We start from the raw sequence: 230686 nt of genomic DNA on the forward strand, positions 1-230686 counted from the left end.
GCTGTTCCTGTCGAAAAAAAGGGAAAATACACAATTTATGTAACATTATGCAAAATTACATAATATAAGGACGATGATTCAAATTAAGAACAACTTATATAAGTGCATGAATTTCAATAAAAAAAGAGCACTTTAAGGTGCTCTTCAAATACGATTATAAATTATGCATTGTGTCATTTATTAGTATATGCTCGTCTCATTTAATTGTTTATTTAATGTTTTCTCTACCCAATAATCTTTTAAAAATATATCATCCAATACACCGGTATCCTCCGTTACTATTTGATTAGCAAATAAAAAATATAGTAAAGATAATGCTAGATAGAAACATACTACTTATTTGCATTCATATTTATTGGTACTTTTTTAATTGGCACAAATAAATCAACCTTTAACTTTCCTTCTAAATCTTCTGCAACATTATTTAAGCAAAACTCTAAATTATCTCTATCATAATCTGCATCATACTCACTATTTGGTAGCCACTCTGCGTACATGTATTGATACGCTACACTTAATTTATGAGGTTCATCATAGAATTCGTATAGAGCGTATAGACCTCCATCTACACTTTTAAATTGCACACCCTCATGTTGTTCTTTCTCAAAGTTTTCAGGTATGGTCACGCAAGCATCATGGCGGCACATATGGCTTGCAACAAGTTCAGGATTATCTAATGAGATTCCGATAAATGATTGCTCCGGTGGATAAAGCTTATTTTCAATAGACCAGTTCAATAACTTTCCCCAATGATCTTGTGGTTCAAAGTAACTACCAGTTCTTCTTATGAATGCCACTTCTAATGGTCGTAATTCTTTTACAACTACTTTCATCTATATCATCCCCTTATTAAGTATCTATTCAATTTATTTATCTTTCAATTTGATAAATCCCTTTTAAATAAACAAATTTCTTAATTGTATAAATCTTAATTGAAATAAGATTATTTACTACTAAAGTTGTATGTACTTTCATACTTTTACTCGATTCTATATTCTTTTTTAACAGCTATAGTAATGATAAGAAATTGTAAGAATAAAGGAGGATTTAAATTGATTAAAGGAATATACGAAGCACACTTACCGGTTAGCAATTTAAGAAACTCAATTGAATTTTATGAAAAACTAGGGTTGAAATTAGCTTGGAGCGATGAATCAACAGCATTCTTTTGGATTGAAGAAGGAATGAGTTGGCTGGGGTTATGGGAAGGTTCTGAATGTGAAACGAAATATCATCCTTCTTTACGTCATATTGCATTTAGAGTTTCATATGAGGATTTAAAAGAATCATTAAATTGGTTACACTCACTTCAAATTAAAGCTGTTCCGTTTGGGAGTAATGAATCTATTGCACCTTTTGTCCGTCCACATCAAGGTAATGCATCTGTTTATTTTATTGATCCAGATGGTAATAGCTTAGAACTTATTTGTCATATTATTGTACCTAATGCACTAAAACATATAACTAATAAATTATCCTTTAAAGATTGGGAGAAACTATTAGCTGACACATTCGAATGAATATTAGCTATAAATCATAATGTCTCACCTTTATTTTTATAACATGTATAACAATCCCTAATAATAATGTCCTATCAATTTATCATTAAATAAATGTAAAAAATGACCCTATTTATTCATTTTTCATGCGTATGTATGTACATTTGTTAATTTATTCGATATATTATGTGTATTGAATGATTACGAAAAACTTATAGCTCGCTAAAAATACCTTATATTTTTATATCCGTGAAAACTACAAAATGTATAAAATTCCATTTGTCAAATGAATTTAATGCGGAAGGAGGTTTGTGGTTACTTCATCGGGATATAATAATCAGTTTTAAACTGATAAAAATATAGGAGGCGATATAATGTTTCGTACGATTTCAAATTTCATGAGAGTAGCTGAGATAAGAAGGAAAATCCTTTTTACATTAGCGATGTTAATCGTTTTTCGAATTGGCACGTTTATTCCAGTTCCTCATACTAACGCAGAGGTATTAAAAGTACAAGATCAAGCTAACGTTTTAGGTATGCTAAACGTATTTGGCGGAGGAGCATTGCAACACTTCTCAATCTTTGCTGTAGGTATTACACCATATATTACAGCTTCCATTATAGTACAATTACTACAAATGGACGTCATACCAAAATTTTCGGAATGGGCAAAGCAAGGAGAAATGGGCCGTAAGAAATCAGCTCAATTTACTCGATACTTTACAATCATTCTCGCATTCATACAAGCCATTGGGATGTCTTATGGCTTTAATAATATAGCAGGTGGACAATTAATAACAGATCAAAGCTGGACTACATACTTATTTATTGCAACAGTTTTAACTGCAGGTACTGCATTTTTACTTTGGTTAGGTGAACAAATTACCGCTAATGGGGTAGGTAATGGTATTTCGATGCTTATCTTCGCAGGACTTGTAGCAGCGATTCCAAATGTTGCGAATCAAATTTATTTACAACAATTTCAAAATGCAGGCGATCAATTATTCATGCACATCATAAAAATGCTCTTAATTGGTCTTATAATTTTAGCGATAGTTGTTGGGGTTATTTACATTCAACAAGCTGTGCGTAAAATACCGATTCAATATGCAAAAGCTGTTTCAGGAAACAATCAATATCAAGGAGCAAAAAACACTCATTTACCTCTAAAAGTAAATAGTGCTGGTGTAATTCCAGTCATCTTTGCTTCTGCATTTTTAATGACGCCGCGTACAATTGCGCAGCTCTTCCCTGATTCAAGCGTATCAAAATGGTTAGTTGCAAACCTTGATTTCGCACATCCAATTGGAATGACACTTTATGTCGGTCTTATCGTTGCTTTCACATACTTCTATGCATTCATTCAAGTAAATCCTGAGCAAATGGCAGAGAATTTGAAAAAGCAAAATGGATATGTACCTGGTATTCGTCCTGGTAAATCAACAGAACAATATGTAACGAAAATTTTATACCGTTTAACATTTATCGGTGCAATTTTCTTAGGTGCAATTTCAATTTTACCGCTTGTATTCACAAAGATTGCTACATTACCACCTTCTGCACAAATTGGTGGTACAAGCTTACTGATCATTGTCGGTGTGGCACTTGAAACAATGAAAACGTTAGAAAGTCAGCTTGTAAAACGTCATTATAAAGGGTTTATAAAAAAAGCGAATTAAGTAAAAAAACACAGTTGGTTATTTTTCCAGCTGTGTTTTTAATTCTACTGCATCTAATTTTTCTACTAATGTACCAATGATCTTTTCCAAGTTCATTATTTTTTCTTCTAGGGCTCGAATGCGTTTATTGCTCTCTTCTACATCAATATATTTTAAACTGTTATTGGATACTTTGAACTGCTCCCCTAATTCGGAAGTGATATCTTTAATAGTTGATTTTTCAGCATTATCTAGTGCATTTGTATTTGATTTTAATTCAAATTGAAGCTCATATGTATTTCCAGTTAACTCTTTTGCTATTTGCGAAATTAAATCTTTATAAGACTTTTTAACCCACTCTTGTTGGAATTCGTTTTCAAAATAAATGATTAATGAATCTTCATTTATTCTAGCTGTCGTTTCTTTGACCCAAGTTTCATATGACGGTCTCGAAATTTTCAATTGCATTTTATCTTTTATTTTATTCCAAATTGTTTTTGATTCCTCTTGTCCGGAAGTACGTTGATTATTTTTCACGTGATGAACCTGTGCTTTAGAAGTAGCGCTTGATCCTATTTCGAACCAAATTTGATATTCTTCATCAGTAATTTTCTGTACGGTACTTGAAATTATATTTTTATACTCACCTTCAAGGAAATCACGATGAAACGCATCTTCACAAAAGATTATTACTTTATTATCTTTTATCGTAGCGTTTGTATTTCTAATCCATGTCATAAATGTTTTCTCTGCTATTTTAGGTCTTAATGCTTTCTTTACTTCATCCCAGCTACTAAGCTTTTCTTTTTGGACGTCTTTCAAGTTAGATGGTTCGCCATTACATAGATCAAACTGAATTTCAAACGTCGTATTAAACATTTCTCTTAATGTATTAAATACTAATTCTTTATAATGAGATTCTAACCAGTCACGTGCAAATTCATTTGGACAATAAATTGTTAATATATCATCCTCTAAATAAACAGTAGTATTCGTAAACCAAGTTTCATATGATGGTTTTGAAATTTGCGGCCGAATTTTTTCCTTTACTTCAGTCCAATTTATTTTCATAATAACTCCCCTCTTCTTACAGATCTCTTTCATATAGCTTACTAATATTACGCCTTTCCAATAAATAAAGTCAATCCGTATCATGAATAAAATGAAACATGTTTATATTCACTCAAAATATAAGCTTCTCTAACGCCTTCTTCATTTTAATACCTCGTTATTCTTAACAACTGGTTTTAAAACTGGTCTGTCTTTTCATTCTTCAATACTACTATATTGATCTATAACAATTGCTTTCATGTCCTCTCCCTTGCTGTTTATTTTAATAACATACAATTATTTCTCAAAATTTTTCCCCTTAAATTATCATAAACTTATTTTTGGGGGTAATTACGCAAAAAACAAAGCAAATCTAACACACAACTTAGAGTCATTCAAAATTTTATGTTTAATTACATTCAAAAGAAATGGAGAGAACTCTATGACTGAAAAGATATTTAAAATAAACGGGATTGATATATGTACAGAAAGCTTTGGAAACCCTAAAAATCCAGCTATTTTATTAATTATGGGTGCTACGTGTTCAATGGTTTATTGGGATGAAGAATTTTGTGAACAGTTGGCTAACACGGGGAAATTTGTTATTCGTTTTGATAACCGTGATGTGGGACGCTCTGTCGCATATGAACCTGGAACTTCTAATTATTCCGTTACGGATATGGCTGAAGATGCAATTGGGGTACTAGATGCTTATCATATTGACAAAGCGCATCTATTTGGTATGTCTTTAGGCGGTATGATCGCTCAAATTGCTGCTGTAAAACATCCCGAAAGAATATTAACATTAACATTACTAGCTACAAGTGTGATAGGCTCTGACAATAACACACGTGACTTACCCCCGATGGATGAAAGAATTTTAACACATCACGCAAATGACACGCATTTAGATTGGACAAATGAAAATATTGTAGCAGAATATTTAGTTTCAGGCTCCCGTCTATTATGCGGGTCCAAACGCACATTTGATGAAATAAGAGTCTATAATCAAGTAAAACAAGAAATTGAACGAGCTAACAATCTATTAAGCATGTTTAATCACGCTTTACTTCAAGGCGATGATGCATATGAAGGGGTGCTTCACTCCATACAAGCACCTACATTAGTCATTCACGGAACAGACGATACCGCGCTCCCTTTTGAACATGGTCTCGCACTTATTGATGAAATTCCTAACTCAGTTCTATTAACCCTTGAAGGCGCAGGACATGAAAATCATCCTGATGACTGGGAAGACATCATTCATGCTGTTACTGAACATACAGCTAAAATAATAGATAAATAACGAATAAAAGGGGCACGCCACAATTTGTGCCCCTTTTATTTATTACATGTAAAAAAGCCCATCACTGTATCCGTATGTATAGTGATGGGCGATACTTATATTTTTCTATGTTTAAAAAAACGGACAATCTAATTGGTCAACAGCTTCCCATGATTTTTTTTTTATATTATCGGTGGATTTATTTGCTTCTAGTGGTACGTTTTTAAAAGGATTAACTTCAACCTTTAATAAGGATGATGGCTCTACGTATAATGAGAAAACATGGCTACTTGGTATAGCTTTTGACACATCAATATCTCCCACTTGTTTAAAGAGTTGCTGCGCTGCAAAGAAAAAGAAATTGGTTGGGTTTGATTGTTTATTCAGCCATGCAAGCATTTCAGGTGATACTGATTTATGAATATTGATTTTCACTCGATCACCACGTTTATATCGCCTAGATCGCATGTTTCCACCAACTAACTTATCGTTAAGTTTGTAAATCCTAACTCTTTTTGCTTATGCTCTCTATATTTTGGTGAACAAGTGTAGACTAATAATCCACGTGCATTTGTAAATAATGGATTATCTACAAAGATTACATTGGTTAAACGCCCTTTTTGTTTTAAAATCATTTTCAGGCTATTTTTTATGATAACTGCGCCCCCGCCATAAATAAATACATATGGATCGTCTTTCATATCATCAATTTTGTTTATAATATCCGTTGCAACACGTGCTGCTAAACCTAATAGTGCTGGTTGTGATTCCTCAACTAATAATGCATTTCTAGGGTGTTTATCATTTAAATAAATTTGATTGAATTCTGTAATGCTATCAATCGTCTTTGTTGGATACTTCCGGTTCCATCTCGTAATAATTTGTAGTAACGTTTCTTTCACACCATACGATAACCCCTTACTTAGTTGCGGTCTAAAGTTTACGCCAAGTGAAACGACTTCTTCTGTCGTCCCTGCACCAATATCAAAAGATAATAGTGTTTTATCAACAAAATCAATTTCTGACACTTTATTTTGTTCACATTCTATTTTATGTTTCACAACATTTCCTTCCTCATCATATACAATGCCCCACGTCCCAGAAGCACCCTCAGGTAAGCATTTGCAATATTCGATGGAAATATTAATTGTAACATCACGTCCGTTTGGATAATGGAACACAACCTTATGATTCCCCATATAACGTTTTGCATTTTCCGCCGCTATTTCTTGTGTAATAAGCTGCATAGGGAGAGCAACAGATAAATCATAACGAATGTTAATATGACTAGAAGTTGGACTTTGACGCATAGCACTTACGGCTAAACCAGATAGAATCGTAATAACCATTAACTCATCAGTTGATTTATTCGATTTCTTCTCAACCTCAGTACCTTTTAATTGATCTTGAATGACTTTTTCTCCAACGATATACCGCACATTATTTAACATTAACGATGGAGAACTGATGGTCACGTCAATGTGATTTTCTAATTCAGATAATGAAACATCTCCCTCATCTAACAATCCTGTAGGCTCTCCTATATATAAAGCATATATACTCGGAATAAAAATAGGATCTTGCCCTTTCAGCATTAACTTCAAACCATTATTTCCTGCATCAGCACCGGCTTTTAAAAGAATAGACATAACTACCCCCTAAATTAATCTGACATCCCTTCCAAATATATGCGAGCCCATTCTTTTACATTCAAATGTAATGTAATTTTTTATAAATCGCAAAAACAAAACATTATATTATTACACCTTTTGTGTAAAAAACATTTGACATGAAAGTTTTCCAATTTTATACTATATATGTAAAGAGTTTTTTACAATTATGGAGGTGCCATTTCTAAATTGAATCATAAAAAATTTATTTTCATAATTATCGTTTTATCATTAATCGTAGTTCTCATACATGGGGCATATAAATATGTAACGGAAGGTTCGATTTTGGGAGGAACAATATTCGCTTTTTCGTTAATTATCGGTAATTTAATTAATCAAATTACTTGGGGAGATCCAAACGGAGTATCGGAAGAAAGCCAAGATGAAATGGGACAGCAAATTAAATATAAAAGTTTTAAAGTTGCTTATTTTGTACTTATATGCCTTATGTTTTTTATTTTAATTTTATCAGAAGGAGTTGCATTCCTATTACTTGATGAAATAAAAAACCTTCCACTGTTCATCGCGCTTTGTTCTTCATTCTTTATTTACCCTATTGTCGAACTTATAGTCGCAAAACAATATAAATAAAAAGATGAGATTTTCTTTATACAGAAAATCTCATCTTTTTATATTTACATCCCCTCAACTATCGCTTTTAATTTATTCACAGTCCGCCAATTTCTTACTGTAGCTGGTGTATGCAATTTCTGAAACTGGTTCATTAATTTAGAGTTTCGAATGCTATTTTTGAAAAATAAATACACAACTTTTTCATGTATGTAACAATCTTCAGTCTCATTTTTTTGCATAAGTAGCTGATCTTCTTCTATTTCAGAAAGTTCATTTGCTAAGAAGGCAACATGTATACTTTCGCCTTCTCGCAATGAATTGACTTCATAGGGGCATCTTTTTGTAATGTTTATAAATTCCTCATGTGTTCTTAACATAACCGGAACATCAAAACCAAAAACGTTTTTAATTTCAGACTGTATTCGTTCCTTTAGAAATGTTATATCTTCCTCAGATTTGAATACGATATTCCCACTTTGAATATATGTTTTCACTTGTTTCAACCCTATTGATTCAAACGCTTGTTTTAAATCAGCCATTTTAATTATCTTATGCCCGCCTACATTGATTCCTCTTAGTAATGCAATATAAATTGTCATATCAATCCTCCGCATTTTAATGAACTGAGCAATTAAGTTGATTTTCACTCTCATATTTCTCGAATATTTGTTTTAATTCCTCTAACATATCATGTATAGATAATACCTCAAATAAAATGATAGATTTGCTTGAAAAATGATGATGATATTGATTTGGTTTACAATGTGCTAAATCATTTTTATTAGTCCAAAATTGCTTATCTAATTCATCAATCAGTTTAAAATGTTTCTCATCTATTTTTTTACAATGATTTCTTAATATAGAAATTATAGAATGAATTGTTCGTCGTAAAATTTCTTTTTCATTTTGTGACCAATCACATGTTTCAATTGGTGCTCGAGCTAAATTATCTATATGATAAATAATTTGCTGTAATAAATGAAGTTGCTTTTGTACAAGTAAAAAACTTCTCATTTCTTTTTTTGTATGTCGATGATATTTCCAATCTTTTTGCTCATATTGAACAAATTGTACTGCTTTATGTAATAATACAGTTAAATTAGAAAGATTATAGGTTGTCTCCTTTTTTATAACTTTCCCATCCATTAACGCAATAAGCCATTCCTCCATAACATTTGCCGTTTTAACAAATAGCTCCTCTGTACATCCCGAAATTGTTTTAACATAATGTGGTGGTAAGATGAAAAAATTCACTAAAGTAGACACTATAATACCAGTAGATGTAGTAGCTAATCGAATTAAAAATGCAGTAAAATAGTGATCTGCCGTAATTGGGATCATTGCAACAGCAGTTAATGTTGCAACTAACGTTCCCGCATGTAACTTTAGTTTTTGACATGTAACGATTGTAAACATCGCTGCTAACGCATAAGAAAGCGCTTGATGACCTAGGAAAAATGTGAAAGTCATTGCATACGCTGATCCAATTGTTGAAGCTGGAAAGCGAACCAGTCCTTTTTTTATAGAATCTGTTGCAGTTGGCTCAATCGTTACAATTGCGGTGATAACAGCAAAAATAGTTGGTATATTGAAAAATTCGCAAACTAGAACTGTAAGAAAAACCGCAATTCCTGTCTTTATCACCCTTCCACCAATAATATTCCATTTTCTAACTTGATTCATTTGTATTTCCTTCATTTCTATTTCGTTTATTTATATATTTTACAACATATATTGTTCCAAATAAAAAAACTTACTACTTTACTATGCAAGAGTAAGTTTTTCTTCTCATTATTTTATGATAGGTAAATGCATTATAATTTGTTGACCAATTGGTCCCATTCTTCTAAGTCCTTTATCTTGGAAACCAACTTTTTCATATAAATTTTGTGCTGGAATATTTTTTTCATTCACAGCAAGTACAACTTCATTTTTCATCGGAAAATAACGTTGTACAAACTCTTGTAATAGTGCCAGTGATTTTTTAGCGTATCCCTTCCTTTGTCTATTGTGATTTATAGAAAATGAAGTTAAAAGTAAAGCGTTCTCATTTTCTGTGAATTCCTGTACTCTATCTCCTGTTTGCAATGCAAAAAGACCAACAGGTACCCCATTGTAATCTAAAATAACAATGACATTTTTTGTACGATCATTTTTTGCTTTTTTCAATAATTCAGCTGGGTCCGACGTAAATTGAACTTGTTCACTTGGTAAAGTAAATGTTTCTATAACTTCTTTATATTCCTCTTTATACGGAACTAATTGAATCTCCCCTGTATGTATGTTCATGATAAACTCTCCCATTTTTTACTTATTAACTTAAACCTTGCTGCACTTTAGAATGTACTTTGCCATCTAAAAATGTAATTTCAACTAATGCAGTTGGATTACTTCCCTTCCAAGCAAAAATTTGCTTAATTTGTGTAGAATGTTCCACCCCTTCTTCTATGAGTAAATCCCCTTCAAAACCAATTAAATCTTTCACTTCTTTATAAGTCATTCCTTCATTTATATTGGAGAAATGATTTATATTGATAGATTTTTTCTTTTGATTTTCCATCACAGTAGAAGAAGTCGCTGTGTGCTTTTTTACTTCTTTCTTCTGTTCACACGCTGTCATACTGAAACCTAAGCATAAACTACATAATATTAATGTGCTTTTTTTCATCATAACAGTTGTCCCTCCCATCATAATTAAACCATATATTCCCTTAAAAATAAACTGAATATTTAATATTATATTGAAAAACCCTGTACAATTTAGTACAGGGTTACTGTTAAATTTATTTATTTAAATGATTATTTGATTGGTCATTCTGTTCTTTTCTCAGTTCTTGCTCTTCATCTTTTTGTAATTGTTTATCATTATCTTGAATTGGATTCGTTTCTTTATTTTCAATCATGTCATTTGGAACTTGTGGCATTACACGGCCAACAATTGCTGCTAATTCATCCAGTATACCTTCGCCTGTTTTTCCTTTTTTAATTTGCTTTCCAATTTGTTTCAGTCGTTCATACGTATCAACATCTGCTACAACGACTGCATTAGCACCATCAGGATCGTTTTTCAAACTTTCTGCAACAGAGTATTTAATGGATTCAACACGAGTTCGATCGAGTTTCGCTTTTACATCAATTCCTACGATAGCATATTTCCCAACTACTACCGCTGTCGCATCATTCACACCTGGCACACTTGCCGCTAAAGATGCTAAATGGTCCGCTGCTTTTTCATTTGGCTTATTTGACTTATTTGTATAATTAACATTTTTCATTGAAACATTTTTTTGCTCGGGCTTTTCATTTGGATTATCTTTTTTTCCAATACTGCATCCAGTTATTAATAAACAAACCATCAATAGATATATTAAAATCTTCATTATTCTCACCACTTTACCATTCAAGTTTAATCATAAATTTTTTCAACAGCTTGCATTTTCTTCACTTTTTCTTCTGCTCCGCTATTTGCATTAATGAAAATTTGGTACGTATCTTTCCCTAAAGTACCTACAAATTCATAGCAAAGTACTTCGTTATGCAAATCGTTTACTACCATTGCTTTTCGCTCTTCCATTACCTTTACATCAGGGTTTATTTTCTTTCTTGCTTCTGCTGCAGTTAGTTTTGCTGATGGAACTGTTCGTTTTTGATGTGACGCTAAATATTCTTTTGCGGAGAATCCAACGATAGAACCGTCATCTAAAGCAATTTTCATTTGAATTGCCTCTGGATAAATTCGTACGCCATTCTCATTTACTACATACGTAAATACTCCAACATTATCATATTGTGAGCTATCATAAAGCTCCATATTATGAAACTTATGGTCCTTTAAGAATTTCAAACCTTTACTTCCTGCATCGTTTAAACTAATTTTCTGTTCTTTAATTTCTCGATTATTCATAACCCAAATTGGATATCCGCCTTTTCCGGTAATATCCATATAAAACTCATTATTCGTTGCCTCGTCTTTAATTTTCACACTATAGAAAGATTCTTTCGCACCTTTTCCGCTTTTCTCGACTTCTACTTTTTCATTTCCTTTTAAATTTAAAAACGATTTTGCAATTTTCGCCGCTTCATCTTTTGAAATTGCTTTTCCTTCTGCTGCAAATCCACCTTTTTTATTTTTTTGTGCACTTGTAAAGGTCGGTCCGAAGTTTGTAGATGAATACGATGTTACATTTTTTTCTACTGTCTTTAATCCGTCAATAATTGTATTGTCTGCAGGATCACGATTTGATGCGAGTGCCATCTCAACATCCATCCAGCGTAAATTGTTTTTCAAAACAAGATGTTGCACTTTTCTTAGTTCATCTTGTATATTCCCTGCATTGGAATATAAAGTTTGCAACGTTTTGTATTCTTGATCATTTAACGGTTCTTTTTCTAAATCACGAATGGCTGCACGGTAACTAAAATCACCGATATTCGCTAAAAATTCTTCCGTTTTATTAAAAGGCATTAATGTTAAAGGAAGTTGTCCTACATCCGAACGAGCTTCCGATGTTAATCTCCATACATCTGCTAATGCAGGCGATAAAGATGCGCGCGAATTCATCGCAAGCGTTGTTCCAATTTTATCGTGCAATAAATCAACCTCATACGCTAAATCATGAAACGCACGTTGATAGCTATTTTCTGCTCGAATTAATACTGCATTCTTTTCTTGGTGCTCTTTATAGCCCCAGTATCCAGTTCCAACTACACCAACTGTTAATAATACGATTATAATACCTCGTAACATAGTTCCACCTCCGCTCTATTTACAGAAAATATGTTTCCCGATCTTTTTAATTTGTGGACGAGTCCAAATCCATTTACTTGTTGCAGTATCTGGATTGAAATAATACAATGCGTTTCCTGTTGGATCCCATCCATTAATTGCATCTAATACAGCTTTTTTCGCTGTTTCATTTGGTGTTAAATATATTTGTCCGTCTGCTACCGCTGTAAATGCTCTTGGCTCAAAAATCACACCCGAAACAGTATTTGGAAATGATGCACTTGTAACACGATTTAAAATAACTGCAGCGACTGCAACTTGTCCTAAATACGGCTCACCACGTGATTCTCCGTATACTGCGTTTGCCATGAGCTGAATATCATTTTGAGAATAGCCATTTGGAACATTTGTCCCTTTATTTTGAGGTGGTTTATTCTCTTGTGCAGTGCCACCACTATTTCCTTTATTCGTTGTCGTTCCTTTATTAGCAGTTGACTTATCATACTTCGTTGCCTTCACGAGCATTTGCTTCGTTTTAGCTCCAGCTAAACCATCAACCGGTAAACCAAATTTCTCTTGAAAATTCCGAAGTGCCCAGTATGTACCCCATCCGAAAACACCATCTACTTTTCCCGTATAAAATCCGTTATATTTCAAACGAGATTGCAGTTCAATGACATCTTCACCAGATGCTCCCCTTTGAATGACTTGATTAGAAAAGGCTTCTACATTCTTTAGTTGTATACTACTGACCATGAAAGATAGTCCTATGAACGCAAGTAAAACCGCTATTTTAAAAATAGCTTTTTGGCGCATAATTTTCCCTCCTTAATTATGTAAATGATTTCTTGGTTATGTTTTGTAAAAGCCTCGCTTTTATGTAAAGAAGACAAAAAAATCCAAACTAATATCGTAGAAAGAAAATGTAAACAATATAAAAAAAGGATAAAAGGAGTTCATCATGAAGAATTTGTTAAAGTGTGTCCCACTCGTCCTTCTGTTCCTAACAACATGTTCAAATGTATATACAGGCTCATCAATTGTTCATGCACAGCCGCCATATGCACAATGGGGTAAGCTTGCTGTAGAAAAGACGAAAGAACAATACCCCAAAGCAGAAATTGTCGATTATCTTCATATAGGTAGAAAACCCAAAACCGTTCAAGTAACAGTTGAAAAATTTAAATTGTGGCTACGTGAGGACGGAAAAGAATATGGTGTTTTTGTTGATGTTGAATTTGAAACGAAGACGGAGAAATTTATTAAGGTGTCGTTTCAGAAGACGAGTAGATAAAATGAAAGAAACCCCGCTGTTTAGATTCATAACAGCGGGGTTTCTTTCATTTCTAAAATTCTTTTCTAAAATTTCGATTTCCTAAAAATCTTACCAATATACAAATAGCGCCAATTACAACTGCTATCCCGATACTGTATAAAAATACTCTACCATATCCACCTATTCTCGGATCTAAAAACGGATATGGATACCAATTTACGATTAGACCACGAATTAAGCTATATACAACGTAAAAAAACGGGAATAAGAGCCAACTTGAAGCTTGTTTCCAAGAGATTTTCTTATTTGGTGGATTTAATATCCAATCTAAAAGCATGGCAATTGGCATGATATAATGTAACACCGTATTTACCCATGGTATTGCGGTTTGAAGTGATTCTTCTAATCCTCTTAATAGTAAAAAATAAATGAGTCCTGTGGTAAGTATATATACCGTTGCTGCACCACGAAGTATACCAAACTGTTCTGATCGACCAAATGTAGCTGTTCCGATACTACTTAAAAGGAGAATACATGCAACTAAAATGTTACTTTCGATAGTGAAGAAACTAAAGAAGTTAACTGGATTGAACGGTTTCACTTGTGCCCGTATTATAAATTGCGTAATGATTGCACTAAATGCTAGAAGGCTTAAACATAGTCTAAATAGAGATAATGTTTTTACATCACCCATACAGTCCCTCCTCTTCTTATCCAAACTTATAATTCTCCTGTACATGCTCGATAAATAACTTTAATGGAACAAGTCCACGTTTAGGCATATGACTACTTATTACAGCAACCACCTCTAACTGCGGAATGATAACGATATATTGCCCGCCATATCCCATAGCAAAGTACATACAGTACGGTATGTGAAATCTTTCGTTATTCAATACCCACCAGTGATATCCATACGCCCCGACATGTTCATACGTTTCAAATAGAGCGGTACTTGATTCTCCTAACCATTTCGATGATACGATTTCATTCCCCTGCCAATATCCATTTTGTAAACATAATATTCCTAGCTTTAATAAGTCTTTTGACTTCATTTTCATACCGAAGCCGCCGACATGTATTCCTTGTGGGTCTTGTTGCCACTCATATTCGGTAATTTCTAATGGATCAAATAAATATCTTTTCGCAAACTGCTCTGTCGTCATTCCAGTAGCTTTTTGGATAATGTAACTAAGTAAATGCGAAGAACCTGAGTTATAATTCATTTTTGTAGCGGGTTCTTCAATTATTGGCTTTGCTAATATGTACTGCACCCAGTTCTCTGATTCAACAAAATCATTTGGGAAAACGACCCCATTCCCAAACTCCTTCCAGTCTTCTCCTGTTGTCATCGTTAATAGATGGTAAATTGTTAATTCGCTTTTTTCTTTTGGTACATTTAGAATCCATTTTGTTATTGGTGTATGTATATCATTTATATATCCTTTACCTATTGCAATACCTATTAATATAGATACAATGCTTTTTGTAATCGAATTTATTTTATATAAGTTATTTGCACATTCGGGTGTTTTATAATACTCAGTTGTTAATTCCCCTTTTTGATAAACAAGAAATGTATTTACTTTTTTCTTTTCAAATTTATTTTCTAGCTGCTTGAAATCCAATACTTTACCTCCAATTAAATCATTACCTAATTTATTATATCTTGTAGCTTTAATTAAAACATACTTGTGTTCAAATAAAAAATAAACCTGCCAGTAATGAACTGACAGGTTTGTTTTTATAATTTCGTGCGAACATTCCAAAGCTCTGGGAAGAATCTTTGATCAAGTACTCGTTTTAAATAAGATACACCTGAAGAGCCACCTGTTCCCATTTTATGTCCGATAATTCGTTCTACTGTTTTCATATGACGGAAACGCCATTGTTGTAGCCAATCTTCAATATCGATTAATTTTTCAGCAAGCTGATATAAATTCCAATACTTTTTCACATCGGCATACACTTCAAGCCATGCCGCTTCTACCGTGGCATCTTCTTCATAAGGCTGCGTAATATCGCGATTCAACACATCTTTATGAATAGGAAACCCTTCTTTTACAAGTGCTTGAATTGCGACATCATACAAACTTGGTGCATGTAGCGCCGTATGAAGTCGAGCGTGTAATTCTGGATCTTTTTCATAAATTTTCAATGCGTGCGGCGTTTTATAACCAAGTGCATACTCAATCATACGGTATTGATACGATTGAAAACCTGAAGCTTGACCGAGCGAGTCACGAAATTCAATGTACTCTGATGGCGTTAATGTCGCAAGAATATCCCAAGATTGAATAATTTGAGACTGAATTTTTGATACACGTGCTAACATTTTAAATGCTGGTTGTAATTTATCTTGTTTAATCGATTCAATTGCTGCGTTTAACTCATGTAAAATAAGCTTCATCCAAAGTTCGCTTGCTTGGTGAATTACGATGAACAACATTTCATCATGATGATCTGATAATCTCTTTTGAGAAGATAGTAAACTATCTAATTGTAAATACTCCCCATACGTCATATTCTCTTTAAAGTCCGTATGAATTCCTTTTTCCATAATTATCTTTTCGTTTTCTTTCATATTAGCCAAACGCCCCTTTTATATATTTCTACTTATATTGGTCTAATAACTGCTCGAACTGGACTTCCATCTGCATCTGTTAAGGCAAGCGGTAATGCAATTAATTCATAATCGCCGTCTGCTACATGATCTAGTACGACATTTTCTAAAATGTGAATTCCATGTTTAAACAATTGATGATGCGCTGCTAATTCTTTATCATCTAATGGATCAACTGATGGTACATCCACCCCGATTAAACGTATACCTTTCTCTGAAAGAAACGGTGCTATATCCGCACGTAAATGCGGGATTACATCTGGGAATTCATTAGCTTTACCATGTGAAGATGTGCGTAACAACAATCGTTCTACTCCTTCTAAATGAAAGCTTTCTAGTTCCTTTTTCCCGATGCTTTCAAGATTAGAAACGTCAATAATTCGCGCAGGTCCGACGTAAACTTGAATATCTAAATCTATTACTTTCTTTCCTTCATTATCAAAATGAAACGGTGCATCAATATGAGTACCTGTATGAATACTCATCGTTAATTTTCCAACATTTACTGAGCCACTCTCTTCTTTCGGCCATGATACTTCATACGAGAACGGTGTGTCCCCTGGCCAAGTAGCAATATCATTATTTAGCGGTTGTGAAATATCAATCCACTCTGATGTTTTCATACTTATGCCACAACCTCTCTCTTATTTTCAAACTGTTTATATTCTTCATCTTTCATGATTTTCTTTAATATTTGTACAGATTTCCACACTTCTTCGTATGTGTTATATAAAGCGACTGGCGCAAGTCTTACTCCATTAGGTGCACGGAAATCAGGGATAACTCCATTTGCTTTTAACGCTTTACATATGCGTGCTGCTTCTGCATGCTCTAAATAAATATGCCCGCCTCGTTTTTCATCCTCTAATGGATTTCCAATTGTAAATTCAAAATCACTTAATTCATGAGCAATTAAATTAAGCATGTAACTTGTAATATGTAGGGATTTTTCACGTAAACGTTCTATACCAGCATCTTTAAATATTTCAAGTGAACCGATTAACGGCGCTGTACTTAATACGTGAGGGGTACCAATTTGATATGCACCTGCATGATCAGCAGCTGTTAATGTATGTTCCATATCAAACTGCTTATCTTTTCTAGAACTAAACCAACCAGACAATCCTGGAAGTCTATTAAAATGTTTATTATTTATATAAAGGCCCCCAACACCGCCAGGTCCTGCATTTAAATATTTATAATTACACCATACAGCGAAATCAACATCCCACTCTTTGAAATGATGTGGAATAGATCCTATTGAATGACATAAATCAAATCCGATATGAATACCACGCTTATGTGCTTCCGCTGTTAAACGTTTCATATCAAGAACTTGGCCACTTCTATATAGTACAGAAGGTAATAAAATTAACGCGATATCATCTGTCATTGCATGAATAATATCATCTTCAGAAAGTGTTCTACCATCTCGGCTCTTCACTCGTACTAAATGCTCATCTGGATCTAATCCTTTTAAACGAATTTGACTTTGAAGTGCATATATATCGGACGGGAATGTCAACTCATCCGCAAGAATTTTTGTGCGAATTCCTTTCGGCTCATAGAAAGTTGCGATTACTTGATGAATATTCGTTGTCGTGGAACCGGTTACAATAGTTTCTTCTGGTAAAGCTCCAATAAGAGGCGCAGTCAATTCACCTAATTTCTCCGAAAGGAAAAACCACGGATGCTCACCCTCGGTCCAGCCGTCAATACCGTACTCTTTCCATGAATCTAGCAAAGTAAGTAACGATTTCTCTGCTCTTTTTGAAAGTAGCCCTAATGAGTTTCCATCTAAATATATTGTTCCTTCTTTTTTATAAAATTCAGTTTGAAAATCTTTCAGTTCATCATGTTTATCACATTCAAGCGCATACTCATAAGTTGGTTGAAATGGTTCTTTATACATGGTGTCACCTTCTCTTAATTTTCTTTTTATTCTAACTAATTGAAATATATCACCTTAGTTGATATAACGTCAATGATATTATGTCAGTTGACTTTATATATGAATTTCTTTTACAATACAGTTATATTTTCAGATATTTCAGTATAAAGAGGTGATTCTTTGAAAAACACGACTCTTTCATCAAGAAAACACCGCTCCTTAGAAACAAAGAAGAAACTATTACACTCTGGTTACACTATTTTTATACGTAACGGATTTCAAAAAACAACAATTACACAAATTATAAAACATGCAGAAACTGGTTACGGAACGGCATATGTATACTTTAAAAACAAAGATGATTTCCTAATTAGTTTAATGGAAGATGTTATGAATCGTTTTTATAATATCGCTGAACGCTCTTTTTCTCCACAAACAAAAAAGGAAGCACGTATAATGATCCAAAATCAAGTTAGAGCATTCCTGCAATTAGCAGATGAAGAACGCGCTATTTTACAAGTTGTAGAAGAAGCAATAGGATTATCAAGAGAAATACGGCAAAAATGGGAGGAGATTCGGGAACGTTTTATAAAAAGCATTAAACAGGATATTACATACTCTCAAGAAAGTGGATTAGCACAACCTAATTTAAATAAAGAGATTGTAGCACGCGGTTGGTTCGCGATGAATGAATCGTTTCTTTGGACTATTACGCAAAATGACAAAAAGATTAACTTAGAGGAAATTGTGTATACGTTAACGGAGATGTATACGACGGGGTTATATAAATAGCACACCTGCAATAAATACGGTGTGCTATTTTACAACTATAAAAATATTTTATCTGGGTATGGCAATGCTAAAAGGGGCTTTTCAGATAAAGGGAAGTATTTTAGTTTTAACGATTCACCATCTATCGATTTCAACTCGCCACCGCTAATTTCACACTCAAATACAACAACAATATATTCTACCTTATCTCCATTTGCATATGTATAACGAAACTCTTCCCCTCCAAATACCCCTTTTTGTTTTTTTACTTGTACTTTCAATCCTGTTTCTTCCCATACTTCCCGAATTACTGCTTCTTCTGGAGCTTCTCCAGGTTCAATTGCTCCAGCTGGCAAACTCCAGTATTCTCCACCAGGATATTGAAACAAGATTTTCCCTTGCTCATTTTTAATAACAGCAGCTACACTCGGTATTAGAATTAGTTCATGGCCTAATTTCTCACGGATTTTTTTATAATATAGCGACATCGACATATAATTCTCTCCCACTCCATTAATAAATAACTGTATTTTCTGAAACTTATTGTATACTAATACCAATAACAATTTCTATATAGAAAGGATAAGAAAATGACCCAAGTACAACTAGTAAATAGCTTTCTATCATTTTTAGGTACGACAAAACAGCCTACTAGCTTAAAGTTTTTAAATGAGCTTATTAAAGCTCATCAAGAAAAAATAAAATGGGAAACCCTCACTAAAATAATTGACCGGGAAAAGGGTAATGAAACAGGTAATTATTTTCCTTCCATTGAGACATACATAAACCGTATTACAACAAAAGGTCTCGGGGGTACTTGTTGGACGTGCTCAATTGGATTCCATTGGTTATTATCAAATCTTGGTTTTAATGTTCATTATATGTATATGGATCCCGGACATTTATGCTTACGGGTTAACTTAGACCAACCTTATTATGTTGATGTTGGTTATTGTGCACCTTTATTCCAAGCTTACCCACTTTATGAATCATTTCAAGTAAGTAATGTAAGAGAAACTTTCACTTATGAAGTCTCAAATAATAGGATTAAAATTACTAGAGATCCAGGTCCAACAAAAATCTTACATACAGATCCAATACATTTATCAAGTATGAAAGAACTCATTACAAAGTCTAACGATTGGTATACATCCCCTGTATTAAATAAAATTCAGATTTTCGGTTATATCGATAGTATTCCAACTTCTATTAATGATAATGTTTTAAAACGATATTTCCAAGGTAAGAAAAGAGAACAAATCATTACATCTTCTGAACTTAATTATTGGATAACAGAAAGATTTTGTGTTGATAAAGAAATATATGAAAGAGCTATTGAGATTTTCAATAAAAAATCTTCAAACAGTAAAAGCGTTACTCACGAGATTGAGTAACGCTTTTACCTTAATATATTTTTAATCTTAATCTTCTTTCTGATAAGCAGCTTCTACACATTCTGCTAGACGTTCCATTTGTTCCATAGTTAAACCTCGTGAAATCCAGCCTGTTAACTTATACATAATTTTATAATAAAAATTACTAGGTTCATATTCTGAAATTAATGTAAGTGCTGTACCCTCCTCATCTTCTTCTAACATATAAGTCATTGCCGAATAACCTTGCTTCATTTCACTGCCAAGTGAAATAATATAGGGTGCATCGTATTCAAGAATTTCTACTTCTGCCTCCAATATTTTCTTACCGACTTTTTGAACAGTAATATATTTATCTCCCACACGTGGATTTTCTTTATCCATATTTGAAGGATAGCGATTTTCTATTATAAACGTATTCCATTCTTTTATTTTTTCATCTTCTATTATGTAGTCACATACAACATCCATTGGTGCTTTTATTACTATTTCAATTGCAAAACTCATTATACTGCCCCTCTCAAATACCCTATCCATTTCTATTTTAACTAAATCATTATGCCATATTTTATATAGTGAAATACAAGTAGAATTTTAATTTTTTATTAATTTAAAAACTTATTCATACAAAATATTTTATTAAAGATACAACAATTAAAAACAAAGCCACAAGTAATAAAGCTATCCCTATACTTCTATTTTCTTTTTCGTTATTTTTTAAATTTTGCACCCCTAAGCTAACTAACATAAAACCTAAAAGCGTTTGTAAAATTAGCATACTCATTTCCGAAGTATTATTCCAACTATAAATGGAATACCCCATTATAATAATTGCAAGTAAAACCGTTACGATCCTATTCATACGAAAATCCCTCCTTTTTAAAAGAAACCGCTAAGTTTCCTTAGCGGTTTTATTAACAATTTATATTTAGTAAAAGTGCTTTTCATGAATTTGATATAAGTGAAAAGAATTTCCTGTCCAATATAACTACGCATGTTAGCCCACTTTTTCTTTATCCAGTCTACTTACAATTCCAACTATAAATTTATATTCAATCCTCCTCTTCTTAACTTTTTTAAACCCTTCTTTCGTATCAAAAATTAAACACGTTTTTCGAAACCACACTCGTACATATAATGACTCAAAATAAATAGGTTTTATAATTCCTCGTTCTTCAAATTCAGTTCCATCTTTATTTTCGGTTTCTGTTCGAACGAACCACTTATTTCCGATGCCAATTTCAATATACTTCACATAAGTCCTCCTTCCGGAAATTAATTTCTAACTATTCTATTATTTCCCCGGTAAGCGCACATTCCGACAGAACATGAGCCCACAAAGAAAAAGTAGATTACAAAAATCTACTTTATAACTTATATTTTTGCATTCGTTTATAAAATGTACTTCGAGGTACATCTAAAAGTTTTGCAGCTAATGAAACATTTCCATTTGTCTTTTCTAACGCTTCAATCATGCTATCACGCTGTATTTTTTCACGGAAATTTAATGTTTTCTCTGTTTTATTTTCTGCTTGCAATTCAAAATGAGGTTGATTTCCCATCATTGTTTGTAATAAAAAAGAGATTTGTTTTTCGCATATTTCTCGTCCTTGCGACAAAATGTATATGCGTTCTAATACATTTAATAATTCTCGAATATTTCCGGGCCATGTATGCTGAGAAAATTGATTACAAATACTTTTTGGAAATACAACATTCCAATTCTTTCGTTTGCAAAAATGTTTTATGAAGTACGGAATATCCTCTTTTCTTTCTATTAACGATGGGACATATAGTGGATAAACATGTAAACGATAATATAAATCTTGACGGAATTTTCCTTCTTCTACTAATCGCAATAAATCTTTATGTGTCGCAGTAATAATACGAATATTTACTGGTATCTCTTTTGAACTGCCAATTGGGTTTACTGTTCGTTCTTGTAAAACACGCAATAATGCGACTTGCATCTCTGGTGGCACTTCACCAATTTCATCTAAAAATATTGTTCCTCCGTCTGCTTGTTCGAATTTCCCTTTATATCCTTGGCGCCGTGCACCTGTAAACGCTCCTTCAGCATAACCGAACAATTCACTTTCCATTAATTCTTTCGGTAATGAACCGCAGTTAACAGCTATAAATGGACCATTTTTTCTTGGACTATTTTCATGAATCGCTCTCGCTACATATTCTTTTCCTACACCTGTTTCACCACAAACATATACACTAGCGTCAGTTGGTGATACAAGCTTAATTTCTTCTAAAGTATGTTGAAATGTACTACTTGTCCCAATTACTCCAGGAAAAGTGATACCATTTATAAATGGGGAAGTTAAAAATAATTTTTCTTGTTTATTTCCCTTTACATAAATACATTTCCCAATCATTCTATTATTACTGTATACTGGAACTTCTAATTTAGTTTTCAATCCATAGTGCATTAAATCTTCAAGTTTCATCCGTGACCAATTACATACTCGTTCCCGAACCCTCTTGCTTGCAGAAACGATAACATCACGATGATTACAAATTACAACTTGTTCATCACTGTCAATTACATCTAAAAAACGATGGATTAAATGCAGTTCATTTTGATGTACTCGAATACTACATTCACGTTCAATCGCATGTGCGATCGAAGTTACCATTCCGAGCATATATGGATGCGAAAATTCAATTGGACAGGAGAAATCTAGAACGCCAATTAATTTCCCATCATCGTTATGAATGGGAGCGGCCGCACAGCTCCAGCTATGAGATGCGACAGAATAATGCTCCGTACCACTTATCATAATAGCCTCTTCAATCTCAAGCGCGGTTCCTATCGCATTTGTACCAACAGCTGCTTCCGTCCATTTCACACCTTCAATGAAATTAATCTGTTTCGCTCGTTGCAACGTTTGTTTATTTCCACTTAACGATAGAACGTAACCGTCTGGATCGATTAATAATGCCATCATTTGCAGTTCATCAATGGTTTTTCTCATATTTTGTATTTGAGGTATTGCTATATCTAGGAAGATTTCACTCTTTTTCTTTTGGTCTTGAAAAATATTAGAAGACAAAATTTTCTGACCTTTATTCATATGAGGATTCACATTTGCTTGTTTACATCGATACCATGACTCTGAAATTCTTTCGTTTATACGGTTCGAATCAAGGACACCTTCATCAACAAACCTTTTCCATGTATGTAAGTAAAACGGTGAAGCTAGCATTGTATCATCTCCCTATTCATTGTTTTGGAGATCTGTAAAAAACATACTTTTATTATAAAACTGAATAAAAGCGTTTTCAACAAAACTAGAAAGACGACACAAATATGTTAATAATTTGAATATCTTAATGCACTTCTTTATTCTTTTTTAGTAGCACTATATTTTGTATAATGGAAGCAAAGAAAATACATAACCAAAACCACTTTTGTGGATTGCCATTTATAAAGAAAACAATCACGGCTATTGCAAATAAAATTGTGGATGCTACACTAAAATATAATTTTGTTTTCATTCCCATTATCCCTCACCTCTCTATCACTTTACAGTACACACTAACTCTTCATTTTTCATCTCTACTATGTACTCCTGTAAAACATATTCTCTTCCGCCATGTTTTTCATACCATTCATGTATTCTTCTAGCATGTTTCTCGTCATTTCTAATCTTTGATTCTATTTCTTTATACTGTTCATAACTATCATATTCCCATATGGCAAACACTTCGGTCGTACCATTCTTATTATCTTTCATCCAGCGTCCTATTAGCCTAGAGCCATGCTTTAACTGATTAGGTAAGTTCGTATGATTGAAATGATCATTAAAAATTTTAATAAATTCATTTTTTACTATATAGTACTTTCTTCTATAAAACATACATTTCCACCTCTTTAATGAACAGACTCAAATACACCTTCCCATTACAACCGTATTATAATACTTCCCATCCGACAGCCTTTTATCATTTTTTAAAATACCTTCTACTTCAAAACCTAATTTTTTATATAGCTGAATGGCTTTTTCATTTGTTTCTAATACTTGTAATGATATCTTTTTAATCTCATTTTCATCAGCCCAATGAATAGATTGTTGCAATAGACTCTTACCCATTCCATATCCCCAAAACTCTTTTAAAATACAAACGCCAAATTCTACTTTATGAGATAACCTCTTCAGATTTGAACCTTCACATCTAGAAAACCCAACGATTCGGTTGTGCACTTCTGCAACTAAAAACAGATTCTTTGTCTCGTCACTATCTGTTTTTATTATTTTTTGAAACCCTATCTTATCTATAAATCCCTCTCCAGCTTCTCTATCCATATTTTCAGTTTCTCCATCGATCTGAACTCTAATTTCCGACAACTGTTCCGCATCTGTTTCAGCTGCAGAACGAATTGTATAAACTAATCCATTTATGTGAAACTCTTGCCCTTTTATAATCATTTCAAACTCCTTTTAAATGCAGTCTATTGGTGCTATTATAATTTTTTTACCTTGTTTCTTAAATTCTTGAATTGTTTCTTTACTAGCCTCCGAATCTGTTATTATAATGTCAATTTCAATCAGTGACTCTCCTTTTATAAAGTAGTCTATTCCAAGTTTATTGTGAGGAGCTAAACAAATATTTCTTCTAGCAATCTTACTTACTGTTTTACTAAAAAAAGCAACTTCAGGCGTTGCAGTACTTATACCATTCAATGAAATGCCACCACCTGTAGAGAAATACAGATCAATAGAGAGTCTACTTATCAATTCTGAGGCAAGTGTATCTGTCATATTTCCTGATGGTTTCACCTTTCCACCAATTAAGTACGTATCAATGTTCTTATATTCCCGTAACGTACTAGCAATTTCTAAAGCATTCGTAACAACTGTAAATGATGTTTCAGGTAAATATTTTAACATGGCATAATGAATAGAAGCTCCACCAATAAAAACGGAATCTCCTTCTTGTATATAAGAAGCTGCGATTTTTGCAATTGCGTCTTCATATACAGAACCATTACTATAACGTTTCAATGGCTTGGTAGCTAAATTCCGTACTCTAGCAAGTTCAATTGCTCCTCCATGTGTTCTTTTTAACAAGCCACCCTTCTCCATAATAGACAAATCTCTTCTTATAGAATCGATAGACATATCGAAACTTTCCGCAAGATCCTTTGCAATTACCCTTCCATTTTTCTTAAGTAATTCCAAAATTTTCTCTCTACGCTCTTCAGTAAACATGTTCTCACCACCATCATTGAATATTCGGAAAATTTATCCATCTTTTAATTATATGCATGTTTTTTCTATTTTACAATATTTTCAATACTTCTTTATTCAGCTCTATACAGGTTTTTTCCCTTTTTCTACCCCATTAAATTAACAAATAAATAAATGTATATTTGCATATTCCACAAACACACTTCCATTTATCTTCCTATTGATGTAAAATTATTCCTATGTTTTACTTTTTAATACAGAAAGGAATTACTATGAAATCTTTAATGAAAGTAACTTGTACAGCATTATTATTTACAGGGATAATGGCAGGATGTAGTGGAAATGCTACACCAAAACAAGAAAAAAGCACTCTAGCAAAAAATGCAATGCACTATGGGGAAATCTTTAAAAACGAATACTATAGAGCAACTGTTGAAAATGCTAAATTTGAAAAAATAGACAAAGAGTGGCGTCTCACAGCTCGCGTTACTATAAATAATGCTCGTGTTGACGGACAAACGATAGATCTTTCAGAAATAAAATATTTCATAAAAGATGAAAAAACGGGTAAAAAATACAAAGGTGAAGTTATACAAAATGAAAATGCTAAAAAGGTTCCATCTGAGTTTTCTTTAACTACCGACATTGTATTTAATATGAAAGATTCTCCAAAAGATTTAAATAATATGTATTTATACATAGATAGCAAAGCTGCGCCATTAACAGATACATATTGGAAACTTGATAATTTAGCAATTAAATAAAAAACAGTCAAATACGACTGTTTTTTTGTTTGTAAAGTAATCAAGTTTACTAGTAATCTATCTCCAGCAATACATCTTTTGCACAAATCGTTACTTCTTCAGCTTCCCTCCTAAAACATTTTAACATCCAACAAAAGTGATATATCTATTTATTATATCATTCTAATAACCATTTTTTCTAAAGAAAAAATGCAAAACTGTAAATATTCCGCCTTTTATTTCTAAAACTTCAGAATATTTACAATAGTTTATAATTAGAATACATTTTACTAGTACAAATATTCACCTGTACAAAAATCTAAACAAAAAGGGATGGTTATATGTTGAAAAAATTAGTAGCAGGTACATTAGTAGCGGGATTTGCATTAACTGGAGGACTAGGAGTAGCAAGTGCTGAAGAAAAAAGTAACACAATTAAGTCTTTTGATTATTTAAAAGTGGATGAACAGAATGTTAATTCACTTACAAAATTAAGTGATCAAGATAAGAAAGACATCCAAATTACTATGGTATTACCAGAGCAAAATGAAAATGGAGATTGGTTAGCTTACGGTTTTACTAGTAGAGAAACATTAGATGCTTATATTGAAAAGGATAAAAAAGTACTTAAAAATAAAATTAATCCTTTAGGTAGCGGTGCTGGTAGTACTGATTTTTATGAACATAAAGATAAAGGTGGTCAATATATTTACTGGAGCAGCAGCTTTAAAAACTTACCATCTAGCTGGAACGACAGAATTTCCTCTGTAAGTACAGCATCACCTTCAGCAAGTTATTCAACGACACTTTGGGAGCATACTTCAACACAAGGCTATGGAAAAGGTGTTGTATTCAAACATGCGGATTGGTACGGTAAAACTGCTAATTTAGCTGCTGATTGGAACGATATTACTTCAGCGATTGACGTAAAAAAATAATAGGATATTCAATTTCTCCCGTAAAAATTCAAACCACTATTCTCTTATTCATTTAGAGAATAGTGGTTTATTATAATTCCATTTAAGCGTGTACAGCATGTCCTACCGCTTGCAATAAAGCTTCATGAATCGCTTCAGATAAAGTTGGATGCGCTGCAATATAATCTCTCATAATATCGGCAGTAACTTCCGTATGAATCATTACAGTTCCTTGACCAATTAGTTCTGTTGCATGTGGACCAATAATAGAAATTCCAACAATTTCTTGATATTTTGGTTCCACAATAACTTTTACTTTACCTGTTTGTTCGCCAATAATAAGCGCTTTTCCGTTTGCTGTAAAAGGAAATTCTCCAATTTGTATGTCACCATACTTCTCTCTTGCATCTTTTTCTGTTAAACCGACACTAGCAATTTCTGGAGCGGTATAAATACAGCGAGGTACAGCATGGTAGTTTACTTTTACATCTTCTCCACTCGCGTGTAATGCTGCCGTCGTTCCTTCATGGAATGCAACGTGAGCAAGCTGGATTCCACCAATCACATCTCCTGCTGCATAAATATGTGATACATTGGTTTGCATATGTTCATTCACAGAAATTCCTTTATTTGAATATTGAATGCCTGCTTTTTCTAAATCTAATTGTTGTACACGTGGTTTTCGGCCGACAGAAACGAGAACAAATTCTGGATTAACTTCTTCGATACTTCCTTCATATTCAAATGAAGCCTGCTTCTTATAATTATTTAATCCTTTTAAAGCTGCTCCTGTAAATATTTCTACACCATCATTTTCTAGTTTCCCTCTTAAAATGTGTGCGATATCTTCATCTTCACCTGGTAATAATTGCGGTGCCATTTCAACAATCGTAACTTTTGTTCCAAGACGACTATAAATACTTGCAAACTCGCATCCTATTACACCACCGCCAACGATTAATAATGATTTTGGTATATAATCTATGGACATTGCATGGCTACTATTTAAAATCCACTTTCCGTCAAATGGAGCAAAGGGTAATGCAGTCGGTTCTGAACCTGCCGCTATAATGAACTGTTCTCCATCTACTACATCTTCTTTATCACCGTATATAACTCGCACACGATGATCCGTTTCAAAGTTCGCTTTACCTTGTATAACTTTTATTTTATTTTTCTTCATTAAATATTGAATTCCTTGAACGAGCTGCGTTACAATTTGTGATTTCCTCGCCTGCATTTGCTTCCAATCAATTGATATACTTCCATTATTGAGTATAACTCCATAATGATTCGCTTTTCTCACAATGTCATGCACTTCTGCACTTTCTAACAATGATTTTGTAGGCATGCACCCAACATTTAAACAAGTCCCGCCAAGATCAGCTTCATCAATAAGAGTGACATCTTTTCCATTTTGAGCTGCGGTAATTGCCGCTACATAGCCAGCAGGTCCGCCACCAATAACGACTAGTTTACTCATTCTCTCACCTTCTCTTTATAAAAGAATTGTTACAGGTTCTTCTAAATAACGTTTAATTGTGCGTAAAAATGCAGCTGCTGGTGCACCATCTAATACACGATGATCGAATGTTAAACTTAAAGGTAACATACTGCCTTTTTTTATTTTCTTCCCTTTATATACTGGAACATGTTCAATTGCACCTACACCTAAAATACCAGTTTCAGGTGTATTTAATACTGGCGTAAAATATTCAATACCGAAGCTACCTAAATTACTAATTGTAAAGGTTGTCCCTTGCATATCATCACTACTTAAACTACCTTCTCTTGCTTTTTGTGCAACGTTTTTAATTTGTTTAGATAACTCTACTAAAGATAGATTATTAGCAAAGCGAATAGCTGGAACGACTAATCCTTTTTCTAATGCGACTGCCATGCCTAAATGAACATGTTCAAATTGATGAATTGTATCATCCATATAAGCGCTGTTCATTTCTTTATGCTCTCCAAGTGCTAATACAACAGCACGAGAAACGAAATCCGTAATAGTTAGTTTGTTATCGTATCGTTTTTGTACAACTGCCGCTATTTCTTTATGTAAAGCAACTAAATCTGTCACATCTACTTTCATCGTTAATGTTAATTGCGCACTATTTTGTAAACTTGCATGCATACGGTTTGCGATTGCTTTCCGCATACCAGTAACAGGAATTACTTTACTTTCTTCTTGTTCAAGTACTTCTGGAATTGTTACTCTTTCTTCAATCGCTTTTAATACGTCTACTTTTATAATCCTTCCGCCAGGGCCTGTACCAACTAATGCTTTGATATCTAGATTTTCAGACTTTGCAATTTTCTTCGCTACAGGTGAAATTTTGATTCTTTTCTTCGCCACTTCTTTCGCATATGGTTCTGGATGTTGGACCTTTTTAGGCTCTAGATTAGGTGCTTTTTCTTCTACAACATTTATACTTTCATTGATTTCTACTTTTTCGTTCAGCTTACCGATATAGCAAATGACAGTGCCAGGTGGAACTCCCTCATCTTCACTAACAGCTATATCAAGAACAGTTCCATCAGCTGGTGCTTCTATTTCCGTTTCGATTTTTTCCGAATTAATACTAGCAATTAGTTCACCTTTTGAGACATGATCGCCTGCTTTAATATTCCAGCTCGTAATAATACCTTCTTTCATCGCCATACCTAACTTCGGCATTACAACTTCTACAGCCATGCTTCTCTCTCCCTTCTCATCGTTTTATTACACATGTAATAAAGTTTGGTCTCCGATCATTTCTGATACAGTTTCAATTACTTTTTCCGGCGTTGGTAAATATAACTTTTCAAGTGGTGGCGAGAACGGAACTGGTGTATGTGGTGCTGTAATTCGTTTAATAGGTGCATCTAACAAATCAAATCCTTTATCCGCTACAATTGCCGCAATATCTGTTGCGATACTACATCTTGGGTTTGCTTCATCAATAACAATAAGGCGATTTGTTTTTTCAACTGATGCTAAAATCGTATCTTCATCCAGTGGTGATAAAGAACGTGGATCAATTACTTCTACTTCAAGTCCTTTTTTCGATAATTGCTCAGCAGCCGCAAGTGCTGTATGAACTTGTTTTCCAATTGCGACGATTGTTACGTCAGAACCTTCCCGTTTAATATCCGCTTTTCCTAATGGAATTGTGTAATAACCTTCTGGCACTTCACCCTTCATATTGTAGAGTGTTTTATCTTCAAAGAAGATTACCGGATCATCATCTTCAATTGCCGCTAATAGTAAGCCTTTTGCGTCATATGGAGTAGAAGGAACGACAACTTTTATACCTGGAATGCTCGTAAATAACGCATACAAACTTTGTGAATGTTGTGCAGCTGCGCTAAAACCTGCACCATGCATTGTACGTACTGTAACTGGCACTTTCGCTTTACCACCGAACATATAGCGGAACTTTGCACCTTGGTTTAATACTTGATCAAGACAACTACCGATAAAATCATTAAACATTAATTCAGCAATCGGACGTAGTCCTGTTGCCGCAGCTGCCATTGCTGCTCCCATGTAACCCGCTTCTGAAATTGGTGTATCTAAAATACGATTTCGGCCAAATTCTTGTACCAGGCCTTTCGTAACACCAAGAACACCGCCCCATGCTTCATCATCTTGCAAGTGATCAACTTGTGCACCACCTGCAACGTCTTCTCCTATTAAAATTACATTTTCATCACGGCGCATCGATATTTTCATCGCTTCATTAATTGCAGTTGACATACTTACTGTTCTAGTCATTATTTTTCACCCTCCTCTTATTTGTAAGAAACGTATACATCTTTTAATAACTCTTCATCCTCTGGATATGGACTATTTTCACTAAATTCAATTGATTTTTGAACCGCTTCATCTACTGCCTTTTCCATATCTACAAGCTCAGATTCAGTTAATAAAGCTTCATGAATTAAATGCTTACGGAAATTCACAATCGCATCTTTTTCATTTAAATGTTCTTCTTTTTCTTCTGAAGTTTTATACGTTTGTGCTTCACCTTCGAAATGACCGTAATTACGATATGTCATACATTCAATTATTGTTGGACCACCGCCATTACGCGCACGTTCTACTGCTTCTTCAGCAGCTTTATATACAGCTAGCAGATCTTTTCCATCCACTTGAACACCTGGAATGTTATAAGCTTTCGCACGATCCGCAATAGAATCACAACTTGAAGCATATTCAAATGTCGTTGCTTCACCGTAACCGTTATTTTCAGCGATAAAAATAACTGGTAACTTCCAAATCGCCGCTAAGTTAACCCCTTCATGGAATGTTCCTTCATTATTTGCTCCATCACCGAAGAAACAAACACTTACATCTTTCGTTCCTTTATATTTAGCTGTTAATGCTGAACCGCAAGCAAGCGGGAAACCACCACCTACAATGCCATTTGCACCAAGCATTCCTTTATCTAAATCAGCAATATGCATGGATCCGCCTTTACCTTTACATAATCCTGTCGCTTTCCCGAAAAGTTCAGCCATCATACCGTTTAAATCACAACCTTTTGCGATACAGTGTCCATGTCCTCTATGCGTACTTGTAATACTGTCACTATCCGTTAAGTGGGCACATACACCAACTGCTACCGCTTCTTCCCCAGCGTATAAATGGACGAAACCTGGCAGAACGCCTTGCGCGAATAATTCATGCACCTTATCTTCAAACTTACGAATCTCTAACATTTTTTCGTACATCCAGCGAGCTTGTTCTTTCGTAATTCCATTCCCTTTACTTTCAGTTGTTTTTAACATGTTCAGCCCTCCTATTTTCTTGTTCATCTTTTATATTGCAAGTACCGTGCCAATTTCCAATCCTTGATTTAATAGGTTTTCTCTCTATGTTGAAAATAAAAAAGTGGACAAAATGAGACATTAGTCTCGTTTTGTCCACTTTTGTTCACCTAATTTGAAAATTATTATCTTATTCACCATCAAAACTCTTCTGTAATTTTCGGATGTAAATAATTTGACCGATATGATATGCATTATGAGTAGTTACATTGGCTAGCACTTCCCACCACTTTGCAGAAACAGGAAATCCCACTACATCACTTTCAACCTTTTCTTCATTTATGAGATTTTGCCATAGTAACAGTTTCTCTAGTAGTTTTTCTCGTAATTCATCGAAAGTTTGATTATTTGAAAGCATAAAACTTTTGTTATTATCTCCAATAGAGGGCACAGCATTCACATTCGATTCTTTATATCTAGTTTGCCACGTAGAATTCCAATACAATAAATGTTGTACAATTTCAGCTATACTGTTACTCTCTTCATTCGGTTTCCAGAAAGCTTCCCTCTCAGATAAACCCTTAACTGCATCTGAAAACGGAATATACCAACTAGGATCGTTCGCATTCGCTAATAACTGATCTGCTAATACATCTTTCACATGGGCCATCTCTCTTCCCTCATTTCATAAACGTATTCATACTCACTTCTCTATATATGATAAGTCCGTATAATTCCCTCTTTAAAAACCATAGAATATAGAATTAACATGAATAGCTTTCAAAGAAAGTGTAAGAATAATAGATTTTCTTATCATAACTCGTTATGATAAAAGAAAAAGAAAGCTGGCAGAAAATGAATAAACAAATCGCGGTTATTACAGGAGCTTCAAGTGGATTTGGACTATTAACTACACTCGAACTCGCAAAAAAAGATTATTTAGTTATCGCAACAATGAGAAACCTTGAAAAACAAGGAAACTTATTATCTCAAGTTACTCAACTCAACTTACAGCAAAACATAAAAATTCAACAATTAGATGTAACCGATCAAAACTCTTTACATAACTTTCAATTAGTTTTAAAAGAAATAAACAAAGTGGACCTCCTCATTAATAATGCAGGATATGCCAATGGTGGATTTGTAGAAGAAATTCCAGTAGAGGAATACCGTAAACAATTTGAAACGAACTTTTTTGGAGCTATATCGATTACTCAGCTTGTTTTACCATATATGAGAGAACAAAAAAGCGGAAAAATTATTAATATAAGCAGCATTAGTGGTCAAGTTGGATTTCCTGGTCTATCTCCTTACGTTTCTTCCAAATATGCATTAGAAGGATGGAGTGAATCCCTTCGTTTAGAAGTAAAACCGTTCGGAATAAATGTTGCTTTAGTGGAACCTGGTTCTTATAACACGAATATATGGGAAGTTGGTAAACAATTAGCAGAAAATCACTCTGAAACTACCTCTCCATACAAAGAATATATGGATAAAATACAAAAACATATTAATAGCGGCAGTGATACATTTGGTAATCCGATAGATGTTGCTAATAAAATTGTAGAAATTGCTGAGTCTAAGCGTACGAATTTACGTTATCCAATCGGTAAAGGTGTAAAATTTATGATCTTTGCAAAGAAAATTCTTCCTTGGAGATTGTGGGAATATCTTGTTTTGAGAAGCTTTAAGAAAATGTAATTACCTTTATTGAAAAACATTTTGAAAGAGGCGCTAATTAAATGTTAGGTTTACCATATGGTAAAGTGTTTTTAGTTCCGTGGACTGAAGAGTGGGCAATTGAATTTGTAAAGGAGAAACAATTCATTGAGGAACAAATTGGCGAACATATTTTAGCGATACACCATATTGGTAGTACTTCTATTCCACATTTAAGTGCAAAGCCCATTATTGATATAGCAATTGAATTAGAAAATTATAGGGAAGGTATACATTGTATTAAAAAATTAGAACTACTAAACTATAAATATAGAAAAGATGTATTGCCTGAACGATATTACTTTAATAAAGGTGAGCCAAGAACTCATCAAATTCATATGTATGAAAAAGGGAATACACATTTAATAGAACAATTGCAATTCAGAGATTACTTAATAGTCAATAAAACTGCTCGTATACAGTATGAACAGTTGAAGATTCAACTTTCACAAGCTAATCCTAATGATAAACATCAATATGCAGAGGATAAAACAAATTTTATTACATCGATATTAGCTAAAATACATGCTTAAATTACATAAGAAACCATTTAGTAGTAAATGGTTTCTTATTTATTAGTTACCTCATTATTTGTACCATCAATAATAAAATCTGCAAATTCATGTGGCTTATGACTTTCTACATACATATCTTCAGCAATCATCCAATTGTTTTCCCACATATCACGCGCAGCTTCTCCATCTCTAGCAATTCCTCTTTTTATACGTGTTTCACGAGGACAATTCACCCATATTTTTAAATCATACATTCCCGCTAGCTCCTGACGTGTTGCATATACACCTTCAATAATTACAATACCACTGGCAGAAACAATATGGGATCCAACTAAAGAATCCTTTTCCCAATCATAACGCTTATAACGCCCTTCTAGTCCATTACTAATAGGATTTAAAACTTCTTCTAAAAGGCGTTTCCAGTCAAAATCTGCACCAATTGATTTATTCGTAGGATTTTCATTTTCAATCTTTGCAGATGGTAAATAAAAATCATCCATATGAACAATCGTTACAGTTGAAAAATTACTTTTTATTTTATTTGCTAACGTACTTTTACCTGCACCGCCACAGCCATCAATACCTATTATTATAACTGATTGTTCCGTACATTTTTCTTGAATTCTTTCAATTATCTTATTTAGCCCCAAATTATTCCATCCCCTTTTTTTATTCTTTTCGTTTTAAATTGAAAACGGATCAAAGTAAATGAGCAATGAAATCATAACTATAAATGCCAATAAAACGATTATCGAAAGAATATATTCCTTCGATTCCCTATCATATTTCCACTCCATCCATGCCCTTAACGTCCATAATGTTCCAAAAAAATGAAAAGGGCATATCCTACATTTGCATTTTCATTACTATTAACATAAATGATACTACTTACGAAATAAATAAAGAACAATCCTATTTCCAATTTCACATGCAAGCTATTCACATGCTTATATCCAAAAAAGCCTCTTTTCTCCATATTTAATTTTCTTCTTAAAAACTGTTCTAAAAAGTAACCACCTATACCCAGTCCAATAATAATAATTAAAATTGTAGAGGTATCCATTGTTATCCCTCCAATTACTTTATATATTTTTAGAAACAAAGTGGACTATATTATGGTTATTCTCTTCTAAATAACTTACAATTCCTTCAGGATATGTTGGCTTCTCCTTTAATTCCTCCATGCTCTTCCATATTAATATAATATTCTCATGTTCTTTATGCCTTATTTCATTTGTAACCATCTCTTGAACAGTTCCCCAATATATCAATGTACAATGATGTCCTTTTTCGTTGTTCCACTCGAAAATATGCTCATTTACAACAGCTAGCTCTTGGACATCAATTTTCAAATCGTATTCTTCCATTAATTCTCGTATTATCGCTTCTTTTGCTGGTTCACCAAATTCAATAGAGCCTCCTGGAAAACGATAAAATGATTCATTTAAATCACATTGTACTAGTACTTTAGAATGATCTTTATTTACAATCATTGCTTCAGCACGTAATCGAGGATTTTTCATTTCTTCTCTCCTTATAATTGCTCATTATATGATTTTACGATAGTGTTGTAATCAATATGTATTAAATAAGGAAATATAGTATTACCCCCGTTATGATTAATGAAATAGCTCCACCTAAGGATATCAAAAACTCCTTTGATTCACGATCATATTTCCATTCCATATATGATTCGAAACTATATAATGTAATTAAAAACAGAAAAGGTAGAAAACCCATGTATAGAGGATTCGAAAGAAAAGAGCATATACTTATAACTACTATATAAGAAAAAATAATAATCCTGTTTCCCCATTTATGCAGCTTGTTTACATATTTATTATTCCATCCTTTTTGTTTCGGTATATTTAGTCTTTTTCTCACTATATTTTCTAAAACAAATAAGAATATGATCCATAAAACTAATACAACTACTTTCACATGCATTAGAGAGATCACCTCCTTTATCTTATCGTCTGGATTTTGTCCGGCTGATCACTCGGATACGTAGTACTCATTTTGTTCTCTATGTCCCAACTAATAATCGTCGCACTATCTCTTCCTAATTGCTGGTGAACGTGTTCTAAAACATTATGGATATTTACTTTAAGTACGTTATTATTTCTATTCATATCACTATACAGATTTACAGGAGTTTCATACCGACGTTCCCCGCATTCTAATACTCCATCTGTCACCATTACAATTCGATTCTTTCCATTACGTAATTCACGAATGCCTGTTGAATAACAAGGAACAGGTAAATCAAATGTGTTTACATTTCCAATCCATTCGTAAAAATGACGTTGATTTAATGCATATTGTCCTAACTTATGTAACTCTTCATGAAATACATACACTAAACAGTCTCCAATAGATAGCCACCATATATAATTTTCTTTTCTTACACATAGTAAGCAAGCTGTTTCACCTTTAATTCTTTTGCACTTTTCCTTAAATGAAGAAGATTGTAAGATTGTAAGAATATGATTTTCAATAGATCGAAATACTGTATCAATCGATTCATTCATCATTTCTTTTATATTTTCATATTCTTTTTGAATTGTATTTACTACTAAATCAACACTTTCTGCACTATTATGTCCATCTAATATAGCTGCAAATTCCCAATCACCATTTGACCAAACTAACGCACCATCTTCATTCTTTTTTGCTCCGGCACTAATATTCCCACCATATGCACCGAGCACGATATCACCATATTGCTTTACCGAAATTTCGTCTAAACACATTTCTCTACTTCCAACCCATGAATGTTGTCTATTATTTGTTGTATGCATATTCACTCACCATATACTTTCGTATTCTTTCGCATAGTTTTTTGATTTTTTCTGTATCACCATAAGGCGCACCGTTCCATTTCGCTACTTCAGTCGGTGACCAAAACTCTTTTGGTGTATTTGCATAACGCGGTATGATGTGCATATGCATATGTGGTACACCATTCCCTGAAACAAAAGTGTAAATATGTTCCGCACCTTCACTTGCTTTTAGTGCTTTACTTACTCTACTTGATATAAGTCCGAACCTTTTCGCTTCTTCATCTGTTAGCTCAGCAAGACCAGGTACATGTCTTTTTATATCTATCATTACATAACCAAGATACGTTTCTTCGCTATCCCAGTGGACATGTCCAACGTAAACGAGTTCATCTTCGTAAATAGCTCCACCTGGAACTGTAATATTTCCTTTATGTTTTTCACAAATGAAGCAATTTTGTTCTTCTTGATTATTTGTTGGCATATCCATCACCATCCTTTTTATATATAATATCATAAAAAAAGGAAAAATAGGATTTATATTCCGAAAATTCATTCTTTTAACACAACAATTTTGAATTGAATTTACACGTCATTTTTTCTTCAAAACCACAACTCCAATTACAATCCCAATCACAATTCCGATTACTAAATTATTTGTAAAATAACCTTGGACTACACCGATTACAACCCCTATACCGACGCCTATCGCCAAGGCATCATTACTTTTTTTCTTTTTAGACAAAATAGCATCTCCTCTCATAATTTCTTCCAAAATAATATCTATTTACATGACTTCACTGTCTCCTAATATATTCGCTATTCCACTTAATAATTTCCAAAAAATGTACTTTATTACTTATACTTTTCCACCACATAATCCTCTTCTTAAGAAGAGATTTTCAAGTCGCTATTAAACAAACATATCGTTATTCATCGAAGAATTAAATCAATGAAATAAAAAAACAAGTTTTTGCGTCAGCTGACGGTTCTGTTATCGTTCGAATATAATCTATTCAAACAAAAAACACACTTTGTATAATAAAGTGTGTTTTTTTGTTATCTTCTTTTTTGGTGAAATCCTTGTGTAATACGATCTAATATAATCGCAATGACAACAATGGCTAGTCCCGCTTCAAATCCCATCCCGATATTAACTTGTGTCACAGAGCGGTATACATCAACTCCAAGACCTGGAGCTCCTACAAGCGATGCTGTTACTACCATTGATAAAGAGAGCATAATACTTTGGTTCACACCAGCCATGATCGTTCCAGTTGCGAGTGGTAATTGTACTTTAAATAATTTTTGTGATGCGGTAGAGCCAAACGCATTCGCTGCTTCTATTAAATCTTCTGGAACTTGTCTAATTCCTAAGTCAGTAAAACGAATTGTCGGTGGCATTGCAAAGATTACCGATGCAATAATCCCAGGTACTACTCCTACTCCGAAAAATGTAATCGCAGGAATCAGATATACGAAAGCCGGCATTGTTTGCATAAAATCTAATGTCGGTTTTAAAAATTTTGAAAACCGTTCATTTTGCGAAGCTAAAATGCCAATTGGGATACCTACAATAATTGAAATAATAACAGATGTAAGTACAAGAGCTAATGTCTGCATCGTCTGTGCCCAGTAGTTAATATTCAAAATAAATAATAATCCGATGAGTGTAAAAATAACTAAAGATACTTTTCTCGTTGTGTACCAAATGAGGAAACATAAAATAATAATCATCAATATGGCCGGTATTATTATTAAAAAATTAGTGAGTAAATCAACGAATCCGCCGATAATATAAGAGAATCCTCGGAATAAGCCTTCAAAGTGCTCATATAAACTTGCAACAAATGAGTCGACCCATTCCCCTAAAGGGATACGTGGTATACTATTCATCGTCTTTCACCTCTTCTTCAATATTACCTGCAAGAGCTTGAATGACACTTTCACGTTTAATAATTCCTCTTAGCCTTTTCTTCTCATCAATTACTGGTAACGGATATTTCATCTCCGCCATTTTCGCATACGTTTCTTCCAGTAAAGTATCTAAATACACGTGCGGAATATCGGTAAGTAATAAATCAGCAATCGGCCATTGCTTTTGTACTGCTTTACTCGCATCATCTGCCGTTAATATTCCTAAAAACTCATATTTTTTGTTAACAACATACACTGTAGAAACGCCGGCATTTCTCATAATTTGAAGTGCTACACGTGGTCCACGGTCAATTAATAACGTCTCTGGTCGTTTTAATATAGATTCCGCCGTTATTACTTTTCCTAAATTCACATCCGCCACGAATTTCTCTACAAATTCATTCGCAGGACTCATCATAATTTCTTCTGGCGTTCCAATTTGGACAACTTCTCCATCTTTCATTAACGCAATTCGATCACCAATTCGAAGGGCTTCATCTAAATCATGCGTAATAAAAATAATTGTTTTTTCCATTTTATCTTGTAATTCTAACAGTTCATCTTGCATTTCTTTTCGAATCAGTGGATCTAATGCACTAAATGACTCATCCATAAGTAAAACATCCGGATCATTCGTAAGCGCTCTCGCAATGCCGACACGCTGTTGCATACCACCGCTCAGTTGACTTGGATAATTATCTTTATGATGGTCTAATCCAACTAACTTCAAGGACTCTAACGCTTTTCTCTCTCGTTCCTCTACTGGAACTCCTTGTATTTCCAACCCATATGCAACATTTTGCAAAACGGTACGATGAGGGAATAGAGCGAATTTCTGAAACACCATGCTCATCTTCGTTCTTCTCACTCTTCGCAACTCTTCTTTTCCCATCGTTGCGATATCCTCTCCATCTATGTATATATGCCCCGCTGTTGGTCTAATCAGTTGGTTTAACATACGAACTAATGTCGATTTCCCGCTACCAGACAATCCCATAATAACGAAAATTTCTCCCGTATATACTTCGAACGTCGCCTTTTTTACGCCAACGTTCATTCCTGTCTCTTTCAAAATTTCCGATTTACTTTTTCCTTCTTTTAATAAGGTAAGCGCTCTTTGCGGGTGTTTCCCAAATACTTTTGTTACGTTTTCAACACGTACCTTTGTATTATCCATGTCACTACTCCTTTTCTACCCATCTATTCACATAGTGTTGCGATTTTGCAAAGAAATATTACATAAAAATAACATTTATAAGATTTCTTTAAAATTCTTTTTTCCGTTCATAATAAGAATGCTTACTTATACATTTATTTAAAAAGCAAACGTTTCTTAGGAGGTTTTTAATGAGAAAGAAAATATGGCTCATATGCCTTGCATTATTTATTACTATGATTTTCTCTTCATGTAATGCAACAAATGCAAATTCGAAAGGAAAAATTAAACTAGGTGTAACAAGTTGGAAAGAAAACATTGCAACTGCAAATATGTGGAAGGTACTACTAGAACAAAAAGGCTACAAAGTTGAACTCATGTATTTAGAAAAAGCGGCAATTTGGACTGGTGTTGCTCGCGGTGATGTTGATGCTAATTTAGAAGTATGGCTACCCGTTACGGATAAACCACTAAATGATCGTTATAAAGATGATATTGTCTTAAAATCAAAATGGTATGAAGGAACCGGACTAGGTTTAGTTGTCCCTTCTTATGTGAAAAACATAAACAGCATTGAAGATCTAAATGCACATAAAGATGAACTAGATAATAAAATTGTCGGAATTGAACCTGGCAGCAGTCTTATGAATTTAACGAATAAAGCGATGAAGGAATATGATATAAAGCTAAAACTTGTCCAGTCTTCTGAAGCTGCTTTGATGAGTGAACTAAAAAAAGCATATACGAAAAAGAAACCAATCGCTGTTACGCTTTGGAATCCACATTGGGGTTTTTCAGAATTTGACTTAAAATATTTAAAAGACCCTAAGAAAGTATATGGTGAAAAAGATGACATTTATTACTCTGTTCGTAAAGGTTTCGAAAAAGATCATCCGGATATCATAAAATACTTTGATAAATGGAAAATGAACGATGAACAGCTTGGTACATTAATGGTCGAGTTAAATAAAACGAAAGATCCCGAAGAAGCGGCGCGAAAATGGATTAAAAAGAATCAAGCGTTAGTCGATGAATGGATAAAAGATTAATAAAACAGGCTAGAGAATATACTTTACTCTCTAGCCTGCTTTCTGCTATTTTTTCGTAACAACATCATCTACAATCCCATATGCCTTCGCTTCTTCTGCAGTCATAAAATAATCTCTTTCTGTATCATGTGCTACTCTTTCAATCGGTTGCCCTGTTTTTTCTGCAATCATTTTATTAATATCATGTTTTAACTTTAAAATTCTTTTTGCTGTTATTTCAATTTCTGTTGCCTGCCCTTTTGCACCACCAAGTGGCTGATGAATCATAATTTCACTATTCGGGAGTGCAAATCGTTTTCCTTTTGCACCTGATAATAATAACAATGCACCAAATGATGCTGCAAAGCCCATGCATAGCGTTTGTACATCAGGTTTGACTAAATTCATTGTATCTAATATAGCAAATCCCGCTGTCGTTGATCCGCCTGGGCTATTAATGTATAAAAATATATCTTTCTCTGCATCTTCTGCTTCTAAAAATAATAATTGAGCTACGACACTACTCGCTACTTGATCATTTATTTCTGAACCGATAATAATAATACGGTCTTTCAATAACCTTGAATATATATCATAGGAACGTTCTCCTAATTTCGTTTGTTCTACAACATATGGAATTGCATTCATTTTAAATCCCTCCAATAATTGTTATGCTGCTAAAAGCATACAACTGTAGGAAGAAGGTTGTTTCACATTAAATAATAAGACTGGCTGTTTAGATGGTAACTTAGTAAAATCTATTGTTGGAAGCAGTTTCGTTAATAATTCCGGTCTCTCTTCTCGAATAGACGTTACTACAACTTCCATATCGTCTGTGAATTCAACTATCTCTATCCCTTCTTCACTTACAGTTTTTAACCTATTTCTACTCCGAAACAAAGAAGCTTTTACTGCCCCTTCCGATACGGAACATACTTTAGCAATATCAGCGATACTATATTGAAAAACATCCTTTAATAATAAAATCGTGGATTGCTGTACATTTAATGAAGATAATACTTTCCCTACCATTTCATGCAAATCTGCAATTTTTTCATGTGCTTCTTCAAAAGTAATTTGGTCTCTTATTTTTTCATGAACTGATTTTGACTTTATTTGATCTAACCAACGATTTCTAGCTATTTTATATACGAGCGTCATACAAATATCTTTATTACTATATTTTTGAAGTACTTTACAAACTGTTTCTTGGGCAAGATCTTCGCCATCCCATTTATTTTTCGTTAAAAATGTACAGTATCTTTTCAACTCTCCGTATTGCTCAATTAAAAAAGTTATATTTGAATGATTCATATCGATATGATTTTTCAAAATATGAGTTACTTTTGTGCACAAAATAACCACTCCTTTTCAGCGCTTACTTAATTAACGATTCAACAAATAAAAAAGTTACGGGGCATATAAAAAAATTATGTTTATGTTCAATAATTCGCGGTCATAAATATGTTATGTACAATTTTACGTGAGGAGGAACAAATTTGCCAAAATTAACAATTGAAGGTGCGGGAACTTTTGATGTAAAAGAAGGCACAAAATTAGTATTAGCAATTGAAGATAACGGTGTAAACATACTCCATCGTTGCGGCGGAAAAGCACGTTGCACAACTTGTAGAGTAGAAATACTAGCAGGTGATTTCTGTGAAGCGAGTGCGAATGAGAAACATGCAATGACTGAAAAAGGGATTGAGGATCATTTACGATTATCTTGTCAAATGCGTGTACATAAAGATATAGTCGTTCGTCCGGTACTTACAGTTGAAAATTCAGGTCTTGATGCTGGGCCACGTCCGGCGGAGTAAAGCGATGAATTTAAAACAACTCGCTGGTGAATATGCTGCAACCTTCGTAAAAGATGGTATGAAGATTGGTCTTGGTACAGGATCAACCGCATACTGGACGATACAAAAATTAGGTCAACGTGTAAAAGAGGGATTATCAATTCAAGCTGTCCCGACATCAAAGGAAACGGAAGCATTGGCACAGCAGCTAAATATTCCGTTGATTTCGTTAAACGACGTACAAAGTCTTGATCTTACAATTGATGGCGCTGATGAAATTGATTCTAATTTACAGCTTATTAAAGGAGGCGGTGGTGCATTACTTCGCGAGAAAATTGTAGCCTCCTCCTCGAAAGAACTTATCATTATCGTTGATGAATCAAAAGTTGTGACACGTTTAGGGACTTTTCCATTACCTATTGAAATCATACCTTTTGCATGGAAACAAACCGAAAGTAAAATTCAATCTTTAGGATGTCAAACAACGTTACGCTTAAAAAATAATGAAACGTTTATAACCGATAATAATAACATGATTATCGATTGTATATTCCCTAATCATATACCTACTCCTTCCGATTTACACAAAAGATTAAAAATGATTACTGGTGTAGTTGAAACCGGATTGTTTGTTAATATGACTAGTAAGGCGATTATTGGAACAAAAAATGGGATACAGGAATTATAATGAACGCTGACTCTTACAGTCAGCTTTTTTTATATTTTCTCGTTATTACGTAACATTATGATATACTATGAAAACAAAAGCACATCACACTAGAAAGGATTGAACAATTTGCACTCCAAACTCATAACAGAACTTACAGATTTAGAAACTGCCTTTCATATTCGAAAAGAAGTATTTGTAAAAGAACAAAATGTCCCACTTGAAGATGAATTCGATATGTTTGATGAAATCGGGGAGAAATGTAAACATATTTTAGTTTATTATAATGAGCTTCCTGTTGGTACAGGTCGTATCCGATTTGTTGATGGAACTGGAAAATTAGAACGTATTTGTATTTTAAAAGACTATCGTAAATACGGTTTAGGAAAAGTAATTATTCAAACGTTAGAAGAAATTGCTCGTGAAAAAGAATCTACAAAAGTAAAACTACACGGTCAAACACAGGCTGAAGGATTTTATAAAAAACTAGGTTATCAAATCTCTTCTGATGTATTTATGGAAGATGGCATTCCGCATATACTTATGACGAAAATGTTATCATAATAAAAAAGGCAGTATATGAAACTACTTTACGTATTCATATACTGCCCTTTTTTATTTATAGAAAAATGAATTCTCAAGATGTCCTTTTGCATCAAAGCCCATTATCTCTTAGTTCATACCAAGGTAAATCTTACACTGTTTTCCATAATGATAAAGCATAAATCCAGTTTGGATCCCCATTTCCTTTATAACTTTGGACTGCTTCATATACTTTTCCCTCGTGTAGAACTTTATCTCCCTTTTCATATGCTTTCTTTGCATCCCATTCTTCATATGAAACGCTTTCAGTTTTTGTAGTAATTATGAATATATCACTCTGTACAGATTCATTTCCAGCTACATCAACAGCTTTCACTACATATTTATAAGTAGTATTAGAGAGTAAATATTTATCCATATAAGAAGTCGTATTGGATGTTGCAATTTTTTCCATCGATCCTTTTGTTTCTCTATAAATATCGTAATGGTCTACACCAATATTATCGTCAGAAGGACTCCACATTAGATCCACACTTGACGCTGTCGTTCCCATACTATGTAATCCTTTTGGTTGTGTTGGTGCTTCTGTATCAGGAGCCTCAACTGTTGTTTTCACTGTAAGCGTTGCACTTTCTTTCGATACATTTCCAGCTGCGTCAATTGCTTTTATAGTATAAGAGTATTCTGTACTTGGTTGTAATTTTTTATCAATAAAATGAGTTCCTGGTACTGTATCAATCATCTCTCCGTTACGGAAGATTTGATACCCTTTTACCCCTACATTATCCGTAGAATCGTTCCATGCTAGTTCTATACTATTCGCTGTTACTTTTTGTGCCTGAATTCTATTTGGAATGCTTGGAGCTTCTGTGTCTGGTTTTACGTCATTGATGAGATTAACATCAATTACATTATAGAATGCATTTGCTGTATCAGCTACATCCCATACTGCTAAAATTACATGATACCCACTTCTATCAGTAGGTACATTGATTTTGTGAGTTAAATGATTTGAGGCTGCAGAACCATCATGTTGCACAGTTCCAATTGGTTCAAAATCTGCTCTTGTGAGCGCTTTATTTGGATTCCATCCTTTTTTTGTAATATAGTAATGCCATTTGCTCGTTAAGTGAGGCGCTGTATATTTCCACGTAAATGTATTTTCCCCGCCTGTAATTGTATTTTTAAACCAACGATCGGCAGTTTGTTGATCTAAAATACCACCAAACTTACCACCTGCAGAAGCGATTTGACCATCAACTGGGCCAGTTTGCGGGAACCCTTTTGGAGCTTCCAAACTTTGTGGTTCATACATAACACTTCCGCAGTTTACATTTAGTGCACCATAAGTTGGACTACATAAAGCAGATCGGCTGCTCGGCTTTTCAACAAAACCGTGCGCGTATGCGTTTTGAGGAATAAGTGTCGTGCCAATAATTCCAGCTGTTAATGCAACAGCTCCTAGACTTTTTTTGTTCATTTTCATGTTTTGTAGTTGTTTTAAAAATTGATTCTTCATGTTCCTGTCCCCTTCTTGTTATAATTCGTAGTGTAATGTGGGCTTCGATGTAAAAGAATAACAAGAGATAATCTTGTAACGATGTATGTGTGTATTATGCATACACCGCAGTGAAAATATATTTCATTTCTTGTGAAATATTTCACTTGATGAATATATAATGACATAGAAATCATCAAAGTATGTGCAGAAGTTGTGCAGAAATGATGAAAGCATTAGTAACACGTAAAGCTATGGTCCGAATTTACAAAACAGAATATTTAACATTTCAAAACAACGAATTCTCCGCTTCATATAAAAAAAGAGTGTCTATATCATTTCATATAGACACTCTTCTCATGTATAATTTTCTATTTATTATTGACCTATAAATGTAAAAATCTCATCAGCAGCTTCCTGATAGCCACCAGATTTCAGAAAAGATTCCTTCAAATTCCATGCAACTTCTTTATATGATGGATTATTTAATACAAGTTCTACACTTTCACGTAGTTGTTCTACAGTTAATTCTTTCATAGATAACTTAATCCCAGCTCCTAGATTCTCCACTTGCTTTGCGATTACTGGCTGATCTGCACTTTGCGGAATTACAATGAGTGGAATCCCGTTATATAGCCCTTCATGTGTACTGTTCATTCCACCATGTGTAATAAACAACTTTGTATATGCAAGTAGTTTCGTTTGTGGTACATAGTTTTTCACAATGAAGTTTTTAGGAATTTCACCTAAATCACTTATGTTCGTTTTATTACCAATAGACATTACAATAGTATGCTCGCTATTCTCGAACGCCTTCATACAAAGTTTATAAAAATCAAGCGCTTCATTAAAAACAGTGCCTAGCGAAATGTAAATCGGGCTTTTTTCTTCAATTGAAGTAAAATCAAAGTCTTCATTTTTTACTTGTGCAGGGACGGATGGACCTACAAATTTAAATGTTTCATTAAACATATCTCCAAAAGGCTGGAACTCTTTTATTGTATATACAATAGTAAGTGACGCTGGATTACAGAAAACTTCATATGGTGAGTTTATTTCAACACTATACTTTTCCGCAACCTCCTTAGTTAATCTTTCAAAATCATTATGTATCCTCTCCTGAACTTTCACTGGGATACTTTTAGACAAGTGATCTAACATTTGTTGAAATGATTTTTCATCTTGTGCAAAAGATGTACAGGAATTTATTGCCGGAAGCTTTAAAATTTGAGCAATTATACGGCCACAGCCAAACATCGAATCATGAATCATATAATCAAAATGTTCTCCTTCAATTTGTTCAAGAACACTTGGTATAATAACATCTGCTGTATGTAGAAGACCGTTTATTCTTTCCTGCAAATAATTTCGGCCACCGGAAAGAAAAGCTTTTATAAACCTTTGGTCGTCAATTGTTCTTACAATAGCCCCTGTTTTTTCAATACGTTCTCTGAAAGCTTCTATTGAAAAATAAACTACCTCTTCCCCGCGCGAAACTAATTCTTCTACAACTTGCAATGTTGGATTTATATGCCCTTCTGATCCAGTATTAATGAATAAAACACGTGCCACTTTAAACACTCCTTAAGTCAAATCTTTTCTATCATATTAAGAATATGGATACTCTCCAAAATCTTTGTTTTATACTATTCTTTTATTAAATTGACCTTGCAAGCCTAAAACCAAGATCATCTATATGAAATGTAGGATGGCTACGTCGGCGACAAGTCGCGCCACAGCCTCTAGCTTCTTCAGCCCAACTGCCACCTCGAAAAATCCGGTATGATCCATACACCTTTTCATCATACAAATCATAGCACCATTCCCAAACGTTCCCTAACATATCATAAAGGCCCCATGCATTCGGCTCTTTTTTACCAACGTCTTGAATTTGTCCGTTTGAATTTTCATTATACCATGCTATTTTCTGAAGTTCTCCATATGTATATCCTGGCGTATCTGCTTTACATGCGTATTGCCACTCTGCCTCAGACGGTAATCGATAGCCATTTGAATGTAAGTTACAACTAACCTTTTTTCCATCATCTTGTATAGAATAAAACTCTGTAAGCCCTGCTGTTTTAGAGAGTGAATTACAAAAAGTAATTGCATCATGCCATGAAATATTTACAACTGGCTTATTGCTATTTTTATAATCATTACATGTACTATTTATAATACCATCATATAATTCCATCGTTACAACATACTTTGCAAGAAGAAATGGTTTGATTTGCACTTGCCATTCTTTCTTTATTCGATCATCTCTTAATACTACTTCTCCTTTTGGAATATTGACCATTAATGAATTGATCCTTTGAATTAAATCGTTATTCATTTACTATTCCTCCAAGCATTATTTTTACATAGGTTCCTATTACAAAATACAATTTCCAGGCATGTTTAAATACATCATAATAAAAAAAGATTAGTTTTATTAAACTAATCTTTAATATCCACAAAGAACTGTTATGTCACATGCTATTATATGCGTTCTAAAAACTTCCGAACCTCACTTGAAGATTTTAAAACAATAACCTTTTTCTCTTCTGGCAACTGCTCTAACTTTTTTATAATTGTAGGTCGTTTAACATTAGGATATTCCCATATCCATTTAAAAAATTGCAAATCAAATCTTTCTTCACATCCCGCGCCCATATCCGGTCTTGTTTTATTCCGATATTGTACAACTCTTTTAAAAGCATGATAAACACATATTGTTCTATGAATATCAAGAAAGATAATTGTATCAGCTGCGTTCATTCTTATGTCCATTGTCCCACCATAATTCCCATCAATAATCCACTCATCTTCTTTCACTAATTCATTCTGAACCGTTCTTTGCTCTTCTTTCGGTACCCCTTCCCAATTCGGTTTCCAAAATAGTACATCAAGATGATGTACTTTAATATTTAGTTTATTTCCTAGCTGTTTTGCTAATGTAGATTTCCCTGAACCACCAGAACCTATTAATATTATTTTTTTCATAAATACCCCTTTTTACATCTTTTATTTATTCCGTAACATAAATTCACAAAACATTCCTACCCCAACACCAATTATATAAGCCACCAAATCATTCCACAAAAATCCATAACCTAATACGAGTCCACCTAAAGTCGTTGCACGAATACTATCTATCCATTCAGCATGATACAATTGGCTCACTTCAATCCCGTAGCAAAACATTAAACTAATAAAAGCCAATTTCTTCGTTTCTATTTTAGGAAATAAAAATCCAAATCCAATGAAAATCATTAACGCCCATAAAGCATCACCTAAATAATCATTTAATAGAGCCGGCAGCGCAAAAGCAAATTTTCTTGAACTAAGCCCTAAAATAATAACAAGGATTGTAAACATTGCGTATAGTAATCTATTTCGTTTCGTATTCATTTCAAAACTCCTAATTCATCATTTATAACTGCAAAATAGCTAGTAAAATATAATCATTTTACTAGCTATTTATTAACTGCTTTAACAATAAGGAAATGTGGATTTGTATTTAAATAGTAATAAGATTTTTCATTTACTTCTTTCATCTTTTTAACTGGCCTTGGTTCGACCATTTTTTCTAACATAAAATAATTTGTTGTTTCATTAATAATGTCTTGAAGTGACCTTCTAAAAAATTCAACTTCAATTGTAATGTTTGGTTTAACCCAAGTATCTACTAATAATTGTTTTTCGAAATAATTTTTACAAGTAAACTTTGTAAAGTCCATAAAAGGATGATGAATGGAGTATATAAATTCTCCACCTGGCTTCAGTACGCGACGAAACTCCTGAAATACTTGATTCCAATTTTCTAAGTAATGAAGAGTTAACGAACTTACAATTACATCAAAAGTATGATCTTCAAACGGTAATACTTCTTGCAAGTCATGACAAAGAAACGTTGCTTTATCCCCCATACTTTCCTTTGCAGCTTTTACCATTTCATAACTTACGTCAATTGCAGTAACATTTGCTCCTCTTTCTACAAATTGAGAAGTATACCATCCAGCTGCACATCCGGCATCTAGTATACTCTTCCCTTCTAATTTCTTTGGAACCATCTCCATCATCGCTGGTCTTTCATAATAGCTGTTATATGGATTTGCCACATCTAGATTTTCTTTATATGTACTCGCTAATTTATCATATGTATCTTTGATCGTGTCTTTCAATACATCCACCCCTTATACATATTAATCTAATAACTCTTGCTGCTTTCTCTTTGAAAATGATTGTAGAACTAAATCATACGACCAATCAATCATCTTATTAATTTGTACCTGTTCTACATCTTTATGTATATACACCGTATTCCAATGTTTTTTATTCATATGATACCCCGGAATGATTGTTTCTGGATACTCTTCTCTTAATCTTAGCGCAAGTTCTGGATCACATTTTAATGTAATTGTCGCTTTTTCGCCTTCTTCATGGTTCAATATCGCAAATATTTTATTATTTAGCCTCATACATGTTGCATTCCAACCATCAGGAGAATCTTCTGTCGCTTTTCTTTTCGATACACAATATGCTCTTGTTGCCTTCATTCTCATTCACACCTCATATTTCTTTTACTATTTGATTACGATGCATCACAATTTGTTTCGTCGCTTGAAATTGTTGTTGACCATAAAACTTTATAAGCTTCTCTCCACAAAATAAGCTCACAATATCGATATGAGATATTTCTTCAAGCAACATTGTAAGCATCTTCTCTCCAATGCCTTTATTCCTTACCCTCTCATGCACAACAACATCTTCTATGTATGCTCGAAAGACACCATCTGAAACAACTCTAGCAAACCCAATTAACTCATTTTCTTCCCATACACCAATCGCTATACTGTTCTTTAACATTTTTTCAATATCGATTTCTTTTCTTTCTGGCCACCAACCGACAGAATTATAAAGCATCTTTATTTTTCCAGCGCATATTGGTTGATCATGTTGTAATTTATAAGTGTACATTTTCTTTCTCCCATTAAATAGAATGTATATTATTATAATTAATTTTACGAATAACCCACTTTAGTATTAGCAAGTTCGCTTGCATACTTGTTAGCACTTCTCATTACATAACTACAATGAAATATCAGCAAATCCCTCAATACGTCTACAAAATGCAGTTTCTCCTCATATTTATTTTCCCTTACGTTCTTTCCTTCACTATAGTTCTGTAGTACAATCTGTTACCAAAACTTCATAAGATTAATTTATAATATAGATTTTACAATTGCAATATATATAGTTCCTAGCTCTATTTCATTACTATGTTTAGATTTGATGAATTCGTAAATACACACACTTACTAATAAGATATTTAACTATTAAACTTTGAATTACTTGTAAGAAATGGTAAAGTTAATAAGATAAAAAACACATTAAGTGAGGCGATTTTTTGAAAAAGTTTAGTTTATTACTAACAGCATTTGTCATGATTTTATCATTATTCATTCCAAATCTTACAAGTGCTAGATCTTTCCCTGATGTCCAATCTAATCATTGGGCAATTAAAGAAATTAACTATTTATCGGATAAAGGTATCATTAAAGGTACGCCAGAAGGAACTTTTAAACCAAGCGATGATGTAACTCGTGGACAAATGGCCTTAATGCTAGATTTATCATTAAAATTAGAAAAACCATCTAGCTATAATCATATTTTTTCCGATGTAGCCAAAGGTATCTATTATTATGATTCTGTACATAAGTTAGCACATAATAACATTGTACAACGTGAAACGAATTATTTCCCTGATCGCTCATTAACTCGTGCAGAAATGGCAAAGGTTTTAGTTAAAACTTTTGATTTAAAGCCTACAGGTGCCGACGTCAATTTCCCCGATGTTCCATCTACTCATTGGGGTTACAATTATGTCAAAATTTTAGCTCAAAATAATATTACCACTGGATTGCCTGATGGTACATTTGGTCCAGGTGTAAAAGTAACTCGTGAGCAATTCGCAGCATTTTTGGCTCGTGTATTAGAACCAAATTTTCGTCCTGCTCTTCCTAAGCCTAAAGGAGAGTTAGAAGTTCATTATATTGATGTAGGACAAGGTGATGCTACTTTTATTAAATCGCCAAGTGGAGAAACGATTCTTATTGACGGTGGTAACAACGGAAAAGGTAAAGTAGTAGCAGATTATTTAAAAGGATTAGGATTCCAAACTATTGATTATATGATCGCCACTCATCCTGATGCTGATCATGTAGGCGGATTAGATGAAGTCTTATATTCTATGAATGTAAAAAACGTTTACGCACCTAAAGTAAGTCATACGACACAAACGTTTAAAGACTTTTTAACTGCAGTAGCTAACAAAGGGTTAACTATTAAAGAAGCGAAGTCTGGAGTAACTTTACCAATAAATGGTTTAAACTCACAATTTTTAGCTCCTGTTAAAGAATATGGTAACGATCTAAATGAGTGGAGTGCTGTATTAAAAGTAACACATGGCAGCAAATCTTTCTTATTTACTGGTGATGCTGAATCTAAAAGTGAAAACGATATGGTTGAAACACATGGTTCTAACCTAAAATCCGATATATTAAAACCTGGTCACCATGGAAGTAAAACATCTTCTTCTCAGCCATTTTTAGATGCAGTGAAACCAAGTATCGCTGTGATCAGTGCGGGTACAGGTAACCGATATGGCCATCCTACACAGGAAACTTTAGCAAAGTTAAATGCAATGTCTGTTAAAGTATATAGAACTGATTTAAATGGGACTGTAATTATTACGAGTGATGGTTCTAACATTTCTGTAAGAACGGAGAGATAATTATGAAAAGAGGTATTATTGACCGTTTTGAAGGCGAACTAGCAGTTATTGAAGTGAATAACATAACAATGGATGTACCTAAATCCAAACTCCCTTCCACTGCAAAAGAGGGGGATGTTCTTATAATTGAGGGTGATACGTATACAATTGATAAGGACGAAACGGATAAAAGAAGACGTGAAATACAAGATTTAATGAATAAGCTATTTGAATAGTAAAAAAAGAAAATCCTTGTAATACGAATCGAAATATTTCTTCGCATAATTGCATCAGATTGATTAATTTCTATAAACTAAAAAAAGCATCGCCTTATTGGCGATGCTTTTAAAATCCACTTTTCTTGTAGAACACAGATACTATAACCTCTTCTCTAAAAAATGTTGACTATGTCCTTTAGGATGATCTTCAACAACACCATATTCTCGGTAGCCGTGCTTTTTATAAAATTCTGGTGCTTGAAAACTAAATGAATCTAATAATATTAATCTACAGCCTTTTTCCTTCGCAATGTCTTCAATTTTATGTAATAATTGACTACCATAACCATCATAACGAACTGATTCATCAACCCATAAAAAATCTATATGAAGATGATAAAAATACATCGTACCTGTTACGCCGCCAAAGATTTTCCCAGCCTCATCTTTCACAACAAAACTTACTTGTTCCATCGGCTGTTTTGCTTCATCAGTTAAAATAGACATGTTATATTGAATGACTTTATTTTTTATGTATTCTCCTTCAGCACGGGTACCATTCTCTATGTGTTTCATATATTCCTTCCTTTCAACTTAGTAAGTTATCTTTAATTTTTACTTTTCCTCTTTAAAATACTAATAAATACGAATCCACCATATGTAACAAAGCATGAAAAACCAATTATCCCTGGTACAGAGACATAGCCTATTCTTATATAACTTATAACTGCAAAAGAAGCAATAGATAGTAAAATAGATGGCCAAAATAGAAGTGCTGTTTTTCTTCGTCTCTCTTTTGTTGCACTTTCTTTCTCTTTAGAAATACGTGTACCAAAAAGTAATACAATACAAATAAGGATCGCTGCAAAGTAAATTGTATATAACGATAAAGTATGATCGTAAATCGCGATTCCAACTTCCAAAGCGATGATTGTTACTATTAATATAATGATTGTTGATGTCTTTAAGTTTCTTTTCAATTACTCACTCCTAGCGTACTTTCACTATATTCTTTGTATATGTACTTCAAAGCTACTACAAAAGCTTCATCTACCTCTTTATTTTCACGTCGATTCGGTAAATCTTTTCCCCCAATAACATAAAGAAACGGGAATTCGTTAAATATTCCTAACGATTATTTTTTGTAGAATAAATAGCTATCCCAACATGATCAGATTGTATCTCTTTCATTTTTTGAATGACAGTTTCCATTTCCCAGCCTCTTTTCCAAACGTTATATTATTTTTTAATAATTCAATATATAATATAAAATCCCTTTTTTAGAAAAGCATTCTTATGATTACAATAAGAAAAAGGTAGCATGAATAACTCCATGCTACCTAAGATACTAAATTTCTATTCTTCTAAAGGATTTTTAGGACCACAAAGCTCCAATTGATAAAAAGCTAAATCTAGCCACTTATTAAACTTATAACCAGCTTTTTTTATTGTCCCTGCATGAACAAATCCATAGTTTTCATGTAAGGCAATACTTTTCTCATTTTCTGCGTCAATTCCAGCAATTAAAGTCATATATTCTCTTTCTTTTGCAATTGTGATCAATGCTCTCATCAAAGAAGTTCCAATCCCACATTTTCTATATTCCTTATCAACATACACAGAATGCTCAATTGAATATTTGTAGGCAGGCCAAGCTCTAAACGGACCGAATGTCGCAAATCCTACTACTTTATTATCTAGTTCGTATACAAAAATCGGATAACCATCAGCCTTTTTTTGTTCATACCAATCTATTCTATTTTCAAGGGTTACGGGTTTATACGTATATACAGCAGTTGTATTCAGTATCGCATCATTATAAATATCTAAAATGTATATTACATCTTTTTCCGTTGCTTCCCTTATCATCCTTTTCTTCCTTTCATATACGTTCTCTTTTTAACTACCTATTTGTTACACGAACACTAGCTTTTCGAAAGCCATCATAAATGTTTAATGCAGCAGATAAAACGTAAATGAGAATACCCCCACCAATTAGCCACTTTTTAAGTTCTTCCGGAGAAATAGTGAACACATTTGCCACAAACGTAATAAATCCATCGGTAAATATGTGCGGATTTACTACAATTATAATGAATACTATCGTTCCAGCTATTTGGAGAATAGTATTCCCGATTGCCAATCTTTTCGTCCATTGTCCCTGTACTAACTTATAAAGAGATATCGCTATTTCAAAAACAATTATCATCACAACGATTGGCCAATACTGAAGTAACACATCTTGATTAAACGTTGGCGCGACAAACTTCAATCCACTTCCCGTACCACTGTATACACCAACGAGATGATTCGCATAAAAATAAAGTGTAGCCCATATTGCCGTCCACATTAACCCTCCAAAAACTTCAAACTTGGAGATTGCTTTTTTCTTCGGAATATACGAAATGTTTTTCAAATCATCTGGCGTCCACTTTTTTAAACTTGTCGTCAACGGCTCGGTATCTTTGTTTTTATCCGTTCTTTCTAAAATAGCAAATACGAGTGTTAACCAGAAAAATACATGGAGGGCTACTTCAAAAATTTCTCCAATGCCTTTACCTATTACTTGTAAAATAACATTTAATACTGCTTGATCACCAGTATAACTTAAAAAATTTTCTGCAACCATTGCAATGAGTGCAATAACAACTGCAATTGGAATGATCATTTTTAATAATGTCGTATATACATCAAAATAACGTGGTCCAATTAAATGCATCGGTCTATCCAAATATCCATTAGCTAATGAAACCGGACTCCCCAATTTTTCAAGAACCCTTTTTTCATCATCTTCATTATAATCATCAGGCAACATATCCTCAATTGTTGACCGTAGCTCAAGAATAATATCTTCACGATTTTTTTCAGGTAATCTCTTCGCTACTTCCTCGACATAAATATTAATCAAATTCATTCTTGTCCTCCTCCTTTAATAAGTTATAAAGTTCTTTCGAATCCTTTATCCATTCCTTTCTCAACTGCTGGAATATCTCTAATCCGTATTCAGTTAAAACATAATATTTACGAGGTCTACTCTCTGTTTTATCCCAACTACTCGTCACTAGCTCTTGCTTTTCTAACCGGCGAAGTAGTGGATATAAAGTACTTTGATCGATTACGATTCCTGATTTCTCTAATAATTGGACAAGTGAATATCCATACTGCGGCGTTCTTAATTGGCTTAAAACTGCTAATGTTAATGTACCTCTTCTTAGCTCAGTAATTAATGAATTTAATAAAGCATCCATATATTCACCTCATTTTCATTACTATATGTCATACAGTATATGTTTTATACTATGTATCGTACAGTATTATGGTGACAAAAACAATAATTATTTACTAAAAAATGGATAATAAAAAGCACAAACTATATGATTTGTGCTTTTCTAGCTAAATTATAAGTTTATAACATTCTTATCTTTGTACCTATAGTAAGATAAACTCTCCGTTTTCTTTAGGTAATGTAACAACATCTACAATCGCATCAACATTAATTACTCCATATACGTGCGGATATTCTTGACCGTTAGAAGCAGGTTCATATTTTGTTTCTGCTGTTAACAGAGTTGGATCAATTGTTAGTAATAAAACATCTTCTTCATAAACGAAATGTTTTTGAGCAACGTTTAAAGCTTGTTCTAAAGATGAACAGTGTATAAACCCCTCTTCTTTTAGTGAAACTTCATTAATCTCTCCATTTATCTTTGCGATTTCCCAATTTCTCTTTGTTATGACTTTTGTAATCATTATCATTTCTCCTATTTCTTTATAAAAACAAGAGGCTCTTCTATTCATTATTAGAAAAGCCTCTTGAATTTTTATTTCTTAATTAACGGAGATGCTTCCCCACTATGGAAAATCCATAAATCATGAAGTGATCTCGTACATCCGACATATAGTAACTTTGCATCGTGTTTTGTATTTTTGTAATGTTCTTCATCAACATCAATTAGTAGAACAGCGTCAAATTCTAGCCCTTTTGCCAAGTATACAGGTACAACTGAAATACCACCTTCATATTTACTTTGATCTGCTTCAATGACGTTTACAGCTACTCCTGCCTTTGTTAATTTCTCATATATATCGCGACATTCATCGTCTGTTCTTCCTATTACCGCAATTGTTTTCACATCATCATTTTGTAAATGTTTTAACGTCTTCATAATCTCATTAAATTGATCTTCTGCTTGAATTACTTTGACCTCTTCACCACTACGAAAAACTGGTGTCGCAAGCCCTACTGGAATCTCGGCATTTTTAATTATTTCGTTCGCAAATTCAATAATTTCTTTTGTAGAACGATAGCTTCTCGTCAGTTCATAATAGCCTGTTTCTTGGAATACTTCCTTAAAAGCACTCCAATCTTCAATCCCTTGGTAATCATAAATCGCTTGAGATAAATCACCTAATATAGTGAAAGAATTACCTAATGTAATTTCTTTTAATACATAAACTTGGAATGGTGAGAAATCTTGCGCTTCATCAATAACGACGTGATGAAATTTCTGCCCGATTTCAATACCTGTTATGCGATGATGTATGTAAATTAAAGCGGGTAAATCTTCTACATACACTTCTTTTTTACGACAACTCTTCTCAGTTTCTTTCACAAGTTCCTCGGGTAATACTTCGAGTATTTCTTTGCTTTTCAATATTGAACTATATATTGAAAGCGAGCTCATTTTCGGCCAAAACTTCATATAACTGTTCAATCTCTTTGTCGCTTCTTTTTTTAATAATTTCTTCTCGTTTGTTTCGCCATACTTTTTTAGTTCAATTTCAATCCAGCGCTTCATTCGGCCAACTAAACGTTCTCTTCTTTTCTTTAATGGATAATGTTTATACTCAACTTGCATCCATTTTTTTATATCTTCCACTGGAATAACAGCTTTATCCCATGCCTCAAAATTAGTTGTTGGCACTAGTTCTTTTTCAAATTGAACCATTTGCTCTTCAATAAAGGACTTAAATTCTAGCGTACCTTTCAATTTACCAAGCATAACCTTTCTTTCATCACGATTAATAGAAAAGGCTTCTTTCAATTTTTCTTCTGTCTGCTTCAGTTTCACCGAATCATCTAACGTACGTAATGCCCAGTCCGGAAATGTTGTTTGACTAATATTCCCGACACCTAATTCAGGAAGCACACTCGAAATATAGTCTAAAAACAGACTATTCGGAGCGAAAACAATCATTCGCTCCGCTTCTAATTGCTCACGATATTCATAAATTAAAAAAGCAAGGCGATGTAAAGCGATTGTTGTTTTACCGCTTCCTGCAACCCCTTGAATTAATAATGGTAAGTTTCTTTCCGCACGAATAATATCATTTTGCTCCGATTGAATCGTCGAAACAATATCCTTTAGTTTATTATCTTTATTCTCACCTAATCGATATAGAAGAAAATCATCGGCATGCGAGACATCTTCATTTCCTTTTACATATGTATCAACAACACGTTCTAATTCTCTTTTTCGAATAGAGATATTTCGCTTTAAATAAACATCACCTTCTACTAATCCATCCGGTGATTGATAAAACGCTAATTCTTCACCGCCGGTAAATGAATAAAACATACTTGCGACAGGTGCCCGCCAATCAATTACAATTGGCTTCATCGTATCTTTATCTGAAACACCAACTTTACCGATGTAAATCGGCATAACTTCTTCCTTGCCATCCTCTTGAAAATCTAATCTACCAAAGTACGGTTCTTGTACCCCAATACGTAAGTTTTGTCTATTAGACTCCCTCATACTTTCAAGAATTTGCTCTTTAAAATCATCGCCGTAATAAACTGGAATTTTTTCAAGCTGTTCTAATTGATCATCCATCGTACGTAATGTATCTTTCATTTTTTGTAACTCTTCTTCAAAAATGTTGTTCATTTGATGATTCCCTCCTGTCCGTTCTAATTTTTCAGTCGAAATATAATTGTATTAAAAATCCAATTATAAAGTCAAGGACTTAGTTTGTTTTTTCTGAAAAAACTTACTTTTCACCTTTCTAATATTGAAATTCCAATGAGATTTTTACATGATAAGAATAGATAACATCTAAATCATACAACTACACATATAATAAAGTGATTTATACAAAAGCCGCTATTTTCTATTGATTAAAAGGACTTTATACTATCTAACTAAGTTTCCCTTACATACTCTCCAGCTTCTTTTCTAGTTATCTATTATTTCATTGATAAAATACCCAAGGTCACAAAAGTCAAAAATAAGAGTAAAGGAGTCTATTGAAAATGACTGCTACCAAAAGAAAAACCCTTAAGTTACATTTACTTATTTTTGTGTTCATTGTATTGGCAAGTGGCTGGATTGGCGTAATTCTAGATTCTTTTCTAACAGATCAGCCTGAAGGAAACTCTTTAGGCATGGGACTGTGGCTAATATTACCTTTCCTCTCATGTATTTTCCTTAGAGTTATTAGCCGAGATTGGAATGATTTTGGTATAAAACTAAATTTGAAGGCAAACTTTAAATGGTACTTCGTTGCGATACTAATTTACCCGTTCGTTACAGTAATAACGATAAGTTTAGCACTTATTTTTGGAGTAGCAAACATAACTAGTTTTGAAATATATTCGTTATTGTCACTCATATTCATGTCTACTATTGGTAACTTTATTAAAAATATTTTTGAAGAGTTTTCATGGCGCGGTTATTTAACTCCTAAGCTCATTGAACTAAAGTTAAACGATTGGTTTATTTATATTATTTCTGGTTTAGTTTGGTCTCTTTGGCATGCCGCTTATTATTTAGTTTTTTTACCAAATGAATATTTCGAATCTATTTCAAGGTTAAATATGCTTTTATCCGGCTGTCTACTTATGGTTTCTTGGTCTATTATGTATGTTGAAATATATAGACTTACAAAGTCAGTATGGCCATGCGTTATCATGCATGCAATTGAAGATGCCGTTCCTACTGTTTTAGTTACAATAACAGGGATCATTACACTTACTAACAGCAGTGATTTTTGGTTAAACCCTATTAGCGGAGTCGTTGCTACTATTATATTTCTTGGAATTGGGATTGTACTAAGATCTATAAGAATTAAAAAAGAACGACAATTAAATACGAAAAACAGTCAATGATTCACACTATAAAAGCACAAAAGAGTAAGGAATTAATCCCTACTCTTTTTTTATTTTTATTCGATATGATAAACATTCATTTAAAGACGCTTGCTCTTTATATTTCCTCTCTTCAAAGTCATACGCTCCTCCTGGGAAAATCCCAACTATACTGAAACCAGCCTCTGCACATAAATTACTAATCTCATCTATCGTATAGCAACGTAAAGATTGTGTCACGATATCATTTGAAGAATCTGTTTCCCACCAGTGGTCCAGCATCCTAGCATTTTCACTATCATATTCATATTTTCGCATTGCAGAATAAATCGGCATTTCTTGTCCATTTGCTTTTTCCCAATATAATGGTTGATAAATATCAATAAGTGCACACCCATCATCTTTCAACCAATTATGGATTCGTTTTAATAAAACCAATTGTTCTTCATCTGTCCCTACACCAAATCCATCTAAATAACTAACAACATCAAACTTTTCTTCAAAGTTAATTTTATAAAAATCAGCGCAATGAATCTCAATATCACTAGTAGAATGTTCTTTAGCAAACATAACTAACTCTGGTACAAGCTCAACAGTAGTCATTTTTACATCCAAATTAGACATCGCTCTTGCAAAACCACCATTTCCAGCTCCTAGTTCTAACATCGTTTGAAATGGATATCCAATTTGTTCTTGGACTTCTTTCGCAACTTCCTGCAACCAATTTTCATTTTTTATATTATAGCTTAGTAATTCAAATTGTTTTTTATAAAATTCTTTTACATTTAATTCGTTCATTATTATTCTCCTCCTGTACGTTATTTTTCTACTACAGGTGAGAAACTAAATTTCTGATACCCATGAAAAATCCTCCTTTTGATTTCCCTACATTTACATTTTATCTAAATAATAAGAATTTTTAAAGTGCCAAAAATAAAAGAGCAGATAATGGACAATTCCACTATCTGCTCTATGGCTGCTATTATTTCCCTTGTTGATACTTCAACCAATCACCAGAAATGATAACTTTCTTTAGCATATTTTTATCTTGAGCGAGATACACATATGCCTCTATTTCCCTATCAGCAACATATACTGTTTGCGTGATTCTATCATATAAATCAGTCTCCGCATTACCTGTATATTCTTCTAGTTCATCTAACTTACTCAATATGTCATCATTTACTTCATAAACTTCACCATAAACCTTTTCTTCACTCGAATAAGTCATGGCTGGATAGCCTTCGTTTGTATCAAATAATTTGCCATACGTCCATGCTTTGTCTGCAATGCATATTGCACTTTGCATATAATGAGCATTCGTTTGCTCTTTTCTTAGCGTGCCATACACAAAAACGTGATGCATAAATCCCTATCTCCTTTACATGTCACTACTTTCTAATTTGTAAATAAGCACGAATCATAAAGTAACTCACTTCATTCGGAAGTTGTTCCTTAATCGATTTCAGACCACCATCAGCATTTTGCACAGCAGTTTCAATCAGTTGTTCGTATTCTGCAGGAACAAAACTGTTCCAGTCTACTTCCATTCCATCTTCAAAACAACGAATTAAATGATTTTCAATCGTTTGTCTTGATAATCCACGTTCTTTCGCAATTTCATCTAGATTAATACCTTGTTTATACATTTCATACGTTTCCAAATGAGAATTTGCTGAAGCTTTCCCTGATTTCTTCCGTTCTGTCACCACTTCTGTTTTAATAGTTTCAGCATAGTTTGGGTTTTCCTCAATAAAGTGCTGAACTGCTTGTAAGAAGTGCGAACCATACTTCACAAGTTTGTGTTCACCAATCCCTTTCACAGTTAAAAGTTCAGAATCGCTTTGCGGCATTTTTGCGCACATATCTTTCAACGTTTGGTCAGAGAAAATAACGAATGGAGGTACCCCTTCTCCTTGCGCAATTTCTTTACGTACTTCGCGAAGTACTTCAAATAAAGGATGATCTTGAACGATTTGTCTTGTCTCTACTCGTTCTTTACGTAAAACATTCTCTTTACCAAGTAACACCTCTTTCCCTTTTTCCGTTACTTTTAGTGTCGGGTAAGTACCATGTTCAACTGCAATTAGCTCGTCTGAAATTAAAAACTCAATAAATTCACTCACTTCTTTTACACTACGATTTGATAAAAGTCCGTAAGTTGGCAAAGTATGAAAATTAAATTCAATGACTTTCTTATTTTTAGATCCAGTTAGCACTTGTGCAATCATTTGTTTACCAAATCGTTGGTTCGTCCTAATCATACAAGATAAAACCATTTGCGATTCTCTCGTCACATCGATACTTTCTCGGTCGTCTGTACAATTACCGCAGCGGCCACAATCTTCTTTCGGTTCTTCTCCAAAGTATTGCAAAATAAATGATTGTAAACATTGTTCTGTATGACAGTAGTCAGTCATATTTTGCAGTTTTTCAAGTTCATTTGAAAAACGAGACTCTCCTGTCGATTGATCAATTAAAAAGCGTTGTACTTGTACATCTTGAGAAGAATAAAGCAATATACATGCACTATCTAATCCGTCACGGCCAGCACGCCCTGCTTCTTGGTAATAACTTTCCATATTTTTTGGAAGTTGATAATGGATAACGTAACGAATATTCGATTTATCAATACCCATCCCAAACGCAGATGTGGCTACCATTACACTTACTTCATCACGTAAAAAGAGTTCTTGTTGCTCATTTCGATCGTTATCACTCATACCGGCATGATATTTTGATACAGAAACTCCCGCTTTCATTAAATCCTCATACAACTGATCAACTACTTTTCTAGTAGCTGCATATATAATCCCAGATTCCTTTTGATTTTGACGAATATAATCCGCTAAATATGCATTACGATCTTGTCCTTTAATAACAGAAAATGATAAGTTCTCGCGCTCAAACGTTGTCATAATCGTGTTTTCTTGATTAATTCCAAGCGTGTTGCAAATATCATCACGAACTTGTGGTGTTGCCGTAGCAGTTAATGCTAATACAAGCGGCTTTTCTGGAAGATAATCTAATATACGGTGTATATGTAAATAACTCGGACGGAAATCATGTCCCCACTGCGAAATACAGTGCGCCTCATCAATGGCAATCATCGGGATTTTCATATCGATCAGTTGGTCAACAAACTCCATTGAATCAAGTCGCTCTGGCGCTACATAAAGTAACTTATAATGGCCCTGTTTCGCTAATTGAATTCGTTGATTCGCTTCTGTAATCGAAATAGAACTATTAATATATGTAGCTGAAATACCATTTTGTACTAATGTATCTACTTGGTCTTTCATAAGTGATATTAAAGGCGATATAACTAACGTTGTTCCTTCAAATACTAATGCGGGAATTTGATAACAAATTGACTTACCACCACCTGTAGGCATAATACAGACAGTATCTTTCCCATCTAATACATTTTTAATTGTTTCATCTTGTCCTCTTCGGAATGACGAATAACCGAAATAAGACGCTAAAAGTTCTTGTGCTTTTGTAAACAAAAAAGAGTCACCTGCTTTTCTTTATCTTTCATCTACTCCTATTATATCATCTCTTATGCATCATGAAAGTGATGAATACATGACTATCAGCCTGCTTTTTCATTATTTATGCTTCTTTACGTTTTTGAGAATGATTAGCAATTATAACGAATTTCAAAATAAATACACATTTTATTAATTCTCCTTGAATACTACTAATCTTATACATATGAATTCAGGAGGTTACTATATGAAGCACCATAATATTAGTTTCATCAAACAGAAAAGCGTATCGAACCAACCCCAATTCTCAAATAATGAAGCGTGGAAATATGAATCATACTATAAGTACCAACCATTATTTTCTTATAGAAAGCTTTTTCATTTTCTTTCTCAACTTTTTAAACGTTAATACACGTGCGAAATAAATCGTTCATAATCATTTTCTCAATATGAACCTTATAGACTTAATACAATACAGTTGTTAACATATGAAATATTCTGTTTGATAACCCCCTTAAGTTGACCTGCTTATATAAGTGGGTCTTTTATTATTATTATATATTTCATAACACTACTAGATGTAATTATAAATCTTATCGCCATTTTATAATCTTAATCCACTCACTACAAATGGTGATAATCACAAAAGGTAAAATATAAATGCTTAACATTTAATTATCTAATTCTTTTTTCTCAATACACAAAACGAATTTCACTTGTTACTATAAAGGTACTCCAGATGAGTTTTTGCTCATCGACATTATCTAGTGAAAGGGATCTGCCGCGGGAAGCAGGTCCCTTTCACTTTATTAAAGACTCACTTTCATTTGGACACATTTACCAGGTTTTTTTAAGCGAATTTTATGATAATATTACGTAGTCGAGTCCGACATCTCGGCAATACCCTTTTGATGCTCTGCAACTTCCCTTGCAGAGCATCTTTTACTTTATATTCGTTTTATCTGTATATCACAATTAAAACACTCATTTTTTAAAAATAAGCGAGGACACGTAACTAAATATAAAATCCCATCATACTTTGAGTTATACATGTTCAAAGGAGTGTTACCGTTTATGTATCCTTATTGGCAATCGTATTACTCCCCCTATCATAACCCTTATGTACAGTTTGATACATCTGTACGTAATTACCGAATTAGTAAAAACGAGAATTTTTTAAAAGGTTATATGCGTTCCTTATGGGAACAACACGTTGCTTGGACGAGATTAGCTATTATAAGTATTGTTTTTAATTTACCTGACGTAAACATTGCAGTTGGGCGGCTTCTTCAAAATGCAACACATATGGGACTGTCACTTGAACCATTCTATGGTGAGGATGCAGTGAAAAAATATAGTACACTAATTAAAGACCACTTAGTAATTGCAGCGGATCTTGTTAAAGCAGCAAAAGCTGGTGATCAAAATTCAGCTACTGCTATCGAGAAAAAATGGTACGCTAACGGAGATGAAATTGTTGCGTTTCTTACTAGCATTAACCCCTATATTGATAAAGAAGCATTTAGAAACATGTTTTATGAACATTTAGCACTAACTAAGGCAGAAGCACTGGCATTCCTAAATAAAGATTATGAAGCAGGCGTAAAACTGTACGATAAAATTGAAAAAGAAGCTTTAGAAATGGCCGACATGATAACAAAGGCAATCGTACAGCAATTCCCGCAAGTATTTCAATAACAATAAGCCGATTTGAAAACCAAATCGGCTTATCGAACTTTCTAGCAATGATATTTCACCTGTCCTCTTTACATTTAACGTATATCGATATATTTTATTAATATCCGTTTTTTATAGGAGGAAATAGTTTGATTAACGCCATTGGTCTCGTATTTATACTTACAAATAAACATGAGAAAAAGAAGAAAGTTTATCTAAATGAAAAATTCGCATTAATAGACATTATTGATTCTAAAGAAGTAATTGATGATGAAGGAAACTCACTAGTAGAACTAACATGTAAATACAGTATATATTTAGATGAAAAATACTACTGTAAATCTCTTGATGATTATACTGGACAAGTCTTTCCTTTCTTAAGTGCTAAAATAGGAAAAGGAATTCTCAGAAACTTAAATTATTATTTTTCTTACGTTGATGTATACGATAAAAAACCACCGGTTAAAGAAATTAGACCACTTATGAAACAAGTAACGAACAGATAGCAAAAAATACAAAAAAGAAAGCATCTAACTCTGGATGTTTTCTTTTTTATTGAAAACTCATCAAATTTCATCCTCTTCTAAAAGTATGTATCCAAGCATATTTTAAATTAAAAACATTGGAGGATTAGACTGAATGAAATACTCAGAAACTATTGTAAGTAAACGACTACGAACGCTTAAAATGACGGGTATATTTTTCATGCTAGTATTAATAGCATGGATTGGATATACAAAATTACTTTATGAAAACGGATTTCTTCAAGAAAAAAAGAATTCAGTAGAAGTAATGAATACTAGCATTACAGGAGAAATAGAGCAGCTTTTTCATATCAACTTACAAGGCTATCGAAAAACAAGCCTTGATGCTGTTATAGAAGCCAGTAAAACAGATCCAAGCGAACTATCCCTAATTGAACTAGTCAACAAATCCTGCTCGCGAGATTGCATAGGCGAACCAGTCACATATGTAAACTCAAACAATGGATATATCTTTTATAAGGAATCTAATGGAACTAATGTAGCTATAACGATTAAAAAGAAAGACACATGGTTAATTGTAAAGAAATCTGTTCAAGATGGAATATAATCACCCAAAAAAAGAGTACGTATCGTACTCCTTTTTATTATTAATACCTTTCCTCTTCATGCCTACAATGGCATTTCGCTTTTGTTTTACATAGAGTTAAAAGATTACATAAAAATAAAAAACCGTCACATGACGGCTTTTTATTTAGCAAACTACTCTTTTGTATAAAAATATTTAAGTCCTTTAGCATCTAACCACGCTGTCGCTCGATCTAATTCATTCCCTTGGCGATATGCTGTTTCAAATCTAACTAATCCTTGTTTATCTCCATATGAGATAATACGAGATTCATACCCCAGAGCATCCATCATTCCTAACATTTCTACTACTAACGCTGTACCAAATTCATACGTAACAACTTTACTAAATTTATTCACTATAATTCCAACTCCTTCTTGTTTTGTCGATTGTTCAACAGTTTGATTAGTAAACCAAACTAACGGCTTATTTCCCATTAACTTATTTAAATCACATTTTCCTATGCCAGCTACATTCCCTGTTTCTGTGTATTGCCAAATATCACATGGGTAGGCTGGTTTGTTACCACCATAACGAGGAATCCATACAAAATCACAATTGACATTTGCCATTCCAAATGGATCATACATATGATGAGCAATATATAAACCAACCTTCTTAGCTCCTAATCTGCGTAATTCATCAATAAAAGCTTGTGCACCCGCTCTCATATCGTTCATTGTTTTTACTTCTACGTCAGCTACCCAAACTGTTGCATTTTTATCACCACGGTTCCAAAAGTCTCTCGCCTCTATCCGTGCATCCTCTACTGAAACGAAACGACAGAACGCATAATTACCAAACGGAATATTTCTTGCTTTCATTGCTTGCACATAATTTTTATATAAAGGATCTACATAATTTGAACCATCTTGCACACGTGCAATTACAAAATCTAATTGTGGTGCTGCGATATCCCAGTTAATGTCGCCATTCCATTTCGAAATATCTACAATATAACCCATTATTTCACATCTCCTTTTTCATTATTATATTCAAAGCTTGTTTTTTTGCTATTATCAACTAATAAATAGTATGAAAGGTAGTGTATTATTGCGTAATATTTTAAAATTCGGCTTATGTATTGAGAAAATAAAATATTATTACAGGTTTAATAAGTAAAGACTTACAAAGCTCTAAACTATAATCAGTAGGAGGCCACAAGCAGTGCAATTCCCAGCTAATTTCTTAGCTTCATCCGAATTTTGAGGTATGAATTTTACTGCCATTAAAGCGTGATACACAAAACCACCTTTCTGACAGGTGGTTTTGTGTACTAATTTACATATACATTGTTCATATTTTTATAGTTACATAATTATTAGTTACTTAATATACTTGTTAACTAAAAATAAGACAATTTTTCGTTTTATCTCACGTACTCATAGTACCATTTACGTGCATCTAACCAAGCTGTAAATTTATCGATATTTCCGGACGGATAGCCATTCGTTATAGCATAACCAATGCCATCTTTCTGAACGACAATTTGTCCATCAATACCCGCATCTACCATAGCTTGAGCCAAATCTTGTAAATTACTAAATGCTACACCGCCAGTTTTTACTTTGAGCAAGTCCGTTGCACCTCCTCCAGTTTGTCCTGTAAGAGCAAATACAATAGAATTAGCGATTTTATCAACATTCCATTTTGCCATGTCGGATTCATTATCAATAAATCCTAATTCAATAAGAATAGCCGGTGCTTTCGTTCCATTTAATACTGCTAAATCTGTACGTTGTTTCGCACCTCGATCACGCCATCCAATATCTTTTGCTAGTTGAGCTGAGATTTTAGCCGCCAAATCTTTCTGATCATAATACAAAACCTCAACACCCTGTCCATTTCCATCACTTGCATTAAGATGAAAAGAAATAACTAAATCCACAGCATGGGAATTGCTATTCCGAATGATATTATTTAAATTTTGTGATTGAGTTGTCCCTACCTCGTCCGTATCGTCATAAACCGTGTGTCCTAGGGACCTTAACTTAGTCGCCACAGCATCTTTAACTTGCCTATCTAGAACATGTTCTTTCCGATTCCCGAAATTAGCACCTTGAACAATACTATTGTGTCCTCCGTGCAAACTATATCTGGCCATTATTTATCAACATCTCCTTTCTTAATATCATATTCAAAACTTGTCTTATTGCTATTCCCACTTACAATCTTAACTGTACCCATACATCCTACATTTTCTAAAAGTGAAGGCAATTCGTTTTCGTTATAAAAAGTGGTGACACGAACAAAAAGCATCACCTTTTTGGCGATGCTTAAAAACTCTATTTTACGTTTTAATTCCCTAAAAACAGTTTAAGCTCATAGTGACCGAAACTATACTTATATTTCCTCCTCTTCCTTCACTGCCTCTTTCAACCTCTGCAACATATATCCAATTCCTTTACATCCTTCTAACGGATATGTAATCATTTCTTCTGGATATAGCTTTGTTACTACTTTTTTATGCTTTTTCCCTGCAAGTAAGACGATTTCGTCAAACTGTAGTAAACTTTTATCTACCATCTGTTTTTGTAATTGCTCTATACTTATTACCTTATCGCTCTTTGAATCAAACGCAAGATCATAGTTTTCTAGTACAATATCATTTGGCCTTAAAAATCCATGCTTCGCTGATAATATAACCCAATTCTCGAAAAACATAGTTGCATACGATTGACATGCTTTTCCGAACGGGCTAATATATACATCTTTTGCTTCCATTGGTCCATAACCTGGATACTTATCCCAAATTTTCTTCTTTCCGCATGGAATTATGCATAACCTTCTCATATATTTCTTACCTCTTCTCCTGCATAAGTAAAGTTAATTATTTTATACATTTTGCCCTCAACATGCTATATAATGATATTAAATATAAAAATTACATCTTTTACCATATAGCCATCTTTTTTACTAATAATTCACTTTTTTAAGATTTGAACCCCCATTACCCTATTTAAACATAGTACCCCTTGTAAATATTATAATACTATAAACAATAGTATATTTACTTTTCAAAGCCCTTAATAATAATTAAAGTATATAAATAACCAAATAGGATATCTTTAGAAGGAGGTGAACAAATGAAAAATATACTCCCTGCACTAGTACTCTATATTATTGTTTGCGTAATCGCTATGATTGCTCCAGCATCTCAAAGTTATAATCATGCGGGCTGGAAGTTGTTTGTTGGGCAAGCGTATGCTATACCTATTTTTCTCATTACAGCTATTATTACATTTTATATAAACAAGAAAAAATCTACGAATAAACAGTTATAAGGATAGCGAATGCTATCCTTATTTTAATTCATTGATCACATCCAAAATAACACTTGCAGTACTTTCTATCCTTTCTTCCGAAAAATCAAACGTGACACCTGTTTTTTCATATATTTCTTGTATAGATAAATTCCAATCTGCACTCGCACCTTCTTTAAAGAAAGCAATCGCTTTTTCTGGGTCTTCCCAGTAAATTTGAAACAATTGCATTGCTCCTATTTGTGCAATTGCATATTCAATTTTGTAAAAAGGAAACTGAACATAGTGAAAGGACTCTATCCAACTTGCACCGATTTCATCCTCTAATCCTGCAAGGTCGACTGTTGAATATTGATATCTTTTGCATAGTTCGGCGTATTTCTTATCACGTTCTTCTGGTGTATGGTTTGGATTCGCATAGATCCAGTGCTGGAATACATCTCCTGCAATTGACGACATTAATAAAGACAAAGCACGATATATTTGTACGCGTTGCACTTCTTTATATTCATCCTCTTGCTTATAAAAAACATTCAGCTTATCCATTACTAATAACTCAAGACTGAGGGAATAAAGTTCAGCCACCTCTTCGCGCAGATATCTTTCCTGCATACTACTATCGTTTTTAAATTGTTTATAAAAATGAAATGCATGCCCCACTTCATGTATAAGTGCATTAATTGCATAAAATGAAGGACTAAAATTAGAATACACAAAAACCTCTTTACTATGAGGCAAGGTAAAACAAATAGCTCCTGGTGCTTTATTTTCACGTTCTTCTACGTCAATGCATCCAGCTTTCCTTATATGAATAAATTTCTCATAAAAATATAAATCTGTCTTTCGAAATATTTCTTCCACACCATTTAATAAATCAATCACATTTTGGAATGGGACTTTTGGTAAATTACATGGAGAAAGATCCCAAGGGCGATACGTTTTTACACCGAGATTCTTTTTAGAAATACTTCCTAACTGTTTCCAAATTGGTACAACATACTTTTCTATAGATTCATGGAGCTTATAGCAATCATCAATACTGTAATCTCTGTTTTTTTGTTTAAAGGCATATTCACTATAATTATGAAATCCTGCATTTAAAGCGATCTCATTCCGCAATTGTATAAGTTCATTCATAATACGATCCACTTCTGGTTTCACTGCACTCCTTGCTTCACATAAAGCGTACCAAGCTTTTTCGCGAATAGCTCTATTTGGGTTATCTAGCTTTGCTTTAACGTGTGCATACGTCTTTTGCTCGCCTTCCCAATTAATTGTTATGTTAGACATTATTTCTCTATACTTCGTAATGCACTCTTGCTCTTTAATAGAAAGAGCAATGTTTTTTTCATTAAACATTTTACTCTTTACAAATCTTGCTTTTTTCATAAATGCATATTTTCGCTCGTCTAATAAGTTAGAAAACGGACACTCTATAAATTTTTGGTCAAACTTTGCATTGTATCTTTTTAAAAGTGGTTGAATTGTATTTTGATTATACATATGTAAATCACGCATATTTCTGTTACCTGTATCTCTATACGTGGCGATTAAACTACTTGTTATCTTCTCTTCTATTTCAGCGCTTACACACAATTCATCGAAAAGCCAATTTTCTAATTCTAAAACAGAAGTAATATTTCGCTCTAAAAGTGACTGTAATTTACTCTCCAAATCATTAAACATACACAACTCTCCTTTTAAAAATCTAATTTTCTGTTTTTTAGAGAAAGAAAAAGACAAGTAGCCAATCTGACTACTTGTCTTTTTGTTAAATCATACTCAATAATATTACGCTTGGAATGCTTCTGTTAATACTGGTACGATTTGTTTCTTACGAGATACAACACCTTTTAATGTAGCAGTATTGTTTTCTAGAGATACGTTGTATGCTTTCTCAACAATGTTTGCTGCTTTACCGATCGCAAGACCGACAGAATCGTTAGTTAAGATATCAGTTACAACGAATAAGAATAGGTCTAAACCTTTTTCTTCTACTACTGCAGAGATAACTTTTTCAAGTTCTGCTTGGTGTACAAGAACGTCGTTCGTATCAACAGCGTTTACTTGTGCGATTTCAACTTTCGCATTACCCATTTGGAATTCTTTAGCGTCAAGAGAGATTAATTGCTCCATTGTTTTTCCGCTTAAGTCAGCACCAGCTTTTAACATTTCTAAGCCGTATTTATCAGCATCTACACCAGCGATTTCCGCTAATTCACGAGCTGCTGCTACGTCTTGCTCTGTGCAAGTTGGAGATTTGAATAGTAAAGAATCTGAAATGATTGCAGATAACATTAAACCTGCAACTTCTTTACGAATTGTAATGCCGTTTTCTTTGTACATCTTGTTTAAAATTGTAGCTGTACAACCAACTGGCTCACAACGGTAGTAAATAGGATCGCTTGTTTCAAAGTTAGCAATACGGTGATGGTCAATAACTTCTAACACACGAACAGATTCGATATCGTTAGCACTTTGTTGACGCTCGTTATGGTCAACTAAAATAACGTTGTCCACTTCGTTTGCAACTGTCTCAACAAAACGCGGTCCTTCTACTTTAAAATAGTCTAACGCAAATTGAGTTTCACCGCTGATTTCGCCTAAACGTACAGGCTCAGCATTCATTCCTAATTCTTTTTTCAATTCTGCATAAGCAATTGCAGAACAAATTGCATCTGTATCTGGGTTTTTATGCCCGAAAACTAGTACTTTTTCCATGTTTTCCACCTCTTCATGAAAAGGATATCTTAAAGAAGCAAATATGACAATATTTAAAGCATAATTTTTTATAAATAATTGCACTTTCTTCTATATTTTTCATCGTTTTTCGTACAAAAGATCATCTAAAATGAATTAGATGATCGAAATGTATACTTTATTTAAAATAAAGTAGGAACTTGCACTACATGATTTAGCACGTTATTTGATGCTAAACCGTTATTTACAAGGTTAACATCTATAACTTGATAAAATGCATTTCCAGTATCTGCGATTTCCCACACAGCTAAAATAAGGTGATATCCATTTCTATCAGTTGGCACATTTGCTTCATGTGTTACGGAAGTTCCAGGTCTAGCTCCTCCATCATTTTTTACATAGAAAGGCACTAAATCTAAATCAGACCTCGTTAAAGGTTTATTCGGATTCCAATCTTTCTTCGTAATATAATATTTCCACTCTTTCGTACTATGAGGAGCCGTTAGTTTCCACTTGAATGTATTCGTCCCACCGTTTAACGTAACTTTCTTCCACCTATCTACAGTCTGTACATCTAAAGCAGGGAAATGGCCAGCTCCTGCGATTTGACCATCCGAAGGTCCTAATTGCGGGAATCCACCTATTCCTTCTACACTTTGCGGCTCATATTGAATCGGACCGCAGTTTACATTTACCCCTTGCTTACATAAATAAGAACGGCTCGCTGGTGATTCTACGTATCCATGAGCTGAAGCTTTTTCTGAAAAACCGAAAGTTAACAATCCTGTAAGTAATATCCCACCACTTAATATAACTTTCTTCACCTTCTGTAAACCTTTCGTTTTCATCTCGTCATCCCCTTTCCCATAATAAAGCGAAAATAACTATAGTTGCCTAGTCATCTTCTCTACATCCATTATAAGGCGAAAGACCATACAAACAGAACCCTCTAAAAACTTTCTCAAATTCAATTTGTACATTAAATAAATTCAAATAACACCGCTAGAGAAATATAGACGGTGTTAAAAATTGTGGTTTATTATTTTGAGCATGATAGCTTTTTAATCATAACTTATAAAACTTTATAATAAATAACTGTGGCATCTAAATCACCACTCGGAGAAATTGCGTATTCTGGTATTTTTCCAACTTCTTGATACTCTAATGATTTATACAATCTATTGGAAGGGTCTCCTTCTCTCGTATCTAGTATTATAAGGGACCTATTTTCTTGCTTTGCTCGCTCCTCTGCTTTTTGCATAAGTAAACGTCCAATACCATTACGTCTATAGTTTGGATGAGTCATTAACTTACAAATCTCGGCTCTATGAATTCCGTTAGGCTTTGTAACTAATTGTAATTGAATACTCCCTGCCAATTTATTGTTTATTTTAGCGACATATAAGATCACTTCTGGCGCTAAAACAGTTTGCCAATACTTTGTTGATTCTTTTTGTTCCAGTGGAGGTAAAAAACCAATTGACGCCCCATCATCTACAACTGTTTTCAAAAGGTTAGAAAGCTCTCCCAAATCATCTTTTATTTGCTTAATCTCTCCAATTACTACATTTTGCATTACTAATCCCCCTTTTATTTCATTGTACCAAGTTTTAAGGAAGGAAAAACGAATTAATAAGATGAAATTATTTAAAGTACAATTTTTTAGAGAAAGGATACTTATATGAAGTATATATTAGATAGGACATACGCAAGAGAATTACTCGAGTGGGCATATGAACAAAACCCAGGTCCGTGGTTCGAACATTCATGTAATGTTGCCCTTGCAACTGAAAAGATAGTTGTAGAACTTATTAATAATGGGTATGACCTAAATGCTGACATAGCATATAATGCTGCCCTCCTGCATGATATAGGAAGGTATAAAGGTTTTACTAAATCTGTTATTCATTCCTATGATGGTTATATGTATATGAATGATTTAGGGTATAAAGGAAACGCGATTATTTGCGTTACACATTCATTCCCGTGTAAAAATGAGCATTTAGATATAGCAGCGGAGTGGCCCATTGTTCCTGATTATATGAAAAGACGATTAATTGAAATATTAAATGAAAATAGTGACTACGACTTATACAATAAGGTCATTACCCTTTGTGACGCACTTGCTGATGCGGATGGCTTTACTACTCTTGAAAAAAGATTGATTTCAGTTGGTTTACGACATGGAACAACCTCTCATTCTTCTTTACATTGGAAAGGTTTCTATACAATTAAGAATGAATTAGAATCCTTAATCGGTAAGAGCATTTACAGAGTTCTTCCTGACGTAGAAAAATCGATTTATAAAAACATGGAATGTTAAATTACATATAACTTAAAAAACGATAAACTCTGTATGCGTACTTCTAAAAACTCATTGAAAAGTGGAGGGATTAATCATTAGCAAAATAGGATTTGACTTAATAAATCATAAGGACGACTTTGATCTTGGATATGAGGATATAGAGGCGATATCTAAGAAATGTAAATTCTCTAACTGCTCCCACACAAATGAACCACACTGCGCAATTAAAAAAGCGATTTCTGATGGAATTATTACAGAAGACATGATGAATAGTTATTATAGAGATAAGAATGAATTCGAATATGTATGTAAACAAAAGAACAAAACAAAAGCTATTGATTACATGAAACAATTGAAACTTTTTCGGAAAACTTAAAAACAAATAAATAATTAAATAATTAAATAAATAGTTGTTATTCCTCATTCCCATTAAATTTAAAATTCTTACTTTAATACATCACATACAAGGTAATTTTCATACTCAAATTTAATCTCACGTAAAAGAACGTTTTAAACCTAAAGTTTAAAACGCTCTTTTATATTCAATGCTTTTGATTTTTCAGTTCTGTTAAACACTCTTGCACTAAAGTTACTGCTTGACTCATGGCAGCTCCGCCAGCAAATGCTGCTGATACGCCACATGCTTCCAGAATCTCTTTATCTGAACACCCTTGATCAAGACACCCTTTTGTATGATAAACTGTACAATATTCATCTTGCGTTGCTAGACTAATTCCTAATGCGATAAGTTGTTTTTCCCTTTTTGTTAAAGAACCCTCTTGAAAACAAGCTTGCGTGAATGCATTATATGTCTCAGCGATTTCAGGAATTTGGTTTGTAAAACTACCGATTCCTTCTTTATAATGATGTAGAACGTCATTTACTGAACTATGATGTTGTTCTTGTTCCATCTTATTATTACCTCCATTCAAATTATCTGTACCTACTGTAGTATGTGATGAAAAGAAGGCAATATACCTCGTTTAATAGAATGAATATTCAGTTTATTTAAACTACAGTTTCAGACTATCATCCACTACCGCTTGTTCTTTAACGTTTTTTCTTTGAACCTCTTTACTTCTTTCTTCCCAAAATGTTAAACCTTCAATCCCTACATTTTTAGGATCAAATACTGGATCTTTCCCTACTTTTTTCTGCGCTTCATAATCTTTTAACACTTTTAATGCGATTTTACTTAATAATAGAATCGCGATTAAGTTTAACCATGCCATACTACCAATTCCTAAATCTCCAAGATTCCATAAAAGCGACGCTGATTCTACGCTACCGATATAAACCATAATTAAAAACCCAATTTTTAATACTGGTTTTAACCAGCTATATTTAACCTCACGATCTAAATAAGTAAGTGTCGTTTCAGCGATATAGTAGTAAGCGAGTAAAGTTGTAAATGCGAAGAAGAAAATTGCGATTGAAATGAATAATGGTCCAAATCCCGTCATAACAGTTTCAACAGCTTGTTGTGTATAGATTGGACCAGCATCTACATTCCCCATATTCTTTACAATAGCGCTTTTCCCTTCAGGTATAACATTATACATACCTGTTATTAAAATCATAAGAGCTGTCGCTGTACATACGACAATTGTATCAATGTATACGGAAAACGCTTGAACTAACCCTTGTTTTGCTGGGTGAGATACTTCAGCCGCAGCGGAACTATACGTCGCTTCTCCAACGCCAGCAACATTTGAAAATACAGCCCGCTTCACGCCCCATGCAATTGCTGCACCAACGATTCCACCAAACATTTCATTTATACCGAAAGCACTAGAGAAAATTAAAGCGAACATACTTGGAATTTCCGTTATATTCGCAATTAATACGATACATGTAACAATTACATATCCAATTGCCATAAATGGAACGAGCATTTGTGAAACGCCTGCAATTCTCTTTACGCCACCAAAAATGATTGCTGCTAATAATATGACTAACAATATACCAGTTATATATTTGCTAATACCATTAGAGTTTTCGAATCCAACTGCGATACTACTAGATTGAATACCTGGTAATAAAACGCCATATGAAAGTGTTACAACGACCGCTACAATAACTGCAAACCATTTCATTTTTAAGCCTTTTTCAATGAAATATGGTGTACCACCGCGATATTCATTTCCAACTTTACTTTTATACACTTGAGATAATGTCGATTCGACAAAGGCACTAGCCGCTCCTAAAAGAGCCATTACCCACATCCAAAATACAGCTCCAGGCCCGCCAAAAGCGATAGCTGTCGCGACCCCTGCAATATTACCTATTCCGACCCTACCTGATAAGGCTAAACAAAATGCTTGAAAGGATGAAATTCCCGTCTCCGAGCTCTTCCCTTCAAATAATAGCTTAATCATCTCTTTAAAATAACGAATTTGTAGAAAACGAGTTGCAATTGTAAAATACACACCTGCTCCTAATGCGAAAATAACTAGCCCTATACTCCATACTTGCCCTACTAACCACTCTACTAATTGCTCCATTCAAATCCCCCTTATCATTCTTTAGAAAACTATTTTATATATAAGAAAACGGACAACTATTATGAAAACTTCCAGTTGTCCGTATCTCTATTCATTAACAGTTAAACTCTCTATTACTTTATATTTACCCAAACACTTTTCACTTCTGTATAGTTATCAAGCGCATATGAACCTAACTCACGGCCGATACCAGATTGTTTAAACCCACCAAATGGTGCCGCTGCATTTTCTAAGTTATAATCATTAATCCATACTGTTCCTGCCTTTAACTTATTGGCAACTTGATGTCCTGTTTTAATATTTTGTGTCCATACGCCTGCAGCGAGTCCGTAAGAAGAGCGATTTGCTCTTTCGATTACTTCTTCCGTTGAATCAAATGGAAGTACAACGACAACTGGTCCAAAAATTTCTTCTTTCACAATTGTCATATCATCAGTAACATTTGTGAATACCGTTGGCTGTACAAAATAACCTTTTTCAAATGCACGTTCACCACCTGCAGCAACAGTCGCACCTTCAGCTTTTCCTTGTTCAATGTAATGTAGTACACGCTCTTGTTGCTTTTTAGATACGAGTGGACCCATTTCCGTTTCCTTCTCCATACCTGCTCCAAGTTTCACGTTATTCGCCATTTTTACTAGTTCATTTACGACTGTTTCGTAATGTTTTCGGTGAACGAACACGCGAGATCCAGCACTACAATTTTGGCCGTGATTATACATAATACCTTGGAATGCACCGTTAATTGCTTCTTCTAAATCAGCATCTTCTAAAATGATATTTGGTGATTTACCACCAAGTTCTAACGTTACATGTTTAATTGTTTCTGCAGATTGACGCATAATATATTTTCCTGTAACTGTTGAACCTGTGAAGGCTACCTTATCAATATCATGATGGTTTACAATTGCAGCTCCTGCTTCAGGACCAAACCCTGGCACAAAGTTTACAACACCATCTGGAAAACCTGCTTCTTTAAAAAGTTTCGCTGCATATAATAACGATAAAGGAGTTTGCTCTGCTGGTTTTAATACGATCGTACAACCTGTTGCTAGTGCAGCTCCCATTTTCCAAGAAGACATAACGAGCGGAAAATTCCAAGGAATAATTTGACCTACAACGCCAACAGGTTCATGGCGTGTGTAATTTAAGTAATCTTTTGAAATCGGAATGGTTTGTCCGATAATTTTCGTAGCCCATCCCGCATAATAGCGATAATTTTCTACAGTCGCTGCAATATCATCATCCAGTGCTACTTGATATGGTTTCCCGTTATCTAAAGCTTCTAACTGCGCCAATTCTTCTCCATGCTCTTCAATTAAGTCTGCTAATTTATAAATAAGATGTGCTCTTTCAGCAGTAGTCATTTCTGCCCAAGGTCCTGATTCAAATGCAGATCTTGCCGCTTTTACTGCGACATCGATATCCTCTTCTTGTGCTTCGCATACGACCGCTAAAACATCTTCTGTTGCTGGATTGTATGTTTCAAACGTCTTCCCGCTAATTGAAGGAACAAATTCACCATTAATAAACATTTTAATTTCTTCATTTAAAAACGCTTTCACTTTTGGTTTTAGTTCAATGTTTTTCGTTAACATTTATGCTCTCCTCCTTATTTAAACAGCTGCATGAGCTGCAATTTTTGAAATAATCGTTTGAAGTTTTTGATCTTCTTCTTCAGTTAATCCGAGTCTCGGATAACGTGAAGGTCCTCCAGCTTGCCCGTGTAATTCCATTGATCGTTTCACAATTTGCACATACTTTCCTGATCCTTCAAGAAACTCGCAAAGAGGTAAAATAGCGTCGTTTATTTCCCAAGCTTTTTCTAATTCACCATTATGAAAATGCTCATACATTTTCGTAACAAGTCCCGGTACGATATTACCTGCTACTGAAACCCAGCCCGTCGCACCAACTAAATAAGATTCCATAACTAAATCTTCAGATCCACAGAATACTTGAAACGCACCTTCGCCTTGTCTTACTAAATCTCTCGCTTTTCGAATATCTCCGCTAGATTCTTTAATATGTGTAACATTTTCACACTCTTTTCCAATACGTAGCATGAGTTCTGTACTCATATCAACACCAGATGTAAACGGGTTATTGTATAACATAATTGGAATATTTACAGCGTTTGAGATTTCTTTAAAATGAAAATATATTTCCTCTTCTTTCGGTTTACAATAATACGAATTTATAATTAATGCACAATCCGCTCCATGCGCTTCTGCATGTTTCGTATATTCAATCGTCTCTTTCGTCGTCTCCGCAGCAGTTCCAACAATAACTGGTATACGACCATCAACTTCTTTTAATACTGTTTCTACCATTTTAAATCGTTCTTCTTTTGATAAACTCACAAACTCTCCTGTGCTTCCATTAATAATAATGCCAGCCACTTTTTGCTCAATAAAGTAGTTTACGTTTTGTTTTACACCGTTCCAATTAATCCCTTGAAACTCATCCATCGGTGTGATTAATACTGGAAATGCCCCTTTAATATTTTTCATATTTATCTCTCCCTTTACTATTTTATTTTAATAAAAATCCTGTCGGAAACGGATCTGTAGGATCTAATAGAAACGTCTGCATCCCTGTAATAAATCCTCTACTTTCAAAACGGAAAATGTAACCTATTTCTTCCTTCTTCACTTTTTCAACAGTTATAAAGCTATTACATATACTTTCATTTATAAAAGGTTTATCCGCTATATAATTATTTTTAAATAACGCGTGAACATAAGACACAATAGTAGAAATAAAACCTGGCGATCGTACGATAAAGTTATCTTCCTGAAAGGTAATCGACTTTATATGGTTCTTTTCTTTTTGCGAAGAATCTACTAAAATAAGCCTTTGTATTAACGACTGTTTTTGTATAGCTTGTAGTGTACTTTCTCCCCATTTTTTCAATTCAGAAATGTTTTCAATATGAATTTCTGGTGAATACGCATCTTTTTCTACAACTGCATATACTTTATCTGCCTGTATGAGAGAGTAACTTATATGTTCAACTTGTAAATTTTTCTCAATCATATAACATACTTTACTTTCAAACGAAACAGATACAACTTCATCATTCTCTACATACGCATGAACTAAAAATATGCCAGATAACGTTTCGATTTTGTATTGATTCGTCTCTCTCTTTTTTAAATATCCGCTTTCTAGTAACATCGTTATGACTGCGACAATACCTCCGTAATGAAGAGGTATTGACCCTTCGTGATTAAAAAATAATACAGCTGCATCAACTTCCGGATGAATAGAAGGAACGACGATACATCCGTTTAAACCGATAAAACCACGCGGTTCATTTAATAAAAGTTGCATTTCTTCTGCTAATTCACCTGAAAATTGTTCGTTTAATTGCTCTAAATTGTAGTAGTACTTGCATGGTACATCTTTTATTACACGGAATGCCTCGCCATTTACGTGTACGTCTACTGCTGTATACATTTTTTGAATGTTCATTTTACATCCTCCGTTTCATGTTCCATCGGCGGAATTAGCAAAAATCCTTCTTTCAGTGGATCCTTTTCATTGTAAAAAAATCTATGCATCCCCATAAGCCAAGCTGAACCTGTAATTTTCGTTACGACAGCTTCCATATTTGCAACATTTGTCGTATTTATAACGCACCCTTTAAATAAAGAACCAACAATACTCTCATGAACAAACTCTTCATTCATTTCAATTTTTTGGTTTGCGTATAATACAGCTAACTTCGCTGATGTTCCTGTACCACATGGAGATCGATCAATTCCTCCAGGCGGAACGACAACTGTGTTTTTCACATGCGCACTTTCATGGGTAGGATCTGTATAAAACTCCACGTGGGTTAATCCTCTAATAAACGAATGCTCTGGATGAATGATTTCAAATTTCTCATTAATGATATTTCTTATATGAATTGCCTTATCTATGATTGTAGATGCGTTTTCTGGTACTAACTCTAACCCTACTGATTTCGCATCGATAATGGCATAAAAATTCCCTCCATACGCAATATCCGCCTCTACAGTTCCAATGTCTTCGACGTCTACAGTAATGTGTTTCAGTAAAAAAGCTGGTATGTTACAAAAGGAGACTTCTTTCGCTTTTCCATCTTGAACAAAGATATCCACTTCAACTAAGCCGGCTGGCGTGTCTAACTTTAACGAGGTAATCGGTTCAACTACCGGAATTAAACCTGATTCAATTAAAGCTGTACATACACCAATTGTATCGTGACCACACATCGGTAAATATCCACCTGTCTCTATGTAAATAACACCAATATCTGCTTCAGGATGACACGGATCTGTTAATAGTGCTCCTGACATTACATCATGACCACGCGGTTCATTCATTAACAATTTGCGAATCCAGTCATACTCCTTTTTCATATATAACATCTTCTCTGCCATCGTCTCGCCTATTAACTTAGGCAGGCCGCTAATCAATGTTCTCGTTGGATTCCCACCCGTATGTGTATCAATCGTCGTAAAGACTCTTTGTGACCTCATCCGTTTAACACCCTTTCTGTAAAACGACTCAAACGAAGTGGTTCAATAGGAATGATTGTTTCTTTTTCATTTAATAACTCTTCAATCACTTTTCCTGTAACTGCGGCAAGACTAATGCCATCCCCCTCATGCCCTGCTGCTATAAAGTAATTTGGGATATGTTCCACACGTGAAATAATCGGCAAATGATCCTCTGTCCATGGGCGTAATCCAGCATAGGAACGAATCACCATCATATCCGCCATTTTCGGATAAAAACGTATTGCTCTGTTCGCAATACATTTAATAACCTCGTTATTTATCTTCGTATGAAACCCTACAAACTCTCTACTACTACCAATTAAAAAATTTTGGCTTTCTGTCGGCTCAAACACAAGAGCTACCCCATATTTTTCAGTTAAAGCATCCACTTTTCGTTGTCCGCCAAATTTAGAAATTAAATAACCAAATTCCATTACTTTACGGCAACCAACGTGTTGTTGCCTTGAAGCTACAATAATATGCCCTTTTCTCGGTTCAATTGGGATATTTACATCCAACATTTGTCCGATTTTCGGAGCCCACACACCCGCTGCGTTCACCACTTGCTTCGCAGTAAACGTCCCATTTGTCGTTTCTACAATAAAGGAACCGTCTTTATCTCTTTTCATTTCTTTTACTTCCGTATGATTAAAAGCCTTCGTACCATATTTCTTCGATTCTGCAAGAAGTGAAAAAGCAAGAAGATATGGATTTACAGTCGAATCTGTTGCGCATTCTAACCCGCCTAATAAATCATCTGCAAAAAATGGCGATTCCGCTCTTATATCTTGCCTATCAAGCATTCGAAACGGTAAACCCGCTTCTTTTTGGCGATTCACCCATTGCTGCGCTGCTTCCATCTCTTCATCCGACTCACATACGAGAATACTTCCTGGCGCCCTATATTCAAATGAGTGCTCTAACTCTTCACTTAAATCCGTTACTAATTTTTGACTTACTAACGACATTTGACTATCAAACCCGGGGTCTTTATCAATAGCCAAAATATTTCCGTCACACCGTGAAGACGTCCCGCTGACAAATTCTCCTTTTTCAATGATTGTTACGTCTCTTCCGTATTTTGAAGTGTAATAAGCGATCGAGCAGCCAATAATACCGCCGCCAATTATTAAAACGTCGCAGTGCCTCACAAAATACTCCTCCTTCCCCTAAAGCTCTCACTTTCTTTTATGCAATTGACGTGCCAACTGTACATATATACAATTTTTATAAATAATATTTTTATTTGTAAAAACATTTTAAATTTATCGCAAATAAGTGTATTATTTTTTTATCACTGTCAAAATTTTTATACATAATAGGAGGACAATATGGCATTCTCATTTCCCACAATAAAAGAATTTCTAAAAATTTTATCCATTGATCATACATACTGCTTGCAACATATTGAGCAAATTAACGGAAAGTATTATTACCGCCCTTCTACTACAGAAAAATATAACTGCGCAGTAATATATGAAGATGAATCATTCACCGCTTTAATTGACGCGTTTTCCAATGAAATAGTCGTTATCATAATGAACGAAAATAAAGAGCCTATATGCTGTATAACAGCTCAGCAAATCATCCCGTTTCTTGTTAAGTCATACAATGAACTCCATTCTTTTTATAACACCGTAATACAAACAACGGATTCTTCCGTTACAGTCATCGATGATAAAGAACGCGTTTGCACCTGGACAGATGGCGCCGAGAAGATCTTTTCAGTCAAGCATAATGAGATTATTGGGCAACCTATCACTCGTTTTTTTGACTATAAAGATTTGGAAATTTTGCAATCATTACATGACGGAAAAAGTATAATCGCTCAGTTCCATCAACCTCGTCCAGATTTGTTCGTATTAATTAACTCAAATCCAGTTTATTGTAACGGTGAAATTATAGGAGCAGTCGTTTCAGAAACTGACGTTACAAATCAAGTCGCATTAAATGAAAAACTATTCAATATGTCACATGAAATGCACCGTTTAGAACAAGAAGTAGCAAAGTATAAAGATGAATCAGATCCTTTTCTTGCGATGAATGGAAAGAGCCCTGTTATACAAAGAACAATACAATTAGCTAGAAAAGTTTGTTCGGTGAAATCAACTGTTTTAATACTCGGTGAAAGTGGTGTTGGAAAAGAAGTATTTGCGAAAGCAATTCATGAAGCTAGTGAGGCAGCGAAGGCACCTTTTATTTCGATTAACTGTGGTGCCATTCCAGAGGCGTTATTTGAAAGCGAATTATTTGGGTATGAGCGCGGGGCGTTTTCTGGTGCAAATAGTAAAGGTAAGAAAGGTAAAATAGAGCTCGCCCAAGGCGGCACATTATTTCTTGATGAAATAGGAGAAATGCCGCTCGATATGCAAGTGAAGCTTTTGCGCGTACTACAAGAACGAAAATATTACCGAGTTGGTGGAGAAAAAGAGATTCATATTGACTTCCGTATTATCGCTGCTACCAATCGTGATTTACAAGAAGAAATGAGAAAAGGCACGTTCCGAGAAGATTTATACTATCGTCTAAATGTAGTTAGTTTGCATATTCCACCGCTGCGCGAAAGACGCGAAGATATTATTGAATTAACCTATTCTTTCCTAAACGATTTTTCAATCAACTATAACAGACCCATTCGCGACTTACCTTCAAGCATTATGCATGAACTGCTTCATTACAATTGGCCAGGTAATATTCGCGAGCTCCGTAACGTTATTGAAAGACTTGTCGTATTTGCGACTGACGGTATTATAAAGCAAGAATATTTACCATTTCATACAACCGAAACTTTAGATAATCATGCGGCTCATTCCTTATTACTCAGCAACAATAATACAATCCTCTCTTTACAAGAAGAGATGGAGGAACATGAGAAAAAGGTCATTGAGAGGGCTTTACGCATTTTGAATGGAAATAAATTAGAATGTGCGAAACAACTTGGTGTTACGAGAGCCACTTTATATAACCGTTTAAAAAAGCTCGGGTTACAATAAACCTTACCTCCTCTATATTGGCATAGTTTTTGCATTATATAATTTGTGCAAACCGAACTAGAGGAGGAATACATATGACGAATAAAGACCACTTAATTGTTTGTCGATGTGAAGAAGTTACATACGGTCAACTTCAATCGACAATTGCTGAATATAAATGCTCGGCAAGAGAATTAAAACTAAGAACACGTGCTGGCATGGGATTTTGCGGTGGCCGCACATGTAGAATGATGATAGATCGAATGATTGAACATGCAAATCCAGGCGTAACTACAAATGATATTCCATTGAAATATCAACCACCGGTACGAGCAGTTACTTTTGGATCGGTAGGTGAAAGTAAATGAGTAGAATTACACATCACCCTATTTTAGGAAGTTTAAATAATAGTAATCGCATTACTTTTCAATTTAATGGTCAACAATATGAAGCATATGAACATGAAACAATTGCGGCCGCTTTACTTGCAAACGGAATAAGAACATTAAGAGTGCACGAAGATAACGGGACACCGCGAGGTATTTACTGTAATATCGGACATTGTTCTGAATGCCGCGTCACAGTAAATAATCAAACGAACGTACGAGCATGCTTAACTGTTGTTGAAAAAGATATGGTTGTTGCTAGTGGTAAACAGCATCCAAATATCGTTAGAGAGATGGTGAAAAAGCGATGAATGATGTCATAATTATCGGAGCTGGCCCAGCGGGTTTATCAGCCTCTATCTCTTGCGCTCGATTTGGACTGAATGTACTTGTTATTGATGAATTTATGAAGCCTGGCGGAAGATTGTTAGGACAATTACATCAAGAACCTACTGGAGAATGGTGGAACGGGATAAAAGAATCAAAACGCCTTCACGAAGAAGCACAATCTCTTTCAGTTAATATTCAATGTGGTATTTCCGTCTATAATTTAGATAAAGATGAAAGTTCTTGGTTCGTCCATACGAATATCGGTACGTTAGAAGCACCTTTCGTTTTACTTGCTACTGGCGCTGCTGAGTACTCTATCCCTCTTCCTGGTTGGACACTCCCTGGGGTGATGTCAATTGGCGCTGCTCAAGTTATGACGAATGTACATCGTGTTCAAGTTGGGAAAAAAGGAATCATTATTGGTGCTAACATATTGTCATTTGCTATTTTGAATGAATTACAATTGGCAGGAATTAAAGTGGAACATATCGTCCTTCCTGAAAAAAGTGAATTAAGTCAACCGGCTGGTGAACCAGAAGAAGTTTTAAATTCTCTTTTAAATGCGGCTCATCTCGCTCCTTCTGCTTTTCTACGCATAGGTAGCCATTTTATGAAATATGACTGGATTCGAAAAGCCGGATTAACCTTCTATCCAAACAGCGGAATGAAAATAAACGGTACACCTCTTCACCTTCGAAAAGCAGCTCTTGAAATTATCGGAACAAATCAAGTTGAAGGTGTACGCGTTGCTAATATTGATACGAAAGGAAATATCGTAACCGGATCGGAACAAATATATGAAGCAGACTTCGTTTGTATTGCCGGTGGCTTATATCCTCTCGCTGAACTAGCCGCTGTAGCTGGCTGTCCGTTCCGTTACATTCCGGAATTAGGCGGGCATGTTCCTCTCCATTCCGAAACAATGGAAACCCCTCTTGCTGGTTTATTTGTAGCCGGGAATATAACTGGCATTGAAAGCGGGAAAATCGCCATGGCACAAGGAACTGTTGCTGGATATTCAATTGTAAAACAAGCAAATAAAAAATCCCATTCGGTGGAACAACAATTGCAACAAGCAATCCAACATGTACATGCGGTACGTCAACAAGCTGCCATTCAATTTAACCAAGGTGTTGATGTCGGTAGACGGAAAATGAATGAAATTTGGCGTGATTATTCCCTTGCATTTGCACATGCTAAAAAGAGCTGCTGAGAATACTCTCAACAGCTCTTTTTCCTACTCATCTGAGTTATTAAATTTCGCTAACGCGTAAATACCTTCTTCATCATCTAATTCAAGTTGTAATCTCGCCGCAAATGAATTGACGTTATATTCTCTGTCAAGTAATAAGCGTAGTGCTTCGATTAAGTTCGCTTGAATTAAAATTTGCTGGCGACCATTTACCTCTACTTCAGCAGAGAAACCATAGTCATCGTCGTACATAAGTTCAACTAAAACTTCTTCTGGACCAACTTGTCTTTTTTCAGCGATATATACGCAAAGGGCATTGATCAGTTCTTGTTCAGAAATTTTTATCGTTTCCATGCTACTTCATCTTCCTTTTTCTTACGTTGATCTTTGAAGTATTTAAATGCACGAATTGCTAACATTACGATACCAGCCATTACTAACATATTTACCATAAACGCTAATACAGAACCAAGAGCTCCCATATTTGCAAATAAGCTACCCATTAGTAAACCACCAAGACCACCTAGTAATAAACCTTTCATAAAGCTTCCTTTATTACTTTTTGGTGCTGTGTTCGTTGCTTTTGTTTTTGAATCTGTTGTTGTTTTTTGTGAATTCACGTTACTATCTTTTTTGTTCAAATCAACTTTTGACTTTTGACCAGAACTTGGTGTGTATGATTTTTTACCAGATTTGTAACTCTTCGCTGCTGCGTGATCTACAAACATGAAGCTACTAGCTCCAAAGATAACCATGAATGCTGTCATGACTGCTACAAGTTTTTTCAACATATTATATCCATTCTCCTTTTATATAGATATATGTGAAATCTACCTTTCTAGTAAATTCAGAATGATAGATTTGTTTTTAAAAACATTTTAAAGGTTCTTATGAACTTATTATATGAACTTTTGTCGAAATATGCAAGCATTATTTACTTCCGACAGTTTGGTGACAAAGGAAAAATTAAGCAAAACAGAATTGACTTTAAATGAAACAAAACATATTATAGGTTCATAAGAACTTTTTATTATTTATGGAGGTGAAAAGATGGAAACATTTCATCTCACACGAAACGAAATGGCTACCCTTCTTCTATCATTAAGAGGATGGAATACGAAAAAGCCTCTCGGTATTTTACAAGAAGCTTGGGCAAAGTCACATAAAAAAGATATTGAAAGCGGACAAAGCGTAACTGCTTTTATTACTACCGCACTTTCACCTATTTTTGAAAAACTGATAAAAATTGACGATACAGACGTCGGTTTCTCTTTAAATGAAATAGTCGCGCTTGGCAATCAGATCGAAAACACAAGTTTCTCTGTAACTGCCATGCAAAACTGGGTGAAACGAGATATAAAAGAAATGATTGGCTCTCCTCAAAAAGGAAAAAAATATTCAATTGAACAAGCAGCCTTACTATTCATTGTTGAAGATTTAAAAACAGCACTTGATTTTGAATCCATTCGTAAGCTATTACGCCTTATCGTAAATGACCCAGCCGATCGAAGTGATGACTTAATCAATCCTGTTCATTTATATGGAGCATACTCTTCTCTATTTGAAGAACTCAATCAAGGGAATTGCTTACAATTAAATGCAACAGATACAATCCATACAATTGAAAACATCGTAAAAGAAAGAGCTGATAAAATTGCAAGCAAGTTCGATCAGGTTAATAACGAACAACGTGAAGCAATCCGTAACGCCATTATTATCGCCACACTTTCTGTACATACCGCTTATGTACAAATGTTAGCGAAACGTTACGTAACAGCAACTTTATTTTTACAGAACTTAGATGTGAAGCCGTAAAAAATAGGAGCAGAAATGCTCCTATTTTTTATGAGAAATTTTTAATAATCTTTTCATTCTCTCTTCATGAAAATTGAACTTATATACTTTACTATAATCCTTATAAAGGACATAAAAGAATTGAAATAGCAATCCCCTATACAAATAAGGTATAATCTACACATAGTGAATCTTTTATGTTATTAAGTATAAGGTTCACCTATTCAAAAATACATAAACTAGAAGGTGCAACAATGGTAAGTAGTTTTATTCATTCAGTATTAACGTTTTTTGAAGGATTAGGTTATTGGGGCATTATGCTTGGACTTATGATTGAGATTATCCCAAGTGAGATTGTCCTTGCTTATGCGGGATACTTAGTATTCAATGGTAGTATCTCATTTTTAGGCGCAGTTGTATTTGGTACAATTGGCGGTGTTATTGCTCAAATTTTTATTTATTGGCTTGGACGATACGGTGGACGACCTATATTAGAACGATACGGAAAATATATTTTCATTCATAAAAAACATATAGATGCTGCAGAAGATTGGTTTAATCGTTACGGAACTGGTGTCATTTTTACAGCACGCTTCATTCCAGTAGTGCGTCATGCGATTTCAATTCCTGCTGGTATTACAAAAATGTCATTCCTACGTTTCACTACGTTAACAGCACTTGCAATCATCCCTTGGTCTATCATTTTCATTTATTTAGGTGAAAAACTAGGTAAGAATTGGGAAAATATTAACGATGTTGCAGGACCATATGTGAAATCATTCGCAATTGGTGGCGTCATACTTATTCTTTTATACTTCGTTATAAAAAAATGGGCAAAAAAGCGTAAAAATCTTGCGTAAAAATATAAATAAAAACCGCTATACTAAAAAAGGAACAGCTTATAGCCGTTCCTTTTTCTCCACACTTATTTCTCAGTATAAAAGTTTTGCACTGCTTCATCAAAGTAAATCCAGCCTTTCCAACCTAAATGAATTGTATCTTTTAAGAAATACTTATCATATTCATGGCCAGAGAAATCGACTACTGGATACCCAGCTTTCTCAACTTGTTCCCTAACTTTTTTATAATACACTTCACGGCGCTCTTTAGGGAAACCAGCGTAATCATACCACGGTCCATTTACAGGTACAGAAATAAAGAGCGGCTTGACATTTTTCTCTTTAAAAATATTTAAAACAATTTGTAAGTCATCATATTCTGGTGATTCTTCATACGATTCATTTGCTCTAAAGTTTTTTAAACCTTTTAACTTTTTCTTCAAATTATGTTTATAGTAATATGGATTTTCAATTCCGAATGTGTTTGTAGTAGATTCCGCTTTCCCTTCTTCTTCCGCATGTTTACGTGCATCTACCCAAGAAATTGAACGTAGTCCCACATTTGTTTTTTCTTTCATCGGCTCAATCTTAAATATGGAGTTAAATAAATCTCTATGATCTAAAATATTTCGATGCATATAAGCAAGTGGTTTAACTAAACCCGCTTTTACGTTATGTTTCGTATCATTAAATACAATACCTTCTAAGGAATTTTTTAATATATCATCTTCTTGAACAACTTTATAATCTAAAAGTCGTTTCGCAATTTGCTTCTTCATTTCTACATTTATTTTATCATTAAAAATAAAATGATATGCTTGTTGTTTAGAGAAATTGTTCGTAAAATCCCCCTGCGATACACCAGTCTTTGTAAACCATTGTGGTGATAAAACAAAGACTACTTTTTTACCTTCTAACTCATCCATTGTAGATGTCATATTTAATATATGAGCTAAACTTTGTGTACCGCCAATCCCAATTAAATATGGCGTAAAACCAGCGGGATTTACTTTGAAATAATTAGACGGATGATATGCATCCATTCGTAAAAATTCAGATGAACCGTACATCGGTAAATACTGCGAATTCTCTAACATTTTCTGTTGCAAGAATACACTTTGTAATTTTTCTTTTTGTAAGGAAGTTGCCGCATCTTCTACCTTCTTATCACTAATCAGTGATACTAAACTTTTCGATGGGATGAGTATGATAATAAAAAAAAGCACACACGCTAAAATTATGGGACCAAAGGCATGCTTCATTTTCATTTTTTATTCCTCTTCCTATCGCAATTAAATTGTAACCCTTGTCTTTGACACGTCATCATTTCTCTCCTTTTTCTCTATACATGTTCCATTCTATTTATCTATTATATACATGTATGTATTTCTTTCCTTGTTCTATTAAGACCTATATATAGCGCAAGAAAATGTTTCCATAGAAACACGTTAATTATACAAGATTCTACATACATTTCACACTGAAATTTTAGTAATAATTTTATTTTTTAACAATGAAAAAACATATGAAATGTCTAGAATTCTTCGGATGATGTATTGAGTTCAAAATATGATAATAAGCGCCCGCTATAATCAACTTCATGAGTATATATAAACCCTAGATTTCGTAAAAGTTTTTTCGAGTTCTCATTTGCTACTTTTACTCTAGCAATTATTCTTTTTACATTCATCATCTCTTTTGCATATTGAATGGAAGCCTTTGCTGCTTCTGACGCATATCCATTTCCCCAATATTCCGGATCAAGTAAATACATAATTTCTATTTCACCTGTTGCATCTATTTTTCTTAAACCACAATGTCCTAAAAGCTCTCCTGTATTTCTATTAACTAACAACCATACCCCGAAACCATACTGTTCCCAATGTGATATTAGTTGCATAATATAGTCCTTTGCTTCTTCCTTTGACATTCCCTTTGATTTAGCAAGCCATTTGCCAACAGCCTCTTCTTTTACTATGCTATAAAATTGATCAACATCTTCTATAATGGGCTTTCTCATGAATAACCTTTTTGTATGTATTACTTTCTTTTCTTCAAACATAAAACTTCATTCCCCTCCAAAATTTTATACATAATGGTAAATTATACCACGTACTATTTACCCGACTTTAACTAAAAAACAGACTACCACAAACGTGGAGTCTGTTTTCTCATCCTTTATTTTTGTACATCTGCCCACTTTAAACTTGTTGCTGGTCCAAATTGATGTACGTATAAATCTTTCACATACGGCTTTTGTAAGTAAGATAATCCGCGCTGGAATACTGGAGCAATTACCGCATCATCCAGCAACATCTTCTCAGCATCTTGCAATGCTTTCCAACGTTTTTTTTCATCATTACCTAATTCTGTTTTAATCTTCTTAATTAACGCATCATATTCTGGATTTGCATATTCAGTATTGTTTACACTGCTTCCAGAAAGGAATACTTCTAAGTAAGTCATTGGATCTGGATAATCTGGTAACCAGCGTGATAACGACATTTCATATTCTTTCTTCTTCTCTAGCGCTAATTTTTGCGTGTGTGGTTGTAATTTCACATTTACCTTTAAGCCAGGTAAGTTTTTCTCAAGCTGCTCTTTAATATATTCTCCTACTTTTTTGAAGTTTTCTAAATCATAGTTTAATAACTCAAGCGTTACTTCATTTGTACCTGTTTCTTGCTTCGCCTTTTCCCAATATTCTTTCGCCTGTTTTACATCCGTTTTATTAAACTCACCTGCTGTACTTCTAAAATCTTTTTTATCTGGACCTTTTAAAAATCCTTTTGGCACGTAATAGTTTGCAGCAACCGATCCATCATTTAAAAATGAAGTCGCAAGTCCTTTCTTATCAAACACTGTACTTAGTGCAAGACGTGCATTTTTATTTTTAAGAATCGGCACATTTTCATTAAATCGGAAGAAGTACATAACTGGATCTGTATATTGTTTTAGCTCTTTATTATTTTTATATTTATCTACGAATTCTGTAGAAATGACAGCTCTATCAACTTTATCTGTTTCATATAAATTTACCGCAGTTGAAATTTCTTTAACAATTTGATAGTTTACTTCATCTAGCTTCACTTCTTTTTTATCCCAATACTTATCGTTTTTCTTCATCGTAAAACTAGCTTCATGCTTCCAATCAGATAATGTAAATGGCCCATTATATACCGTTTTATTTGCTTCTAATCCATATTTATCGCCTTGCTCTTTCGCATATTTCTCGTTAATTGGATAGAAGGACGGTAAAATAAGTAGTTTCGTAAAATACGGTACAGGATGTTCCAACTCTACAACGAACGTTTTATCATCCTTCGCTTTTACTCCTAATTCCTCTAACCCTAGTTGTTTCTTATTTATTTTCTCCGCATTTTTCACATCGTACGCAATGTATGCATATTGAGAAGCAGTATCCGGATTAATAAGCTGCTTCCAAGCATATACGTAATCTTGCGCTGTTACTGGATCTCCGTTAGACCACTTCGCATCACGCAAGTGGAATGTATATGTTTTCCCATCTTTACTCACTTCATATTTTTGTGCTCCAGCCTCAATCACTTCATCGTTTTTCGATAAGCGGAATAATCCTTCCATGACGTTATTTAAAACGTTAAATGATACTGCATCTGTTACTTTCCCTGAATTTAATGACGGAATTTCACCCGTTTCTAGTAACTGTAATACTTTCTTCTCATCTTTCGGCTTTGTCGTTGTTTTTTCTTTTGCGCAGCCAACTAAAATTGAAGAAACGAATAGAGTACTAACTAATGAGTAACGAACAACTTTTTTCATTTGAAAACCCCCTCTATTTTTTAAGGTAAGTAACGACGGGCGCCAGCGTATTCTTCTATATATCCTGGTGTATTTAGCGGTATAATCTCTACCGATCTTTCAGCTCTCGGTGAGTGAATCATATTTCCATCACCAATGTACATCCCCACATGATGAACACTGCCTTTCCCTTGATCATGTGCAAAGAAGATTAAATCTCCTTTTTGTAAATGTTCTTTATCAACTGCAACTCCATTTCTCGATTGCGGACCAGAATCTCGTGGAATTGTAATACCGTGCGATTTATAAATCGTATGTGTAAATCCAGAGCAATCAAATCCGAAGCCACTTGTACCAGCCCAAATGTACGGTAATCCTAAAAACATTTTCCCTGTGTTTATTAGATCATCGGCCGTCGGGGTTGGAATATCATTTTGAGAACGGTAAACCGTTCCATCATTTTTTCGTAGCCAAGCTTTCTGCCCATTTGGTAGCAACACGCGGTATGAAATCGTATCTTCACTAAGTAGCGGCAGTCGCGTATTATAGCTCACTTCAAGCGATTTATGTTTTTCAGAAGGATTTATATATAAAATGGCTGTCGGTTTCGTTACTAATACGAAAGGTTTATTTGTTTTATCTGCAAATTCTTGATTATATGTTAACTGTTTTTCAGGCATCCATCCTGGGTAGCCTTCTTCATTTCGAGGTGTTGGCTGACCATGGACTAACACTTTCACCCAATCCCCTTTTTTATCTACAACTGTTACTTCTTGGCCTAATAACGCTTGCGTTTCTAATTTATTTGCACTTGTTAACCAAAGTTTCTCATCAAGCGTCATCGATTTCGTCCACTTCCACAAATCAACTGGATTTGTAGCACTTGGTGCATCAATTGGCCGTAATGAATCAGGCGTGGTCCAAAGTGTTGCAGCAGATACATCGATAAACGCCTTACTATCTTTCTTTTCCTCAGCATTTGCTGATGTAAACGATGAAAATATAAATAAAGTTGTTAAAAATGCAGTTCCTACTTTTTTCATACATATCCCCCTTAAAAGATAATTTACTAGTCTCTTCTCCTAAGATTTACTATTCACTGTCGATTGAAGGTTTACCTTTGATCCAGAATAAGTCATTCCTTCCGGTTCTTCCATTAACCAAAGCGGTGCATCAAGATCGAAGTAATGAATATTAGGATGTGCAGCAGCTAAATGTGCAACAGCGCTAACAGAAAGAGAAGATTCCATCATGCTTCCTACCATACATTTCACACCAGCTGCTTCTGCAATATCGGCAATACGCCACGCTTCACGTATGCCTCCACATTTCATTAATTTAATATTGATTAAGTCTGCATATCTTCCTTGCACAATTTTTAATGCATCACTCGCTGAAAATATGCTTTCATCTGCCATAATAGGTGTTTGTACATGATCTTTGACGTACTTTAATCCATCCCAATCTTTCGCATGAACAGGTTGTTCAATAAATTCAATATTTAAATTGCGATTTTCCATCTCTTTAATGATAGAAACTGCCTCTTTTGGATTCCACCCTTGATTTGCATCTAATCGTAACGTCGTATTTTTTGGTACGCTATTTCGAATCGCTTCAATACGTTCTAAGTCTAAGTGTGCAGATTTCCCCACTTTAATTTTTAAAGTTTGAAATCCTTTTTCTACATGTTGCTTTGCCTCTTTCGCCATAATGAAAGGCTCATCTACACTCACCGTAATATCTGTATGGATTTCTTTCTTCCCGCCTAATAATGCGTAAAGTGGAATGTTATGATATTGACAATACACATCATATAATGCGATATCTACCGCGGCTTTCGCACTTGGATTTCCAATGCAACTCATTTGGATGTGCTGTAGTAACTGCTGAAATTGAATGATATCTTGACCAATTAAATTGGAACGCATCGGCCCTAAAATTGCTTCTTCAATCCCGTTAGCGAAATCCCCCGTAATAACCGGTGTTGCAGCTGCTGCACCCTTGCCAACAATTCCTTCATCTGTATGAATATATACATCTATACTTTCTATTTCGGTTACGGTACGAAGCGCCGTTTTAAACGGTGTATGCAGATTCACACGCCTACGATTTACTTTTACATCGGTAATTTTCATATCGTTCATCCTTTCGTTGTTTGAAAAAGTGGAATCCTAATTTCAAATTTTTTAGAGCAATAAATCACCTCTTTTGCTTACTTTTCATATAGAAAGTTAATGTGAAATAAAAAAATCCAGCCATAAGAAGATTCTTACGGCTGGATTTTGTCTATGAATGGGTAGACAAAGCAGCAATTTGATTATATTTTTTCTGTGCATCTTTTAATGCTACAAGTAATGCTTTTTGAGACGAACCGAAATAACGATCTTTTATTTCCATTACTAATTCTGGGTCATTAATATTTTTATGTAGAAATAAATATTTAACGAATTGAGATGTTAATGCAATTGTCGCTGAGCAATCTGCATCTACAATTTCCCCAGTCTCCTTAACAAGTACAAACGCTACAAAATAGCTTTTAAACTTTTCGGTAATGGGATTATTTTGAGGTGCTTTCGCATCCCCTACGACATAAATTGTATTTGAAGCGTACACAGCTCTCTTCCTTTCTAATACGGGATAACGGTTTTCTTAATAGTCGTATGAGTGATAAACTCAACATGGATTAAAAAATGTATCCGCTTACCTTGTATTATAATACAATTGACAGAATTTTAACAACATTTATTTTCGTATATATTCCATAAGTATAAAAACAGCTCCAGCTCTTCATTTTTACAATATGTAATTGTTTCTTGTACCATGACATTCCTACATGAAAAAACAGCTAGCTATTGCTAACTGTTCTATTACACTACTTTGGCAACACAAATATAGTTTCATTTGACTTAGAAAATTGATATTCTTTTCTCGCAAACTTCAAAATTTCTTCATCATCATCTGTTAAATTTTCTATGTTAGTCTTTAAAGAAGCCTCATCTTTCTTTAAAGAAACCAATTGTTTTTTTTGATTCGTAATTGTATCTTTTTTTTCTACAATTATTTCTTGTTGTTTCGTTAAAATAAATTGAACGTACAAAGTAGCCGCCGCAATAAATATAAACATGAATATAAATCGCCTTAGTTTTTTCTTATTAATTGCTCGATTTTCATTAGACTGTGATAGTTGTTCTTGTATATTAGGAACATTTATTCGCTTGAGTTTCCTCATTATGAAATCCCCCTAACACATATATTTTCACTACCATCGGCATGATTTCTTATTAACTTTAATTCTATTCTTATAAAATAAGCTCCTTCACAAAAATATCTCACTAATTAACCAATTAAAGATAGCATTCGACGACATTTCCATATTTACATTGCATTTTTTTATGTATGCTGGCATAAAATAGTAGTTTCTGTTATTCTTTTTCTACTATTGTAGAAGAGTTTTTTTACATACAAAGTTCTCCTTGTTTTAACATGGTTACAAGGAGAAAAGAGATGCATTTTCGTACATTCGATAAAACTAGAATGACTGTTTAAGAGCTTAAGTTTAGAGCATAGATCATACCTATATACACTCAAAATAAGAAAAAAGCCCAATTTGGGCTTTTTTAATTTTGTAAATCAATATCATATTCCATATTTTTGGCCGTTTCTTCAGCGATCCCCACACCTAGCAAATTTTTCACAATATGAAATGACATGTTAATACCAGCTGAAATACCTGCCGATGTAATAATATGTCCTTCATCTACAAATTTCACATTCTCCATTACTTCTACATTCGGAAAATCTTTTTTGAAAGTTTGAATACTAGCCCAATGTGTTGTTGCTTTTAACCCTTCCAGTAAACCAGCTTTCGCGAGTAATAACGCTCCGGTACAAACTGAAGTCATTAGCTTTACTTCTTTCATTTGCTGACGAATCCAATTGATTACAATATCATTTTTCACTTCATTTTCCCGTGCGCCTTTACCACCTGGAATGATTAATATATCAACTGGTGGTAAATCTTCAATACTATAATCAGGCTTTACCTTTAATCCGTTCCTTGCTGTAATCATTTCTCCATTTTGGCTAACTGTATAAACAGTAAATGGTTTCTCTTCATGTACTTTAGTGATAGAAAAAACTTCAAATGGCCCTGCAAAATCTAACACTTCCACCTCATTAAATAAAAATATCCCTACACTCCATTTATTCATCACACGTACACTCCCTGTTGCAAATAATGTAAAAGGTGAGTATGACCTTTTTCTAAGGCTATATCATAGGCTGTTTTCTCATCATCACACTCTTCTATATGTTCTGTTGATTATTATATATTCCTTTTTTAATTATAGTTTACATAATAATATTATCTATTTAACATTTATCTTTTATTTTAAATATTAAAATTTTCTGCTAAAATAATGCTAATCATGTTTAGTATGGAGGAGAAATTATGTTACACGTAATACCTTTAAATAGTGAAGACTATGATTTAATTAAAGCGGCTGAAAAAGTAATCGAAAAAAACTATAAATATGGCCGTCATCATATCGGTTCAGCAGTACGCACTAAAACAGGTAATATTTATGCAGCAGTACATGTTGAAGCGAATGTTGGAAGAATAACAGTATGTGGTGAAGCTATGGCAATTGGAAAATCTATTTCAGAAGGTGATCATGAATTTGATACCATTGTAGCAGTTGCTCACCCACACCCTCATGAAGATATAGAAAAATGTTGGGTTGTTGCTCCATGTGGTATGTGTCGAGAATTAATAAGTGATTACGGAAAAAATACGAACGTTATACTTTCTTATAATGGTGAACTTGTAAAATGTAACGTAATGGAATTATTACCTGAAAAGTATACAAGTAAAGTAGAATAATTATTCAGACTTTCAACATATCAAATAATATTATTCCAACAAAAAAACAACCCATTTTAAAATGGATTGTTTTTTTGTTTCTGTTTTTTGCAGTTTATTTTATTTTTCTATTTTTGAAATGATTAAATTATTATTAACAAAAATGAAATTAAAAATATTTGAGTTTATTTCATTTTTCATTTGAAAACAAAAATACACTTTCTCCTTACATTCGATAAATGTTAATATAAACTCTCTAAAATCAGCAGTTTTATCATACCAATCTATAACAATTCTGTCTTCTTCCCTTACCTGTTTCCTTTAGCACATATGATTTTAATACAAGCGCCGTTAATGAATCTGTTAATGTTTTATATGATAAATTAGATAATGCCAATAGATCGTTCGTATATAACATTCTATGCTTCTCTAATAATAATAGTACTAATCGTTCAGACGGTTTTAATGCCTCATCACTTTCTAGTATAAAGTCTATATTTTTCATTTCTCTAATTATTACTCCTTATATAAAAAAATACTTACGCAACTAATTTAATATAAAAATAATACATAACAAAATTTGAAATATATTAAAATAACATTGTTTCAAAACACTATTATACTATAACATAGAAAAAGCATTTCCCGAAATAGGAAATGCTTTTTTATTGCTTATAGAATTCTTCAAACCATACATTATATTTCAAATATTAATCCGTACAATTCCCTACAAACTTTTCTGATCATTCAAAAGTATTTATAGTACATCAAGTTCTACTAAAATGAGTTAACTATTTTCCGGCATTTTGTTCTACCTTAAATATTTCTTGCGATGTGCGGCTTACTGTAATGACTTGTTCCACCACCGCCTACTACTACTTTACCGCCTTGTTCGAAAATTAATAATTTACTTGAACCATCTGCAAGAAGTACTATTACTTCAGCATTATTACTTGTTGCTACATAAATTATATAACCACTTTTTGATATACAAGTTTCCCAATTCGCATCAAATTCTGATCTTACTACACGATTTGAATACACTTGATTTTCAATTCTATCTTGTTCTTCGTTTGCCAAATTTATCCCCTACCTCTCTAAAATATCATTTATAGAAACATTACAGTTCTATTTAAAATAGTGACTGTCTTTAATATAAATAGTATATGTAGTTAGTAGAAGGATGCTTGGACAATGAAAACGTAATAGCATGTAAATAATATACAATTAAAACAAGACAATCGATATTGTATCAATTGCCTTGTTTTCTTACATACTTCTTTATTTTTCTTTTCGCACGGCTTCAAAAGTAAACATTTGATTAGCATTTGACGGTTCTTTTTCATAAACATAATCAGCAGAGCAAGTAATATTAGAGAAACCAATACTTTCTAAAAGAAGTTTAAACTCTTCTATTCCATACCAACACACCGCAAAGCGTTGCAATTCCGTTTGTACTAACTGCCCTTTACTCCATTTTTCATATTTTAAATAGGATAGAGTAACTTGGTTCAGCCAATCTATTTTAATTGATTTATTTTCTAATGTAATTCCGTCACCATTTGGTAAAGAAAAAGTCGATGTATGAATCTCCCCCGTCTTCCAGTCATACGGAAGCATAATATCTACGATTAATCGTCCGCCTGGATTAAGGTGTTCATAAAAACATTTCAATGCATTTATAGAATCCTCTCGATTTTCAATTAAGCAAAAAGAACCAGTAGGAATAATAATTGCCTCATATTTATGCGGAAGTGAAAATTGTTGTAAGCTTCCTTCATATAAATTAGGGTGTAAGCCTCTCTCTTTACATCTTATACGGCACGATTCTAGCATCTCAGGTGAATAGTCAATCCCATCTACTGTAAAACCAGCCTCAAGAAGCGGGATGATGACACGCCCTGATCCTACTGCTGCTTCGAGAATTCTACCTCTACAATTTTTCAAACGTTTTTCGTAATACTCAATATCACCATTTAAAGAATAACCGACAGGCTTTGTGTAATCATAAAGTTCCGTGCAAAGTGTACTATAAAAACTAAACATTTATTTTCTCCCCCGTTTTTTACGTACGGAAGATTTAAATTCAATTAATCTCCCTGTACCTGTATTTTTAATGAAAATTCGAAAGAGCTGACTGTCATAATATATCACTCACTTTCCATAGAATATAATCATATTGTATAATATTTCCTTTGAAATACCAATGTAAATAATGAAAATTCAAACTCTTTACCAAAAGGAGGATATGATGAATTCATTCATTATATTTCTTTTACTTCTTATTGCTTTTAATGCTCTAATTTTCTTTATAGCAAAGAAATATAGGGGAATATGGAAAATTACCAGTGGCATTTTCATTCTTTCTTCCCCCATCGTTTTCTTCGCCACTTTGCATGTAATTGGTGAAAAAGTAGGAGATGGATTCGCTGGAGGTTTTGCTGGGCTTACATTTAGTGGCCTATTGATCATAAATGCAATTTTTTTATTTATTGTAAGCCTTTTTGTATCTACCAATAAACATTCACATTAAACTCTCCCTTTCAAAATGTAAAGAGGTTGTCTCATAAGTCTCTTTCGAAGTAAAATCACATGAAATTGAAAAGGAAGAAACGTTATTAAATCAACGTTTCTTCCTTTCACTTTCTATTCGGTTTTGGCTAAAAAGCACCTTTTAGGACAGCCTCTTTATCCATAACTATTTATTTCACAATTGGCAATGTCACTTCACTTAATTTCACTGTAAGCTTCGTGCCCGCTTTCGGTCTAATTGTATAATCATAGTCGCTAGCAATTAAAACGACTCCTATTTGATGCCCAGCTTTAAAGACATAATCATCTGGCTGCATGTCCCATGTAAATGTATAATCTTTGCCCGGTTGAATCGCTGTTGAATTTTCTATACTTTTTACGTTTTGTGGATCCATCCAGCCTCGTGTTACGATTTCCGGCTTCGTTCCTCCATAATCAACAAGTAATGCTGTTAAATTTGATACAGATCGATCAATATTACCTGTAATTGAAATCTTTGGTGTACCACTTATACGCGTATCTTTTTGCAGTACAGGCATTGTATACACTAATCGATTGGCTACTTCTAATTCTGGGTTTGCTACTAATTCGTTTGATTTCATTTTTGCATCATCTACGAATGAAAACACCTTATTAACAGAACCCATACTGAATGGTAAATTAACTGCTTTGTTACTTAAATACATACGGATTTTTGACGGCACAGCTGCTGGATCCGGCCAATTTTTTATTTTATCCCAAGCCTTATTCTCACGTTGTACATCGACCATTGGTTCATTCATAATTCCATTTTCAATTCCATACAACCAATAATCGAACCATTTGTTTTGTGTTCTTTGCCAGTCATTCGTTGATGTTCCACCGTGTCCACCTTGATGTAACCACATTTTACGAGGGACATCATTCTCTCCAAGCGCTTCCCACCATTGCGCGAACTGCTTCGTCTTTACATTCCAATCATTTAAACCATGAACAACAAATACACTCGCTTTTACATTTTTAGCATCTTTTACATAATTACGTTTGTCCCAAAAATCATTATAATTACCAGTTTTTCGGTCCTGTCCTGCTGTTAACTCTTTTATTACTTGTCCACAAACTTCAGGATTTTCTCTTGTTAGTACTGCTTCTGCCATATTATCTGTATCTTCTCCTTGGTATCCACCTGGCGCAATAACTGCACCGTTTGCACGATAATAATCATACCAACTACTAATCGCTGCGATTGGTATAATTGTTTTTAGCCCTTCAACGCCTGTCGTTGCAACAGCATTTGGTAACGTACCATTATAAGAAACTCCTGTCATACCTACATTTCCCGTTGACCACTCGGCTTTAACTTCCTCACCATTTTCTGTATATGCTTTCGCACGTCCATTTACCCAATCAATAACAGATTTCGTCCCTAATATTTCTTGCTCATCCCCAGTCGTCGGACATCCATCTGATTTCCCAGTTCCAATACTTTCACCTAAAATGACTGCATAACCTCTTGGTACATAATAATTTCCATACGAACCAAGATTAACAGCTCCATACGGTTTCCCTTCATACGCATACAATTCTTCATCTACGTTATATACAGGAACATCTTTTAAACCAGCTCGATATGGGCTCATTTCATATATAACAGGAACTTTCACATTTGGATCAGTTTTTGGACGCATAACTTTTACTGATACTCGATCTTTTTTTCCATCTCGATCACTATCTACTTCCGTTTCTACAAATAGATTTTCAACAATCGCTTCATCAAGCGAGTAAATCGGTTTTGTCATCCCGTTTTCTAATTCAATTTTCGTACTTGAACGTAACGCATCTGAAACAATTCCATTTAACTTCACGTCATGCTCATTTATGTAGTTTGTTTCTTTATTGTCTGCATACGCAGTCATACTAGAAACTCCTGACGTAATTGATAAAGATAATATTGCTGATAATGTTGCTATTTTCTTTTTCCCCATATCCTTCCCTCCCCATTTATGTCTCCTTTTACTATACAATATAATTACTGAAAATTCAGTTTATATTTTATACAGCAACTTGAGAAATTTGTAGAACACTCTTCCAACGGGCTTTCAAGGTTATATATTCTGATTTACTGCTCTCATATAACCAATAAAAAACATCACCTATTAATAGACGATGCTTCTAATTGTATTGAATTAGTCATTCTTCATAGTAATATAAAACCGTATTTCTCCCTCTTTAGTAGATACGCCATAGTCAAAACCATGCCTTTCTAAAATACTTTTCACTATCGCTAGTCCTAATCCTGTGCCTGATTTTTCTTTACTTCGTGAAGAGTCTAAGACATAAAAAGGTTCCCAAATTTTTTCGATATCTTGAATTTGTTCTGCATTAATCCCATTTTTAATTTGAAAATATACACTTTTATTTCTCTCTTCTAAAGTGATTATTATGTTTTGATTTGTTGTATATTTTATTGCGTTAGAAATTAAATTTTGAAACACCATTCCCATTTTATTTAAATCCGCATAAATGACCTGATTTTTAATATTACTGTTCGTCTGCAACTGTATTTCTTTTGAATCCAGTTCAATTTTATGCTTATCTATTATACTTCGGACTAATGGTTCAATAGGGAATTCTTCTTTTTGTAAAACATCTCTTTCTAACTTCGAAAATCGTAATAGTTCTTCAATTAAGTTTGATATTTGATCTGTTTGTTTTATAATTGTATCTACGTATGTCCCATCATCTAACCCATCCTTAATTCCCATAGAATATGCTTTTACTAATGCAATTGGTGTCTTTAATTCATGCGTCACATCACCCATAAATCGTTTTAAATGTTCATTACGATCTGTTAAATCTTGATGTGCTTCATGTAGTGTATCACTCATGATATTAATACTATCGGCTAACTCCCCTATTTCATCGTTCGTTTTCACTTTTGTTCTTTTAAACTTCAAATGTGAAATGTCCTGAGCTACATCACTTAGCTCTTTTAATGGAGTCGTTATTATTTTTGAAAGTATCCACACAAGTAAAATAATAAGAAGGAGTGAGAAACAAAGAATGTATAAATAAAATGTATTTAACGTTTTTATAATTTCGTTAGAATGTGCAATAGAAGTTCCCATTAAAATTATTGTATTATCTTTTGCAATATATTTAGCGAAAAAACTTGCTTTTAACTTCTCTTGATCATATAGTTTATTCGATTGCCCTTCCACTTTCACCTTCATGACTGCATCTTTCGTAATCCACAGTTTATTTAAAACTACTTTCTTTTTCGTAAGTTGCATGCGTAACGATTCGTTCATATCATCTTCTGACTGATTGATTGACGTATATGCAAACGTAACGTTATTTTCGCTTTCAATTGTACGAATTACATCTTCTAACTCATTTACAGATGTATTTTGTATTTGCATTGTAAATTCATTCAAGTTCTCTCTCGTTTTGTAAATATTATATTTCGGTAAAAGATAGTTAATTATTAATAAAGAGATCGTAAAAATAAGAATAACAGTTAAAGAAATGCTGAGAAATAGTTTTTTTCCAAGTTTATTCACTCTGCTCCTCCAAACTATACCCTAAACCACGATGCGTCTTTATAATATTTTCTCCTACTTTTTTACGTAACCTTCTTACATGTGTATCAACAGTTCGCTCTTCTCCAAAATAGTCAAATCCCCATACGATATCTAACAATTTTTTACGAGTCAAAATCATGCCTTTATGACTTAAAAAACACTTTATTAATTCTAGCTCTGTTTTTGTAATATCTAACTCTTTGTCATTTTTATAAACTTTATTTTTCGTAAAATCTATTTTCAAATCTTGAACTTGAATGACATCATCGTGCTGTATAAGCTTTTTCGCTCTAGTGATTAATACACCTGGATGAAATGGTTTTTTTACGTACTCATCTGCCCCGCTTTGAAGCGCTGCTAATTCATCTTCGCTTTCACTTTTCGCCGTAAGCATTAATACTTTTACGCTTGAGTTTTTCTTTATTTCCTTACAAACAGTAATACCACTATGTTTCGGCATCATCCAATCTAAAATAGCTAAATCAATTTTTTCATCATAAAATATTTGAAGTGCTTCTTCTCCATCTTTCGCTAAGAAAACTTCGAAGCCTTCTTTCTCAAAATAAGCTTTTAAAATCCTTAGCATATCTTGTTCATCATCTGCGATTAATACTTTCATACATTATCCTCCATTGCTTTTAAACAAAAATTAATTGTATCATACAACTTCTTTGTTACATGTATGTGACAGAAAAATATTTGAACTAGTTAAGGGTATAGTAAAAACGAGGTGTTGTACTATGATGAAAAAAATCGGGGTCATTACTCTTCTTTTCTTTTTATTATCAACAAATGCGTTCGCAAATACAAATCAACAAATTGAAGTATTTGATTGTCAAAAAGAAATGGTCGTTCAAAAACAATCTTTAGATCCAGCTATTCAAAAAAAAGCTGTTCAATATGCTAAATCCATTACTGGCCCCTTCAAAAACTTAAATGTCGTTCCAAAAGATGGTCACATGATAAAAATCCCTTTATCTAAACCAGTTTCTATTACAAATCAATGGCTACAAACAACAATTGATGAAGTACTTATTCTTCTCCCTCTTAATCAAAAACCTTATATTATGCTTTACGACGATGAAAATAATCCACATTTTTATTATGTAAAAGGTGATCCGAAGGGACTATTGAAAGAAATGAATGTTAAACATAATTGACTAGAAAAAAGAGACTTCATAAGCTTATTTTTCGAAGCAGAGGTCTCTTTTTTTACTAACATAATACTTTATAGTGACTATAGCCTTTATATACCTGCCCCTTCACAAATCCATTTGCACTATAAAATGCATCACCTTGTTTTGTATCTGTATGTAAAACAACTACTTTAAAATTCTTTTCCGCATGAGATAATAGTCGCTTTAATAACAAGTTCCCTAGCCCTATACGACGATAGTCCTTTGAAATATAAAATCGCCTTAATCGGCCAATCTTATTATTTTCTGTATATGGATCCTCATTTAACCCTCCTATTCCGATTAACTTTTCCCCATGAAAAATCCCATATAAGCATTCACCAGTTTTATTAAATGTGTTTATTTTATTTTCATATTCACTTATTAATTTTATTAGGAAATAAAATCCTTCGTCTTTGCTTTCCTGAACAAGATATTCGTGTTCGTATATCATTAAATCTTCAATTTGTTGAATATGTATATCTTTCAAGTAAATCCCCCCTTAATATAGAAACACATAAAAATGCTCTAAAATCATTTATTCTGAGCATTTTTATGATTGTTATCTTATTCAATTCGTAGTATGTGTATTCTTCACTTCAGTTTTAAATCGATAATATAGTTGTTTAAGTCTTATTGAACTAAAGTAGCTGTTTGCTTAAATGAATAGATTTACATTTATAATGTCTCTCAAATATAATATCAGTTTATAAATTCATCATTCTACTCTAACATTGTTCAAGTTAAGTTATAATTTGTTAATCTATAAGCTTGTGTAACCACAGTTCAAATATCTTTAACTGTTCTTCAGTATGAAAATAATGTTCACCTGTCTCCATGACTTCTAATGCACAACGATGTTTTTTTGTAAAATCGTTAATAATTTCAAATTCACACAGTTCATCCTTAGCTCCGTACATAATATATGTATCTATATTCCATGTATTAATAAGATGTTCTTTTACATAGCATAAATAATCCCAATATAACTTTTGACCAATCGGTGTCTCTATAATCATTTCTTTTTGCAAAAGTTCTGGTGTTACATTAAACCATTTCATCATATTTTCGATAATTCGTTCCATATTAACTACTGGTGATAAAAATAATGCCTTTTCTATCACATCATTTTGATAGGCTAAAAGGCTAAAATAAGCTCCTATACTACATGCAAACACACTTACTTCTTTCCAATGCTCTTTTGCGTAATTCATAATTATAGATAATTCACTAACACAAAACTGTACTTTGCAAGGAGTATTATCATTTGTTCTTTCTCCATGCTCAGGTAAATCAAAGCTTAATACTTGATAACCTTTTTGATTAGCTTCTTCAGCTAATATTTGAATAACTGCATCTTCCTTATTTGACATATTTCCATGTACTGCAATAAAAACTTTTTCACTTTTATCTCCCCACAAAACCGTGGGAATATTATTAATGTTAAAATTATCTTTAAGCATATTTCCTCCATAGAATAAGTCATATAGTACTTGGCAAAAAACGCACACACTTTATAATCCAAATCAAACCATTACTAATCCATCACAAATGAATACCACTATCTCTACCTCTGTATAACAGAGTCTACTTTGTATTTAACATCTTTCTTTTTCCATTTCTTCAGAAGCCACAAGTACTTATTTTAATTCCCCACTAAGCAATTTACTCCGTTAATGGAAGAAAGATTTTTAAACGACTTTATTATTTTTAGAATGATTATATTGTAATTTAAACAACTTTATTATCTCTGTATAGCAGGCAATATCCCCTTCAACTCCAGTAAATCATCTATTACTATATCAGCTTGGGCAAGTTCATCTTCTTGTGCAAAATCAAAATTACATCCAATCGCAATCAAGCCATTATCTTTAGCTGCGCTTATATCAGATAAACGATCCCCGACTACAGCTGCTTCTTTTATATCATATTTGTTCAAAATACTTTTTACTAAGTCGCTTTTATTAAGTGAGTTTATTTGTTCAATACTAAACGTTTCAGTAACCCATTGGTCTAAATCATAATAAGATACAATTGCTCGTAGATATTCAGTTAAACCATTACTTGCAATATGTATTGAGCAATTATTTTCTTTTATATATGTAAAAATCTCTTTTACATTCGGATATAAAGCACCTTTTCCGCTCTTAATGTTTTCAATTAATCTTTCTAAAAAATATGCATCTGTTTGTTCTCTTATTTCAAGAGAATGATCCGGTAATAAAGCTTCCCAAACTTTCGGTAACGGCACGCCCATAATTTCACGGTACTTATCAATAGGTGTTACCGTATCCCATAATTGTAATGAACGTAAATGATTAAAAGTATCATCTAACGATAATTCTAAAATTTTATCTGTTTGAAATAACGTTCCGTCCATATCAAAAATTAATGCTTGTAACATTTCATTCTCTCCTTTTGAATTATAATACAGTTTTACTTGATATATTTTTCAGCATCTCAACGATAATTTCTGAACAATAGTTTGCGGCCGTTTTCGCGAAGTCATCATAAGAAATTTGTGCTTCATCGTCTGCACTGTCAGAAATACATCGCATTACGAGAAACGGTACTTCATTTATGTAGGCAACATGTCCAATTGCTGCACCTTCCATTTCTGTACAATGCGGTGCATATTCGTCTATTAATTTCGCTTTTAGTTTTGAATCTTCAACAAAACATTCACCGCTTACAATTCTTCCTTCATGAACCTCTATGTGTAAATTACTACTATTGCATGCAATACGCGCTAACTCTACTAATTCCTTACTTGCGATAAATTCTTCTTGAAACGGGAATAAGTTTTTCATTTGAGTCTTACTTACATCATGATGGGTAACATTCGTTGAAATAATGATATCACCAACTTTTACATCTAGGTGTAACCCACCAGCAACACCTGTATTGATGATAGCATCTACATCAAATTTATGAATTAATGTTTGCGTACATGCGGCTGCATTTACTTTCCCTACACCACATCTTGTAACAATTACTTCAGTTCCCATGAATTCTCCAACGTAAAAAGGCATTCCCGCAATTATTTGTTCTTCTTGTACAACTAATTTTTCTAAAAGTAAGTCTATTTCAATTTGCATTGCTCCGATAATTCCGATTCTGTTCATGAATGTACTCTCCTTTATTAATTACTCCCTTTAATTCTTTCAGACATAACCGACAATAAAAATTTCGGAAGTACGATTTGTCTCTTTAATCTTTTCGGCTGTGAGAGTAATCTATATAACCATTCAGTTCCTGTATCCCTCATAATTTTCGGTGCTCTTTTTACAGTACCAGATAATATATCGATCATACCTCCAATACCAATAGATAGTGGAACGTTTAATGTTTGTATGTTTTCATAGATGAATTCTTCTTGTTTCGGTGAACCTAGTCCTACTAACAGTAAGTGCGGCTTGAATTGCTTTATTTTCATTTTTACTTCTTCTATTTCTTCACCATTTACAAATCCATGCTGTCCTTTAAACTGTGCTCCTGGGAACTGCTCATTTAATTTTTCTAATGCCTTTTTATTACTTTCTGGAGCAGCTCCAAAAAGAAAGACGCGGTATCTATTATCGTTACAATATTTTATTAAATCGTGAGTGATATCTGCCCCTGTGACACGTTCTTTCAGCGTTCCTTTTAATATTTTCGAGCCAATTATGACACCAATTCCATCCGCTGTTATTAAATCCGCAGATAGTAACATCTTTTTAAACTGTTTAGATTTAGCCGTGCTTTCCTTTGCAGACATAACAATTTCAGGATTTGCAGTTACTACAAATCTTGGTTTCTCTTGTTTTTCATGTAGCCAACCTTTTAATAAACTTATAACTTGTGCATATTCTAAAGTTGAAAAAGGTATTCCCTTTATAAGTTGGTGATTCACTTTACTCTCCCCTTACATAAGTTGCAAATATTCATCAATATCTTTAGAAATTTGTTTAAAAGCTTTATCCCAAAATTCATATCTTGTTATATTTATTTCAAAATGTTTTTTCATCAGTTCTTCCACTGGAGCTTTTCCTGTTTCTCGTAAAAACTCTTTATATTTCAAGTGAAAAGTACTTTTACTTTCTTTAGCTATTTCTAATAAACTAAAACTAGCTAAATACCCAAATGTGTATGGATAATTATAAAAAGGAACATCTGCTATATAAAATTGAATATATTTCATCCACACGAACGGCTGATATTCTGATAATGAATTTCCATATGCTTTTTCTTGCGCTACTATAGATAATTTCTCGATTTGATCAGCACTTAAAGGACTTTCTTTACATTTCTCGTAAAAGTTCTTCTCAAATTCGTACGATGCTCGAATTGCCATTACATAATTAAAACAGTTTCTTATTTTCCAGCTAAGCAATGACTTTTTTATATCTATACTATCTGTTGTTTGAATTAGATAATTTATAAGCACCGTTTCAAAGAAAATAGATGCTGATTCAGCTGTACTCATTGGCAAATAATCATCTAAAAAAGAAGAGGATTGTTCAAAACTCATATTATAAAAATGCCAAGCATGTCCTAGTTCGTGGGCAAGTATTCTTACACTATCGATACTTCCGTCATAACGCATAGAGATTCGAGATTCTTTTTCACTGAAAAAAGGAGCACAAAATCCACCTGGGGGTTTATTCTCTCTCGGTTCTGCATCTACCCAACCACTTTCTATCGCATGACGTGCAAATTCTGCTAATTCTTCATCTATATTTTTAAATGCACCGTATATGTTTTGTACTGCTACTGAAAAAGGAATAATAACCTCATTATTCTCCTTTACTGTCATAAGTTCATGCCATGTAATCGAAGCTCTGCCTTTCTTATACACATTTAAAGCACTAACTAATTTATCTAGATTTTCTTCTGTCGCATTCCATATTTGTAATAATACAGTTTCTGAAACACCATTCGCATGAAGGGACCTTGCTAAAATCTCTCTATCTTCTAATTCATTACCCTTCGTATTACGCAATCTTCCTATTTGATTTAATACAGTAGCAAAAATTTCTTTCTCCTTATGTAAAGCACATGTTAATAACTCGAATACTTCTAGTCTTTCCTTTTCATTATCACTATTCATTGCAACATGATTTGCTTGTCCAAATGATAATTGCTTATTATTGTGCTCTATTTCTATCCTATTCCTTAATTGTATGTACATATTTTCCCACGCATGTAGTTCATCTTTTATTAGCCTAGTATTATCAGTAATTTCCACTTCACTTTGCTGTATGACTTGCTGCACTTCACTTTTTAGTTCTTTTACTTTCATAGTTAATCTAGTAATGTCAGATGAAACACTTTCTTCAGTCAATCGACAGTACAAATAGTATTCTGCTTTTTCAATAGATTGAATAAGTTTTGAAAGGATTTCTACGTCCTTTGTCACAATATATTGCTCTTTTAACTCCAATATTGGAAATATAATGTCTCCACACGTATATAATCGATCTAAATCCCATCTAGCAATTTCATGCATTTTATAGCCGCCCCCTTTTTTTACAAATAGTTACAGATTCTTCTCCCTACACAATTATATATGAAATGGTAAAATTTTAATATCTTCAAATATTTAGATTTCTATAAACAAAATACTTCAATACATAAAAAAGATGGTTCTGTCCACAACAGAATCATCTTTTTTATATCTTATATTTAGCATTTTCATACTAATTTCATAAAAAACTAATTTATATATTTAGTAACTCCTTTTTCTTCGCATTAAATTCATCTTCTGTAATAACACCCATATGTAATAATCCCTTAAATTTTTTCAGCTCATCTGCTACAGAAATAGTAACATTACCTTGAAGAAAAAAAGATTGATCAAAAGATCAATCCTTTACTCTACTTCATTTAAGAAAAACAACGTTATAACGCCAGGTCCTGTATGTGCTCCGATTGCTGCACCAATTGTATTTACGATAAATACTTCACAGCCAAATCTTTCTGTAATTAATGCTTTTAATGCTTCAGCTGTTTCTAAATCGTCACCGTGAGTTATACCGATTGTTTGACCTTTAAGTTCTTTTCCACGCTCTTCCATTATATCGACAATTCGGCCAAGTACTTTCTTTTTCCCTCTTACCTTTTCAAGTGGTACAAGTTTTCCTTCTTCCACGTTTAAGATCGGTTTAATGTTTAGTAAACCACCGATAAATCCTGCGACTTTACTTAAACGTCCACCTCTCACTAAGTACTGTAAGTCAGCTACAGTGAAGATATGTTCCATATGGTTCATTAGAAAATCAACACGTTTTAAAATATCTTCTTTTGATGCACCGTCTTTCGCCATTTTAGCAGCTTCTAAAACAACAAGACCTTGACCAAGCGAAGCACATTTCGTATCAATAATTTCTAAATCTAAGTTAGCATATGTTTCTTTTACTTCCTCTTTAATGAGAACTGATGATTGATATGTACCAGACAGTTCAGATGAAAAAGCTAAATATATACAAGGATTACCTTCTTTTGCATAAGAAACAAATTTTTCTTGGAAAGTTTCAAGTGAGGGCAATGACGTTCTATAAACAGCGCCTTCTCTCATTTTTTGCAATAATGTAACTGACTCTAATGTTACTCCATCTAAATACTCTGTTTCTGATTCATCATAAACACGGAGTGGAATTAAATCAATATCATATGCTTGCAGCAATTCTACCGGTAAATCCGCCGCACTATCCGTAATGATTTTAACACCCATTTTTAAACCTCTATTCTGTTATAAATATAAAATAATAAAATAAAAATAGTACTTTTAAATTATATACGTAAAACTTAAATGAAGAAAGGAAAACACTGTATATTGTATGCACTATTCTTCAAAACTTGAACTGTTAATACAAATGATTCTATTTTAAACACCTTTTTCTTATTATTTTTCTAAAACACGAATAATTTTATAAGTATTTTGTATCATTATATTTTAATTCTTTATCTTAATATAATCTTTTCAAATTCATACTGTTTAAAATTTAAAAGCCAAATCCAATAAAGGAAATGGCTTTTAAGTTTTCATAAAATAACCAAACTTCATTTTCCATCACATTGCTCTCATTATTATTTTAGCGATGTTAAATATTAGTCCAGTTATGAGTAATATTTATAGCCTGTACTATAATTAAAACAGTAAAAGAATCACTAGATAAAAAACAAGTTAAACACTTTATAAAATATTCAATTTAACTAGTAACGCTAATAAAATTTGGAGAAGAATTTGAACATTTACTGCTATGTCTGTATCAGTAGTCGTAACTGTAACATTTCTAGAATTTCTAATAACAGTTTCTTGTTTATTAATTTGTTTAATAGATGATTTTTGAAACAATTCTTGTGCAACACGATCAGCTTTTTCACTATCTGCTATAGAAATACTTATTATAACCACGATAGCTGCTTGTAATGCCGCTTGAATAGATAACGCAGCTTTTGTATCTGTAGTAGTAACTTCTACATCTGCTGAATCGACAATTGTAATTGATTCTTCAGAAATTTGGTAAGTTTTACTTTCTTGCGCAGCTGCTTCTGAAACACTAGCATTTTTAAAAGATGGATGAGGATTTGAGTAATCTAATGCACTCCATTTTTTATTTTCATCTGAATGACATGTTTTGTCCATACGTTCACCCCCTTTCAATCTAAATAATTATTAACTTGTGATTGTATTTCAGAAACAATACTTTTAATTTGCTGCTTTTTTTCTGGCGATAAATTTTTTAGTTTTTCTTCATTTATCCCATGCCTATTAAAAATATCTGAGAGTAAAAGGTCTATAATTATATTCTTTTGATCCTTATCAAACTTAAAGGAAGAAAATTTGTTTAAATCATCCATTTACAATATTCACTCCAATCAATTTTCTATAAAAATTTCAAATAACTAAGAGCATTATATGTAATTTAATAAAAATTGCTTGGACAAGTAACTTAATCTTCTATTTTCCACTTCTTTTTACTAATAACTTCAAAAAGCTGGCTTCTAATAAGAAGTCAGCTTTCTTTCCTTCACTTCACATAAATATAAGTTTCATTTACTGTTAAATAATGTATTTCAACTTTATTTGTAGTTTTCCACACTTGCTTTTTCATTTATCTTGAATATTAATTCAGTCATAATAAGAAGTCCAAGCTTGTACCATATGTTACAACAAAAAACGTTTACTTAAAGTGAAAACTTATAGCTAAATATCAATAGGATAGACACTTTATAAAATGTTTAGTTTAACTAATAAAGCTAATAAAATTTGAAGGAGAATTTGAATATTCACTGCAATATCTGTATCAGTCGTTGTTACGGTTACGTTTCTGGAATTTTTTATAAATGTTTTTTGTCTATTAATTTGTTTAATAGCTGATTTTTGAAATAATTCTTGTGTTATTTTATCTGCCTTTTCACTATCTGCTATAGAAATACTTACTACAACTACGATAGCTGCTTGTAATGCCGCTTGGATAGATAGCGCAGCTTTTGTATCTGTAGTAGTAACTTGTACATCTGCTGAATCAACTATTTCAATATATTCCTCAGAAATTTGATCGATTTTATCTGTTTGTATAGCTTCCTCTAAAAAATTTGTATTTTTACTAAACGAATAATAATTTACTGATTCGCAATCTTCTTTTTTTGGTTCACAATCCTCTTTTTTTGGCTCACAATCCTCTTTTTTTGGCTCACAATCCTCTTTTTTTGGTTCACAATCCTCTTTTTTTGGTTCACAATCCTCTTTTTTTAGCTTAGGAGCTCGTTTTTTCGGCTCACAATCCCGATTTAATGGATCCCGGTTTTTCTTTCTTCTACAAACTTCACATTCACACATAAAATCACCCCTTTTAGTCTTAAAAGTTAGCAATATTAAAATATTGACTAACTATTAGCATTTTATGTATTTTTTAAAGATTTGTTTGGACAAGTAACTTAATCTTTTATTTTACTTCTACTTCTTTTTCTAATAAAAGAAAGCTACCTTCAAATAAGAAGACAGCTTTCTTTGCGACTACTCTAGAATAGATTTCATACAATATAATTGTTCCTTTCTTATAACCTGAACTCGTCACTTTAGTTATAAAAATGTGAGTATATCCTATAACCTTTTTTAGGGATCATCCATAATTTATTTCATAAAAAGTGCTTTATTTTACTGAAAGGTGGTTGCGGAAACAATCGCCTTTTTATTCGGAACAAAATAAAACTTTTATATAAAAGGCCCATAATTAAATACACTTAACTTCATATGATATATTGCATCCTTTCTTTTTAGAATGAGTAGTCGTTACTGAAGGGCACTTTTCGAAGTGCTCTTATTTTTAAATCCCTTTTCTTTTTCAGGAGGTTTTTTTGCTAAATCCTAATACGATTTTTATCACTCAGGCTGGGGATTATTATATTTCCTTACTAGTTCCAATAATATAGTAGCTACACCAATTAAAATAAGCCTATAAACTCTATACGCTTAAATAATAATGCGTTACCAAACACAAGAACTAGTTTTACACTAAATTCACAAGGTTCTTATCCTCTTTTAGTTGAAATTATCATTTCAATACCAGCAAATCTACAACTTCAACTAATAAATTTTGCAAATGTGCTATATTAAGGTTCTTTTGATATAGCATCTTATGTTTTATATAATAAAAATAGTGCTAGCATTCCGAAGGAGGATGTCTATGAGTATCCAAATGGCTACATCTAATGATTTAGAATGGATTAATAATCAATACGACTCAATAGGATTTGTACGAAGTGATTTAAAAAGAGATAAAGTTGCAATTATTACATACAACAATGAATATGCAGGTGTTGGACGATTAGTCCAAATAGATGAAGATACTTTAGAAATGGGTGGAATTTATATTCTTCCTCAATTTAGAGGGCTACAATTAGCTGGGGATCTTGTTTCATTTTTAGTAGAAACTGCGAAGAAATTACAAGTTCCAAATGTATATTGTCTTCCTTTTGAGGAATTAGAAAACTTTTATAAGAAATATGGCTATACTGAGGTCGATACTACGAAAGAAGTTGTTCATCCAATTATTCTAGAAAAATATAATTGGTGTTTGGATCATTATGAAAAGCATGTTTTATTATTTAAGTTGTAAAAGTACCTAAAGTGAGTATATATAAATATTAATTATACTTTTCCGCATAGATAATAACCCTAATTTATTTGGTCAACATCAGCTTCTACAAGATATACTATTACTTCTTACGCTGTCTTTTTTCTTAACCTTACTTTTGTATAAATGATTAGTTTGTTTAAAATTACCTTAAATCGTATTCAAATAAACTAATCGAAAGGCCAATTCCTATATAATACAATTAAGTAATTAAAAGGAGCGTTATTTATGATAGATGTAATAAGACTCGTTATCTTTACTGTAGTTGCAATTGGTGCCATTATTAACATATACATAGAATTTAAAAAACCTAAAAAAAGTATATTCTCAATCGTTTTTTTATCAGTACTCTTAATTGGATCCTCAGGGTTAATTAAAAATATTTTATCTCAACTTTTATAGAAGATTGATTAAAAATCAACCTCCCGTCAATAATGTAAATAACATGATTGTATCTCTCCATTCCCCCTTTGGAGAGGAGCAGTTAGCTTTGGCTAACTGCTCTTTTATTTGAACTATTATCCACAAAATAAGTATCATACGCCTTATCAAAAACATATCCTAGTTTTTCAGCTAGTTTTGCAGATGTAGTATTCGCTGCATCCCAGTTTGGATATATCCCTTTTTCTAAACAGTCCAAGATTAGTGCTGCACTAACTATAGTCGCCAATCCTTTTCTTCTATAATTGTGATCAGTCGCAACTTCAATTTCAATGCCATTATCATAAATGCTATATGATGATGCACCGCATACAACTTCTCCTTTATACAAAATACAATACCCTATACCTCGGTTTATATAATCTTCTACTGATTGAAATTGACTTGTAAAATCTTTAGAGACTTTATGTAATGTAGGGTTATTTACGATATTTTCATCTATTCTTCTTAACTCGTATCCTTTTGGAAGCGCTGATATAAGAGATTGTAATTTTGAACGATCAAAAACTTCTGCATTACATTTAAATTTATAGCGTAAAAACTTATCTATTTTTCTTTCGTAAAATGTTTCTAAACGCTTTTTCCATTCTACACTATTTACGATGACTAACATTCTATCAGGAATGTTTCGAAGCAATTCTTCTGTTTCTTTCACCTTTGAATCCCCAGCGTAAAATGTAAAGATCCCTACCGTAATTTGCGCTACTGTCGGATTTTCAAGATCATTTACCCAAGCGGTACCCATATGTCCTTGTAAATAAGAAAGTAAAACAACGTTATTGAAATCTTCGAACATAGTAACTAATTTTTCTCTTGTATGTATATTCGCTTCATATATCATTTACATTCCTGCTTTCTTTAGAATTAATGTACTTCTACTCTTTTCTACATATAAGCAAACGTCTACTACATTCCATATAATTATAAATTATTCATAAATATAAAATTATTATAACATCTAAAAATAAGTAAATGACTATCCTGTAAAAAGGTTTACAGATAATATACTTAATAATAATTCGCAATCTATATTATTATGTAAAACCCTTAACATTAGTTTAAGGGTTCATTTAAAAATATATGTTATAACTCCTTCTTATAAACAAATGATTCTGTTCCTCCGTTTTTATATACTTTAGTCACTTTAACAACTGATGTGTACGTATTATCGTCATTCGATATTATCTTTTTCATCTCTTCTATTTCAGCATTACCAGTTCCACTCTCTATCCTCAAACAATTCGAAATGTTGAGGTATCCACTCGATGCGAAAAGAATAATAAACGTAAGATCAGGGAAATTAATGAACAGTATTCCAAACTTTAAAGGATTCGTAGCCGTATCAGATAATACTAGTCGGAAACTTAATAATTCAGGCACTTGAACAAAATCTTTAGAAACAATTGCTTCACCTATTATAGTAATTTGTTTTACTACATTTCCCATCTCATCTATAAACCCAGTACAACTAGGCGCATCAATTGTTTTTGCTTGAAGTGATAAATTCAATTCTGAATTGTGAAAGTCAAAAAAGAGTGTGCTTCCCTCTGTTAAACATTGCGGACAAACGTTTCCAAGTAGACTGAAATCCTCTTCAATAAATTTGACTTTCGTTTTACAACTACAAACTTTTCCTATTCGAATTGCATCAATCTTAGAGCAATCTACAAAAATAACCTCATCGCCCTCTTGTACGAAGGATACGACACCATTCTTCTTATTAAATGAAAGAAAATAAGATACAACAATTTCATTTCCGGCAATTACAATACTCTCAACTTTTGTAAAAGGCTCTAGACTTCGCAAAAATTCACAAATACTATTTTGGCAACATCGATCATTTCGTTTCGGCTCACAACCCACTTACACTCCATCCCTTCTCTATATGTTTTATCTCATACACATAATATGAGGGGGATATGAGATAAGCTTGGACAATATAACTTTAACGTAGGAATATATTTGCCTACTTATCGCATTAAAAATGAGTACTAACACATAAATTTCCCTATAAATACATATAACAATTTCATCTTTCATGAAAAAAACGTTATAATGAAGTGTAGCCTCTACGATTACGTTATAAAGGAGATTAAAACAATGGCTAAAATTAAAGTATACCAAGCAAAAGAAGAAAATATGGAAGCAGTAAAAAACATCATTGATGTTGAAGAACAAAATCCAACTACTGAAAACTTACAAAATCTATACGCATGTGTATTAGATACTGAAGATATGGCATTGCCTGAATCATACATTGAAGAAGATATCTTAATTGATTCTATTGAAGTTATGGTTAACGCTTCCCAAAGCAAAATAAGAGACTTAGGTGCTTACGATGTAATCGAAGTTCAAAACAAAGGTAAGAAAACACAAATTTTATTATTAGCAGACGAAGAATACGAAATCATCGAAGGCTAATCTAAATCCGTACATACGAAAAAGCTCCTTTCCAATTGGAAGGGAGCTTTTTCATTACGCTTTTGATGTTTCGCTCTTTTTATTCTTTTGTTGTTTTTTAATTACCATGCGCTCATTTCCCATAAAGAAAATAAATATGAATGCTAAACCAGCTGGTACCAATGCCCACATAAATGTTTGGACAATTGAGCTAGAAAGAGCATCAATAATTTTATCTAATATTTGCGGTGGAATTTGAGATCTTGCCGATTCTGATAAAATAGCTCTTGAATCTCCTAAAGCGTTTGTATTCATTCCCCCGTTCATACCTTTAAATGCTTCTTCTAATTGATCTTGGAAACCTGTTCTTTGGATCATTCCGAAGATTGTAATACCAAGCGTCATGCCTAATGAACGAATGAAGTTACTCGTTGAAGTCGCAGACCCTCGCTGTTCCATACCAAAGTTGTGGATAGCCGCCATACTTAGTACAGAGAATGAGAAACCAACTCCAAATCCAATAATAATCATATACACTGTTAATAATACACGACTTGTTTCTGGCGTTAATGTGCTTAATAAAAATAGTCCAATTAGCATAATAACAGCAGAAATAATCATAATGTTTCGGTAGCTAAGCTTCGTCGTTAAAAACCCACCTAATTGCGCTGTTACAACTGATCCTAACATCATCGGTAATAGTAATAACCCTGAGTTTGTTGCGGTACCTCCGTATACACCTTGAATGAATAACGGAATGTATACAGTTGCTGACATAAACGCAGCACCATAACATAAAGCAATAATGGTACTCATTCCGAATAAGCGCTGCTTAAACATCTCAAATGATATGATTGGCTCTTCTACTTTTCGTTCAATAAAAATAAATGCAATAATTAAAATAGCGAATCCACCAAATAAACTTAAAATAAAGCTAGAATCCCAGTCATACTTTTGTCCACCAAGTTCTAATCCGATTAACAAGTATGACAAACTATATTATTCTTCAAACCTATAATAAATATCTAGCCCACCGTTTTGCGTTATATCTATTCTTTTAATTAATGTATTAAAGCATTCATAAAGATTTTCAGAGTTCTTTAATAAATCAAACGCTTTTTTAGTTGCATTATCTTCTTTTATTTGTTCCTCTAAACTATTTAACTTTAATAACTCCATATTTTTTTCTCGAATGATTTTATCTATTTTTTTATCTCGTTGTGTAAATACTTCTTTCGAAATGTTCTGCCCATCTAAATATAGATCTAACAATTTTTCTTTTTTTCTTTCCCACTCTTTAATTTCTTTATTTACTTTACTTATCTTTTGTTTGTTTTTATTTTTATGTCCACCACTAATCTGTTCATCTAAATCTTGCTCTTTTTCCTTTAATTTCTCAACTATTAGTTCCCTCACTTGGTTGTAGTACAACGGAACATGTTTAACACATTCCCTCCCTCCAGTTCTTCTATACTTACTACACCTCATATATACGTATTTTATTACACCGTCTCTTTGCGTTTTCTTCACCGCTTCAGCTTTCATTGGCTGCCCACAATGAGCACAGTATACTAATCCACGTAATTCATTATCTACAGATACACGCCTTTTCGTGCGATTTTTCTCTTTCTTTTCAAAGCTATGTATCTTGTCCCACAGATCACGCTCAATAATAGCTGGATGATGATTTTTATAGACTACCCATTTTTCTTTAGGGTTTACAGTTTGTTTTCTACGACCATCAACTTTTACTTTCGTATACTTCTGTGCTATATAGTCACCTACATAAAATGGGTTGTTAATTATATGTCTAATATGATAATCACGCCACAACTTACCGTCAATAAAGCGTAAACCTTTATCATTCATATAAAGAGCTACTTTTAGATAACCCAATCCCTGATTGTATAAATCAAATAACTCTTTAACATTTTCACTTTCTTCATCATCTATCACATATTTTTGATCCACAACTCTATAACCATATGGTACACGTCCACCATTGTATTCACCACGTCTTACTTTAGCATTCATCGCTGCCGAAATTGATACAGACATCGTTTTGGGATACTGTGCGGCAAACATCGCATACATTTCAAATTTCATATCATTGTTACCTTCATAGTAACTATCGTAACCCTCCTCAATTGTTACTAAACGCACCCCGTGCCCTAATAAAATTGATTTAATTTCTAAAGCATCCCTTAAATCTCTAGCAAGTCTATGAATAGATTTAAAAATAACAGTATCTAATTCTCTCTTTCGCGCCTTCGCTAAAATTAATTGAATAGCTTGTCTCTTAAACCATTCGGTTCCAGATACAGCTTCGTCTTTATAAACAGCGTCTTCATCCCACTCGAATCCGTTTTTTTCAATCCAATATCTACAAATATCAATCTGATTCTGGATGGATGCCACCTGTTCATCTTTATCAGTGGATACACGTACATATACAGCGTATTTCAATCCAAATCCTCCTCCTGCATTCGCCATAATTATGACATTATTATATAACTCCTGGAGTCATATGGCAATCTATTACCAAAACAAAAAGACGACTTTCAACAGTCGTCAAAATAAAAATATATAAAACTCAAAAATTTAGGAGAGGGTAAACAATACACAACAACATCTAATAAAAAACAAAAAGAAAAAGAACCCCCTCTATAAAAAATATAGCTTATATATAATATAAATTATATAACTTATAAATATATATTATATATAGAGTATATTATTAGTAGTAATATATAAGTATTATTACTATAGGGTTTTAAGGTTTTAATTCTGTATGTTTTGCAGTTTATTTAGAAGCATCAATAAGTCCTGTTAATACCTCCCATGCATACTCATCTAAGTCTGCTTGCAAACTCGTATGTTTTTCTAACGTTCTAATTCTATGCCCTGAACTTTCTCTTAGATAGGTTAAAACATCCCCAAAATAAAATAACATCCTTAAAACGATTTCCCTTAATTAATCTATAATTTAACATCATTATATGTTAATATTTATTATATGGTGTGCCGTGTTTTTTATGAACACACTATTTTAAGGATAAGGGGATTTAATTATGAACTTTAAACAACTAATCTTAGCAGGGACAGTTATCGCATCTACAACACTTACCCCTCTAACAAATGTACAAGCAGAAAGAATAAGAGCATTTACAGATGTTCCTCCAGATCATTGGTCATATACGGCGATTCAGGTTCTAAAATCTAGGGACATTATTTCGGGCTATGGAAATGGAATATTTGGTTTTGGTGATAATATTACACGTGGTCAAGTTGCTAGAATGATATATGCTTACTTAAAACCAGCATATGATTCTAATACTCCTAACCCTTTTACAGATGTCAAAGGACATATGTTTGAAAAAGAAATTTTAAGTCTTAGTAAAGCAGGTATTATGAACGGTTTTGGCGATGGAAAATTTGGCCCAGATAATGTTTTAACACGTGAACAATTAGCTGTTGTATTAACAAAGGCTTTTAACTTCAAAGCGACATCTACTACCACTTTCAAGGATGTAGATAAAAATTATTGGGCAACAAATGCTATAAGCGCATTACAAGAAAATAAAATTGCTGCTGGCACGGGTGATAATCTATTTGAACCTAAAAATATTGTAACTCGTGAGCAGTATGCACAATTTTTATACAATGCTATCGTAAAAACAATTGATCCCGAAGCTGAAAAAAGAATTGCTGATATATCAAAGGCATTAACTATGGATGGTAATGATTATACATATTGGACGGGTAGTTCAATTGTGCTGAAAAAGTCTATATCTAATGAAGCACAAAGACTTATTACTGAAGTAAATAAAAAATACAATGAGAATTTCAAATACATGTCGATAGATCCTACAGTTGATATATACACTCCTAATCTTGAAAGAAACTATGAAATAGGTGCACAATTTACTGTAGATGGTGATGATGAAAATAACTTTGATGTTGGAATTGTAGTCAATAAATCAACAGTTGAATTAGCAAAAAAATGGATTGTTATGATCAATCCTCAATTAAATTTAGATAAAGAAATTGATAATATCATAAATAATAAAACAACAACTAAGCAGACTTTCACTAAAGGAAATTATAAAATAACTATGTCTCTTTTTGAGCAAGTGAAATCAAGTTATTGCTTATATATTGATATACAGGACTAAGTAAGATTATAAAATAAAAGGAGAAGAGTGAAACCTCACTCTTCTTCTACTTCATGTAGAGGTCACCATACATGCCTATCGACTTAAGAATAAATGCGTGATTTCTTCATTCTTCATAGTAATTACCTCCTGATTTTTAAACTCCTAGAACCACATAAACTTTTGCATATATGTCATGCTTAGCTGCAAGTTGCTCCAGCTTTTTTTGTCTGTATTCTGTCACCGTAAAGAAATGAATGAGCGGTACTTTTCCATTATATTTATTTTTGTAGTATAACGAAAACTCCCTGTAACGACTCATCTTTTCAGCGTTTACATTCATCATTTGTGTACGATCTATCTCTACAGCATTTAATGTACCTTCCTCATCCCTGAACTTTACATCAGGAATAATTGTCTTCTTTTTATCATTTACTTTATAACGTATAGGTGCTTCTATCTGCCAGTCGTCGGGACAAAACAGATAGAGCCATGCCTCATTACGCATAAGGCTGTGGGCTAATCGACTATTTGGTACAATTTTTTCTGTATCGTCGAACAGTTCACGGCCCTTTTTATTTAAGTAATACACGTACTCTTTTTGGTACACTGTGTTATTTACGTAAGGACTGAGGTCCTTCAAAATACGATTTGCGTTACGTATACCACCCATATCGTGCACCGCCATTAAATGTCTACGTGTTGCGAATTTCAGCTTTCTAATCGAGGTCAGAATCGTCATCTGACGGTTGATTTTGATATGTGTCTGGATGTTCATCATTCTTCACCTCGTATTGTTTTAGATGTGCCCACATCGTTTCGTTACTTATATATGGTACCTGGATCTCAGTCAATCTATCGGTCTTAAAAAGTGCACGCCCTGGAATACTTTCAATGGATTCTAACCCATGTTCATCGATAACGACGCTAGAAGCTGTTTGAGTAGGTAACCTAAACCCTAACTTTGCGTCACTATTTTGTTTTACTTGACGTGGTAATGTGTCACTTGTAGGATATTGCGTGCAAAATATAAGTCTAAAACCAAGTGCTCCACCTATACGTGCAATATGCGAAAGCATATGTTGACAAGCTCCTAATGTTTTTTGATCCTCTTTTTCCATGCTTTTATCTGGACACAGTTCCGCTCCTTCATCGACAATGATAAAAAACCGCTCTTTTATATCTGTTTCCACTACATTTGTGTAGTGTTTTTCTTTCATGTAAATCATCTTCTCAAGCATCTTTTCACGCACTTTTTCAAGAATGTTAAACGCTTCTGTTGGAGTTTCTGCTACTTGATCAACCTGTTTTAATTTACTGTACGGGCCAAATTCTAACCCACCTTTTAAATCAATAATGTATAAATGAATACGTTCTGGCTGCGCTAAAGTAAGTGTAGTGACCACATTCTTTAGAAATACAGTTTTACCCATTCGAGTGAGGCCGCCTAAAGTCATATGCGGCGTTTTTTCAAAGTCATGATAAATCAATTTTTCAAGACTTTGCCCCATCGGTACACGCCATCTACCTTTTTCCACCAATTCTCCAGTCCATCCCCACTTCTCCGGTATGTCTTTATGAAAAACACGAATCATCAATTTGTAATTATCGTATTTGATACGTACAGGTTTATTAAGTCCTTCGCTAACAACATCCTCAACTTTCTGTATTAATTTCGATGGCATTCCTAACGGTAGTTTATATACATAAGTCGTACTACGATCATCTTCTTTTCGTTCAAGAAAAACTGGATAATGTAATTTTTCATCCTTCCTAATCGCAATCCCACTTACTTCAAAGAACACTTGTATCTTCTTTCTATCATCCTCTTTACCTTTTAATCTATCGTTTACCAAAGCGTATCCCAGCGAAACTGCAGGTATTAATAACAATTCAAGTATAGGGGTTCACTCCTTTTATATCCTTATAGGATATAGTTGCTCTTTACTGGAAGATTTACATACAAGTTATTTTTCTTATATAGCAAATTGTCCTGTAATTCTAGGTACCCTTCCTTCAAAGAAACACCATTAGCACATAACGTAGAAGATACAGAACCGAGCCGGTAAGAGTTGTATACATCGTCATACGTGGAAGCCAATGTGGAACACTCATCCCCATTTTCTCAGCTGCCTTCATCGCCACTACAGACAATCCTGTCGCCGTCCAAATTACTACAGCCTCTCCCGCAAGTGTCATAGCGAATCCCTCTTTCTTTTTAGTTGTAATCCCTTAGCTTTGAGTATTGGTTGGTATTGATCAATAACTTCCTCCCACTCAAGGATCTCTTCCTCTTCCCCGTATAAATCCTCTATGATTTCATTAGATAAGCTGTAATAACCACGATATTCTTTATTGTCAAACACCTCATGCCTTTCCATATGCTTCATGATTGAAGTCGTTTCACCTTTCCCTCTAGATTCCTTATACATGCTTCTCAGCTCTTTTGATGGATACAAGTATGGCGTATCATTTAGGTAATCATATTGCCACCTCATTATTCATCCCTCCACTGTTTACAATCATCTAAATACGCATCAATCCTTTTCTGAATCCCTATCTCGTTATACGGTCCATAAGGCTCCTCTTCCCCCAATAAATCCACAATATCGATATAGTTTGGATGTTGTAACATATTGTGTTTTACAATGTGATCGTACACACAACGTACTTCATTTTTGTCATCCGCTTCTGTGTACATGTTGTAAAGTGTTTGGGATGGATACAGCTGCATACGAGGTAAATACTTATATCCAGGTCTCATCGTTCCTCACCTTTCCCCTCTTGATGTCCTTAGTTCCACTTGGTATTCCTCGTGGTCTTGATATAGGTATATGACCTGGAGAATTATTTTTGCACGTCCACACCAATTTTTTTCTTTCTAGCTTGTACTTTTTATAAAGGAGTTTATTTCTGTATATAGAAAGTAAATTCTTGAGGTGAGCGTATATGAAGTTTAAATGTAGACTCAAAGTAATCTTTGCAGAGCTTGATATTAAACAGAGTGACTTTGCAAAGCGTATCGGAGTTGATGACTCTACCCTTAGTGCAATTGTTCGTAATCGCACTAAACCTCGATTCGATACAGCCTATTTAATCTGTAAAGAACTCGGTAAACCAATCGAGGAGATCTGGACCATCGAGGACTAATTCCTCCCCCTCCAGCCTTAATAAGTTTTTTATCTTTATTTTGCTTTTTATACTTGACTTTGGCTGTCGGCAAACAATCATGGGATGAGGGTACAGGACAACGGCTAGGGCAGAGAATGACTACCTTACAACGCTTCAAAAAAATAAAAGCGTCGTAAAGTAGACGTTCTGTCAATCATGGTCTATCGAGTTAAGGAATCCGTATAGTAACACCTTGTTTAAACGCTGTAATTTCTTACACAGCTGACTTTTTACAGATAAAGCTTGTCCTATCTGCAGAAAGAATCAGGAAAGGAAATGCACTACTGGCGTATCCTTCATTACTCGTAACCTATAATTCTTTCATTATCAGCTGCTACCCGTGCCGTAACACGCCAAGCAACCGCCGTACCGTTAATGGCCGTACTTGCCTAGACTCCTAACAACGTAAACAAGGAAACGCTATACGTTAGGACGCTTAACTTTCTGACGTTGGCTTAGCTAACCTGTTCAAGTTTAACGAGTGTTAGGTCATTCCTCGTGTGGACCCCCTTCCTTAGTTATCTAAAAAAGACAATAGGAAACTAGACCTCGTGTATATCTATTTTTTCGAATAAGGATAAACACGAGGCTGGAGGTTGTCCGATATTTAGTTAAAGAAAGAGCTTATAGCACTTGAGCTATAAGCATATTGATAAGTAAAAGAACAGAAGCTACAGTATAAAAACCATAAAACCAAATACAGCCTGATCTTGTTTCTAAACCGAAGTACTCGCTTATTTTTTGCATCTATACCGCTCCACCCTTCTCGTTTTATATACAAGTATGACTCTAGAAGTAAAACTTTATTAGTACCAATATATAACTCTAGGAGTCATACGTCAATAGTCTTTCGAAAAAAGTTTTACTTTGATATGTAAATTGTGTAAAATGTTAAGTAATAAACGATCGGAATGAACGGAGGTATTACCATGAGTTCTATGGTATTCACTTTAGGAGAAACGATGGAGGAAATCGGGATTACGAAAAACAAATTATCCGTGGAATCCAAAGTACGTCCAGCCACTATTAGTAATCTAGTGAATGGTGAGGTTGGTCTTGTACGTTTTGATACATTAAAGTCAATCCTAGACGCTTTAAATGAATTAGCTTCAGAAAAAGGTATTGATAAAACGTACAAGATAGAAGATGTTGTACAGTACATAAAATAAATGTACTGTTTTTGTTTGTTGTAATATTTCTTAATACTCTGACATGCTTTTCAATAGTAAAGGAGGAGAAATATGGAGACAAAAACAACAACCGATGGCAATACGTACATCATTGAGATTGAGCAAAAAAAGAGTTCCACAAAAGAAAAATTTGGCCGTAAAGCTTCATTAATTTCCGGAATTTTTGGCATCCTACTTTCTGTTATCTTAGGTATCACAATAGTTGGTTTATTTTTTGCGATTCCACTATTTCTTTTTTCGTTAGGCTTTATATATGCAGCGTTTGAAAAACAAGAAATCCAGTGTCCTAACTGTAGTCATAAACAAAGAATTACAAAAGGAAATGGTTATTTTGATTGTGGAAGTTGCAAGAAACGTACTTTAGTAGAGTGGAAGAATAAAAACAAGCCTTCTAATTAGAAGGCTTGTTTTTATCAAGATCTTTAGCTTTTGATAATACTTTTAATGCATTTTCTGGCGGTGTAAACAAACCATCTAATTCTTGTCTATTTGTAAAATGCTGTGCAGCTTGCTCGATATTTTCCCCATAAGCAGGTTCTATTTTAAACTTGTATTTATTTTTCTCCACTGCTTCAATATCCGTAACTTTACAATTAAGAAGTGCAACAGCACTAAATATAGTTAATGTTGCTCCATATAGCTTCACACTTTCTTCTTGCGCATATTGGAATGCCATACCATCTTTTTCTATATACTCACTCGTATTTAAAGGTTCACTTGTCGTAGTTGTAAAATCCTCAACATTTACAGGGATTTTATAAGGCGCACCTTCAATCAGTGATCTATACAATTTCTCGATGTAAAACATACCTTTTTCATCAATTTCTTCATGCGGATTAAATTTTACATTTAACTTTTCACTTATAGCTAATACTTTTTCCCAATAATGTAAAGCACCGTTAACTGACCTCTCCTCATTGTCGTTCATAAAAGGTGTTTGAATCGTACCAGCTAATTGGACCTTCCCATTTATAAATCCGATATATAATTTTAATGTTTCTATAATTTCTTCAATATTTTTCGCTTTTGACAGAATTGTGTTCACATTAAATGTTAAAGATCCTGTTTCTTCATTAACTATAAAAGTAATCTCAAGCGATCCATTATCTACAGTTTTAAATAAACTTTTTTTCATGTCTGCTAAAGGCTGTCTCTGTACATGAAAAACTTTGAATATCCCTCCCTCCTCATAAGCTACTTCTAATGGCTTCGGTTCAGGGAACGGCTCTGGTACTAATTCAAATTTTGTTTTGCCGTCTAAATATCTTTTTGGTCTAAACGGATCCTTAACCAGTTCAGCAATAGGTTTTCGCTCCCCATTTATTACCACACTCACCCCATCAGTTTCTACAATTTGTTGCGTACGGTATAAGAATTCTTGTAATTCTTCTGGAGAACTAAGCTGCAGGCCATCGGGTAACTTTACTTTAATATTTGAAAGTGTAAATTTTACATCACTCCCCTCTTCTGCAACTACTTTGACGTGCCTTTCATCTATTGGAACATATTTTAAACCTCCACCTAATTCTTCACTCAATACCTCTAAAACCTCCTGAGGTATGTTAGGAATTGTATTTTCATCCCTCTTAAATGCCTGTCTAAAATTAGAAAACATATTATCACCAATCCTTATTAATATCATCCCAAACAATTATCTTTGAAACTAGCAACATTTTTTCATAATCACTAATCTCTAATTCAGTTGTTATAAAACGAATTAACTGCTCTCTATAGTTTTCGTTTTTAACTATTAAATGCTTAATATCTTCGTACTTATACTCCAACCAAAATTCTCGTTTACGTCCTAAAGCGGTTGAATAGTCTAAGTATGCTTTTGGAGACATATGATCTTTAGGTAATACCAACGGTAAATTTCCTCGACCATTCAGTTCTGGAATATACCGCCATTCACGTTCATCATGAAAATTACGTGTAGCATAATCATCTTCTGTATTAGATATTCTCATCATGCCTTCCAGAGGTTTAATATAAAGTAACTTGGTTAAAAGAAAATTTTGGTGTTCTATCAACAACTCGTTGTCTTCGTCACCGCTTCTCAACGTTTTTGTAAACAATTCAGCAAAATCTTTATGTAATGGCGAATGAACATTTATATATTGAATAGGTTGAACACCAGCATTTATCCCCCATTCCTTTTTTAACCCTATACCAAATTCCCCATATTTTGTCATATGAGGTGTAAGCCGCTTTAAATGTATATCACAAAAGCAAGTCATAGGAAAACAAATCTTTTTTTCATCTCCTAAACCAAATACTTCTATACTCTCCTCATTGTATCTTGGGAAAAATGCCTTATTTTTCAAATTTCCAGTTAACCACTCAAATTTCTTTGTAAAATTAAACAAAGTATTTGCACTCTGTTTAGAATATAGGTCTTTTTCCTCATCTTGATCCTTTATTTTTTCAGGAGGATCAATTTCCAAGGTTTTGTTTTCGATATCTATTGTTTTTGTCTGCCCATCCATTGACGTATTCTGCCCCCATCATAAAAAATTTATATAGGAAAAATCATATCATAAATAATACAAAAAATAAAAAAGCGGGATCCCATTATATAGGATCCCGCTTTTAGTTTACTTTCACATAAACTTACTGTGATATACATTATTCTTTTGTATAAAAATATTTAAGTCCTTTTGCATCTAACCATGCTGTTGCTCGATCCAATTCATTCCCTTGGCGATATGCTGTTTCAAATCTAACTAATCCTTGTTTATCTCCATATGAGATAATACGAGATTCATACCCAAGAGCATCCATCATTCCTAACATTTCTACTACTAACGCTGTACCAAATTCATACGTAACAACTTTACTAAATTTATTCACGATAATCTCCACTCCTCCATCATTTGGGTTTGCTTGAATTGATTTGCCAACAATAACCTCAGCTACCGCTTTAGCTGCCTTATCAAAGTTAGCGCGGTATTTTTGCATATCTGTTTCATTATCGATAAAGCAAATTTCAGGGAGTAATCCAGTCTTAGTTTTATTAATCCATCCTAAATCTGTTGTTAATTTAATACCTCGGTCTCTCAATCCAAATGCATCAGCCATTGCTTTTGAAATCTTTGCCGCCAATTCTCTATTTCCGTATGAAGGATGTAACCACACTTCACAACCTGTACCGCCTGGAGTGGCATTTAAATGAAACTGTAAATCTACATCACTATCCGCTACACGTAAATGGTTATTTGCTGCATTACTCCAAACTGCGGTTTGTGTTGTACCAACTTCATCAGAACAATTCACATACTTCCATCCAGCTGCTTGTACATATTTAGCAACTGCGTCAAGAAACCTTCTATCCTCCACATGTTCTTTCCCATAAACGCTATTTGCACCTTGTACGATACTATTATGACCACCTGATCCTGCGAAACAACCCATTGCTCAACATCTCCTTTTAGTGTAAGTTATTTTTTTCTAATACATCTTTTTGCCGCAACCCTTTGTTACTTAAATAATTGTTTTTCCAGGCCATATACAGTGCATAACCACCAGTAATGACAGCTACGATGTTATTTGCTAATTCATTGCTGATAGTCTGGTAACCGACTAAGTTCAAAACACTATTAATCACAGCAATAACCAAGATGATATAACGTGTAATTGACGCGTTATCTAAATTTTTCATATAACCACCCCCTTTCATTTAAGAAAATTTAAAATGTTAAATAATAAAAGGACTGCCAATGACAGTCCTGAAATCCACATCGATATATTTGCTTTTTTGTTGCTTTCAAGCTTTTCTTGCGCTTGTTTCAAATCATGAATTTCCCGATCACGAAACTTAAACATTTCGTCTATTTCGGTACGTTGCATATAATTTTTTTGATTATAGTCTAACTTTTCTTCTATTCGCTTAACTGCAGCATTCATTGTTTGAAGATGCACTTCTAATTTCGCAATACGTTCGTACTCTTTTTGCTCCACCGCCACCACCCCTTTTTAAGGAAAAAATAAAAAAGACCAGTATTTACTGCTCTATCCTTTGTTATTCATTAAATTTTCTACTACTGTTTTTACTTCATCTATTCGCTGATTTATTTTTTCGTTTTCAACTCTGTATTCTTCTTTTAATTTTTGAATCTCTTGCTCATGCTTTTGTCTTAATTCTTGTATTTCATCATCGTGTTTCTGCTCAAGTTCTTGTACTGATGCTGTAAGAATAGAGAGCGTTGAATATAATTTAATACCATCTTTTTCAGGCGTAGTAAAAACATCGTCAGTCTCTTCTGCAACAAAACCGTATTGTATGTCAATGTCTTTTGTCGTATACGGTTCTATTCTATATTCAGGCTTGTTCATTCGCATTTGGTACAATTCGTACATATCACGTTTTAAAAAGTACTGTTTTACTTTTAATTCCCTTATTTTATCTAAAGCAGAAAACGGTAAATCATGTACAGCTGTTTTTAACTTTATTGTAGATCTATTGATATGCTGCATTGCATACGAATCTTTTTCAGCCCATAAATTTGTATCACTTCTTATCCCACCATGTGCTGTTACTTCAGCAACTTCAATTCCGCGAAACTCATTTCCCGTTGAATTTTTTACTTGTAACAATTTATCGTAACCAGGAAAGGTAGAGGAACGAATTATATGATTACCGCCTAATAGCAAATCATAATTTACGCCATTCACTTGAATAAATTCTGCTACGGTTTTACCTAAATGCTTAAGAGAAACACCATATCCACCGTCCACAACGAGTGTACCGTTCGAATTAAGCCACATACCAGTTTGAGCTGTAATCCCCACGTTTCCTCGCGCAGTTAAACGCATACTGCTTTCTAATCCATTATTATCTATATACCTGTAATAAACACCGTTTCCATCCTTGTAAATGGTTCCTACATTTCGTCCAGTTCCATCACCTTGACCTAGGATTATATATGGATTTAAACTTTTGCTCTTATGTTCATCCTCGAATCCAATAGTGATTTTTGGGATCTCTTGATTAACAAATCTAAGCACCTGGTTCGCCATATGGATATATTCTTTTTCATTACTCGTTTTAATCGTCATACCTTGTAGTAATCCTGCCTTTAACCAAGACGCCTCGATTTTACCGACCAAATCAATTAGTTCTGCTTCGATTTTTATTTTTTCAGCCGTTTGGTTAATAACAGAAATGATGTTTCCTTTTTTAACTTCGGCTAAAATACCCTCATCAAGTATTTGTAACTTTGCTTCCAATTGTTTAATGTATGATACCTTTGCAAACGTTCCGTCCATCTCTTCTTTAAGGTATATTTCATCTCGTTTTGCGCTAAGTTCAATGCCCCGCTCGTTCGCTAAAATTTTCCGTTCTAAATCTGTAACCTTTAAGTTATAGTCTTTTACTGCAACCCTATCAGCAATCTCATTTAATAAATCTTCTTTTTGCTTTGTTACGTTATTTTTAAGCTCCGGTATTTGGAAAGTAGATACATAATCTTCTACTTGTTTACTCGTAACCCGTCCTTCTAGCGCTTTCTCTGTTTTTTCCCATACAGTTTTCACTTGTGCAGCCACATCAGGGACAACAACGTCCCACACTTCTCCGGTCCATCGTTTTAACACTCCAGGTTTTCCGTTACTAATGTCTTGCCACATTGTTCGCCCTGCTATTAATCCCGTTGTCGGGGGATTCTCACTTTCAAGAATAGCTGTTTGATAATTTTTTAAGTTTTCTTCTACTTTTTCCGCGAGTGTTTTTACAGTCTCTGATTCTTCCTTTATTTGCTCAATCTTTTTTTCATTTTCTTTAATAGACTCGTTTACTTGTTTCTCAAGCTGCTCAAGTAAATCTTTACCTACTTTACTTCCTAAAGAACTAATGAGCCTGTTATACATTTTACGTAATTCTTCACTTTGATCCACGATTTCGTAGTAGTCACCAAAGACGTATTTATCCTGCTCAGGATCTTTAAATGACTCGTCACCAGCAATTGCACGAGCCTCAAGATAAAGCCTTGGTTTAAACGATGTATCTTTAATACGAATCGTGTCACCCTCATTAATTAACTCGTGATTTAATCCAAAAACTCGTCCAATTGCTGCAGCATCTACCTCATAAGATACTGACGCATTTACACGTTTTTTCATTTCCGTTTTCGTTAATGTTAATAATCTTTTAGGTGACATATTCTGGTCTTCTGTCTCAGGTGTGTAGAATCCATACTTATGCTTAGAATCTTTACTCCATCGCTGAAATGCGTCGTTATCTACAAGGTAAAGTAAATTATTGTTTACACTTTCAATTGTAATTAACTTGTCTTCCTCACCTTTAACAAAAGGTATTAAAGCTGTACATATATTTTGCGAGTTTTCTTTTCGGACAATCCCTTTTAGATCCTTCCCGACTGTTACTTCTTTTCCTGTCTCTCTGCCTCGTTTTTTGACCATATCTACGTATCGACCCACAATACGTGAACCAAGCATTTCTACACGGTACTCAATTTCTAAATCAAATAACGCTGCCGTATCTTTTAGTAACTTCAAAGGGTCAATAAACTCGTCAATTGTCATCGTATGGAAGCCTGCATACTCGATGTTACCTATTTCCCATTCGGTTCCTGCTAAAGCTAAAGAAGCAAACTCGTATGCCGTTTTAGACTCCATTCTTTGCGGCTTGATATATCCAGCCTTTGCTAGCAAAATCCATTCAGCTGATGCATATACAGTTAGGGAATTTTTTTCTGTATCCTTCGCAATTTCAGTGATAACGTAGGGTACAATACGGCCATCTCTCACTTGCTTCAATACCAAATTTTGCTGCATTAACGATATGACATGTTTTGTGCCGTCAAATACGGTAAAATCTAACGTATCCACGTTATTTTTGATTTCCCAATGTCTTTTATCATCCCAGTAATCATCCGGTCTAATAGCAGTCACGATTCGTTCTGTGTTGAAATCGACAACATGTAAAATACCATTAAGCTTACTCATCTAAACATCTCCCTAAATGATACTGCAGCTTTTCCTACTTCAGGTGGCATAATATCAATTCGGTTATTTCCTCGTATTATCATGGGAAAATCACTAAAAACATCCTTCAAGTGGATAACGTCTTTCCCGTTCACTGTAACGTGGGCACTTTCTGTATCAATCACCACTTTATCCCCAGGATCAAAAATGTATGGCCGTGCATTTGATCCCACACTGTTTACCTTCCAAATCTTTAAATCATCTATTTGCAGAATATCAACTGGTGGATTGTCTCCTAGCTTACATATCGCAATCATTACTTGTGCGACTTTTCGATTCGTCATCGGATTTCCAGTTTCATCGATCCATTTCACTGGAAGTGATGCGTCATCAATTTCAGTACCATCTTTGAAGCGTGCCACGTAAACAGACCATTCTTTACCCCGTCTTGCAATACGCAACCTACCGTAAAATTGATTAAATGTATTAGGATGTGTCCCATTTGTATCTACTAATTTCCGTATACTATTCGGTGTTCCGGCATTTCCAAGACGCATATACGCTTTTGTTATTTCGGCATCCCAATATAGGTCATTCATGTTGATTCTCGCAACAATATTACTTGCGTCATCCAAAAGTAACACCTCGACACGCCCCATTTCTCCGATACTTTTAGACTTCAGACGCACCCATGCTTCCATTTCAAAATCTTGTAAGGGGCCACCTGGAATATTCTTCTTCGCAATAGCACCATGAAAATCAGATCCCTGCCCATAGTCTTCACAATAAAGTGCATAGCCATCTCGTGACTTAAAACTACCTGTCCCTTTCATTTCTTCAACTTGTCCTGTAACAGGAGTCCATCCTATAGGTGAAGTCATTTCATCCCATAATACACGTTCCCGCTCCTGTACAGGTGTTTCCTGTACGGCTAACGGGTATCCTAAACGGAAATAGTTACGGTCTAAAGGATAGTCACCGAACCACACATCTAAAAAGGTTGATTGTTTTTTTACATTAATTTCAATTAATGCTGGCGATTCAACACTACCGTTATTAACAAAACGTGAGGTGATTTCTGTAGACCATTCCTGCTTAAAATCATACGTTTTTAAATCTCCTACTTTATATGGAAATAAACATACAAGTGTAATAGTACCTTGATGAATATTTGATTTTTCTAGATTTTCCTCTACATTCTCTTTTACACCGTAATACGTATATTCAGGCTCATCCGTGAATTTTATTTCTACAGGGTTATCCGTATATAATAACTTGTTAAGTTCATCTATACGTTTTCTAATATCTAAAAGAGAGACCCCCTTGAGAGAGAAGTCAATCTCAATCACTCTCTTGGGGGTCCTTTTTCCTAAATAGTATGATCCAGCGCGTCGAGGTACAGATAATTCGTAAATTTCGTCACTTAGAATACCACGACCTCTTATGTCATTTACCATAAAGAAACCTTTTTCATATTTATTTTCAAAGTAATTTTCTACGTGTATTCCATTAAAAATTAACAAGTCCACCCCTCCTTAAAACGCACTTTTTCGTTTTTTAATCGCCTCTTGCTCATTTGATACATCTTCTACAAATCTATTAAATTCTTGCTTTCCTAACTGTATATTGATATAAGCCGGTTGCTTCTCTTTATAAGGAGAATTTGAAGTAATTCTTGCTTCATTGTTTACCACACTTGCTTGTGGTCTAGCTGTTTGGTATGCACCAAGTCCTCTTGGCATGCCATACACAGTCTCTACTTGCATAGCCTCTGGTTTCATCCACTCAGTCATTTGTTCTGTGGTTCTTTGTACTGCACCCTTCATTGCATCAATACCATTAATCCAACCTTTCATCATATTGACACCAATGAAATCCCGGAACCAGCGACTCGGTGAGTGAATCGACAACAGACCAGAAATTTTATCTTTGATCCCATTTCCAATGTCCGTAATTTTATTCCAAATCGCTCCAGCCATTGAGCTTATGCCATTTAAAAGCCCTTGCATCATATTTCGTCCTATGCTTCCTAAATCAATTCCACTTAAGAATGACTTCACATTGTTGAAAATTTGAGTCACTGTGTTATATATCGAATTTAGGATGTTAGATGTTGCCGACTTCGCTGCATTCCACATTGAAGAAATAATACTACCCGCTGCGGACATCGTTGATGAAATGACCGAACCTATACCGGAAAAAATTGAACTTACTAGAGAACCTATCGCCGATAGAACACTAGAGAAAACCGATTTTACTAGATTCAGTCCACCAGTCACGACCGCAGAAATTAAGCTTATTGCTCCCTGGATAATATTTCCGATTAGTGACATCGCACTCGATGTAATGCCCTTCACCGCGCTCCACGCTCCACTCCAATCTCCTTTTAAAACCGAAGTGAAAAGCTTTATTATGTTGGTGATTATCCCAATCGCTGAGGTTATGATGCCCATAATTGCCGGAAAAACCGCTTGGACTATCGACAAAATAAATTGAATCGCCGGGATGACTACTCCTTGGATAATCGTTGCTAATCCGGTAAGAATCGCAGTTGCTACGGGAATCGCCGCCTGAATTATCGAAACTATTACCGGGAAAACCGCCTGGACAATTTGTAAAATTAAAGGAATAACCGTAGTCGCTATGACAGAGATTACCTGTCCTAATAATTGAATTATCGGAATCGCAATGGAAATCGCCGTGGCAATAATCCCAGCTATTACCGGGAAGACCGCTTGTACTGCCTGAAGAATCACCGGAATTACTGTTGTCGCTATGACTGACAGAACCTCACCAAATCCTTGAATCAGCATTCCCGCTATGCTAAACGCCGCCTGAATCACCTGCAAAATAATAGGGAAAGCCGTTTGAAAAGCTTGGGTAAACATTGGTAGATACGTAGATGCTAGCTCAGTAAAAATTTGAGCGACTTGCTGTATAGCCTCTGTTATCATTGGCATAATTTCTATTGTCGAATCAGCAAACATCCGAATTAATTCAGTAATCATAGGCATTACTTCTTGTACTACTTGACCGAAAAGTTTAAAAAAGTCAGCGGCTAACGGCACCACCGATTGAATTGTTTCTCCAAACAAACGGAATAAGTCAAGTGCTATCGGTACTACAGCTTGCACTACTTCACTAAACAAGCTAGCTATCGTAGCACCTAGTTCACCAAATGCAGCACCTAACTCAGAAAGAGCTGGTCCAAGTGTAGCAAAGCTTTCCGCTATTACTTGTCCCGTTTTTGCAAATTCAGGAGCAAGTGGTGCAAATGCTTGTGTAATTCCTTGAGCTATTGATTGAACAAGCGGTAAAATCGCAGACATCACAGAACTAAAAATAGATTGTATAGACTGCCATGCTGACATAAATGCAGATTTCACTTGATCATTTGTATTTATTAATTTGAATATAGTAGCACCTAAAGAAGCTACAATAGCAATTACCCATCCTACGGGGCCTGAAACACCTAAAAATGTTAAACCTAAACGTACAATTAACGGCGTTAAAGTGGCTATCGTATTCCCTATTGAGGAAAATGACATTTTTATAAAGTTAATTACTGGAGAAAGCGCGGATCCAATTCCGGCAAAGGCTGAACTAAGTCCGGAAATTGCCGATCCAAATGCACCACTTATCCCCTGACCAAATTCACTAAATTTCGATTTTATTACAGCTAGCGAAACTGCTACAGCAGTTGCAAATCCGGAAAACACTTGGCCTGTTTTAATTAGTCCTACCTCTAGCGCTGCACCAATTGCTGCACCCATCGCCGAAAATTTTGCTGGCACTGTTCCAAGGTAAGTCCCTAAAGAATCTAGTGCCGACTTCATTGACTCGATAGCTGATACTGTCCCACTTTTTATTGATTCCCAAGCACTATTCACAGCATTTCGGAAAGTTTCGTTATGCTTGTAAAGTTGAACCAGCGCTACCCCAACTAAAGCTAGAACCGCGATAACCGCGCCAACCGGTCCCAACATTAACGCGAATCCTGCTCTTAATGCTGTGAAAGCCGACCTTAGCATTACCGCTGCCTTTGATGTTCCCGACATCCAGAGCATAAGTTGGCCAAAGGTGATAATTGCACCACCAATCGCGTTGATAATAATCCCTGCTACCGTTGCTATAATTAAAAAAGCCGCCGTAAATGCTGCTACGGAGGCGATTGCTGTTTGCACTGGAGCTGGTAACTTTGTAAATGCGTTTGCCAGTTTTTCTACAACACCCGCTACAACCATTAATGCCGGAGCTAATGCGTCGGTAAATGCACGTGCCGCAACATCTAAAGATGCTTCCATCTTTGTTAATGCTCCAGCCCAACCTTCGAGCATTGAATCTGCAGCTTTTTTAGAGGCTCCATCTGAATTCACTAATGACTGTGTTAACGCATCAATTTTTTCAGGGCCTGCTGCTACAAGTGCCATCATACCTGATACAGCTTCTGTACCAAATATCGTTGCTAACGCTGCACCTTTTTGTGCACTTGTCATACCTTCCATTCCTGTTTTCAGCTCACCAATAATTTGAGAGAGGGGCTTCATATTCCCTTGTTGATCCGTAATAGATACGCCGAGTCGTTTTAACTCGTTTGCCGCTGCTTTTGGTGGTTTAACTAAACGTAGCATCGATGCACGAAGTGCTGTACCCGCAGTTTCACCTTTAATACCCGCGTTAGACATAATACCTACAGATGCGGCAAGTTCTTCCATTGAAATCCCTAACTGTGCTGCAGGTCCTGCTGCATATTTAAATGCGTATTGCATATCTCCTACACCAGCAGCGGTTGCATTTGCGGCGGTTGCTAATACGTCAGCAACATGTGTACTTTGACTTGCTTCCATACCAAAAGAATTTAAAGCTGACGTAATCGTATCCGCAACCATTCCCAGGTCTTCACCTGACGCTGCAGCCGCACTCAACACACCAGGTAAAGCTTTAGTTGCTTGAGCCGAATCGAAACCTTTTGCTCCCATTTCTGCAAAAGCTGCTGCTACCTGACCTGTTGAATACACAGAGTCTTTTGCCATATCAAGAATCGCTTTCTTTACTTGACCATAATCACCTTGCGTTAATACAGCTGCTTTACGAGTTTGTGATTCAAATTCACGTGACTTCTGAATCATACTCCCTAAAGCAAAAGCCGACGCTGCAGCCGCAGGACCAAATGCATTTTGCATCGTTTGTCCTGTTTGCTGCACACGTCGGCCCATTTCAATTGCTTGGTTACCTACTTCTTGAAATCTAGCCCGCCATCCTGAGTAATCAGGCGGCGGTGGTGCTGGTGGCGCTGGCGGTAATGGTGGAGGCGCTGGCGGTTGTGGCGCTGGTGGGATAGGAGGTGGTCTACTAATCTGCTGAAAAAATTTGTTCCAAGCTTGTGTAGCTTGTCCAAGGTTACTTATCAAATTAGATACATCTGCAATCACCTGAGTTTCTACCTTGTTCTGGCTCATTCACCTCACCTACCCTTCCTCTTCTTTTATTTGACTTTTAATCATCGATTCTATTTGATCAAAGAACGATTCGTTTCTTTGAATCTTTTCAACCACTTCTTGTCGCTCTTGTGCTTGTTTTTCAATATCACGAACACTTTCTGGACGTGTATATATATCTGCTAATGATTTGATTTTGTCGCTTTGTGCATTTCGATTAAATAAAGCTTGTACACTTGCAAACTCGTACTTATCCAGTAATTGTTCTTTATATCCATTGAGCATAATGTGGTATTCTTTGAGGCTAATACGCCAAGATTGCAAGGTGGTCATATTAAAAAAACGAAAACACTCACCTTGCAATTCATCTATATTTATGCGTACAGGTTCTCGAACGACTTCTGCTGTTCCGCTGTCATCGTCGCTAGAAGTTTCTTCACTGTCTTCTGGAAGAAAAAACTATTTAGCACAACCGCTTTGTTATACTTTAGAATTTCATCAAGATCTAGCTTTTGATCATTAAATAATTTTTCTACCTCTTTTTGTACCGCATCATATGTAATACCTTTCGCGGTATGAATTAACGCATAATAGATCACATCAATGAAGTTTGTAATTCCTCCTTGCATCGTTTGAGAAACAAATTGCATCGGTCCGCCATTTTCATCTAGCAATCTAATCGCTTCTAGACAAAATTTCAGTTCAAATTCTTCTCCATTGACTACAAAACGTGTATATGATTTTTCGGCCATTATTAAATCCCTCCAGGTTTTTATTCAAAATAAAAAAGCGAGCTAATTCGCTCACTTTACTTATGGTGTAGCTACATCACCAGTTGGCGCACCATTAGGTACTGTACTAATTGTGCCTTTAGAAATTTTTCCATTTAATTTTAAACCGATAGAATACTTTGAGTACTCCTCATTTTCATGAGACAGCTCTAAGCTATTCAACATGTATGTTCCTGATTTGACCTTAAATGCGGAAGCCGTTGCACTACGTAGGTTCACCTCATGAATCCTTACTAAAATTTTATTAATAATGGCCTCTTCTACATAATCAAGACCCTCGTCACCTTCTGTACAAATACCTTCAATACTTGCAGATTGTGTTACATCACCGTAATCAGATCCGCTTTTATCCTTTGTTTTCAACTCAATTTCTCCCGCTTCAATTGATCGGGAACCCGATGTTTGGTTATAAAATCGAACCGTTTTTGTAGTTTTCCCATCAGCTTGCGGGATATCAATCAAATAGAGTGTTTCCGCACCTTTAAACTCTGGTGCATTACTTTTCCCTACATTTGCCATTTTCATTCCCCCTCTTAGTTTCTGATCGTTATGGTTATAAAACTTAAATGTTTCGCTGTTAAATTCTCAACACCAGCTTGAGATAGTGGAGCAAAGCTTTTTACCTCCACATTAAAAAAACCGATTCGATTTGGATTCTTTTTGCCTGTATCATACAAGTCAATTGAATCTTCTTCGAATCGGTTAATTAATTTATCTTGCAAATCATTCCTGTCAAAAACTTTATCCGCATACACACCTACTTGGATAAGATGATCTCGCGAGAAATTATCTTTTGAAAACCTATCAATTTTACCTGACAAATCCTCAATAGTAATAAAAGGCTTGTCTTTTCCTGACACAGAAACACCATCGTAAACCCACGTAGTTGGAGCGAAGACATCCAAAGCTTTTTTGAGTGAATACATTACATCATTTAACATAACTAATGCCCCTTCGCTACACGTTGAACAGTTTTGTTTATATCTTCAACAAACGGTTTCTCACCTTCAAAAGCTGTCTTACGCATAAAACCTTTTTTAGTTTTGTGCGTAAATTCTTGTACTGCCGCGTAAATAAGTGGGGATCCATATGTTCCGATAATCTTTGCTCCTACTACCATCTTCACACTTGCAGGGATACTTTGCGATAAAGGACCAAATAATATCGGAGCACGATTAGATGCTTGATTAGCTTGTAGACGTGTATGTTTTTCCACTGTTTGTTCAATTGGCTTTTTGTACCTATTTGGATTATGTGCTTTTAATACAGCCGCTTGCCCCTTAACAACAACTCTAATCTTCATCAAATCACCCTCTTTACAATTACCTCTCTACGATTTACACCACCTAGCCCTCTTTCATCGATGAGTTTGATAACGTAAAAAACACCGCGTCTTTCAATTTTTTCTATGTTCTCCAGGTCTGTACTTAAATGAAACGTAACAAGTGCTTCTCCGTTAGTAACATCAAGAGTATCAAACTTTGTTTTTTCGACTAACGTGATTTTCTTCCATACTACTTGAACGGTTTCTTTTCGAGGTAAACCTTGTATTTCTTCTCCTGTAATCGGATCCTTTTCCAAAAAACCTTTATAGTATAAAATCACCGGTTCCTTACGTCCTTGCTCAATCATTTCACGATTTTCGCGAATCTCTTTAATATCATCTTCGGTAAGCAAATGCTACACCTCCTCGCTTATTAAATAAGTCAGTCGAGAAGAACATTGTGGATGTGGGCTTACTAATTGATTCATAAGGGTTTCTGGAATGTTTTTCGGGTACTTTCCAGCGCCTAAACCATACGCATCGCGTCTTGCCAGCTTGTAACACATGTGCTTTGAATGGTATCGGTGCCGGTGGCCATTATCTATAATTTGATAACCTGCCACAATTTCACTTTCTAATCCATTCTGTATAGTAGCTGCTCGGTACGTATTAGTACTTTCGGAAATAGCCACACGCTCAATTTTCCATTTCTCATTATCATGTACTTCTTTAATCTTTTGAGAAATCATATTGATACTTTCGCCTTTTAATACTGCTGGACGAATTACGCTACTCAACCGATCCCTCATATCTCCAGATAAATTCCATACACGATCCGAAAGAATTAAACCGTCTTCTCCAGGTCTTTTTAAAACCTCTTGAATAATTTTCTTATTTACTGCGGTTATAGATTTCACGTCTAAACCTGCTTCTGATAATTTTGATGTGGTCCATTTCGACGTGTTTTCAATTAATCTACGGAATGACTGCTCCGCTTGTTTACGAAATTCATTTTCGTATAAAGTCAGGTCCCGTAATAACGCGTTTAACCTACCACGCTTCACAATTCCATCCTTTTGATAATCATTCAGCAAGTCAACCAAAAACAAGCGTATTAAGATAATGGCCTTAACAGTATCAGAAACTTGTTTTTCGTGCTCTTCCTTAAATTCTTCAGAAATGTCATCAAGTGCGGCATCCATTTCTTGTTGAGAATCGCTCATGTAATCATCTCCCGTCTGCTCGCTTAGCAAATGTTTGATGAGTACCTTTGCCCCGTCTATATTTCCTGTACTTTTTAAGTGCATCTGCTGATAATTTCTTATAGTTTGCAAAGACCATCGATTTATCAACCGACTCCTCGCCATCTGTATAAGAAAAATAACGTGCTGCGTCTGCTGCGATCGATTCATAAGCAAATGATAGTGCAAGATAAAAGACAGCATTTGCATTTACTTCTTCAGTTAACTCTGACTCCATTTCGGCTTCAGCTAGCCAATTTCCGATGTCTTCCGGAGTTACTTTTGGAACTCTTGCTAACCGAATCTCCAGCCTTTCCGACACCTTCATTTGGCGTCACCTCCGTCACTGTAAATTTATTAAGAGCTCATGATTCCTGCAGCTTTTAACTTCGCAATCAGTGCATTTAGGTCTTTTACAACACCCGCCACATCGCTTGCAGTACTGTCCGCCTGTTTGTCAGCCTTTTTAGGTAGTTGAGCTGTTTTTTCTTGTAGTTCTTTAATAGCTGTACCTAATTTAACCTCATTCGCAATTGGCATTGATTTGTTTAACCGTTGCGCCTGATTTTCAGAAATAGGCATATTTAAAACTCCTTTCAAAATGAAAAAAAGGTAGCTGAAATGCTACCTTTTAAGCCATTGTTTTAGAAATATTTTCAAGAACAGCGATAGATTCTTTCGCGTTTTTAATTTCATAACCAAATTCCCCACGAATGACACGGGAGAAGTAGTCCCCGCCTGGTTGTGTAGCATCTTGATCATAAATCGGAGTTAAGTAACGAGCCTTAACTTTTTCTGTATCAAGAAGTAATGCACGATCTTTAGGCATATTTAAATCCACTACCACATTAGAAATCGCCCCACCTGGTAAATCAGATACAAACGATAAGATTTGGTAACCTGCCGTAGTGTCTTGGCGTGTAGTACGAATTGTATCGCCACCAAGCTTTGTAATTTGTCGTGCGATATTTGGTCCACATAAGATTGTATTTGCTGAACCGCCTCGCGTAAATACTTGTTCTACAGCATCGTTTAAAGGTTTTGCAGCAATTTCGTTCCCTTTAAAGTCTTGCTTATGAGAACCTTCAGAACCCGCAAATGCGAATAAACCACCTGTAGTACGTGGTTGTGCTGGAGTGCCTGCATATCTACGGCCATAGATTAGAGAAGTGTTAGCTTCACGAATCATCTCTTGTAAACGCAAGTTTACTTGATAATCTAATTCGTTTGTTACGCCGTATGTGTTCACTTGTTGTTGTGTACGTGAAACAGATGCGTATCTTGAAAAGATTTGCGAGAAGTTATGTGACACCAGACGGTCGTTAATTTCATTCTTACGGAAAGCATCCTCACCCTCTGGTCGCGGTCTTGCAATAACTTTCAATTCTCCGCCAGCTGTAATTGCTTCAGCTGTTGTACCGTCATAACCACGTTGAACCGTAATTTTATCCGCGTTTTCGTCAACACTTACTACACGTAGCACTTCCAAACCGTTTTGTACAAGTGCATTTTCAGTGAATTTACGAGCTTCACCTTTTTCTAAAACCAGGTCTGTAGCACCAACAGCTGCTGCAGTTTTCACAATACCCGTATCTGAGTTTAAGTAATCATTTTGCCATTCAAATTTCGTTTGTGTTAACCTGTCTCCTACTCCAATTAATCCGAAAAGAACAGGTGCTTTCGTTAAAATTAAATCTACATTCGCTTGCATTTGTCTTACTTGTTGTTGAAATTCGTACGTAGTTGGTACTGGCATATTTGTAGCCCCCTCAAATTTTTCAAATTAAAAAAACCGCTGACTTTTTGCCAACGACTGATTATTTCTTTGCTTTTGCTTCTAGTAACTTGTTATAAATACGTGTTACTTCTCCCGCAAACTTTGAGTCTTTTAATGCTTTTGTTTTTGCTTCTTCCAGCTCTTTTTCTAAAGCAAGAATTTCATTCACTCTCGGATTTGTTCCTGGATTCGCGCCACCAGCTGCATCTGCCCCCACAACTTTCTTAAACATCCAAGGTTTACTTTCTTTTAGCGCATTTACAGCCTCTTCAACTCCCTGATAATTCCCGTCCTCGTCGAGCGTAATGGACGACTTATCTAATAGAGCCAATACATCCCCTGGATCATTCGCATCTAGAGCACGTGCAATACTCTTGATTTCTGTATTTAGAATACGAGTATTTGCTTTTTCTTGTGCCTTTTGTGCTGCTTCGGAAGCTTCCTGTGCTTTTTTATCTGCTTCTTCTTTCTCAGCTTGTAAACGCTCAATCTCCGTCATTTCTTGCTTTTTACGCTCTTCTTCAGCTTTTTCGAATGCTGCTAATTTCGCTTTTACATCGTCGTAGTCACCGTATTGCTCTGCTGACTTGTTACGCTCACGTTCTAAGCGTTTCTTAACGATTTCATCTAGCTCCTCTTGCGTAAAAGTTTTTGGTGGGTCATCTGTACCTCCAGGTTTTTGGTTTGGATCATCGCCAGAACCACCATCTGAGAAAAATTGAAGGTCCAATCGAAGTGGGAACTTAGGTGTCTTTTGCACTATTTCTACAAAGTACCTTAATGCTGTAGCTTGTTTTGCGTATTCCATTTGCAAATCCTCCATTTTCAGCCTGTCGGCTATAATTTCCGAAAGTTTATAGCGCCATTTCGTAAGGCAAGTGTTACTTTTCGTTATACGGATCCTGAGACTGTCGTTTCAACATCCGTTCTTGCATAATCTCCATGAATTTCTGCTCCGCATTTTCTTTACCACTTCTTGTGATTGCACCTTTAATTGATTCGATTTCATTAGAAATTTCATCACCAAGCTGTTCAATAAGTGCTTTTTGATCTTGAGGTAAAGGTAAACCGAAAATAATCTTGCTAGCATAATAGTTATCTACCTTAGCTAACATTTCTTTATCGTATTTGAATTTTGGGTCATCCTGCCTTGCTTTCATATAACGCAAAATATATTCATTTAAGGTTTGTAGGCGTGACTGCCATATTACCCATGAGCGTTGCGTTTTCGAAATAATGTTACTGAATAAAAGCTGTACGGCCATGTCATTTATACCGCCTGTATTCATATCAGCGGTATTCACCATTGGCACTTCTGCTTTTTCATGTAGGCGTTTTTGTAATCGATCCAGATACGCTTCAATCGTTTCTTTAAATCGGAATCCACTTTCCAACTTTTTAGCGCTAGGCTCACCCGCATCTTCAGCGCCGTCACCTAAATCCCATTTCGCACCTGGTGCAACTTGTAGTGGATTCTTCGGATCCTCATCTACGTTCGTTAGCAAGGTAATAGCAAACATTTCAAAACGTAATGCATCCGAGTAATCTGACATTTTTTTATCAATTTCCTCAGACAACTTTATTGTTTTTTCAAGTTCACTATAACCCGTAGTACGTTTACTTAGTTTTTCAGTCGGTACTGGTACAACGGGAATAAAATCAATTCCCATAGATGAACGTTTAACCCGTTCTTCTTGTTGTTCTAAATCACCGTTGTATACAGCCTCTTCGATTTCGCAGTCGTACTCACCAGTCTCTTCATGCCAAACTAAGTAATACGATAACTTCCACATTTTCGTTTGCTCTTCGTCGAGCCACGCGATAAAATGAACCTCTTCCAACTGATCTATATCCCATTCGCTATACTTCGCAATAACTTCCGTCGATGGATGCCAAATAACCTTAAATTCACCACGCCGTTTATCATAGTGAAGACGGGCATACACACCAGTTTTGGAAATAGCACGATCTTTTGCCGCTGCAAGTAACTTCTCATGCATTCGGTTGTCGTCCCAAACCCATGTCAATAACCGCTCTTTTGCTTTTGCTCTACTATTTTCGGCTTGCTGTTCTTCACTAGGTTCATAACCTGATTGAATCATAAGTGCCGGGTCATCTATTACATCAGGAGGAACTGTTACTTTCGGTTCTTTTTCAAATTGCCATGCCGCAATCATGTTTACAATTTTTTGCGGATAATCAAGTTGTATTTTCGTAGGCTCATAATCTAGATTGTCAGGCTTTTTGTAATCAGACCAAACATTTAAATCACCGTCATATCGCTCATACAAACGTACCTCGGCCATCATTCTTGTCCACTCAGAATCACCAAGCGCGGTACGAACTGGCATTATTATTTCTACTGGATTCATAAAATTACGATCACCTTGTACTCTCATTCAAGCCCCTCCCTTCTTAATATCTTGAATTCCCTGTAGTTCCCGCTTTACGTCTTGCACGTTTATAGGCAATAGAAAAAGCCATTTGAACCGCATCCGGACCATCATCGTGTGGATGCATCGGATACATTTCAAATTGCTCCAATAAAGCACGTAAATGTTTCATAAAACGTAATTTCCCGCTTTGTATATCAGGTAATAACGACTCAATACGTAGTGCTTTTCGTGTACGTTGCTTAATTTGTTTTAAGCGAGTCGATGATGGATATCCTTTTTTCTGCAATGCCTCTCCAACCTTCTCCGCAAACCATTCCTGAGCTTGTTGCGCCTCTACCGCAAGTGCTTCGTATTGATATTCCAGCGTGTATTCCACAGCCTTTTCTAGTAACGTATTCGGATGAACACGCTCCATAAAAATATCAATAACGTAACAAGTACCTGTTTCCACGTTTTTTGCAAGTGTAACTACTACGCTATAGTCACCTTTTTCTTTTCCCATTGCAAAATCGACTGCACCGTAATACAAAAGTTGTTTATCTTTTAGATCACTTTCAGTACAGTACGTAAAATATTTAGGTTTAAATATCTGTCTTTCCTCATCAGTCGGGTTGCATAAGTACTCCTGATTAAACGCTTTTGTTCCGTCATCTTCCCTAATTTCCATCAAATCGATGTAAGGGAAATGTGACGGCCATAATGTTTTTGTACCCCGGAGCATTTCTTCTTTGTTCTGCTCATAAAATTCACGAGCACGATCTGCCGAGTCTGAATCATCAATCTGACGAATCTCACGCCATTCTTGCCATAAGTCTTCACGCTCTGACCAATTTAGAATTGCTGGGAACGATCTTGATACGAAATCACGCCGGTTTTTAATCACGTGATGCAATAAACTGTCATAACAAACGATGGTACCCATGTAAATACAAGCACCTTCTTGACGACTCAAACCTGGTAGCAACTCTTCCTTGAACCAGCGTTTGTTTTTTGCAATCAAATCAACCGTCGCGGTATTTTCTTTACTCTCCAAATCATCCAGAATATAAAGCTGAACCCTTTTTGAACCGTGACGTAATCCACGTACCTGAGTCCCAATACCTTTTGCTTCGACTTTCGTGTTCGTTAAAGTCACGAATTCTTTATCGTTATCTACTTCATTTCGGCTCTTTTGTTCATGAAGCAAAATGCCGAAGTCTTCACGTAATTTCTCGTTGTACTTTAACTGATCACGCGCCCATGATATAAAGTCACCAGCTACATCGGATGTCTCAGAAATCAAAACAATGTACTGCTTTAATCGATACACGACTTGATGACACAAATAACCATTACTCAGATAAGCTGTTTTCGCGTGGCCACGTCCTACACTCCAGGCTACTTTTTTCTTTTTCTCCCTACCTGTTGTGATGTCATCTAATAGCCCACATAACGTTTGGTGAAATTCTGCAGCGTCATCCATCGTTACTCCAGCTGGAATTAAGTTATCCGGATTACCGGGATTCCCTTCTTCAGAGAAATACTCATACATGAAATACAGCATGTCATGTTCCCCGCGGTGCACCCTTTTTAACTTTTCTAGCTCATCGATGTCAGCAAGTAGTGTATCCATGTAATATTCTGTAGCCTCGCCAGTTTCGTACAACTCCTGTAATTTCTTTGCCCTTTCTGCTACAAGATTGATACGCTCCTGACGTTCTTGACGGGCTAACCATTTACCGTCTATATATGCCATGTAGCCCGTCCTCCTTTTATTCGCCTGTTAATTTTTTTAATTTCTCAAGCTGTTCTTCGATTTCGGCATTAGTACGAGTCGCATTTCCTAGATCACCCTCGATTACTTTCTTGTCAGTCAGTAAACCGAAACGCTGCATGTACAATTGCATCGCTTTTACACTCGGTTGCGGTCCCAAAATTAATTGCATTAGCTTGCTGTACACTTGCTCGCGCTTCTCTGCAAGGAAACTGTCAGCCACTTCGCTCTTGAATGCAATAAAGTCTTGATTCTTAGTTCGCCACTCCCAAAGCGTCGTACGGTTTATGCCTAGCTCGTTAGCCATTTCATCTTGCGTCCTTTTTTCTTCGTTATTCGATTCCATCAACTCGTTTTCCACAAGTAAATACGCTGCTTGAATTTGTTTAGCCGTGAGTTTCTGCTTTAATTCGTCTAACTTAGCCATTGATTCGCTGCTCCCCTTTCTTCGTGAAATAGAAAAAGGCAACCGATTTAGTATCGATTGCCTTGAAATTTAAACTTAACTCCTATATTCCATTGTTACTTACTATACACAAATTGTATTTTGGTAAAATACTTAATTTATTAGCTTTTAGTAATCACAAAGTGATCTGGATCCGGTGCGTCAAAAACAGTAATATCTACAACAATATCTATAGGTTGGGATGATTCTATTTCTAACCAAAAGTTAACTCCACCGCCAGCATCAGAATGAGGACAAACATTCTTTACATAAACTTTCGCAAACGGAGGATTATTTCCTTTGTAATGATGTATCGCATATAAATCGTTTCCTGGATTTGTACCATGAAGATCATTAACCAGACGCGCTTCTCCAGCAGAAATATGAACTACTGAATAGTCATTTATCACACCTGACCACCCCATATTATACCATCCTGAATTTTGTGAAGATCGTTGTGCAATAAACCATCGCATTGACCTAGCTGTACTTCCCAAAATAATCACCCTTTTTGAAGTTTTATAGAAGAAATGTATTCTCATTTGTAGGTAATTATACACCCGGTTTTCCATATCAAGTAAATAAGATTTTAGAAAGAATACGTATACCATTCATATTTTACCCCCCGAGTTTAAAAATTCTGCCGGAACGTTACGATCGCCTGCCAGCCCTTAATCAAAATTGTCCTCCCCCGGGGGATTGAATTTTCTGTGACCAAAAAGAAAAAGCCGGAATTATTTTTCCGACTCTTTTTTCTTTTTTGCCCGTATTAATGTACTTTTACTAATTCCAGTCATTTCTTCTACTTGCGTATATGAATGCTTATCTAATAAGCCTAATGCATGCTCAATTTGTTTCTTGTTAAACTTCTTCGGTCTACCTTCTCTAAAATCTTCACGCTGCTTAGCAATTGCTTTACCTTCTTGTGTCCGCTCAACAATCATGTCACGTTCAAACTCTGCGAACGCACTCATGACATTGAATACTAAGCGACCTGTCGGCGTATCCTCTATCAGTCCCATGTTCAATACATGTACCTTCACACCTTTTTCAAACAACTCTCTTACTGTCTGTATAGCATCAACTGTCGAACGAGCAAAGCGATCCAGCTTTGTAACTACCAATGTGTCTCCTGACTCTAGTATCGAAAGTAGTTCCTTAAACTTAGGACGATCAGCTTTTGTACCAGTGAACTTCTCTGAATAAATTATACTACAGCTTTCCTTCTCCAGTGTTTGAATCTGTGCCTCTAAGTCCTGGTGAATCGTACTTACCCTTGCATATCCGTACTTCATTCATATCAGCTCCATTTCGGCCTTAACTAATGACACTAAGTTATGACACCATTTGATACCTTGATACTATCACACCTATAACAAAGTGTCAAAACCTTTAAGTTATGAAACCGATATGAATGATTATGACCCCCTGAGTTTCAAAGGCCCTTCTCCCTCAGCGAGCTCGGCTGATAAAAACACCTATCGGTTTCACCTTTTGTGTTGCCGATAGTTAGATAACCACTACAGTAGTCACCTCAGTTTCTACCTACTATATACGCCACAGTCAGTCTAATCCAACGGGCATAGAAAAAGCCAGGATACCTATGACGTGGTTCCTGGCTTTTGACATTATGAATATATGGAGGATATGTACACAGAATACCTATCCTAGCATAAATTGTACCTAGAAAAACCCTACTTTGTCAAGTCCTGTTCAACTTTTTTTATTAGCTGGTTCATGCCAACCATATCTCCATTGATAATCCGATAGAGTGTATCTACAGCTTTATCACAGTACTTATAATATTCATTGGCGTGTATGTTCAGCTTATGCAGTATTCGTTTCCTTGGAATCTTCACCACGTACCGCGCTATAACAATATACCGCATGTTCTTCGGTAATTGTTTAATGGCCTGATCCAGTACAATCTTATTCAATCGTCCATCACTTTTCCCATCCTGTGCATTAGGACCCGTAAAGCTAGGCGGCGCATCAGGGAACCGATCACCTACAGCCAGTGATTCGTAATTCTCCAGCCACAGTCGTATTGTCTTCTTTGAAACATAGCCATCAATTCTGGTCATCTCCGAACCTCCTGACTCAGAAAATCAAACCCCTTAAAACAAAAACCTTAAACCATTAATAGTATTACATACTATATAACTATTAATAAATAATACTATATATATAATATATAATTATTAGTTTTATATTTATATTATATATATATAAGCTATATTTTTTTAAGGGGGGTTCTTTTTTATTTTGTTTTTCTTTTTTAAGTACTGTAGTGTATTAGACCCCCTCCTAAAAACTTTTCTTTTATATATTTTTATTTTCGTGTAAATGCAAAATTAAATAGAATCTAGGCTTTTGCGATCACAAAAAATCTAATTGCCCTTGGTTCTCCTTCAGTCTGCTGATTATGCACTGTAATTACCCATTCATCTGTTTTATTTGGAAAACTTTCTAATGCATACAAGGGGTTAAAGCCTGAAGGAGCCCATCCTCCACTAATAACTTTCATTCCTGGTGTTTTTAAAGAAGCTCTCAGGAATTCATTATTATTAGCGGCTTCCCCACGCCATTCAAAAGACATAAAACCATTTCCAAGATCGTTTCTATAGGCCGAGTTAGAGTATAAATTAATATCCCTAGTGGTAGCTCTATATGGAGGTGCAGATAGTTGTATATCCTGATATTGTTTTTGGTTATAATCCGAGGCAACATCATAATTCCAAGTATGATTTAACGTTTCAACTGGATAGTTTTGATAATTAAAATCCAAACGTGGACTCGCATTCAGATACTTCATGTCTTGATAAGGATTCCAGTAATTAACAAACACAGGTAGTCACTCCCTTAAATTCATTTATAGTGACATGATATTACCCTCTAGTACCCAAGTGCTTAACTTATGCCAAATAAGGCTTGTAAATAGGAATAAGACCTATATATTTTAATTTTCGTGTAAACAGCTGTGAATCTCCGAATCTCGAAACAAGCCATTGTTATTCTGATTCTTCTTAAAATCTAGAGCCTAATAAAACCTCCCTACCACTTTTATTACAACTCTATTTTCAAATGATGAATTCAATCGTTAGGAATCTTTTCTGTCAACCACTTGACTAAAACAGTTCTTGTAATATCTCTGATAAGCCAATCTGATTCATATCTAAATAATCCTTGAGGACCCAAAAATAAATTCCTTTCAAAACCATTTATGTCGCTTTCCCTAAAAACTCCTTGATGAAAATGTGCGGACCGTATGCTGTCGTATAATCTTCCTATTTTAATCTCGTTACCAGGGCAATATTTTTGAACCAATAACATAATTGCATTTTTATTTTTGAAATCCTCTCTTAATGGCTTTGATAATGCATCGAGAGCTGCTATCCTATAAGACGAACTCACTGTTACATTATTTTTCCCTAACGATAAGGCCAACTGATACATCCTTGCTGCATTGATGAAAGCCGTTTTTTCATCATATTCTAAACTTTCATAAGCTCGGAATAACTTTCTTATATTTTGAGGTAGCTTCATTGTACTAAAGCTATAACTTACACTACCATTTTCAGTTGGTTCAACATATGTCCCTAATTTTTTTTTATCTTTCTTAGGCATTTCAGTTGGATATTTCTCCTCCCCTTTGTAGCCTAATAAAAATAAATTTGATTTCCCGTCACTAATTCCCCATCTATATTCAATAGAGTTATTTTTATAAAACCCTCTATCTAGAACCACGGATAAAATTGCCATAATTTCATTGCATCTAATCTCATATTTAGTTAGTGCATGCGTTCTGTTAATACCTTCTATCTTCATATCAAAATACAGCATACTTTCAGCACCCAAATAAGAACATTCAGGTGTGCCAGGGGATATCCTCCAACCATTTATAAAGTAATCACCATCCAACTTTTCACCGATGTAGTAAAATTCATGCCTAAAGAAAAATGTTTCCATCTTTTGTGCAAAAGCCGCTGCGAATGCTTTTGTGATTTTATCATTTATAAATTCTTTCCAATCATCTAATGGCATTTCACTGGATACTTCTATAAAATCAAGAACCCCTTCTTTCCAATAAGAGTTGAAAATTAAGGTTATTATTTTATCATCTTTAATATTCAACTCAATGATGTCTCTACCCATAAACTCACCTTCTAAAGCAAAACTAACCTCCTTGTTCTTAGCTGTATACGATCCACTACTTCTCTTTTCTAACACATTTTCTTCCAAACCTTTAGATAAATAAGTGAGAAAAATACCTTTCTTTTCTTCATCCATGTCTTTAAATACATCTTTTATTTCATAACAATATGACATACTTACACCTCAATAGAATTTTATTAAACAAAAAATACGTATGAATAATATTATATAATTCTAATTTAGAAGTAAGCAATATAATGCATTCTAATCAACGTATTAATATCCTGTAATTTACCAACCGATAAAGCACTTATCGCATAATCCACAACATGGAGACTCCAGGTGAGCTTGCCCGTAACAACTCCTTCTTGTACCGTCACATATCCATCGTAAAACGGAACGTCTACACCATCGATTTGTAAGTTACGGTTTTCTTCAGTCATTTTATACCCGCTTTCTTTCAAAAAATTTTATCTTAATACGTTATGACATTTAATATCTAGCTCGCCAACATCCTATTTTTTTGATATTATAGTAGTTAAAATTAAGAATATAAAAAGGAGTAAACATGGTACCTAATCAAGAAGCACTAACCAACTATTTAAACCGAGAACTTCAAGTAATTCAAACGCGCTTTAGCCATTATGAAATTAATACTTATTATGAACTTTATCAGAATATAGACTTTCCATTACAGCAAATTTTCTCTGCACTCCACTATGAACTTAACCAGATATTCAGCCACTTAAACACTAGAATTCCTCATGGATATTTCAAGGCAGATGACAGTCGATATTTACTTGAACTAATACGCAGAATCAGTAATTATCAAACGAAATTACACAATACAGAATATCAATTTAATTTAGCAACTTATTACAGTCGATTATTTACTGAATGCAAAAAATTCCTGGAAGTTAGAGGTAGCGAGATTCCAGAACTTTTCGATGAAATTGAAATCGAAGAATTCTATCCCATTTTCATATTGGAGTCTACAATTAAAATAGATAGACCAAATTCTATAGACTCTTATAAACTTAAAAAATCGGAAACGGCTCTTACGCTAGTGTCTATAAATACGAAGATCCATATTACAACCGTACTTTTGCCGTTAAGAAAGCATTTGATGATATATCAAAACGTGATTATACGCGCTTTGTTACCGAATTTAATGAAATGAAAAAGTTAAATTCTCCCTTCATACTTGAAGTTTACAGGTTTGATGAAAATCAGCGTCAATACATCATGGAGTATGCCGATGAAACACTTAATGATTTCTTAAAAGACCCTAATAACTCAAGCCTTTCTAGTAAGTTTTATATTATCAAACAGATATTTAAAGCTTTCAAATACATCCATAGTAAAAAGGTTTACCATAGAGATATCAGTACTTCCAACATTCTAATAAAGCACTATGAAGATAGCAAAATGGTTAAGTTATCAGATTTCGGTTTACTTAAACTAGAACAAAGCGAATTTACACAACAAAACACTGAAGTACGAGGTAGTTTAAATGATCCAAACCTACATTCACGTGGTTTTGCTACCTATGGAGTTCGTGATGAAGTGTACGCATTAACACGCTTGTTATACACTATCCTCACTGGTAGAGAAACTACAGGAGCTTATATTAATGATCGTTTCGATGCATTCTATAACAAAGGAACTCACTCAGTTCTGGATGAAAGATTTAATGACGTCGCAGAGATGGAGAGTGCTTTTTTTGCTTGCTTTAACGATTGACCTATTAAATTCAAAAACAACTTGTTGACGCTATCTACACACAATTACAAAGCTCCTCTCCACAGTCATTTTTTCTATTTCTGGTATAATATAGATATAGGCTTATAAATAAAATTTGAATGGAGAGGAACAGATGACTTTAATTGCAGGCATTATATTACCTAACGGAATCCTAATGATGAGTGATACTCGTACACTGGAGAATAAATTTTTCGTCCACAATGAGAATACGCGTAAAATAACTGTTATTACACCTAACGTGCTTTTAGGTTCTTCCGGATTCGAAACTACATATCATACCGCGCAAGTATTACGACAGACTTTATATGACAAAAAACGTTTAACAAATGAAAATGTACGTTTTTGTATTGAAGGCTTATATAAACAAGTTAATAATTACCACCTTGTTGAACGAGATTTTCCAGAACCATTAGGACATATTCTTATCGGGGAGTTTGACCCTGTTAAGAATGAGTATAGTTTACATGTAAATTCAGGTGTAGATCGTGAACTGTTTAGCAGCTATACCGACTATAGAGAAGTTAAAAATATTGAATTAATTGGTGCCAATCCCTTGATTAGAAAAAACGTAAAACAAAAAATCGCAGGAATCCTAGAAGGTATAGCATTAGAAGAATCCAGCGCTCCAAGAAAAATCGCAGAACTTTGCCATAACATCTTCAAGTATGAAGCTGAGACTTATCAAGGAATTAACCAGAGACTTTACTGTATTTACTTAACAACATTGAATGGTAGAACAGTAGCCGATACATTCTTTCGTGATGAATTAGGTAATGAATACAAACTTGATATTAACGATGATAGTAGAGACATCGTATACAAATAACAATTAGTATACTCACTTCACACCCTTCTTCGCTAAAAACTGTCTCGCGTTATCCGTAAGCCGGTAATAATAAACATGCTTATCATCTTTCGTGACCTGCTCCAGTAGTCCTAACTGAGAGAGTTGTCCCAGCCACGTATCAAACTGCGTAGCCGGGATTTCTCCTCCTACCTGGTGCATCGCTCGTAAAATTGCTTCCGAACCTTTCACTCTATACCTCGTGACTTTACGATTTCCAGTGCTTGTTGCTCCGTAAAACCTACTGAAACAAGTGCATCAAAACGCGCTTTAAGTAATTTAGACATCTCACGCTGCATTCGTATTTGCACCGGTAACGCCTTTACGAAGTTATCCAAAATCATTTCCAGTTCGATATTTGTATATTGCTTATTCGGTTCGCTCATTTTATCGCCCCTTCAAATGTGATTCGATTTCCGCTAAAACTTGGTCGATTCCCTCGGGACTCAGTACGAGTTTCCCGCCAGCTAATTCGATATTTTGGTCAGAAACTTCACCTGTAATTTGGCAAGAACCATTTGGATTATATTTTTGTAGAATAATAGATTCACCATCTACGAAAATCTCCATTGGATCCTTTTCCTGAATATCTAATGTACGACGTAATTCCATTGGAACTACGATTCGTCCTAGTGGGTCGATGTTACGAATGATACCTGTTGATTTCATTTCTCTTCAGCTCCTTTTCTTTTGTCAATATTCAAACTTAATAGCCGCAACATAATTCATATTTACAATTCCTTTAATACGTCTTTCGTCATCAGTAATGTCTATCGTGTTTCCTTCTGCAAACAACGCTCCCGATATTTTGTTGTAACCCTCCAAAATAAAATCCGCTTCTTCTATGCAGTGCTCCGATCCATCAATTGTTTTCAATATAGCTCTCATATTTCCGCCCCCTTACTTCTTAATTGTTTCAATAACGCTTGCTAAACCGAAAAATATTACACAGATAAACCACGTTGTCCAAATCGGATATTCGTATATAAGTTCCATCCAATCCCCCTAATCTTTATTAATCAGAATCACTGCTGGACCCTCAACCGTAATACCAGCTACTTCAATTTTTTCATGAGGACTCACCTGTACTGACGTAACACCATCACGTGTTTCCAGCTCTTCACTTAAGTTTTTTGTAGGTACATTCTTCATATTCATTCTCCTTCCAAAATGACGCTGTATTCATCATTAGCTACGTAAAAATTACCGAATGAATCACGTTCAGGAAGTCCTTTTTTCGTAGCTGGTACTATCTTTAGTTTCGCATTGCAATTGTGGCATTTCGTAAATTTATTCCCCTCATACTCATATTGATTTCCGCGATTCCCACACATGCAGCACTCATAGCGTGTACGATATCTCGGTGTACTCTCATCGTCATACTTAATACCTGTTTTCCAATGGATTGGATTCACCTCTTCTTTTTCTTTCACTGGATCTGATGTACCAGATCTATCTTTTTGCTTAGTAATCTTAACGACGTCTTCCATAGGGAACGAGCCACGATTGACGTCTACGATTGGTAGTTTACGACTTCGATTTTTCACGGTGTCTTTAATAACATCACGAATTTGCTCAGGCTTAACTGCTTGAAAATCAATAGTTTTATGAACCTCTGCTTGTGCCATTGCAGACCCTAGCGTTGATACGTCCACTTTGGGTGCATGTTTATTAATCGTCTCTACAAGTTCAGCTGCTGTATTAATAAATGATAGATTATCCTCTTTCTCTACTTTCTTTTCAGAAGATGTAAGCACTAGATATTCATACCCTACAAAGCTGGAGATACCACCACGGATGTTATTTTCAATAAAATCGAAAAAGACTGTAGTTAACGCATTGACATTAGCTTCTTTATTTAAACGATCCAATCCGTATTCATACAGCATTGCGTGAATCGCTTCATGAAGTACGTTTTTCATTTTTCCTTCATGCTTTGTTACGTTATCCGAAATCTTGATATGTTGTTCGTGATACATTACTTCAGCAATCCTTACTTCGCCATTTTCCCTTTCATCAATCCAGCCGTTTACCACTTCTACATCATACGGAACACTACCAATCATCAATTGTTTCGGTATACTCATATAACGTTGTCCCCCTTTAGTTTGGTAAATTATTTTCAATTTCCGTTCGCAATTTATCTCGTAACCACTTAAACTCTAAATCTTTTTTATCGATCTTCGCCTGAATCACTTTTGCTTGTTCCTTCGTATAACATTTACGGAAACCGTTGTATAATTTCGAAATTTCTTTCTGCAGCTGTCTCATTTCGCGGTTCGAATAATAACTTACAAACTCCGTTTTACAGCTCGGACAAATGAAGTAATGCTTGTCCACACGGTTCGGTAATCGTGCTGTGAGCATTTGGACACGAAACACGTGCTCACACACTTCACATTTTGCTTTTACTGGTTTCATTATTCTCCCTCTTCTTTCGAATAAAATATCAAATTATGGATACACTATTTGTACATCAAGATTTTCATCCATGACTGTATTTCTCTCTAATTGAGCAGTTAGTTTTTGCTAGCTGCTCTTTTATTTTTTATCTAACCTATTCAAGTATCCCGTGGCTGACCAAGAGTAATACGAGGTAGCTTCAGGAAATAACTCACAGAATTTCTCCCTTATATCCTCTGGATACATCATCTCTGCTTGGTAATACTCAATACCGTGTTTTTCCTTTATTTCTTCTTTCGTACCTACCATTTTCCCGTTAAGATAGAACTTTCCATTCTTCATAACTAGACAATCTTTATCATAGAAGAACACTGTAGATTTAATAATGTCTGCTTTTACAGTGTTATCCTCTTCGTAATCGTTGTAATACTCATCGATAGCCGTACCACATACACACTTCTGATTAGCGCACCAATATTCAAAAATGAACATCTTATCGTTATACTCAAACATCGACGTGTTTTCTTTTGGTTCCATTCCATAACGCATTTGTAACTCACCTAATGTGATTGCAGATTTGTGTAGAGCATAATCAAATGTCCCCATTCCCTCTGAATACTCCAGCTTCCATTCACTATCAACATCTGCTTTGGAATAGTATTTTATGGATCCGCTTTTTCGGATATCATTCTCCGGATCTGACCACGGAGCACCTGAGTCTCTTCCATACACATACTCACCTAATTCGACTTTCCATAGTGGGAAATGTTTATTGGCTTCTGTTTTGTTCACTTAAGGTTCCTCCTTGCTTCTTAATCAAATAAAATTTATAAAAATCTAACCCATCCAGCTAAAATGAATGTAGTGTTCATAGTAGGATCCAAAAAGGCCCTTCTTTTCTTCTTCCTTAAATTCAACTTTCACACCGTCCATCAATTCTTGTAACTTTTCTATAAAAATTTCCGTAAGCATCATATGCTTATCTGGATTATCATAACGAATTTGATACTTATAGCCTGAATACCCCTTTGCAGCACTTTCAGTTATCGCACCTTCCATTTCGTCTGCAAATTCCAATACTTTTTCATCAATGGCTTTTTCTTGGATTTTTTTCAAACTCCCCAGTAAGGACATTTTTATCTCACCTTTCACCCAAATAAGGTTTTTTAATAGGTTAATTGTCTCTTCAATATACATATCGTATAATGATAATAAAAGGAGGTACTTATGATTGAATTTTTAAAATCTAACATAATTCCAATCGCAGCATTTTTTATTTCTTTAGCAACTTTTTTTATTACATTTGCAAATTTCTGGAGAAACCGCGCCAAGATTGAATGCATTCAACCAAAGGGCATTTCAGCCCACATCATAAAACCTGACAGAACCGACTTCGAAACACCTGATGTATATTGGCAGAGTGATTTTAGAGTCATTATGGATGTTATTATTACTAACAAAAGTGCTTTACCAATCTCTATAATTGAATTTAAATTAAATAATAGATTTAAATTCAATTCTTACAGTAAACCTGGAACCGAATATCCTGTTACTACAAAATCTGCAAAACAAATACATAATAATATAGAATTTTATGATGGTGATGAGAGAAAGCTTGAATTTCAAATAAGCGATAAATGGCTACAACCTATTATTGATATTCCTCCATACACTTCCTTAAGGGGGCATTTATTCTTTCATGCCAGTGATATCAGTGATTTGAATTTCGGTGAAAATACATTAGAAATAACTACTTCTAGAAAAAACTTTTCTTTTCAAGTAAAGCTATATAACAAATTTAATTCCGTCATTCCACTACCTGATAAAGTCCATGAGGCTCGAGAAACAATTCCCTTTTAAAATCATCACGTATTAGTTATTTTAAAAACAATTCTTTCCACGTCTTGAATGTATATTTGAAGTGAAGCTAGTTCGTTTATTTTGTTCTAGCTTCCTCCTCATTACTAAATCCCTTTACTACACAAAAATCACGTCAAATCACAACATCTTTAGATACTATCGGAACGCCCCCTTTAAACCGATACCCCATTCTTTCCATCTTTCCACGAACACCTAATGCACTTTTCCCTAATCTCTCTGCAATGACATCTATGCTGTACCCTCGATCATATAAATCCACAATTTGTTTTACTTCTTGCAGTGTATATTTTGTATGGTTACCTATACGTACAGGTCTAGCTTTAATCTTTAGTTCCATTAATCTTCGTTTCACAGAACCCTCGGTACGTTGTAAACGTGCTGCGATTTCCGGATAAGTATAGCGGTATGCATTTACTAAGCTTTTAAGCAACAAATCATCGTCTTCACTCCACGGCTTCCCACGTTTCTTTTTGGCCACTAGATCCGCATTACGTTTTTCTTTCATCCAATCAGGCTCAGGACCGAAAATACCTGGTTCGATTCTAGAAAAATCCACCACGTGTTTATGTGTTTTTAACCACTTCCATAAATCACGATAGTATACAACTTTTACTTTTTGCTCCGTTGAAAACAACTTAAGTTTTATAGGAAAACCGAAGCGCTTGCCCCAGCTTTTTATACAGTTATAATCAACACCTATGGCCTCAGAAAGTTGCAAAATAGTAATGCCCTCAAAATGTAAACGAGCGTCCCCTAACCCAATACGTTGCGCTTTTAATTTAACAGCATCAACTGAACGTCCGAATTTTTTGGCCATATGCTTGATACTATAAATCCCCCAATACTGCTCCAAATACGCTACTTCTTCCTTCCTCCATAATGTGTACCTTCCCACTATTTCGCCTCCCCTTTTAGTAACCGGATGCCTGACGATCATGATTGATTTTATTTTTTTCTATATATGCGTTGTATATCTCAATAGCAGAGAATCCAAGTGCAGCTCCTAAGTATGCTAAATCATTCATCAGGGTTATGTAGTGCGCTGCAGTCCACAATTTGTTTTCATATAAATCGTTAAATACATCGATAATTTCTGTTTTTGTATTACCATTGCTATTACGTACTACAAAAGCATCAATATATTTATTCCATTCACGTTCTAATCCAATCGATAAAGCAAAGTCAAGAGCATCAACAAATTCGTCTAACAACGGATTGTAATACTCCTTGTCCTCTTCCATCATCTGTCCTTCATTACGCACTGCTTTTGTAATTGGTTTGTTGTTAGCGCTCCAATACTTATGGCCACGCCACACATGAAGTAACTCACTTAATTCATCACGAAATGATAACTTCTTTTCCTGAAACAACGATACGTTTTGCAAACCATGTTTTTCCGCAATCTTGTTATCAAGCTCTTTTTGAAGCTGGAATAAATGTACGATGTTCATTGTTTTGCACACTCCCCTTTTTTATATAAGGCTATAAAACTTCTTACCATTCTTTCTACACCGGCACCAGTTAAGGAATTAACAAAGGGTGCAGTTTCTGCGAATTTTAAAGAGTCCTTTTCTGGTATCCCTGCATACATCAACTTTTCTTTTACAGCTTCAATGATTTCTAATCTTTTTTCGTCCTTATTACTGAACTGAGCCTCTACTGCTTTTACAGCCTCATCTTTATAGCAATTATGCTCTTCCATGTAGTAATACACCTCCCTCCAGAACTCGTTACCTTTCACTACAGACATCTCAACCGCTCCCTTCTTATCTAGCAATCACAAAGCTAACAATGATCGCTACCACCATATAAGAAACAACTACTGCTAAAAATTTTTTGCGTAAATTTTTAATCTGTTCCCGTAATTCTTTATTTTCGTACACTACACGTTTTGCGTAATTGTCTTTCACTTTCACCTGAGACTTGTATAAATCAACTTCTAACTGCAAATCACGATTTTCTTGCATTACATCCTTTAACTGTTGCTCCAAATTGTTCAAGTACACTACCGCCTTTCGTGGCTCACCTTTTGCTACTTTTCTTTTTTGCTTAACCATTTCACGTTTTAATCTTTCCATCTTCCGATCACTTTTCCGATTCTCGTACCCCTTTCCTTGCTGTCTACCACCCACAACTGCACTTCCTTTCTACAGCTTTTTATTTTCTTAAATGCTCTAAAAATAGTTCATTGAAATTCTCGTTTTCTAGTTCTTCTAATCGCTTCTGTACACGCTCTAAACGTACTGGACCTAGTCCTAACACTTCTTTTACTGCACGTAATGCTAATGTTCGGCCATCTTTATACGATAAAAGTGATACTTGCTGCACTTCACCTCGATGAAAGCTTTGACGTTCCCTTGTCTTCTTTCGTTCACGTTCATTCGCTCGGCGTTGTTGACGATTTAATTTCTCGTTCATCGTCTTTCCCCCATTTCTTAAAACAACTCTTGAATAACAATTCTGCGTATGGATCCTGTGGTACCGGGTCTAAAACACCCGTCTTTTTATCTTTTCTTAATGAGCTTACTACCCAAACCATGTTGTACGGTTCTCCAGCAATACTTCCTACAATTCTAGCTGGCTTTACACGTGGTAATGCTGTTGCATGACGCTTTGCAAACATCGATTTACGTGGTCCCTCTCCTCTTCCCACATGCTATTCCTCCCTTTGTTTAAGCCAGGATTCAACACCCATTTTCTCGCCCCATCGATAACCTACACTTCCTTCTGCTTCAATCGGAACTGGAAATCCTGGTACTGGAGGTTGCTCCATAACTTGTTTAATTTGTTTTTCTGCTGCTACCATAATTTCTGGATCATCATCTATTTCAAAAATGATTTCATCGTGGATTTGTGCAATCATATCGACACTACCATGAGCAAGTACACCTTCTTGTTTGCCGATAGATTCATAAATTTCACTTTGTACTTTTTTCATAATGTCAGCCGCACTACCTTGTACTGGTGTATTCGCTGCTTGTCTTTCAGCTGAGCCACGATCTCTTCTATTCGCGCTATTAATGCCTGGTAGTAATCTCATATATCCATAGATTGTTTGAACATAGCCTTGCTCCCGTGCTTCTAAAACAATTTTGCGCTGATACTCAGGTATGCGTTTGTATGCTGTTTTAACTGCATTTACAATCTGTGCACACTCATCTAATGTTTTACGGATCATGTATTTTGTTTTAAATGTGAACTGTAAAGCGTGTTCTGTACCACCATAAGAGATGCCGAAGTTTCCTGCTTTTGCATCTGTACGTTCTTTCTTTACAATTTCATCCTCAGGTTTTCCAGTCATTACAGACGCTGTTCTACGGTGCATATCACCGCCTGTGTTAAACAATTCAATCATGACTTCATCTCCCGATTTCCATGCCATTAAGCGAAGCTCGAAACCTGAGAAGTCAATGAAGAATAATATCTTTCCTGGCCTTGGTACAAAGAAGTTTCTAATTTTAAATTCGTCATTATCAGGTCTCGGTACGTTTTGTCCATTCGGATTAAAACTATTCAAACGTCCTGTTTCCGTAAATGGACTATATCCCGCATGTATCCGTCCGCTCATGAAATTCAAGTACTTTTCACGTCCTACGATGTGTGAAGAAAGTAATGTTGTGTATTTTTGAATTTTCTTCAGTTGATCAATTACTTCCAGTGCTTGTTCTTTATAAGGATGCTGTTCACGCTTCGCGATACGAATTGCCCCGCGCTCCAATTTATCTAATGTAGGATCTTTCTCCGGATCAATACTTTCCCAATTTTCAGGTAATGGAATACTGAGATACTTTTCCTCATCGATGTCATTCAGTTTGTTCTCAAGCATAAATGCCATATCGATAAGCGCCTCTTGGTCAAGGCTCGCACCTGTTTTTCCGTATTTAGCCACCGGTATTTTTAAGTAATCAAACATTAAACTTTTTACTTCGTTCGTCTTTCCTGATTTACCCGTTTTTATATCAACGTTGAACGTTTCTTTTGCAATTTGTTTGATACGTTCAGCAGCTTGCTCTTGCATAATTTCAGCTTCTTGTTTCTTTTGCGTGGCAAGGTTTGGATCCCAATGCATTCCCCAGTACTCCATAAGACCGATAACACGTGTGAACGGCATTTCAATATTATGGAGCCATTCCTCATATCGCGGAATTTGAGACGCAATTTGAGACCAATATTCGTAATGCTGTACTGCATAATCAGCGTCCTCAGCCGAGTAAAGTAATCCTTCTCCCTTACTTGCATCAATTTCATCAAAGAAATCAATCTTGTATTTCTTTAAAAGTGCTGAGAAGTCGTTCATCGTTACGCCAAAAATGTGTTTTGTAGCAGGTTTTAACCCCCATCCACTTGTCGGTTTTTTCGGGTTATTAATCTTTTGAGGTGCTGCAATTTGTAAACACCGTACCCACATAATCAATGGATCTGCTACTTTCCCTAAGATATACTTACCGTACTTCGCTGCATATTTCGTTTCAAAAGATAAGTTGACCGCAATCTTTAATACTTTTTCATTTTTGAATAAGTACTCATCGAGTAAATCTAGTACAAGTTTTCTAGCTTCGTCCCTATCCATACTCGGTTCAAATACTTGGCCAACTTTATGTGAGATCGGAACAACTCTTGACTCGTGCGCGGCTGCTGATAAAGATACAGTACATATTTCACCTTTCCACGGATCCAGTGGTGTTTTTAAATATGCTTTTTCTAAGCTCTCTCGTTGGCTTTCTGCTTCTTTCTCATCAATAACACCTGCAGCAGCTGCTTCTTCTATACCTTCAAACGCCTTTTTATAATGCGCTCTAATTTCTTCACTTGCTGCAGTCTCCCAATCAAATCCTGCCTTACCCGTCTGTATACAACGCTCAAGGTATTTCTTTAACTCCGAGACTGTAAGAATCGCTTTATAATCTTTCACTTGTTGTGGTTCTACTTTTGGCCAAACAATATCAAATTGCCCTGGCTTCTTCTTTTTTTCCATTTCTACCGCTAATTTTGATTCTTTTACCGGTACCTGTTTTTTACTACTTGCTAATGTTTTTGGTTTCCCAAACAAACTTCCGAGTTTCATAGTTTCACTTCCAGTCATATTTGTAGTGCTTGTCCATATAATTAGTAGTACTCATCTTGTATATGATCAAAGAGACCTTTCTTCATGCAATATGCAATGTATGCATTAAAGCGTGGCGTTTTTCGATAGCCACCACTTGTTAAAAGGATCATCCTCATTTTCGCTAATTGATTTACAATTGCTTTCGCTTCTTCTTTATCGATGGATAACATGGCCTCAACATCACCAAGGCGTAAGTACTTCTGTTGAGCGAATAGTTTAATAAATTCGTAGAACTTCATTTCACCTGTTAATGTATCGATTTTTTTTAGATCTGTCGTAAACTTCTGATATCTTTCTTCTGTCATTTCTTCCTCTTTTATAGCCAAACGAGCATAGTAATTTAAGCCACAACCCGGAGCATTGTATAACGCTTTTAAGTACTCCCCCATAAACTCAACATGTCCTGGCCAAACTTGAATTCTTTCCCCCGATTCATCAACTGAATGTGTAAGAGCTGCAAGCGCAACTGCTAATCGTGCTACTTTATTCCGTTGATCTGAAGGAGAAACAAGAGGTATATCATTTGCGTTTCCATATACTTTTGCAAGGTCTGTCGCAACCTCCAGTACTTTATCGATTGTGCCGTCTGTAAACAGCACATCTTCTGGCTTACGTGACCAAGCAAATAAGATGTTATTTTTCAAAGTATCTTTTTGAATAATTGATGGATACGTTGCAAGTGTTTGGTTATATAATTCAGGATCCACATCACTCGCTCGCATAAAGACTGCAAAGTCAAATCGCCTAATATCCTCGTTATTAAAAATATCTTTTAAGCTTTCTGCACCTTGAGAGTAATCAGCCAGTCGTTTTCCTTTCGGTACGTTCCCTGACATAATGGCACGTACACGACAAGGTGTTTCAGCTGTTACAGCTCGTTTTACTTCTAGTTTTCCATCAGAACGCGCAAGTGTCATTTCACCGTAATCGTCTTTTGTAATACCTGTATCCTCATCGATCCAAATCATTTCTTTATCAGCCAACGGCCATGCACCCCAAACGATGTACCATGCACCTTGAGCACCTGACTGTTCCATCTTGTACGTTAGACCTGTACGTGATGTACTTTCCGCATTTACTCGAGTACCAAGTCCTACATATTTCATTACTTTTTCGATGAGTGCTGACTTACCAGTACCTGTATCACCTACTATTTTTAATTCTGCCCATCCACGTATAGGATTTAAGTCCCACGGTATTCGGAAACGCAATACGCTATGGAAAGTAAGAAGTACTGCAAGTAACGTTTCATCACGTTCTACAATGTGGGTTACGTTGTACGTTAAATCGTTACAAATAGCCCCTAACTTCTGCTCAATCGATTCAGCTGTATAATCCGCCGGCTGAAATGTTGCTAAATCCTCTTTCACTTGTTCATTTAACTCAAAACTTTCAACCACATCCTGAAGCGGTGTCGCACTCTTTATAAGTAGTGTTGACTCCTGATTCTTTGGATGCGGGTATACATAACCGGTTAATTCGTAGTACTTGTTCTCGCTTACGTTTAATCCATTTACGGCGTACACTTTTCGTAGTACATAATTCCCTTTATGTTGCTCTTGTTTTTCGTCATCTTCTTCAGCCATAGGGATTACAAGTAATTCTTCCACATTCATGTTCTCTAAAATATCCGTATTATATTTCGGGCAATTTGGAATGCCTGAGATTTCTCGTAAAATGCCTTTGATATTATCGTCACCTACACCTGTCATTTGGATGACTTCCCGATCACTAACACCTAAGTCTTTATAGCCAGTATGCGTATGAATATCGTATAGAGGGCAATGTACCTTTTTACAACTTTCTCTACCCCAGCAATGGTACTCAATGTTTTTCGGAATGATATAAGGTGTATGCTTTTTACCTGCAACCATGACACGAGTTTTCACTAGCTTTCCGGTAAGGTCTGCGTTACCAGTCTCTGCTAAATGTAGGAGCTTTGCATTTTCTTCTTCCTCTGCGTTTTTCTTAATGCAGTGACACATATCACCAGCACATGCTACGCGTTCATATTCTTTGCTCCCCGGCTTCTTTTCACCATGTAGTGAGCGAATAAATGCACAACCAAATTTGTATGTATTATCTCCGCTGTATACCGCATCAACTACACTTCGAGTATTCGCTACACGCTGTTGCTTACCATACTCATTACTTTCAGAAGTGAATTTTAGTACCCACTCTTCCAGGTCTTTCATTGTTTCTTCCTTGGTGTAGCCTGCATCTTTGAAGTAACAAGCAAGCTGTACTGTCGCTTGGTTTCGGTCACCGTCTTTTTTCCAACCGCCGTTTAAAATATCAACTACACATGCCGGTGGTTTATCTTTTTTAAATTGAAATTCTTCTTTTGCATACTTACGAGCACTTGTTGCTGCAGCTTGTTCGTATTCTTCTGTTTTATTTATTAGTAAATATCCCGTACGAGGTCTATATTTCATAGCCTTTTTACGTTCTTCTGCCGTAAAAGGAAGGTCGTCTGGATGCCTTGGTGACTTAGCTAAATCTTTTATATCTTCCAGTGTTAATTTATTTAATTCATCTACACTAATTTCTGTTTTAAATAGGTTTGTTTTTTGATGCATACTGTTTGGTAAACGAATCATTCGTTTCTCTGTATACACCACCAGGTCTAGTGACGTGAGTCCTAGTCGATGGACTAAGTACCCGGCCATATGCTTGAAGATTTTATGAAGGTCGTTTCTCGGTTCAATACCGAGTGCATCGGAGCTTATTAAGATGTGGAATCCTTTTGATCCAGAAAAGTAAATCCACATATCCGATTCACGAATATCCATTTCTTTCGTAAAAAATTCCACTAGTTTTACTGCATCCTTTTGGCTGACTGATGGATCTTCCGCATGGTCAAGGTCAAAATATAGGGGAGCAATAAATGCCTCCCCCTTTACTTTTGTGTCGTTCGCAAATCGTTGAACTGTAGCAAAGCAATTGAAATTGAATGCCTCTCCCGTTTGGAATTGCTTCACTTCAGAAGAAGGGATTCGTTTCCACGGAATGCTTCTACCGTTCTGATTGCTGTACCATGCGTCTACATATTGATATTCACTTGTTTTATCTTTCTTTTTTGCCATTTGTAGACGCCCTCCTTAATTATTCTGAAGCTTGTTCTGTTTCTTCTACATTAATTCCGTAATCTTCTGGTTTAAATACACCTACAGGCTTGAAGTCAATACCGATCCATTGCTGACTCGCATTTGTACGACTCTTACGTTCTGTAGTTACCAAACGTGTAACAATTTTATTGACACCTAGTTTAGATGGAACACCTAATGCTTTATATTTACCTGTATACACACTCATCGCAAAACGACCGAAAATGATAGTATCTGTTGGACTGAAGCTCATAAGGTAGATACGTGGGAAGTCGTCTGGACTTAATGTCGATACTGGAACAACTGATGCCATATAGCGAAGCTGAATATCGTCTAACTCATAACGTTCTTCCGCTTGTGGATTCTCAGCTAACCACTGATTGAATACAACTTCCGCATCTTCCTTTGTTTTTTCCGCTACGATTAATTGACCGTCTTCAGGAGAGTCTTGTTTTCCCCATACAGACCAACGTTGCTCACCATATCCGATTACTACATCGATACTGTCACCGTACGTTACATTTTCATCATCTTTTTCTACGAAATTCCCTTTCTTGTTAACCGTTAACCATTCGCCCATTCGGACGAAATCCATATCAAGTCCGTTATTCGCTTCTACGAACCCCTGCTTTGTTTCTTCTAAAATAGCTGTAATATAATTACTTCCAGTATTTGTTTTCGCCACCGCATTATTTTGTACCACTACTTCATTTTGGTTTGTTTCTTGAGTCATTATTTCTTCCTCCCGCGCCCTTGTAGGCCGTATTTTTTCCATGCTTTTCGTTTTGCTTGGCTTTTCTTTTTTCGATAAGTCACTTTTCTGTTATACGAGATTTCGTAATCTTTCGGGTCATATTCTGGAATTTCAACAAGCATTGATTTTCCTCGTTGAAGGGGAAAACTTTTACCCGATCCTCTTGCAAATATCCTTATCATTTTTCTTACTATTTTTTTGCCTGTGTCTTTCAAACCCACTTACTTCACCTCTTTCGCTGAAGCAATTAGTTCTGTGATTTCATAAAGTGCACCTACATACTCGTACTTTCCCATCATTATCACCCCTTTCACCAAGGCATATCATTTAAGAAATTAGCTACTGTATCACGCTCTGTTTTCGGCTTTCTTGGTACTGTTAAACCGATTCTGCTGTATACTTTTCTGCGGCTATGGTATTGGTCCTTAAACACCCCAACATTGTAGTCAACGTAATCGAACCAGTACGCTTCTTTATCCGGATTGTTCCGATCAGGTCGCATAATACGTCCAATTTCTTGCTCTACCGATGAACCGCTATTACTTTCACGAGAATCACCACGTTTCGGCATTACCATATGGCCAACTGCTAAATGCTGCATGTCCAATCCTTCACGCGCTAACTGTGTGGCAAATAAAATATCTACTTCTTTTCGGTCACACGCTTCTAAAATGTCTTTACGTTTTTGCTTTGTTACTTGCCATTCACGAATTTCCTTTTCTGAATACTGTGCAACCTTTACCTGCCAACCGTACTTACCTTGCTTTTTCTCGACTGCATAACCGTTATCGATAAGCTGCTGTGCATGTTTTTCATTTTTTGCTTTTCTCCAGGTGTAACGACTGATTCCGCCGTGCACTACAGCTGTATGAATCGGTTTCCCGTAATACGTATCACCGTATCTTTCTTTCAATAACTTTTGTACGAGTTGTTGTAAGACAAAACAGTACCGGACAGATTCCGTAATGACTATTGCAGGTCCTAATGGATAATGCTCCACGATACTTTCAGCAACTAATTTCGCACGCTTCTTATCCGAAATGAGGTGACGAATTAGATCTGTGTAGTCAAGATCTTCTCCTCCTGCATCTACACTATCAATCTCGTTTCGGTTACTTGCCGTTTCGTAATTAAACTCGGTGTATACAAATTTCACATTTGGCTTTATTAGTCTCCCAGCTTCATACATTCCGTCCCTACTAATCTCATACACCTTTGGTCCTACACCGTTGTACATATAGATTTCTAATCCATCTTTTCGAGAAGGTGTTGCCGTGAGACCAATCATATTTTCAGCAGTTAATTTCCCAGCCGTTTCAATGAACTGTACCGCGGGAAAATGATGGGCCTCATCTACTACTACTGTCCCGATAAAATCGTTCAGCGCATCAATTAAATGTGGATTTCGCTGCAAAGTTTGCACTGTAGCAACGATTAATTTACCGTCTCCCCAATCATGTACCCCGTCACCGAAAAAGCCGATACGACCGATATCAGGCATTGTAGCCTTTGCTCGCTTTGCGGATTGATACATTAAATCTTTTGTGTGCGTGAGCCATAGGGCCGCTTTACCTTTTTCGTAGATATAACGCATCCCCATTACTGTTTTACCAGAACCAGCTGGTGCAACTCCTATTCCGTTTTCTTGCATAAGTGCTTGTACCATCGGTGTCTGGTCTTCTTTTAAAACGAATCCGTCATTCCATGCTCCGAAACTAACATCTCGGCCATATGAAATCTGTGAGGTAATAACTTTACCTGGATCGTATCCTAAGTTTTTCAATACATCTTCTAGATTCTTGAGAAAACCTCTGGGTGTGACAATATCTCCTTTGTCATATACAAACAATTCAAGTTTTGCTTGTATCCCCCACGTAGGTCTACGTTGTTTTTTCGCTTTCACATATGCTGGATTATCAAAAGTTAGTGCCTTAGTAATCGCCGCCTTAAGAGGTGTACTAGCGCCTCTTATTCGGATGTTGTGTTTTACAAAGATTTGTAGCAAGTAAGCACCCCCGATAGATCATAAGAAGGTTCGTGGTATGTAAGCCTTGGAAGTAGTACACAAGGAACCATCTGATTTTGAAATTCTTCAAGCTTTATATGGTTCACATTTCGTTTTTTCATATGAATAAGAGCTGTAATAAGTCTAAATGCATAAGCCTCGTCAAGACCCTTGCTATCATTTAGAAAACTGATAAACACAAGACCTAAATTTCTATCAATAATTTGATCAAAGTCTCGTAAACCGAGAATCTGATTCGGCCTCATATAATCTAGTGAAAATCTACGACTCTCAGTACGTTTCATTTCAGCTAGTATATTTACTTCAGGTGTTAATACAATCTCATCACCTGGACGAGTTGCACCTGCACCATCTGCTATTCTCATGCGCCATACATTCGGGATCTCTCTCCAGCTTCTTCTGATTTCAGCTTGAAAATCATCACCCCGTTGTTGACGTTCACGTTGTTTATTCCTCATTGCTGTTTGCTTTGGATCCATAGCAACCTCCTACGCTAAAAACTTCAGTAGATTCGCTTGTACATATGCTTTTGCTTTTACAAGATCTGCTGATTCTTTTGCTGTTTCCCAAGCATCTTTTGTTTGATAAATTTTAATATCAATTGAAGCTAATTCCTGTTCTACTTCAGTGAGCTGTTGACGTTCTTCTTTACTGTAGTGCTGACGATACGCATCACGTAATGTATCATTCGTAAGAGCGACTTTTTGATCATTTACATAAGCAAATTGATTACGACCTTCACCTTGGATTTGCATAAATGCTTCAGCTTCTTTTAGTTCTACAGCTGTTTTTAGTTTTACTTTTTGTTTAATTAGCTCCGCTTTTCGTCCGTAAGCTTCTTCACGTGCCTTACCTTTTTCAAGAACATCCTGTACTGCAGCATCGATTTGTTGTAAAGATGCTTGTAACTCAAGTGGTTCTAATACACGTACATAATCAGTCGGCACTTTCTTCCCTAAAATTTCTGTTGCGGCTGCAAGTAACTTTTCTGTTCCATGCACTTCTTGTAAACTACGAATTTGCTTATTTAATTCACTCATTTATCGAAACCTCCTCAGGATTTGTGCAACGTATCGGTCGAACCAATTTTTCAATTGATACCTTTTCTTTTAAAACCTGGTCAATACTGATTTCTACAACTTCTATATCTAAAGTCCACTTCGGTGTGTAGCCAGCAACCTTTAACTTTAGAGGGGTAAAACCAACTACAATACCGTTCCAATTTGTTTTACAGTCTTTCTCTTTTTCACTGGAAATACATAATTGCACCGGAGTGCCTTCACCTAATTCGTTTTCATCAAATTGTGGTTTAGTTACAATCATGCCCATAATCCCTCCTTTGCTTCCGCTATTTTCGTTAACGCTATTTCTACCACGTCAGAATTAATGCTCTCTGTCTTGGCAATACTCTCAACAATCGTATTTATATCAACCAGAACATCTTCTCCTGTTTCCGTTTGAATCAAGGAAGCAAACTCCTCCATTGCATACGCCCGTTTCTTCTCTGCTTCAATCCGGCTACGATCAAGTACTTCTTCACCAGGTTTTGCACTTTGAAGTGGAATCCGTTCTAAATCAAAAACACCTGGAGATTTTACATCGATAAGAAGTACCTGTATTGGTCTACTAATCTCAGCTTCTGAAGCCGATAAACGTGTGATACTACCGATATTCGCAAATACTTTTCCATCCGAACGATTACAAACCCCAAAGCCGGTATGATCATGGCCACACAAAACCAAATCCGCCTCTGTATTTACATCTTGTACTTTTGTATACCTATCAAAAGGTGGATCATGATCAAGTAGCATCCCGTGTGCTACGTGTATTTTGGTTGACTCATAATCTTCAATAACTTCTGGTGAATAACCATATCCAGCTTTATCAATTTGATCACTGTAAGGTGTAAACGTTAACTGTACGTGGTTACCATCTTGATGAAACATTTTAGCTTGTCTTGGATCATTTATGACTGTAAGCTGCGGTACGATTAACTCCAGCACTCTTAGGCTTGTCCGTTCATACGTTGCAAGATTGCATCCATAAATATCATGATTACCAGCTGTTGTATAAATTGGAACTGGACTTTCTTTTAGTACCTTTGCAAACTCTAGTAACACGCTTGTGGTAACCTCAGGTCTATCAAACGTATCCCCAGGTTCAATAATTGCTGTCACACCTTTGTATTTAGCTAGTGTAAAAATCTCACGGAACTTAGCAATTAATGCCTCTTTGTAATTATCCTTGCGGTTACGAGGATTTGTACCTCGTATATGTGGATCACCGAAATATAGAAACTTCATACCCTCACCTCTGCTTTTTCTTGTTCTATAAGGTACCTTTACTAACTAGTGAAGGTTACTCGTCTCTTTTTCTTTGATAACTTCTTTTGTAACTTCACCTGTTCCAAGGTCTATCGATACATCGTCGTCTTCTTTGATACCTAAAGCATTTTGAATTTCTGTACAAGCCATATCATGACGTTCAAAAACTGGTTTTAATAGTTCCTCAGTTCGTTTCAGATACTTTTTACGAATTGGTGCGATTTCAGCTTTATATTCAGCTTGAAGTTGTTTTTTAATAGCTTTCTCTGCTTCGTCTGCAGCTTGTAATTCTTTTAACTGAGCTTCTGTTGCTTTTCCTATAACTTCCTCAGTAATTTTTAGACCTGCAGCATTTGCTAATGCACCTTTTAACGCATTTTTAATTTCGCATTTCATACACCTATCCAAATCTCCCTTTCCTATAAAGCAGTTACTATGCTTTTTCCTTGTTTTTGAGTCACACCAAGTGCTACGTCACCTATCTCAGCTAAATGAGCACTGTGCGTAATAAGAACAATTTGACGATTAAATTTAATGCTGTATTCCTTCAAGAAGTACGCCACATTTGGCGCATATTCTTGACTCACGTGCTTCCCGACCTCATCTAAGAATAATGGACCTCTTACACCACTAATCTCTCCTACAGCCAATCTGAGCGCTAAACTTACTACGTCTGCTACACCACCACCACGATCATAATCAGGTGGCTTCAATTGCGTTCGTACATCTTCAGACTGTAGCCAGTATTCGGCTACCGGTTGATTACTTTTTACAGTTATTTCAATTTCGAATCTGTAATCTTTATCGAATACGACTGTAAGAGCTGACGTAACAATTTCTTCAATACGACGTTTTGCTTGTTGCCTTGCATAATCACTTGTTTTTTGAAGAAGGATCTGTACTAAGTCAAATTCACCGAGTTGTGCTTCAGCTTTTGCTTTTCTCGCCTCGGCACCTTTTTGTTGTCTTACTAATAAGTCTCGTTGACCAATTTTCATTTTCAATTTATCGCTTGCCTGACAAATATCCGCTCTCGCTTTTAAAAGCTCGTACATGAGAACAACCTCCTTATACCTGCGGGATGAGTCGTTCTACATGCTCCAGGTTTTCTTTAACAGATAAATCAAGCTTGTTGATTTCATCCTGGATTGTATCAGGAGTTACCCCATACTGCGCCATTTGTTCAGCGATTTCCGTTAATTGTTTTTCTGCTGATGATTTTTCAGCCTCCGCTTGAATCTTTGCTGTTTCAGCTTTCTTTAAATTTGCTTTTGCGATTTCAATACGTTGTTTTAAGTCCATTACTCATTTCCCCCTTCGAATTGTTTCGATAGTAAATTTTGCAGCTCTGATTCAAGAAACTTTTTTTGATCTTTTAAACATGCCAACACAGTAGGTCGAATATTAAAATCAATAATTTTTTCGTCTACACTTTCTAATCCACTTACCGGTAGATCCTCATTAAATTTTTTATGAAATAGTGAGACCTTTAAAATATTTGATGTATCTTCAAAAGATTCAATAACCTCATTGATTTCCATTAATGAATTATTCAGCCGCTCAGCTGTTTGCAGAAAGTCGCTCACTTTTTCTGTATCAATCACAACGAATCACTCCTTAATGAGAATGTTCAAAAGACATCGGCGATTCGCATAGCGGACAAACTCCACCAGCCTCGTTCCATGTCTCTTCCAATTCCTTTGTATAATTTTCAATGTGCTTTTCGTATAGCACCAATGTGCTTGTACTGTGACGAACCCGTTGATTCCAAATCATGTAGTTCCGTAATAACTCGTTTAATTCAGCTAAACGAGATACGTTTTTCTCAGCTTCTGTTACCTTTATTTCCGCTTCTTCAGGGACACGCAAATGGTCCACACGACTCATAACCTTCGTATATTCTTTGTGTGAAGTTACAAATTTGTGAAGCAACATATGCATCTGATTTAAACGTTCATTACTTGTTTCACATTCTTGTAGTTGATCTGACATGCCGCTAGGTACAGATAATCTGTTTACATCCATGCTTGTTTTTTCATAGCGTTGTTTAATCACGCTATGCTGTACAAATAGCTTATTTAATTCGTCCGTTTTCTTTACTTCCTCTTCAATCACAACTACATCAATGCTTTCAGCTACAGTTAACCTCTCTAGCTGTAATTGAACATTTTGTAATGCTTGACTATACTTTTTATAGTTTTGTGATAAGATAGAAAGCAAAGAATATCTTTCTTCAAATTTAGTAGAATCTTGTAACAAGTTACTTACTTCTACTAATCCATCAAATTGTTTTAATGTTTCAGTCAGTGTCTTCTTGGCGGTGGACAGTGACTCGTATCTTTTTTGTAAGTCCAGTAGTGTTTGCAGACACTGCTGGTCTTTTTCTGTTTCTTCAAGTATTTGAATAAGAACTGGAACTTTTGAAAGCCTTTCTTCCTCAACAAACGCTACACGGAATTTTTCAAACGCTATCTTTTGTTGAGTTTGTAGTTGCTGAAGTACCTCTTTCTTTTTATGCGATTCCTCTACATGTTCCATTAGACTTTCCGCTGTTTTTAACTGCTGTACTTTATCATCCACATCCAAGTACTCGAGTAAGTTACCTGCTAATCTCTCAATCTCTTTTTCAGCTAGTAATCTCTCTTGCCTTGCTGCATATGTATCTTTTGATACACTTTTTACTGCGAGATCTACAGCTTCTGTTCCCGCTAACTTACCAAGTACTTTTGCACCTGATGATGGTGTTTCACTTATTAGAAACGGAGCTTCAAGCTGAAATGCAAAGTTTAAAGCTGTAACAAAATCACCGAATGTTTGCTTTGTAATACCGAGTAGTTGCTTTACTTCCTCAGGTACCTCTGACTTTTCAAATACACTTCCTTCATCCCCTGGATCCGTTTGGATTCTGTAAGATGTTTTACCCTTCCTACGGTGCTTTGAAATAATAATGCCGTTATCCAGATGAATTGCAACCGTTGCATGTCCTACTGATTCGTTAACGAAAGCCTCACCTTGAGGTTCGTTAAACGCTACCCAGCGAACCGCTCTTATGATGGCAGTTTTCCCGCTATCAGATGGTCCAGTAATTACATTCAGTCCGTTTCCTAAATTGAAATGGCTATTTGTATGTGACTGGAAACCTTCTACGAAAATCTCATTAATGTTGCCCAACACGTTCACTCCTTTCTGTTAGCTTTAACATGATGTTCACTGCTTGTTCTTCTGATCCATTCTTGAAGAAATTTTTACTTTCGCAACATACAGCTTTTACGTCCTTTGCTTTTACTAATCGAGTCGCATAAGTCACGTACCGTTGCATGTGTATCACCCCCTTTCAATGATTTAACTTACCTTTACTTTCGCTTTCTTTTTTCGTGTAACAGTTACTTTGACACCTAGATATTTTTCGTATACTTCTTGAAATAGCAATTCTTTTTTCTCTGTACCGTAGTACTCGTTACGGACGTATAAACAGGATTTCTTCTTTCCCATAATCCTTAACCCCCTACAGTTTTCTTTATGTAATGAGGATATTGTTCTAAAAATTTTTCTTCAGGTGGAAAACCCATTTCGAATGATTGTTTCACCTCTTTTTTACTGGCGTTTCGCAAGTAATTAGGTAAATAAAAATGTTCCATAGGGAACCCGAGTACAATTGCGATTTGCAAGGCTAATTTTCCTCCTGGATCGCGTCTACCAGTCTCTAAATCTGCAATGTGCCCAGGGGTCACACCAACCTTATCTGCTAGAACCGCCTGTGACATACGCTTCTTCCCACGTAAATCCGCTAACCAAGTCCTTTTCATATGTCCACCTCCAGACAACCTTTAATGATTTTTATTATACTGGCGTTTTGCAAGTAAGTAAAGCGATATTTTTATTTTTTTGTAAACCTTCATCTGCTTTTACTTGCAATATGCGTGTATTTACCATTGTCTAATTGTCCAGTAAAGTGTTATCTTATAAGTAACCAAAACACATAAAATAAAAAACGTTTTATATATTTTTACGAAATTTATAAAAAATAAAACCAAGAGAAAATATAAAAAAGAATTTAACGGGGGTAAAAAGTATGAATATAGGAGCTCAATTAAAATTCTTACGAAATAGACGAGGCTGGACAATGCAAGAAGTCGCAGATCGTATTGGTAAAAACGATTCTACGTATAGCGGATATGAGACAAATAAAAGAAAACCAAATGCCGAAGTTCTAGTGCAATTAGCAGACATATTTGATACTACTACGGACTTTATTTTAGGAAGAACAGAAAATCCTAACGGCCTTAACTTTAATGTGAAAGATTTCTTAGATAAAGGGAGACTTCATTCTGACGGAGTAGAAATTACGGATGAACAAGCAGAACTTGTAAATGTTTTATTAAGACAAGTACTACAAAGAAAGCAGCAATAAATAAAAAAGGATTAGCCAGATGCTATTCCTTTTTTTGTTGCAATATAGCTGTAATCTGCTTGTACTGTTCCGGTGTAACCTGTCCTTGTTTGTATAGTTCTTCCATCAGATAATTCATATCACAACTTACTTTTTCCGCTCCGAATAATTCCCCAATTAAACGCTTTGTTTCTTGTTTTGCAGTCTCTTTTTTCACCATAATTCCTCCCCTTCATCCTTAATAGTTTGTGAAATATGTATCAAATGGTACAATTTTCTCAAAACATTCAAAAACGTGACACCCCTTAAAAAGACGAAAGACGCTACTATGAGTAGCGTCTTTTTAAATATTAATTTATACTACATCCCACCGGGATCAACTTTCATTAATTGTACTTTTTCAGTATGTACATTTATTTTTTCTTTACCTAAATCTTTAGTTTGATCTGTACCAACACCAATAACCCCAATCGATAATGCCATTGCGCATAATGTAGTAATTAAAAATTTTTTCATGTTACAACACTCCTTCAGTTATTAAAATGTGTTTCGGAAGTTGCGCATATATTAAGCTTCCCGTTTTTTCAAATTCTTCTAAAGATTTCCTTGCCATCATTGTATCATTTTCAATTCTACAAAGATAGTACATTTGAAAAGCTGATAGACCTTTTTCTTTTAATCTTTCGAAAATTCTATAACCATTTTGCTTATCACCATATAAACACTCATAATAAGCAAGATCACCATCACTAATACACTCAAAATCTATATTAGTTAAATTAAACCCGAACTCAATATACAAAAAAGCAAGAGTCGTTTTGAAAGAATTATATTTTTGTGTCCCTTTCGGTGAACTTATTCCTTCTAAACATTGGACAGCTTTCAAAATATATTTTTCTGCCATTAACGGGTTCTCAAAGATGTAACTCTCACCCAAACAACAGTATGCTGTTGCTTTTACAACTGTAAAATTCAATTCAGAATTTATAATCTCGTGGCACGTAGCTCTACAGTTATTTACCTCATTAGCATGCAACTGGGTGTACGCAATTCGTTCCAAATACTGCATGCGTAAACAATCTTTAACATAGCCATTATCCATCTTAGCGATATACGCTTCAGCAGCTTCCGCATACGATGACATAGCACTATACCTTTGTTTGTCATACTCGGCTGCCATTAGAAGTGTATTTAATAATGCCTGACACTCAGAATCTGACGAAACACGTGTCTCATAAATTATATCTAATAGTTCCTGTCCCCGTTTCTTATCCATATTCCTATGATTGTATAATTTATAGACACTTAGATATTTACGTACGTCATTTTGTACCTTGTTTAAGTCCTCGTCTTTAGTTTTCTCACTAAACCTCTTAATTAGGGATTCTATTACTTTATATTCTCCAGCTACTTGGCTATAACTTAAAGCCTTTCTTACATTCATACTAGTGGAACATTTTTCTATGAAACTTCGTATCATCTTTATTTGCTTTAAAGGGTCTTTGTATATATGGTGCACTAATTTTTCATACACGTCGAATTTCATTTCTCCAGTTTTTAAATCTAAACCATTTGAAATCGTTGTTCTGCTTACATTAATTTCTTTTGCTATTTTTCGTACGCTCATATTCATCGACTGGATTGTGTTATTCAACTCTTTCATCAAATCTCGCATGTTCCTCCTCCTCAGGACTAGAACACAAGACTCCTCCCTTTTTCTCAATAGGAAAACAATCACGATAATTATGTATGCCTGAGAAGTATGTTATACTTAATGCTGACTCATGGAAAGTTTTCCCTACTCACACTAGGGTAAAACGTTACAGTAGTGCGGCCTCACCACTGTAACGCCGTGGGTCTTTTTTGTTCTTTTATTTTATTATCATCATCTTATCATAAAATTTAGAACATTCGTTTCGCTCTTTCTCAAATCATATTGAGAAAGTTTTTTCAAAATATCCCAATATCCCCACAAGAATATTCTACCACCAACAGAACAATTGTTCTAGTTGTTGATCCTTCATCATCCACAAAACTTCTCGAAATATTAATTTACGCCAAATTTCTTGGCATTTATAGTTTAAAAATAATGCCTTATTTATAATAATAGGCATGAACACTTTTGGAGAAACTTTAAAAAAATTCAGGTCAAATCGTTCTTTAACACAAGCGGAATTTGGAGAAATGGTCCAATTAAGTCGTAGCCAGGTTAGTAACTTAGAGACCAACTTTAATGAACCCGACTTAAAATCTTTAGACCGTATCGCCAGTTTCTTTAACACATCAATCGATGCACTTTTAGGAAGAAATATTCCAGAATCTGAAGAACAATTAAAAATTATCCTCGAAGAGATCCAAACGGTTTTCGCAGGCCTGGATGAATCTCAACGAGAACAATTCTGTAAACAACTTCTTTTCTACACGCAATTTCTAAATGAGAAAAAAGAGTTGTTATGAGTCGATTGTAGTAGAAACCATTTTCATATTCAACAGTAATGTTTTCTATTACAACACAAAAAATAGAGAGGTCATATAGGCCTCTCTATTTTTTATAGGTAATAGTTTGTTATATGAGTTAATTGGTAAAGCAAACATTAAAGAAACTACTGCACCAACTAAAGTAATTGCGCCGAACCAATCAATTTTTTGTTTTCTATGAACTCGTGATTCTTTATAAAAGAATGTAATAAAAATAAGTGCTAAAATGCCAAGAGGTAAGTTAATGTAAAATACCCAGTGCCAACTAATATAATCTGTAATATATGCGCCAAGTAATGGCCCGAAAATACTTGATAATCCAAATACTGCTCCGAATAAACCACCCATTTTCCCGCGCTTTTCAGGAGGGAAAATATCAAAAACAATAGTAAATGCAATCGGTACTAATGCCCCGCCGCCAATACCTTGAATGGCACGATAAATGCCTAACTGTGTAATGTTTTCAGCAGTACCACAAAGTGCCGAACCAATCATAAAGACGATTAAACCAAAAATAAAGAATCTCTTTCTTCCATACATATCTGATAGTTTACCGAAAATCGGCATACCTGCCATTTCTGCGACCATATAGGCAGAAACGACCCATACAAAGTTTTCAAGACCTCCTAAGTCACCAACGATCGTTCCCATCGCTGTTACGACAATGGTATTATCCATTGATGCCATTAAAATACCTAGCAATAAGCCCGCCACAATAAAGCCGAGCTTATTATTCTTCTCAACCATAACCTTGCTCTCCCTCATACTACTTATATTTGTTTATGTTCTTTTACAACTGTATTACCCTTTTGATTAAAACTAGTATGATATTCTACAACACTAATTTCACACCCAGGGCCAATTGTAACGTTGTTTCCTCTCACTACGTCAGCAATCGTATGTTCTAAATAAATATCATCTCCTTCAACAATTGAAGTTTGGAGGTTTCCAACATGACTAATAAAAGGAAGAAATCTCGCTTTTTTACGAATCGTAATTTTTTTACCACCAATTTCTCTTACCTTACTTCCTTCATAACGAAGTGAGATTTGAATATTTTCAGCATTAAGTAATCCATCACTTTCAAGACCACCATTTAATGATAAATCTTCTACTTCAATATTTTCCCTCACATTTAAAGCACCTTTTACATCGACAAAATCACCTGAAAGTTTCCCAGCAATATCTATCATACCTCTAACTTTTGTTTTTTCAATATGTGCATCACCATGCATTTTTGTATTACCATATACTTTTACATATTCTGCATCTACATTTCCTTGTACTTCACTATCTCCATACACAACATAATTTTTTACTTTCATATTACCCCGTACATCACTCGTGCCGTACGTTTTAAATTCATTACAGCTCATATCATTAGAAATCGTTCCTTCGCCGCGTATCTTCACTTTATTATAATCTCCGCCTGCTGAATTACCGGAACCATTTACTGTGAGACTATGTGGATGTTCCATAGTGCTTTCTCCCTCCCATTAAACCTGCTTAATTTCTTTTACATTTGCGCTTTTATCAACAGTTAGAACACCTGTATATTCAATGAGTTCAATCTCACAGTTCGGTCCTACTGTAATATTGTTTCCTCTTACCGTTCTTATGTGAGCATAATCAATATCAATATTGTCACCTTCTAATAGTTCAGCTTCTAACCGCAAGCCAAATACTGTTTTAAATAGCCTACTTAATGTACCTGATCTATGTCTTACTTTAATCGTTTGACCACCAATTTCTTTCGCGCGACATGTACCGTGAATATTAATATTTATTTCATCAGCGCTTAATAATCCGCCAATTGTAAATTGTCCTTCTGAAGAAAAAGTATCCACTTCACAATTACCGTCAATTGTTGCTTGACCATTAACTTTAAATTCTTCACCTGTGACATTTCCACCTATCGTACCTTTTCCTGCAATTTTCAAACTGTTTGCCTTTACATTTTGCGTAATTGTAGCTTTTCCATCAATTCGCATCGTTTCAGCATGAACCGTGCCATCAACTTTACCAGATCCGCTAATTCGTGCACTGTTACTTTTCAAATCGCCAGTAACTGCTCCGTAACCGTTACATTCAAATTGCTCACATTCAACATCTCCATTCACAGTTCCTTTTCCGTTTAATTGCACTTTATGAAACTCGCCGCCATTCGATGAACCGTAACCATTTATAATCAAATTATCTGTACGCATACTTTCTCCTCCACTACAACAATTTAGTTTTTAATGCTTCGGTATATTTCATAATCGCTTCGCGTAAAACGATTTTGGTGCCTTTTTCAAAAATTAAGTCGTCCACGTTTGAAACTAAGAAACATGTAGAAATCCCTAACTTTCGGACAATGATTAAGTCACACGTTTTATGTTTCATTGCTTCATAATTTTCACTTAAAACTTGCAAGACCATTTTTCCTTCTTCTAAACTAATCTCTCCCGATTGTAGTAATTCTTCTAACATGTACACATAAAGAATATCTACAAATTGAAACTCTGCTGTTTTATTCGTTTGTTCTATGAAAAATTGTAAAACTGGTTCTGATGCAATCCCCTTACGTAAAATGTCTTCCTTCGTTAAAAGAATTTCTCTCACACTCGGTGAGAACATATTCGCTAGTTCATCAAGTGATAGATCCTCTTTCATCGTTTGGATTTTATCAATTCGCTCTAAAATCTTTTCTTTCGGAAAAAATGTCTCCTGACCCGTGAATGTAGACTTTCGTACAAACCAATCTTCCGGTATTAAATTTTTTCTTTTCCACCTATATAACTGTCCGTATGAAATACCAGTAAGTTCTAATAAATCTTTTTTTGAAATTAAATCTGTACTCAACTGTATAACACTCCCTCCTGATAACAATGTAACATAACACTGTTACGTTGTAAATGGACTTTTATCACAAGTAGCGTAACAATGTGTAAAACAATCCTATTTTACATACAAAAAGGCTCTTACACATCTTATAAAAAATGCATAAGAGCCTTTATCTATCAAGGTTTAAACCATATTCTATAAAAATCAATCCACCCTTGTGAATTAATCATTATATTTTGTACTTTTTCATGAGAAGTTACTTGTTGTTTGTTGCGATATAAAGGAATAACATGAATTTGACGTAACAATGTGTCCTCAATATCGCGTAACAGTGTAACTCTATTCTCTACTTGTTCTTGTTTGAAATAAGGAGATAACATTGCATGAAAGTCCATGCTGCTTTGCCCATGAATAAAACTATTTTTTGTAAGAAACATGTATAGTAGACTATCTTCTATTCGTTCGCTAATCGTTGCACTATCGTGCATCATATCAGCTTTTTGTATCGTATTTATTTCCAATAACTCTTCTATTTCAAGAAAATTATTTTCTACACGAATCCCGTACTTCGCACACTCTTTTTGTATCCATTGCGCATCTTCAACGTGATCTCGTCCTTTAAATGTGTATAGTTGTAGCACTTCACTATGATACGTACTCCTTTTAATTAAACTTTGAATATCTTCGTCAATATCTACTATACTTTCATTTGCTAATATTAGTTTCTTTGCCACTTCTCCACGTTCTCCGCCGAGTTCTTGAACGATTTTATCACCATGAATAATTTTGTATAGCGCTTTTCGAAACAGCTCATCTTGCATTGGCCCTTTTTTTACAAGATTACACGTTACATATGTCACATTCGATTCAAGCCGTGAAAGTTCTTTATTAAGATTTTCTTTATCTTTATACTGTGCCTTTATTAATACGTCATATGTATTTACATTTTTCTCTACATTCAATAGTTCAATTCGGTCAAGAAAAGGTCTTTCACGATAATATAAATCATGTACTTCTAATGCAAATAAATGTGTATTCTTCTCTCGTAATATAAAAGGCCCTGTACCTATGAAGTTTCCTGCTTCATCTTCAATTACGATAGAACACTGTTCTGCGCTTAGCATATGTAAAAACATCCTATTTACCGTATGTAATTGAATTTCAACAACAAATTCATCCACTGCACGGAAACTTTCAACATGTTGTAACATCCATGCGTGTGGGTTGTTTTCAGCTTTCATAAATCGATTCAATGAATGTATAACATGATGTACAGTAAGTCGTTTTCCATTATGAAGACGAACGCCTTTTCGTAAATAAAAAGTCCATACCTTTTCAGCATCATTATATTCCCATTGAAAAGCAAGTCTTGGTTCTATAGAATTTGTTTCCTCATTTACATATACGAGTGTATCAAAAATATGTTTAACCATATGACATTCCGATCGCATCGTAGCGTAAACCGGATCTAATGCAATATCTAAATTCATTTGAACCTGCAAACGAAGGACATCTCTTCTCCCTTCGGATGTCCTTTCTATTTGATGACCAAATATGGAATCTATCCAAACTTCATACTCTTTCTTTACTGACGGAAATTGCGAGCTGTAGCGCTCCACAAATGAGATTCCACTTTTCACATCTCCTTTTTTCGTTAATTCTTTTCCTCTTTCTAAAATTAGTGGAATTGGTTGCTTTTGAAATATTAATTTAGAACGATTCCCTCTCCCGCGCCCTGGAAACCAAGCAATCCAATTTAATTCATCTAACTTTTTGATAATTAATTTACTATTCCGTTCTGTACAAAATAATGTTTCTGCAATCATTTGTACTGTTACTTCAAATTGTTCGCCTTCTTGTCTCTCTTTACCATAGGCACACCATAATTCAATATATTGATCTAAAATAAACATCATAATCCCCCTAAAAGGTGAAAAATAACCCCTTTTGTTTCTACCCTTTTTCCATTTCTCCTTTCATCTTATCATTTCAATATAGAAAGGAGGAAACAATATTGAATCATCTCTTATTACGTTACAATAAACCAATCATTATTAGACTGGGCGGTGAATTATTAACTCGAACAACAGAATCCATGTTAGCACTCATTATGATTATTTATGTTAATAAAATGTTAAACGGTAATATAATGATTACTATGCTTATTTTCGGGCTACAACCACTTTCAGACATCGTATTTACACTAATTGCTGGTGGAATTACTGATAAATATGGACGAAAGAAAATCATGTTACTAGGATTGTTACTACAAGGTGTTGCAATCGGTAGTTTCGTTTTCGCTCAATCCGTTTTTATATTTGCATTGTTATACGTCATAAATGGTATTGGCCGTTCCTTATATATTCCCGCCCAACGAGCACAAATTGCTGATTTAACAAAACAAGGGCAGCAAGCGGAAATTTTTGCCCTCCTGCAAACGATGGGAGCAATTGGTACCGTAATTGGCCCTTTAATTGGTGCAGTCTTTTATAACACTCATCCTGAATATTTATTTATGATGCAAAGTATTACACTTATGGTTTATGCAGTAGTTGTTTGGACTCAGCTCCCAGAAACCGCTCCGGCAATTACAATGCCCGAGCAAAAACTTGAAGTATCATCTCCAAAACAGTTTGTACGCAATCATTCCGCCGTAATTGGACTTATGGTTTCTACACTGCCTATTAGCTTTTTTTATGCACAAACTGAGACAAATTATCGTATTTTCGCAGAAGATGTATTTCCGAATTTCATTTTCATACTCGCTTTTATTTCAACATGCCGGGCTATTATGGAAATCATTCTACAAATTTTCCTCGTAAAGTGGTCTGAAAGATTTTCCATGGCCAAAATCATCATTATTTCTTATGCCTGTTATATAGTAGCTGCAATTGGCTACGGCCTTTCAGCAACAATCGTGTCACTATTTTTCACATTACTCTTTTTAGTCATTGGCGAAAGTATTGCTTTAAACCATTTACTTCGATTTGTTTCAGAAATCGCTCCTTCAGATAAACGTGGATTGTATTTTTCAATTTACGGCTTACACTGGGATGTATCTCGAACGTGCGGTCCTGTTATCGGTGCGGTTTTATTAAGTAAACTAAACGGTAGTATGCTATTTTATAGTTGTGCTTGTTTCTTAATGATTGGCGGCATTATCCAAGCTCTTTTTGTTCAAAATTTAGAGCGTAAGAAAAGAAGAAAAGATATTCAAAAAGATGTTTTAGAGCATCCCCATCATATTTTATAAAAGGAAGTTTCTTATTTACACCAAAAAAAGGATGTCACATAGTCATCGATTTCGACTTTTGTGACATCCTTTTTTATTATCCTACCCTGCCATTTTATTAATACTATCCTCAGGTGAAAATACCGAAATATGATTTACCTTACCAGTCGATTTTGGAATAATGAATTTTAACTCAAACTGATTGTTTACTTTATATACATATATTTTATCTTCACCATTTCCTTTAACTGAGTTTGGTTTTCCTAATGCCTTTTCAATTTCTTGTAATGTAATTGATTTTAGTTCTGCATGATAGGAGCGTACATCAAAAACTTGTGATCCTTTATTAAAACCGAAGGAAACATTTTTATTTGTAAAGGTAGCGTACATTCCGTTTCCTGCTTGTTCTGTTTTATCTGCTTTCCCCCACGCTTTTTCTATTTCTTCAATATCTCCTGTATGCGCTGCGAACGGAACATTAGGTACTTTTCCTTCTTTCGCTAGTTCAAATAATTCTTTAACGTGGTTAATTGATTTTTGATTGATTACTGTATCTTTCGTGCTTGGATCTATCTTTGGTTTTGTTGACCCTTCCTTATTTGATTTTTCATCAGGCTCTTTCTTTTCTTCAGAAGTATTATTCTGTTCATTTTTACTATTTTCCGTTGTTGGATCTGTTTCCTTTTTTTCGTCCGTTCCTTTACATGCTACTAATGCAAAAATACATGTAAAAGCGAGAAATAACATACCTATCTTTACATACACTCTCATACATTTCAGCCCCCTATCATAATCTGATTCATTTCGATAACCAATCCATTACACCTCTTTTCAAATTGTGTTTGTTCCAAAAAGTAAATACTTCACTCTCGCCCAATGCTTGTGCAACATATTCTACAAAAGCTGTTCCTAAAAAATAACCGAGTCGGTTGTATCCAAAATATTGTCCGCCAGATAACCGAAACCACTCTTTCTCTTTTTCAAACGTCCATCCTTCTATATAATCTTTCAAAAAACGTTTCTTTATTTGTTCTTCATTTTCTATACAATATTGTAACCAACGTTCACCATCATCGTCATATGAGTAATACACGGATTCATTTAAACCTTTCACAATTTGCTTTGATACGTATGTTGCAACACCTTCACGATACAAATTAACTGCCGCATCGGTCCACTCAGCTTTCTCCCAATCCATTCCATTATTTTGTAACATAACATTATGATATATATGTCCTATTTCGTGAGCGACAATAACACGAAGATGATTCAAATCTGGAGATAATTTTTCTACCGCAAAAAATATATCTCCAATGATCTCCCTCTCTACGAATGCATTAGATCCAAATCCTCCAACAAATAAATGAAATTTCATTTTTACATCAAAGTTAAATTTATTATGATATGCATTTGTTACCTCTTGGATAATGATTGGCAATGTTTTAGTAATGATACGGATGTCTTCTATTTTTGCGGGATATTGTTTTATGGCATTAGAAAGACATTCATTCGTATTAGGACAATGATACTTAAAGTATTCTTCAAATATCTCTGGATGCGAAGTGAAGTATTGATTGAGGACTGCTAATTCTACGTCGGTGCTTTCCCATAATTTTAAAAAACTTGGAATTGTATTATTAATCATTTCCCCCATCTCCTTATATATCCCTTCTCGCCAATTACACTACAATCCTGCCTTAAATATAGAAAAAGCAACAAAGAAAGAAGAGCTATCTTTGTTGCTTTTTCTGTTTAGTCAAACCATCTATCACCATCAGAAATCCATTTACCATTATGTAAATCATAACATTCATTATCATCATGAAAACTAACGTAAGAAGGTAATGTAACATTCATACCACCAGCTTTATTCCAGCAAGTCGCAAACCATTCTACTATAACTTTCGTTTCAAGTTCAGATAACTTCGCATCATTTTTTTCGTAAAAATCCCAAAATTCATCAGATTCTTCACTACTGAACGTAAAATATGTAATATCATCCATTACATCATAGCTACCAGAAAAAATTCCTTCTTCAGTTCCTTCATAAAAGACTTCATTCGCTTCTCCATCCATTGAAAACATAACGATTGACAGTTCAAATGACTGAACAAAAACAGTAAAATCTAATAAATCTATTTCTTTATAATAATTAAGGTGTGTTGTTGCTTTTAATCTTTCAATTAAATCAGATGATTTTGCTTCTAGTCCTTTTATTAAAGAATTTCTATAATTCTCAATAGTAAACAAATACTTCACTTCCTACTCATATAATATAGTCATCAAGATATATAAATTATAGCAAGAACTTTGTGTAGTATGCTTAAAAAATTGAAAAAAGCTGTCCAAAAAGGACAGCTTTACATATGTATTTTTACACTTCGATTGACTTACCATCTTCAACAATATGATAAAGTAAGTGAGCTAAATGATGAATTGGACCATACTCTTCCTCTTCTTCATCAGTTTCACCTTGGAATTCAAGATCATTTAAGTATAGTGCTAAAAATTGATAGTATAGTTTTAAATCAAATCCGTAGCACGCAGTTGGCTCTTCATGATCTCCTTCATATTGTAACATTAAGTATTGATCATTTCCTTCTGCATCTTCTGCATCAAAGAATACGAAGAATCCAACATTTGTATCTAAATCAAATAGATGACGAGTGCCTTTTTCTGTCGCTTTATTGAAGTCCTCTTCACTTAATTTATGTACTGTTGTCGCTTTAGCATTATCTTCTTGATGGAAATTTACTGTAAATGTTTTCAATGCTGACACCTCCTGATTGTATAATACAATACTAGCATAACATATAAAAAGGACTGCTTACAAATGTAAACAGTCCTTACATTTATTTTCGCATTGCTCGCAATAAGAAACTTACGATGAAGATTAAAATAATCGCACCAATTAAAGCTGGAATAATTGCATATCCGCCGATTACTGGGCCGAAACTACCAAGTAATTTCCCACCAATCCAAGAACCAATAATACCAGCAATAATATTACCAATTACACCACCTGGTACATCCCTACCAGTAATTAAGCTAGCAAGCCACCCTAATATACCACCAACGATTAAAGACCAAATCATATGATAACCTCCTTTATATTTCACCAATCAAAATATAATTAGAAACAATTGCTTACCATTAGTTATGTTACATTTTTCATAAGTTATTCATGGAGCATAACTGTATTTTTTTGTAAAAACAATACATGTTAATTAACTTTTTAGACTAACGATTTATGCAGCTTGAGATATTACACTTATCATGGACAATCGGGCTTCAATATTGTCCGCATAAACTCTTCTTTAAATGCAGGATAATTAAAACCAACCGCAATTCTTTGTATCGGCCGATCATCAAACCTCGTCGGCTCAGCTATTTTTCTAAAGTCAGCCACACTTTGTCCTCTTGTTACGTCATTTGTCGTACTAATCCAAACTGCAGATTTTTTATATTCAAAAATATCATCATTTATAAATGAAATGAACGGAAGCAAATCGTGAATCGGACTTCCAGCAATACCCGGGTATTCTTTTTTATAAAAGTTCTCATAATAAAAATCAATCATTGGTTTAATAAGCTTTGCCTGCCCTGTTCCTTCTTTATTAATAATATCCACCATTTCAGGCGTAATTAGGGCCTGTTGCGTTACATTTAATGGATAAATAGTCGCATTCTTTGCGTACTTCATTACAATATTTGCAGCAATTGGATCTCCATAAAAATTTGCCTCCGATACAGGAGTAACGTTACCAGGAAATAAAAACGCACCGCCCATAATATAATACGAACATATTTTATCCATTACATTTGGATATAATAAAAATAATGTTGCCAATGTTGTTAATCGTCCTGTCGCTACGATAATAATATCTTCTGGACAAGGCTCAATTAATTTAATTAATTCACAAAAATTTTCCCGTTTACAAATCCTCATTTCAGGTGGAATAATGGGACCTAGGCCGTGCTCTCCATGAATTTCAGGAAAAAACAAAGGTTCTTCAGCTGTCATCGGTCTTGCTGCACCCTCAATGATTTTTACTTCTGTAGCATAGTATCTTTCTAAAAAATACACATTTTCTGTTACGATTTCTCGCGATACATTCCCATATTCAGCAACAATACCTAAAATATCTAATTTACATGTTTTATTTGCATAAATTAACGCCACAGCATCATCAATACCAAAGTCTCCAAAAAAGATGATTTTCTTATTAACTATACTCACCCCTCTTCAGCATTATCTACTATTATTAGTATGTAAAAAAGACAAGGCTGTGAAACGGTGTAAACTAAAAAAGCCGCCTATTTATTGGCGACTTCAATCTTTTTATAAGATAAATATGCTAGCACATTTTTACTTGAATCATACTTTGGATTATTTCCTTTTCTTGGTTCTCTCGTATGTGTTTTTTCAAATCCAGGAATATCCGGCATTTTCTCCATAAATTCAAGCATTTCTTCTTCAGTTCCTTCAATACGTACGCGAATCATTATTACATTTCCTCAATTCTCATTTTCTCTGTTACTAAGTATAACGTACTTTGGAAAGACTGCAAGAAATTTATCTTTTTAATGTTAAACTTTTTTTACATACAAACAATGCCATTTCAGTATAAAACGATATAATTTTATTATTTTCATATTGAATGTTAAAGAATTCTTGCATTTCAACTGATGTTTTCATCATACATTCTGTTAACTTCACCCGCTTCTGCAAAGGTACATTCATCATATCGCACCACCAGTCAAAATCAAATTCCTTGTCAAAAGTAAGACATGACTGCATTTGCAAACCATTTTTCTCTAATAAGGTAATCCATTCTGTTTTTTTCAAAGCCCGTTCATGACTCGGATCCCGCTTTTTTTCTATAAAATTATAAAATGTATCGTATTCATTATTTTCCGGTGAAACATTATCTATTAAAATAAACAATCCATTATCTTCTAACGTACGATTTACTTCATAAATAAACTGAGCTGGATTCGTAAAGTGATGTGCTGCAATTCGGCACGTAATTGTATCAAAAGAACTATCAGAAAACGGTAAACTCTCAGCGTTTCCAGCAACAAAAGACACATTTTCATGGCCGTTACTTATAATAAATTTTTTTGCATTCTCTAACATTTTTTCTGTTAAGTCTAAAGCAACTACTTCGTTAAACAATGGCGCTAATACATTTGCAACATGTCCTCCGCCAGTAGCAATATCAAGAAGACGATTATTATGACGAGACTCAACTTGTTGAACTACATATTGTAAATCCGGTCCTTTAGCATGAATTTTACTTTTTACATACTTCTCCGCATTATTACCAAACTGTTGTTTCACAAGCTCTTCTTTACTCATTTTATCATCTTCTTTCTATTGTTATTTACATATAAAATTCATATAATAATTAAAGTTCTCTTTATGTATTTTCAAATCCTCTTTTCAGCTCACTTCTTATCATGCTGTCCTATCATCAACATAAAATCGATTTTCCGTTTACATATAAAACAAAAAAGGCTACGGGAACTTGTCCCCTAACCTGACCAAATATCAATTACATTTTTACTTTTTCATATACATCTATATAATATAAATCCTCTTTCAACTTCATAATAACGTCTACTTCGTTATAAGTAGCCTCACGAGCATGTAAACCAAATTGATCCATACCAATCCATATCCATCCAGGTGTATGATAGAGAACATCTATGTTAAAATACTCTAATTTAGTAAGCTCCGATTTAATAAATTTATCTTTATTAGCAATTTGTTTATCTATTAAACCATATTCTTTTCCATTTTCCAATAGCGATATAATTTTTCCTACAATCGGGTGTTCACGAACAATAAAGTGATATTCCTTTTCCTCCACATTCGCCACAATTAAACGAGAATCAGATAAATCAGCCTCTAAATTCGACATCTTTATTTATTCACCTCCTTTATGAGTTTCATAAACATAATAACAAATGAATATTCAAATAATATTAATATAATGTAAAAAATAAAAAAGCTGACTTCCCTTTAGAAATCAACCTTTATAGTTTAATCATCTGTATACTTTTACAAACTATTATAATGTTTCTTTTTCCTCATCCTTTCCAGAAACTAAATTCCCAATAGCATCTGCTGTTACTTCCACCACAAATTCACAAATTCCTGCTACAACTTCTCCAATCACTTCATCCATCATTTTTACCCCCTTATTTTATGTAACTTATTTGTAGTATAGAAGAGATTGGTTATTTTTAACTATCGGAAAACGTGACAACAACATTACAGTTTTGTAAGCTTTTTAATTTGTTTCGCTTCTATACTTTGAAACTTCAAGTATGATTCACAAGCATATAGGTCATCATAATATTAAGTGAATACTAATTTTGCTAGAGGAGGCGTGTAAAATTTACTACGTAAAATTAATTAAAGGTCAATCCTTCTATGCTTTTAATCATCGTTTCTTAATGTCTGAAGAAGAAGAGGTTTCCGAGAAAGTTTATAATTACTTACGTCGTAATGAATTTTTCGAAGTACGCAAAGAAGAATATTCGGCCTAAGTACAAAAGCACCAAGAAAAATATCATTTACTTGTGATAATTTCTTGATGCTTTTATTTTATTTCTCCTTACCTTCAATGAATTTTTAATCATAAGTTTTGTACATTTGGACTTACTTGTTTCATCTATTAACACATCAAATTTTTGACAAATCAAAAAGATTGAATTCCATTCATGAAACACGTAATATAGACTCTGACTCTAAAAAATTTCGTTAAAAATAATACATAAAATAAGGAGGTTTTATATACGAGTTTTTCATTTTAAAAGACGGAGAGGTTTTATATTATGTGGCGTAATAAAAATGTTTGGATTGTTTTAATCGGGGAGTTTATTGCTGGTCTAGGGTTATGGCTTGGTATTCTTGGTAACCTTGAGTTTATGCAAAAATATGTCCCTTCTGATTTCATGAAATCAGTTATATTATTTATCGGACTATTAGCTGGTGTTCTAGTTGGTCCTATGGCAGGTCGCATAATTGATCAATATGAAAAGAAAAAAGTTCTTCTTTACGCCGGATTTGGTCGTGTTATAAGTGTTATTTTTATGTTTTTCGCTATCCAATTTGAAAGTATTGCCTTTATGATTGCATTTATGGTTGCTCTTCAAATTTCAGCAGCATTTTATTTCCCTGCATTACAATCTGTAATCCCGCTCATCGTACGTGAGCATGAATTATTACAAATGAACGGTGTACATATGAATGTAGGTACAATCGCTCGTATTGCAGGTACTTCACTAGGTGGAATTCTTTTAGTTGTAATGAGTTTACAGTATATGTATGCCTTCTCAATGGCAGCGTACGCTTTATTATTCCTCTCAACTTTCTTCCTACAATTCGAAGATAAGAAATCAACAACACCAAGTAAACAAGCGGCAAAAGATAATAGCTTTATGGAAGTATTTCGTATTTTAAAAGGAATTCCGATTGCTTTTACAGCACTTATATTAAGTATTATCCCGCTACTATTTATAGCTGGATTTAATTTAATGGTAATTAATATTAGCGAAATGCAACATGATCCAACGATTAAAGGATTTATATATACAATTGAAGGTATCGCATTTATGTTAGGTGCCTTCGTTATTAAACGTTTATCGGACCATTTCAAACCTGAAAAGTTACTATATTTCTTCGCAGTTTGTACCGCTTTTGCACATCTATCATTGTTCTTTAGCGATATAAAATGGATGTCTCTTACATCATTTGGTTTATTTGGTTTTAGTGTCGGTTGCTTCTTCCCTATTATGTCGACAATTTTCCAAACAAAAGTGGAAAAAAGCTATCACGGCCGTCTATTCTCATTCCGTAATATGTTTGAGAGAGTGATGTTCCAAATTGTCTTACTTGGCACAGGCTTCTTCTTAGATACGATTGGATTGCAATATATGGTTCTTATTTTCGGTGTTATTTCATTATTCATTACCTTCATATCGCTATCTAAACAGAAACAGTATGAAAAACAACCTTCGCAATCTGCGAATTTATAACATAATTAAAGAAGCATGGATTTAGTAGTATTAAACTAATCCATGCTTCTTTGTTGTATATAATCTTATTTATTACGTTTATTGAAATTATTAAAAGGAGTAAACACTCTTACCTTCGAATACATTATATAAACTATTATCTAAAACAAGGCGGTGTAGGAATGTCTGATGGTATGCAATTATTTATTATCTTTATTTTTGTAATAGTTATGTTTAGCATCCTAAACTTTTTAGCCATTTCCCTTTCTCAGCATAACTTTAAAAGAAGAATTGTCGCAGGTTTTATATCTTCACTACTGACTCCCCTTGTCTTTTTGACTACTACAGCATTCGCTTCTATATTTGATAAAGCTGGATTTGGCGCAGGTACATTAGCCTTTATTGTTGCAATTGTATATATTTCAAATGGAATTGTGATCCTACTTTCTTCTTTATTTTTCCTCAAAAGAGACATAACATAAGCTACAGTACTCAGCATGAATCTGACTATACACTTGATTCATGCTTTTTCAATTCCCCTAAATTTTTATATGAAATTAAATAATTCTTTATAAAAATTTAAACTTTATTTATTACAATATTCCTATCGCATTCGCACGTTTATCGAAAATGAAAAGAAAGGAGTACAAAATGAAAAAGGTTCTATTACTTATTCCACTATTCATTATACTACTCAGTGGATGTAGCAATAATGACATATACGGTACTTGGGAAGTCATTGATAACAAAAACGGTCTTTGTCCTGTATCTTATAAATTTGAAACAGTTGTAAAAGAAGAAAAGAAAGAAAAAATCATTCAATATTTAGTAGAGATGCAAACAACGAAGAAAAAAGACGATTTATACAAAGGCTCATTTGTTAAGGATGCTAATGTATATCACATTGATTATGGTAACTCATTTACATCAGATCAAACTTTAAAAGTTGTCGATGGCAAATTAAACGTATACTTTTATGCAGTGGAAAAATTATGTACATATAAAAAGAAATGATTACACTTCATATCAAACGCAGAAAATGTTTTCTGCGTTATTTTGTATTCCATCTCTTTATCCTCCCTCTAAATTTGTCAATCATTTTAATTTTCACAAAAAAGTGATAAAATGTAACCATGTGTTTTCAGAATAATTAAAAACGCAGAAAGAAAACACTGTTTTTTAGGAGGGGTTTTGATGACTTACACGTTAGCAACTAGAATGAAAGCATTCCAATCTTCTATATTTAGTGAATTAGGGGCCTATAAAAAAGAAAAAATTGCAGCAGGTCACAAAATGATTGATTTAAGTATCGGGAATCCTGATATGCCACCTGCTGATTTCGTAAGAGAAGAAATGGTACATACAGCAAATCAAAAAGAAAGCTATGGATACACATTAAGTGGTATTCAAGAATTTCACGAAGCTGTAACTGAATATTACAACAACACTCATAATGTTATATTAAATGCCGATAAAGAAGTTTTATTATTAATGGGGTCACAGGACGGACTCGTTCATTTACCTATGGTTTATGCGAATCCGGGAGATATTATATTAGTTCCTGATCCAGGATATACAGCTTATGAAACAGGAATTCAAATGGCTGGTGCAACATCTTACTACATGCCTTTAAAGAAAGATAATGATTTCTTACCTAACTTAGAGCTAATTCCTGAAGAAATTGCGGATCAAGCGAAGATGATGATTTTAAACTTCCCAGGGAATCCCGTCCCAGCAATGGCTCATGCAGATTTCTTTAAAGAGGTAATTGCATTCGCGAAAAAGCATAACATTATTGTTGTCCATGATTTTGCTTATGCTGAATTTTATTTTGATGGTAATAAACCAATTAGCTTCCTCTCTGTACCTGGTGCTAAAGAAGTTGGCGTAGAAATCAACTCTTTGTCAAAAAGTTATAGTTTAGCAGGTAGTCGTATTGGTTATATGATTGGTAATGAAGAAATTGTCGGGGCACTTACACAATTTAAATCTAATACAGATTACGGAGTATTTTTACCTATTCAAAAAGCAGCATCCGCTGCACTAAGAAATGGCGCTGCTTTTTGTGAGAAAAACCGGGCTATTTATCAAGAACGTAGAGATACTTTAGTTGATGGGTTCCGAACATTTGGCTGGAATGTCGATAAACCAGCTGGTAGTATGTTCGTCTGGGCTGAAATCCCGAAAGACTGGACTTCTATAGACTTCGCTTATGCATTAATGGATCGTGCGAATGTCGTTGTTACGCCAGGTCATGCATTTGGACCTCACGGAGAAGGCTTTGTACGTATTGCACTCGTTCAAGATAAAGAAGTGTTACAACAAGTTGTTGAAAACATTAGAAATAGCGGTATTTTTTCTCTTGAAAAAGTAGATGAATTAGTTAAAAATTAATTCCCACTCCCCTGCTTAACTTTAGCAGGGGTATTATTCATTGGAGGTACTTTCATATGCATATTAAAGACACGCTTCCCCATCGTTATCCATTTTTAATGATTGATAAAGTAACAAATGTAAAACAAGGTGAATCCGTTACAGGATATAAACTCATTACAAATAACGAATGGTTTATAAATGATAGTCAAAAACATATGCCTCATATGTTAATTGTAGAAGCACTTGCTCAGCTTAGCGCATTTGTACATATAAGTGACTCTGACCGACTAGGCTTCCTTTCCTCTTTAGATGGGGTTGAATTCCATGAAAAAGCATACCCCGGTGATAAACTTAATTTACATTATGAGTTAACTCGCAATCGCCGAGGTTTTGTTCTTGGTAAAGGTACTGCAACTGTTAATAATCAGCCGATTGTAACGATAGAAAAGCTATTAATATACCAAGCAGAATAGAGACGTTTTCATTCACTAGGGTATCTATCTCCTACAAATTCGTCTCATCAACATGAACAGAGTAAACAAATTACTTAGTTAGGGGCAGAAAAATGGAAAGTACGATCGGTATCGATGCTGGAGGAACATTAACAAAAATTGCTTATTTGAACGAAAAAATGCAATTAGCTTTTGAAAAAGTTTATTCAAATGAACAAAATAAAATAATAGATTGGCTTAAGAACCAAACTGGTATAAAACAAATATGTATTACTGGTGGTAAAGCGAAACAATTACAACAACTACTTTCAGCCTCATATAAAATAGTGGAACTAAATGAATTTGAAGCTACTCTTGTAGGTGTCCGTTACATATTAAAAAAAGAAAAATATAATATAAACAACTTTGTTTTAACAAATATCGGTACAGGTACTTCCATTCATTACGTTTATAATGACCAATATATTCGAGCTGGCGGAACTGGTGTTGGCGGTGGTACTATTATGGGGCTTTCAAAATTATTAACAAATATAGACCATTTTGAAGATGTGATTCCTTTAACAAAAGTAGGTTCTAGAAAAGAATTAGATATTACGGTTGGAGATATTTATGGTGGGATTCTCTCACCTATTGATAATATCTTAACTGCTAGCAATTTTGGTAAAGCCGCTACTATAGAATCAAATTATAATAGCTCAGATATACTTGCTACTGTACAAGGACTTGTCGGTGAAGTCGTTACTGCATTAAGCCTTCAATTCGCCGAAACAAAAAACATTGACCATATTATTTATATTGGTTCGACTCTATGTAATAACATACATCTTCAAAATATTATTAGTAGTTACACAAAATACCAAAATAAAACACCCATCTTTTTACGAGATGGTGGTAATAGCGGTGCGATTGGTGCTTTACTTTATGCTACGAATAAAAAAAGCTGACTTTTGTCAGCTTTTTTGCAACGGTACTTCAAATTCAATAATTGATTCCCCGTTCTCTCCAATTCGCTCTACACTAATTCTATCAATTACACATTGTAACTTTTGAGGGAAACTATGAATATCCTTGGCTACTTCAGCAGCTAACTCCGCACTTTCTTTTCTCCCGACTGTTACATGCGGTATGTACGGAATATCTTCTTTCAAAAATTGTCTCAAAGGTTCTGTATACAGCATATCATGTAGTTTGGCTATTTGTTCTTTCCCCCTCTCAACTTCTAAAAACAAATAGTTTCCTACACTAGTAATACGATTTGCAAATTCAATTTCAATTTTCCCTATCCCTCTTGATAAATTCAAAATATGAGATTTTAATTCGCCATTTGAAATATTACTCTTAAATGGAAATACAATTGTTATATGCGGTGGAATTAATTCAAATAAAGGATCATGTTTTTGTCTAATGTTCTCTATTTTATCGATGGACATATTATTAAGAAAAACTAAAATTGTATGCATTTTTATCCCCTCTACTTTCCCTTATTTTAATATGTATCATATTCTATAACAATCTTGCACTTCAACAAATTATTTTACTTACCTATAAAAATAAAAAACTTCTCAAATGAGAAGTTTTCATATAGTATGATTACTATTTTCCCGCCAAACTTTCCTAAACTTTATATAACAAGCAATTCTCCACGGAATGATATACGATACCGCAACTACGTAAAATAATAAACCAACCGTTTGTTGATCTAAATCCACAATAAATTGTCTTGATCCATACCTTAAAACCACAAGTGCAATAAAAGTAATTAAAAAGACAGCACTTTTTTTCGTATAAATATTCCCATCATCTCTTCGTTCATAATTTGTTAATACTATAAGCGGCATAGAGAAAAGTACCCCAATGAATACCGCTATAACTACTTGTAATATAGCTGGATGTACTGGACCAAAAAACCATACAACACCTGGTGTTAAAAATAATAACGGCCATAAAATACGTTTTCCTGATCCCTTTATTGGCTTATGCATGGAGCGATAACGACGCCAGAATATTAATAGTGCAATGCCTAAAAAGACTGTAATGAGTGAAGATGTGTCTCCCATTTGCTACCCTTCTCTCTATAGTAATCTAATAATATTTCAAATCGTTTTTTCGAATGATACTTTACGAATAAATATACTACTAGTTATGATATAAAGGACAGTTAATCCCATTGAAATAACAGTAAAATACGGTATATTTACTAAAGATCCATCACTCGTAAATAATAAACTGGTTACCCCTGCTTCTCCATAAAGTACACTATTTGTTGATAAGAAAAGGGTCCCACCAATCATAAGACCGATCCACTGAAATCGTTGTTTAAAAACTACTACCACTTGAAAGAAACATGCTGTTGTAACATAAAATAAAAATTGCAAAATAAATTGTTGCACCGATTGCTCCCCAAAACTAACATTTACTAAATTATATTTTATATCTTGTAAAAGCATTATTTGAAGAAACGAAAACATTGCGGATTGCAAGATGATATAACAAATTGCTCCGATGAAATATTGAATTCTCGTTACACCAAATGAAACAGCTAAACGAAATAGCTCATCTTGAATGATGAAAACACTCCCTACTATAAACAACATAATTGCTATTGACGGATTATTTATAATTTTGGGTAAATAACCAATGTTCACTCCATTTAAATGCGCAGCATTTAAAGCCCCTTTTATTAATAAGGCTACAATCCAAAATATTAAAATGGCTTTATAATGAAAATTAATATGTAACTTTAACTGTTTTATTAATATCGTCATTCCACTTCACCACCAGTTATGTGAATAAATAATTTTTGTAATGTAATTCTATCAATTGCTAAACCTTCTTTTTCAAGAGAGTAATAATCTTCATTAGAAAGTTCTTCCCATATAACAGCAATCCCCTTGTTTCCATAAATCTTCTTCACTAACGAAGCTAATTGCCTGTATTAACTTAGGTAAATAATGATCTTGCATTCGATGATAAGTAATTTTATATACTAACTCCACCTATTTTCCTCCCATCATTTCAACTGCTGTACTGGATACTTTACAAATAAAGCATTCCTAAACTCTTTATCATTCATAAGCATTGTAATTTCTTCGTTATTTTCGTTAAGAAACTTTACTACTTTCTTTTTATCCCATATATCATTTTCTTTTGGGAAATTATCAAACTTTTCATACAGGATTGATAGTATTTCTTCTCTTTTTATCGTGAAATTTTTATTTTCTACTTGAAACTCGTAGCTTTTCGCATTTGGTACTAAAATCGCTAAATAAATAACGTTAAAGAGAAAATTCTTCTCCATCGTATCCTTACCATTAAACCAATACGTCTCAACCATGTCTTCTGTCAAAGTTCCATTTCCTTTTGCACCATAGTACACCTTTATACTTTCATTCTCTAAACTAATACTTTGAAATGTATCACCACCGGATAAATGATTAACAATTGCAACTACATCTGAGTTATTCCCAACGTATGTCCCCGCATATTTCTTAAAATCACCAGGTTCAACATCGGATATTTCTTTTATTCTTTCTCCTCTAGAACAAGCAGTAATACATAAAAAAATTGTTAGCATAACAACTACATTACGATGCATATATTTCATTTAGCATCCCCCATTTTTATCGATATTTCGTTAATTACAATACATCTTCTCAAAACCCTTTAAAATATACGCATTTTAATCAAAATTAAAAATTTTCATTTTTTATGTTTACAATTATCCATTAATTGTATATACTTACTAACGTAAGAAAAATATTCTAAAAGGAGGTCGAAGGAAATGATGAAATTACAATTACATGCTTTAACTTTAGCGTTAACTGCACCTATGTTTTCTGGACAATTAAATATGAATTCGACCACCCTAATGGAGAATTGAAAATCGTACATTATTTCGATTAATTCATAAATTCGCCACAGGAGGTCGTATACTTTCCTGTGGCTTTTTCACGCCCTGCCATAGGAGAACTATATCTTCCTGTGGCTTTTTTGTGCGATTTTTTAGTCTCTTACATTATTTTTTAAAGAAAGGAGCAACATTCGATGACTATTAGCGTATTGTTTTTAAGTATTACGATTCAAAGAAATACAATTTCCAAACATGAAATGTTTCATAATGAGCAAATTGAAAAAGCTATGAATGATGTTAAGGAGCGCCAAGCACTTTATTGTGATCACATGTAATTCCTTTTCGAAAGGAGGAATTCATTTATGACTTTTCATATTTTCTTTTTTACGACTGTACTTCAGAAAAATACTTTATCTGAAGGTGAAATCATTCGTAAACAACAAATAAAACAACTGACTGATAAAATGACTGACATTAAAAGTTCATATTATATGCATATGTATTAAAAATATATTTTTAAGGAGAACTACCTTCATGAAATTTAAAGCATTCTTTTAACAATCACCATTCAAAAACGTAAACTTTCTCACAACGAAATTTTACGTGAGCAACACATTCAATCCATTATGGACGAAGTAAAAGAGCGTCAAGCTTCTTATTACAGCCGTCTTTTCTAATAAACTTATAAAGGGGTTTTATCTAATGAAATTTAAAGCATTCTTTTTAACTATCACTATTCAAAAACGTAAACTTTCACAGAAAGAGATTTTACGTGAGCAACACATTCAAACTATTATGGACGAAGTAAAAGAGCGTCAAGCTTCTTATTACAGCCGTCTTTTCTAAATCAATTATAAAGGGGTTTTATCTAATGAAATTTAAAGTATTCTTTTTAACGATTACCATTCAAAAAACTAAGTTCTCGGACAGTGAGATATTGCATGACCATCAAATTAATAAAGCTATGGAAGATGTAAAAGAACGTCAAAGTCACTACTGTAGCCATCTATAATTCCTTTCGAAAGGAGGAATGTATCATGAAGTTTCATCTTTTCTTCTTAACAATTACAATCCAGAAAGAAATCTTTTCTGAAGATGAATTAAAACAAGAGCAACAATACAAAAAGATTATGGACGAAATTCGAGATCGTAGAAGCAAATACTACAATCACCTATAATCCTTTAAAAATATAAAACTTGAAAGGAGTCGATTATGATGTTGATAGCACGTTGTAAGGAAATGATTTGGATAGTTCAGAGGGATTCCACATAGTTTTATTGGAGCTATATCATACAACTTTAACGTTATATTTGATATGTAATAAATATACAATAAAATTGCATTTGTACACTTTTTAACTTCGGTTAATAAACAAAAGATACACCACTTAAAAAGCGGTGTATCTTTCTAAACATATACTATTTTCGATTACTTCTCTTCGTCTTAAACAATCTCACTAAGTTCGATACAACTGTTTTCGTTACTGCATACACTGGCACCGCCAAGATCATTCCGATAATTCCCGCAAAGTTACCTACTCCTAAAATTAAAATAATAATTGTTAACGGATGGATATTTAATTTTGAACTCATAATACGCGGTGAAATGATGTTACTTTCAAACTGTTGTACAATTGTTACGATAATAATTACGTACAACGCTTGCATCGGAGATACGAACAGACCTACGATAACAGCTGGTGCTGCACCGATAAACGGACCTAAGTTAGGAATGATATTTGTAAATGCTGCTATAATTCCTAAAACAAAAGCGTACGGTAAATCGATAATTAAATAACCGATAAAAGTAAAAGCACCTACAAATATACAAACGAGAGCTTGACCTTGAATATATGCAGATAATGTTTCGTTCGTTTCCTTAATGATACGAAGTCCTTCTTCACGGTAAGATTCAGGTAATAGACTAACTGCTTTCCCTGGAAACGCATGTCCATCTTTAAACATATAAAATAAAATGAACGGTACTGTAAAGATAACTAATGCGACATTCGTTATAATACCAAATAAAGCCGTTGCACTCGACGTAATGGTGTTTGGTATATCCTTTAAGTATTCAATTGCATTTTTTTCAATTGTTTCAATGGAAACATAATTTTGTGTAGATAACCATTCAAACAATCTATGATGGGATAAATCTTGTATGTATAGTTTTCCCTCTTTTATATAGCCTGGCATATTTTTCACTAAATCCATTAGCTGTTGTGAGATCGTTGGAACAACTACCCCAACGCCAACCGCAGTTAATGTTATGATAAAAAGATATAACAGTAAAATCGCTAAATTTCTAGGTACTTTTTTATCCTCCAAAAAGACTAACACCGGATTAAATATGAAGTATAAAAATAACGCGATTAAGATTGGGAAAAACAGCGTTGATATGAAGATACCAATCGGTTGAAATAGAAACGATATTTTTGTGCAAATAAATATGATCGCTACAACCATTAGCACTTCTAATGTCCAAAAGTGCACTTTCGATTTCAAAAAAACGTCCTCCTTTAAACTAGCACTTCTCTTCATTGTACCAAAATAAGTAACAATTTCACATAATATTTTCCTTTACAATATTCCAAAATACCAATAAATACACTACAATGAGATTACATACAAATTTGCAGGTAAAGGTGATAAAAATGACACAATGCATCATTTGCAGAAAAGATACGAAAGAACTTAGTGAACAATATGTCATCCCAGAAATATTATGTGGATATTATTTCACAAACTCCATTTGTGATACTTGTCATGAACAAATGACAACAAATATTGATCGCCCCTTAATTCGGCATAAATTAAGTCAATTTAAGATTGAGCAAATGAAAAAACAGATTGACTCCCCTCTCTATACAAATGAGCATGGTGAGGAACTTGCGGCCGCTGAGACAGATGTTGTTGAAGTAAGTGACGAAATACTTTATTCCAATGCTTTAATTATGAAACTATGTAAAAAGCACGATATTTCACTACATAACGAAATCTGGAAAGAAGAACGTGTAACGAAAGTAGCTAGCTCTATTCAACGTGAATTACTTTTAGATAACCGTAAGTATAAAATGAGTGTATTAAAAATGGCTTATACTTTCGCTGTACAAGCAGTCGATGGCTATTTTGAAGATCCAGATGCGATGGATATTTCTAGCATCCTATCGAATGCCGACTTCATGGAATTAAAAGAAAAGAGCATTGTTCGTGATTTAAGCAAAAGTTCTTTATGGAATACATTAAATACAAATAGCGAAAACCACTACTTTATTTTATTGAGTGATAAAGATGGACTGTTCTGTTTCATTCGTCTATTTGATATTTTTGATGTTGTCGTTCATTTATCAGAAAAAAGATATGAACTTCCTTCACCAATTGTCGGCGTTAATGATGTAAATAAGCAAGAATTTTACGTTCAAACTTTAAAACAGTATATGGACGGACTCTTTAAAGAAAAATCACCTTCTATTTAATCACAAAACAGAACATACGGTCTCCTTTCTTGATGAAAAGACACTGTGTTATAATAAGTATGAAAAGAACAATACAATCACATAAACCAATTATAAATTGTATATAAATAAAAAAGACTAGTGTGCGGCTACACACTAGTCCACGTAACTTAGCAGATTGGATTGTTCATTTATCCTATTTGTTTCTTACAAACAAAACAACCCACATTCTATTGGCATAGGTGGGTTGTTATTTTTTGAGCTTGTCTATTAAAACGACGACGAATGTTAACAATGCAACGAGAAATAGTCCACCTTGCAGTAACAACGCTATTTCACTCACTTATTATCACCCCCCTCCTTAATTGGAGAAGTGATAATTGAACAACCAACCGTACCTTAAGTTACTATTTAATTTTACCATATTTTCTGATAGTTTACGATGAAAACCCGCAAGTGATTTACTTGCGGGTTTTTTCTCACTATTTTTTTAATGCATATGCATCAGCTATCATTTCACCAACAATTTTATTTTCTTGTTTCTTATCTTCTTTCAATAAAGGAAATAACAGTTCTGCCACTTCATATGCCTCTTCTAAATGAGGATATCCCGATAATACAAACGTATCAATTCCTAACGCTTCATATTCTTTTATTCTATCTGCTACTGTATGTGGATCTCCAACAAGCGCAGTACCCGCACCACCTCTTACAAGCCCGATGCCAGCCCATAAGTTAGGACTTATCTCTAGCGACTCTCTTGTTCCTTTATTTAAATGTGTCATTCGTTTTTGCCCCACTGAATCATATCTTGCAAATGTCTTTTGAGCAAGCTCAATTGTCTCATTATCTACATATTGAATTAAACGTTCTGCCTCTTCCCACGCTTCTTCTTCTGTTTCTCTTACAATTACGTGTAACCTGATGCCAAATCGCACTGAACGTCCCTTCTCTGCTGCCAGCTTTCTTACTTCCTCTATTTTCTCCTTCACTTGCTCTGGTGGCTCGCCCCACGTTAAATATACATCACTATGTTCTGCTGCAACTTCCTTTCCAGCAGCGGATGATCCTCCAAAATATATAGGAGGGTATGGCGTTTGCACTGGCGGGAACACAACTTTACTTTCCGTAACTTTAATATGTTTTCCTTCTAAAGAAAATGTTTCACCTTGCAATGTCGATTTCCAAACTTTTAAAAACTCATCAGCTGCTTCATATCTTTCATCATGCTCAAGATACAATCCATCTCCTTGTAATTCAACTGGATCTCCTCCAGCGACTACATTAATAAGTAACCTCCCGTCTGAAATTCTATCAAATGTAGATGCCATCCTTGCTGCAACTGTCGGTGACATTAGTCCCGGTCTAACTGCTACTAAAAATTTTAGCTTTTCTGTCTCAGCTGCAAGTGCCGATGCTAATACCCATGGATCTTCACAACCTTGGCCAGTTGGAAGTAACACACCTGTATATCCTAAATAATCAGCTGCCTGTGCAACTTGTTTATAATAACCATACTCAGCTGCTCTTCCTCGTTTTGTCGTTCCTAAATATCGTCCATCTCCATACGCCGGAATAAACCATAATAATTCCATACCTTTACACACCCCTTATTTATTTTGAAACGTACACTAAACTACTCTATATAAATTACCCCTAATAATTTATATGTTAATTTCCTATCTCGCCTTTAAAATTATCTCGCCATCTTAAAAACTTCACTTCTAGTAAACGTACGAGTGAATCCGAAAACTTCCCAACGAATGCAAAGATAATAATACCGACAAATACAATATCTGTATTTGAAAATTGCCTTGCATCCATAATCATATAGCCAATGCCTTCTGTAGATCCCATAAGTTCTGCTACTACTAAACTCACCCATGCTACTCCTAATGATAATCTTGCCCCAAGTAATAGGTTCGGCAATGCTGCCGGTAAAATTAGTTTTGTAATTAATTTTCTTTTACTAAACTCTAACACTCTCGCAACATCAAATAACTTTGAATCTACACCTCGTATTCCTAGAAACGCGTTTACGTATAAAGGAAAAAATGCACCATCTGCAATTAATAACACTTTTGATGTTTCCCCAAAACCGAACCATAATACGAAAAGCGGTGCAACAGCTAAGTGAGGCACAGTTCTTAACATTTGTACTGACGGATCTAAATATTGCTCACTTCTCGTTGAAAATCCAACAATTGTTCCTAAAATAATTCCTAAACTCCCGCCAATAAAGAAACCAGCCGCAGCCCTGAATACACTAATACTTACATGACCGAATAACTCTCCTGTTTTTATAAGTTCTTGAAAAGCTAAAAATATATCTAGCGGCGTTGGTAAAACTGTTTTAGAAACTAGACCGAATACGCCGGCCAATTGCCAAATTATTAATATAATAATCGGTATAGTAATTGCCCTTATCAAAAATTTGATATTCGTCTTCTGTACTTTCTTTACATTGTTTTTCTCAATCGTTATACTCGCCCTTTTAATAACCGCTTTCGTATTCTCCAATTTATACAACCTCTTTTCACTTCGCCTTTAACGCTTTTTCTACGAAAGAATTATCTACAACTTTATCTGTCTTAATTTCTTTCTTTATAGAACCAAGCTTATATTGAAAATCTGCTGTCTGTTGCTGTTCTGCAACTATTTCTTTCGTTACTGGAACTAAGATGGGTTTGTCGTGATTAAACACTTCTTTTACAATATCTGCATCTATTTTCTTTGCAGAAGTGTATATTTTTATTGCTTCATCCAAGTTTTCATCTTGCCATACACGTGCTTTTTCATATACTTTAAGGAATTTCTCCACTAATTCTGGATGCTCTTTCGCAAATTTTGTTCTCGCAATTAAAAACTCTGGAGAAGATACATTTAATTGTTCACCATCTGTAATCACCTTCGCTCCTTTATTTACCGTATGTAACGATATGAAAAGATCCCAAATTGCCCATGCATCTACTGATCCTGATTCAAATGCTGGCTGCGCTTCATCTGGTTGCAGTTGAATAACATTTACATCTTTCGCATTGATACCTTCTTTATCAAGCGCTCGATACAATAAATTAAATGCGCTACTTCCTTTTGCTACTGCGATTTTTTTACCTTTTAAATCTTTTACACTCGTAATCTTGCTATCTTTTTGTACAAGAATCCCTGTTCCTTTTCTCGCATAACTTGTATTAGCAATTTCGGTAAATTCAATACCTGCTGCTTGCGCGGAAATAACTGGAGAATTGCCAACTTCACCAAAGTCTAATCGATTTGATGCGATTGCCTCAAAATAAGGAGGTCCGCTTTGGAACTCTGTCCATTTCACCTTAACTCCTTCTTTTTTAAACTCCTCTTCAAACCATCCCTTTTTCTGCGCGAGTAATAGTGGACTTAATCCTTGCTGAATACCAATTTGTACTGTTACATCTTCCTTCTTACTACTTGCTGTACTTTTCTCACATCCGAATAAAAATAAAGAAATAGCTAATGCAAAAGAAAGAACTTTAAATTTTTTATACATAAATATTCACCCTCTCCCTATAAACTTGTTTGAATCAATCCTCCATACTCAAACTGCTGTAATACTTTCTTTCGAATTTCTTGGAATGACTCCGAAGTTTTACTACGCGGATAAGGTAAATTATTTTCAATTACTTTATGTATTTTTCCAGGCTTTGCACTCATGATGACAATTCTGTTTGAAAGATATATTGCTTCGTCTATATCATGTGTAACGAATATCATTGTCGTCTTTTTTTGTTCCCAAATGTTGAGCAGTACTTCTTGCAAATGACTTCGGGTAAATGCATCCAATGCTCCAAATGGTTCATCAAGTAATAATACATTAGGATCTCTTAGCAACGCTCTTGCAATCGCAACACGTTGTGACATCCCGCCTGATATTTCTTTCGGATATGATTTTTCAAAACCGTCTAACCGAACAATTTTAACCCATTCCTTTACCTTATCCTTCACATACTTATCTTTTAATGACAAATCAGCTGCAATGTTTTCTTCAACTGTTAACCACGGAAACAGACGATGCTCTTGAAATATAAATCCTTGCTTCTTACTCGGTTTTGTTATACGCTCCCCATCAATAATGATTTCACCTTCAAAATCGTTGTCTAAACCTGCAATAATTTTTAATAATGTACTTTTTCCACAACCACTCGGACCAATTACTGTAACAAAATCCCCTTTTTCTAATTGAAAATTAATATTCTCTAATACTTGAACAGTACCAGTTTGCTTAGAAAAATATTTTGATACCTCATTAATTGAAACAGTCACTTCTTCCCCTCCTTGAAATGATTCATCTAAATGAATAGATTCAGTATTTATGTAATAAAAAAACCAAAGGCATTTTATCAATAGATAAAATGCCTTTGGTTTCTCCAATCAGCAATACGTAATAGAATTAAGTACATATTATACAAATATTTCCGATAAGTCAACTAGGTTTTATTAAAAAATACATATGATTCGTTTAAATACCCTTATTGTTATTTATATAAAAATTATTTTTTATGTTCCTTAATCCACTGTAACCAATAAGAAAACTCACATGCCAAATGCATTTGATGCGATTCAATAAGACTATTAGGACAAAGTGCCGGAAACTCTACAACTAGACTTACTTCTATACCAGTATCTGTATCTTTGAATTGATGTCGAACTCCACCAATAGTAGTACCGTCTTTCATACGTGCAACACCTGTTGATTGGTATTGATAAGACTTATCTCTAGGTGTCTTTAATCCTGTTTCGTCACCAAAAACAATAAAAAATTGAACTGGAAATGGAGAATTACCAGTAGTTTCGATAACCTCCAATTCATTTTCCCCAAAGGGTCTTAGTACGTAGTGATCTGGACAGGCTGATAAATTCACTTGATTATTTTCATCTGATTGTTCAAGCATAAAACTATCAATTCCATTTATCGCCTCTTCTGCTGTAATCCCATCTAAATAAATATTTGTTTTTGAAAATTTTCGTCTATCACCAGATAAAGCAGTACAAATACGCATACCCATTTCACTTAATTTAAGTTTAGATTTTAACTTATCATACATTTCATTGTATGAATAATTTAATTTTAGTTCTGTTAGTTTTTTTATCATAACGTCTGTATCATTTAATTCTGGCTCTTTATGTCCTAATGTATTGAAAACTTTTTTCATACGTTCTTTTTTCCACTTTGTAAGTTGTTCATTCGAAATATTGTTTCCATCAATCATGATCTTCATATACATTCTCCTTCTCTTTGATCATATCGTAGTGTATTTAATACTAAATTAACCATTTCTCGCTTCATGTCTAGATTCAAATTCACCTCTGAATGAGCAATACTGCTAAGACCGTATAAAATAAATCCTGATGCTAATAATGAGTTATCAATATTAAAAATCCCAGTTTTCACCCCTTCTTCGATTACTTGTCGAATTAATGGCTGCATTCGCGTAAATAATTTCTGTTCCAGTTGAAAATGTTGTTCCGTCTGAAACGAACTCACATTTTTATAAGGCGCTAATTTTTCGATAAATGTCCAAAATATATTTAGAGAATCTTTCAGCTTTTGCATGACAGACCGTTCATTAGAAACAAGTATTTCTTCAATTAACTCCATATTTTTCACAATAAAATCATTTAATACTTCATCAACAAAATTCTCTTTAGACTTGAAGTAATAATAAAATAAGCCCGTTGCTACACCAGCATGATTCACAACATCTTTTATGCCAAATCCTTTCATACCATTTTTCATATATAGTTCAAAACCAATATCCATCAACTCTTGCCTTCTAACATCTGGTTCTTTCGATATTCTTTTCATAGGTCATCTCCTACTATGTTTTACCCTCGACTGAATCTGATTCAATCATAAACGACTGAACTATATTCAGTCAATATTAGTTTCCACAAAAAAAGAGTAATCTCAAGAAATATACATCTAACCTTAGACTTATCAAAAAAGTTAGATCATATAACTTAAGACTACTCAATTTCATTAAACACATATTTTCTTTTCAAATCGCTTTAGTTTAACCACACCATTTCTGTCTCTACAATCATTTGAGGAAGCGTCTTTTGAATGATTTCCTCTAATATATTAAGAGCTTCATTCACATAACCACCCTCAAAACCCTCTAAAGGCTCAGGTAACTCATCCTCATCTAAAATAAAATATTCACCACTTGGAAGTACCAATATATCAATAATTAAGTCTTCAAATGACACTAATTCGTCTGTTATTTGCGTATTTTTTACAACATTAAAATAAGAGCCTACATACATTCCATTTTTATCTCTCCATATGTATAAATTGTACGGACGATTTTCCCAGTAGTATGCAATGGTGTAACTTCCTTTTGGGATTGTTAAACTCGCACGATGTGCAGTCATTGTAAATGAATACTGAACCTCATGAAATAACACGATACTTTGCAACTGCTTTTCAAGTAATAAGCAAGTGTGATCTACTACGGTCGAATCATACCGAATTTTTCTTTCTATAATTTCACTTTTTGGTGTTAGTAATTTATTCATTCTTTGTTTCCCCTTATGCTATTTCTAATCTTAATTATATCCATTTATATAGTGATAAAGAAGTGTTTGGTCTCCAAATACACAATAAAAACTCCCTCTTATTTTAGAAGGAGTTTTTCACTGTCCATGTTTCATATTTTTTCACTTCTAATGGAAGCTCATTCGTTTTCAACCACTTCACTGCACTACATACAAGTGGAGATGAATTGTCTTCTGTAATGCTTTCAATAGGAACCCATCTAGCTCCTAATGAATCTTGCTCTTCAAATTGTTCCGTTACTACGAATTCACCTTCGCACCTTTCAACACCGTAGAAAACTGCGATATGATGTACATGTGTACTCCTTGAATTTTGATGGAAATTGAAAATCAATCGTACCTATTTGTTTTACTACCGTTACATTTAGCCCGGTCTCCTCTTTAATCTCTCTATGAAGTCCAGCTAATAATGCTTCCCCATCTTTTAGACTACCACCAGGTAGATCATACCGATTTCTATATGGCCCTTTAATTTTATCGATTACTAATATGTTATTGCTTTCGATACAAATGCCATACACACCAAACGCACGATGAAAATTAGTAGCATTATTCATGGTTCAATTTCTCCGTCATCACATCATAAAATTTCCGTTCCTCATCAACATTTAAGTGAACACGACTTACTGTTTTAGAAAATCCATATAATAATTGTGCTTTCATTGGCTCTTTGAGTATGATTTCAAATGTTGGAGGTTCCTTTATAAATTCCATCACCGTTGCGTCAAGAAGCTCTTTCTCTTTCGTTAAAAGTTCCCCTTTATAAAACGTAATTGTATCAATTTGCGCAAATGGTATAATGATTTTCTTTCCTAATCCAATTTGAATAATTATTTTTTCTTTCGCAACAATAATTTGATTTTTACGCATCGCTTGAATTTCAGCTAAAAAATAAAACATTGCATATACGTTTAAAATAAGTAACACCCATGCTACAACTGGATTCCATTGATGAAACAAATAATGAAAACCGATACTTTCTATTAAGGTCGCATGGATAATCATAATATATACACCTATTGCGCCAGTCTTTTTGTGATATGAGTATACAGATTCTCCTTCTGGCACTTTTTCACGCCACGATAAAAATGCATAATAGATTAACTTACACTCTGTTACAATGATATCTATTAATTTATTTCTTTTCATAGCAGCGTCAAATGCAGCATCAATTGCATAAGAAAATGAAGAATACTCACTTTTATATTCTTTATATTTTTTTATTATGTTAGGAAGCTTTCTAACAATTTTATATAGAAGGAATAACTCTACACATACAAAGGTAATTTCTCCTGCAACTATCATATAAGAAACGTATGAAAAAGCTTGTAAATAGTCGCTTGGAATAATAAATCTTGCAAATATATAACCAGCTATTACAACAGGGAATATATACGTTAACGAGTATCTTTTTCGAATAATAAAGAAATACGTAATAACCGGAATTACAAACATACAATCTAATAATGATCCAAGAACAACTTCTTTGGGAGTAGCTGGTACAATCGGAAGAGCATACAATAAATAGTTTGATAATAAGATTAAAGATACGAGTCCAATCCATATACCTTTTCGCCTTCGCGAAAGTGTGACACTCATACTTTCACTCCTCTATTTAAAAACCTCGTTTAAATGGTCTTTATAAAATGAAATAGCACGTTCAAACTCTTTCACTTCTTCTACTTTTACGACTGTTTCAAGTAATAATTTCATCGCGGATTCATGATCGTTTACGTTATATTTCGCTAATGACAAAAATACTTTCATCACATCATTATCTGGAAACTGCTGCAAACCTGTTTCTAAAACAGTAATTGCTTTATCATACTCGCCTATACAACGATATGTACTACCAAGACCGATATATGCGCCACAAAGTGACTCCCCTTCAAGACCATTTGCAATTGCCTGTTCATAATACGGCATAGCTTCTGTTTCAAGACCCATTACATCATGTATCCAGGCACATTGATAAAGTACTTCTGCATCCCTCGTAAAGTTTGTTAATCCGATGAGTATCTCTTTAGACTGCGCATATTTCTTTTCTTTCCGGAGTTTAATAGCTTGCTTTAATAAATGTTCCATAGAATTCACTCCTCACCATTTATTCTATGTATCCATATTGAATGGTTAACGTTTGTGTAAAAGTAAAATTCCTATAAATTAAAGTTTCGCTTACCAATATATACTATGCGGATTCACTCTTATCCAAATACTTAAAATTATAAAGCAGTAATGTGATTACATAATACCTCTAACCTTTTAACAATTTCTTTCGCTGTTTCATCTTTTCCATTACATAACTTCTCTATACCGTCTTGTCCAATTACGTAGTGCATTGCTCCACGCGAATATAAAGAATGTGGTGAATTCGCAATCATTACACTCGCCTTCGCTTCTTCCATTCTATTTTTCGCTCTTTCAAACAGTTCTTCTTCATTTACGTCGCTTTCAAGTTTAAAGCCAACGAGTACAGTTTCTGAATCCCACTGTTTTATTTGTTTTAATACTTTCGGTGCCTTTTGAAAATGTATAATTGGCGCTATATCACTTGAGATTTTTCCATTCATATCAAGAACATTACCCTCTTGATCACAGATCTTGTCCACAATCCAATCAGATCCAGCCGCTGCCATAATAACCGCATCGACTTTTTCATGCGTAATGATACTTTTCATTTTATCTTGCAAATCAACAATTCCTTCAAATGGGTGTAATTCTAATTGATTGTTTATATCATTCGGTTTCTCCGCAAAATAACCATGTAAATATATAACATAGGCCCCTTTACTTATAAGCTCTTCGGCGATTATTCTTCCAATTGTTCCTTTTGCCATATTCGTATGACCACGAACTTGATCCCATTTTTCTAAACAACCACCGCTTGTAATTAATACCTTTTTCCCCTTCATTGTAACCATCCCTTACTAATTTTTCTTACGAAACCATTCTGTTCCAAAATCAACTATATCACGTTGTTTCATAAGACGGCACTTTGCGTTTCCTATTTCCCCTATTGTTACGGTTCCTTTTTGCTCAAATTCCACACCAATTTCTACAAATTTGTCAGAATCGTAATCCATATCAACAAATTCTTTCCACACTCTTTCGCCATTTTCTATAATGGGTGCCCCTACTTTTATTAACTCACATGCACCAGAACGTACTTCTGATAAATGTACAGAAGTATTGGAATCATATCCAACACCAATTAATAATATGTATCCGTCTAAATCATATATTTTTCTTAATGGAGATTCTTCTCCTAAACTCATTGATAGAGACTGATTCATCGTTATTTCTTCTGCATGTCTTCCCCATGCAGCAAAACTTCCTAATGGATGGTTACTGCGTACTACATTCGGATATGTACGAAAACATTCAACTATTTCCCCCATACCTCTTGTTGGTGTTATTCGTGGATCATAAGCTGGGACATTATCACGGATAATCTGCCACCAATCTTCAGGAACAGGCGGTCTTGACCAATGTTTCGGATCGGATAAATCTGAAGATTGCGTTGGCATAATGAGTGTTCCTTCTTCTGTAATAACATTCATTAACGCCTCTACTACTGCAACTGCTCCGCCAGATACCCAGCCTATGGAGCTTAACGAAGAATGTACAATAACTGTCATTCCTTTTTCTAATCCTAATTTTCTTAAATCATTTGTAATTGTTTTAATTGTATTTGGCAATGGCGTACTTGCCACTATTTCATTCATTTTCACGATTGTTCCCCCATTTTGTTTTAAACTACTACATACATATATTATCATATTTTTCTTAATTTTTAACTTAATCATTTTTATCCAATTAAAAAATGGTAATAAATTGGTTTTATATAACAAAAGAAGCAACATGAAGGCGTTACATCACAGCAATAAAAACACTATATTTAAACGAAAGAGCCCATCAAAAATGATGAGCTCTTTGTTCCATTTATCCTTCAATTGTAACTCCAGTAAACATCGATAAGTTTCCCGTTATTTTCTCACCTACACGTAAAAATAACCCTGCGGCTCTTCCGCTTATGCAGTGTGAACCAATTAAAAGTTTACCAGTATACGGACCGTCCCATGTGTCAATTGTATAGTCAGGCATTTCTATGTATTGCTGATATATTTTCCGCTGTTCAAAGTAATACTCTGTTTTATCTTCAGCTAATAGTTCATTATTTTCAAATATAGATACCCCTCCGCCTTCACGGCCGTATAAAGGTTTAGAAACATAGGATTCATTTCTTTCTATAAATGGTTTATTTGTAAAGTATGTTGGTAGGAAGTATTTTTGAATGGTCTCTCGCTCTTCGTCCCCAAAGAAAACTTCATCTTCATAAAGCTGCCAAATTAATGCGAGTACACTTTTATTTTGCATAAGAAAGGCAGCAGGTGGATTAATGATTTTCACTCTTCCTTGCGCTATATGATCTAAAAACTGGAGTCCAATTCTTTTCCCGTTTTTATCAGCGTCTGAAACTAAATATTCAATTGGATATAGCCTATATAAATAATGAATTCTCTCACCATTTTGCGTATATATACCATCATCTGTCACGACAATATCTTGTATACCTATATAATCCGTTGACTGATCCAAACAATAGCTTCTTAAAAATTGAACCGTTTGATGATCTTCATCATGCCAATCATAACTCGTGAAATAAATCGTTTCTCTAGGATCTATATTATAGTCATGTTTAATTTGTTCCCATGCCTGCACAATATGCTCTTCTATATGATTTGGGTGATTTACATCGTGATAACGGCACAACACTTCATTTGCGACCGATGGCTCTAAATAACCTGTTGGTGTATCACAATTTACTTCTATTAACTTTATATCTTCACCATTTACGATAAAGTCAAATCTCGTAAAATATGAAAACAAACCAGTATGTTTCATTCTCGCAATTTCCCACGTTTCAGCAGGAAATCCTAGTGTTTGAAAATCTTCTGCCGTATTTACAATATATTGATACGTTCTATATAACACGTACATAATTTCTTCAGTCGCTTTTGAAATAGCAGTATAAGTTTTTACTGGCATACGATACATACCTGTTGCCATATATTGATTCCATTCTTCATTTTCTAATAGGCTCGGCCACGTAAATCCATTCCGACCAGCCTCTTCCGCTAGTGAAAACCATACTTTCATATACTCCTTCTGCTCTTGCTCTGTATACATATTCCTATTATCCTTTCGAGTTATGATCCGGCCGGTGCTTTTGCGTTCCCAATTCCACTTGAACCTGAATTCACTTTTGGCGTTTGTGTCGGAGATGATTTTGGCGCATTTGTATCTGGTGTCACTTTATTTGAGCTATTTGGCTGTTGTTTATTTAAATCCACTTTATTGGACGAGTTATTATTGTTACTGTTAGTTCCGCCGTAATACCCTCCACCACCGCTTCCACCAGTTCTACTTTGGTCTTTTTCACGATAGGGAATAACATTATTTGCATACGGTTTCTTCATTATATTTGGCTTTGCTGTATAATTCATATTTGAAGTTCTGCTTGCTAATAAATATCCTGCTACGAATGGAAGTATCGGTAAATGTGAATTTTCATGATACGATGAAAAAGACGGATTCATTTCCTTACATAACTCATCTTTTTCTACATTTTCATTAGTAGGAGCTTTATCATCGCAATGTAATGTTTCTTGTTCATTTCCCTGTTTTGCACCATCTGTTTTAACAGCAGTACTTTCTTTCTGTGCAGTTTCTTCTTCATAATCACCACAGCCCGTTAATAAAAAAGATGAAACCCCTATTGAAGTAGCGATTTTTATAAATTTACTTTTATCCATTCTCATGTGTTATACACCCAATTTCCATTATCTATATTTTTCCAGATACCTTTATTATATAATGTAAATGTTACTTTTTTCAAACTAAACACAATATGTATTTGCATATTTTCGTACTATTTTTCCAAATAACAATGAAACCTTTCAATCCCCGGATATTTTTCTCCTAAACTTTTAATCTGAAAACCAATTTTCTTATAAAATTTTACGGCCTCAGCGTCAGTCTCTGCCTCTATATACGTCAATTGATGCATTCTTACTACTTCCTTTATCATTTGCAACGCAATTCCTTTATGGCGATATTGTGGAACGACTGCTATGTGGCATATTCTCGCTTTATTTGCTCCGATTATTTCAATACCTATGCAAGCCTTTTCTTCATATCTATACAATGACCCTTTATTCCTTTCATAAAATAAAACTGCTTTCTTTAAGCTAGTTTCACTTGGGCCGATTGCATACAGTAGTACATTTAAAATAGGATCTTTCTCAATTTGTTCAACACATTGCAAATTCATTTCATCATTCCTTTCTACGAAAAAAGATTAGCTCTTTATATAAAGAGCTAATCTCATTACGCCGTTATTTTTTCTTCTTTCTTCACAACGACCGCTACATAACTATGTAGTATCATTCCGATAATAACGAGGCTCATACCAACCCAAGATAAAGATGACGGAATTGGTGCAGATAACAAGATAAGTTCTCCTACTAGCGCAAATAAAACCTCACCGGACTGAGTCGCTTCTACTGTTGCTAGTTTTTGCGGATCATCTTTTACAAGGTCTGTCGCAAAGAAGAATAATACCGTTGCGATTAAGCCAGAACTAACTGCTACAATAAAGCATTGGAAAACTTGGCTACTTGACGGTAGACCACCTGTTGATACTTCATAACCAGATAGTAAAAACCAAAATGGTAGACTTGCTAATGTCATACCGAGAACTCGCTGGAATACATCTAACTCGCCTTTACAAACTTGCATCATTTTTCGATTTCCAAGAGGATACGCAAACGCTGCAATCAGTACAGGAACGACACATAAAACGGTTTCACGAATTCCTAATGAAGAAGCATGTTCTACTTGCATGAGTACAACACCGCATAAAATAATACCCGACATAACTAATTCCTTCATTGGGAGTTTTTTATGTAATGGATCTACCGCAAAAAATGGCGTTAACAAAATCCCTGCGACGATTGTAATTTGCCATGTTGATGCAACGAGCCAACCAGGTCCAAACGCTCCAGCAAAACTAAGTGGTGCATAGAAGAGACCAAATCCAACGATACTCCACACTAACCATTCTTTCGGATTGTTTTTCATATATTGAAAGAGTTGCTTTAAGTTTCCCCTATACATGACAATAAGTAAAAGCATTGGAACCATAAAGTAGTACCGTAATGAAGCACTCCAAATCCAGCTTCCACCTTCTAAGTCCATCGCCCGGTTTAAAACGAAGGTAAAGGCAAAGAAAAATGATGCCAATATCCCTACTGCAATAGCTTTCATGATAAAACCCCTTGTTTAGTTTCTTCTTATACTATACAACAAAATAAATATAATTAAAATTCGCACTCTTTATCTTGCATGTATTCTAGCTCTATATAGTTTTCTTAACTGACTAATATGAGCTTGATGGTACCGATTATGATCAGCTATATGCCATATCCCCCACCTTATAGTCGCAGTTTCTCCCTTTTCATAAAAAACCTCTCGTGTTAAATCATTTTCTGTTAGTTTCATGCATTCCTCATAAAACATATGTTGCACAACTTCATAATCTTGCATTAATTGTTGCAATGTCTGTTTTCTTAAACTTGGCAGCTCTCCTGCTTCATTTAACATAGATCCATATATATTATCAAGTGTCTGTGGAATTGCTTCTCCTTTTAAGCGGTACACCCAATGTAAATCGACAACTGCTAAATGTTGAAGTAGTTGTCCAATACTATTTTCATTATTTTCTGTCCCTTTAAATGACAGTTCTTTTTCATCAGTTCCTTCCACTAACTTTTGCAAGCGTTTAAATGTATCCGTAACCATCGCATACAAAATCGCTACTTGCGGGTTCATATTTTTGTCTATATAAAGATCTTTCATACTAAACTCCCTTTCTTAAAAGAACAACACCATATGTTCATCATCACTATACACACCATTCATCTTTATAGCTCTTTTTTCAATTCCATATGTTTTAAAGCCCATTGATTCATACAACTTCTTTGCTGGCTCATTTGTAGACACCACACCTAAAGTCAATTGTTCCAAGTTCATTTCTCTTGCTCTTTCAATTGCCTTACGTATTAAATCACGTGCAAGGCCATTTCTTCGATTGCTTGCATCTACATACATCGCAACGATATGCCCTTTATGTTTATACGCCTCTTTCTCTTCTGTTAGTAAAGTGACAACTCCAACTAATTGATAATCCTCATTAAAAGCACCGAATGTACAACTAGTAGTAGCTGTTAAATTACTTTCCACTCGCTTAATCGGGTTTTCTTGACGAATCGCCTCTTCATAAGTTGTTACAAATGCCTCTGGATTTACTTGTAATGCTTGTAAACGTAAGTCCCAATATTTTTTTGCATCTTCTTTCGTAAGTAATCGAATCATATTTCTCTATCTCCTTTTAGTTAACATAATATTTTTATAAACTACTAATTAAAGATTGATATTCTTCTCTTAACATACTATAACGATAGCGATGAATGAACTGACCTCTACGTAATCGATCATTTCTCATTAACCCTTCGCATACAAAACCAGCCTTTTCATAGCTCTTTCTAGCTTGAAAATTATCTTCATCTACACGTAGCCATACTTTTTCTAATTCAAATTCAAAGAATGCTACATGTAACATACTATATAGGGCGGCTATTCCATACCCTTTACCCCAGTATTCTTTATTACCAATCGCGATTCCCAATTCTGCATTTTTATTTGTTTTATCAAAGTTTTTAAGATCTACCCATCCAATATGTATGCCGTTCTCTGCCGTGATAGCTCTTTGTTCATAACCATTTTTTCGATTTATACATGCCTCAATCCATTGTTTTGTATCTTCAAGAGTGAACGGTGGATATTGATCTGGTACAACTAAATGTTTCGTTACTTTTGTATCTAATGACCATTGATATCGGTCTTCTACATCATCTAGTGTCAGTTCTCTTAATTGAACGAATGGTATATTCATTGTATTATCCCCTTTTTACTTTCCTATACAAAACCCTTCGAACATTCTTCCTCCATACTGTTCTAGCGTTTTTTCTACAAAAGTAATTAATTTTATTTTCTCTCCCGTTGTATAAAAATGATCGAATGCCACTACAAATTGATCTGCGTATTGTTCATCATATTTTCTAAGTACCCTTATAAACCATTTTGAACTTCCAAGCCATTTCCCATTTACTCTTAATACATATTCATGTAATAAATCAGCTAATAAATTCGCGATAAACAACTCTTCTTCTCTTTTTGATGCACCAATAAAATCATCCAAAGTATCTGTAATAAAATAACGCTTCTGCTTCATCATTTCTTCAGTCCATTTAGCTGGTCCTTTATTTAGTAACTCATTCGCTTCGCTTTTTAATTTCTCAACAATTTCATCTTCCCCTTTTAATACAACACCTTCTGCAACTAATTGTGGTAACGAAGGTCTTCCGCGATCACAATCCATTTTAAAAAAGGTTTTTAACGTTTCAAAATTATGTACAAATACCTCAACTGGCCATCCATTACTATAGAAAGATTCTCGATAACAAGACGTTAAACTTTGATCAACTATTACAATGTCCAGATCAGATGTTTTTGTCGCTTCTCCTCTTGCAACGCTTCCTCCAAGTAAAGCTACATCACAATTCGGAAAGTGTGATGTAATGATGCTTTTTGCCGCTTCCATTGCTTTCATAACCGTTCCCCTTTTCTTATTTCACTTTCTTTTTTGCAACTCTTTCTCTCGCTTTTTTTATATACGACTCTGCGTCTGGTGTTTTGCATGACGTTGCTCCGTGATCAACGTGTACTTTTCCAATTTCACGTGCAATTTCAATCGCTTTTCGCTCTAAGTCTTCATTACGAATTCCTATCGCAATTAAAGCACTATTCATTGCTTCTTTTTTTCTATTTTTTTCATTATGTATATTTACTTTAATTTCTTCTAGATAAGGAGAGAAGAAATCATCTTGTAACGTTTTATTTTTAATCGCTATATTTGCTAATAAAGACCAGCCTGCTCTTCCAATCCATTCATCATCAGACTTTGTCCAGTCTTCCATTCTTTCTATCGCGATTGGCGACGTACAAATAGCCGTCATTAAAACATCCATTAAACAATAATAATCAACTTCCTGTACCCATTTATTTAGTAGTTCTGTCGTAACTTTTTTTGGATCTAATATCATTGTTGCTAAAGTCATTGCATCCATATTTTTTGTTTCCCATAATAAAATTGCTAAATCATGATCTTTTTTTATCTTCTTTTTTAACAATTTTAAATTGGCAAAACTAACTCCGAATAGAGGCTCTTTCGCCCCATGGTTTTTATACGTTTTACGATTTTGTTCTGTTCCATATTCCTCTAGTTGCTGCATTACTTCTTCAAGTAACATATGCCCACCTCTTTATCTTTTCTGTTGACTTCATATATGTATGTACGATATATTCTACATTACTTTTTGGTTTTCCTATATTTATTTTTTAAATACGGTATGTGAAATTTTTTAGTTGCTACAAACATCTAAAACCACTACGAAAAACCTGTACATTTTACATATACAGGTTTTCGTTTCATCGATTTCCTATAGTGTAAGAAATAGAATATGAAAGAACTTTTAATGGTTTGATTCTCTCCTTATTTTTGGTAAGCTCTTTACATCTGACCACTCTTCTATGGACCCTGCGTCTGGAAAAACTGTAACTACATTAAAATCCGAACCTTTTTCTCTCCCAATTTGTTTAGCGGCTAATAAATTCGCTGCCGCAGACGTTCCTATTTTCATTATAAAAACGCGCCATTTCATACAAGGTCTCTTCATATGAATAAGTCCATTGTTTTTCTATCAAATTGTCTTCCTGTTTCCTTCCTAAGCCGAACCCACCTGATCCAGCATATTTCTTTAAATCATTTGGTGGTTGTTCAGAACCATAAGGCAATTCAGCAGGCATTACTAAATGTAGCTCAATTTTTTTGTATAATTCTTTACTGTTTTATCCCCCCCCATTAGAGTTCCACCAGTACCAGCAGATGCTACCCATGCATGAATTGGTTTCCCATTCATTTGTACAATAATTTCTTGGCCTGTACCTTCTATATGACTTAATACTCTCTACTTTTTAATAACTCCCTTAACTAAATCTTCTTATATAAAAATCCCTACAAATGCTGTAGGGATTTATGACTCAATCATTTTGTTACACTTCATTACATACGAAAAGAGCTTCTTTATTCAAATGCGTTCATTAGCACAATTCTCCAACCATCTGGATCCTCTATTGTGATTCCTTTCTCTATCCAATACGGATTTTCTGGTTCCACCTCATGATAGCCCATATTGCTTAATCGATTCACTATTTTTTCAATTTCATCTTTATTAGGCATATAAAAAACTAGTAAATTATCTTTTGTCGGTGCCGGACAGGGACTTCCGTTAACATGCGTTGTAAACTCCAAATGATACTCGGCATCCGGTAATCCAAACATAACTCCATCATATCCTTCATGATTGTGAAATTCTCCTATACGCTTTAATCCTAACCCCGTCTCATAAAAACTTATAACTTCTTCAAATTTATCTGTTGGTCTTGCAATTCTAAATTGAACCCAATTCTTCATGCAAATCTCCTCCTTTTCATTTTCCAAAGCTTTACAGTCATTATTATAGGTAACATATATTTCCTTTAACATCCCTCATTAGTGTGAGAACTACTTAAGTTGAAAGGCCTATTAGTTTATAAATAGTAGGCCTTTAGTATTAAATTCATATAAAATTAATTATATGGATATCAAGATAAAATAAACATTTCTTCCTTTTTGTATAAATTGCTATTTTGCATAGTTTCTAATGTTGTCCATGACTGTCCAATTGGATTCACATATTGTCTTTCTTCATTACAAATTTTCCAACGAGAAGGTGCTTCTTCATTTTAGGAATACTGTACTCCACATGTATTGCAAATATAATTAGCCATATTCCCCCTCCCTTTTCATTTAATTGTTTCTTTACCAATATCTTAATAAAAAACAAAAATATTCGAATCAATAATTGGAACGAAAATGAAGTGATACGAAAGTATGAAATCTTGCATACTTTTGGACAAACTTTTTTGCACTTGTAAAAAAGTTTTTTTGCAATTACCTCCCTATAATTGCTAATATAGTAGAGTAGAACTTTTATAGAGAGAAGGAAAATTATGCACAATGGAATTCGAATGACAACTTTAGTGAAAAGGGCTATTTTGATTTGCGCGGGGGTATTATTTACATACGAAGCGGCTTTAGGATCAACACATACTGCTCTAGCAAGTACAGAGGATGAAGCAAAATCTGTTCAACTTGTAAGTGAAATTCAATCGTCTCTTGCACCGAAAGAAGCTCCAAAACAATACAATGGGCAAGTTAGAAAAGTAGCTTATTTAACATTTGATGATGGTCCTGGAAAATACACAGCTGAGCTTTTAGATATGTTAAAGAAAGAAAATGCAAAAGCAACATTCTTCCTTATTGGTTCAAATGTAAAAGCTTTTCCTGATCTTGTAAAGCGTGAAGATGCTGAAGGCCACTACGTTGGGATGCACAGTATGACTCATAACTACAAGAAACTTTACACAGAAGGTCATTACGTAGATGAGATGAAAGAAGATCAAGGATTAATCGCTGGCGTTCTAGGTAAATCACCAGTATTAACTCGTCCTTCTTACGGCTCAATGCCAGGATTAAACGAAGCGCTTCGCAACAAAGTTGTTGAGAATGGGCTAAAAGTTTGGGATTGGACAATTGATTCATTAGACTGGAGATATAACAAAATGCCGGTTGACGCTGCATCAGCTAAAATTGTAGAAAACGTTATTAATGGTGCAAACAAGCCAACAGAAGTTATCCTTATGCACGACATTCATCCACAGTCCGTAAAAGCAGTACCTGGTATTATTAAAGGGCTGAAAGAAAAAGGATATGAATTAGAAGCCTATAGTGAGAACGAACACTTCCCATTAAACTTCTGGCACGATAATCGTATGTAATAAAAAGACTTGATTTCCTTTAACTAGGAATCAAGTCTTTTTATGGTTTTTGGAATTACTCCTCGTATATTCGACTCAATTCCCCCTCTCTCCTTCGTAAAAAATACGACGTTTTCGTGCTAAGGAAGATAGATCTATTCATGAAATCAGAAGTAAAAACTTGGATAGTAGAAGAGAAAACCGTATTAAAAAGATGAATCGAAAAGCAAAAGAGATTGCAAAAGCGATTGATACGAAATTAAAACAGATTTATCAAAATACAGTAAGAAATTATGGATTGAATATACAAAGTCAATCCTATTTTTTATATTATCAACACTTTAGCACATATTACTCTTAAGGAGTGATATGTATATGGATTTCCTTTCAGCTGAATATTTGTCAGCCTTACTTGCCATTATTGTAATTGATTTAGTGTTAGCAGGTGATAATGCCATTGTAATTGGGTTAGCAGCAAGACGATTACCGAAAGATCAACAAAAGAAAGTTATTATATGGGGAACTATCGGGGCAATCGCGATTAGAGCCCTCGCTACTTTAGTTGTCGTTTGGTTGTTAAAAATACCAGGGCTACTTCTAATTGGTGGTGTACTTCTTATATGGATCGCTTACAAATTAATTGCTGAAGGCAAAGATCACGATATTAAGGCAGAAGAAGGTTTCTGGTCTGCTATTAAAACCATTATCATTGCTGATGCATTGATGGGAATTGATAACGTTCTTGCTGTTGCGGGAGCTGCGCATGGCAACTTTTCTTTAGTAATCATCGGGCTATTAGTTTCAATTCCAGTAGTAGTTTGGGGCAGTACATTAATTTTAAAATGGGTCGACCGTTATCCTATCATTATTACAATTGGAGCAGCTGTTTTAGCTTATACTGCCGCGAAAATGATTGTAGATGAAAAATGGTTCGCTGCATTTTTCGAAAGCAACCCTTTCATGAAATGGGCATTCATCATTATCATCATTGTCGGTGTAGTTTTCTTCGGAAAGGCAAAACAAAAAGCAACAGATGGTTCTATCTCATGATGATGTTTTATTTACAAACAAAAGGCACTATTCCTATGAATAGTGCCTTTTGTTATTTATTTAGCTTCCCCTTCTGGAGTCGTTTTTACTTTCGTTTTGTTTTTATCACGATTGTTATAGTTATACTTCGAACGATCTATCGGTGTAAATCCTTCCGGTGTGTAGAATCGTAATAAGTCACCATTTACGACTTGGTCAGAGTATTTTAACGAGTTTTGAACCATTTGTTCATTTTGTTTTATTTCATCTGTAAATTCTACTGGTTTTCCAGTCGTTGTATCATAGTATTTGCCGTTTAATGCAGTAACTGTTGGGCTTACGTAGTTACCATTTCGGAACGCAACAACTTGCTTATGATCTGGTGATAATAAATCTGAACCGAATTGAACATAATTTTTTGTATCTGTTCCTAGTAAGTGTAAAAGAGTTGGAAGAACATCAATTTCACCACCGTATTGATGTTGTACGCCACCTTTCACACCTGGTACACGAACGATTAAAGGTACACGCTGTAACTGTGCATTTTCAAATGAGTTAATTTCTTTACCCATTACTTTTGACATTGCTGCATTATGATTATCTGAAATACCGTAATGGTCTCCGTACATAACGATAATAGAATTATCGTATAAACCAGATTGTTTCAAGTAATCGATGAAACCTTTTACAGATTCGTCTAAATAACGTGCTGTTTGGAAATACGTATCTACAGATGAGTCACCTGTGTTTGCTGGTTCAATTGTCGCTTCCTCTTTATCAATCGGATACGGGAAGTGATTCGATAACGTAATAAACTTCGTATAGAACGGTTGTTTCAATGTTTCTAATAACGGAATGGATTCATTAAAGAATGGTTTATCTTTTAATCCATAGTTTACTACATCTTTTTCGTTCATATCATAGTATGAAGCATCAAAGAATTTATTAAAACCAAATGATTTATAAATATCGTCACGGTTCCAAAATGTTTTATAGTTACCATGGAATACAGCTGATGTGTATCCTTGTTGTCCTAAAATTGCTGGTGCTGATTGATACGTATTATGAGATTTCGTTGTAAATACAGACCCTTGTGGTAAACCAAACATAGAATTCTCTAACATAAACTCCGCATCAGACGTTTTCCCTTGTCCTGTTTGATGGAAGAAGTTATCAAAATAAAGCGTATTCGCATCTTTTGTAAATGAGTTTAAGAACGGCGTAACTTCTTGACCGTTTAATTTATAATCAATTAAGAAGTTTTGGAATGACTCTAAATGAATATAAATTACGTTCATTCCCTTACCTTTACCGAAATACTCAGGATTCGGACTAGCATAAGTTGATGTTAAATAATTTCTTACTTCTGTCATATTATCTCCATCAGCTAACGCTCTTTCCGTTGATGCTTTCGCACTTTGAATTCCATCATAAATTGTGTAGTTATACGCCCCTAAATATTTCACAATATAATTTCGGTCAAACGTTCTTGTTAATAATTCAGGACGGTCAGATTCTGCAAGTCCTAAGTTAACACTGAATAATAAAATACCTGCTACAAATACTAGTGATACTTTATGCTTCGCAACACGAATTGGTTTTGGATTTGCAAATTTCGTTGCAACTAACACAATTAAAATAATTGTATCTAAGAAGTATAGCGGATCATAAAGATGTAGCAACGCAACAATACTACCACCTAAATCTCCAAAGTTATTCGTTTGTGTCAATGTCGGGAACGTAATAAAGTCACTGAAAAAGCGATAGTATACGACGTTTGCATATAAAAGAATCGACAATAACAAGTTGATAACAATTAACCAAATATAAGATCGTTTCCCTTTTGCAAATAATGCAAGTCCTAAAAATAGAACTGCTGAACTAAGCGGGTTGAAAAACAGCAAGAATTTTTGGATTGTGTTTGAAATACCTAAATTAAATTCTGTTACATAAGCCGCATATGTTTTGAGCCAAAATAAAATAACGGCAAACAGAAAGAATCCAAAATGATTGCTTAGCACGCTTTTGCTCTTTAATAAGAATTGTTTCATTTCTCCACCTCTTTTGATCATCCAAGGCTTATTTTTTATAAGTCTGTCTCTCTATTCAATTTTTTATCTTCAAATAGATTCTATTTATTTAACTATATGAAGAATACTAGTAATTATAATTTGAAGCTAGTATTTATTCAACTATTTCTTTCTATACATTTTGACCTTGGTTTCTATTTAACAAAATAAATTTGTAACATTTTCTGTTTTCTCCCAAGATTCATCCACTAATTATGACATCACATACTATATACCTTTATTCCCTACTTCGCAAATAAATATGTCTCCAGTTCTGGAACATTAATGTAATATAATGAAATTCACAATAGATAGCATTTAATTTTTCGATATATATTATTTCTTCATTCAGTTATTTATGCTTCAGCAATTCTTCTATGTGCAACATCCAAATCTCTTCCCTCCAATAAAGTTATCCTTGAATAATTATTCGCTATCCATAAAAATAATGGATTATAAAAAACCTCGCTCTCATAACGAGATCGAGGTTTTTCATCATTTATTATTGACCTTTGTACATTGCATCTACTTGTTTTTGAAGTTCTTCATTTTCTAAGAACTCATCGTAAGTAGCCTCTTTATCGATTACACCGTTTGGCGTTACTTCGATAATGCGGTTTGCAATTGTTTGTACGAACTGATGGTCATGTGATGTGAATAAAATTGTACCTTTAAATGCAATTAAACCATTGTTTAATGCAGTGATAGACTCAAGGTCTAAGTGGTTCGTTGGGTCGTCAAGTGTAATAACGTTTGCACCACTTAACATCATTTTAGATAACATACAACGAACTTTTTCGCCTCCAGATAGTACTGAAACGTTCTTCTTAACTTCTTCGCCTGAGAATAACATACGGCCTAAGAAACCACGTAAGAAGCTTTCTGACTCATCTTGTGGAGAGAATTGACGTAACCATTCAACTAAGTTGTAGTCACTGTTCTCAAAGTATTTAGAGTTATCTCTTGGGAAGTACGATTGAGATGTTGTAACGCCCCATTTAAATGAACCACTATCTGGCTCCATTTCACCCATAAGGATTTTAAATAATGTCGTCATCGCAATATCGTTACGACCGATAAATGCAACTTTATCACCTTTATTTAAAGTGAAGTACACATTATCTAACACTTTTTCACCATCAATTGTTTTAGAAAGACCTTCAACAGTTAATAAGTCATTTCCTACTTCACGTTCTGGTGTGAAGCCAACGAATGGGTAACGACGAGATGATGGCTTAATATCATCTAATGTAATTTTATCTAATAATTTTTTACGAGAAGTTGCTTGTTTCGCTTTAGATGCGTTTGAGCTAAAGCGCGCAATGAAGTTCTGTAACTCTTTTACTTTCTCTTCTTTTTTCTTATTAGCATCTTGTGTTAATTTTAAAGCTAATTGGCTTGACTCATACCAGAAGTCATAGTTACCAACATAAAGTTGAATTTTACCGAAATCAAGATCAGCCATGTGCGTACATACTTTATTTAAGAAGTGACGGTCATGGGATACAACGATAACTGTATTTTCAAAGTTCATTAAGAAGTTTTCTAACCATTGAATCGCTTTTAAGTCCAGGTGGTTGGTAGGCTCATCTAGTAATAGAATATCAGGTTGACCGAATAAAGCTTGAGCAAGTAATACTTTTACTTTCTCTGCACCAGTTAACTCAGACATTTTCTTATCATGAAGGTCTTCACCAATACCTAAACCTTTAAGAAGGATTGCAGCTTCTGACTCAGCTTCCCAACCGTTCAGCTCAGCAAACTCACCTTCAAGTTCTGCAGCACGCATACCATCTTCATCACTAAAGTCTTCTTTCATGTAAATGGCATTTTTCTCTTGCATTACTTTATAAAGTTGAGTATGACCCATAATTACAGTTTCTAATACTGGAAACTCTTCATATTCAAAGTGGTTCTGTTTTAATACTGCTAGACGCTCGCCTGGCGTAATATGTATGTCACCTGTTGATGGTTCGATTTCTCCAGATAAAATCTTTAGAAACGTTGATTTACCAGCACCGTTTGCTCCGATTAAACCGTAGCAGTTACCTGGCGTGAATTTTATGTTAACATCTTCAAACAATTTGCGATCCGCGAAACGCAAACTAACGTTACTTACTGTAATCATTTGTGTCCTCCTACTAATACCGCTTATTTCAGCGTTTTCTCACCGATTGTCTTAAAAAATCGCATATTACGACTCAATTATTGTAGACTATAGCTATTATATAGTAGAAGCTGGATGAATAGCAACGGTTGATTGCTATTCCTTTCTTTCCAAACTCGAATAAAACCTTTGTTTTTAATTATATTAAAGTTACATACACGTTTTAAAGAGGATTCATTTTGAAAAAACATTTATAATTGGAGTATTATGTTTATCAATTGAAATAATACAATAATTTGCATGCATTTCGCATTATAAATAGCAAACTAAAACGCTCAGAAAATATTCTGAGCGTTTTCATTTCCTTCTCCAACTAAAGCACCAGGTAGTGTAAAAAGCTATTTCACCATTTGTATTGTTAACTTATCTTTTAACATTGACCTATATGAGTCAATTTCATATTTTGTATTATTGATTTTTTCTTTTTTCATTTTTAACATATCGAATATTTCTAACTCTAAATTCCTTCTAGCTTCAAGAACTTTTATCGCTCCTTCTACCCCTGAATGTTTATGTTCTTTCCCATAGCCTTGGTTCGTGTAATAGTCGACAATTCCTGTGGACCATTCTGGATTTCTTTCTTTTAATGCCTTCCTAAATGAAAATTCAAGATCATCTTGTTCTACATAGAATAACATTGGATTTAGATTCTCTATGATTTTTGCAACTTTCATTACATAATTTATTATTTTTTCTTTTTGTTCACCGTATTTAATCATCCCAATCGTTAATGGATTTTGTATGAAACAACATTCAAAAATATAAACCTTATTATCTTCTAGAGCAATTTCAGCAAAGTCATTCCATTTGTCAGCAATTAATTCAACATTTTTATCGAATGGTAATTCATATATATCGTTTCTTGAAATATCGTTAAATAATTCGTCCGAAAACTGGTCACCAAACTCATTTTTTATCTTTCTGTATGGTAATAAATAATTGCTTCCTTTTTTTAAAACTCTTTTAAGAAGAACTTCTTTAAAATCTCCACTGTTAGATACTAATCTATCGAATTCAAATTTATTAAAACAAGATACACCATCATAGTCGGCTGGGTGGTTCAAATTCCCCTCTAAAAATAGTTCAACTTCAATTTTATTTTGGCTTAGAATTTCATTTATTAGCTTTGCAGTGGTCGATTTTCCGAATCCAGGTAAACCTTCTACTATTATTAGTTTTGTATTCATAGCTATAAATCCCTTCCCTCAAAGTATTTAACTAAGATTTAAAAAATTACTTACTCCACTGCAATCACTCCTTCAAAATACGATATTCAACATTTCCTTTAAAAAATCCTTCTTAAATTAGCCTGATCGTTAACTTAAGAACATTTTTTCACAATCTCTATCATTATTTTAACATAAATTTTCCATTTATCTTTTAAAAAAAGATAGTCCACCATTATTTGAGTGAACTATCTAAAGTAAATTATATCTTTTAAACCAAATACTTTGTCAGTAATCCCCAATCGTTGCGCTGCTGTTTTTACTGTTTTCTTTTTCTCTTCCTTTGCAATTTTACTATATAAAAGTACTTAAACAATGTAATACCAATTAAAAAAAGGGATGCTAAATCATATGTGATTTACATCCCTAATTTGTGTGTTATTTTATATGTTCTCTCCCATAACTGAAACAGTTACTTTTAAAAGGCGATTCTTTTATTTCCTTTCACTTAATTTCTTTGCATAATTCTTCATTTTACTCGTTAAGCCTATTAAAGCAGGTAGCAATATCGGCATCACAATAATAGCTAATAGTAACAGTGCAACACCAACTACGGATGCTACTTGTATAAGCGTTAATACACCTGAAGGGATTAATGCAGCAAATGTACCACCTAAAATAAGTGCCGCTGATAATACGACTCCTCCGATATGACGAGAAGCAGTTACAATTTTCGTCGCTGGGTCCCCTTCTAACTCATTGTATCTCATCATTACAAAAATACTATAATCCACTCCTAAAGCGACAATCATTATGAAACTAAAGAATGGAACATTCCAGCTTAATGAATCTACATGTAAAATATGCGTACTAATTTGTTCACTTATCCCTAATGATGCAAAGTAAGCTAATAGTAACGATCCCATAATAAAGATGG

At 34.4% G+C, this 230686-nt stretch carries 272 protein-coding genes and 11 pseudogenes (1 of these 283 only partly in view); 62 read left to right on the forward strand and 221 right to left on the reverse strand.

The features are described 5' to 3' along the window. Nucleotides 1–332: 332 nt before the first annotated feature. Nucleotides 333–833, reverse strand: coding sequence for an AraC family transcriptional regulator (locus EGX95_RS11825; protein ID WP_000869972.1), 501 nt, complete (start codon nt 831–833; stop codon nt 333–335). Nucleotides 834–1052: 219 nt separating this feature from the next. Between EGX95_RS11825 and EGX95_RS11830 the strand changes: the two genes are divergently transcribed. Together EGX95_RS11830 and secY are read left to right on the forward strand one after the other, a co-directional pair. Continuing rightward, complete coding sequence (locus EGX95_RS11830; protein WP_000589645.1) at nt 1053–1520, forward strand: VOC family protein; 468 nt, start codon at nt 1053–1055, stop codon at nt 1518–1520. 353 nt (nt 1521–1873) lie between these two features. After that, entirely contained in the window at nt 1874–3178 is a 1305-nt protein-coding gene (secY, locus tag EGX95_RS11835; protein WP_000490141.1) for a preprotein translocase subunit SecY, read from the forward strand. An 18-nt stretch (nt 3179–3196) separates the two neighbouring features. Here secY and EGX95_RS11840 read toward each other — a convergent pair whose 3' ends face one another. Continuing rightward, nucleotides 3197–4228, reverse strand: coding sequence for a DnaA N-terminal domain-containing protein (locus tag EGX95_RS11840; protein ID WP_000700982.1), 1032 nt, complete (start codon nt 4226–4228; stop codon nt 3197–3199). Between the two features lie 421 nt (nt 4229–4649). Here EGX95_RS11840 and EGX95_RS11845 point away from each other — a divergent pair, with 421 nt between their 5' ends. Then, a complete protein-coding gene (locus EGX95_RS11845; protein ID WP_046951992.1) occupies nt 4650–5513 on the forward strand; it encodes a BCA family alpha/beta fold macrolide esterase in 864 nt (287 codons plus the stop codon). A 111-nt stretch (nt 5514–5624) separates the two neighbouring features. Here the strand turns inward: EGX95_RS11845 and EGX95_RS11850 are convergent, their stop codons facing one another. Beyond that, the gene (locus EGX95_RS11850; RefSeq protein WP_001257753.1) at nt 5625–5960 is read right to left on the reverse strand and encodes a hypothetical protein; all 336 of its coding nucleotides are present in this window, start codon (nt 5958–5960) and stop codon (nt 5625–5627) included. 11 nt (nt 5961–5971) lie between these two features. Continuing rightward, on the reverse strand, nt 5972–7141 hold the full coding sequence (locus EGX95_RS11855) for a ParM/StbA family protein (protein WP_063246812.1): 1170 nt from the start codon (nt 7139–7141) through the stop codon (nt 5972–5974). A gap of 210 nt (nt 7142–7351) precedes the next feature. Here EGX95_RS11855 and EGX95_RS11860 point away from each other — a divergent pair, with 210 nt between their 5' ends. Beyond that, entirely contained in the window at nt 7352–7753 is a 402-nt protein-coding gene (locus EGX95_RS11860) for a hypothetical protein (RefSeq protein ID WP_001015805.1), read from the forward strand. 44 nt (nt 7754–7797) lie between these two features. Here the strand turns inward: EGX95_RS11860 and EGX95_RS11865 are convergent, their stop codons facing one another. From EGX95_RS11865 to sleB, 7 genes are all read right to left on the reverse strand, one after another. Beyond that, nucleotides 7798–8334 (reverse strand): DUF1697 domain-containing protein, encoded by a 537-nt coding sequence (locus tag EGX95_RS11865; protein WP_000158238.1) that lies wholly within the window; start codon nt 8332–8334, stop codon nt 7798–7800. Nucleotides 8335–8350: 16 nt separating this feature from the next. Then, nucleotides 8351–9418, reverse strand: coding sequence for an aromatic acid exporter family protein (locus EGX95_RS11870; protein ID WP_001077650.1), 1068 nt, complete (start codon nt 9416–9418; stop codon nt 8351–8353). Between the two features lie 108 nt (nt 9419–9526). Then, the gene (locus tag EGX95_RS11875; protein WP_001020867.1) at nt 9527–10024 is read right to left on the reverse strand and encodes a GNAT family N-acetyltransferase; all 498 of its coding nucleotides are present in this window, start codon (nt 10022–10024) and stop codon (nt 9527–9529) included. Nucleotides 10025–10049: 25 nt separating this feature from the next. Then, the gene (locus tag EGX95_RS11880; RefSeq protein WP_000976537.1) at nt 10050–10406 is read right to left on the reverse strand and encodes a hypothetical protein; all 357 of its coding nucleotides are present in this window, start codon (nt 10404–10406) and stop codon (nt 10050–10052) included. A 112-nt stretch (nt 10407–10518) separates the two neighbouring features. Further along, the gene (locus tag EGX95_RS11885) at nt 10519–11115 is read right to left on the reverse strand and encodes a YhcN/YlaJ family sporulation lipoprotein (RefSeq protein WP_000697992.1); all 597 of its coding nucleotides are present in this window, start codon (nt 11113–11115) and stop codon (nt 10519–10521) included. 26 nt (nt 11116–11141) lie between these two features. Next, nucleotides 11142–12482: a germination protein YpeB gene (ypeB, locus tag EGX95_RS11890; protein ID WP_000943713.1), complete on the reverse strand. Its 1341-nt coding sequence runs from the start codon at nt 12480–12482 to the stop codon at nt 11142–11144. A 15-nt stretch (nt 12483–12497) separates the two neighbouring features. Beyond that, the gene (gene sleB / locus EGX95_RS11895; protein WP_001249040.1) at nt 12498–13277 is read right to left on the reverse strand and encodes a spore cortex-lytic enzyme; all 780 of its coding nucleotides are present in this window, start codon (nt 13275–13277) and stop codon (nt 12498–12500) included. 145 nt (nt 13278–13422) lie between these two features. On the opposite strand from sleB, the gene EGX95_RS11900 reads away from it, so the two are divergent. Beyond that, nucleotides 13423–13755: a YqzG/YhdC family protein gene (locus tag EGX95_RS11900; protein ID WP_000793317.1), complete on the forward strand. Its 333-nt coding sequence runs from the start codon at nt 13423–13425 to the stop codon at nt 13753–13755. Nucleotides 13756–13807: 52 nt separating this feature from the next. On the opposite strand, the gene EGX95_RS11905 is transcribed toward EGX95_RS11900, so the two are convergent. The 5 genes from EGX95_RS11905 to kynU all read right to left on the reverse strand — a co-directional run bounded on the left by EGX95_RS11905 (nt 13808) and on the right by kynU (nt 18272). After that, nucleotides 13808–14431, reverse strand: coding sequence for a Pr6Pr family membrane protein (locus EGX95_RS11905; RefSeq protein ID WP_000503064.1), 624 nt, complete (start codon nt 14429–14431; stop codon nt 13808–13810). A gap of 16 nt (nt 14432–14447) precedes the next feature. Further along, nucleotides 14448–15365 carry a serine hydrolase domain-containing protein gene (locus EGX95_RS11910; protein WP_000346245.1) on the reverse strand — a complete coding sequence of 306 codons (918 nt, stop codon included), beginning with the start codon at nt 15363–15365 and terminating at the stop codon, nt 14448–14450. Between the two features lie 116 nt (nt 15366–15481). Further along, nucleotides 15482–16321, reverse strand: coding sequence for a tryptophan 2,3-dioxygenase (gene kynA, locus EGX95_RS11915; RefSeq protein WP_000661936.1), 840 nt, complete (start codon nt 16319–16321; stop codon nt 15482–15484). A 32-nt stretch (nt 16322–16353) separates the two neighbouring features. Then, entirely contained in the window at nt 16354–16983 is a 630-nt protein-coding gene (kynB, locus tag EGX95_RS11920; RefSeq protein ID WP_000858051.1) for an arylformamidase, read from the reverse strand. Between the two features lie 2 nt (nt 16984–16985). Then, a complete protein-coding gene (gene kynU, locus EGX95_RS11925) occupies nt 16986–18272 on the reverse strand; it encodes a kynureninase (protein WP_000276284.1) in 1287 nt (428 codons plus the stop codon). A gap of 159 nt (nt 18273–18431) precedes the next feature. Here kynU and EGX95_RS11930 point away from each other — a divergent pair, with 159 nt between their 5' ends. Further along, a complete protein-coding gene (locus tag EGX95_RS11930; protein ID WP_000799599.1) occupies nt 18432–19043 on the forward strand; it encodes a TetR/AcrR family transcriptional regulator in 612 nt (203 codons plus the stop codon). A 35-nt stretch (nt 19044–19078) separates the two neighbouring features. On the opposite strand, the gene EGX95_RS11935 is transcribed toward EGX95_RS11930, so the two are convergent. Beyond that, nucleotides 19079–19516 carry an NUDIX hydrolase gene (locus EGX95_RS11935; protein ID WP_000062912.1) on the reverse strand — a complete coding sequence of 146 codons (438 nt, stop codon included), beginning with the start codon at nt 19514–19516 and terminating at the stop codon, nt 19079–19081. A gap of 96 nt (nt 19517–19612) precedes the next feature. On the opposite strand from EGX95_RS11935, the gene EGX95_RS11945 reads away from it, so the two are divergent. After that, nucleotides 19613–20416 (forward strand): arylamine N-acetyltransferase, encoded by an 804-nt coding sequence (locus EGX95_RS11945; RefSeq protein WP_000195529.1) that lies wholly within the window; start codon nt 19613–19615, stop codon nt 20414–20416. Nucleotides 20417–20443: 27 nt separating this feature from the next. Here EGX95_RS11945 and EGX95_RS11950 read toward each other — a convergent pair whose 3' ends face one another. From EGX95_RS11950 to EGX95_RS11980, 7 genes are all read right to left on the reverse strand, one after another. Next, nucleotides 20444–20902: an SRPBCC family protein gene (locus EGX95_RS11950; protein WP_000006420.1), complete on the reverse strand. Its 459-nt coding sequence runs from the start codon at nt 20900–20902 to the stop codon at nt 20444–20446. 115 nt (nt 20903–21017) lie between these two features. Continuing rightward, nucleotides 21018–21257 (reverse strand): DUF3953 domain-containing protein, encoded by a 240-nt coding sequence (locus EGX95_RS11955; protein WP_001080082.1) that lies wholly within the window; start codon nt 21255–21257, stop codon nt 21018–21020. A 135-nt stretch (nt 21258–21392) separates the two neighbouring features. Continuing rightward, nucleotides 21393–21650, reverse strand: a complete 258-nt coding sequence (locus tag EGX95_RS11960) for a DUF3977 family protein (RefSeq protein ID WP_000873834.1) — start codon at nt 21648–21650, stop codon at nt 21393–21395. Nucleotides 21651–21762: 112 nt separating this feature from the next. Then, nucleotides 21763–23613 (reverse strand): sigma-54-dependent Fis family transcriptional regulator, encoded by a 1851-nt coding sequence (locus EGX95_RS11965; RefSeq protein ID WP_000881440.1) that lies wholly within the window; start codon nt 23611–23613, stop codon nt 21763–21765. Between the two features lie 315 nt (nt 23614–23928). After that, nucleotides 23929–24267: an NIPSNAP family protein gene (locus tag EGX95_RS11970; RefSeq protein WP_000499967.1), complete on the reverse strand. Its 339-nt coding sequence runs from the start codon at nt 24265–24267 to the stop codon at nt 23929–23931. A gap of 27 nt (nt 24268–24294) precedes the next feature. Then, nucleotides 24295–24837 carry a GNAT family N-acetyltransferase gene (locus tag EGX95_RS11975; protein ID WP_000584346.1) on the reverse strand — a complete coding sequence of 181 codons (543 nt, stop codon included), beginning with the start codon at nt 24835–24837 and terminating at the stop codon, nt 24295–24297. A 12-nt stretch (nt 24838–24849) separates the two neighbouring features. Continuing rightward, nucleotides 24850–25620 (reverse strand): DeoR/GlpR family DNA-binding transcription regulator, encoded by a 771-nt coding sequence (locus EGX95_RS11980; RefSeq protein WP_000493630.1) that lies wholly within the window; start codon nt 25618–25620, stop codon nt 24850–24852. 251 nt (nt 25621–25871) lie between these two features. Between EGX95_RS11980 and EGX95_RS11985 the strand changes: the two genes are divergently transcribed. Together EGX95_RS11985 and EGX95_RS11990 are read left to right on the forward strand one after the other, a co-directional pair. After that, nucleotides 25872–26363 (forward strand): hypothetical protein, encoded by a 492-nt coding sequence (locus tag EGX95_RS11985; RefSeq protein ID WP_000838799.1) that lies wholly within the window; start codon nt 25872–25874, stop codon nt 26361–26363. Nucleotides 26364–26683: 320 nt separating this feature from the next. After that, the gene (locus EGX95_RS11990; RefSeq protein WP_000914457.1) at nt 26684–27280 is read left to right on the forward strand and encodes a hypothetical protein; all 597 of its coding nucleotides are present in this window, start codon (nt 26684–26686) and stop codon (nt 27278–27280) included. A gap of 82 nt (nt 27281–27362) precedes the next feature. On the opposite strand, the gene lpdA is transcribed toward EGX95_RS11990, so the two are convergent. The 5 genes from lpdA to EGX95_RS12015 all read right to left on the reverse strand — a co-directional run bounded on the left by lpdA (nt 27363) and on the right by EGX95_RS12015 (nt 32684). Further along, on the reverse strand, nt 27363–28742 hold the full coding sequence (gene lpdA, locus EGX95_RS11995; protein ID WP_000041189.1) for a dihydrolipoyl dehydrogenase: 1380 nt from the start codon (nt 28740–28742) through the stop codon (nt 27363–27365). Nucleotides 28743–28757: 15 nt separating this feature from the next. After that, nucleotides 28758–29957: a dihydrolipoamide acetyltransferase family protein gene (locus EGX95_RS12000; RefSeq protein WP_000257749.1), complete on the reverse strand. Its 1200-nt coding sequence runs from the start codon at nt 29955–29957 to the stop codon at nt 28758–28760. Between the two features lie 27 nt (nt 29958–29984). Next, nucleotides 29985–31019 carry an acetoin:2,6-dichlorophenolindophenol oxidoreductase subunit beta gene (acoB, locus tag EGX95_RS12005; RefSeq protein WP_000198894.1) on the reverse strand — a complete coding sequence of 345 codons (1035 nt, stop codon included), beginning with the start codon at nt 31017–31019 and terminating at the stop codon, nt 29985–29987. A 17-nt stretch (nt 31020–31036) separates the two neighbouring features. Next, the gene (gene acoA, locus EGX95_RS12010) at nt 31037–32035 is read right to left on the reverse strand and encodes an acetoin:2,6-dichlorophenolindophenol oxidoreductase subunit alpha (protein WP_000921306.1); all 999 of its coding nucleotides are present in this window, start codon (nt 32033–32035) and stop codon (nt 31037–31039) included. Between the two features lie 169 nt (nt 32036–32204). Beyond that, nucleotides 32205–32684, reverse strand: a complete 480-nt coding sequence (locus tag EGX95_RS12015) for a DinB family protein (protein ID WP_000951611.1) — start codon at nt 32682–32684, stop codon at nt 32205–32207. Between the two features lie 185 nt (nt 32685–32869). On the opposite strand from EGX95_RS12015, the gene EGX95_RS12020 reads away from it, so the two are divergent. Beyond that, nucleotides 32870–33715 (forward strand): oxidoreductase, encoded by an 846-nt coding sequence (locus EGX95_RS12020; protein ID WP_001041244.1) that lies wholly within the window; start codon nt 32870–32872, stop codon nt 33713–33715. Nucleotides 33716–33756: 41 nt separating this feature from the next. Further along, nucleotides 33757–34266 carry a GrpB family protein gene (locus EGX95_RS12025; protein ID WP_000901193.1) on the forward strand — a complete coding sequence of 170 codons (510 nt, stop codon included), beginning with the start codon at nt 33757–33759 and terminating at the stop codon, nt 34264–34266. Between the two features lie 35 nt (nt 34267–34301). Here EGX95_RS12025 and EGX95_RS12030 read toward each other — a convergent pair whose 3' ends face one another. The 9 genes and pseudogenes from EGX95_RS12030 to EGX95_RS12070 form a co-directional block, all read right to left on the reverse strand. Beyond that, nucleotides 34302–34898 (reverse strand): uridine kinase family protein, encoded by a 597-nt coding sequence (locus EGX95_RS12030; RefSeq protein ID WP_000523944.1) that lies wholly within the window; start codon nt 34896–34898, stop codon nt 34302–34304. A 33-nt stretch (nt 34899–34931) separates the two neighbouring features. Continuing rightward, nucleotides 34932–35311 (reverse strand): annotated as a pseudogene (locus EGX95_RS12035) (DUF4181 domain-containing protein). A 19-nt stretch (nt 35312–35330) separates the two neighbouring features. After that, a complete protein-coding gene (locus EGX95_RS12040; protein WP_000795409.1) occupies nt 35331–35771 on the reverse strand; it encodes an NUDIX domain-containing protein in 441 nt (146 codons plus the stop codon). A 61-nt stretch (nt 35772–35832) separates the two neighbouring features. Continuing rightward, nucleotides 35833–36195, reverse strand: coding sequence for a DUF4181 domain-containing protein (locus EGX95_RS12045; RefSeq protein ID WP_000558207.1), 363 nt, complete (start codon nt 36193–36195; stop codon nt 35833–35835). 17 nt (nt 36196–36212) lie between these two features. Continuing rightward, entirely contained in the window at nt 36213–37049 is an 837-nt protein-coding gene (locus EGX95_RS12050) for a PP2C family serine/threonine-protein phosphatase (protein WP_052760724.1), read from the reverse strand. Next, a complete protein-coding gene (locus EGX95_RS12055) occupies nt 37033–37518 on the reverse strand; it encodes an HIT family protein (protein ID WP_002080579.1) in 486 nt (161 codons plus the stop codon). The genes EGX95_RS12050 and EGX95_RS12055 overlap by 17 nt, the downstream gene beginning before the upstream one ends. A gap of 102 nt (nt 37519–37620) precedes the next feature. After that, a complete protein-coding gene (locus EGX95_RS12060) occupies nt 37621–37791 on the reverse strand; it encodes a glycine zipper domain-containing protein (protein WP_001992228.1) in 171 nt (56 codons plus the stop codon). A 296-nt stretch (nt 37792–38087) separates the two neighbouring features. Next, nucleotides 38088–38924, reverse strand: a complete 837-nt coding sequence (locus EGX95_RS12065) for an ABC transporter permease (RefSeq protein WP_001084753.1) — start codon at nt 38922–38924, stop codon at nt 38088–38090. Beyond that, nucleotides 38917–40122, reverse strand: a complete 1206-nt coding sequence (locus tag EGX95_RS12070; RefSeq protein ID WP_000370623.1) for a quaternary amine ABC transporter ATP-binding protein — start codon at nt 40120–40122, stop codon at nt 38917–38919. The genes EGX95_RS12065 and EGX95_RS12070 overlap by 8 nt, the downstream gene beginning before the upstream one ends. Nucleotides 40123–40292: 170 nt before the next feature. Here EGX95_RS12070 and EGX95_RS12075 point away from each other — a divergent pair, with 170 nt between their 5' ends. Continuing rightward, a complete protein-coding gene (locus EGX95_RS12075; RefSeq protein ID WP_001227645.1) occupies nt 40293–41150 on the forward strand; it encodes a glycine betaine ABC transporter substrate-binding protein in 858 nt (285 codons plus the stop codon). Between the two features lie 45 nt (nt 41151–41195). Here EGX95_RS12075 and clpP read toward each other — a convergent pair whose 3' ends face one another. Continuing rightward, complete coding sequence (gene clpP / locus EGX95_RS12080; protein WP_063246814.1) at nt 41196–41777, reverse strand: ATP-dependent Clp endopeptidase proteolytic subunit ClpP; 582 nt, start codon at nt 41775–41777, stop codon at nt 41196–41198. A gap of 21 nt (nt 41778–41798) precedes the next feature. Continuing rightward, complete coding sequence (locus EGX95_RS12085) at nt 41799–42485, reverse strand: RNA polymerase subunit sigma-70 (protein ID WP_000337489.1); 687 nt, start codon at nt 42483–42485, stop codon at nt 41799–41801. A gap of 143 nt (nt 42486–42628) precedes the next feature. On the opposite strand from EGX95_RS12085, the gene EGX95_RS12090 reads away from it, so the two are divergent. From EGX95_RS12090 to EGX95_RS12100, 3 genes are all read left to right on the forward strand, one after another. Beyond that, the gene (locus EGX95_RS12090; protein ID WP_001125382.1) at nt 42629–42949 is read left to right on the forward strand and encodes a 2Fe-2S iron-sulfur cluster-binding protein; all 321 of its coding nucleotides are present in this window, start codon (nt 42629–42631) and stop codon (nt 42947–42949) included. 4 nt (nt 42950–42953) lie between these two features. After that, nucleotides 42954–43616: a ribose 5-phosphate isomerase A gene (gene rpiA / locus EGX95_RS12095; protein WP_001049998.1), complete on the forward strand. Its 663-nt coding sequence runs from the start codon at nt 42954–42956 to the stop codon at nt 43614–43616. Nucleotides 43617–43724: 108 nt separating this feature from the next. Continuing rightward, on the forward strand, nt 43725–44159 hold the full coding sequence (locus EGX95_RS12100) for a GNAT family N-acetyltransferase (RefSeq protein ID WP_000555714.1): 435 nt from the start codon (nt 43725–43727) through the stop codon (nt 44157–44159). Between the two features lie 130 nt (nt 44160–44289). On the opposite strand, the gene EGX95_RS12105 is transcribed toward EGX95_RS12100, so the two are convergent. The 8 genes from EGX95_RS12105 to EGX95_RS12140 form a co-directional block, all read right to left on the reverse strand. Continuing rightward, nucleotides 44290–45657 (reverse strand): lytic polysaccharide monooxygenase, encoded by a 1368-nt coding sequence (locus tag EGX95_RS12105; RefSeq protein ID WP_000795732.1) that lies wholly within the window; start codon nt 45655–45657, stop codon nt 44290–44292. A 357-nt stretch (nt 45658–46014) separates the two neighbouring features. After that, nucleotides 46015–47208, reverse strand: coding sequence for a macrolide family glycosyltransferase (locus tag EGX95_RS12110; protein ID WP_000124904.1), 1194 nt, complete (start codon nt 47206–47208; stop codon nt 46015–46017). An 85-nt stretch (nt 47209–47293) separates the two neighbouring features. Next, nucleotides 47294–47974 (reverse strand): formylglycine-generating enzyme family protein, encoded by a 681-nt coding sequence (locus tag EGX95_RS12115; protein ID WP_001058134.1) that lies wholly within the window; start codon nt 47972–47974, stop codon nt 47294–47296. 146 nt (nt 47975–48120) lie between these two features. Further along, nucleotides 48121–48624, reverse strand: coding sequence for a DNA topology modulation protein (locus tag EGX95_RS12120; protein ID WP_000720544.1), 504 nt, complete (start codon nt 48622–48624; stop codon nt 48121–48123). Nucleotides 48625–48645: 21 nt separating this feature from the next. After that, on the reverse strand, nt 48646–49032 hold the full coding sequence (locus EGX95_RS12125; RefSeq protein WP_001093431.1) for a ribosomal maturation YjgA family protein: 387 nt from the start codon (nt 49030–49032) through the stop codon (nt 48646–48648). A 65-nt stretch (nt 49033–49097) separates the two neighbouring features. Further along, nucleotides 49098–49805 (reverse strand): class I SAM-dependent methyltransferase, encoded by a 708-nt coding sequence (locus EGX95_RS12130; RefSeq protein ID WP_000655489.1) that lies wholly within the window; start codon nt 49803–49805, stop codon nt 49098–49100. Between the two features lie 21 nt (nt 49806–49826). Then, nucleotides 49827–50180, reverse strand: a complete 354-nt coding sequence (locus EGX95_RS12135; protein ID WP_000648514.1) for an MmcQ/YjbR family DNA-binding protein — start codon at nt 50178–50180, stop codon at nt 49827–49829. Between the two features lie 13 nt (nt 50181–50193). Next, on the reverse strand, nt 50194–50601 hold the full coding sequence (locus EGX95_RS12140) for a GNAT family N-acetyltransferase (RefSeq protein WP_000288952.1): 408 nt from the start codon (nt 50599–50601) through the stop codon (nt 50194–50196). A 430-nt stretch (nt 50602–51031) separates the two neighbouring features. Between EGX95_RS12140 and EGX95_RS12145 the strand changes: the two genes are divergently transcribed. Beyond that, a complete protein-coding gene (locus tag EGX95_RS12145) occupies nt 51032–52417 on the forward strand; it encodes an S-layer homology domain-containing protein (RefSeq protein WP_000714650.1) in 1386 nt (461 codons plus the stop codon). 2 nt (nt 52418–52419) lie between these two features. Next, nucleotides 52420–52632, forward strand: a complete 213-nt coding sequence (locus EGX95_RS12150) for a DUF3006 domain-containing protein (RefSeq protein WP_000820162.1) — start codon at nt 52420–52422, stop codon at nt 52630–52632. Between the two features lie 141 nt (nt 52633–52773). On the opposite strand, the gene EGX95_RS12155 is transcribed toward EGX95_RS12150, so the two are convergent. From EGX95_RS12155 to EGX95_RS12185, 7 genes are all read right to left on the reverse strand, one after another. Beyond that, nucleotides 52774–53190: a GNAT family N-acetyltransferase gene (locus EGX95_RS12155; RefSeq protein ID WP_000680404.1), complete on the reverse strand. Its 417-nt coding sequence runs from the start codon at nt 53188–53190 to the stop codon at nt 52774–52776. A gap of 32 nt (nt 53191–53222) precedes the next feature. Beyond that, nucleotides 53223–53594, reverse strand: a complete 372-nt coding sequence (locus tag EGX95_RS12160; protein WP_000828006.1) for a hypothetical protein — start codon at nt 53592–53594, stop codon at nt 53223–53225. Between the two features lie 376 nt (nt 53595–53970). Next, nucleotides 53971–54483 (reverse strand): GNAT family N-acetyltransferase, encoded by a 513-nt coding sequence (locus EGX95_RS12165; RefSeq protein ID WP_000617501.1) that lies wholly within the window; start codon nt 54481–54483, stop codon nt 53971–53973. A 34-nt stretch (nt 54484–54517) separates the two neighbouring features. Beyond that, nucleotides 54518–55528, reverse strand: a complete 1011-nt coding sequence (locus EGX95_RS12170; protein ID WP_001049123.1) for an HAAS signaling domain-containing protein — start codon at nt 55526–55528, stop codon at nt 54518–54520. Then, entirely contained in the window at nt 55515–55862 is a 348-nt protein-coding gene (locus EGX95_RS12175) for a PadR family transcriptional regulator (protein ID WP_000339349.1), read from the reverse strand. Before EGX95_RS12175 ends, EGX95_RS12170 begins: the two co-directional genes overlap by 14 nt. Nucleotides 55863–56043: 181 nt before the next feature. Continuing rightward, nucleotides 56044–56364 (reverse strand): DUF952 domain-containing protein, encoded by a 321-nt coding sequence (locus tag EGX95_RS12180; protein ID WP_000629062.1) that lies wholly within the window; start codon nt 56362–56364, stop codon nt 56044–56046. 71 nt (nt 56365–56435) lie between these two features. Beyond that, nucleotides 56436–58505, reverse strand: a complete 2070-nt coding sequence (locus EGX95_RS12185) for a HelD family protein (protein ID WP_001059518.1) — start codon at nt 58503–58505, stop codon at nt 56436–56438. Nucleotides 58506–58870: 365 nt separating this feature from the next. Here EGX95_RS12185 and EGX95_RS12190 point away from each other — a divergent pair, with 365 nt between their 5' ends. Continuing rightward, entirely contained in the window at nt 58871–59725 is an 855-nt protein-coding gene (locus tag EGX95_RS12190; RefSeq protein WP_000127499.1) for a CPBP family glutamic-type intramembrane protease, read from the forward strand. A 39-nt stretch (nt 59726–59764) separates the two neighbouring features. Here the strand turns inward: EGX95_RS12190 and EGX95_RS12195 are convergent, their stop codons facing one another. From EGX95_RS12195 to recQ, 3 genes are all read right to left on the reverse strand, one after another. Then, nucleotides 59765–60502, reverse strand: a complete 738-nt coding sequence (locus EGX95_RS12195; protein ID WP_001004310.1) for a class I SAM-dependent methyltransferase — start codon at nt 60500–60502, stop codon at nt 59765–59767. Nucleotides 60503–60686: 184 nt separating this feature from the next. Beyond that, entirely contained in the window at nt 60687–61070 is a 384-nt protein-coding gene (locus EGX95_RS12200) for a gamma-glutamylcyclotransferase family protein (RefSeq protein ID WP_000546574.1), read from the reverse strand. Between the two features lie 25 nt (nt 61071–61095). Next, nucleotides 61096–63213 (reverse strand): DNA helicase RecQ, encoded by a 2118-nt coding sequence (gene recQ, locus EGX95_RS12205; protein WP_000494287.1) that lies wholly within the window; start codon nt 63211–63213, stop codon nt 61096–61098. Nucleotides 63214–64269: 1056 nt separating this feature from the next. Between recQ and EGX95_RS12210 the strand changes: the two genes are divergently transcribed. The 3 genes from EGX95_RS12210 to EGX95_RS12220 all read left to right on the forward strand — a co-directional run bounded on the left by EGX95_RS12210 (nt 64270) and on the right by EGX95_RS12220 (nt 65964). Then, complete coding sequence (locus tag EGX95_RS12210) at nt 64270–64893, forward strand: acetylglutamate kinase (RefSeq protein ID WP_123805515.1); 624 nt, start codon at nt 64270–64272, stop codon at nt 64891–64893. A gap of 128 nt (nt 64894–65021) precedes the next feature. Further along, nucleotides 65022–65378: a hypothetical protein gene (locus EGX95_RS12215; protein WP_000606237.1), complete on the forward strand. Its 357-nt coding sequence runs from the start codon at nt 65022–65024 to the stop codon at nt 65376–65378. Between the two features lie 133 nt (nt 65379–65511). Further along, a complete protein-coding gene (locus EGX95_RS12220; protein WP_000877600.1) occupies nt 65512–65964 on the forward strand; it encodes a hypothetical protein in 453 nt (150 codons plus the stop codon). 152 nt (nt 65965–66116) lie between these two features. Here the strand turns inward: EGX95_RS12220 and EGX95_RS12225 are convergent, their stop codons facing one another. The 3 genes from EGX95_RS12225 to EGX95_RS12235 form a co-directional block, all read right to left on the reverse strand. Then, complete coding sequence (locus EGX95_RS12225) at nt 66117–66947, reverse strand: GH25 family lysozyme (protein WP_000540610.1); 831 nt, start codon at nt 66945–66947, stop codon at nt 66117–66119. Between the two features lie 404 nt (nt 66948–67351). Then, nucleotides 67352–68086, reverse strand: a complete 735-nt coding sequence (locus tag EGX95_RS12230) for an N-acetylmuramoyl-L-alanine amidase (protein WP_000135297.1) — start codon at nt 68084–68086, stop codon at nt 67352–67354. 239 nt (nt 68087–68325) lie between these two features. After that, nucleotides 68326–68775 carry a DUF6884 domain-containing protein gene (locus EGX95_RS12235; RefSeq protein WP_001253260.1) on the reverse strand — a complete coding sequence of 150 codons (450 nt, stop codon included), beginning with the start codon at nt 68773–68775 and terminating at the stop codon, nt 68326–68328. A gap of 293 nt (nt 68776–69068) precedes the next feature. Between EGX95_RS12235 and EGX95_RS12240 the strand changes: the two genes are divergently transcribed. After that, nucleotides 69069–69266 (forward strand): DUF4017 family protein, encoded by a 198-nt coding sequence (locus EGX95_RS12240; RefSeq protein ID WP_000789869.1) that lies wholly within the window; start codon nt 69069–69071, stop codon nt 69264–69266. Between the two features lie 18 nt (nt 69267–69284). Here the strand turns inward: EGX95_RS12240 and EGX95_RS12245 are convergent, their stop codons facing one another. From EGX95_RS12245 to EGX95_RS12260, 4 genes are all read right to left on the reverse strand, one after another. Further along, nucleotides 69285–70931, reverse strand: coding sequence for a M3 family oligoendopeptidase (locus tag EGX95_RS12245; protein ID WP_000481339.1), 1647 nt, complete (start codon nt 70929–70931; stop codon nt 69285–69287). A gap of 105 nt (nt 70932–71036) precedes the next feature. Beyond that, nucleotides 71037–71966 (reverse strand): manganese-dependent inorganic pyrophosphatase, encoded by a 930-nt coding sequence (ppaC, locus tag EGX95_RS12250; RefSeq protein ID WP_000416843.1) that lies wholly within the window; start codon nt 71964–71966, stop codon nt 71037–71039. 161 nt (nt 71967–72127) lie between these two features. Beyond that, nucleotides 72128–72793, reverse strand: a complete 666-nt coding sequence (locus EGX95_RS12255) for a lytic polysaccharide monooxygenase (RefSeq protein WP_000850064.1) — start codon at nt 72791–72793, stop codon at nt 72128–72130. Nucleotides 72794–73017: 224 nt separating this feature from the next. Then, nucleotides 73018–73521, reverse strand: a complete 504-nt coding sequence (locus tag EGX95_RS12260) for a GNAT family N-acetyltransferase (RefSeq protein WP_001181846.1) — start codon at nt 73519–73521, stop codon at nt 73018–73020. A 105-nt stretch (nt 73522–73626) separates the two neighbouring features. On the opposite strand from EGX95_RS12260, the gene EGX95_RS12265 reads away from it, so the two are divergent. Then, nucleotides 73627–74268, forward strand: a complete 642-nt coding sequence (locus EGX95_RS12265; RefSeq protein ID WP_000875117.1) for an HD domain-containing protein — start codon at nt 73627–73629, stop codon at nt 74266–74268. A 61-nt stretch (nt 74269–74329) separates the two neighbouring features. Continuing rightward, nucleotides 74330–74626 (forward strand): P-loop NTPase family protein, encoded by a 297-nt coding sequence (locus EGX95_RS12270; RefSeq protein WP_000398676.1) that lies wholly within the window; start codon nt 74330–74332, stop codon nt 74624–74626. A 166-nt stretch (nt 74627–74792) separates the two neighbouring features. Here EGX95_RS12270 and EGX95_RS12275 read toward each other — a convergent pair whose 3' ends face one another. The 7 genes from EGX95_RS12275 to EGX95_RS12305 form a co-directional block, all read right to left on the reverse strand. Next, nucleotides 74793–75161, reverse strand: a complete 369-nt coding sequence (locus EGX95_RS12275; RefSeq protein WP_000434499.1) for a carboxymuconolactone decarboxylase family protein — start codon at nt 75159–75161, stop codon at nt 74793–74795. 102 nt (nt 75162–75263) lie between these two features. Beyond that, nucleotides 75264–76754, reverse strand: a complete 1491-nt coding sequence (locus tag EGX95_RS12280) for an alanine/glycine:cation symporter family protein (RefSeq protein ID WP_000436986.1) — start codon at nt 76752–76754, stop codon at nt 75264–75266. A 113-nt stretch (nt 76755–76867) separates the two neighbouring features. Then, nucleotides 76868–78352: an aldehyde dehydrogenase family protein gene (locus tag EGX95_RS12285; protein ID WP_000956377.1), complete on the reverse strand. Its 1485-nt coding sequence runs from the start codon at nt 78350–78352 to the stop codon at nt 76868–76870. An 18-nt stretch (nt 78353–78370) separates the two neighbouring features. Then, on the reverse strand, nt 78371–79267 hold the full coding sequence (gene dapA, locus EGX95_RS12290) for a 4-hydroxy-tetrahydrodipicolinate synthase (protein ID WP_000789615.1): 897 nt from the start codon (nt 79265–79267) through the stop codon (nt 78371–78373). Between the two features lie 22 nt (nt 79268–79289). After that, nucleotides 79290–80231, reverse strand: a complete 942-nt coding sequence (locus EGX95_RS12295; protein WP_001025541.1) for a proline racemase family protein — start codon at nt 80229–80231, stop codon at nt 79290–79292. Next, complete coding sequence (locus EGX95_RS12300; RefSeq protein ID WP_001257550.1) at nt 80228–81265, reverse strand: proline racemase family protein; 1038 nt, start codon at nt 81263–81265, stop codon at nt 80228–80230. The genes EGX95_RS12295 and EGX95_RS12300 overlap by 4 nt, the downstream gene beginning before the upstream one ends. Continuing rightward, entirely contained in the window at nt 81262–82437 is a 1176-nt protein-coding gene (locus EGX95_RS12305; protein WP_001215250.1) for an NAD(P)/FAD-dependent oxidoreductase, read from the reverse strand. Before EGX95_RS12305 ends, EGX95_RS12300 begins: the two co-directional genes overlap by 4 nt. A 180-nt stretch (nt 82438–82617) precedes the next feature. Between EGX95_RS12305 and EGX95_RS12310 the strand changes: the two genes are divergently transcribed. The 4 genes from EGX95_RS12310 to EGX95_RS12325 all read left to right on the forward strand — a co-directional run bounded on the left by EGX95_RS12310 (nt 82618) and on the right by EGX95_RS12325 (nt 86187). Continuing rightward, the gene (locus tag EGX95_RS12310; protein ID WP_000885706.1) at nt 82618–84279 is read left to right on the forward strand and encodes a sigma-54 interaction domain-containing protein; all 1662 of its coding nucleotides are present in this window, start codon (nt 82618–82620) and stop codon (nt 84277–84279) included. 74 nt (nt 84280–84353) lie between these two features. Next, nucleotides 84354–84626, forward strand: coding sequence for a (2Fe-2S)-binding protein (locus EGX95_RS12315; protein ID WP_000182238.1), 273 nt, complete (start codon nt 84354–84356; stop codon nt 84624–84626). Further along, nucleotides 84623–84955: a (2Fe-2S)-binding protein gene (locus EGX95_RS12320; RefSeq protein ID WP_000087061.1), complete on the forward strand. Its 333-nt coding sequence runs from the start codon at nt 84623–84625 to the stop codon at nt 84953–84955. The genes EGX95_RS12315 and EGX95_RS12320 overlap by 4 nt, the downstream gene beginning before the upstream one ends. After that, nucleotides 84952–86187, forward strand: a complete 1236-nt coding sequence (locus EGX95_RS12325; RefSeq protein WP_001000596.1) for an NAD(P)/FAD-dependent oxidoreductase — start codon at nt 84952–84954, stop codon at nt 86185–86187. The genes EGX95_RS12320 and EGX95_RS12325 overlap by 4 nt, the downstream gene beginning before the upstream one ends. 24 nt (nt 86188–86211) lie before the next feature. Here EGX95_RS12325 and EGX95_RS12330 read toward each other — a convergent pair whose 3' ends face one another. Both EGX95_RS12330 and EGX95_RS12335 read right to left on the reverse strand, forming a co-directional pair. Beyond that, on the reverse strand, nt 86212–86520 hold the full coding sequence (locus EGX95_RS12330) for a YxcD family protein (RefSeq protein ID WP_000447759.1): 309 nt from the start codon (nt 86518–86520) through the stop codon (nt 86212–86214). Continuing rightward, complete coding sequence (locus EGX95_RS12335) at nt 86508–86957, reverse strand: hypothetical protein (RefSeq protein WP_000914485.1); 450 nt, start codon at nt 86955–86957, stop codon at nt 86508–86510. The genes EGX95_RS12330 and EGX95_RS12335 overlap by 13 nt, the downstream gene beginning before the upstream one ends. A gap of 259 nt (nt 86958–87216) precedes the next feature. Here EGX95_RS12335 and EGX95_RS12340 point away from each other — a divergent pair, with 259 nt between their 5' ends. Continuing rightward, entirely contained in the window at nt 87217–87981 is a 765-nt protein-coding gene (locus EGX95_RS12340) for a DUF1836 domain-containing protein (RefSeq protein WP_000447224.1), read from the forward strand. Between the two features lie 233 nt (nt 87982–88214). After that, nucleotides 88215–88820: an undecaprenyl phosphate transporter UptA gene (locus EGX95_RS12345; protein WP_123805517.1), complete on the forward strand. Its 606-nt coding sequence runs from the start codon at nt 88215–88217 to the stop codon at nt 88818–88820. A gap of 65 nt (nt 88821–88885) precedes the next feature. Here EGX95_RS12345 and dltD read toward each other — a convergent pair whose 3' ends face one another. From dltD to EGX95_RS12385, 8 genes are all read right to left on the reverse strand, one after another. Further along, on the reverse strand, nt 88886–90067 hold the full coding sequence (gene dltD / locus EGX95_RS12350; protein WP_000782319.1) for a D-alanyl-lipoteichoic acid biosynthesis protein DltD: 1182 nt from the start codon (nt 90065–90067) through the stop codon (nt 88886–88888). A 266-nt stretch (nt 90068–90333) separates the two neighbouring features. Continuing rightward, on the reverse strand, nt 90334–90861 hold the full coding sequence (locus EGX95_RS12355) for a GNAT family N-acetyltransferase (RefSeq protein WP_000461338.1): 528 nt from the start codon (nt 90859–90861) through the stop codon (nt 90334–90336). A gap of 116 nt (nt 90862–90977) precedes the next feature. Then, entirely contained in the window at nt 90978–92600 is a 1623-nt protein-coding gene (locus EGX95_RS12360; protein WP_000758241.1) for a peptide ABC transporter substrate-binding protein, read from the reverse strand. A 20-nt stretch (nt 92601–92620) separates the two neighbouring features. Further along, nucleotides 92621–93622 carry a C40 family peptidase gene (locus EGX95_RS12365; RefSeq protein ID WP_000755454.1) on the reverse strand — a complete coding sequence of 334 codons (1002 nt, stop codon included), beginning with the start codon at nt 93620–93622 and terminating at the stop codon, nt 92621–92623. Nucleotides 93623–93661: 39 nt separating this feature from the next. Beyond that, the gene (locus EGX95_RS12370; protein WP_002021647.1) at nt 93662–94723 is read right to left on the reverse strand and encodes a dipeptide epimerase; all 1062 of its coding nucleotides are present in this window, start codon (nt 94721–94723) and stop codon (nt 93662–93664) included. A 142-nt stretch (nt 94724–94865) separates the two neighbouring features. Beyond that, nucleotides 94866–95192, reverse strand: coding sequence for a DUF3870 domain-containing protein (locus tag EGX95_RS12375; protein WP_000271328.1), 327 nt, complete (start codon nt 95190–95192; stop codon nt 94866–94868). Nucleotides 95193–95451: 259 nt separating this feature from the next. Next, nucleotides 95452–95808 (reverse strand): FtsB family cell division protein, encoded by a 357-nt coding sequence (locus EGX95_RS12380; RefSeq protein WP_001228720.1) that lies wholly within the window; start codon nt 95806–95808, stop codon nt 95452–95454. Between the two features lie 388 nt (nt 95809–96196). Further along, nucleotides 96197–96793, reverse strand: a complete 597-nt coding sequence (locus tag EGX95_RS12385; RefSeq protein ID WP_000981416.1) for a DJ-1/PfpI family protein — start codon at nt 96791–96793, stop codon at nt 96197–96199. A 236-nt stretch (nt 96794–97029) separates the two neighbouring features. Between EGX95_RS12385 and EGX95_RS12395 the strand changes: the two genes are divergently transcribed. Further along, entirely contained in the window at nt 97030–97461 is a 432-nt protein-coding gene (locus EGX95_RS12395; protein ID WP_000903441.1) for a cytidine deaminase, read from the forward strand. A 253-nt stretch (nt 97462–97714) separates the two neighbouring features. Here EGX95_RS12395 and EGX95_RS12400 read toward each other — a convergent pair whose 3' ends face one another. The 3 genes from EGX95_RS12400 to EGX95_RS12410 form a co-directional block, all read right to left on the reverse strand. Continuing rightward, complete coding sequence (locus EGX95_RS12400) at nt 97715–97945, reverse strand: hypothetical protein (RefSeq protein ID WP_000789031.1); 231 nt, start codon at nt 97943–97945, stop codon at nt 97715–97717. A 311-nt stretch (nt 97946–98256) separates the two neighbouring features. Continuing rightward, the gene (locus tag EGX95_RS12405; RefSeq protein ID WP_001262613.1) at nt 98257–98520 is read right to left on the reverse strand and encodes a hypothetical protein; all 264 of its coding nucleotides are present in this window, start codon (nt 98518–98520) and stop codon (nt 98257–98259) included. 201 nt (nt 98521–98721) lie between these two features. Continuing rightward, nucleotides 98722–99486: a class I SAM-dependent methyltransferase gene (locus EGX95_RS12410; protein ID WP_000490902.1), complete on the reverse strand. Its 765-nt coding sequence runs from the start codon at nt 99484–99486 to the stop codon at nt 98722–98724. A 205-nt stretch (nt 99487–99691) separates the two neighbouring features. On the opposite strand from EGX95_RS12410, the gene EGX95_RS12415 reads away from it, so the two are divergent. After that, on the forward strand, nt 99692–99973 hold the full coding sequence (locus EGX95_RS12415; RefSeq protein WP_001083943.1) for a hypothetical protein: 282 nt from the start codon (nt 99692–99694) through the stop codon (nt 99971–99973). A 169-nt stretch (nt 99974–100142) separates the two neighbouring features. Here the strand turns inward: EGX95_RS12415 and EGX95_RS12420 are convergent, their stop codons facing one another. The 3 genes from EGX95_RS12420 to EGX95_RS12430 form a co-directional block, all read right to left on the reverse strand. Beyond that, a complete protein-coding gene (locus EGX95_RS12420; protein WP_000516718.1) occupies nt 100143–101936 on the reverse strand; it encodes a Xaa-Pro dipeptidyl-peptidase in 1794 nt (597 codons plus the stop codon). A 201-nt stretch (nt 101937–102137) separates the two neighbouring features. Then, nucleotides 102138–103514: a sensor histidine kinase gene (locus EGX95_RS12425; RefSeq protein ID WP_001037243.1), complete on the reverse strand. Its 1377-nt coding sequence runs from the start codon at nt 103512–103514 to the stop codon at nt 102138–102140. Further along, entirely contained in the window at nt 103507–104154 is a 648-nt protein-coding gene (locus EGX95_RS12430) for a response regulator transcription factor (RefSeq protein ID WP_000865966.1), read from the reverse strand. The genes EGX95_RS12425 and EGX95_RS12430 overlap by 8 nt, the downstream gene beginning before the upstream one ends. Before the next feature lie 121 nt (nt 104155–104275). Here EGX95_RS12430 and EGX95_RS12435 point away from each other — a divergent pair, with 121 nt between their 5' ends. After that, nucleotides 104276–104695, forward strand: coding sequence for a hypothetical protein (locus tag EGX95_RS12435; protein ID WP_000976094.1), 420 nt, complete (start codon nt 104276–104278; stop codon nt 104693–104695). A 55-nt stretch (nt 104696–104750) separates the two neighbouring features. Here EGX95_RS12435 and EGX95_RS12440 read toward each other — a convergent pair whose 3' ends face one another. From EGX95_RS12440 to EGX95_RS30920, 11 genes and pseudogenes are all read right to left on the reverse strand, one after another. Then, nucleotides 104751–105200: a GNAT family N-acetyltransferase gene (locus EGX95_RS12440; protein ID WP_000651662.1), complete on the reverse strand. Its 450-nt coding sequence runs from the start codon at nt 105198–105200 to the stop codon at nt 104751–104753. Nucleotides 105201–105468: 268 nt separating this feature from the next. Then, nucleotides 105469–106173, reverse strand: coding sequence for an alpha/beta hydrolase (locus EGX95_RS12445; protein WP_000910321.1), 705 nt, complete (start codon nt 106171–106173; stop codon nt 105469–105471). A gap of 281 nt (nt 106174–106454) precedes the next feature. Beyond that, nucleotides 106455–107835 (reverse strand): annotated as a pseudogene (locus EGX95_RS31055) (5'-methylthioadenosine/adenosylhomocysteine nucleosidase). Between the two features lie 17 nt (nt 107836–107852). Then, nucleotides 107853–108602 (reverse strand): WecB/TagA/CpsF family glycosyltransferase, encoded by a 750-nt coding sequence (locus EGX95_RS12460; RefSeq protein ID WP_001016403.1) that lies wholly within the window; start codon nt 108600–108602, stop codon nt 107853–107855. A gap of 12 nt (nt 108603–108614) precedes the next feature. After that, entirely contained in the window at nt 108615–110198 is a 1584-nt protein-coding gene (locus EGX95_RS12465) for a M3 family metallopeptidase (RefSeq protein ID WP_000544331.1), read from the reverse strand. 211 nt (nt 110199–110409) lie between these two features. Next, nucleotides 110410–110514, reverse strand: a pseudogene (locus EGX95_RS12470) (SHOCT domain-containing protein); the annotation flags it as partial. Nucleotides 110515–110561: 47 nt separating this feature from the next. Continuing rightward, the gene (locus EGX95_RS12475) at nt 110562–111422 is read right to left on the reverse strand and encodes a DegV family protein (protein ID WP_000538295.1); all 861 of its coding nucleotides are present in this window, start codon (nt 111420–111422) and stop codon (nt 110562–110564) included. Nucleotides 111423–111884: 462 nt separating this feature from the next. After that, nucleotides 111885–112337, reverse strand: coding sequence for a spore coat protein (locus tag EGX95_RS12480; protein WP_000361679.1), 453 nt, complete (start codon nt 112335–112337; stop codon nt 111885–111887). A 14-nt stretch (nt 112338–112351) separates the two neighbouring features. Further along, nucleotides 112352–112552: a spore coat protein W gene (locus EGX95_RS12485; protein ID WP_000342253.1), complete on the reverse strand. Its 201-nt coding sequence runs from the start codon at nt 112550–112552 to the stop codon at nt 112352–112354. A 370-nt stretch (nt 112553–112922) separates the two neighbouring features. Continuing rightward, nucleotides 112923–113534 (reverse strand): spore coat protein, encoded by a 612-nt coding sequence (locus tag EGX95_RS12490; protein ID WP_000333021.1) that lies wholly within the window; start codon nt 113532–113534, stop codon nt 112923–112925. A gap of 106 nt (nt 113535–113640) precedes the next feature. Continuing rightward, nucleotides 113641–113772: a hypothetical protein gene (locus EGX95_RS30920; protein ID WP_000204198.1), complete on the reverse strand. Its 132-nt coding sequence runs from the start codon at nt 113770–113772 to the stop codon at nt 113641–113643. A gap of 609 nt (nt 113773–114381) precedes the next feature. Between EGX95_RS30920 and EGX95_RS12495 the strand changes: the two genes are divergently transcribed. Then, nucleotides 114382–114813: a GNAT family N-acetyltransferase gene (locus tag EGX95_RS12495; RefSeq protein ID WP_000027224.1), complete on the forward strand. Its 432-nt coding sequence runs from the start codon at nt 114382–114384 to the stop codon at nt 114811–114813. A 502-nt stretch (nt 114814–115315) separates the two neighbouring features. Here the strand turns inward: EGX95_RS12495 and EGX95_RS12500 are convergent. Both EGX95_RS12500 and EGX95_RS12505 read right to left on the reverse strand, forming a co-directional pair. Continuing rightward, nucleotides 115316–116113 carry a GNAT family N-acetyltransferase gene (locus tag EGX95_RS12500; protein ID WP_000638718.1) on the reverse strand — a complete coding sequence of 266 codons (798 nt, stop codon included), beginning with the start codon at nt 116111–116113 and terminating at the stop codon, nt 115316–115318. A gap of 242 nt (nt 116114–116355) precedes the next feature. After that, nucleotides 116356–117135, reverse strand: a complete 780-nt coding sequence (locus tag EGX95_RS12505; protein ID WP_000501716.1) for a BC_2878 family exosporium-associated protein — start codon at nt 117133–117135, stop codon at nt 116356–116358. A gap of 237 nt (nt 117136–117372) precedes the next feature. On the opposite strand from EGX95_RS12505, the gene EGX95_RS12510 reads away from it, so the two are divergent. After that, nucleotides 117373–117693: a hypothetical protein gene (locus tag EGX95_RS12510; RefSeq protein ID WP_001062738.1), complete on the forward strand. Its 321-nt coding sequence runs from the start codon at nt 117373–117375 to the stop codon at nt 117691–117693. 54 nt (nt 117694–117747) lie between these two features. Here the strand turns inward: EGX95_RS12510 and EGX95_RS12515 are convergent. Both EGX95_RS12515 and EGX95_RS12520 read right to left on the reverse strand, forming a co-directional pair. Next, a pseudogene (locus EGX95_RS12515) lies at nt 117748–118656 on the reverse strand (MFS transporter); the annotation flags it as partial. A 15-nt stretch (nt 118657–118671) separates the two neighbouring features. Further along, on the reverse strand, nt 118672–120138 hold the full coding sequence (locus EGX95_RS12520) for a recombinase family protein (RefSeq protein WP_123805519.1): 1467 nt from the start codon (nt 120136–120138) through the stop codon (nt 118672–118674). 605 nt (nt 120139–120743) lie between these two features. Here EGX95_RS12520 and EGX95_RS12525 point away from each other — a divergent pair. Next, on the forward strand, nt 120744–121847 hold the full coding sequence (locus tag EGX95_RS12525; RefSeq protein ID WP_001009757.1) for an S-layer homology domain-containing protein: 1104 nt from the start codon (nt 120744–120746) through the stop codon (nt 121845–121847). A gap of 136 nt (nt 121848–121983) precedes the next feature. Here EGX95_RS12525 and EGX95_RS12530 read toward each other — a convergent pair whose 3' ends face one another. The 5 genes from EGX95_RS12530 to EGX95_RS12550 form a co-directional block, all read right to left on the reverse strand. Next, nucleotides 121984–122604 carry a replication-relaxation family protein gene (locus tag EGX95_RS12530; protein ID WP_123805814.1) on the reverse strand — a complete coding sequence of 207 codons (621 nt, stop codon included), beginning with the start codon at nt 122602–122604 and terminating at the stop codon, nt 121984–121986. After that, entirely contained in the window at nt 122546–123727 is a 1182-nt protein-coding gene (locus tag EGX95_RS12535) for an FtsK/SpoIIIE domain-containing protein (protein ID WP_123805521.1), read from the reverse strand. Before EGX95_RS12535 ends, EGX95_RS12530 begins: the two co-directional genes overlap by 59 nt. 115 nt (nt 123728–123842) lie before the next feature. Continuing rightward, the gene (locus EGX95_RS12540) at nt 123843–124025 is read right to left on the reverse strand and encodes a hypothetical protein (RefSeq protein WP_123805523.1); all 183 of its coding nucleotides are present in this window, start codon (nt 124023–124025) and stop codon (nt 123843–123845) included. Next, complete coding sequence (locus EGX95_RS12545) at nt 124022–124324, reverse strand: hypothetical protein (RefSeq protein WP_123805525.1); 303 nt, start codon at nt 124322–124324, stop codon at nt 124022–124024. The genes EGX95_RS12540 and EGX95_RS12545 overlap by 4 nt, the downstream gene beginning before the upstream one ends. Continuing rightward, complete coding sequence (locus EGX95_RS12550) at nt 124324–124590, reverse strand: hypothetical protein (protein WP_123805527.1); 267 nt, start codon at nt 124588–124590, stop codon at nt 124324–124326. The genes EGX95_RS12545 and EGX95_RS12550 overlap by 1 nt, the downstream gene beginning before the upstream one ends. A 185-nt stretch (nt 124591–124775) precedes the next feature. Between EGX95_RS12550 and EGX95_RS12555 the strand changes: the two genes are divergently transcribed. Beyond that, complete coding sequence (locus tag EGX95_RS12555) at nt 124776–124976, forward strand: helix-turn-helix transcriptional regulator (protein WP_123805529.1); 201 nt, start codon at nt 124776–124778, stop codon at nt 124974–124976. 645 nt (nt 124977–125621) lie between these two features. On the opposite strand, the gene EGX95_RS12560 is transcribed toward EGX95_RS12555, so the two are convergent. Continuing rightward, complete coding sequence (locus EGX95_RS12560; protein WP_123805531.1) at nt 125622–125744, reverse strand: DUF3961 domain-containing protein; 123 nt, start codon at nt 125742–125744, stop codon at nt 125622–125624. A 182-nt stretch (nt 125745–125926) separates the two neighbouring features. On the opposite strand from EGX95_RS12560, the gene EGX95_RS12565 reads away from it, so the two are divergent. Together EGX95_RS12565 and EGX95_RS12570 are read left to right on the forward strand one after the other, a co-directional pair. Next, nucleotides 125927–126166 (forward strand): helix-turn-helix domain-containing protein, encoded by a 240-nt coding sequence (locus EGX95_RS12565; protein WP_123805533.1) that lies wholly within the window; start codon nt 125927–125929, stop codon nt 126164–126166. A gap of 72 nt (nt 126167–126238) precedes the next feature. Next, nucleotides 126239–126586 (forward strand): hypothetical protein, encoded by a 348-nt coding sequence (locus EGX95_RS12570; protein ID WP_123805534.1) that lies wholly within the window; start codon nt 126239–126241, stop codon nt 126584–126586. Here EGX95_RS12570 and EGX95_RS12575 read toward each other — a convergent pair. The 28 genes and pseudogenes from EGX95_RS12575 to EGX95_RS12710 form a co-directional block, all read right to left on the reverse strand. Then, the gene (locus EGX95_RS12575; protein ID WP_319016941.1) at nt 126579–127829 is read right to left on the reverse strand and encodes an abortive infection system toxin AbiGii family protein; all 1251 of its coding nucleotides are present in this window, start codon (nt 127827–127829) and stop codon (nt 126579–126581) included. The genes EGX95_RS12570 and EGX95_RS12575 overlap by 8 nt on opposite strands. Beyond that, complete coding sequence (locus tag EGX95_RS12580; protein ID WP_123805538.1) at nt 127807–128673, reverse strand: abortive infection system antitoxin AbiGi family protein; 867 nt, start codon at nt 128671–128673, stop codon at nt 127807–127809. The genes EGX95_RS12575 and EGX95_RS12580 overlap by 23 nt, the downstream gene beginning before the upstream one ends. A 139-nt stretch (nt 128674–128812) precedes the next feature. After that, nucleotides 128813–129598 carry an N-acetylmuramoyl-L-alanine amidase gene (locus EGX95_RS12585; protein WP_123805540.1) on the reverse strand — a complete coding sequence of 262 codons (786 nt, stop codon included), beginning with the start codon at nt 129596–129598 and terminating at the stop codon, nt 128813–128815. A 16-nt stretch (nt 129599–129614) separates the two neighbouring features. After that, the gene (locus tag EGX95_RS12590) at nt 129615–129845 is read right to left on the reverse strand and encodes a phage holin (protein ID WP_123805542.1); all 231 of its coding nucleotides are present in this window, start codon (nt 129843–129845) and stop codon (nt 129615–129617) included. 14 nt (nt 129846–129859) lie between these two features. Continuing rightward, nucleotides 129860–130144: a hypothetical protein gene (locus tag EGX95_RS12595; RefSeq protein WP_123805544.1), complete on the reverse strand. Its 285-nt coding sequence runs from the start codon at nt 130142–130144 to the stop codon at nt 129860–129862. 1404 nt (nt 130145–131548) lie between these two features. After that, a pseudogene (locus EGX95_RS31125) lies at nt 131549–133150 on the reverse strand (phage tail spike protein); the annotation flags it as partial. Next, complete coding sequence (locus EGX95_RS12605) at nt 133147–134652, reverse strand: distal tail protein Dit (protein WP_123805548.1); 1506 nt, start codon at nt 134650–134652, stop codon at nt 133147–133149. The pseudogene EGX95_RS31125 and the gene EGX95_RS12605, both read right to left, overlap by 4 nt. Before the next feature lie 12 nt (nt 134653–134664). Then, the gene (locus EGX95_RS12610; RefSeq protein WP_123805815.1) at nt 134665–138561 is read right to left on the reverse strand and encodes a phage tail tape measure protein; all 3897 of its coding nucleotides are present in this window, start codon (nt 138559–138561) and stop codon (nt 134665–134667) included. Nucleotides 138562–138597: 36 nt separating this feature from the next. After that, nucleotides 138598–138852: a hypothetical protein gene (locus EGX95_RS12615; RefSeq protein ID WP_123805549.1), complete on the reverse strand. Its 255-nt coding sequence runs from the start codon at nt 138850–138852 to the stop codon at nt 138598–138600. A gap of 89 nt (nt 138853–138941) precedes the next feature. Further along, a complete protein-coding gene (locus EGX95_RS12620; protein WP_000818633.1) occupies nt 138942–139319 on the reverse strand; it encodes a tail assembly chaperone in 378 nt (125 codons plus the stop codon). Nucleotides 139320–139379: 60 nt separating this feature from the next. Next, a complete protein-coding gene (locus tag EGX95_RS12625; RefSeq protein ID WP_000024403.1) occupies nt 139380–139877 on the reverse strand; it encodes a phage major tail protein, TP901-1 family in 498 nt (165 codons plus the stop codon). A gap of 14 nt (nt 139878–139891) precedes the next feature. Beyond that, the gene (locus EGX95_RS12630; protein ID WP_000930919.1) at nt 139892–140299 is read right to left on the reverse strand and encodes a hypothetical protein; all 408 of its coding nucleotides are present in this window, start codon (nt 140297–140299) and stop codon (nt 139892–139894) included. 2 nt (nt 140300–140301) lie between these two features. Continuing rightward, nucleotides 140302–140661, reverse strand: coding sequence for a hypothetical protein (locus tag EGX95_RS12635; protein WP_123805551.1), 360 nt, complete (start codon nt 140659–140661; stop codon nt 140302–140304). Continuing rightward, entirely contained in the window at nt 140661–141035 is a 375-nt protein-coding gene (locus tag EGX95_RS12640) for a hypothetical protein (protein ID WP_074544257.1), read from the reverse strand. The genes EGX95_RS12635 and EGX95_RS12640 overlap by 1 nt, the downstream gene beginning before the upstream one ends. 3 nt (nt 141036–141038) lie before the next feature. Beyond that, a complete protein-coding gene (locus tag EGX95_RS12645; protein WP_123805553.1) occupies nt 141039–141845 on the reverse strand; it encodes a hypothetical protein in 807 nt (268 codons plus the stop codon). 4 nt (nt 141846–141849) lie between these two features. Then, the gene (locus EGX95_RS12650; protein WP_123805555.1) at nt 141850–142191 is read right to left on the reverse strand and encodes a hypothetical protein; all 342 of its coding nucleotides are present in this window, start codon (nt 142189–142191) and stop codon (nt 141850–141852) included. A gap of 29 nt (nt 142192–142220) precedes the next feature. After that, the gene (locus EGX95_RS12655) at nt 142221–142445 is read right to left on the reverse strand and encodes a head fiber protein (RefSeq protein WP_123805557.1); all 225 of its coding nucleotides are present in this window, start codon (nt 142443–142445) and stop codon (nt 142221–142223) included. A gap of 49 nt (nt 142446–142494) precedes the next feature. Continuing rightward, a complete protein-coding gene (locus EGX95_RS12660; protein ID WP_123805559.1) occupies nt 142495–143619 on the reverse strand; it encodes an SU10 major capsid protein in 1125 nt (374 codons plus the stop codon). Nucleotides 143620–143680: 61 nt separating this feature from the next. Then, nucleotides 143681–144448 carry a phage scaffolding protein gene (locus EGX95_RS12665; RefSeq protein WP_226812337.1) on the reverse strand — a complete coding sequence of 256 codons (768 nt, stop codon included), beginning with the start codon at nt 144446–144448 and terminating at the stop codon, nt 143681–143683. Between the two features lie 73 nt (nt 144449–144521). Then, entirely contained in the window at nt 144522–146039 is a 1518-nt protein-coding gene (locus tag EGX95_RS12670) for a phage portal protein (protein ID WP_123805563.1), read from the reverse strand. 16 nt (nt 146040–146055) lie between these two features. After that, nucleotides 146056–147771, reverse strand: a complete 1716-nt coding sequence (gene terL, locus EGX95_RS12675) for a phage terminase large subunit (protein ID WP_123805565.1) — start codon at nt 147769–147771, stop codon at nt 146056–146058. A 16-nt stretch (nt 147772–147787) separates the two neighbouring features. Further along, nucleotides 147788–148216, reverse strand: a complete 429-nt coding sequence (locus tag EGX95_RS12680; protein ID WP_001086031.1) for a phBC6A51 family helix-turn-helix protein — start codon at nt 148214–148216, stop codon at nt 147788–147790. A gap of 140 nt (nt 148217–148356) precedes the next feature. Further along, complete coding sequence (locus tag EGX95_RS12685; RefSeq protein WP_123805567.1) at nt 148357–148845, reverse strand: hypothetical protein; 489 nt, start codon at nt 148843–148845, stop codon at nt 148357–148359. Nucleotides 148846–148968: 123 nt separating this feature from the next. Next, a complete protein-coding gene (locus tag EGX95_RS12690; protein WP_123805570.1) occupies nt 148969–149529 on the reverse strand; it encodes a recombinase family protein in 561 nt (186 codons plus the stop codon). Between the two features lie 399 nt (nt 149530–149928). Then, nucleotides 149929–150318, reverse strand: a complete 390-nt coding sequence (locus EGX95_RS12695) for a hypothetical protein (RefSeq protein ID WP_042512746.1) — start codon at nt 150316–150318, stop codon at nt 149929–149931. Nucleotides 150319–150599: 281 nt separating this feature from the next. After that, the gene (locus EGX95_RS12700; protein ID WP_123805572.1) at nt 150600–151082 is read right to left on the reverse strand and encodes a hypothetical protein; all 483 of its coding nucleotides are present in this window, start codon (nt 151080–151082) and stop codon (nt 150600–150602) included. A gap of 245 nt (nt 151083–151327) precedes the next feature. Continuing rightward, nucleotides 151328–152524, reverse strand: coding sequence for a hypothetical protein (locus EGX95_RS12705; protein ID WP_142995889.1), 1197 nt, complete (start codon nt 152522–152524; stop codon nt 151328–151330). Between the two features lie 104 nt (nt 152525–152628). Beyond that, complete coding sequence (locus EGX95_RS12710; RefSeq protein ID WP_123805576.1) at nt 152629–152853, reverse strand: hypothetical protein; 225 nt, start codon at nt 152851–152853, stop codon at nt 152629–152631. Nucleotides 152854–153433: 580 nt separating this feature from the next. Between EGX95_RS12710 and EGX95_RS12715 the strand changes: the two genes are divergently transcribed. Together EGX95_RS12715 and EGX95_RS12720 are read left to right on the forward strand one after the other, a co-directional pair. Further along, nucleotides 153434–154132: a protein kinase family protein gene (locus EGX95_RS12715; protein ID WP_123805578.1), complete on the forward strand. Its 699-nt coding sequence runs from the start codon at nt 153434–153436 to the stop codon at nt 154130–154132. A gap of 133 nt (nt 154133–154265) precedes the next feature. Beyond that, nucleotides 154266–154979: an Ntn hydrolase family protein gene (locus EGX95_RS12720; RefSeq protein ID WP_123805580.1), complete on the forward strand. Its 714-nt coding sequence runs from the start codon at nt 154266–154268 to the stop codon at nt 154977–154979. 12 nt (nt 154980–154991) lie between these two features. Here EGX95_RS12720 and EGX95_RS12725 read toward each other — a convergent pair whose 3' ends face one another. The 9 genes from EGX95_RS12725 to EGX95_RS12765 all read right to left on the reverse strand — a co-directional run bounded on the left by EGX95_RS12725 (nt 154992) and on the right by EGX95_RS12765 (nt 158534). Then, nucleotides 154992–155159 (reverse strand): hypothetical protein, encoded by a 168-nt coding sequence (locus EGX95_RS12725; protein WP_072192613.1) that lies wholly within the window; start codon nt 155157–155159, stop codon nt 154992–154994. A gap of 26 nt (nt 155160–155185) precedes the next feature. After that, nucleotides 155186–155383: a hypothetical protein gene (locus tag EGX95_RS12730; RefSeq protein ID WP_123805582.1), complete on the reverse strand. Its 198-nt coding sequence runs from the start codon at nt 155381–155383 to the stop codon at nt 155186–155188. 1 nt (nt 155384) lies between these two features. Next, nucleotides 155385–155666 carry an AbrB/MazE/SpoVT family DNA-binding domain-containing protein gene (locus EGX95_RS12735; RefSeq protein ID WP_123805584.1) on the reverse strand — a complete coding sequence of 94 codons (282 nt, stop codon included), beginning with the start codon at nt 155664–155666 and terminating at the stop codon, nt 155385–155387. A 24-nt stretch (nt 155667–155690) separates the two neighbouring features. Then, nucleotides 155691–155885: a hypothetical protein gene (locus EGX95_RS12740; protein ID WP_192957646.1), complete on the reverse strand. Its 195-nt coding sequence runs from the start codon at nt 155883–155885 to the stop codon at nt 155691–155693. A 117-nt stretch (nt 155886–156002) separates the two neighbouring features. Further along, nucleotides 156003–156155, reverse strand: coding sequence for a BC1881 family protein (locus EGX95_RS12745; protein WP_192957647.1), 153 nt, complete (start codon nt 156153–156155; stop codon nt 156003–156005). Further along, nucleotides 156152–157084 (reverse strand): hypothetical protein, encoded by a 933-nt coding sequence (locus EGX95_RS12750; protein ID WP_123805587.1) that lies wholly within the window; start codon nt 157082–157084, stop codon nt 156152–156154. Before EGX95_RS12750 ends, EGX95_RS12745 begins: the two co-directional genes overlap by 4 nt. 16 nt (nt 157085–157100) lie before the next feature. Next, on the reverse strand, nt 157101–157418 hold the full coding sequence (locus tag EGX95_RS12755; RefSeq protein ID WP_123805589.1) for a transglycosylase: 318 nt from the start codon (nt 157416–157418) through the stop codon (nt 157101–157103). A 120-nt stretch (nt 157419–157538) separates the two neighbouring features. Then, nucleotides 157539–158192: a hypothetical protein gene (locus tag EGX95_RS12760; protein ID WP_123805590.1), complete on the reverse strand. Its 654-nt coding sequence runs from the start codon at nt 158190–158192 to the stop codon at nt 157539–157541. A gap of 45 nt (nt 158193–158237) precedes the next feature. Next, entirely contained in the window at nt 158238–158534 is a 297-nt protein-coding gene (locus tag EGX95_RS12765; protein ID WP_042512759.1) for a hypothetical protein, read from the reverse strand. Between the two features lie 93 nt (nt 158535–158627). Here EGX95_RS12765 and EGX95_RS12770 point away from each other — a divergent pair, with 93 nt between their 5' ends. Beyond that, complete coding sequence (locus EGX95_RS12770; protein WP_123805592.1) at nt 158628–159260, forward strand: hypothetical protein; 633 nt, start codon at nt 158628–158630, stop codon at nt 159258–159260. Nucleotides 159261–159393: 133 nt separating this feature from the next. Here the strand turns inward: EGX95_RS12770 and EGX95_RS12775 are convergent, their stop codons facing one another. The 23 genes from EGX95_RS12775 to EGX95_RS12875 form a co-directional block, all read right to left on the reverse strand. After that, entirely contained in the window at nt 159394–160176 is a 783-nt protein-coding gene (locus tag EGX95_RS12775) for a helix-turn-helix domain-containing protein (protein WP_192957648.1), read from the reverse strand. Between the two features lie 16 nt (nt 160177–160192). Further along, entirely contained in the window at nt 160193–160732 is a 540-nt protein-coding gene (locus EGX95_RS12780; protein WP_123805594.1) for a dUTP diphosphatase, read from the reverse strand. Beyond that, the gene (locus EGX95_RS12785) at nt 160729–161031 is read right to left on the reverse strand and encodes a hypothetical protein (RefSeq protein ID WP_123805595.1); all 303 of its coding nucleotides are present in this window, start codon (nt 161029–161031) and stop codon (nt 160729–160731) included. The genes EGX95_RS12780 and EGX95_RS12785 overlap by 4 nt, the downstream gene beginning before the upstream one ends. Nucleotides 161032–161047: 16 nt before the next feature. Continuing rightward, nucleotides 161048–161413 carry a hypothetical protein gene (locus tag EGX95_RS12790; RefSeq protein WP_123805597.1) on the reverse strand — a complete coding sequence of 122 codons (366 nt, stop codon included), beginning with the start codon at nt 161411–161413 and terminating at the stop codon, nt 161048–161050. Between the two features lie 25 nt (nt 161414–161438). Then, nucleotides 161439–161699 (reverse strand): hypothetical protein, encoded by a 261-nt coding sequence (locus EGX95_RS12795; RefSeq protein ID WP_123805599.1) that lies wholly within the window; start codon nt 161697–161699, stop codon nt 161439–161441. Beyond that, complete coding sequence (locus EGX95_RS12800) at nt 161659–161934, reverse strand: hypothetical protein (RefSeq protein ID WP_123805600.1); 276 nt, start codon at nt 161932–161934, stop codon at nt 161659–161661. Before EGX95_RS12800 ends, EGX95_RS12795 begins: the two co-directional genes overlap by 41 nt. 3 nt (nt 161935–161937) lie before the next feature. Next, on the reverse strand, nt 161938–164364 hold the full coding sequence (locus tag EGX95_RS12805; protein WP_123805602.1) for a bifunctional 3'-5' exonuclease/DNA polymerase: 2427 nt from the start codon (nt 164362–164364) through the stop codon (nt 161938–161940). Between the two features lie 23 nt (nt 164365–164387). Next, nucleotides 164388–167474, reverse strand: a complete 3087-nt coding sequence (locus EGX95_RS12810; RefSeq protein ID WP_123805604.1) for a DNA primase small subunit domain-containing protein — start codon at nt 167472–167474, stop codon at nt 164388–164390. Between the two features lie 19 nt (nt 167475–167493). After that, nucleotides 167494–168228, reverse strand: coding sequence for a hypothetical protein (locus EGX95_RS12815; RefSeq protein ID WP_123805606.1), 735 nt, complete (start codon nt 168226–168228; stop codon nt 167494–167496). After that, nucleotides 168228–168371: a hypothetical protein gene (locus tag EGX95_RS30760; protein ID WP_226812339.1), complete on the reverse strand. Its 144-nt coding sequence runs from the start codon at nt 168369–168371 to the stop codon at nt 168228–168230. Before EGX95_RS30760 ends, EGX95_RS12815 begins: the two co-directional genes overlap by 1 nt. Before the next feature lie 188 nt (nt 168372–168559). Then, nucleotides 168560–170152 carry a DEAD/DEAH box helicase gene (locus tag EGX95_RS12825; RefSeq protein WP_123805819.1) on the reverse strand — a complete coding sequence of 531 codons (1593 nt, stop codon included), beginning with the start codon at nt 170150–170152 and terminating at the stop codon, nt 168560–168562. Nucleotides 170153–170235: 83 nt separating this feature from the next. After that, nucleotides 170236–170754 (reverse strand): M48 family metalloprotease, encoded by a 519-nt coding sequence (locus EGX95_RS12830; protein WP_123805610.1) that lies wholly within the window; start codon nt 170752–170754, stop codon nt 170236–170238. 9 nt (nt 170755–170763) lie between these two features. Further along, nucleotides 170764–171315 carry a hypothetical protein gene (locus EGX95_RS12835; protein ID WP_123805612.1) on the reverse strand — a complete coding sequence of 184 codons (552 nt, stop codon included), beginning with the start codon at nt 171313–171315 and terminating at the stop codon, nt 170764–170766. Next, entirely contained in the window at nt 171308–171604 is a 297-nt protein-coding gene (locus EGX95_RS12840; protein ID WP_123805614.1) for a hypothetical protein, read from the reverse strand. The genes EGX95_RS12835 and EGX95_RS12840 overlap by 8 nt, the downstream gene beginning before the upstream one ends. Continuing rightward, nucleotides 171595–172578, reverse strand: a complete 984-nt coding sequence (locus tag EGX95_RS12845) for a metallophosphoesterase family protein (RefSeq protein ID WP_123805616.1) — start codon at nt 172576–172578, stop codon at nt 171595–171597. The genes EGX95_RS12840 and EGX95_RS12845 overlap by 10 nt, the downstream gene beginning before the upstream one ends. Before the next feature lie 45 nt (nt 172579–172623). Next, the gene (locus tag EGX95_RS12850) at nt 172624–172995 is read right to left on the reverse strand and encodes a hypothetical protein (protein ID WP_123805618.1); all 372 of its coding nucleotides are present in this window, start codon (nt 172993–172995) and stop codon (nt 172624–172626) included. 23 nt (nt 172996–173018) lie between these two features. Continuing rightward, nucleotides 173019–173654: a P-loop NTPase family protein gene (locus EGX95_RS12855; protein ID WP_123805620.1), complete on the reverse strand. Its 636-nt coding sequence runs from the start codon at nt 173652–173654 to the stop codon at nt 173019–173021. Nucleotides 173655–173667: 13 nt separating this feature from the next. Continuing rightward, a complete protein-coding gene (locus tag EGX95_RS12860) occupies nt 173668–173901 on the reverse strand; it encodes a hypothetical protein (protein ID WP_123805621.1) in 234 nt (77 codons plus the stop codon). Next, a complete protein-coding gene (locus tag EGX95_RS12865; RefSeq protein ID WP_123805623.1) occupies nt 173901–174203 on the reverse strand; it encodes a hypothetical protein in 303 nt (100 codons plus the stop codon). The genes EGX95_RS12860 and EGX95_RS12865 overlap by 1 nt, the downstream gene beginning before the upstream one ends. A 13-nt stretch (nt 174204–174216) precedes the next feature. Then, entirely contained in the window at nt 174217–175773 is a 1557-nt protein-coding gene (locus tag EGX95_RS12870) for an AAA family ATPase (RefSeq protein ID WP_123805624.1), read from the reverse strand. Further along, complete coding sequence (locus EGX95_RS30395) at nt 175757–175918, reverse strand: hypothetical protein (protein ID WP_192957649.1); 162 nt, start codon at nt 175916–175918, stop codon at nt 175757–175759. The genes EGX95_RS12870 and EGX95_RS30395 overlap by 17 nt, the downstream gene beginning before the upstream one ends. Before the next feature lie 23 nt (nt 175919–175941). Continuing rightward, nucleotides 175942–176091: a hypothetical protein gene (locus EGX95_RS30400; RefSeq protein ID WP_000516775.1), complete on the reverse strand. Its 150-nt coding sequence runs from the start codon at nt 176089–176091 to the stop codon at nt 175942–175944. 5 nt (nt 176092–176096) lie between these two features. Further along, a complete protein-coding gene (locus tag EGX95_RS12875) occupies nt 176097–176405 on the reverse strand; it encodes a helix-turn-helix transcriptional regulator (RefSeq protein WP_000831892.1) in 309 nt (102 codons plus the stop codon). Between the two features lie 266 nt (nt 176406–176671). On the opposite strand from EGX95_RS12875, the gene EGX95_RS12880 reads away from it, so the two are divergent. Beyond that, the gene (locus EGX95_RS12880) at nt 176672–177010 is read left to right on the forward strand and encodes a helix-turn-helix domain-containing protein (protein WP_001020427.1); all 339 of its coding nucleotides are present in this window, start codon (nt 176672–176674) and stop codon (nt 177008–177010) included. A 22-nt stretch (nt 177011–177032) separates the two neighbouring features. Here EGX95_RS12880 and EGX95_RS30405 read toward each other — a convergent pair whose 3' ends face one another. The 3 genes from EGX95_RS30405 to EGX95_RS12885 form a co-directional block, all read right to left on the reverse strand. Next, nucleotides 177033–177206, reverse strand: coding sequence for a hypothetical protein (locus EGX95_RS30405; protein ID WP_192957650.1), 174 nt, complete (start codon nt 177204–177206; stop codon nt 177033–177035). A gap of 143 nt (nt 177207–177349) precedes the next feature. Then, entirely contained in the window at nt 177350–177505 is a 156-nt protein-coding gene (locus tag EGX95_RS30410) for a hypothetical protein (RefSeq protein WP_192957651.1), read from the reverse strand. Between the two features lies 1 nt (nt 177506). Continuing rightward, nucleotides 177507–178664: an AimR family lysis-lysogeny pheromone receptor gene (locus EGX95_RS12885; RefSeq protein WP_123805626.1), complete on the reverse strand. Its 1158-nt coding sequence runs from the start codon at nt 178662–178664 to the stop codon at nt 177507–177509. 437 nt (nt 178665–179101) lie between these two features. On the opposite strand from EGX95_RS12885, the gene EGX95_RS12890 reads away from it, so the two are divergent. Beyond that, on the forward strand, nt 179102–179446 hold the full coding sequence (locus EGX95_RS12890; RefSeq protein WP_123805627.1) for a helix-turn-helix domain-containing protein: 345 nt from the start codon (nt 179102–179104) through the stop codon (nt 179444–179446). A 120-nt stretch (nt 179447–179566) separates the two neighbouring features. Here EGX95_RS12890 and EGX95_RS12895 read toward each other — a convergent pair. From EGX95_RS12895 to EGX95_RS12915, 5 genes and pseudogenes are all read right to left on the reverse strand, one after another. Beyond that, a pseudogene (locus tag EGX95_RS12895) lies at nt 179567–180214 on the reverse strand (MFS transporter); the annotation flags it as partial. 23 nt (nt 180215–180237) lie between these two features. After that, nucleotides 180238–180945: a hypothetical protein gene (locus tag EGX95_RS12900; protein WP_000400894.1), complete on the reverse strand. Its 708-nt coding sequence runs from the start codon at nt 180943–180945 to the stop codon at nt 180238–180240. An 18-nt stretch (nt 180946–180963) separates the two neighbouring features. Then, a complete protein-coding gene (locus EGX95_RS12905) occupies nt 180964–181674 on the reverse strand; it encodes a bactofilin family protein (RefSeq protein ID WP_001258369.1) in 711 nt (236 codons plus the stop codon). A gap of 13 nt (nt 181675–181687) precedes the next feature. Then, nucleotides 181688–182311, reverse strand: a complete 624-nt coding sequence (locus EGX95_RS12910; protein ID WP_000102250.1) for a YhbD family protein — start codon at nt 182309–182311, stop codon at nt 181688–181690. Nucleotides 182312–182469: 158 nt separating this feature from the next. Next, on the reverse strand, nt 182470–184206 hold the full coding sequence (locus EGX95_RS12915) for an ABC transporter substrate-binding protein (protein WP_000470164.1): 1737 nt from the start codon (nt 184204–184206) through the stop codon (nt 182470–182472). 101 nt (nt 184207–184307) lie between these two features. Between EGX95_RS12915 and EGX95_RS12920 the strand changes: the two genes are divergently transcribed. Continuing rightward, entirely contained in the window at nt 184308–185546 is a 1239-nt protein-coding gene (locus EGX95_RS12920; RefSeq protein WP_001016155.1) for an MDR family MFS transporter, read from the forward strand. Between the two features lie 81 nt (nt 185547–185627). Here EGX95_RS12920 and EGX95_RS12925 read toward each other — a convergent pair whose 3' ends face one another. From EGX95_RS12925 to EGX95_RS12965, 9 genes are all read right to left on the reverse strand, one after another. Then, nucleotides 185628–186296, reverse strand: a complete 669-nt coding sequence (locus tag EGX95_RS12925; RefSeq protein ID WP_001267133.1) for a YjgB family protein — start codon at nt 186294–186296, stop codon at nt 185628–185630. 28 nt (nt 186297–186324) lie between these two features. Then, nucleotides 186325–187170, reverse strand: coding sequence for a DUF5700 domain-containing putative Zn-dependent protease (locus EGX95_RS12930; RefSeq protein WP_000609537.1), 846 nt, complete (start codon nt 187168–187170; stop codon nt 186325–186327). Between the two features lie 107 nt (nt 187171–187277). Next, on the reverse strand, nt 187278–187775 hold the full coding sequence (locus tag EGX95_RS12935) for a hypothetical protein (RefSeq protein WP_000494145.1): 498 nt from the start codon (nt 187773–187775) through the stop codon (nt 187278–187280). Between the two features lie 124 nt (nt 187776–187899). Continuing rightward, nucleotides 187900–188295, reverse strand: coding sequence for a hypothetical protein (locus tag EGX95_RS12940; protein WP_000847587.1), 396 nt, complete (start codon nt 188293–188295; stop codon nt 187900–187902). Nucleotides 188296–188377: 82 nt separating this feature from the next. Then, on the reverse strand, nt 188378–188620 hold the full coding sequence (locus tag EGX95_RS12945) for a GlsB/YeaQ/YmgE family stress response membrane protein (RefSeq protein WP_000638307.1): 243 nt from the start codon (nt 188618–188620) through the stop codon (nt 188378–188380). 179 nt (nt 188621–188799) lie between these two features. After that, nucleotides 188800–189765 carry a nucleoside hydrolase gene (locus tag EGX95_RS12950; protein ID WP_000029504.1) on the reverse strand — a complete coding sequence of 322 codons (966 nt, stop codon included), beginning with the start codon at nt 189763–189765 and terminating at the stop codon, nt 188800–188802. A gap of 77 nt (nt 189766–189842) precedes the next feature. Further along, complete coding sequence (locus EGX95_RS12955; RefSeq protein WP_000621882.1) at nt 189843–190031, reverse strand: YvzF family protein; 189 nt, start codon at nt 190029–190031, stop codon at nt 189843–189845. A gap of 70 nt (nt 190032–190101) precedes the next feature. Beyond that, nucleotides 190102–190887, reverse strand: coding sequence for a class I SAM-dependent methyltransferase (locus tag EGX95_RS12960; protein WP_000031332.1), 786 nt, complete (start codon nt 190885–190887; stop codon nt 190102–190104). Nucleotides 190888–191083: 196 nt separating this feature from the next. Beyond that, nucleotides 191084–191452, reverse strand: coding sequence for a hypothetical protein (locus tag EGX95_RS12965; RefSeq protein ID WP_000067099.1), 369 nt, complete (start codon nt 191450–191452; stop codon nt 191084–191086). A 478-nt stretch (nt 191453–191930) separates the two neighbouring features. Here EGX95_RS12965 and EGX95_RS12970 point away from each other — a divergent pair, with 478 nt between their 5' ends. The 7 genes from EGX95_RS12970 to coaW all read left to right on the forward strand — a co-directional run bounded on the left by EGX95_RS12970 (nt 191931) and on the right by coaW (nt 197325). Next, on the forward strand, nt 191931–192083 hold the full coding sequence (locus EGX95_RS12970; protein ID WP_073541767.1) for a YqbF domain-containing protein: 153 nt from the start codon (nt 191931–191933) through the stop codon (nt 192081–192083). Nucleotides 192084–192371: 288 nt separating this feature from the next. Continuing rightward, on the forward strand, nt 192372–193574 hold the full coding sequence (locus EGX95_RS12975; protein ID WP_000269245.1) for an MFS transporter: 1203 nt from the start codon (nt 192372–192374) through the stop codon (nt 193572–193574). Nucleotides 193575–193735: 161 nt separating this feature from the next. Further along, nucleotides 193736–194035: a hypothetical protein gene (locus EGX95_RS12980; RefSeq protein WP_001279507.1), complete on the forward strand. Its 300-nt coding sequence runs from the start codon at nt 193736–193738 to the stop codon at nt 194033–194035. 169 nt (nt 194036–194204) lie between these two features. Beyond that, the gene (locus EGX95_RS12985) at nt 194205–194567 is read left to right on the forward strand and encodes a hypothetical protein (RefSeq protein WP_000756888.1); all 363 of its coding nucleotides are present in this window, start codon (nt 194205–194207) and stop codon (nt 194565–194567) included. 180 nt (nt 194568–194747) lie between these two features. Beyond that, entirely contained in the window at nt 194748–195947 is a 1200-nt protein-coding gene (locus EGX95_RS12990) for an LL-diaminopimelate aminotransferase (protein WP_000222667.1), read from the forward strand. 56 nt (nt 195948–196003) lie between these two features. After that, the gene (locus EGX95_RS12995; RefSeq protein ID WP_000547653.1) at nt 196004–196402 is read left to right on the forward strand and encodes a 3-hydroxyacyl-ACP dehydratase FabZ family protein; all 399 of its coding nucleotides are present in this window, start codon (nt 196004–196006) and stop codon (nt 196400–196402) included. A 92-nt stretch (nt 196403–196494) separates the two neighbouring features. After that, nucleotides 196495–197325 (forward strand): type II pantothenate kinase, encoded by an 831-nt coding sequence (gene coaW, locus EGX95_RS13000; RefSeq protein WP_000446258.1) that lies wholly within the window; start codon nt 196495–196497, stop codon nt 197323–197325. Nucleotides 197326–197331: 6 nt separating this feature from the next. On the opposite strand, the gene EGX95_RS13005 is transcribed toward coaW, so the two are convergent. The 5 genes and pseudogenes from EGX95_RS13005 to EGX95_RS13025 form a co-directional block, all read right to left on the reverse strand. Beyond that, nucleotides 197332–197841 (reverse strand): 2'-5' RNA ligase family protein, encoded by a 510-nt coding sequence (locus EGX95_RS13005; protein ID WP_000556930.1) that lies wholly within the window; start codon nt 197839–197841, stop codon nt 197332–197334. A gap of 117 nt (nt 197842–197958) precedes the next feature. Then, a complete protein-coding gene (locus EGX95_RS13010; RefSeq protein ID WP_000502986.1) occupies nt 197959–198438 on the reverse strand; it encodes a CcdC family protein in 480 nt (159 codons plus the stop codon). 36 nt (nt 198439–198474) lie between these two features. After that, nucleotides 198475–199146, reverse strand: a complete 672-nt coding sequence (locus tag EGX95_RS13015; RefSeq protein ID WP_000153848.1) for a DUF4052 family protein — start codon at nt 199144–199146, stop codon at nt 198475–198477. Next, nucleotides 199143–199292: pseudogene (locus tag EGX95_RS13020) on the reverse strand (ABC transporter ATP-binding protein); the annotation flags it as partial. The gene EGX95_RS13015 and the pseudogene EGX95_RS13020, both read right to left, overlap by 4 nt. 99 nt (nt 199293–199391) lie before the next feature. After that, a complete protein-coding gene (locus EGX95_RS13025) occupies nt 199392–199985 on the reverse strand; it encodes a DUF4825 domain-containing protein (RefSeq protein WP_000876553.1) in 594 nt (197 codons plus the stop codon). Between the two features lie 440 nt (nt 199986–200425). Between EGX95_RS13025 and EGX95_RS13030 the strand changes: the two genes are divergently transcribed. The 6 genes and pseudogenes from EGX95_RS13030 (at nt 200426) to EGX95_RS13055 (ending at nt 201409) form a co-directional block, all read left to right on the forward strand. Continuing rightward, nucleotides 200426–200566, forward strand: a complete 141-nt coding sequence (locus tag EGX95_RS13030) for a YrzI family small protein (protein WP_000156199.1) — start codon at nt 200426–200428, stop codon at nt 200564–200566. Nucleotides 200567–200593: 27 nt separating this feature from the next. After that, the gene (locus EGX95_RS13035; RefSeq protein ID WP_000142724.1) at nt 200594–200737 is read left to right on the forward strand and encodes a YrzI family small protein; all 144 of its coding nucleotides are present in this window, start codon (nt 200594–200596) and stop codon (nt 200735–200737) included. A 28-nt stretch (nt 200738–200765) separates the two neighbouring features. Then, nucleotides 200766–200908 (forward strand): annotated as a pseudogene (locus EGX95_RS13040) (YrzI family small protein). A 25-nt stretch (nt 200909–200933) separates the two neighbouring features. Continuing rightward, on the forward strand, nt 200934–201077 hold the full coding sequence (locus tag EGX95_RS13045) for a YrzI family small protein (protein ID WP_000668966.1): 144 nt from the start codon (nt 200934–200936) through the stop codon (nt 201075–201077). 25 nt (nt 201078–201102) lie between these two features. Then, nucleotides 201103–201243 carry a YrzI family small protein gene (locus EGX95_RS13050; RefSeq protein WP_000669812.1) on the forward strand — a complete coding sequence of 47 codons (141 nt, stop codon included), beginning with the start codon at nt 201103–201105 and terminating at the stop codon, nt 201241–201243. A gap of 25 nt (nt 201244–201268) precedes the next feature. Continuing rightward, entirely contained in the window at nt 201269–201409 is a 141-nt protein-coding gene (locus EGX95_RS13055) for a YrzI family small protein (RefSeq protein ID WP_000668487.1), read from the forward strand. Between the two features lie 241 nt (nt 201410–201650). Here EGX95_RS13055 and EGX95_RS13060 read toward each other — a convergent pair whose 3' ends face one another. Beyond that, nucleotides 201651–202736, reverse strand: a complete 1086-nt coding sequence (locus EGX95_RS13060; RefSeq protein ID WP_000837884.1) for an AI-2E family transporter — start codon at nt 202734–202736, stop codon at nt 201651–201653. Between the two features lie 149 nt (nt 202737–202885). On the opposite strand from EGX95_RS13060, the gene EGX95_RS13065 reads away from it, so the two are divergent. Then, a complete protein-coding gene (locus tag EGX95_RS13065) occupies nt 202886–203707 on the forward strand; it encodes an HNH endonuclease (protein WP_000189703.1) in 822 nt (273 codons plus the stop codon). A gap of 229 nt (nt 203708–203936) precedes the next feature. On the opposite strand, the gene EGX95_RS30765 is transcribed toward EGX95_RS13065, so the two are convergent. From EGX95_RS30765 to EGX95_RS13185, 25 genes and pseudogenes are all read right to left on the reverse strand, one after another. After that, nucleotides 203937–204029 carry a putative holin-like toxin gene (locus tag EGX95_RS30765; protein WP_001289320.1) on the reverse strand — a complete coding sequence of 31 codons (93 nt, stop codon included), beginning with the start codon at nt 204027–204029 and terminating at the stop codon, nt 203937–203939. A gap of 139 nt (nt 204030–204168) precedes the next feature. Next, the gene (ssuD, locus tag EGX95_RS13070) at nt 204169–205281 is read right to left on the reverse strand and encodes an FMNH2-dependent alkanesulfonate monooxygenase (protein WP_000422270.1); all 1113 of its coding nucleotides are present in this window, start codon (nt 205279–205281) and stop codon (nt 204169–204171) included. Between the two features lie 76 nt (nt 205282–205357). After that, on the reverse strand, nt 205358–206206 hold the full coding sequence (locus EGX95_RS13075) for an ABC transporter permease (protein WP_000432113.1): 849 nt from the start codon (nt 206204–206206) through the stop codon (nt 205358–205360). Nucleotides 206207–206222: 16 nt separating this feature from the next. Next, entirely contained in the window at nt 206223–207209 is a 987-nt protein-coding gene (locus EGX95_RS13080; protein ID WP_000276919.1) for an aliphatic sulfonate ABC transporter substrate-binding protein, read from the reverse strand. A 17-nt stretch (nt 207210–207226) separates the two neighbouring features. Then, nucleotides 207227–207982: an ABC transporter ATP-binding protein gene (locus EGX95_RS13085; RefSeq protein WP_000218625.1), complete on the reverse strand. Its 756-nt coding sequence runs from the start codon at nt 207980–207982 to the stop codon at nt 207227–207229. A gap of 227 nt (nt 207983–208209) precedes the next feature. After that, entirely contained in the window at nt 208210–208938 is a 729-nt protein-coding gene (locus tag EGX95_RS13090; protein WP_000699947.1) for a hypothetical protein, read from the reverse strand. Then, entirely contained in the window at nt 208935–209525 is a 591-nt protein-coding gene (locus tag EGX95_RS13095; RefSeq protein ID WP_000822635.1) for a TetR/AcrR family transcriptional regulator, read from the reverse strand. The genes EGX95_RS13090 and EGX95_RS13095 overlap by 4 nt, the downstream gene beginning before the upstream one ends. A 203-nt stretch (nt 209526–209728) precedes the next feature. Next, nucleotides 209729–210238 (reverse strand): ribonuclease FAU-1 family protein, encoded by a 510-nt coding sequence (locus EGX95_RS13100; protein ID WP_001037869.1) that lies wholly within the window; start codon nt 210236–210238, stop codon nt 209729–209731. Between the two features lie 103 nt (nt 210239–210341). Next, a pseudogene (locus EGX95_RS13105) lies at nt 210342–210834 on the reverse strand (NUDIX hydrolase). Then, entirely contained in the window at nt 210827–211876 is a 1050-nt protein-coding gene (locus EGX95_RS13110; RefSeq protein WP_000117484.1) for a hypothetical protein, read from the reverse strand. The pseudogene EGX95_RS13105 and the gene EGX95_RS13110 overlap by 8 nt, the downstream one beginning before the upstream one ends. Before the next feature lie 12 nt (nt 211877–211888). Then, entirely contained in the window at nt 211889–212362 is a 474-nt protein-coding gene (locus EGX95_RS13115) for a tetratricopeptide repeat protein (RefSeq protein ID WP_000400626.1), read from the reverse strand. A 137-nt stretch (nt 212363–212499) separates the two neighbouring features. Next, on the reverse strand, nt 212500–213189 hold the full coding sequence (locus EGX95_RS13120) for a phosphopantothenoylcysteine decarboxylase domain-containing protein (RefSeq protein ID WP_000676717.1): 690 nt from the start codon (nt 213187–213189) through the stop codon (nt 212500–212502). Nucleotides 213190–213204: 15 nt separating this feature from the next. Then, entirely contained in the window at nt 213205–214002 is a 798-nt protein-coding gene (locus tag EGX95_RS13125; protein ID WP_014297868.1) for an AAC(3) family N-acetyltransferase, read from the reverse strand. Between the two features lie 217 nt (nt 214003–214219). Continuing rightward, entirely contained in the window at nt 214220–215467 is a 1248-nt protein-coding gene (locus tag EGX95_RS13130) for a glutathionylspermidine synthase family protein (protein WP_000287874.1), read from the reverse strand. A gap of 20 nt (nt 215468–215487) precedes the next feature. After that, nucleotides 215488–216099 carry a hypothetical protein gene (locus EGX95_RS13135; RefSeq protein ID WP_001242160.1) on the reverse strand — a complete coding sequence of 204 codons (612 nt, stop codon included), beginning with the start codon at nt 216097–216099 and terminating at the stop codon, nt 215488–215490. A 110-nt stretch (nt 216100–216209) separates the two neighbouring features. Further along, nucleotides 216210–216611 carry a GNAT family N-acetyltransferase gene (locus EGX95_RS13140; RefSeq protein ID WP_001053111.1) on the reverse strand — a complete coding sequence of 134 codons (402 nt, stop codon included), beginning with the start codon at nt 216609–216611 and terminating at the stop codon, nt 216210–216212. Nucleotides 216612–216667: 56 nt separating this feature from the next. Further along, nucleotides 216668–217606 (reverse strand): DMT family transporter, encoded by a 939-nt coding sequence (locus EGX95_RS13145; RefSeq protein ID WP_000643666.1) that lies wholly within the window; start codon nt 217604–217606, stop codon nt 216668–216670. A gap of 69 nt (nt 217607–217675) precedes the next feature. After that, nucleotides 217676–218197: a DinB family protein gene (locus tag EGX95_RS13150; RefSeq protein ID WP_000654210.1), complete on the reverse strand. Its 522-nt coding sequence runs from the start codon at nt 218195–218197 to the stop codon at nt 217676–217678. A 15-nt stretch (nt 218198–218212) separates the two neighbouring features. Next, a complete protein-coding gene (locus tag EGX95_RS13155) occupies nt 218213–218713 on the reverse strand; it encodes a GNAT family N-acetyltransferase (RefSeq protein ID WP_000620348.1) in 501 nt (166 codons plus the stop codon). A 34-nt stretch (nt 218714–218747) separates the two neighbouring features. After that, nucleotides 218748–219293, reverse strand: a complete 546-nt coding sequence (locus EGX95_RS13160; protein ID WP_001024998.1) for a GNAT family N-acetyltransferase — start codon at nt 219291–219293, stop codon at nt 218748–218750. A gap of 15 nt (nt 219294–219308) precedes the next feature. Then, nucleotides 219309–220010, reverse strand: a complete 702-nt coding sequence (locus EGX95_RS13165) for a nucleotidyltransferase domain-containing protein (RefSeq protein WP_000646302.1) — start codon at nt 220008–220010, stop codon at nt 219309–219311. A gap of 16 nt (nt 220011–220026) precedes the next feature. Then, nucleotides 220027–220710 carry a DNA alkylation repair protein gene (locus EGX95_RS13170; protein ID WP_000923428.1) on the reverse strand — a complete coding sequence of 228 codons (684 nt, stop codon included), beginning with the start codon at nt 220708–220710 and terminating at the stop codon, nt 220027–220029. 222 nt (nt 220711–220932) lie between these two features. Then, nucleotides 220933–221424: pseudogene (locus EGX95_RS13175) on the reverse strand (cysteine synthase family protein); the annotation flags it as partial. A gap of 119 nt (nt 221425–221543) precedes the next feature. Next, nucleotides 221544–221933 (reverse strand): VOC family protein, encoded by a 390-nt coding sequence (locus EGX95_RS13180; protein WP_000800664.1) that lies wholly within the window; start codon nt 221931–221933, stop codon nt 221544–221546. Nucleotides 221934–222124: 191 nt separating this feature from the next. Further along, nucleotides 222125–222289, reverse strand: a pseudogene (locus tag EGX95_RS13185) (hydrolase); the annotation flags it as partial. Nucleotides 222290–222511: 222 nt separating this feature from the next. Between EGX95_RS13185 and EGX95_RS13190 the strand changes: the two are divergent. The 3 genes from EGX95_RS13190 to EGX95_RS13195 all read left to right on the forward strand — a co-directional run bounded on the left by EGX95_RS13190 (nt 222512) and on the right by EGX95_RS13195 (nt 224368). Next, the gene (locus EGX95_RS13190; protein ID WP_000551424.1) at nt 222512–223339 is read left to right on the forward strand and encodes a peptidoglycan-N-acetylglucosamine deacetylase; all 828 of its coding nucleotides are present in this window, start codon (nt 222512–222514) and stop codon (nt 223337–223339) included. Between the two features lie 193 nt (nt 223340–223532). Beyond that, a complete protein-coding gene (locus EGX95_RS30415) occupies nt 223533–223679 on the forward strand; it encodes a hypothetical protein (RefSeq protein ID WP_166668128.1) in 147 nt (48 codons plus the stop codon). 14 nt (nt 223680–223693) lie between these two features. Then, the gene (locus EGX95_RS13195; protein WP_000346938.1) at nt 223694–224368 is read left to right on the forward strand and encodes a TerC family protein; all 675 of its coding nucleotides are present in this window, start codon (nt 223694–223696) and stop codon (nt 224366–224368) included. Nucleotides 224369–224424: 56 nt separating this feature from the next. Here the strand turns inward: EGX95_RS13195 and EGX95_RS13200 are convergent, their stop codons facing one another. The 4 genes from EGX95_RS13200 to EGX95_RS13220 all read right to left on the reverse strand — a co-directional run. Continuing rightward, nucleotides 224425–226398, reverse strand: a complete 1974-nt coding sequence (locus EGX95_RS13200) for a lipoteichoic acid synthase (protein ID WP_000808754.1) — start codon at nt 226396–226398, stop codon at nt 224425–224427. A 520-nt stretch (nt 226399–226918) separates the two neighbouring features. After that, nucleotides 226919–228544: an ABC-F family ATP-binding cassette domain-containing protein gene (locus tag EGX95_RS13210; RefSeq protein ID WP_000633866.1), complete on the reverse strand. Its 1626-nt coding sequence runs from the start codon at nt 228542–228544 to the stop codon at nt 226919–226921. A gap of 377 nt (nt 228545–228921) precedes the next feature. Next, nucleotides 228922–229770 (reverse strand): P-loop NTPase family protein, encoded by an 849-nt coding sequence (locus EGX95_RS13215; protein WP_001093198.1) that lies wholly within the window; start codon nt 229768–229770, stop codon nt 228922–228924. Between the two features lie 473 nt (nt 229771–230243). Further along, nucleotides 230244–230686 carry the 3' end of an MMPL family transporter gene (locus EGX95_RS13220; protein ID WP_000040974.1) on the reverse strand. It continues 2674 nt past the right edge of the window, so only the last 443 of its 3117 coding nucleotides appear in the window; its start codon lies beyond the right edge, outside the window — the gene reads right to left on this strand; the stop codon is at nt 230244–230246.

The organism is Bacillus sp. FDAARGOS_527 (assembly GCF_003812125.1).
In the GTDB taxonomy this organism is placed as follows: Bacteria; Bacillota; Bacilli; order Bacillales; family Bacillaceae_G; genus Bacillus_A; species Bacillus_A paranthracis.

Coding starts and splice junctions, on each gene's coding strand:
- EGX95_RS11825 (WP_000869972.1), bottom strand. CDS start 833: ATGAAAGTAGTTGTAAAAGAATTACGACCATTAGAAGTGGCATTCATA.
- secY (WP_000490141.1), top strand. CDS start 1,874: ATGTTTCGTACGATTTCAAATTTCATGAGAGTAGCTGAGATAAGAAGG.
- EGX95_RS11840 (WP_000700982.1), bottom strand. CDS start 4,228: ATGAAAATAAATTGGACTGAAGTAAAGGAAAAAATTCGGCCGCAAATT.
- EGX95_RS11845 (WP_046951992.1), top strand. CDS start 4,650: ATGACTGAAAAGATATTTAAAATAAACGGGATTGATATATGTACAGAA.
- EGX95_RS11850 (WP_001257753.1), bottom strand. CDS start 5,960: ATGCGATCTAGGCGATATAAACGTGGTGATCGAGTGAAAATCAATATT.
- EGX95_RS11855 (WP_063246812.1), bottom strand. CDS start 7,141: ATGTCTATTCTTTTAAAAGCCGGTGCTGATGCAGGAAATAATGGTTTG.
- EGX95_RS11865 (WP_000158238.1), bottom strand. CDS start 8,334: ATGACAATTTATATTGCATTACTAAGAGGAATCAATGTAGGCGGGCAT.
- EGX95_RS11870 (WP_001077650.1), bottom strand. CDS start 9,418: ATGAATCAAGTTAGAAAATGGAATATTATTGGTGGAAGGGTGATAAAG.
- EGX95_RS11875 (WP_001020867.1), bottom strand. CDS start 10,024: ATGAACATACATACAGGGGAGATTCAATTAGTTCCGTATAAAGAGGAA.
- EGX95_RS11880 (WP_000976537.1), bottom strand. CDS start 10,406: ATGATGAAAAAAAGCACATTAATATTATGTAGTTTATGCTTAGGTTTC.
- EGX95_RS11885 (WP_000697992.1), bottom strand. CDS start 11,115: ATGAAGATTTTAATATATCTATTGATGGTTTGTTTATTAATAACTGGA.
- ypeB (WP_000943713.1), bottom strand. CDS start 12,482: ATGTTACGAGGTATTATAATCGTATTATTAACAGTTGGTGTAGTTGGA.
- sleB (WP_001249040.1), bottom strand. CDS start 13,277: ATGCGCCAAAAAGCTATTTTTAAAATAGCGGTTTTACTTGCGTTCATA.
- EGX95_RS11900 (WP_000793317.1), top strand. CDS start 13,423: ATGAAGAATTTGTTAAAGTGTGTCCCACTCGTCCTTCTGTTCCTAACA.
- EGX95_RS11905 (WP_000503064.1), bottom strand. CDS start 14,431: ATGGGTGATGTAAAAACATTATCTCTATTTAGACTATGTTTAAGCCTT.
- kynA (WP_000661936.1), bottom strand. CDS start 16,321: ATGAAAGAAAACGAAAAGATAATTATGGAAAAAGGAATTCATACGGAC.
- kynB (WP_000858051.1), bottom strand. CDS start 16,983: ATGAAAACATCAGAGTGGATTGATATTTCACAACCGCTAAATAATGAT.
- kynU (WP_000276284.1), bottom strand. CDS start 18,272: ATGTATAAAGAACCATTTCAACCAACTTATGAGTATGCGCTTGAATGT.
- EGX95_RS11935 (WP_000062912.1), bottom strand. CDS start 19,516: ATGTCGATGTCGCTATATTATAAAAAAATCCGTGAGAAATTAGGCCAT.
- EGX95_RS11945 (WP_000195529.1), top strand. CDS start 19,613: ATGACCCAAGTACAACTAGTAAATAGCTTTCTATCATTTTTAGGTACG.
- EGX95_RS11950 (WP_000006420.1), bottom strand. CDS start 20,902: ATGAGTTTTGCAATTGAAATAGTAATAAAAGCACCAATGGATGTTGTA.
- EGX95_RS11955 (WP_001080082.1), bottom strand. CDS start 21,257: ATGAATAGGATCGTAACGGTTTTACTTGCAATTATTATAATGGGGTAT.
- EGX95_RS11965 (WP_000881440.1), bottom strand. CDS start 23,613: ATGCTAGCTTCACCGTTTTACTTACATACATGGAAAAGGTTTGTTGAT.
- EGX95_RS11970 (WP_000499967.1), bottom strand. CDS start 24,267: ATGTTTTATAGAAGAAAGTACTATATAGTAAAAAATGAATTTATTAAA.
- EGX95_RS11975 (WP_000584346.1), bottom strand. CDS start 24,837: ATGATTATAAAAGGGCAAGAGTTTCACATAAATGGATTAGTTTATACA.
- EGX95_RS11980 (WP_000493630.1), bottom strand. CDS start 25,620: ATGTTTACTGAAGAGCGTAGAGAGAAAATTTTGGAATTACTTAAGAAA.
- EGX95_RS11985 (WP_000838799.1), top strand. CDS start 25,872: ATGAAATCTTTAATGAAAGTAACTTGTACAGCATTATTATTTACAGGG.
- EGX95_RS11990 (WP_000914457.1), top strand. CDS start 26,684: ATGTTGAAAAAATTAGTAGCAGGTACATTAGTAGCGGGATTTGCATTA.
- lpdA (WP_000041189.1), bottom strand. CDS start 28,742: ATGAGTAAACTAGTCGTTATTGGTGGCGGACCTGCTGGCTATGTAGCG.
- EGX95_RS12000 (WP_000257749.1), bottom strand. CDS start 29,957: ATGGCTGTAGAAGTTGTAATGCCGAAGTTAGGTATGGCGATGAAAGAA.
- acoB (WP_000198894.1), bottom strand. CDS start 31,019: ATGACTAGAACAGTAAGTATGTCAACTGCAATTAATGAAGCGATGAAA.
- acoA (WP_000921306.1), bottom strand. CDS start 32,035: ATGTTAAAAACAACTGAAAGTAAAGGGAATGGAATTACGAAAGAACAA.
- EGX95_RS12015 (WP_000951611.1), bottom strand. CDS start 32,684: ATGGCCCATGTGAAAGATGTATTAGCAGATCAGTTATTAGCGAATGCG.
- EGX95_RS12020 (WP_001041244.1), top strand. CDS start 32,870: ATGAATAAACAAATCGCGGTTATTACAGGAGCTTCAAGTGGATTTGGA.
- EGX95_RS12025 (WP_000901193.1), top strand. CDS start 33,757: ATGTTAGGTTTACCATATGGTAAAGTGTTTTTAGTTCCGTGGACTGAA.
- EGX95_RS12040 (WP_000795409.1), bottom strand. CDS start 35,771: ATGAAAAATCCTCGATTACGTGCTGAAGCAATGATTGTAAATAAAGAT.
- EGX95_RS12045 (WP_000558207.1), bottom strand. CDS start 36,195: ATGCATGTGAAAGTAGTTGTATTAGTTTTATGGATCATATTCTTATTT.
- EGX95_RS12050 (WP_052760724.1), bottom strand. CDS start 37,049: ATGCATACAACAAATAATAGACAACATTCATGGGTTGGAAGTAGAGAA.
- EGX95_RS12055 (WP_002080579.1), bottom strand. CDS start 37,518: ATGGATATGCCAACAAATAATCAAGAAGAACAAAATTGCTTCATTTGT.
- EGX95_RS12060 (WP_001992228.1), bottom strand. CDS start 37,791: ATGAGAGGAGATGCTATTTTGTCTAAAAAGAAAAAAAGTAATGATGCC.
- EGX95_RS12065 (WP_001084753.1), bottom strand. CDS start 38,924: ATGAATAGTATACCACGTATCCCTTTAGGGGAATGGGTCGACTCATTT.
- EGX95_RS12070 (WP_000370623.1), bottom strand. CDS start 40,122: ATGGATAATACAAAGGTACGTGTTGAAAACGTAACAAAAGTATTTGGG.
- EGX95_RS12075 (WP_001227645.1), top strand. CDS start 40,293: ATGAGAAAGAAAATATGGCTCATATGCCTTGCATTATTTATTACTATG.
- clpP (WP_063246814.1), bottom strand. CDS start 41,777: ATGAATGCAATTCCATATGTTGTAGAACAAACGAAATTAGGAGAACGT.
- rpiA (WP_001049998.1), top strand. CDS start 42,954: ATGAATTTAAAACAACTCGCTGGTGAATATGCTGCAACCTTCGTAAAA.
- EGX95_RS12105 (WP_000795732.1), bottom strand. CDS start 45,657: ATGAAGAATCAATTTTTAAAACAACTACAAAACATGAAAATGAACAAA.
- EGX95_RS12115 (WP_001058134.1), bottom strand. CDS start 47,974: ATGAATAACGATTTAATTCAAAGGATCAATTCATTAATGGTCAATATT.
- EGX95_RS12120 (WP_000720544.1), bottom strand. CDS start 48,624: ATGAAAAAAATAATATTAATAGGTTCTGGTGGTTCAGGGAAATCTACA.
- EGX95_RS12125 (WP_001093431.1), bottom strand. CDS start 49,032: ATGAATACGAAACGAAATAGATTACTATACGCAATGTTTACAATCCTT.
- EGX95_RS12135 (WP_000648514.1), bottom strand. CDS start 50,180: ATGAAGGCAACAAGAGCATATTGTGTATCGAAAAGAAAAGCGACAGAA.
- EGX95_RS12140 (WP_000288952.1), bottom strand. CDS start 50,601: ATGTACACTTATAAATTACAACATGATCAACCAATATGCGCTGGAAAA.
- EGX95_RS12150 (WP_000820162.1), top strand. CDS start 52,420: ATGAAAAGAGGTATTATTGACCGTTTTGAAGGCGAACTAGCAGTTATT.
- EGX95_RS12155 (WP_000680404.1), bottom strand. CDS start 53,190: ATGAAACACATAGAGAATGGTACCCGTGCTGAAGGAGAATACATAAAA.
- EGX95_RS12165 (WP_000617501.1), bottom strand. CDS start 54,483: ATGATAAGGGAAGCAACGGAAAAAGATGTAATATACATTTTAGATATT.
- EGX95_RS12170 (WP_001049123.1), bottom strand. CDS start 55,528: ATGAATTTGATTAATATTTATGTCGAGGAAGTAGCGAAGAGATTACCT.
- EGX95_RS12175 (WP_000339349.1), bottom strand. CDS start 55,862: ATGGATGCTTTATTAAATTCATTAATTACTGAGCTAAGAAGAGGTACA.
- EGX95_RS12180 (WP_000629062.1), bottom strand. CDS start 56,364: ATGATTACAAAAGTCATAACAAAGAGAAATTGGGAAATCGCAAAGATA.
- EGX95_RS12185 (WP_001059518.1), bottom strand. CDS start 58,505: ATGAACAACATTTTTGAAGAAGAGTTACAAAAAATGAAAGATACATTA.
- EGX95_RS12190 (WP_000127499.1), top strand. CDS start 58,871: ATGACTGCTACCAAAAGAAAAACCCTTAAGTTACATTTACTTATTTTT.
- EGX95_RS12195 (WP_001004310.1), bottom strand. CDS start 60,502: ATGAACGAATTAAATGTAAAAGAATTTTATAAAAAACAATTTGAATTA.
- EGX95_RS12200 (WP_000546574.1), bottom strand. CDS start 61,070: ATGCATCACGTTTTTGTGTATGGCACGCTAAGAAAAGAGCAAACGAAT.
- EGX95_RS12210 (WP_123805515.1), top strand. CDS start 64,270: ATGTATCCTTATTGGCAATCGTATTACTCCCCCTATCATAACCCTTAT.
- EGX95_RS12220 (WP_000877600.1), top strand. CDS start 65,512: ATGAAATACTCAGAAACTATTGTAAGTAAACGACTACGAACGCTTAAA.
- EGX95_RS12225 (WP_000540610.1), bottom strand. CDS start 66,947: ATGGGTTATATTGTAGATATTTCGAAATGGAATGGCGACATTAACTGG.
- EGX95_RS12230 (WP_000135297.1), bottom strand. CDS start 68,086: ATGGCCAGATATAGTTTGCACGGAGGACACAATAGTATTGTTCAAGGT.
- EGX95_RS12235 (WP_001253260.1), bottom strand. CDS start 68,775: ATGAGAAGGTTATGCATAATTCCATGCGGAAAGAAGAAAATTTGGGAT.
- EGX95_RS12240 (WP_000789869.1), top strand. CDS start 69,069: ATGAAAAATATACTCCCTGCACTAGTACTCTATATTATTGTTTGCGTA.
- EGX95_RS12245 (WP_000481339.1), bottom strand. CDS start 70,931: ATGTTTAATGATTTGGAGAGTAAATTACAGTCACTTTTAGAGCGAAAT.
- ppaC (WP_000416843.1), bottom strand. CDS start 71,966: ATGGAAAAAGTACTAGTTTTCGGGCATAAAAACCCAGATACAGATGCA.
- EGX95_RS12255 (WP_000850064.1), bottom strand. CDS start 72,793: ATGAAAACGAAAGGTTTACAGAAGGTGAAGAAAGTTATATTAAGTGGT.
- EGX95_RS12260 (WP_001181846.1), bottom strand. CDS start 73,521: ATGCAAAATGTAGTAATTGGAGAGATTAAGCAAATAAAAGATGATTTG.
- EGX95_RS12265 (WP_000875117.1), top strand. CDS start 73,627: ATGAAGTATATATTAGATAGGACATACGCAAGAGAATTACTCGAGTGG.
- EGX95_RS12275 (WP_000434499.1), bottom strand. CDS start 75,161: ATGGAACAAGAACAACATCATAGTTCAGTAAATGACGTTCTACATCAT.
- EGX95_RS12280 (WP_000436986.1), bottom strand. CDS start 76,754: ATGGAGCAATTAGTAGAGTGGTTAGTAGGGCAAGTATGGAGTATAGGG.
- EGX95_RS12285 (WP_000956377.1), bottom strand. CDS start 78,352: ATGTTAACGAAAAACATTGAACTAAAACCAAAAGTGAAAGCGTTTTTA.
- dapA (WP_000789615.1), bottom strand. CDS start 79,267: ATGAAAAATATTAAAGGGGCATTTCCAGTATTAATCACACCGATGGAT.
- EGX95_RS12295 (WP_001025541.1), bottom strand. CDS start 80,231: ATGAACATTCAAAAAATGTATACAGCAGTAGACGTACACGTAAATGGC.
- EGX95_RS12300 (WP_001257550.1), bottom strand. CDS start 81,265: ATGAGGTCACAAAGAGTCTTTACGACGATTGATACACATACGGGTGGG.
- EGX95_RS12310 (WP_000885706.1), top strand. CDS start 82,618: ATGGCATTCTCATTTCCCACAATAAAAGAATTTCTAAAAATTTTATCC.
- EGX95_RS12315 (WP_000182238.1), top strand. CDS start 84,354: ATGACGAATAAAGACCACTTAATTGTTTGTCGATGTGAAGAAGTTACA.
- EGX95_RS12320 (WP_000087061.1), top strand. CDS start 84,623: ATGAGTAGAATTACACATCACCCTATTTTAGGAAGTTTAAATAATAGT.
- EGX95_RS12325 (WP_001000596.1), top strand. CDS start 84,952: ATGAATGATGTCATAATTATCGGAGCTGGCCCAGCGGGTTTATCAGCC.
- EGX95_RS12330 (WP_000447759.1), bottom strand. CDS start 86,520: ATGGAAACGATAAAAATTTCTGAACAAGAACTGATCAATGCCCTTTGC.
- EGX95_RS12335 (WP_000914485.1), bottom strand. CDS start 86,957: ATGTTGAAAAAACTTGTAGCAGTCATGACAGCATTCATGGTTATCTTT.
- EGX95_RS12340 (WP_000447224.1), top strand. CDS start 87,217: ATGGAAACATTTCATCTCACACGAAACGAAATGGCTACCCTTCTTCTA.
- EGX95_RS12345 (WP_123805517.1), top strand. CDS start 88,215: ATGGTAAGTAGTTTTATTCATTCAGTATTAACGTTTTTTGAAGGATTA.
- dltD (WP_000782319.1), bottom strand. CDS start 90,067: ATGAAAATGAAGCATGCCTTTGGTCCCATAATTTTAGCGTGTGTGCTT.
- EGX95_RS12355 (WP_000461338.1), bottom strand. CDS start 90,861: ATGTTTGAAGAAAAGAAAGTAATACATACAAAAAGGTTATTCATGAGA.
- EGX95_RS12360 (WP_000758241.1), bottom strand. CDS start 92,600: ATGAAAAAAGTTGTTCGTTACTCATTAGTTAGTACTCTATTCGTTTCT.
- EGX95_RS12365 (WP_000755454.1), bottom strand. CDS start 93,622: ATGAAAAAAGTAGGAACTGCATTTTTAACAACTTTATTTATATTTTCA.
- EGX95_RS12370 (WP_002021647.1), bottom strand. CDS start 94,723: ATGAACGATATGAAAATTACCGATGTAAAAGTAAATCGTAGGCGTGTG.
- EGX95_RS12380 (WP_001228720.1), bottom strand. CDS start 95,808: ATGAGGAAACTCAAGCGAATAAATGTTCCTAATATACAAGAACAACTA.
- EGX95_RS12395 (WP_000903441.1), top strand. CDS start 97,030: ATGTTACACGTAATACCTTTAAATAGTGAAGACTATGATTTAATTAAA.
- EGX95_RS12400 (WP_000789031.1), bottom strand. CDS start 97,945: ATGAAAAATATAGACTTTATACTAGAAAGTGATGAGGCATTAAAACCG.
- EGX95_RS12410 (WP_000490902.1), bottom strand. CDS start 99,486: ATGTTTAGTTTTTATAGTACACTTTGCACGGAACTTTATGATTACACA.
- EGX95_RS12415 (WP_001083943.1), top strand. CDS start 99,692: ATGAATTCATTCATTATATTTCTTTTACTTCTTATTGCTTTTAATGCT.
- EGX95_RS12420 (WP_000516718.1), bottom strand. CDS start 101,936: ATGGGGAAAAAGAAAATAGCAACATTATCAGCAATATTATCTTTATCA.
- EGX95_RS12430 (WP_000865966.1), bottom strand. CDS start 104,154: ATGAAAGTATTAATCGCAGATGATGAACAAGATATGCTAAGGATTTTA.
- EGX95_RS12435 (WP_000976094.1), top strand. CDS start 104,276: ATGATGAAAAAAATCGGGGTCATTACTCTTCTTTTCTTTTTATTATCA.
- EGX95_RS12445 (WP_000910321.1), bottom strand. CDS start 106,173: ATGCTTAAAGATAATTTTAACATTAATAATATTCCCACGGTTTTGTGG.
- EGX95_RS12465 (WP_000544331.1), bottom strand. CDS start 110,198: ATGCATGAAATTGCTAGATGGGATTTAGATCGATTATATACGTGTGGA.
- EGX95_RS12475 (WP_000538295.1), bottom strand. CDS start 111,422: ATGGGTGTTAAAATCATTACGGATAGTGCGGCGGATTTACCGGTAGAA.
- EGX95_RS12480 (WP_000361679.1), bottom strand. CDS start 112,337: ATGGACAAAACATGTCATTCAGATGAAAATAAAAAATGGAGTGCATTA.
- EGX95_RS12485 (WP_000342253.1), bottom strand. CDS start 112,552: ATGGATGATTTAAACAAATTTTCTTCCTTTAAGTTTGATAAGGATCAA.
- EGX95_RS12490 (WP_000333021.1), bottom strand. CDS start 113,534: ATGTGTGAATGTGAAGTTTGTAGAAGAAAGAAAAACCGGGATCCATTA.
- EGX95_RS12495 (WP_000027224.1), top strand. CDS start 114,382: ATGAGTATCCAAATGGCTACATCTAATGATTTAGAATGGATTAATAAT.
- EGX95_RS12500 (WP_000638718.1), bottom strand. CDS start 116,113: ATGATATATGAAGCGAATATACATACAAGAGAAAAATTAGTTACTATG.
- EGX95_RS12510 (WP_001062738.1), top strand. CDS start 117,373: ATGGCTAAAATTAAAGTATACCAAGCAAAAGAAGAAAATATGGAAGCA.
- EGX95_RS12525 (WP_001009757.1), top strand. CDS start 120,744: ATGAACTTTAAACAACTAATCTTAGCAGGGACAGTTATCGCATCTACA.
- EGX95_RS12530 (WP_123805814.1), bottom strand. CDS start 122,604: ATGAACATCCAGACACATATCAAAATCAACCGTCAGATGACGATTCTG.
- EGX95_RS12540 (WP_123805523.1), bottom strand. CDS start 124,025: ATGACACTTGCGGGAGAGGCTGTAGTAATTTGGACGGCGACAGGATTG.
- EGX95_RS12545 (WP_123805525.1), bottom strand. CDS start 124,324: ATGAGGTGGCAATATGATTACCTAAATGATACGCCATACTTGTATCCA.
- EGX95_RS12550 (WP_123805527.1), bottom strand. CDS start 124,590: ATGAGACCTGGATATAAGTATTTACCTCGTATGCAGCTGTATCCATCC.
- EGX95_RS12555 (WP_123805529.1), top strand. CDS start 124,776: ATGAAGTTTAAATGTAGACTCAAAGTAATCTTTGCAGAGCTTGATATT.
- EGX95_RS12560 (WP_123805531.1), bottom strand. CDS start 125,744: ATGCAAAAAATAAGCGAGTACTTCGGTTTAGAAACAAGATCAGGCTGT.
- EGX95_RS12565 (WP_123805533.1), top strand. CDS start 125,927: ATGAGTTCTATGGTATTCACTTTAGGAGAAACGATGGAGGAAATCGGG.
- EGX95_RS12570 (WP_123805534.1), top strand. CDS start 126,239: ATGGAGACAAAAACAACAACCGATGGCAATACGTACATCATTGAGATT.
- EGX95_RS12575 (WP_319016941.1), bottom strand. CDS start 127,829: ATGATATTAATAAGGATTGGTGATAATATGTTTTCTAATTTTAGACAG.
- EGX95_RS12580 (WP_123805538.1), bottom strand. CDS start 128,673: ATGGATGGGCAGACAAAAACAATAGATATCGAAAACAAAACCTTGGAA.
- EGX95_RS12585 (WP_123805540.1), bottom strand. CDS start 129,598: ATGGGTTGTTTCGCAGGATCAGGTGGTCATAATAGTATCGTACAAGGT.
- EGX95_RS12590 (WP_123805542.1), bottom strand. CDS start 129,845: ATGAAAAATTTAGATAACGCGTCAATTACACGTTATATCATCTTGGTT.
- EGX95_RS12615 (WP_123805549.1), bottom strand. CDS start 138,852: ATGCTCAATGGATATAAAGAACAATTACTGGATAAGTACGAGTTTGCA.
- EGX95_RS12620 (WP_000818633.1), bottom strand. CDS start 139,319: ATGGCCGAAAAATCATATACACGTTTTGTAGTCAATGGAGAAGAATTT.
- EGX95_RS12625 (WP_000024403.1), bottom strand. CDS start 139,877: ATGGCAAATGTAGGGAAAAGTAATGCACCAGAGTTTAAAGGTGCGGAA.
- EGX95_RS12630 (WP_000930919.1), bottom strand. CDS start 140,299: ATGTTAAATGATGTAATGTATTCACTCAAAAAAGCTTTGGATGTCTTC.
- EGX95_RS12635 (WP_123805551.1), bottom strand. CDS start 140,661: ATGAAGATTAGAGTTGTTGTTAAGGGGCAAGCGGCTGTATTAAAAGCA.
- EGX95_RS12645 (WP_123805553.1), bottom strand. CDS start 141,845: ATGAGCGATTCTCAACAAGAAATGGATGCCGCACTTGATGACATTTCT.
- EGX95_RS12650 (WP_123805555.1), bottom strand. CDS start 142,191: ATGAAGGTGTCGGAAAGGCTGGAGATTCGGTTAGCAAGAGTTCCAAAA.
- EGX95_RS12655 (WP_123805557.1), bottom strand. CDS start 142,445: ATGCCTATTTCTGAAAATCAGGCGCAACGGTTAAACAAATCAATGCCA.
- EGX95_RS12660 (WP_123805559.1), bottom strand. CDS start 143,619: ATGCCAGTACCAACTACGTACGAATTTCAACAACAAGTAAGACAAATG.
- EGX95_RS12665 (WP_226812337.1), bottom strand. CDS start 144,448: ATGGAATACGCAAAACAAGCTACAGCATTAAGGTACTTTGTAGAAATA.
- EGX95_RS12670 (WP_123805563.1), bottom strand. CDS start 146,039: ATGAGAGTACAAGGTGATCGTAATTTTATGAATCCAGTAGAAATAATA.
- terL (WP_123805565.1), bottom strand. CDS start 147,771: ATGGCATATATAGACGGTAAATGGTTAGCCCGTCAAGAACGTCAGGAG.
- EGX95_RS12680 (WP_001086031.1), bottom strand. CDS start 148,216: ATGGCTAAGTTAGACGAATTAAAGCAGAAACTCACGGCTAAACAAATT.
- EGX95_RS12685 (WP_123805567.1), bottom strand. CDS start 148,845: ATGGTATACGTATTCTTTCTAAAATCTTATTTACTTGATATGGAAAAC.
- EGX95_RS12690 (WP_123805570.1), bottom strand. CDS start 149,529: ATGAAGTACGGATATGCAAGGGTAAGTACGATTCACCAGGACTTAGAG.
- EGX95_RS12695 (WP_042512746.1), bottom strand. CDS start 150,318: ATGACCAGAATTGATGGCTATGTTTCAAAGAAGACAATACGACTGTGG.
- EGX95_RS12705 (WP_142995889.1), bottom strand. CDS start 152,524: ATGGATGAAGAAAAGAAAGGTATTTTTCTCACTTATTTATCTAAAGGT.
- EGX95_RS12720 (WP_123805580.1), top strand. CDS start 154,266: ATGACTTTAATTGCAGGCATTATATTACCTAACGGAATCCTAATGATG.
- EGX95_RS12725 (WP_072192613.1), bottom strand. CDS start 155,159: ATGCACCAGGTAGGAGGAGAAATCCCGGCTACGCAGTTTGATACGTGG.
- EGX95_RS12730 (WP_123805582.1), bottom strand. CDS start 155,383: ATGAGCGAACCGAATAAGCAATATACAAATATCGAACTGGAAATGATT.
- EGX95_RS12735 (WP_123805584.1), bottom strand. CDS start 155,666: ATGAAATCAACAGGTATCATTCGTAACATCGACCCACTAGGACGAATC.
- EGX95_RS12740 (WP_192957646.1), bottom strand. CDS start 155,885: ATGAGAGCTATATTGAAAACAATTGATGGATCGGAGCACTGCATAGAA.
- EGX95_RS12745 (WP_192957647.1), bottom strand. CDS start 156,155: ATGAATATGAAGAATGTACCTACAAAAAACTTAAGTGAAGAGCTGGAA.
- EGX95_RS12750 (WP_123805587.1), bottom strand. CDS start 157,084: ATGAGTATACCGAAACAATTGATGATTGGTAGTGTTCCGTATGATGTA.
- EGX95_RS12755 (WP_123805589.1), bottom strand. CDS start 157,418: ATGAAACCAGTAAAAGCAAAATGTGAAGTGTGTGAGCACGTGTTTCGT.
- EGX95_RS12765 (WP_042512759.1), bottom strand. CDS start 158,534: ATGTCCTTACTGGGGAGTTTGAAAAAAATCCAAGAAAAAGCCATTGAT.
- EGX95_RS12770 (WP_123805592.1), top strand. CDS start 158,628: ATGATTGAATTTTTAAAATCTAACATAATTCCAATCGCAGCATTTTTT.
- EGX95_RS12780 (WP_123805594.1), bottom strand. CDS start 160,732: ATGAACATCGTACATTTATTCCAGCTTCAAAAAGAGCTTGATAACAAG.
- EGX95_RS12785 (WP_123805595.1), bottom strand. CDS start 161,031: ATGTCTGTAGTGAAAGGTAACGAGTTCTGGAGGGAGGTGTATTACTAC.
- EGX95_RS12795 (WP_123805599.1), bottom strand. CDS start 161,699: ATGAACGAGAAATTAAATCGTCAACAACGCCGAGCGAATGAACGTGAA.
- EGX95_RS12805 (WP_123805602.1), bottom strand. CDS start 164,364: ATGACTGGAAGTGAAACTATGAAACTCGGAAGTTTGTTTGGGAAACCA.
- EGX95_RS12810 (WP_123805604.1), bottom strand. CDS start 167,474: ATGGCAAAAAAGAAAGATAAAACAAGTGAATATCAATATGTAGACGCA.
- EGX95_RS12815 (WP_123805606.1), bottom strand. CDS start 168,228: ATGACTCAAGAAACAAACCAAAATGAAGTAGTGGTACAAAATAATGCG.
- EGX95_RS30760 (WP_226812339.1), bottom strand. CDS start 168,371: ATGCTTGTTGAAATTCCAGAATATGACCCGAAAGATTACGAAATCTCG.
- EGX95_RS12830 (WP_123805610.1), bottom strand. CDS start 170,754: ATGGATCCAAAGCAAACAGCAATGAGGAATAAACAACGTGAACGTCAA.
- EGX95_RS12835 (WP_123805612.1), bottom strand. CDS start 171,315: ATGAGTGAATTAAATAAGCAAATTCGTAGTTTACAAGAAGTGCATGGA.
- EGX95_RS12840 (WP_123805614.1), bottom strand. CDS start 171,604: ATGGGCATGATTGTAACTAAACCACAATTTGATGAAAACGAATTAGGT.
- EGX95_RS12845 (WP_123805616.1), bottom strand. CDS start 172,578: ATGAAGTTTCTATATTTCGGTGATCCACATATACGAGGTACAAATCCT.
- EGX95_RS12850 (WP_123805618.1), bottom strand. CDS start 172,995: ATGAAATGCGAAATTAAAAATGCGTTAAAAGGTGCATTAGCAAATGCT.
- EGX95_RS12855 (WP_123805620.1), bottom strand. CDS start 173,654: ATGTACGAGCTTTTAAAAGCGAGAGCGGATATTTGTCAGGCAAGCGAT.
- EGX95_RS12860 (WP_123805621.1), bottom strand. CDS start 173,901: ATGGACTTAAAACAACGTATTGAAATCGCAAAAGCAAATTTAAAGAAA.
- EGX95_RS30395 (WP_192957649.1), bottom strand. CDS start 175,918: ATGCAACGGTACGTGACTTATGCGACTCGATTAGTAAAAGCAAAGGAC.
- EGX95_RS30400 (WP_000516775.1), bottom strand. CDS start 176,091: ATGGGAAAGAAGAAATCCTGTTTATACGTCCGTAACGAGTACTACGGT.
- EGX95_RS12875 (WP_000831892.1), bottom strand. CDS start 176,405: ATGAAAAGGACTTGGTTAGCGGATTTACGTGGGAAGAAGCGTATGTCA.
- EGX95_RS12880 (WP_001020427.1), top strand. CDS start 176,672: ATGAATATAGGAGCTCAATTAAAATTCTTACGAAATAGACGAGGCTGG.
- EGX95_RS30410 (WP_192957651.1), bottom strand. CDS start 177,505: ATGAAAAAATTTTTAATTACTACATTATGCGCAATGGCATTATCGATT.
- EGX95_RS12885 (WP_123805626.1), bottom strand. CDS start 178,664: ATGCGAGATTTGATGAAAGAGTTGAATAACACAATCCAGTCGATGAAT.
- EGX95_RS12890 (WP_123805627.1), top strand. CDS start 179,102: ATGAACACTTTTGGAGAAACTTTAAAAAAATTCAGGTCAAATCGTTCT.
- EGX95_RS12900 (WP_000400894.1), bottom strand. CDS start 180,945: ATGGAACATCCACATAGTCTCACAGTAAATGGTTCCGGTAATTCAGCA.
- EGX95_RS12905 (WP_001258369.1), bottom strand. CDS start 181,674: ATGCGTACAGATAATTTGATTATAAATGGTTACGGTTCATCGAATGGC.
- EGX95_RS12915 (WP_000470164.1), bottom strand. CDS start 184,206: ATGTTTATTTTAGATCAATATATTGAATTATGGTGTGCCTATGGTAAA.
- EGX95_RS12925 (WP_001267133.1), bottom strand. CDS start 186,296: ATGAGAGTGTATGTAAAGATAGGTATGTTATTTCTCGCTTTTACATGT.
- EGX95_RS12930 (WP_000609537.1), bottom strand. CDS start 187,170: ATGATTAATAATACAATTCCAAGTTTTTTAAAATTATGGGAAAGCACC.
- EGX95_RS12945 (WP_000638307.1), bottom strand. CDS start 188,620: ATGATTTGGTCTTTAATCGTTGGTGGTATATTAGGGTGGCTTGCTAGC.
- EGX95_RS12955 (WP_000621882.1), bottom strand. CDS start 190,031: ATGATTCGCGTACGTATTGAAGGAACTGAAGAAGAAATGCTTGAATTT.
- EGX95_RS12960 (WP_000031332.1), bottom strand. CDS start 190,887: ATGAGTAAAGAAGAGCTTGTGAAACAACAGTTTGGTAATAATGCGGAG.
- EGX95_RS12965 (WP_000067099.1), bottom strand. CDS start 191,452: ATGTCGAATTTAGAGGCTGATTTATCTGATTCTCGTTTAATTGTGGCG.
- EGX95_RS12975 (WP_000269245.1), top strand. CDS start 192,372: ATGTGGCGTAATAAAAATGTTTGGATTGTTTTAATCGGGGAGTTTATT.
- EGX95_RS12980 (WP_001279507.1), top strand. CDS start 193,736: ATGTCTGATGGTATGCAATTATTTATTATCTTTATTTTTGTAATAGTT.
- EGX95_RS12985 (WP_000756888.1), top strand. CDS start 194,205: ATGAAAAAGGTTCTATTACTTATTCCACTATTCATTATACTACTCAGT.
- EGX95_RS12990 (WP_000222667.1), top strand. CDS start 194,748: ATGACTTACACGTTAGCAACTAGAATGAAAGCATTCCAATCTTCTATA.
- EGX95_RS12995 (WP_000547653.1), top strand. CDS start 196,004: ATGCATATTAAAGACACGCTTCCCCATCGTTATCCATTTTTAATGATT.
- coaW (WP_000446258.1), top strand. CDS start 196,495: ATGGAAAGTACGATCGGTATCGATGCTGGAGGAACATTAACAAAAATT.
- EGX95_RS13005 (WP_000556930.1), bottom strand. CDS start 197,841: ATGCATACAATTTTAGTTTTTCTTAATAATATGTCCATCGATAAAATA.
- EGX95_RS13010 (WP_000502986.1), bottom strand. CDS start 198,438: ATGGGAGACACATCTTCACTCATTACAGTCTTTTTAGGCATTGCACTA.
- EGX95_RS13015 (WP_000153848.1), bottom strand. CDS start 199,146: ATGACGATATTAATAAAACAGTTAAAGTTACATATTAATTTTCATTAT.
- EGX95_RS13025 (WP_000876553.1), bottom strand. CDS start 199,985: ATGAAATATATGCATCGTAATGTAGTTGTTATGCTAACAATTTTTTTA.
- EGX95_RS13030 (WP_000156199.1), top strand. CDS start 200,426: ATGACTATTAGCGTATTGTTTTTAAGTATTACGATTCAAAGAAATACA.
- EGX95_RS13035 (WP_000142724.1), top strand. CDS start 200,594: ATGACTTTTCATATTTTCTTTTTTACGACTGTACTTCAGAAAAATACT.
- EGX95_RS13045 (WP_000668966.1), top strand. CDS start 200,934: ATGAAATTTAAAGCATTCTTTTTAACTATCACTATTCAAAAACGTAAA.
- EGX95_RS13050 (WP_000669812.1), top strand. CDS start 201,103: ATGAAATTTAAAGTATTCTTTTTAACGATTACCATTCAAAAAACTAAG.
- EGX95_RS13055 (WP_000668487.1), top strand. CDS start 201,269: ATGAAGTTTCATCTTTTCTTCTTAACAATTACAATCCAGAAAGAAATC.
- EGX95_RS13065 (WP_000189703.1), top strand. CDS start 202,886: ATGACACAATGCATCATTTGCAGAAAAGATACGAAAGAACTTAGTGAA.
- ssuD (WP_000422270.1), bottom strand. CDS start 205,281: ATGGAATTATTATGGTTTATTCCGGCGTATGGAGATGGACGATATTTA.
- EGX95_RS13080 (WP_000276919.1), bottom strand. CDS start 207,209: ATGTATAAAAAATTTAAAGTTCTTTCTTTTGCATTAGCTATTTCTTTA.
- EGX95_RS13090 (WP_000699947.1), bottom strand. CDS start 208,938: ATGAAGATCATGATTGATGGAAACAATATTTCGAATGAACAACTTACA.
- EGX95_RS13095 (WP_000822635.1), bottom strand. CDS start 209,525: ATGAAAAGAATATCGAAAGAACCAGATGTTAGAAGGCAAGAGTTGATG.
- EGX95_RS13100 (WP_001037869.1), bottom strand. CDS start 210,238: ATGAATAAATTACTAACACCAAAAAGTGAAATTATAGAAAGAAAAATT.
- EGX95_RS13110 (WP_000117484.1), bottom strand. CDS start 211,876: ATGAGTGTCACACTTTCGCGAAGGCGAAAAGGTATATGGATTGGACTC.
- EGX95_RS13115 (WP_000400626.1), bottom strand. CDS start 212,362: ATGGAACATTTATTAAAGCAAGCTATTAAACTCCGGAAAGAAAAGAAA.
- EGX95_RS13120 (WP_000676717.1), bottom strand. CDS start 213,189: ATGAAGGGGAAAAAGGTATTAATTACAAGCGGTGGTTGTTTAGAAAAA.
- EGX95_RS13125 (WP_014297868.1), bottom strand. CDS start 214,002: ATGAATGAAATAGTGGCAAGTACGCCATTGCCAAATACAATTAAAACA.
- EGX95_RS13130 (WP_000287874.1), bottom strand. CDS start 215,467: ATGTATACAGAGCAAGAGCAGAAGGAGTATATGAAAGTATGGTTTTCA.
- EGX95_RS13135 (WP_001242160.1), bottom strand. CDS start 216,099: ATGAGAATGGATAAAAGTAAATTTATAAAAATCGCTACTTCAATAGGG.
- EGX95_RS13140 (WP_001053111.1), bottom strand. CDS start 216,611: ATGAATTTGCAATGTGTTGAACAAATTGAGAAAGATCCTATTTTAAAT.
- EGX95_RS13145 (WP_000643666.1), bottom strand. CDS start 217,606: ATGAAAGCTATTGCAGTAGGGATATTGGCATCATTTTTCTTTGCCTTT.
- EGX95_RS13150 (WP_000654210.1), bottom strand. CDS start 218,197: ATGAAAGATCTTTATATAGACAAAAATATGAACCCGCAAGTAGCGATT.
- EGX95_RS13155 (WP_000620348.1), bottom strand. CDS start 218,713: ATGATTCGATTACTTACGAAAGAAGATGCAAAAAAATATTGGGACTTA.
- EGX95_RS13160 (WP_001024998.1), bottom strand. CDS start 219,293: ATGAATATACCATTCGTTCAATTAAGAGAACTGACACTAGATGATGTA.
- EGX95_RS13165 (WP_000646302.1), bottom strand. CDS start 220,010: ATGAAAGCAATGGAAGCGGCAAAAAGCATCATTACATCACACTTTCCG.
- EGX95_RS13170 (WP_000923428.1), bottom strand. CDS start 220,710: ATGTTACTTGAAGAAGTAATGCAGCAACTAGAGGAATATGGAACAGAA.
- EGX95_RS13180 (WP_000800664.1), bottom strand. CDS start 221,933: ATGAAGAATTGGGTTCAATTTAGAATTGCAAGACCAACAGATAAATTT.
- EGX95_RS13190 (WP_000551424.1), top strand. CDS start 222,512: ATGCACAATGGAATTCGAATGACAACTTTAGTGAAAAGGGCTATTTTG.
- EGX95_RS30415 (WP_166668128.1), top strand. CDS start 223,533: ATGAATCGAAAAGCAAAAGAGATTGCAAAAGCGATTGATACGAAATTA.
- EGX95_RS13195 (WP_000346938.1), top strand. CDS start 223,694: ATGGATTTCCTTTCAGCTGAATATTTGTCAGCCTTACTTGCCATTATT.
- EGX95_RS13200 (WP_000808754.1), bottom strand. CDS start 226,398: ATGAAACAATTCTTATTAAAGAGCAAAAGCGTGCTAAGCAATCATTTT.
- EGX95_RS13210 (WP_000633866.1), bottom strand. CDS start 228,544: ATGATTACAGTAAGTAACGTTAGTTTGCGTTTCGCGGATCGCAAATTG.
- EGX95_RS13215 (WP_001093198.1), bottom strand. CDS start 229,770: ATGAATACAAAACTAATAATAGTAGAAGGTTTACCTGGATTCGGAAAA.